General features: G+C 62.8%; 162 protein-coding genes and 7 pseudogenes. 100 read left to right on the forward strand and 69 right to left on the reverse strand.

Annotated elements, in window-relative coordinates:
• Positions 1–136: 136 nt before the first annotated feature.
• Complete coding sequence (locus tag NKI96_RS20115) at positions 137–814, reverse strand: MIP family channel protein (protein ID WP_023686840.1); 678 nt, start codon at positions 812–814, stop codon at positions 137–139.
• 319 nt (positions 815–1,133) lie between these two features.
• Between NKI96_RS20115 and NKI96_RS20120 the strand changes: the two genes are divergently transcribed.
• The 7 genes and pseudogenes from NKI96_RS20120 to NKI96_RS20150 all read left to right on the forward strand — a co-directional run bounded on the left by NKI96_RS20120 (position 1,134) and on the right by NKI96_RS20150 (position 7,052).
• Entirely contained in the window at positions 1,134–2,423 is a 1,290-nt protein-coding gene (locus NKI96_RS20120) for an RsmB/NOP family class I SAM-dependent RNA methyltransferase (protein ID WP_352805772.1), read from the forward strand.
• Between the two features lie 72 nt (positions 2,424–2,495).
• Positions 2,496–2,948, forward strand: coding sequence for a TspO/MBR family protein (locus NKI96_RS20125; RefSeq protein WP_023704461.1), 453 nt, complete (start codon positions 2,496–2,498; stop codon positions 2,946–2,948).
• 84 nt (positions 2,949–3,032) lie between these two features.
• The gene (locus NKI96_RS20130; RefSeq protein ID WP_023686843.1) at positions 3,033–3,491 is read left to right on the forward strand and encodes a PaaI family thioesterase; all 459 of its coding nucleotides are present in this window, start codon (positions 3,033–3,035) and stop codon (positions 3,489–3,491) included.
• On the forward strand, positions 3,491–4,156 hold the full coding sequence (locus NKI96_RS20135; protein WP_023807579.1) for a 5'-methylthioadenosine/S-adenosylhomocysteine nucleosidase: 666 nt from the start codon (positions 3,491–3,493) through the stop codon (positions 4,154–4,156). Before NKI96_RS20130 ends, NKI96_RS20135 begins: the two co-directional genes overlap by 1 nt.
• A 55-nt stretch (positions 4,157–4,211) precedes the next feature.
• Positions 4,212–5,774 (forward strand): glutamine-hydrolyzing GMP synthase, encoded by a 1,563-nt coding sequence (gene guaA, locus NKI96_RS20140; protein ID WP_023692332.1) that lies wholly within the window; start codon positions 4,212–4,214, stop codon positions 5,772–5,774.
• Between the two features lie 224 nt (positions 5,775–5,998).
• Positions 5,999–6,314, forward strand: a pseudogene (locus NKI96_RS20145) (Arm DNA-binding domain-containing protein); the annotation flags it as partial.
• A gap of 189 nt (positions 6,315–6,503) precedes the next feature.
• Complete coding sequence (locus NKI96_RS20150; RefSeq protein ID WP_023667727.1) at positions 6,504–7,052, forward strand: hypothetical protein; 549 nt, start codon at positions 6,504–6,506, stop codon at positions 7,050–7,052.
• Positions 7,053–7,224: 172 nt separating this feature from the next.
• Here NKI96_RS20150 and NKI96_RS20155 read toward each other — a convergent pair whose 3' ends face one another.
• Genes NKI96_RS20155 through NKI96_RS20165 form a run of 3 tightly spaced genes read right to left on the reverse strand, consistent with a single transcriptional unit; the run spans position 7,225 to position 9,150 of the window.
• A complete protein-coding gene (locus tag NKI96_RS20155) occupies positions 7,225–7,566 on the reverse strand; it encodes an SDR family oxidoreductase (RefSeq protein ID WP_352805890.1) in 342 nt (113 codons plus the stop codon).
• 12 nt (positions 7,567–7,578) lie between these two features.
• Positions 7,579–7,794, reverse strand: a complete 216-nt coding sequence (locus tag NKI96_RS20160) for a hypothetical protein (RefSeq protein ID WP_502900283.1) — start codon at positions 7,792–7,794, stop codon at positions 7,579–7,581.
• Positions 7,795–7,803: 9 nt separating this feature from the next.
• On the reverse strand, positions 7,804–9,150 hold the full coding sequence (locus NKI96_RS20165) for a family 1 glycosylhydrolase (RefSeq protein WP_023667728.1): 1,347 nt from the start codon (positions 9,148–9,150) through the stop codon (positions 7,804–7,806).
• Between the two features lie 918 nt (positions 9,151–10,068).
• Here NKI96_RS20165 and NKI96_RS20170 point away from each other — a divergent pair.
• From NKI96_RS20170 to NKI96_RS20200, 7 genes are all read left to right on the forward strand, one after another.
• Positions 10,069–11,283, forward strand: coding sequence for an ROK family transcriptional regulator (locus NKI96_RS20170; RefSeq protein ID WP_023681814.1), 1,215 nt, complete (start codon positions 10,069–10,071; stop codon positions 11,281–11,283).
• Entirely contained in the window at positions 11,280–12,533 is a 1,254-nt protein-coding gene (locus NKI96_RS20175) for a M20 family metallopeptidase (RefSeq protein ID WP_352805777.1), read from the forward strand. The genes NKI96_RS20170 and NKI96_RS20175 overlap by 4 nt, the downstream gene beginning before the upstream one ends.
• Positions 12,534–12,563: 30 nt before the next feature.
• Positions 12,564–13,625 (forward strand): substrate-binding domain-containing protein, encoded by a 1,062-nt coding sequence (locus NKI96_RS20180; protein WP_352805780.1) that lies wholly within the window; start codon positions 12,564–12,566, stop codon positions 13,623–13,625.
• 68 nt (positions 13,626–13,693) lie between these two features.
• Positions 13,694–14,755 carry a substrate-binding domain-containing protein gene (locus NKI96_RS20185; protein ID WP_352805782.1) on the forward strand — a complete coding sequence of 354 codons (1,062 nt, stop codon included), beginning with the start codon at positions 13,694–13,696 and terminating at the stop codon, positions 14,753–14,755.
• A gap of 34 nt (positions 14,756–14,789) precedes the next feature.
• Positions 14,790–15,758: an ABC transporter permease gene (locus NKI96_RS20190; RefSeq protein ID WP_352805784.1), complete on the forward strand. Its 969-nt coding sequence runs from the start codon at positions 14,790–14,792 to the stop codon at positions 15,756–15,758.
• A gap of 12 nt (positions 15,759–15,770) precedes the next feature.
• On the forward strand, positions 15,771–16,970 hold the full coding sequence (locus tag NKI96_RS20195; RefSeq protein ID WP_023818638.1) for an alanine racemase: 1,200 nt from the start codon (positions 15,771–15,773) through the stop codon (positions 16,968–16,970).
• A gap of 9 nt (positions 16,971–16,979) precedes the next feature.
• Positions 16,980–17,723 carry an ATP-binding cassette domain-containing protein gene (locus NKI96_RS20200; protein WP_023686849.1) on the forward strand — a complete coding sequence of 248 codons (744 nt, stop codon included), beginning with the start codon at positions 16,980–16,982 and terminating at the stop codon, positions 17,721–17,723.
• A 23-nt stretch (positions 17,724–17,746) separates the two neighbouring features.
• Here NKI96_RS20200 and NKI96_RS20205 read toward each other — a convergent pair.
• A pseudogene (locus NKI96_RS20205) lies at positions 17,747–18,000 on the reverse strand (MBL fold metallo-hydrolase); the annotation flags it as partial.
• Here NKI96_RS20205 and NKI96_RS20210 point away from each other — a divergent pair.
• Positions 17,960–18,124 (forward strand): hypothetical protein, encoded by a 165-nt coding sequence (locus NKI96_RS20210; RefSeq protein ID WP_155922419.1) that lies wholly within the window; start codon positions 17,960–17,962, stop codon positions 18,122–18,124. The pseudogene NKI96_RS20205 and the gene NKI96_RS20210 sit on opposite strands and share 41 nt — an antisense overlap.
• A gap of 16 nt (positions 18,125–18,140) precedes the next feature.
• A pseudogene (locus NKI96_RS32525) lies at positions 18,141–18,259 on the forward strand (aldehyde dehydrogenase family protein); the annotation flags it as partial.
• A 16-nt stretch (positions 18,260–18,275) separates the two neighbouring features.
• On the opposite strand, the gene NKI96_RS20215 reads toward NKI96_RS32525, so the two are convergent.
• Entirely contained in the window at positions 18,276–18,605 is a 330-nt protein-coding gene (locus tag NKI96_RS20215; RefSeq protein ID WP_352805786.1) for a GMC oxidoreductase, read from the reverse strand.
• On the opposite strand from NKI96_RS20215, the pseudogene NKI96_RS20220 reads away from it, so the two are divergent.
• Positions 18,590–19,258: pseudogene (locus NKI96_RS20220) on the forward strand (ABC transporter permease); the annotation flags it as partial. The gene NKI96_RS20215 and the pseudogene NKI96_RS20220 sit on opposite strands and share 16 nt — an antisense overlap.
• 204 nt (positions 19,259–19,462) lie before the next feature.
• Here the strand turns inward: NKI96_RS20220 and NKI96_RS20225 are convergent.
• From NKI96_RS20225 to NKI96_RS20250, 6 genes are all read right to left on the reverse strand, one after another.
• The gene (locus tag NKI96_RS20225) at positions 19,463–20,314 is read right to left on the reverse strand and encodes a sugar phosphate isomerase/epimerase family protein (RefSeq protein ID WP_023704358.1); all 852 of its coding nucleotides are present in this window, start codon (positions 20,312–20,314) and stop codon (positions 19,463–19,465) included.
• On the reverse strand, positions 20,311–21,336 hold the full coding sequence (locus tag NKI96_RS20230; protein WP_023667740.1) for an ABC transporter permease: 1,026 nt from the start codon (positions 21,334–21,336) through the stop codon (positions 20,311–20,313). The genes NKI96_RS20225 and NKI96_RS20230 overlap by 4 nt, the downstream gene beginning before the upstream one ends.
• Entirely contained in the window at positions 21,333–22,340 is a 1,008-nt protein-coding gene (locus NKI96_RS20235; protein ID WP_023681803.1) for an ABC transporter permease, read from the reverse strand. Before NKI96_RS20235 ends, NKI96_RS20230 begins: the two co-directional genes overlap by 4 nt.
• Entirely contained in the window at positions 22,333–23,847 is a 1,515-nt protein-coding gene (locus NKI96_RS20240) for a sugar ABC transporter ATP-binding protein (protein ID WP_023704356.1), read from the reverse strand. The genes NKI96_RS20235 and NKI96_RS20240 overlap by 8 nt, the downstream gene beginning before the upstream one ends.
• Positions 23,848–23,927: 80 nt before the next feature.
• Positions 23,928–24,920 (reverse strand): substrate-binding domain-containing protein, encoded by a 993-nt coding sequence (locus NKI96_RS20245; protein ID WP_023704355.1) that lies wholly within the window; start codon positions 24,918–24,920, stop codon positions 23,928–23,930.
• A gap of 363 nt (positions 24,921–25,283) precedes the next feature.
• Positions 25,284–26,363: a substrate-binding domain-containing protein gene (locus tag NKI96_RS20250; protein WP_023692318.1), complete on the reverse strand. Its 1,080-nt coding sequence runs from the start codon at positions 26,361–26,363 to the stop codon at positions 25,284–25,286.
• A 1,012-nt stretch (positions 26,364–27,375) separates the two neighbouring features.
• Between NKI96_RS20250 and NKI96_RS20255 the strand changes: the two genes are divergently transcribed.
• From NKI96_RS20255 to NKI96_RS20290, 8 genes are all read left to right on the forward strand, one after another.
• Complete coding sequence (locus NKI96_RS20255; RefSeq protein WP_031251278.1) at positions 27,376–28,398, forward strand: LacI family DNA-binding transcriptional regulator; 1,023 nt, start codon at positions 27,376–27,378, stop codon at positions 28,396–28,398.
• Between the two features lie 173 nt (positions 28,399–28,571).
• Entirely contained in the window at positions 28,572–29,585 is a 1,014-nt protein-coding gene (locus NKI96_RS20260; protein WP_352805789.1) for an SIS domain-containing protein, read from the forward strand.
• Between the two features lie 28 nt (positions 29,586–29,613).
• Positions 29,614–30,936 (forward strand): ABC transporter substrate-binding protein, encoded by a 1,323-nt coding sequence (locus tag NKI96_RS20265; RefSeq protein WP_352805790.1) that lies wholly within the window; start codon positions 29,614–29,616, stop codon positions 30,934–30,936.
• 11 nt (positions 30,937–30,947) lie between these two features.
• Positions 30,948–31,907 (forward strand): carbohydrate ABC transporter permease, encoded by a 960-nt coding sequence (locus NKI96_RS20270; RefSeq protein WP_023682778.1) that lies wholly within the window; start codon positions 30,948–30,950, stop codon positions 31,905–31,907.
• A complete protein-coding gene (locus tag NKI96_RS20275; protein ID WP_023714949.1) occupies positions 31,904–32,764 on the forward strand; it encodes a carbohydrate ABC transporter permease in 861 nt (286 codons plus the stop codon). Before NKI96_RS20270 ends, NKI96_RS20275 begins: the two co-directional genes overlap by 4 nt.
• A gap of 21 nt (positions 32,765–32,785) precedes the next feature.
• Complete coding sequence (locus NKI96_RS20280) at positions 32,786–33,640, forward strand: sugar phosphate isomerase/epimerase family protein (RefSeq protein WP_023682776.1); 855 nt, start codon at positions 32,786–32,788, stop codon at positions 33,638–33,640.
• The gene (locus tag NKI96_RS20285; RefSeq protein WP_023732313.1) at positions 33,637–34,500 is read left to right on the forward strand and encodes a PfkB family carbohydrate kinase; all 864 of its coding nucleotides are present in this window, start codon (positions 33,637–33,639) and stop codon (positions 34,498–34,500) included. Before NKI96_RS20280 ends, NKI96_RS20285 begins: the two co-directional genes overlap by 4 nt.
• Positions 34,497–35,915 (forward strand): NAD(P)/FAD-dependent oxidoreductase, encoded by a 1,419-nt coding sequence (locus NKI96_RS20290; protein WP_352805791.1) that lies wholly within the window; start codon positions 34,497–34,499, stop codon positions 35,913–35,915. The genes NKI96_RS20285 and NKI96_RS20290 overlap by 4 nt, the downstream gene beginning before the upstream one ends.
• Before the next feature lie 177 nt (positions 35,916–36,092).
• Here the strand turns inward: NKI96_RS20290 and NKI96_RS20295 are convergent, their stop codons facing one another.
• Positions 36,093–37,187, reverse strand: a complete 1,095-nt coding sequence (locus tag NKI96_RS20295) for a LacI family DNA-binding transcriptional regulator (RefSeq protein ID WP_023667753.1) — start codon at positions 37,185–37,187, stop codon at positions 36,093–36,095.
• A gap of 213 nt (positions 37,188–37,400) precedes the next feature.
• Here NKI96_RS20295 and NKI96_RS20300 point away from each other — a divergent pair.
• The 10 genes and pseudogenes from NKI96_RS20300 (at position 37,401) to NKI96_RS20345 (ending at position 45,163) form a co-directional block, all read left to right on the forward strand.
• A pseudogene (locus NKI96_RS20300) lies at positions 37,401–38,191 on the forward strand (ABC transporter substrate-binding protein).
• A 94-nt stretch (positions 38,192–38,285) separates the two neighbouring features.
• On the forward strand, positions 38,286–39,827 hold the full coding sequence (locus NKI96_RS20305; protein WP_352805792.1) for an amino acid ABC transporter permease/ATP-binding protein: 1,542 nt from the start codon (positions 38,286–38,288) through the stop codon (positions 39,825–39,827).
• Positions 39,828–39,887: 60 nt separating this feature from the next.
• Complete coding sequence (locus NKI96_RS20310) at positions 39,888–41,015, forward strand: NAD(P)/FAD-dependent oxidoreductase (protein WP_352805794.1); 1,128 nt, start codon at positions 39,888–39,890, stop codon at positions 41,013–41,015.
• 193 nt (positions 41,016–41,208) lie between these two features.
• Positions 41,209–41,424 carry a hypothetical protein gene (locus NKI96_RS20315; RefSeq protein ID WP_352805797.1) on the forward strand — a complete coding sequence of 72 codons (216 nt, stop codon included), beginning with the start codon at positions 41,209–41,211 and terminating at the stop codon, positions 41,422–41,424.
• 13 nt (positions 41,425–41,437) lie between these two features.
• A complete protein-coding gene (locus NKI96_RS20320) occupies positions 41,438–41,683 on the forward strand; it encodes a hypothetical protein (protein ID WP_023682770.1) in 246 nt (81 codons plus the stop codon).
• Positions 41,684–41,858: 175 nt separating this feature from the next.
• The gene (locus tag NKI96_RS20325; protein WP_023667759.1) at positions 41,859–42,083 is read left to right on the forward strand and encodes a hypothetical protein; all 225 of its coding nucleotides are present in this window, start codon (positions 41,859–41,861) and stop codon (positions 42,081–42,083) included.
• 82 nt (positions 42,084–42,165) lie between these two features.
• Entirely contained in the window at positions 42,166–42,327 is a 162-nt protein-coding gene (locus tag NKI96_RS20330) for a hypothetical protein (RefSeq protein ID WP_023667760.1), read from the forward strand.
• 10 nt (positions 42,328–42,337) lie between these two features.
• On the forward strand, positions 42,338–44,104 hold the full coding sequence (locus NKI96_RS20335) for a thiamine pyrophosphate-dependent enzyme (RefSeq protein ID WP_023695158.1): 1,767 nt from the start codon (positions 42,338–42,340) through the stop codon (positions 44,102–44,104).
• Positions 44,105–44,127: 23 nt separating this feature from the next.
• Positions 44,128–44,292 carry a hypothetical protein gene (locus NKI96_RS20340; RefSeq protein ID WP_023695159.1) on the forward strand — a complete coding sequence of 55 codons (165 nt, stop codon included), beginning with the start codon at positions 44,128–44,130 and terminating at the stop codon, positions 44,290–44,292.
• 1 nt (position 44,293) lies between these two features.
• Positions 44,294–45,163, forward strand: coding sequence for an SDR family oxidoreductase (locus NKI96_RS20345; protein WP_352805800.1), 870 nt, complete (start codon positions 44,294–44,296; stop codon positions 45,161–45,163).
• Between the two features lie 306 nt (positions 45,164–45,469).
• On the opposite strand, the gene NKI96_RS20350 is transcribed toward NKI96_RS20345, so the two are convergent.
• Positions 45,470–45,982, reverse strand: coding sequence for an OmpA family protein (locus NKI96_RS20350; RefSeq protein WP_023667764.1), 513 nt, complete (start codon positions 45,980–45,982; stop codon positions 45,470–45,472).
• 10 nt (positions 45,983–45,992) lie between these two features.
• On the reverse strand, positions 45,993–46,652 hold the full coding sequence (locus NKI96_RS20355) for a L,D-transpeptidase (RefSeq protein WP_023682764.1): 660 nt from the start codon (positions 46,650–46,652) through the stop codon (positions 45,993–45,995).
• 1,010 nt (positions 46,653–47,662) lie between these two features.
• Here NKI96_RS20355 and NKI96_RS20360 point away from each other — a divergent pair.
• Positions 47,663–47,827, forward strand: a complete 165-nt coding sequence (locus tag NKI96_RS20360; RefSeq protein WP_023667766.1) for a hypothetical protein — start codon at positions 47,663–47,665, stop codon at positions 47,825–47,827.
• Positions 47,828–48,026: 199 nt separating this feature from the next.
• Here the strand turns inward: NKI96_RS20360 and NKI96_RS20365 are convergent, their stop codons facing one another.
• Entirely contained in the window at positions 48,027–48,638 is a 612-nt protein-coding gene (locus NKI96_RS20365; RefSeq protein ID WP_245263685.1) for an EF-hand domain-containing protein, read from the reverse strand.
• Positions 48,639–49,039: 401 nt separating this feature from the next.
• Between NKI96_RS20365 and NKI96_RS20370 the strand changes: the two genes are divergently transcribed.
• Complete coding sequence (locus NKI96_RS20370; protein WP_023667769.1) at positions 49,040–49,507, forward strand: hypothetical protein; 468 nt, start codon at positions 49,040–49,042, stop codon at positions 49,505–49,507.
• A 282-nt stretch (positions 49,508–49,789) separates the two neighbouring features.
• On the opposite strand, the gene NKI96_RS20375 is transcribed toward NKI96_RS20370, so the two are convergent.
• Positions 49,790–50,047: a hypothetical protein gene (locus NKI96_RS20375; RefSeq protein ID WP_245260390.1), complete on the reverse strand. Its 258-nt coding sequence runs from the start codon at positions 50,045–50,047 to the stop codon at positions 49,790–49,792.
• Positions 50,048–51,171: 1,124 nt separating this feature from the next.
• Here NKI96_RS20375 and NKI96_RS20380 point away from each other — a divergent pair.
• A complete protein-coding gene (locus NKI96_RS20380; protein WP_155922421.1) occupies positions 51,172–51,396 on the forward strand; it encodes a hypothetical protein in 225 nt (74 codons plus the stop codon).
• Between the two features lie 256 nt (positions 51,397–51,652).
• Here the strand turns inward: NKI96_RS20380 and NKI96_RS20385 are convergent, their stop codons facing one another.
• From NKI96_RS20385 to NKI96_RS20395, 3 genes are all read right to left on the reverse strand, one after another.
• On the reverse strand, positions 51,653–52,201 hold the full coding sequence (locus NKI96_RS20385) for a hypothetical protein (protein ID WP_023667774.1): 549 nt from the start codon (positions 52,199–52,201) through the stop codon (positions 51,653–51,655).
• 10 nt (positions 52,202–52,211) lie between these two features.
• Positions 52,212–53,387 carry a zinc-dependent alcohol dehydrogenase gene (locus NKI96_RS20390; RefSeq protein WP_023667775.1) on the reverse strand — a complete coding sequence of 392 codons (1,176 nt, stop codon included), beginning with the start codon at positions 53,385–53,387 and terminating at the stop codon, positions 52,212–52,214.
• 527 nt (positions 53,388–53,914) lie between these two features.
• Positions 53,915–54,544, reverse strand: coding sequence for a TetR/AcrR family transcriptional regulator (locus NKI96_RS20395; RefSeq protein ID WP_023667776.1), 630 nt, complete (start codon positions 54,542–54,544; stop codon positions 53,915–53,917).
• A gap of 129 nt (positions 54,545–54,673) precedes the next feature.
• Between NKI96_RS20395 and NKI96_RS20400 the strand changes: the two genes are divergently transcribed.
• Positions 54,674–55,570, forward strand: coding sequence for an NAD(P)/FAD-dependent oxidoreductase (locus NKI96_RS20400; RefSeq protein WP_352805802.1), 897 nt, complete (start codon positions 54,674–54,676; stop codon positions 55,568–55,570).
• Between the two features lie 333 nt (positions 55,571–55,903).
• Here NKI96_RS20400 and NKI96_RS20405 read toward each other — a convergent pair whose 3' ends face one another.
• The 3 genes from NKI96_RS20405 to NKI96_RS20415 are packed head-to-tail and all read right to left on the reverse strand — an operon-like array spanning position 55,904 to position 59,461.
• Positions 55,904–56,686, reverse strand: a complete 783-nt coding sequence (locus NKI96_RS20405) for an alpha/beta hydrolase (protein ID WP_245261811.1) — start codon at positions 56,684–56,686, stop codon at positions 55,904–55,906.
• Between the two features lie 41 nt (positions 56,687–56,727).
• Positions 56,728–58,176: an NAD-dependent succinate-semialdehyde dehydrogenase gene (locus tag NKI96_RS20410; protein WP_352805893.1), complete on the reverse strand. Its 1,449-nt coding sequence runs from the start codon at positions 58,174–58,176 to the stop codon at positions 56,728–56,730.
• 58 nt (positions 58,177–58,234) lie between these two features.
• The gene (locus NKI96_RS20415; protein WP_023820881.1) at positions 58,235–59,461 is read right to left on the reverse strand and encodes an iron-containing alcohol dehydrogenase; all 1,227 of its coding nucleotides are present in this window, start codon (positions 59,459–59,461) and stop codon (positions 58,235–58,237) included.
• 172 nt (positions 59,462–59,633) lie between these two features.
• Here NKI96_RS20415 and NKI96_RS20420 point away from each other — a divergent pair, with 172 nt between their 5' ends.
• Positions 59,634–60,332, forward strand: a complete 699-nt coding sequence (locus tag NKI96_RS20420; protein ID WP_023704694.1) for a GntR family transcriptional regulator — start codon at positions 59,634–59,636, stop codon at positions 60,330–60,332.
• Positions 60,333–60,490: 158 nt separating this feature from the next.
• The gene (locus NKI96_RS20425; protein WP_023667783.1) at positions 60,491–61,084 is read left to right on the forward strand and encodes a DJ-1/PfpI family protein; all 594 of its coding nucleotides are present in this window, start codon (positions 60,491–60,493) and stop codon (positions 61,082–61,084) included.
• A gap of 272 nt (positions 61,085–61,356) precedes the next feature.
• Here the strand turns inward: NKI96_RS20425 and NKI96_RS20430 are convergent, their stop codons facing one another.
• The 4 genes from NKI96_RS20430 to NKI96_RS20445 form a co-directional block, all read right to left on the reverse strand.
• A complete protein-coding gene (locus tag NKI96_RS20430; RefSeq protein ID WP_023820884.1) occupies positions 61,357–61,989 on the reverse strand; it encodes a class I SAM-dependent methyltransferase in 633 nt (210 codons plus the stop codon).
• Between the two features lie 136 nt (positions 61,990–62,125).
• A complete protein-coding gene (locus tag NKI96_RS20435) occupies positions 62,126–62,725 on the reverse strand; it encodes an NADPH-dependent F420 reductase (RefSeq protein WP_023820885.1) in 600 nt (199 codons plus the stop codon).
• Positions 62,726–62,757: 32 nt separating this feature from the next.
• Positions 62,758–63,510, reverse strand: a complete 753-nt coding sequence (locus NKI96_RS20440; protein ID WP_023820886.1) for an SDR family NAD(P)-dependent oxidoreductase — start codon at positions 63,508–63,510, stop codon at positions 62,758–62,760.
• A gap of 50 nt (positions 63,511–63,560) precedes the next feature.
• Complete coding sequence (locus tag NKI96_RS20445; protein ID WP_023820887.1) at positions 63,561–64,295, reverse strand: SDR family NAD(P)-dependent oxidoreductase; 735 nt, start codon at positions 64,293–64,295, stop codon at positions 63,561–63,563.
• A gap of 228 nt (positions 64,296–64,523) precedes the next feature.
• Here NKI96_RS20445 and NKI96_RS20450 point away from each other — a divergent pair, with 228 nt between their 5' ends.
• A complete protein-coding gene (locus NKI96_RS20450; RefSeq protein WP_023667788.1) occupies positions 64,524–65,420 on the forward strand; it encodes a LysR family transcriptional regulator in 897 nt (298 codons plus the stop codon).
• Between the two features lie 131 nt (positions 65,421–65,551).
• Here the strand turns inward: NKI96_RS20450 and NKI96_RS20455 are convergent, their stop codons facing one another.
• Genes NKI96_RS20455 through NKI96_RS20475 form a run of 5 tightly spaced genes read right to left on the reverse strand, consistent with a single transcriptional unit; the run spans position 65,552 to position 72,196 of the window.
• Positions 65,552–67,144: an indolepyruvate oxidoreductase subunit beta family protein gene (locus NKI96_RS20455; RefSeq protein WP_023820888.1), complete on the reverse strand. Its 1,593-nt coding sequence runs from the start codon at positions 67,142–67,144 to the stop codon at positions 65,552–65,554.
• Positions 67,137–69,290 (reverse strand): thiamine pyrophosphate-dependent enzyme, encoded by a 2,154-nt coding sequence (locus NKI96_RS20460; protein WP_023820889.1) that lies wholly within the window; start codon positions 69,288–69,290, stop codon positions 67,137–67,139. Before NKI96_RS20460 ends, NKI96_RS20455 begins: the two co-directional genes overlap by 8 nt.
• A gap of 44 nt (positions 69,291–69,334) precedes the next feature.
• Entirely contained in the window at positions 69,335–69,817 is a 483-nt protein-coding gene (locus NKI96_RS20465; RefSeq protein WP_352805806.1) for a MarR family winged helix-turn-helix transcriptional regulator, read from the reverse strand.
• Entirely contained in the window at positions 69,817–71,388 is a 1,572-nt protein-coding gene (locus tag NKI96_RS20470) for a phytoene desaturase family protein (RefSeq protein ID WP_352805808.1), read from the reverse strand. Before NKI96_RS20470 ends, NKI96_RS20465 begins: the two co-directional genes overlap by 1 nt.
• Positions 71,389–71,404: 16 nt before the next feature.
• Complete coding sequence (locus NKI96_RS20475) at positions 71,405–72,196, reverse strand: cyclase family protein (protein WP_023708108.1); 792 nt, start codon at positions 72,194–72,196, stop codon at positions 71,405–71,407.
• Positions 72,197–72,315: 119 nt separating this feature from the next.
• Here NKI96_RS20475 and NKI96_RS20480 point away from each other — a divergent pair, with 119 nt between their 5' ends.
• From NKI96_RS20480 to NKI96_RS20540, 14 genes and pseudogenes are all read left to right on the forward strand, one after another.
• Positions 72,316–73,890 (forward strand): phytoene desaturase family protein, encoded by a 1,575-nt coding sequence (locus NKI96_RS20480; protein ID WP_352805810.1) that lies wholly within the window; start codon positions 72,316–72,318, stop codon positions 73,888–73,890.
• 112 nt (positions 73,891–74,002) lie between these two features.
• Complete coding sequence (locus NKI96_RS20485) at positions 74,003–75,532, forward strand: ABC transporter substrate-binding protein (RefSeq protein WP_023686913.1); 1,530 nt, start codon at positions 74,003–74,005, stop codon at positions 75,530–75,532.
• Between the two features lie 33 nt (positions 75,533–75,565).
• Positions 75,566–75,678 (forward strand): annotated as a pseudogene (locus NKI96_RS32530) (endonuclease domain-containing protein); the annotation flags it as partial.
• Between the two features lie 42 nt (positions 75,679–75,720).
• Positions 75,721–76,728 (forward strand): ABC transporter permease, encoded by a 1,008-nt coding sequence (locus NKI96_RS20490; RefSeq protein ID WP_023667796.1) that lies wholly within the window; start codon positions 75,721–75,723, stop codon positions 76,726–76,728.
• Positions 76,721–77,569 (forward strand): ABC transporter permease, encoded by an 849-nt coding sequence (locus NKI96_RS20495; RefSeq protein ID WP_352805812.1) that lies wholly within the window; start codon positions 76,721–76,723, stop codon positions 77,567–77,569. The genes NKI96_RS20490 and NKI96_RS20495 overlap by 8 nt, the downstream gene beginning before the upstream one ends.
• Positions 77,566–78,444 (forward strand): ABC transporter ATP-binding protein, encoded by an 879-nt coding sequence (locus NKI96_RS20500; RefSeq protein WP_352667775.1) that lies wholly within the window; start codon positions 77,566–77,568, stop codon positions 78,442–78,444. The genes NKI96_RS20495 and NKI96_RS20500 overlap by 4 nt, the downstream gene beginning before the upstream one ends.
• Complete coding sequence (locus tag NKI96_RS20505) at positions 78,437–79,267, forward strand: ATP-binding cassette domain-containing protein (protein WP_352596942.1); 831 nt, start codon at positions 78,437–78,439, stop codon at positions 79,265–79,267. Before NKI96_RS20500 ends, NKI96_RS20505 begins: the two co-directional genes overlap by 8 nt.
• Before the next feature lie 77 nt (positions 79,268–79,344).
• On the forward strand, positions 79,345–79,944 hold the full coding sequence (locus NKI96_RS20510) for a VOC family protein (RefSeq protein WP_023682735.1): 600 nt from the start codon (positions 79,345–79,347) through the stop codon (positions 79,942–79,944).
• A gap of 141 nt (positions 79,945–80,085) precedes the next feature.
• Complete coding sequence (locus NKI96_RS20515; RefSeq protein WP_352805816.1) at positions 80,086–82,380, forward strand: bifunctional salicylyl-CoA 5-hydroxylase/oxidoreductase; 2,295 nt, start codon at positions 80,086–80,088, stop codon at positions 82,378–82,380.
• Positions 82,377–83,150: an SDR family NAD(P)-dependent oxidoreductase gene (locus tag NKI96_RS20520; RefSeq protein ID WP_023710057.1), complete on the forward strand. Its 774-nt coding sequence runs from the start codon at positions 82,377–82,379 to the stop codon at positions 83,148–83,150. Before NKI96_RS20515 ends, NKI96_RS20520 begins: the two co-directional genes overlap by 4 nt.
• A complete protein-coding gene (locus NKI96_RS20525) occupies positions 83,144–83,614 on the forward strand; it encodes a MarR family winged helix-turn-helix transcriptional regulator (RefSeq protein WP_352805819.1) in 471 nt (156 codons plus the stop codon). Before NKI96_RS20520 ends, NKI96_RS20525 begins: the two co-directional genes overlap by 7 nt.
• Entirely contained in the window at positions 83,611–84,423 is an 813-nt protein-coding gene (locus NKI96_RS20530; protein WP_023692288.1) for an enoyl-CoA hydratase family protein, read from the forward strand. The genes NKI96_RS20525 and NKI96_RS20530 overlap by 4 nt, the downstream gene beginning before the upstream one ends.
• The gene (locus NKI96_RS20535) at positions 84,423–85,571 is read left to right on the forward strand and encodes an acyl-CoA dehydrogenase family protein (protein ID WP_352805822.1); all 1,149 of its coding nucleotides are present in this window, start codon (positions 84,423–84,425) and stop codon (positions 85,569–85,571) included. The genes NKI96_RS20530 and NKI96_RS20535 overlap by 1 nt, the downstream gene beginning before the upstream one ends.
• Before the next feature lie 57 nt (positions 85,572–85,628).
• The gene (locus NKI96_RS20540) at positions 85,629–86,024 is read left to right on the forward strand and encodes a RidA family protein (RefSeq protein ID WP_023667806.1); all 396 of its coding nucleotides are present in this window, start codon (positions 85,629–85,631) and stop codon (positions 86,022–86,024) included.
• A gap of 23 nt (positions 86,025–86,047) precedes the next feature.
• Here NKI96_RS20540 and NKI96_RS20545 read toward each other — a convergent pair whose 3' ends face one another.
• Positions 86,048–87,139, reverse strand: a complete 1,092-nt coding sequence (locus NKI96_RS20545; protein ID WP_352596977.1) for an LLM class flavin-dependent oxidoreductase — start codon at positions 87,137–87,139, stop codon at positions 86,048–86,050.
• A gap of 120 nt (positions 87,140–87,259) precedes the next feature.
• Between NKI96_RS20545 and NKI96_RS20550 the strand changes: the two genes are divergently transcribed.
• The 5 genes from NKI96_RS20550 (at position 87,260) to NKI96_RS20570 (ending at position 92,393) form a co-directional block, all read left to right on the forward strand.
• Positions 87,260–88,021 (forward strand): HpcH/HpaI aldolase family protein, encoded by a 762-nt coding sequence (locus NKI96_RS20550; protein WP_352596935.1) that lies wholly within the window; start codon positions 87,260–87,262, stop codon positions 88,019–88,021.
• A 156-nt stretch (positions 88,022–88,177) separates the two neighbouring features.
• On the forward strand, positions 88,178–89,377 hold the full coding sequence (locus NKI96_RS20555) for a pyridoxal phosphate-dependent aminotransferase (protein ID WP_023692285.1): 1,200 nt from the start codon (positions 88,178–88,180) through the stop codon (positions 89,375–89,377).
• 76 nt (positions 89,378–89,453) lie between these two features.
• The gene (locus NKI96_RS20560; protein WP_023692284.1) at positions 89,454–90,251 is read left to right on the forward strand and encodes an ABC transporter substrate-binding protein; all 798 of its coding nucleotides are present in this window, start codon (positions 89,454–89,456) and stop codon (positions 90,249–90,251) included.
• Positions 90,252–90,401: 150 nt separating this feature from the next.
• Entirely contained in the window at positions 90,402–91,076 is a 675-nt protein-coding gene (locus NKI96_RS20565) for an amino acid ABC transporter permease (protein ID WP_023667812.1), read from the forward strand.
• 45 nt (positions 91,077–91,121) lie between these two features.
• Positions 91,122–92,393 carry a cysteine desulfurase-like protein gene (locus tag NKI96_RS20570; protein ID WP_023692283.1) on the forward strand — a complete coding sequence of 424 codons (1,272 nt, stop codon included), beginning with the start codon at positions 91,122–91,124 and terminating at the stop codon, positions 92,391–92,393.
• A 7-nt stretch (positions 92,394–92,400) separates the two neighbouring features.
• Here the strand turns inward: NKI96_RS20570 and NKI96_RS20575 are convergent, their stop codons facing one another.
• The 3 genes from NKI96_RS20575 to NKI96_RS20585 form a co-directional block, all read right to left on the reverse strand.
• Positions 92,401–94,362 carry a 3-hydroxyacyl-CoA dehydrogenase NAD-binding domain-containing protein gene (locus tag NKI96_RS20575; RefSeq protein ID WP_352805826.1) on the reverse strand — a complete coding sequence of 654 codons (1,962 nt, stop codon included), beginning with the start codon at positions 94,360–94,362 and terminating at the stop codon, positions 92,401–92,403.
• Positions 94,363–94,586: 224 nt separating this feature from the next.
• Entirely contained in the window at positions 94,587–95,564 is a 978-nt protein-coding gene (locus tag NKI96_RS20580; RefSeq protein WP_352805829.1) for a UDP-glucuronic acid decarboxylase family protein, read from the reverse strand.
• 179 nt (positions 95,565–95,743) lie between these two features.
• A complete protein-coding gene (locus NKI96_RS20585) occupies positions 95,744–95,977 on the reverse strand; it encodes a hypothetical protein (RefSeq protein ID WP_198022589.1) in 234 nt (77 codons plus the stop codon).
• A gap of 53 nt (positions 95,978–96,030) precedes the next feature.
• Between NKI96_RS20585 and NKI96_RS20590 the strand changes: the two genes are divergently transcribed.
• Positions 96,031–97,311, forward strand: coding sequence for a nucleotide sugar dehydrogenase (locus tag NKI96_RS20590; protein ID WP_023710049.1), 1,281 nt, complete (start codon positions 96,031–96,033; stop codon positions 97,309–97,311).
• 31 nt (positions 97,312–97,342) lie between these two features.
• Positions 97,343–98,362 (forward strand): NAD-dependent epimerase, encoded by a 1,020-nt coding sequence (locus NKI96_RS20595; RefSeq protein WP_023834918.1) that lies wholly within the window; start codon positions 97,343–97,345, stop codon positions 98,360–98,362.
• Between the two features lie 70 nt (positions 98,363–98,432).
• Here NKI96_RS20595 and NKI96_RS20600 read toward each other — a convergent pair whose 3' ends face one another.
• Positions 98,433–99,329 carry an AraC family transcriptional regulator gene (locus tag NKI96_RS20600; protein WP_023667819.1) on the reverse strand — a complete coding sequence of 299 codons (897 nt, stop codon included), beginning with the start codon at positions 99,327–99,329 and terminating at the stop codon, positions 98,433–98,435.
• 149 nt (positions 99,330–99,478) lie between these two features.
• Between NKI96_RS20600 and NKI96_RS20605 the strand changes: the two genes are divergently transcribed.
• Positions 99,479–100,204: an SDR family oxidoreductase gene (locus NKI96_RS20605; protein WP_023692277.1), complete on the forward strand. Its 726-nt coding sequence runs from the start codon at positions 99,479–99,481 to the stop codon at positions 100,202–100,204.
• 84 nt (positions 100,205–100,288) lie between these two features.
• Here NKI96_RS20605 and NKI96_RS20610 read toward each other — a convergent pair whose 3' ends face one another.
• From NKI96_RS20610 to NKI96_RS20620, 3 genes are all read right to left on the reverse strand, one after another.
• Positions 100,289–100,519, reverse strand: coding sequence for a helix-turn-helix domain-containing protein (locus NKI96_RS20610; RefSeq protein WP_023692276.1), 231 nt, complete (start codon positions 100,517–100,519; stop codon positions 100,289–100,291).
• Positions 100,520–100,541: 22 nt separating this feature from the next.
• Positions 100,542–101,288, reverse strand: coding sequence for an IclR family transcriptional regulator (locus NKI96_RS20615; RefSeq protein WP_023748001.1), 747 nt, complete (start codon positions 101,286–101,288; stop codon positions 100,542–100,544).
• A 268-nt stretch (positions 101,289–101,556) separates the two neighbouring features.
• Positions 101,557–102,426 carry a helix-turn-helix domain-containing protein gene (locus NKI96_RS20620; RefSeq protein ID WP_023692273.1) on the reverse strand — a complete coding sequence of 290 codons (870 nt, stop codon included), beginning with the start codon at positions 102,424–102,426 and terminating at the stop codon, positions 101,557–101,559.
• A gap of 92 nt (positions 102,427–102,518) precedes the next feature.
• On the opposite strand from NKI96_RS20620, the gene NKI96_RS20625 reads away from it, so the two are divergent.
• Together NKI96_RS20625 and NKI96_RS20630 are read left to right on the forward strand one after the other, a co-directional pair.
• Positions 102,519–104,063, forward strand: coding sequence for a 4-hydroxyphenylacetate 3-hydroxylase N-terminal domain-containing protein (locus NKI96_RS20625; RefSeq protein WP_352805834.1), 1,545 nt, complete (start codon positions 102,519–102,521; stop codon positions 104,061–104,063).
• A gap of 6 nt (positions 104,064–104,069) precedes the next feature.
• Positions 104,070–104,579, forward strand: coding sequence for a flavin reductase (locus tag NKI96_RS20630; protein WP_023753967.1), 510 nt, complete (start codon positions 104,070–104,072; stop codon positions 104,577–104,579).
• 10 nt (positions 104,580–104,589) lie between these two features.
• Here NKI96_RS20630 and hpaR read toward each other — a convergent pair whose 3' ends face one another.
• The gene (hpaR, locus tag NKI96_RS20635; protein WP_023704722.1) at positions 104,590–104,985 is read right to left on the reverse strand and encodes a homoprotocatechuate degradation operon regulator HpaR; all 396 of its coding nucleotides are present in this window, start codon (positions 104,983–104,985) and stop codon (positions 104,590–104,592) included.
• A gap of 201 nt (positions 104,986–105,186) precedes the next feature.
• On the opposite strand from hpaR, the gene NKI96_RS20640 reads away from it, so the two are divergent.
• The 5 genes from NKI96_RS20640 to hpaH are packed head-to-tail and all read left to right on the forward strand — an operon-like array spanning position 105,187 to position 109,805.
• Positions 105,187–105,573: a 5-carboxymethyl-2-hydroxymuconate Delta-isomerase gene (locus tag NKI96_RS20640; RefSeq protein ID WP_023686935.1), complete on the forward strand. Its 387-nt coding sequence runs from the start codon at positions 105,187–105,189 to the stop codon at positions 105,571–105,573.
• Positions 105,574–105,584: 11 nt separating this feature from the next.
• Positions 105,585–107,102: a 5-carboxymethyl-2-hydroxymuconate semialdehyde dehydrogenase gene (gene hpaE / locus NKI96_RS20645; protein WP_352787574.1), complete on the forward strand. Its 1,518-nt coding sequence runs from the start codon at positions 105,585–105,587 to the stop codon at positions 107,100–107,102.
• A 14-nt stretch (positions 107,103–107,116) separates the two neighbouring features.
• The gene (hpaD, locus tag NKI96_RS20650) at positions 107,117–108,097 is read left to right on the forward strand and encodes a 3,4-dihydroxyphenylacetate 2,3-dioxygenase (RefSeq protein ID WP_023667829.1); all 981 of its coding nucleotides are present in this window, start codon (positions 107,117–107,119) and stop codon (positions 108,095–108,097) included.
• A gap of 29 nt (positions 108,098–108,126) precedes the next feature.
• Complete coding sequence (locus NKI96_RS20655; RefSeq protein WP_352758989.1) at positions 108,127–109,002, forward strand: fumarylacetoacetate hydrolase family protein; 876 nt, start codon at positions 108,127–108,129, stop codon at positions 109,000–109,002.
• Complete coding sequence (gene hpaH, locus NKI96_RS20660; protein WP_023818591.1) at positions 108,996–109,805, forward strand: 2-oxo-hept-4-ene-1,7-dioate hydratase; 810 nt, start codon at positions 108,996–108,998, stop codon at positions 109,803–109,805. The genes NKI96_RS20655 and hpaH overlap by 7 nt, the downstream gene beginning before the upstream one ends.
• 17 nt (positions 109,806–109,822) lie before the next feature.
• On the opposite strand, the gene NKI96_RS20665 is transcribed toward hpaH, so the two are convergent.
• The 6 genes and pseudogenes from NKI96_RS20665 to NKI96_RS20690 all read right to left on the reverse strand — a co-directional run.
• On the reverse strand, positions 109,823–110,854 hold the full coding sequence (locus NKI96_RS20665) for a phosphotransferase enzyme family protein (RefSeq protein ID WP_352805838.1): 1,032 nt from the start codon (positions 110,852–110,854) through the stop codon (positions 109,823–109,825).
• On the reverse strand, positions 110,851–112,158 hold the full coding sequence (locus tag NKI96_RS20670) for an aminotransferase class III-fold pyridoxal phosphate-dependent enzyme (protein ID WP_352805841.1): 1,308 nt from the start codon (positions 112,156–112,158) through the stop codon (positions 110,851–110,853). Before NKI96_RS20670 ends, NKI96_RS20665 begins: the two co-directional genes overlap by 4 nt.
• Positions 112,159–112,188: 30 nt before the next feature.
• Positions 112,189–113,541 carry an aminotransferase class III-fold pyridoxal phosphate-dependent enzyme gene (locus NKI96_RS20675; RefSeq protein WP_352805843.1) on the reverse strand — a complete coding sequence of 451 codons (1,353 nt, stop codon included), beginning with the start codon at positions 113,539–113,541 and terminating at the stop codon, positions 112,189–112,191.
• Positions 113,542–113,561: 20 nt separating this feature from the next.
• The gene (locus NKI96_RS20680; protein WP_352805845.1) at positions 113,562–114,224 is read right to left on the reverse strand and encodes an HAD family hydrolase; all 663 of its coding nucleotides are present in this window, start codon (positions 114,222–114,224) and stop codon (positions 113,562–113,564) included.
• Entirely contained in the window at positions 114,221–115,504 is a 1,284-nt protein-coding gene (locus NKI96_RS20685; protein WP_352805895.1) for a Tm-1-like ATP-binding domain-containing protein, read from the reverse strand. The genes NKI96_RS20680 and NKI96_RS20685 overlap by 4 nt, the downstream gene beginning before the upstream one ends.
• Before the next feature lie 132 nt (positions 115,505–115,636).
• Positions 115,637–116,275, reverse strand: a pseudogene (locus NKI96_RS20690) (IclR family transcriptional regulator); the annotation flags it as partial.
• Positions 116,276–116,441: 166 nt separating this feature from the next.
• Between NKI96_RS20690 and NKI96_RS20695 the strand changes: the two are divergent.
• From NKI96_RS20695 to NKI96_RS20705, 3 genes are all read left to right on the forward strand, one after another.
• Positions 116,442–117,890, forward strand: a complete 1,449-nt coding sequence (locus tag NKI96_RS20695) for an APC family permease (RefSeq protein ID WP_352805848.1) — start codon at positions 116,442–116,444, stop codon at positions 117,888–117,890.
• Positions 117,891–117,953: 63 nt separating this feature from the next.
• Positions 117,954–119,147 carry a cytochrome P450 gene (locus NKI96_RS20700; RefSeq protein WP_352805851.1) on the forward strand — a complete coding sequence of 398 codons (1,194 nt, stop codon included), beginning with the start codon at positions 117,954–117,956 and terminating at the stop codon, positions 119,145–119,147.
• A complete protein-coding gene (locus NKI96_RS20705) occupies positions 119,144–120,631 on the forward strand; it encodes an aldehyde dehydrogenase (RefSeq protein ID WP_352805853.1) in 1,488 nt (495 codons plus the stop codon). Before NKI96_RS20700 ends, NKI96_RS20705 begins: the two co-directional genes overlap by 4 nt.
• Positions 120,632–120,806: 175 nt before the next feature.
• On the opposite strand, the gene NKI96_RS20710 is transcribed toward NKI96_RS20705, so the two are convergent.
• The gene (locus NKI96_RS20710) at positions 120,807–123,095 is read right to left on the reverse strand and encodes a mechanosensitive ion channel family protein (protein WP_245260533.1); all 2,289 of its coding nucleotides are present in this window, start codon (positions 123,093–123,095) and stop codon (positions 120,807–120,809) included.
• 282 nt (positions 123,096–123,377) lie between these two features.
• On the opposite strand from NKI96_RS20710, the gene NKI96_RS20715 reads away from it, so the two are divergent.
• The 8 genes from NKI96_RS20715 to NKI96_RS20750 all read left to right on the forward strand — a co-directional run bounded on the left by NKI96_RS20715 (position 123,378) and on the right by NKI96_RS20750 (position 134,311).
• On the forward strand, positions 123,378–123,980 hold the full coding sequence (locus NKI96_RS20715; protein WP_023667842.1) for an ANTAR domain-containing response regulator: 603 nt from the start codon (positions 123,378–123,380) through the stop codon (positions 123,978–123,980).
• A 2-nt stretch (positions 123,981–123,982) separates the two neighbouring features.
• Positions 123,983–125,221 carry a CmpA/NrtA family ABC transporter substrate-binding protein gene (locus tag NKI96_RS20720; protein ID WP_031197900.1) on the forward strand — a complete coding sequence of 413 codons (1,239 nt, stop codon included), beginning with the start codon at positions 123,983–123,985 and terminating at the stop codon, positions 125,219–125,221.
• Positions 125,222–125,559: 338 nt separating this feature from the next.
• A complete protein-coding gene (locus NKI96_RS20725; protein ID WP_031197901.1) occupies positions 125,560–126,888 on the forward strand; it encodes a CmpA/NrtA family ABC transporter substrate-binding protein in 1,329 nt (442 codons plus the stop codon).
• A gap of 92 nt (positions 126,889–126,980) precedes the next feature.
• Positions 126,981–127,871 (forward strand): nitrate ABC transporter permease, encoded by an 891-nt coding sequence (gene ntrB, locus NKI96_RS20730; RefSeq protein WP_023692255.1) that lies wholly within the window; start codon positions 126,981–126,983, stop codon positions 127,869–127,871.
• 11 nt (positions 127,872–127,882) lie between these two features.
• Positions 127,883–128,680 (forward strand): ABC transporter ATP-binding protein, encoded by a 798-nt coding sequence (locus tag NKI96_RS20735; RefSeq protein ID WP_023682696.1) that lies wholly within the window; start codon positions 127,883–127,885, stop codon positions 128,678–128,680.
• Between the two features lie 4 nt (positions 128,681–128,684).
• A complete protein-coding gene (gene nirB, locus NKI96_RS20740) occupies positions 128,685–131,135 on the forward strand; it encodes a nitrite reductase large subunit NirB (RefSeq protein ID WP_023692254.1) in 2,451 nt (816 codons plus the stop codon).
• A gap of 5 nt (positions 131,136–131,140) precedes the next feature.
• Entirely contained in the window at positions 131,141–131,470 is a 330-nt protein-coding gene (gene nirD, locus NKI96_RS20745) for a nitrite reductase small subunit NirD (RefSeq protein WP_023692253.1), read from the forward strand.
• Positions 131,471–131,473: 3 nt separating this feature from the next.
• Entirely contained in the window at positions 131,474–134,311 is a 2,838-nt protein-coding gene (locus tag NKI96_RS20750) for a nitrate reductase (RefSeq protein ID WP_023692252.1), read from the forward strand.
• Between the two features lie 130 nt (positions 134,312–134,441).
• Here NKI96_RS20750 and NKI96_RS20755 read toward each other — a convergent pair whose 3' ends face one another.
• From NKI96_RS20755 to NKI96_RS20775, 5 genes are read right to left on the reverse strand one after another with little or no spacing between them, the layout of a single operon-like run.
• The gene (locus NKI96_RS20755) at positions 134,442–135,737 is read right to left on the reverse strand and encodes an NAD(P)/FAD-dependent oxidoreductase (protein WP_023692251.1); all 1,296 of its coding nucleotides are present in this window, start codon (positions 135,735–135,737) and stop codon (positions 134,442–134,444) included.
• Positions 135,734–136,717 carry a branched-chain amino acid ABC transporter permease gene (locus NKI96_RS20760; protein WP_352805897.1) on the reverse strand — a complete coding sequence of 328 codons (984 nt, stop codon included), beginning with the start codon at positions 136,715–136,717 and terminating at the stop codon, positions 135,734–135,736. Before NKI96_RS20760 ends, NKI96_RS20755 begins: the two co-directional genes overlap by 4 nt.
• Positions 136,714–137,622: a branched-chain amino acid ABC transporter permease gene (locus tag NKI96_RS20765; protein ID WP_023745643.1), complete on the reverse strand. Its 909-nt coding sequence runs from the start codon at positions 137,620–137,622 to the stop codon at positions 136,714–136,716. The genes NKI96_RS20760 and NKI96_RS20765 overlap by 4 nt, the downstream gene beginning before the upstream one ends.
• Positions 137,619–138,368 (reverse strand): branched-chain amino acid ABC transporter ATP-binding protein, encoded by a 750-nt coding sequence (locus NKI96_RS20770; protein WP_023692249.1) that lies wholly within the window; start codon positions 138,366–138,368, stop codon positions 137,619–137,621. Before NKI96_RS20770 ends, NKI96_RS20765 begins: the two co-directional genes overlap by 4 nt.
• On the reverse strand, positions 138,365–139,165 hold the full coding sequence (locus tag NKI96_RS20775; protein WP_023692248.1) for an ABC transporter ATP-binding protein: 801 nt from the start codon (positions 139,163–139,165) through the stop codon (positions 138,365–138,367). Before NKI96_RS20775 ends, NKI96_RS20770 begins: the two co-directional genes overlap by 4 nt.
• Before the next feature lie 124 nt (positions 139,166–139,289).
• Here NKI96_RS20775 and NKI96_RS20780 point away from each other — a divergent pair, with 124 nt between their 5' ends.
• From NKI96_RS20780 to NKI96_RS20805, 6 genes are read left to right on the forward strand one after another with little or no spacing between them, the layout of a single operon-like run.
• Complete coding sequence (locus NKI96_RS20780; protein ID WP_023686960.1) at positions 139,290–140,012, forward strand: GntR family transcriptional regulator; 723 nt, start codon at positions 139,290–139,292, stop codon at positions 140,010–140,012.
• A 1-nt stretch (position 140,013) separates the two neighbouring features.
• On the forward strand, positions 140,014–140,502 hold the full coding sequence (locus NKI96_RS20785) for a DUF3830 family protein (protein ID WP_023692247.1): 489 nt from the start codon (positions 140,014–140,016) through the stop codon (positions 140,500–140,502).
• Positions 140,503–140,856, forward strand: coding sequence for a TIGR04076 family protein (locus tag NKI96_RS20790; protein ID WP_023667858.1), 354 nt, complete (start codon positions 140,503–140,505; stop codon positions 140,854–140,856).
• Positions 140,853–141,908, forward strand: a complete 1,056-nt coding sequence (locus NKI96_RS20795) for an aldo/keto reductase (protein ID WP_352805861.1) — start codon at positions 140,853–140,855, stop codon at positions 141,906–141,908. Before NKI96_RS20790 ends, NKI96_RS20795 begins: the two co-directional genes overlap by 4 nt.
• A complete protein-coding gene (locus tag NKI96_RS20800) occupies positions 141,905–142,333 on the forward strand; it encodes a hypothetical protein (RefSeq protein WP_023667860.1) in 429 nt (142 codons plus the stop codon). Before NKI96_RS20795 ends, NKI96_RS20800 begins: the two co-directional genes overlap by 4 nt.
• A gap of 36 nt (positions 142,334–142,369) precedes the next feature.
• Positions 142,370–143,629, forward strand: coding sequence for an ABC transporter substrate-binding protein (locus NKI96_RS20805; protein WP_023667861.1), 1,260 nt, complete (start codon positions 142,370–142,372; stop codon positions 143,627–143,629).
• 81 nt (positions 143,630–143,710) lie between these two features.
• Here NKI96_RS20805 and NKI96_RS20810 read toward each other — a convergent pair whose 3' ends face one another.
• The 10 genes from NKI96_RS20810 to NKI96_RS20855 all read right to left on the reverse strand — a co-directional run bounded on the left by NKI96_RS20810 (position 143,711) and on the right by NKI96_RS20855 (position 153,532).
• Positions 143,711–144,733, reverse strand: a complete 1,023-nt coding sequence (locus NKI96_RS20810) for a LacI family DNA-binding transcriptional regulator (RefSeq protein ID WP_023732245.1) — start codon at positions 144,731–144,733, stop codon at positions 143,711–143,713.
• Positions 144,727–145,518 carry a transporter substrate-binding domain-containing protein gene (locus tag NKI96_RS20815; RefSeq protein ID WP_352805864.1) on the reverse strand — a complete coding sequence of 264 codons (792 nt, stop codon included), beginning with the start codon at positions 145,516–145,518 and terminating at the stop codon, positions 144,727–144,729. Before NKI96_RS20815 ends, NKI96_RS20810 begins: the two co-directional genes overlap by 7 nt.
• 11 nt (positions 145,519–145,529) lie before the next feature.
• Positions 145,530–146,456: an isoaspartyl peptidase/L-asparaginase gene (locus NKI96_RS20820; RefSeq protein ID WP_023667864.1), complete on the reverse strand. Its 927-nt coding sequence runs from the start codon at positions 146,454–146,456 to the stop codon at positions 145,530–145,532.
• A 2-nt stretch (positions 146,457–146,458) separates the two neighbouring features.
• Entirely contained in the window at positions 146,459–147,193 is a 735-nt protein-coding gene (locus NKI96_RS20825) for an amino acid ABC transporter ATP-binding protein (protein ID WP_023682682.1), read from the reverse strand.
• Position 147,194: 1 nt separating this feature from the next.
• Positions 147,195–147,866, reverse strand: coding sequence for an amino acid ABC transporter permease (locus tag NKI96_RS20830; RefSeq protein ID WP_023682681.1), 672 nt, complete (start codon positions 147,864–147,866; stop codon positions 147,195–147,197).
• Positions 147,866–148,537 carry an amino acid ABC transporter permease gene (locus NKI96_RS20835; protein ID WP_023682680.1) on the reverse strand — a complete coding sequence of 224 codons (672 nt, stop codon included), beginning with the start codon at positions 148,535–148,537 and terminating at the stop codon, positions 147,866–147,868. The genes NKI96_RS20830 and NKI96_RS20835 overlap by 1 nt, the downstream gene beginning before the upstream one ends.
• Positions 148,538–148,889: 352 nt before the next feature.
• The gene (locus NKI96_RS20840; RefSeq protein WP_352805867.1) at positions 148,890–149,999 is read right to left on the reverse strand and encodes an alcohol dehydrogenase family protein; all 1,110 of its coding nucleotides are present in this window, start codon (positions 149,997–149,999) and stop codon (positions 148,890–148,892) included.
• A gap of 9 nt (positions 150,000–150,008) precedes the next feature.
• Positions 150,009–151,388, reverse strand: coding sequence for an aspartate aminotransferase family protein (locus NKI96_RS20845; RefSeq protein ID WP_023682678.1), 1,380 nt, complete (start codon positions 151,386–151,388; stop codon positions 150,009–150,011).
• Between the two features lie 32 nt (positions 151,389–151,420).
• Positions 151,421–152,914, reverse strand: a complete 1,494-nt coding sequence (locus NKI96_RS20850) for an NAD-dependent succinate-semialdehyde dehydrogenase (protein WP_023753983.1) — start codon at positions 152,912–152,914, stop codon at positions 151,421–151,423.
• Positions 152,915–153,043: 129 nt separating this feature from the next.
• Positions 153,044–153,532 (reverse strand): Lrp/AsnC family transcriptional regulator, encoded by a 489-nt coding sequence (locus tag NKI96_RS20855; protein ID WP_023686966.1) that lies wholly within the window; start codon positions 153,530–153,532, stop codon positions 153,044–153,046.
• 82 nt (positions 153,533–153,614) lie between these two features.
• Here NKI96_RS20855 and ehuR point away from each other — a divergent pair, with 82 nt between their 5' ends.
• From ehuR to doeB, 10 genes are all read left to right on the forward strand, one after another.
• A complete protein-coding gene (gene ehuR / locus NKI96_RS20860; RefSeq protein ID WP_023753984.1) occupies positions 153,615–155,000 on the forward strand; it encodes a MocR-like ectoine utilization transcription factor EhuR in 1,386 nt (461 codons plus the stop codon).
• Between the two features lie 124 nt (positions 155,001–155,124).
• Positions 155,125–155,910 (forward strand): ectoine/hydroxyectoine ABC transporter ATP-binding protein EhuA, encoded by a 786-nt coding sequence (gene ehuA, locus NKI96_RS20865; RefSeq protein WP_023682675.1) that lies wholly within the window; start codon positions 155,125–155,127, stop codon positions 155,908–155,910.
• A gap of 63 nt (positions 155,911–155,973) precedes the next feature.
• Positions 155,974–156,825, forward strand: coding sequence for an ectoine/hydroxyectoine ABC transporter substrate-binding protein EhuB (gene ehuB / locus NKI96_RS20870; protein WP_023682674.1), 852 nt, complete (start codon positions 155,974–155,976; stop codon positions 156,823–156,825).
• A gap of 206 nt (positions 156,826–157,031) precedes the next feature.
• A complete protein-coding gene (gene ehuC, locus NKI96_RS20875) occupies positions 157,032–157,691 on the forward strand; it encodes an ectoine/hydroxyectoine ABC transporter permease subunit EhuC (RefSeq protein WP_023667875.1) in 660 nt (219 codons plus the stop codon).
• Positions 157,691–158,350, forward strand: a complete 660-nt coding sequence (ehuD, locus tag NKI96_RS20880) for an ectoine/hydroxyectoine ABC transporter permease subunit EhuD (RefSeq protein WP_023686970.1) — start codon at positions 157,691–157,693, stop codon at positions 158,348–158,350. The genes ehuC and ehuD overlap by 1 nt, the downstream gene beginning before the upstream one ends.
• 8 nt (positions 158,351–158,358) lie before the next feature.
• Entirely contained in the window at positions 158,359–159,138 is a 780-nt protein-coding gene (eutA, locus tag NKI96_RS20885) for an ectoine utilization protein EutA (protein ID WP_352805872.1), read from the forward strand.
• Between the two features lie 5 nt (positions 159,139–159,143).
• Entirely contained in the window at positions 159,144–160,130 is a 987-nt protein-coding gene (gene eutB / locus NKI96_RS20890; RefSeq protein ID WP_031208319.1) for a hydroxyectoine utilization dehydratase EutB, read from the forward strand.
• A 232-nt stretch (positions 160,131–160,362) separates the two neighbouring features.
• Positions 160,363–161,355, forward strand: a complete 993-nt coding sequence (locus tag NKI96_RS20895) for a cyclodeaminase (protein ID WP_352580143.1) — start codon at positions 160,363–160,365, stop codon at positions 161,353–161,355.
• Positions 161,356–161,491: 136 nt separating this feature from the next.
• Positions 161,492–162,670 carry an ectoine hydrolase DoeA gene (doeA, locus tag NKI96_RS20900; protein ID WP_352805876.1) on the forward strand — a complete coding sequence of 393 codons (1,179 nt, stop codon included), beginning with the start codon at positions 161,492–161,494 and terminating at the stop codon, positions 162,668–162,670.
• A 5-nt stretch (positions 162,671–162,675) separates the two neighbouring features.
• Complete coding sequence (doeB, locus tag NKI96_RS20905; RefSeq protein ID WP_352805879.1) at positions 162,676–163,680, forward strand: N(2)-acetyl-L-2,4-diaminobutanoate deacetylase DoeB; 1,005 nt, start codon at positions 162,676–162,678, stop codon at positions 163,678–163,680.
• Positions 163,681–163,705: 25 nt separating this feature from the next.
• Here the strand turns inward: doeB and NKI96_RS20910 are convergent, their stop codons facing one another.
• Together NKI96_RS20910 and NKI96_RS20915 are read right to left on the reverse strand one after the other, a co-directional pair.
• Entirely contained in the window at positions 163,706–165,202 is a 1,497-nt protein-coding gene (locus NKI96_RS20910) for an aldehyde dehydrogenase family protein (protein ID WP_352805882.1), read from the reverse strand.
• A 536-nt stretch (positions 165,203–165,738) separates the two neighbouring features.
• Positions 165,739–167,256, reverse strand: a complete 1,518-nt coding sequence (locus tag NKI96_RS20915) for a winged helix-turn-helix domain-containing tetratricopeptide repeat protein (RefSeq protein ID WP_023834897.1) — start codon at positions 167,254–167,256, stop codon at positions 165,739–165,741.
• A 252-nt stretch (positions 167,257–167,508) separates the two neighbouring features.
• Between NKI96_RS20915 and NKI96_RS20920 the strand changes: the two genes are divergently transcribed.
• Together NKI96_RS20920 and NKI96_RS20925 are read left to right on the forward strand one after the other, a co-directional pair.
• Positions 167,509–167,736, forward strand: coding sequence for a DUF1127 domain-containing protein (locus NKI96_RS20920; RefSeq protein ID WP_023692229.1), 228 nt, complete (start codon positions 167,509–167,511; stop codon positions 167,734–167,736).
• A gap of 102 nt (positions 167,737–167,838) precedes the next feature.
• Complete coding sequence (locus NKI96_RS20925; RefSeq protein ID WP_352805885.1) at positions 167,839–169,020, forward strand: MFS transporter; 1,182 nt, start codon at positions 167,839–167,841, stop codon at positions 169,018–169,020.
• Here NKI96_RS20925 and NKI96_RS20930 read toward each other — a convergent pair.
• From NKI96_RS20930 to NKI96_RS20945, 4 genes are all read right to left on the reverse strand, one after another.
• A complete protein-coding gene (locus tag NKI96_RS20930) occupies positions 169,011–169,145 on the reverse strand; it encodes a hypothetical protein (RefSeq protein WP_023686979.1) in 135 nt (44 codons plus the stop codon). The genes NKI96_RS20925 and NKI96_RS20930 overlap by 10 nt on opposite strands.
• Positions 169,146–169,352: 207 nt before the next feature.
• Positions 169,353–169,517 carry a DUF3309 family protein gene (locus NKI96_RS20935; protein WP_023667887.1) on the reverse strand — a complete coding sequence of 55 codons (165 nt, stop codon included), beginning with the start codon at positions 169,515–169,517 and terminating at the stop codon, positions 169,353–169,355.
• Positions 169,518–169,881: 364 nt separating this feature from the next.
• On the reverse strand, positions 169,882–171,768 hold the full coding sequence (locus NKI96_RS20940; protein ID WP_352805888.1) for an ABC transporter ATP-binding protein: 1,887 nt from the start codon (positions 171,766–171,768) through the stop codon (positions 169,882–169,884).
• Positions 171,768–173,522 carry an ABC transporter ATP-binding protein gene (locus NKI96_RS20945; protein WP_352805899.1) on the reverse strand — a complete coding sequence of 585 codons (1,755 nt, stop codon included), beginning with the start codon at positions 173,520–173,522 and terminating at the stop codon, positions 171,768–171,770. The genes NKI96_RS20940 and NKI96_RS20945 overlap by 1 nt, the downstream gene beginning before the upstream one ends.
• Positions 173,523–173,664: the final 142 nt, after the last annotated feature.

Below are 173,664 nucleotides of genomic sequence, written 5' to 3' on the forward strand. Positions count from 1 at the left end.
TTTTGTTCTCTGTTGTCTCTCCGGCGTAATCCTGCCCCCACCCCCCCCCACGGCCCCCCGCCCCGACCAACACACCCCACCCCCCCCGGGGCCCGCCGCCCCCCCCCCCCCCCCTTCGTTTTCGCAGGCTTCGAAATCAGTCCTTTTCGAAGATGCGTGCCTTGGCGACGACGCCAGCGATTGCGCCGCCGATCAGCGGCGCAACGATGAACAGCCAGAGCTGGCTGAGGGCTGCGGCACCGGTAAACAGCGCCGGGCCGATCGAACGCGCCGGATTGAGCGAGGTGCCGGTCACCGGGATCATTGCGAAGTGCAGTCCGGCCAGCGTCAGGCCGATGACCAGGCCGGCGAACGCCGTCGAGTGCTTCTCGGCGGTGACGCCGAGGATGACGGTGACGAAGGTGAAGGTGCCGATCAGCTCCCACAGGAAGGCCGAACTCGTCCCCCATTTCGCCACGTCCCAGCCATTGGCGCCGAAACCGGTGGTGTGCCCGCCGGTCTGGCCGGAGACGATGATCCACAGCGCCAGCGAGGCCAGAATGGCGCCGATGATCTGCGCGATCCAGTAAGGAATCACACCCTTGGCCGGCAGCCGGCCGGCAAGGAAGACGCCGAGCGTGACGGCCGGGTTGAGATGTGCGCCTGAGATGGGACCCACCGCGTAAGCCGCCGCAATCAGGCCGATGCCGAACGCCAGGCCGATGGCTTCCTGGCCCAGCGGCAAGTCGGCGAGAAAGCCACCCGTCGCCACCGACGCCGTGCCGATAAACACCAATAGAAATGTCCCTAGAACTTCCGCAAGATACGTTTTCATTGCCCTCTCCTCGTATCGATCCGTCGGTCCGCTTTTCCGCGCCGCGAATCATGGCGCAAAGAGTATTCCCAACGCAAAAGCTTGGAAAGCAGAGCAATTGCGCCACAGATCGTGCTTACGGCGGCCAGTTACCAACATTAGAGATCTTGCATATATTTGAGATTTGTTATCGCCGGCGGGCGGACATTTGCCGGCGGGGAAAATCGTCGGCCGCGAGCGGAAGGCCTCGTCGCCGCGAAATTCAAGCGGGGTTCAATCTCGACGCGAAACGCTCTAAGAGCAGGCCGAAGGATACTGTGCTCGATAGGTGGAATGACGAATGCGACTGGGCGGACGGCTGGCGGCAGCCATTGAAGTGCTGGACGACATTGGCCGGCGCCACCGGCCGGTGGCCGATGCGCTGAAAGATTGGGGCCTGTCGCATCGCTTTGCCGGCGGCGGCGACCGCGCGGCGATCGGCAACATCGTCTACGACGCGCTGCGCCACAAACGTTCCGCCGGCTGGCTTTTGGGTGAAGACACGCCCCGCGCCATCGGCTTCGGCGCGCTGCTCATCGAATGGGGCCAGACGCCGCAATCGCTTAACGATGCGCTCCAGGGTGACAAGTTCGCGCCGCCGCTGCTCAGCGCCGCCGAGTTGCAGGCGCTGGCCGAGCGCCGGCCTGAAGACGCGCCGGAGGCGGTGCGGGCGGACGTACCCGACTGGTGCGCGCCGTTGTTCGAACGAGCCTTTGGCGCAGACTGGGTTGCGGAAGGGGCGGCTTTGGCGACCCGCCCGCCGCTCGACATCAGGGTCAACACGCTGCAGTCCGACCGCGCCAAAGTGCTGGCGGAACTCGCCGACACCGGCGCCAAACCGGCTGCTATTGCGCCGCAAGGCATTCGCATCCCGCCCATCGACGGCGACGGCCGGCACCCCAACGTACAGGCCGAGCCGGCTTTCCAAAAGGGCTGGTTCGAGGTTCAGGACGAGGGTTCGCAGATCGTTGCAACCCTTGCCGGCGCGCAAGCCGGGATGCAGGTGCTCGATTTCTGCGCCGGCGCCGGCGGCAAGACGCTGGCGCTATCTGCGGCGATGGCCAACAAAGGCCAGGTCTTCGCCCATGATGCCGAAAAGGCGCGGCTGGCGCCGATCTTCGACCGCATCCGCCGTTCGGAAAACCGCAACGTCCAGGTTGTCACCAAGCCGGCTGAGCTCAGCCCCCTCGCAGGCCACATGGACATCGTGCTGGTCGATGCGCCCTGCACCGGCAGCGGCACCTGGCGGCGCCGTCCAGACGCCAAATGGCGGCTGACGCAAAGACAGCTCGATGCCCGCAAGGGCGAGCAGTCGGCGATCCTCGATGCGGCGAATGCCTATGTCAAACCGGGCGGCCTGCTGGTCTACATCACCTGTTCGGTGTTCGACGAGGAGAATGGCGAGCAGGTCGCCGCCTTTCGCGAACGGCACAAGGGCTTCGTCCCGGTCGATCATCGCGCGCTCTGGGATGCCAGCTTCCCCGGTCACGCAGCGGCCGCCCGGATCGGCAAGACAAGCGATATCTCGCTGTCGCCGGCTCTGAGCGGCACCGACGGGTTCCATTTCTGTGCGCTGCGTCGGGCGAATTGACGCTGCGATTGACAGGCTGACATAGCGCCAGTTGCAGATGCGCGGCGTCGGCCGCCAGACGGGGTAGAATTCTTGCAAAGATATGTGTCGCTTCTGCTTTTCCTCCTTCTGGTGCTCGGCGGCGGCCTGTTGATCGGCTATGCGACGCTGCCGGGTGAATGGTATGCCTCGCTCGCCAAGCCGCCCTTCAACCCGCCCAACTGGGTCTTCGCGCCGGCCTGGACGCTCCTCTATGTGCTGATCGCCGTGGCCGGCTGGCGGACATGGGAGCGGGAACGAGCAGCCGCCGCGATGAAGATCTGGGCCCTCCAGCTTGTTCTGAACTTCGCGTGGTCGCCGACTTTCTTCGGCGCCAAACAGATGGGGCCGGCACTGGTCGTGATCCTGGCTCTTCTCGCCAGCATTGCGCTGTTCATAGCCACGGTGTGGAACCGCGACCGGGTTTCCGGCTGGCTGTTTGCGCCCTATGCCGCGTGGGTAGCCTTCGCCACCTTGCTCAACGCGTCGCTGCTCCTGTTGAACTGAGTGCTTTGCTGCAGTGCAGCAAAAGCATTTGCGTGGCGTTCAGGCGTCTGCGATAAGCTTTGCAGATAAATCAGGGCGATGGCCATGGCAGCAAAGATCGTACCCGCACCCGATTATGAGGACCGCGTCAGGGCGTCGTTCGCGCGCCAGCAGGCGATGGCGACCATCGGCGCCGAACTGACGCTTGTGACGCCGGGCATCATCGAGATCGAAATGCCCTATTCGGCCGCACTCACGCAGCAGCATGGTTTCCTGCATGCCGGCGTGATTTCGACCGCACTGGACTCGGCTTGCGGCTACGCCGCGTTCTCGCTGATGCCGGAAAATTCCGGCGTGCTGACCATCGAGTTCAAGGTCAACCTCCTGGCGCCCGGCCGGGGCGAACGCTTCCTGTTCCGCGGCTCGGTGACCAAGCCCGGCCGCACCATCATCGTCGCCGACGGCCAGGCCTACGCCTTTGCCGCCGATGGCGAGGCCAAGCTGATCGCGACCATGACCGGCACGATGATGACGGTGGTTGGCCGTGACGGGATAGCAGGCTGATGGCCAAAATTACGCGAATTGGTGGCAAGGACGTCCTCTTCGTCATGGCGGCGCAGGCCGAGTACGGTCCGCATCTGCAAAAACTGTTCACGCCGCTGATGACGGGCGTCGGCCCGGTAGAGGCAGGTGTGCGGCTCGGCGCCGAACTGTCATGGCTGAAATCCGAGAAGGCGTTGCCCGATCTCGTCGTCTCGCTCGGCTCCGCCGGCAGCCGCACACTAGAGCAGACGGAAATCTACCAGGCGGTCTCGGTCAGCTATCGCGACATCGACGCTTCGCCGCTAGGCTTCGAAAAAGGCGCGACGCCGTTCCTCGACCTGCCGGTGACCGTCCCGCTATCATTCAGGATACCGGGCATGAAAGAAGCCAGCCTGTCGACCGGCGGCGCCATCATCACCGGCGCCGCCTACGACGCCATCGCCGCCGATATGGTCGACATGGAAACCTTCGCCTGCCTGCGCGCCTGCCAGTTGTTCGATATCCCGCTTATCGGCCTGCGCGGCATTTCAGACGGTGCAGCCGATCTGCGCCACGTTGGAGACTGGACCGAATATCTGCATGTCATCGACGAGAAGCTGGCGGATGCGGTCGTGCGCCTCGAACAGGCCATCGGCTCCGGCACGCTACACAAGGAGCAGCCTGGGCAAGAGCCGGCAGCGCTCTGAAAGTCGGGCTACGCACCCCATTGCGCCGACTCGTTTCTTTCTCTAAAGGCTCGCCATGACGACAGCCAATCATCCCGATACAGTCCTGATTGTCGATTTCGGCAGTCAGTTTACGCAGCTCATCGCCCGCCGCATCCGCGAGGCCGGCGTGTTTTCCGAGATCGTGCCGTTTCAATCGGCCGAAGCTGCCTTCAAGCGTATCAATCCAAAAGCCGTGATCCTGTCGGGCGGTCCCGCCTCGACATCGGACATCGGCAGCCCGCGCGCTCCGCAGATCGTCTTCGATGCCGGCGTGCCGGTGCTCGGTATCTGCTACGGCCAGATGGCCATGTGCGTGCAGATGGGCGGCGTCGCCGAAAGCTCGAACCATCGCGAATTCGGCCGCGCCTTCGTCGAGATCGAAAAGGACAGCCCGCTGTTCGAGGGCCTGTGGGCGCCCGGCCAGCGTCACCAGGTGTGGATGAGCCATGGCGACCGCGTCATCTCGCTGCCCAAGGGGTTCGAAGTCTTCGGCAAGTCGGAAGGCTCGCCCTTCGCCATCTTCGGCAATGTCGCGCGCAAGATGTACGGCATCATGTTCCACCCCGAAGTGGTGCATACGCCGGATGGCGCCAGGCTGCTGAGAAACTTCGTGCACAACATCGCCGGCATCGAAGGCGACTGGACGATGCGCGCCTATCGTGAGCACGCGGTCGAGACCATTCGCAAACAGGTCGGCAGGGGCAAGGTGATCTGCGCGCTGTCGGGCGGCGTGGATTCATCGGTCGCTGCCTTGCTGATCCACGAAGCGGTAGGCGACCAGCTGACCTGCATTCTTGTCGACCATGGCCTTATGCGCAAGGACGAGGCGGCCGGCGTCGTGGCGATGTTCCGCCAGCACTACAATCTGCCGCTGATCCTGGTCGACGCGTCGGAAAAATTCATCTCGGCGCTGGAAGGCGAGTCCGACCCCGAGAAGAAGCGCAAGACCATCGGCCGGCTGTTCATCGAAGTGTTCGAGGAAGAGGCCAAGAAACTCGGCGGCGCCGATTTCCTGGCGCAAGGCACGCTCTATCCCGACGTCATCGAGAGCGTCTCCTTCACCGGCGGCCCGTCGGTGACCATCAAGTCGCACCACAATGTCGGCGGCCTGCCGGCGCGCATGAACATGCAGCTGGTCGAGCCGCTGCGCGAACTGTTCAAGGACGAGGTGAGGGCACTGGGCAAGGAACTCGGCCTGCCCGAAAGTTTTATTGGCCGCCATCCGTTCCCTGGACCAGGCCTTGCCATCCGCTGCCCCGGCGGTATCACCCGCGAAAAGCTCGAAATCCTGCGCGAGGCCGACGCCATCTATCTCGACGAGATCCGCAAGGCCGGCCTCTACGACGCCATCTGGCAGGCTTTCGCCGTGCTGCTTCCGGTGCAGACCGTCGGTGTGATGGGCGACGGCCGCACCTACGAATTCGTCTGCGCCCTGCGCGCCGTGACGTCCGTCGACGGCATGACCGCCGACTTCTACCACTACGACATGGCTTTCCTCGGCGCGGCGGCCACCCGCATCATCAACGAAGTCCGCGGCATCAACCGCGTCGTCTACGACGTGACGTCAAAGCCGCCAGGCACCATCGAGTGGGAATGATTCAGGCCCACTCAAACGCCGCCGAAAACACGCCATTGTACGCCATAACTATTTGACAACACATATAAACCCATTCGGCGACAATCGGTGCGCAGAGATTGGATTGACGGACCGGCTGACGGACCTTCCGCATATTGCTAGCTCAGATTTTTCGAAGTACCGTCAGATCCAATGAGGCTCTGACGGTACTTTTTTATGCCTTAAGGAATTGAAGATAAAACAAAATTTCTGCCGAAGAGCCTCGAAATTGTACTGACGGTACTTTTCAGACGGATGCCGCCCTTAAGGCGCTGAAACCAAAAGAGAAAATCTATAGGATTGCAGACCGTGACGGCATGTATGTCCGCGCGATGCCCAGTGGTGCGATCTGGTTCGGCTGGACTACAGGCTCAACGGACGCCAGGAGACGGTCTATCTTGGCAGGTATGGACGGGACGGAATCTCGCTTGCCTCAGCCGGGAGAAGTGTCTCGACGCGAAGCGCGCTATTGGCGAGGGACGGTCGCCGGCGATAGAAAAGCAGCGCGACAAGCGCCGAGTTGTCACCCCGATTTCCGGCCGACTTCAGCGCCGAAATGGCTACCAAACCAAAGCGATGCCCGGGCCTTCAAGGCCTCTTCTTATTCCGGCCAAGCCGGCCCGGAGCGCCGCATTCACTCACATCCCTTGAACCTGAGTGCAGAGTTGCCGCATCGAAGCCATTTGAGCAGCCGAGTTCGCGCCCGAACCCGTGCTGGTGCTGGCGGTCGTATCGCCAGCTGTATTCGAGGATCCCGACGTGCCGGTGGTTGTACCCGAACCAGTGCTGTTGCTGGCCGTGGTGTTACTGCCGGTCGAACCAGAGCTGCCTGAAGTGCCGGTGGCTGTGCCAGAGCCGGTGCCGATACTCGCCGTTGTATCACTGCCGGTCGAAGCCGAGCTACCTGACGTGCCGGTCATTGTGCCAGAGCCAGTGCCGTTACTGGCCGTCATCCTCGAGCAGTCGGAGCGAACCTGTGCCTGCTGTTCAGAGCTCAGGGACGACCAGTTCTTGCGGATCTCATCCTGCGACAGAAGTCTTCCCGAATTGGCGTCGCTGAAGAATGAGCCGGAGAGCTTGCTGTCCCAGCCGCTCGGGATACCGCTTTGGCCGGAGCCGGACGTAGAGCTCATACTGGACCCGGCCGATGAGCCGGACGTTCCGTTCGTGCCGCTGGATGTTCCCGACGACTGCGCCAAGGCCGCGGTGGCGAGACAGAGAGAGATCGCTGTAGCTGTCAAAATCTTACGTTTCATGTGAGTCTCCTTTGGGGTTCGACGCCGTTGCGGCGTCGAATCCTAATCCCGAGGAAAGGCACTTGTTCCTGTAAAGAGTGGAATTCGATGTCATGATCCTTGTGCACCAGCCTTGGCCTCGAATGCGATGCCGGAGCGCTTCAACGACGACTGACGCCTCAGGCGAGAGCTGTCCGCTACTGGGTGTTAGAGGCGATATGCGGAACGCTTCCCGAATAGTTGGGTGCCACCATCGGGTAATTGCGAGGCAGGTTCAATTTGGTTCGGTAATCGTCCGGATTCATGCCCAGTCGGCCAAGGTGCGAACTGCGTCGGGTCTCGGTTAGAGACAGGAGGGTGGCCTTTGCCGCGGCGTATAGCTCGACATGCGGAGCTCGTCTCGACCGCGCACACTCAATATGTTTTACGATGACGCCGCCAGATGTCATATGAGCGAATGCCTTTCCGGCGAAATAAATTGCTCCCAGCAGGTCGACGCTCAGCACCTTCAGCCAGCCCGCTCTAGTGAATGCCTCAATAGTTAAAGATTATCAGGCCGGCGCGTTGTTGACGATTATTGCCAACCTGCCGAACGCGTGAGCGCAAGTCGACAGCACCGTGATAGCGGCCTCCCCGGCGCGCCCCTTGTCGAACCGATGCGCGCCTTCTCGACCTTGCCTCCACCCACGTCGGCTCACCCGTGCACCTTCGGTGCCCAACCGCATGGCGATGGCCAGTCCAATGCCGCTTGCAGCACCGGTTACAATGCAATCTTGTTATCCAGGCGCATCGGGTTCGACCTCTTTCTGGGGAGCAGCAAGTGGTTCAGTCCAGCCTTCAGCGACCCGATCCACGCTCAGCAGGCTGCGCGCATAATCCTGTTGCGCGCGAACAATGGCATCGTCTTGCTGTGAGGGAAGAAAGACCGGCAAAGCAAGGCAGACACTTTGTGTGGCCAACAGCTTGTTCCAGTTCGCGATCAGCGCCTTGAAAGCGCGCCCCACCGCCCTCGGATTTCGGTCGAGGTCATAGAGGCCGAGCGGATTGATCCGTCCGTTGTTCTCCCGAAGCGCACTGTCCCAGTCCACCTGATCCGTCAGCGAGTACCAGGTGAAACCTACGATGGGGATGCCATCGTTGCGGATCCGCAGCACGTTGGCCCACTCTTTCCACAGCCAATAGACGGCCTCGTCTCCATTGGGGCCTTCGCTGATGTTGGTCTCCGTATGCATTACGGGAAGCCGGTAGCGGTTGAAGTACTGCCGCGTGATCTCGTCATAGCCAAACACCTCGCCGGACCCGGACGTCGTTCCGTCTGCCCAAACCCGATGTTCGTTGGTCTGGTAATAGTCGGTGCCCATCACGCAATGCCTGCGCAGATGGCTTTCCAGGAAGAAACTGTATTCTTCGGCCGTCATCCCGTTTTCGAGAAGATAGCGATAGGTGTGCGCGTCGACGTCATGACCGTAGTTGAGGTCAAGCGACAGGAAACGCTCGCTGTTGAACCGTTCCGCTCTGCCGACCGCCTCGGGAGAATCGGCGTGGAAGTATTCCGAGGATTCGCTCTGAATGAAGATGGCGTCCGGCCGCACCTCGAGAATCGCCCGCATGGCAAGCACGTTCGCCTTCACGATGTGCTTGAGGGCGGTGACGAAAGCAGTGTCGCTGCTCAGTTGTTCGTTCCACCATCCCCAGCGGGCCGAAAAGGTGGCGCAGATGAACATCTCATTTATTGGGGTGAAGAGCTGGATCCACGGATAGCGCATCGCGAAATCCCTGGCGTAGTGCTCGAATAGTGTCGGAAAGTCCGGGTTCTGGAAGTTGCCAATCCAGTCCGGCACGCCAAAATGGCAAAGGTCGACGATCGGAAGAATGTCTTTCGCCTTCAGGTCCGCGAAGGTCTCATCGGCGAATGCCCAATCATAACGTCCGTCACCCAGCCATGTTTTGTGGATGGGAGGTCCGTAGCGGAGGAAATGCACCCCGAGATCCTGGACCAGTTCGAAGTCGGTGCGCCATCGTTCGTAGAAGCGGCATTTTTCCATTTCGTCGACGCGCTCCCGGCCTTGTCGAATGGTGGGGGTGCTGTTCTCGATGCCGGTGGCAAACATGAACGTGAACATTGATGGTCCTTAGCCAAGGCGGAGATGCCCGCGCTTGGTCAAACGTTCAGTGCTCGACGCAGTTCCTGCAAGACTGCTTGTCAAGTTCGGTGGGCGCCTGACAACCACGTGCCTGCAAGTGCTATTCACAGTCGGTTGACCGTTCGTTGCGAAAGGCAACGGCACATGGCGGAAAAGCCTTCGAACCGGCTTTTTGCCAAAGCCGGAGAATGGCTGGTCGAGAAGGTTCAGCGGCGATTTCTCCAGCCTCACCCGGCCATTCGGAAAGATGGCGCTACGCTCGTGATTGTGAGCAGGGGCCACCCAGGCATAGGCGGGTCGAGATTGGCGGAATTCTATCCCACGGTTCAAGCGAGCAGCTTGCGCCGAATATGATCGGACCATGCTGGACGGAGAGGTCGGCTTCGGGCCAGCCCAGTTGGCGTCAAACGGGTCTTTGCGAGTTAAGGCGGTATGGTAGTTATCCACGTTTGCAAACTGCAAACGGACGTTCCGCTGCCGGACCCATTTGAGCCATTCACTAGGAGGCAGACCCGCGATACATCACCGGTATTCTCGAAGCCAATAGTTGGTCTCGTTCATCGTCCTTTGGTTCGACAGACCCATACGAGAGATACGAGAGATATGGACCGGCGAACCATCCGCTGTATTGATCTCCTGTAGAAAACAGTGACCCTCAGAGACTAGCATGATCGTTATTTGTCAATGCGTTACGAAGCTGTTCGCCCAATTGATTCAAGAAGCTGATCCAGCCATTCGCTGACCGCATTTATCTTCTGCCGAACAGCAGCAACGCGCCTGAATCCTGCCTCCGGATCAATGTTCGCGTACGCAAAAACCGCCGCTCGCGAACATACATTGACAGGTCCAGTTCCGAATAATAAGTTCGGTCATAGAACGAATTAACCGGAGTTCAATGTGACTGACCTGCCGCGCATATCCCGTCAGTTCTCACAGCGCTCCGTGATGGAAGCGATCGTCCAGGGCGGGCCGATCTCCCGCGCCTCGATCGCCAAGCTGACGGGCCTGTCGAAGCAGACCATCTCCGAAATCATGCGCGGGCTCGAGCAGGAGGGCTGGGTCCAGGAAACCGGCCGCACCAGCGGCCATGTCGGGCGCACCGCCGTTACCTACGAACTGGTCCACGACGCAGCCTATATCATCGCCGTCGACCTTGGCGGTACCAAGGTGCGGGTCGCGCTGACCGACCTTGCCTGCCAGATCTTTGCCGAAGCCGCCACACCGACCGATCCGCGCGGCGGCCAGTTCGTCGTCGATCAGATTGCAGCGCTGGCCTTCGATGCCGCGGCCAGACAGCACGTCGCGCGCAAGAAGATACGCCTGGCCGTCATCGGCGCGCCTGGCGCTCCTGACCCGGCCACCGGCCGCATTTTAATGGCGCCGAACATTGCCGGCTTCGACACAATGAATGTGCTGGATGCCTTCGAAGAAGCGCTCGGCGTCGCGGTGATGATCGAGAACGACGTCAATCTCGCGGTGCTTGGCGAGAACTGGCTCGGCCAAGGCCAGGGCATCGACAATCTCGCCTACATCGCGCTCGGCACCGGCATCGGCAGCGGGCTGATGCTGGGCGGCCATCTGGTGCGGGGTGCTGGGCACGCCGCCGGCGAGATCGGTTTCATGCCGATCGGGGCCGATCCCTTCACCGAGGAATCACTGCGCACCGGCGCATTCGAACGCGCGGTGGCCACCCACGCCATGACCGATCGCTACCACGCTCTCACCGGCAGGCAGGTCTCGGTGCCGGCAATATTCGAGAATGCCGCGCTTGGCGACAAGGACGCGCTCACCGTGCTCGACGAAACTGCCCGCCATCTGGCGCAAGGCGTTGCGGCAATCGCGGCAATCGCCAATCCAGAAAAGTTTATCCTCGGCGGCTCGATTGGGTTGAGGCCCGAAATCCTGTCCAGGGTGCAGGCGCTTCTGCCGCTATGCTTCCCCTATCCGGTCAGGGTCGAGGCGAGCGAACTCGGCGCACGCGCAGCCCTCATTGGCGCGGCGGCAATCGGCCTTGGCCAGTTGCACAACACGCTGTTCGGCGTCGACGCGCCTGATGGCCGGATTTCGCTGCCGCCTGCCCAGGCCGCCGCGCTGAAGGAGGCCGCGATATGACTCGCAATATTACCGCCCGCCTGCAGGCAGCGCTCGACCGCGACGACGCACTAACGCTGTTTCGCGGCGCCATCGGCCGAGAGAGCATCACCGGCAACGAAGCCAACTTCGTCGACTTCCTAGAAGCCAGGATGCGCGACCTTGACCTCAGCGGCCTGACCAGGACGGAATTCCTTCCCGGGCGGCCCAACATCTGGGGCGAGCGCAAGGGGGCCGACCAGGGAAAGCACCTGCTGTTCATCGGCCATACCGACACCGTCCATGTCGACGGCTGGCGCGAGCATTGGGCAGGCACCGAGCGTGAGGATCCGTTCGCCGCCCCGATCATTGATGGTGCTGTCTGGGGCCGAGGCTCCGGCGACCTCAAGGCCGGCATCACTGCTTCGCTTGCGGCACTCGCGCTACTCGACAAGGCCGGCGTTCGCCTCAAGGGCGACGTCGCCTTTGCTTTCATCGGCGACGAGGAGAGCGGCCAGCCCGGCACCGGCATTTCCGCCGGGATCAAGCACTTCGTCGGACGCATCGAGGCCGGCGAGGTCACAGCACCCGATTTCAGCGTCTATGTCGAGCCGACCCGCCTGGCCGTCTATGCGGCGCAGATCGGCTTCTTCATCACCGATATCTCGATTACCGGCAAATCCGCCTATTTCGGTGTGCCAGAACTCGGCAAGGATGCGCTCCGTGCAAGCCATGCCGCGATGACGGCGCTTTGGAAGCATTCGGATGAGGTCGCCGCGCGCGCCGAGCACAAACTGGTCGGGCGCGGCTTCCTGCTTATCACCGGGCTTGCCGGCGGCGGCTACATTGCCGTCCCCGAGCGCTGCACGCTCTCGCTGATCCGTAAGCTGTTGCCTGGCGAAGACCTCGACACCGCCGCCGCCGAGATCGAGGCTGCCGTGCGCGGCGCGATCACCGATCCGGATATTTCGGTAGAGTTCGCCTACCCCGCCGGCCGCGACCACAGGCTGGGCGGCACCGCTGCCGAGATCGGCGAAACGCGGGCGGAAGTCGCCATGCTGTCCGACGCGATGGCCGGCGCAATGAGCGGACGCGGCGTCATCGAGGGCGCACCATTCTGGTCGGAGTCCCCCTTCTTCATCAATCAGCTCGGTATTCCTGCCGTCTATTGCGCGCCCGGCGACATCAGGAATTGCCACACATTCGAGGAGCACGTCGATGTCGAGGAATTTTTCGCCGGCATAGTCGGCTTCGCCGCCTTCATGGCCCGCTACTGCGGCGTGGCCGACTGAAATACCAACGAAGCAAATGGGAGAACTGACATGCCGATGAAGACACTGATCGCCGCCGCCTTTGCCGGCGGATTGATCCTTGCCGCCAACCCAGCTTTCGCACAGACGGTCGGCCCGCAGGGCGAGAGCGCCACGCCGAGTGCCGACGTGATCCTAAGCGATGCCGACATCGCCGCGCTCAAGGACAAGGGCTACAAGGCTGCCTTGCTCTGGCACACCTCGTCCGATTTCACCAATGCGGTAACCGCCGGCGCCACCGACGAATTCGCCCGCGCCGGCATCACCATTGCGGTCAAAACGGATGCCCAGTTCGACTCCGCCCGCCAGCGCAGCGACATCGAGACGGCGTTGGCCGCCAAGCCCAACGTCATCTTGGCGCTGCCGCTCGACCCGGTCACCTCGGCAGAAGCCTTCCGCCAGGCGGTCAAGGACGGCACCAAGCTGGTGTTCCTGTCCAACTTGCCCAAGGACTACAAGCAGGGCACCGATTACGCTTCGATCGTGACTGACGATCTATTCCAGATGGGCAAGCAGGCTGCGGACGCGATGGCCAAGGCGATCGGCGGCAAGGGCAAGGTCGGCTACATTTTCCACGACGCTGCCTACTACGTCACCAACCAGCGCGACCAAGCCTTCAAGACCACCATCGAGAAGGTCTATCCCGACATCAAGATCGTCGCCGAACAGGGCATATCCGACCCGGCCCGCGCCGAGGAACTGGCCAACGCGATGCTTTTGCAGCATCCCGATCTCGACGGCATCTACGTGACCTGGGCCGAGCCGGCCGACGGCGTGCTGTCGGCGCTACGCGGCGCCGGCAACGCCAGGACCAAGATCGTCACGCTCGACCTCGCCGAGCCGGTCGCGCTCGACATGGTCAAGGGCGGCAATGTCGCAGCCCTCGTCGCCGACAAGGCCTATGAACTCGGCCGCGCCATGGCTGCCTCCGGCATGAAGTCGCTGCTTGGCCAGCCGACACCAGCCTTCGTCGTCGCCCCGGCCCTGACCGTCACCAAGGAGAATGTCGCGCAGGGCTGGAAGGACTCGCTCAACCGCGACGCGCCGCAGCCGGTGCTCGACGCGGCCAAGTAAGGCTCTCGCTCCGGCGCGGCCCGCCGCACCGGAGCTTTTCTTCGACACAACAAAAAGGGAACCGGGACATGCGCAAAGCATCTGTAATCATAACGACAGTGGCGAGCCTGCTAGCCATGCACGCCTTCGCCGCTGAAGGCGTCACCACAGGACCGAATGGTGAAAAGCCGGTGCCGGCGAGCAGTCTTACGCTGACGCCAGCCGAAGAGCAGCAGATCAAGGACGGCAAGTTCACCGCCGCCCTCGTCTGGCACGAGATGAGCGAATACACCAACGCCGTCAACGCCGGCGCCCATGACGAATTCAAGCGCCTCGGCATCGAGGTGGTGGCGCAGACCGATGCCGGTTTCGACGCCGCGCGACAGAAGGCCGATATCGAGACGGTGATGGCCAAAAAGCCGTCGATCATCCTGTCGCTTCCCGTCGATCCGGCGACTGCAGCTTCGGTCTACGATCCGGCACGCCAGGCCGGCGTCAAGCTCGGCTTCGTCGACAATTCCCCGGCCGGCTACAAGCAGGGCAGTGACTATGTCACCATCGTCTCCGACGATCTCTTTCAGATGGGCAACAAGGCCGGCATCGCCATGGCCGAGGCGCTCGGCAAGAAAGGCAAGGTCGGCTACATCTTCCACGATGCCGACTTCTACGTCACCAACCAGCGCGACCAGGCCTTCAAGAAGACCATCGAGCAGGACTATCCCGATATGAAGATCGAGGCCGAGGCCGGCATGGCCGACCCGGCGCGCAGCGAAGACATCGCCCAGGCGATGATCACCCAGCATCCGGACCTGGACGGCATCTATGTCACCTGGGCCGAACCGGCGCTGAGCGTGCTTTCGGCCTTGCGCGGTGCCGGCAACACACACACCAAGATTGTCACGCTCGACCTCAACGAGCCTGCCGCGCTCGACATGGTCAAGGGCGGCAACATCGCGGCCCTCGTCGCCGACGAGGCCTACAGCATCGGCGTGACGCTGGCGCGCGCCTCGGCAGGTTCGCTGGTCGGCAAGAAGGCCGAACCATTCTATGCCGTAGATTCCATCGCCGTCACCAAGGACACGGTGAAGGACGGTTGGAAGAAGTCCCTCAACAGGGACGTACCGGCGGCCATCGCGGACGCGATGAGATAGGCTCGAGGCGAAGCGCTCACCACCGGAGGGATAAATGTCCAGTGCCAACACCAGTGCCGGTGGCAGCTTCGCCAGCCGCTTCAACCTGCAGCAATACGTCGTCTACCTCGGTTTCCTGGCGATCTTCCTGTTCTTCGCCATTGTGCTGAGGGACAGCGGCTTCCTCACCGTCCGAAACTTATCGAACATCGTGTTGCAGACGACGCCGGTGACGATCATGGCCATCGGCCTGGTCTTCGTCATGTCGGCCGGCGAAATAGATTTGTCGATCGGCTCGATCGTGGCGGTGGCGGCCCTTGCAGCCGCCGTCACCTTCAACGCGTACGGCATGCCGGCAGGGATAGTCGCCGGCCTCGGCGCCGGCCTGCTGATCGGCGTCATCAACGGCGTGCTGGTGGCGTATGTCAGGCTGCCCTCCTTCCTGGTGACGCTGGCGACGCTCGGCCTGTTCGCCGGCGTTTCGCGTTCGATGACAGACCTTCGCTCGATCTCGGTGACCAACGAAGCGTTCACCGGCTTCTTCGGTTCCGGCTCGCTGCTCGGTGTCCCCTCACTCGTCTGGTGGTCGGTGATTGCCGTGGCCATCGGCCACCTGGTGTTCCGCGAAACCCGTTTCGGCGCGCATGTGCTGGCGACCGGCGACAATGCCCGCGCCGCAAGCGTATCGGGCATCAGCGTGCCCAGGATCAGGCTCGCCGTGCTGACCATCAGCGGCGGGCTCGCCGGTCTTGCCGGCTTGCTCTATGCCGGTCGCCTGCAGGCGGCGAAATATACTCTCGGCGAAACCGACCTGATGACGGTCATCGCCGCCGTCATCGTCGGCGGCACGCTGCTCAATGGCGGCAAGGGCTCCGTGGTCGGCGCGCTGGTCGGCTCGTTGATGATGGGCATGCTCAACAACGGCCTGATCCTGATGGGCCTGTCGGTCTCCGACCAGATGATCGTGCGCGGCCTCATCATCCTGACCGCAGTCGCCGTGTCGCTGCGCGAAAAGAACCGCTGAAGGAAGCCATCCATGTTTCTCGACATTTTGCGCCGCCGCAACCCCGCCTTCATCGAATCAGCTATCCGGTTGCACCAGCAAGGTAAGCTGCCGGCCAATGCTTATGTGCTCGATCTCGACACGGTTGAGGCCAATGCGCGGGTTCTCAAGAGCGAGGCCAACCGCAACGGCCTGAAGATCTTCGCCATGACCAAGCAGGTCGGCCGCTCCTCGTCGTTCTGCCGGGCTGTGATGCGCGGCGGCATTGACCGCGCGGTCGCCGTCGACATGGCTTGCGCCCGCGCCACCCACAAGGCAGGCATGAAGCTTGGCCATCTCGGCCATCTCCAGCAGGTCGCAAAATTCGAAGCGGCGGCTGCGGCGAAAACCTTCAAGCCGGACTACTGGACCGTGTTCAATGATACCAAGGCTGGGGAAGCGGCAACAGGCGCCAAGGCGGCCGGCTATGTGCAGCATCTGCTGGCCCGCATCGCCGCCGAAGGCGATATCTTCTATCGCGGCCATGAAGGCGGTTTCAATGCCGCCGACATTATCGATGTCGCCGACCGGCTGGATGCCGTCGAAGGCGGCCGTTTCGCCGGCATCACCACTTTCCCTGCTCTGCTGTTCGACCATGCTTCGCGAAAAGTGCTGCCGACCCCCAATCTGGCGACGCTCGCGAAAGCTGCGGAAGCGCTGGCTAAGGCAGGCCGCAAGGACATTGAGATCAACGCGCCGGGCACCACGTCGAGCGTTATGCTGGCGGCACTCGCCGAGGCCGGCGCGACGCAGTGCGAGCCCGGCAATGGACTACATGGCACCACCGCGCTGCATGTCATGGAAGATTTGCCGGAGCTGCCGGCGGTGCTCTATCTCGCCGAGGTCTCGCATCTCTCCGGCGGCAAGGCCTATTGCCTTGGCGGCGGCTTCTACATCGATCCGATCTTCCCCGACTACGACGTCAAGGCGATCGTCTCGGCTGAACCGACAACGGCAGGCTCGGCACTGCGCAGCGTCGAGGTGCCGCCGCCCTCGGCGATCGACTATTACGCCATGATCGATGCCGCCGGCGCGAACGCGCCGAAGCCTGGCGACAGCGCCGTGTTCGGCTTCCGTGGCCAGGCCTTCGTCACCCGCGCCCATATTGTCGGCGTGTCGGGCATTTCGACGGACAATCCGAAAGTGGAAACCATCGAGAACGGCTTCGGTGAACCCTATGCCTGGCCAGTCTAGGAGAAACACATGACGGTGAGCGCGCCCATCCTTCAGCTGCACGACATTCGCAAGAATTTCGGCGGCATCACCGCGATCGAGAGTTTTTCGCTCGAGGTTTTCCCGGGCGAGATCGTTGCACTCGTCGGCGACAACGGCGCCGGAAAGTCGACGCTGGTCAAGATCGTCTCGGGGGTCCACCCGCCCTCGTCCGGCACCATCGTCATCGAAGGAAAACCGGTGACGATGTCGAATGCCACCATGGGGCGCGCGCACGGCATCGAGGTCGTCTACCAGGACCTGGCGCTGGCCGACCAGCAGACGGTCTACATGAACATGTTCCTCGGCCGCGAGCCGCTGAACCGCCTCGGTTTGCTCGACCGCCGCCGCATGATCGACGAGACCGAGAAACTGGTGAAGGAACTGGACGTGCGCATCCCCTCCGCCCACGCCACTATCCGCGATCTCTCCGGCGGCCAGCGCCAGGGCGTTGCGATCGCGCGCGCCACGCATTGGGCAAGCAAGCTGATCCTGCTGGATGAGCCGACGGCGGCGCTGGGCGTTGCCGAAACCGCCCGGGTGGAGGCTATCGTCCAGTCGCTGAAGCAGCGCAATGTCGGCATCCTGATCATCAGCCACAGCCTCGACCAGGTCTTCAAGCTCTCCGACCGCATCTGTGTTCTCAGGCGTGGCAAGCAGATTGGAATTCGCGAGACCGCGAAGACCGATAAGAACGAGATCATTGCCATGATCACCGGCCTGCAGCAGCAATAGCAGGAACCTCTCTGAGAGCCCCCGCCCGAGATCCGGATGTTGTCGGCAATCACGCGATCGATCAGCTTGTGCCGCGTGGTGATCGCCATCGGCCCGTCCTGGTCGTAGCTGCCTTGCCACTCCGGATGCGGCGCCAGCAGCGCTGGCACATACATCGTGTCGGCCGAAATCATGCGCTGTTCCTTGCCGTAGTTTGCGAGGTAGACCGAGTGGCCGGGCGTGTGGCCGGCGCAGCGATGATCTGGAAGCCGGGCGCGACTTCGGCGCCGTCATGGATGCTGCTGGAACTGCTGCGTCTGGTGAAGCTGCCTGCATCGCCTGAATTTCTCCAGGCGTATCCGCACCAGCTTTCTGGCGGCCAACAGCAGCGCGTTGGCATCGCTGTCCCAGTCTCGATTTGATAGGACCTATGCAATGTATGGCGGCGCCGACATCACCGTGCCGCCCGGCGGAGTCAAGCTGTCCGGTTTCGGTCGCGACAAGTCGCTGCATGCGCTGGACAGATACACCGTCTCAAAACAGCCTGGATTTCTCTCGGCTGCCCGTTTTTCGCTAAGCGCTGCCGAGGATGGAATCGGCGCAGCGGTCGGCGATCATGATCACCGGCGCGTTGGTTTTGCCGCTGATGAGACGCGGCATGATCGAGGCGTCGCAGATGCGTAGGCGCGGCACGCCGCGCACGCGCAATTGCGGGTCGACCACCGCCTGGTCATCGCTGCCCATCCGGCAGGTGCCGCAGGGGTGATAGACCGTTTTGGCGTGTTCGAGGATGTGGTCTGTTATGGACTGATCGGAAAGGTCGGCGGCCCCGCCCAGCGACAGCTCCTCGGCGATCACCGCCTGCAGGGCCGGCTGACGCAGGATGGTGCGGGCGATCTTCATGCCGGCGAGCAGCAGGGCAACACCAAGATGCGACGGCAGGCTTTCCCTACGAAACCCGCTTCGAGGATCTGGAATATCTCACCACCGGTCGCACCGATCTGGTTTCGGTTCTTACCAACAATGCCTACCTCCATTCCCATTCCTCATTCTTTTGTCTTCCTGCTTGTCCTGGCGGCGGTGATGTTGGTCGTTCTGCACCGTACCGCCTTCGGACTATACCTCTACGCCGTCGGCAAAAATGAAGAGGCCGCGCGGTTTTCGGGAATCCGTACCGGCCGGGTTATCATCTGCGCCTATGTGATCTGCGCCGGCTGACGGCGCTGTCATCCATCTTTCTCGCAATGTACACACGCTCGATCCTGCCAAGCTCGCACGGCAATTTCTACGAGCTCTACGCGATCGCCGCCGCCGTCCTTGGAGGGTTCTCGTTGCGGGGCGGGGAAGGCTCAATCATTGGTGTGGTGCTTGGAACGATCTTGCTGCAGGTGCTTCAGAACCTTGTCAATCTTCTAGGCATTCCCTCCTCACTCAACTTTGCCGTGAGTGGATCGGTGATCCTGATCGGGGTACTGGCCGACCAGGAATACACAGAGTTTCGAAAGCGCCGCGAATTGATGCGGGGCCGGCTCGCAACCGCCGAAGGTAGGCTGTGATGCCCGAGCCGGTGAAATAGATTGTTCACGGCAGTTGCGATCGCCGACCGGTTGGCTGCTTGCGCCCGGGGGGCAGCCGAAGGCCGGGATCTAAAACGCCGCAATATTGCCTCTCAAGCGGCTCCTGCTTCGAAGGCAGTCGCCGCAATGTCGATGCAGTCGGCTCATGATGTGCCGAGTTTCGATCTCGCATGGCGATGTAACTTATGCGATCAGCCCGTACTGCCGTGCCTTGTTGCGCAAGAACGGCAGACCGTTGCCCATTACAACCGCTTCACTCTCGGCCACCGGACGCCACACGCTGAGGCCAAACGCCAGACGCGGATCCATGTTGATGAAGCTCTCCATCGCGAGCCCGCCCTTGAAGCCGATCGCGGCCAGCGTTGCGAACGTCTCATCCCAATTGCAATTGCCCTCGCCTGGGGTGCCGCGATCAGACTCGGAGAGGTGGATATATTTGAGGTAATCGCGGGCGACGATAATACCGTTGCCCATACCTTTCTCCTCTATGTTCATGTGATAGGTATCAAGGTGCACGAACATATTGTCGGCGCCGACTCTCTCGATTAGTGCCACCGCCTGAGCCGCGGTGTTGATGATGTGGTTCTCGTAGCGGTTCACGGCTTCAACACCGAGTTCGATGCCGCGAGACTTGGCTTGCGCGGCGGCGGACGTCATCACTTTTGCAATGTTATCAAGTTCGTCCTGCGTAGGTGGCACGCCAGTACGCTCGCCGATGCCGCCATAGATTACGCCGCATAGCGCCTGGGCTCCGATGTCGGCCGTCTTGTCGATAGCCACCTTGAGAAAGTCAATCGCCTCCTGTGGGTGGCGCGATGCCCACGCATATTCGGGCAACCCTAGCGAGCACACCGCCTGCATGCCATTTGCCGCCAGCAGCTTGCGGGTGTGATCGGCATCGCAAGAAAATGGATCGGCCAGCGAAATTTCAATGAAATCGAGATCGTATTTTTTCACCGCCGCTACAGTGTGCTCGGCGCCCTCTACGGACCAACCACTCGTCCACATGCTCGTATGAACGCCAAAACCCTTCATCGTGTTATCCTCATGAAATTGAGCTGCCCGGCAGCCCACCGCAAGATCATGACGCCGATCAGCATGATGCCCCAAATGGCTGTGGCCAGGTGCTGGCTGGCGCCCAAGAGATTCAGTCCCGAAGAAAGCAACTGCAAAACGATGAGGGCTAGGAAGACCGAAACGACCTTGCCGAAGCCGCCAAACGGATTCACCCCGCCCAAAAAGCAGGCAAGCACCGTAATCAGCACATAGGACTCGCCATGGCCGACACGGACGGAATTGAATCGTGCCATCATGATAATGCCGGCCAACGCACACATGGCGCCAGACAGCGCGTAGATCAGAATGATCACGCGTCGCGTCGAGATGCCGGAATAGCGCGTCGCCTCGATGTTGGAGCCGACCATATAGTTTGAAAAGCCAAGCCTGGTTCGGGTCATCAAAACATGCCAGACGATGACTGCGCCGAGCAGTATCAGCAGCGGGACAGGAATGCCGACGATGCTGCCGTGGCCCAGGGGCTGGATGAATTCGGGAAAGCCCGAAATATCGGCGCCGCGGGTCAGAAACTCGCCAAGGCCGCGCAGGAAAATCATCACCGAGAGCGAAACGAGGATGGGGTGCGCGCCGGTATAGGCTATCACCGGGCCCATGACCAAGCCGCTTGCCGTGCCAACGCCGACCGCAAGAACGGAACCGAGTAGAAAGGCATAGATGCTTGCGTCCGGTCCTCCGTTGGCCTGAAGAACCCAGGCGAGCGTGAGGCCACAGAGATTGGCCGTGAACGTCACGGCGAGATTGATGCCGCCCGAGATGATCGGCATCAACATCGCGAGCGTAAGCAGTCCAAGTTCAGGCAACTGGAAGGCCACCGATTCAAAGGTAGCTTTGGACAGGAATCGCGGCGAGAGAGATCCGAAGAATGCAATCACCAAAATCAATGCCAGCAAAAGTCCGATATTCTCGGCGCCCAACGTGCCGGCAAGACGGCGCAAGAATCCGTGCCGTAGCGCTCCAGTTTCGAGCACGCGCTGCGTCATGTACCCATCCTCTGCCGCAAGCCCGCGAGGATATGCCCGAGCGGCGCGTTGGACAGCGTGATGGCAATCAAGATGATCGCCCCGACGATCATCTTGAAAGCATAGGGAGAGATGCCGAGGAGGTTCAGCCCGTTTTGCGTCACCGACACAAGAAACACGCCAAGGATGCAACCGAGCACGGTGCCGCGCCCGCCACCCAGCCTGGCACCGCCAAGGACAACAGCTGCCAGCACGTCCAGCTCGCGCCCCACCAATGCGTTGGGCACGATTTCCTGGGAATAGTGCACCTGCACAAGTCCCGCGATCCCGGCCATCAAACCAAGCCAGCCGAAGGCAATGAAGTGCATCGCCGCGATGTTGATACCGAGGCGACGGGCGCCCTCCGGGTTATCGCCAAAAGCGTATAGCTGCCGTCCCGTGGTGGTATACCGGATAAGCCCCCAGGTGGCGGCGACGCAGACCGCCATGATCGCAACCGGCAGTGTTAGCTCGGCCCAATTGCCATTCGCCTGTTGGAACTCGAAAAGCACAGTGCGATGCGTCCACCATGCAGGCAGATTGTAGATCGATACACCGTGCGTGAAGAACATCAGAAGGCCGAAAAAAATATTGAAGGTGGCGATGGTGACAACGATTGAAATGATCTGGAAATAGTAGATGAGGCCGGCGTTCACCGCACCCAGGGCGATCCCGACAATTGCCGCCAAGGTGAGGCCGATGAACCAATCACCACCTCCCATTTGGGCTAGAGCCAGCGCCACAACGTATTGAACCACTGACGCGGCCACAGCGAAGGAGATGTCGATGCCCCCAGCGATCAACACCACCAGCAGCCCAACCGCGAAGATCAGATTTGTCGAGCTTGTGTTGAGCAGATTGAAGAGATTGGCAATGGTGAAGAATTTGTCGCTCGCAACGGAGAGACCTGCGCTCATGATGAGAAGAACCACAACGAGCCATGTCTCGGTGGGATGAGCCCGGAAGAGCTTGCCGCGGTTACGCATAGACGGCAGCTTCCAGGTCGCCGAGCGGGATGGCGTGCGGATCGTATTCGGCGACTATCTTGCCCGCAGCCATATGAAGGATACGATCGGCGTTGAAATAGACCTCCGGCACTTCATCGGATATCAGCAGAATCGCCAGGCCTTCGGCAGCGAGCTTGGCGACAATCTCGAAGATGCCGGCCCGCGCGCCAACGTCCACCCCCACGGTTGGCGAATCAAGAATGATCAGTTTCAGGCCGACCGCCAGCCATTTGGCGATGGCCACCCTTTGCTGGTTGCCGCCCGAGAGCGTGGAAATCGCATCGGTCTGCCGCCCGACTTTTATCGCCAATTCCTCGATCCAATGATTGACGAGCGCGTCCTTCTTCTCCGAGGAGATCAGCCCTCGATCAAGGATCTTGTCGAGCACCGGGATAACGGCGTTGTCGGCGATGGACTGAGCTTGTATGAGACCAAGGGACAAGCGGTCTTCGGAGAGATATCCAATACCCGCGCGGATTGCGTCGCGGTTGGAGTTCAGATGAAGAACCGTCCCGTTGAGTGCGATGCTGCCGCGGTCTGGGCGCAGCATGCCGAAAATAGAAAGCGCGAGTTCTGTGCGACCGGCGCCGAGTAGCCCGGTCAGGCCAAGCGTTTCACCTCGCCGTATTGTCAGCGAAACGTCGTCATAGTCGCCTGCGCGGGTCAATCGATCGATCTTCAACACGACGGGTGATCCACTAAGGTTTCTCGTGCTCACGGTTTGGTCGAACGTCTTGCCGGTCATCAGTTCGGTGAGGCGTGATTGGGTCATTCCGGCGGTCGGGAACACCCCAACGACCTTACCGTCGCGCAGAACGGTGACGCGACTTGAGATCTCCAGAACTTCCGCAAGGCGATGGCTGACGAAGACGATGGCCATGCCTTCATTCGAGAGTGTTCGAACGATCGCGAGCAACCGGTCTGTTTCCGATTGAGTAAGCGACGATGTGGGCTCGTCCATGAAAATAACCTTCGCATCGCCGGCGAGCGCCCGGGCGATGGCGACGATCTGACGTTGGGCGATTGCAAAGCTACGCAGAGGCGCGTCGACATCGAGGTCGGCGCCAAGCCGCGCCAACAGCCCTCGCGCCACCTCGCGAATGCGCGAATGATCGACGAGCCGAGGCATGTTGCCGAGGACAGTTCTGATCCCGATATTTTCCGCGACTGTCATTTCAGGAAACAGTGCGAGGTCCTGCCAGATGACTTCCACCCCGGCGCTGCGCGCCGCAGCCGGCGACATGATGTCGACAGACTTTCCGGCGATCGACATGTTTGCGCCGGCTAGCGGCTGACAAACGCCGGTGATTACCTTGATCAGGGTGCTCTTGCCGCTGCCGTTCTCACCGGCGATGCATTGCACTTCACCCGGGAGAACCTCGAAGGCGACATCCTGGAGGGCTCTAACGCCACCAAATGTGACGCTTATGTTGCTAAACGACAGAACCGATGGGAGGTCCTGCGTCGTAGACGCGACGAGGTTCACGGCGGGCCCTTCTGAAATGACTAGGATGGGGCGTGCCGGGATTGATTTGCCACCCCGGCACGCCAGCCATGGTCCGCCATCTAAAGCCCTAGGGCTGCAAGACCATCGACCGTTTCGACCGTGATAGGCTGCACAGCGTCCACGATGATGGTGCCGGTTTTGAAGTCAGGGTGAACGACACCCAGACCTTCGATCGTCATGCCGTCGGTAATTTCACCGCCGCCCGCCAGAAAATCAGCCATCGTTACGAATACTTTGCCCGCTTCCAGAGGATTCCACATATAGCCGCCGTCAATAATGCCGGATTTGAGCATTGCGCTGCCTTGGCTAGGCGAGAATGAACCGACAAGAACCACCTTGTCACCAAGCTTCTGCTCCTCGATCGCGCGTCCGGCGCCGATCGGTCCCTGACTGCCGAACGTCAGGAAGCCGCCGAGGTCAGGATTGGCGGCAAGCACATCCAGAGCCGTCTTTCGGCTGTCATCGGCGCTCTCGGCGACGCCATATCTGTCGCCAACCATCTGCATGTCGGGAAAGTTCTTCTTCAGGTAGGCGATTGCAGCATCGGCCCAGGCATTGTGTGCGGGCACAGTAAGAGAACCTACGTACACAACGTACTTGCCTTTGCCGCCCATTTTCTCGGCAAATAGCTTGGCATGGGCCTCACCGAAACCAACGGCCGAGACCATTTCGAAGTCCCAATCAGCGTTCACCTGGTCTGGCGATTCATGGGTTATGACCTTGATGCCCGTGTCGCGCGCCTTTTTTAGAACCGGCTCGAGAACGTTTGCATCATTCGGCACGACGCCAATTACGCTGACGCCCTGAGCTATCAGGTCTTCGATCGCGCGGACCTGAAGTGCCGGGTCGGCGCTGGTCGGCCCGACCATGAAGCCGTCGTCGCCAAGCTCTTTCGACTTTTCCTTTATTCCCGTTTCCATGGCATTGAACCAGGGAATGCCGCCGATCTTCACGACAACTCCAACCTTGACGTCCTTTGCCAGCGCAGCATTCATTGTGGCGACCGAAAGGGCTGCGCCGAACGCTGCCGCGAGTATAGTTTTTGCTAACATTTAATTCCTCCCTGATTGACGAGTTTTTCAGTTGCCTATTGCCCATGTCGGCTTTGTTTGGCCCACCCCTTTGTGCCCGACGGCATTGACGCACTCGGCGCCGCATTCCCCCCAGAACGCGCCATAAAAGACTTTGAATGCCGGCCGGTCAAGGTGCTAAATAGATTTAGCAAGGCGGTCACGCCACCAGCGTCTAAAAACATTTCTCGATTGATGTAAACGATCCGCCCTTCGCACTCAGGCTGCACCCGTAGAACGACATGCGATCGCCCGCGAGCCTTGGGTGGAGGCGGTGCTACCCAGATCCGAGGTGCTGATGAACGGAGTTGAACTTCTGCAACGATGTCTCGTGACAAAGAATTGCTAGTGGTCGATGCTCGATTTGGATGCCGAATCCCAATCTTCTTGGGCGCCGTCATGCTCTCCGGTTCGCCCAAAGCTGGTCGGTACGGTCACCAGCGGAAAGTGGTCTATCGAATAATTCTCGAGAAGCGAAAATCCTTCAGCAATCATCACCTCGACATTCTGTCGGACCATGGTCACATCGAAGGGCAAATGCGCCGCGAATGGATCCCAGTCGAAGCTTCCGACAACAACCCGTCCAAGCTCACTTGAGGCTAGCGTCGAAGTGAACCGCAATGTTCCTTCAAGAGCGGTCACGCCGTTGACGAACATACCTGAGGGCAGATGCCCAAGCTGAGCGTATCGTGCAGCGAGAGACCGAGCAGCGTTGGTCGGTGCGTATCCGCAGCAGTCAATCGTGCCCGGGCCCGTAACAATCCCATGCGCTGCCAGCGCATCGTGAAAACCCAGCAAACGGCTACGTGTTGCGTCATCATCGCTGACCCCGCCAAAGAAGAAGAGATCTTCGGTGGAGCCCCCTCGTTCTTTCAATTTCTGAACAATGATCTCTGTGAGCGCCTTGGCGCCCCCGTAGTTGTCAGAAACAACTGAGGGAGCCCGACGGCCTGGCAGATCGATGTTGATGCACCGGACGCCCGCTGCCCGGCACAGATCATTCAGCGGATCGGGGTCACGAACGCCTGCAAGGAAGAGAAATTCCACCTGCTGAGCCAGCAGGGTTTCCGTCACACTCAACTCGTTATCAGGATTGCGATGGGTGCTGACGACGATCGGGCACAAGCGGTGGACGCGGGATTCCGCTTCAAAGGCTTCGGCCAATCCGGCGAAGAAGCGATTGCGGTAATGTGGCAAGATCATTCCAGCGAGTCCGGATCGGGAAAGCCGCAATCCTCGTGCCTTGAGGTTGACAGCATAGCCAAGCCGCTCAGCCCAATCGAGGATGGTCGCTGCGGTTTCCGCCTTGATCCGGTGCTGTTGCCACGAGCCATTGAGGACGAGACTGACGGCGGTCGGGGACGACTTTGCCGCCACCGCGATATCATAAATCGTTGACTTGCGTCGGACAGACTTTCTCGCCATTGGTGACGCTCCCGCTGGGAGATGCAGTAGACCCTAGTGCGGGGTCAAGGCAACATCTCTAAATTGCGTCAAACGGTTTGGAGGAGCGACCCCACGGAAGGACGCGGCCTCTCGTGCCTCCGGTCCGGTCTCCCTGATTGTCTCGATCGTTGCAATGACAGCGCCAGGGAAATCGGCAGATTTGGGATTTTCCCTGAAGCTTCGTTCAGCGTCACTGGAGACACCAACCCCAGTGTTTCGGCTTTGGTCTCCCCGATGATCAATCACCTTGCAAAGGTCGACGAGAAGTTTCGATCAGTTTGGAGCCCACCGTTGGCGATGGTCGGGCGCACGCGTCACGATCGAGTCCTCCGTTTCAATAGCGGGAAGATGAAAGCTTTGGGTTTCTGAGTCTCTATCTGGCCCCAAAAGGGTGCTGCCGGATGCGCCTTCGTCTCCGGGCGTTGTTTGCGTACTTGGCCGAGGTGCCCTTGCTTGGCAAGTTCCTTCCGCGACAAGGTCTGCTCGACAGCATTTTCGTCGCTATTGCCAATGCGGAGCCCCGGAGGATCAAAACCGCTTAGCAGCATGATGCCGACGGTTCAGAGCAAGCGACTCAGATTCCCGATTTGCTCAGAGTCTCCCAGCCTGTGGCTCTCCGTGCAGCGGGCCTTGAGCGTCTGGCTCGACCTTTTTGAAAGCTCGCCTCCAATCGCTGGACGAGTTTGGCGGCAAGGCTAGTCGTCTCCATCGGTGTTATGATCGATGCCAGGGAGGCCGCCTGGACCATGGCGTGAACTCATTGCCGTATGCTGGCAGTGCAAGGCAATGAACTGACTGCACAATATGTAGGTGCATTCGTGGATCAAATTTCCAGATAGCCAAACAGCGCACGTATCTCGATTAGGTGGCAAGGAGTTGCGAAAGCTATGTTCGCAGTTTGAGAATCGTCCGATATGCCGCACAACGATGCCGGCAAGACGAGCCGAGGATGATCTGAGGCAATGTTCAGATCCAAGAAGGACGGTTACCTGTGACCCAGAAAGGAATCACACTAAAGGACGTTGCCGCAGCGGCTAAGGTGTCGCGCGCCACGGCCGCGCGGGCGCTCAACAGCTATGGTTACGTTGGCGACGAGACGGCGCTCCGCGTGCTTGAGGCAGCCGAAAGGCTGGGCTATCGGGCCAACCTCGTCGCGCAGGCGCTGCGCAGCGGACAATTGCCGATCATAGGCTTCGTGCCCGGCGATATCCAGAATCCGTTCTTCGCCCGAATCGCGCACGACATAGAGGTGGAACTGCGCAAGCACCGCCACAATCTTCTGATTGCCAGCAGCGAGGAGAATGTAGAACAGGAGAAAGAACTGCTTGAGAGCCTTCGCTCGCTCAGCATTCGCGGCTTCATCCTTGCCCCAACGTCTGCGACCGACAGCCAGCATATTGTGCAACTGGCCCGCGAAGGCGCACCGATCGTGCTCATCGACCGCGTGGTAAAGGACCTGCAATGCGACAGCGTCGTCGTCGACAACGAGGGCGGGGCACGCGAGGCAGTGGACTATCTGGTTGGCAACGGTCACCACCGGATCGGTCTTTTGCGCGACGAGTCACGCATCTTTACGGCACAGGAACGCTTGGCTGGCTACCAAAACTCGCTCCACTCGCATGGGATCGCAATCGATGAAGCGCTCATCGGCGTATCGCGCTCGACCGTCGAGCACGCCATCGAAGCCACGATCCGCCTGTTCAGCCGGCGCAATCGCCCGACCGCACTGTTCACGGTGGACAGCCTCATGACGCAAGGCGCGCTTCTTGGCCTGCGTTCAATGGGGCTCTCGATTCCGCATGATGTGTCGGTGGTTGGCTTCGATGACTTCAACCTCGCCACGTTCACCGATCCGCAGATAACGGTCGTGGCGCAACCCATCTCCGAGATCGGACCGCTCGCCGCCAGATACCTGCTGGAGCGGCTTGCCGGCAAAAAGGTTGCACCGCGCCGTACCCGATTTCAGACCCGGTTGATCGTACGCGGATCGGTTGCCCGGCGCGCTGTGCGCTAAAGAGCAAACCCCTCGATTTCGGAGAACTTCGTCTAAAGGACTTGCCATTGGCGAAATTGCGTGCCCATTATTGCTTGTGAGATCGATCTCACATCGGGAAAACGAGCTAGACGGCCCACCGACGCCTAAGGCGGGCTAGAGGCCTGTAACATGCGAAATACAAGGAAAACGTCATGCTGAACTTCGATAGGGACCGCTTCGTGAAGATCCAAAGCGGGGCCGTCGCCGTCGCAGGTGAGGTTCGCTCACTGATGCGCACACTGCTGGCAGATGGCGTCGAGCGGCTGTTTTTCATGGGCACCGGCGGCGTGCAGCTTCTAACCTTGCCCGCGATCGAGTTGGCGCAGCGCTGTTCCACCTTCCCGGTGAGCGGTGCCTATCCGGCGCAGGTCGTGATCGATCCGCCCGCCGGTCTCGACAGCAAGGCCGTGGTGGTCATCCCGTCCTTGTCGGGCACGACCAAGGAAGGCGTCGAGCTCATGGCCTTTCTGAAAAAACGTGGTGTGCGCACGATTTCGCTCACCGGCCATTCGGATACGCCAATCGCACGGGAGGCTGACCACAATTTCACGAACTTCGCCGAAGACGACACCTCGTCGGAATCCTTCTACCTGCAGACGCTGCTGATCGTCCTGGCCCTGCTGGAAGAGCGCGGCGAACATGATGATTTTGATGGCACTGTCGCCGAACTCAAACTGCTGCCGGATCTGCTTGCCGACGCCAAGGCTGCCTTTGAGGACAGGGCGGCCGAACTGGCCCAGACAATCAAGGACGATACCTATCACATCTTCACCGGCGCCGGCTCGGTGTGGCCGGAGGCACACTATTACGGCATGTGCATCCTCGAAGAGATGCAGTGGATTCGCACCCGCCCGGTGCACGCCGCCGACTTCTTCCACGGTACGCTCGAGTTGGTCGAGCCGGGCGTCAGCGTTTTCGTGTTCAAGGGCGAAGATGCCCTTCGGCACCTGGCCGACCGGGTCGAGAACTTCGCCAAGCGCTACACGGACCGCGTTCGCACGCTGGACGCGGCCTCGGTCAAGTTGCCGGGCATCTCCGCAAAGGTCCGCGGCATGATCTCGCCGGTTCTGCTCGCCACCTTGCTCGAGCGGCTGAGCGCCCATCTCGAGGTGCTGCGCAACCACCCGCTGACCACCCGTCGCTACTACAAACGCGTGGAATATTGATCCCCTCTCACCTCTGAAGGAGCTATCCATGAAACGTTCGCTGCAAATCGTGGCGGTCACGGTGGCCGCGGTATCATCATTGGGGTTGTCGATAAGCGGCAGTTCCGCCGCTTCGCCGGCTGTCACGGCCGACCCAAACGCCAAGGTGGAATACACCGGCACGCTTTCGGTCCTGACGAAGTTCGGGCTGCAACAGCTGTCGCCCTATTTCGTCAACCTGGCACAGGCCTATGAGAAGCTCCATCCGGATGTGAAGGTCGAACTTATCCAGGAGAGCGACGACAGCGTGAAGGGCAAGACCAAGACGCTGGTCGCTTCCAACTCGCTGCCCGATATCTATTTCTCCTGGACAGGCAGCTGGGGTGGCAATTTCGTGCGCGGCAATCGCGCCGTTGATCTCACGCCCGTCATTGCTGCCGATACCGAGTGGGGCAAGTCGCTGTCTCCAGCCGCCGTCAAGGCGTTCCAATACAACGGCAAGTTCTATGGCATTCCGCTGTACCAGGATGCCAAGTTCATGGGCTACAACAAGCAGATCTTCGCCAAGCTCAGCCTCAAGGCACCCGGCACTTTCGAGGAATTGCTGACCAGCTGCGACGCCATCCGCAAATCCGGCGTGACACCGATCTCCTTCGGCAACAAGGAGGCCTGGCCGGCAATCCACTTTGCAGGCCAGCTGCTCGCCTACAACGTGCCGCAGGGAACGCTGGAACGCGACTTCGATCCGGCCACCGCCCAATACACCGACCCAGGCTATATCGCAGCACTCAAGGAGTTCAGCCAGCTTGTCGAGCGCTGCACCGATGGCGCCGGCGTCAACGGCACATCCTATGCTTCGGCTCTCCAGGCCTTCACCAACGCCCAGTCGGCTATGTACTACCAGGAAATCATCGAGTTCGATCAGGCCGCCACGCCGGAGTCGGCGTTAAAGCCCGCCGATTTCGGATTCTTCCGGCTGCCGGTGCCCGCCGGCGCCAAGGGTGACGCCAGGTCGATCGAGGGCGCGCCGGAGGGCTACATGATCAATGCGGCATCGAAGAACATCCCGCTGGCGATCGATTTCATGAAGTTCGTGACCTCGAAGGAAAATGCGCAGGTCTTGTCTTCGCCACCCTATGGCCAGCCGAGCGCCACCATCGGCGGCGCCTCGGAATCGAACATGAGCGCGGCTGTGGTCGATGGCCTCAAGGATATCAACGCCGCCTCATACCTCATGCCCTGGCTGGATACGGCCAACCCACCGCGCGTCGCCGCCGTCTGGCTGTCCAACCTGCAGGCGCTGGCGGGCGGCTCGATGACGCCCGAGCAAGTGATGGACGAGGTGCGCAAAGCCGCATCCGCGGCCAAATAAAGCAGGCGAGCATGGCAAGGGCCTCGGACACAGTGGACAGCGGCGCCGACATCGGCGTCGCCAGGCCGCAACGGCCAAAGAGCCGGCGGGCCTGCTTCGCCAACCTGTTGTCATTGCGATGGGCGGCGATCGCGCTCATCCTCATCGGCTGGTTCGTCTATTATCCGATCGTCGACAATTTCATCGTCAGCACCACCGACCAGGACATCTACACCGGCGAGGTCACCAATGTCGGCCTCGCCAACTACGACCGGCTGCTGCATGACCCGGTCGTGCTGCTGGCGCTGTGGAACAACTGCCTCTACGCTCTCATCTCCGTCATCTTCCAGGTCTTCGGCGCGTTCCTGCTGGCGGCCATTATCGAGGACCTGAAAAGCGAAAGCTGGCGCCGGCTGTGGCGCGCCGTCTATTTCGTGCCGTCGGCAATCTCGATCACGGTGACCGGCCTGCTGTTTTATTTCATCTACCAGCCGCAGATCGGCTTGCTGGATGCCGCGCTCAGCCGTGTTGGACTGAGCCAGCTCGTCATGCCTTGGCTCGGCAATGAGCACACCGCCATCTATGCCATCATCGCCATGAGCCAATGGCAGGGTTTTGGCTATTCGACGCTGCTGTTCGCCATTGCCATCCAGAAGATCCCGCGCGACCTCTACGATGCCGCAACGATCGACGGCGCGGGTCCGCTTCGCCGCCTGTGGAGCATCACCTTTCCGCTCACCCGGGAAATGACGGGGTTGATGATCATCGTCACCATCACGGGCGCGTTCCAGGTGTTCAACGAGGTTATGGTGATGACCGCAGGCGGGCCCAACAACAGCAGCCAGGTGCTGGGCACGTGGCTCTACCAGAAGGCCTTCATCGAGGACAATTTCGGCTATGGCGCGGCGATCGCCGCCGTCATCTTCATGTTGACCATGCTCACAGGTGCGGCACAGCTCTGGTACACCAAGCGCCGCCGGGTGCAGCTATGAGTGCGATGGTCGCAGCCGGTCGCAGCCGGAACGTGAATGTGTGGTCGGTCATCGCCAGGACATTGCTCTATTCGTTCCTGGTCTGCCTTGGTGTCGTCGTCATCTATCCGCTGATCTGGATGGCGCTGAGCGGCTTCAAGGACAATGCGCAGATCTTCGGCGATCCCTTCGCCCTGCCCACCCATTGGTCGTGGAACAATTACATGCAGGCATGGAACCAGGGCGTGCGTGGCTACGTGACAGTCTCGGTGCTGGTGACCGTCGCTTCGGCCATATGCACCGTCCTGATCAGCGCCTGGACGGCCTTCGGCCTGACCCGCACCAAGATGTCGGCAAAGCCGCTGGTTATTGCCATCGTTCTGGGCGGCTTGATGCTGAGCCCCACCGTGGCGATCATTCCACTGGTGAAGATGTTGCAGGCGCTCGGTCTCTACAACACCTACTGGGCGCTGATCATTCTCTACACGGCGTTCCGTGTGCCGTTCACCACCTTCCTCATCCGCGCCTACATGCTGGATCTGCCTGAAGACATCGACGAGGCGGCGACGATGGATGGCGCCAGCGAGGGTCAGATCTTCTGGCGCATCACCTTGCCGCTGTGCCGGCCGATCATCATTTCCTGCGTCATCCTGCACGTCCTGTTCGCCTGGAACGAATATCTCTTCGCCATGATCTTCACGAGCGGCTCGGATGTGCAGACGCTGCCGGTCGGACTGACGTCGATCATGGCAACCCACGGGACCAACTATGCCGTGGTGTTCGCGGCCATGACGATCTCGGCGCTGCCTATCGTGATCGTGTTCTTTGGCGCGCAACGCTACTTCATCCGTGGCTTGGCCGAAGGCATCGGCAAATAGCAATTCCCGAAAGGAGCCTTCATGCCGCAGCTCGCTGCTCATCAGCTGATCGGAGCCAATTTCAGCTTCCAGCACTTCCCCTTCGATGAGGTCGCCAGGACGATCCGAGGCTTTGGCCTGCGCGAGATCGAGCTGTGGGGGATTGCCCAGCATCTGGACCTGTTCCACGCCACGGACGCACGTGTCGAATCCGTTCGCCGGGTACTCGCCGACAACGAGCTGTCGGCCTGGTGCTTTACGCCTGAGCAGGTGTTGTATCCAATCAACATTGCCTCCGGCGACGCCGCACTGCGCCAGGACAGCATCGAGCGGTTTTGGCGTGCAGCCGACATCTGCGCGGCGCTTGGCGCCCGCTATCTCTTCCTGACGCCCGGCCGGGGCTACGAGAGCGAACCCCGGCAACCGGCATGGGACCGCGCGGTCGGTTCGATCGGCGAGATCGCCCGGCGCGCCGCCGCAAACGGGGTGCGCTGCCTGCTCGAGCCGTTGCAGCGGTTCGAGAGCAACCTCGTCAATGATGCGGCAGGCCTGCGCCAAATGCTGGATGAGGTGGGCGCCGGCAACGTCGATGTCGTGCTCGACACTGTCGCCATGGCCACGGCCGGCGACACCGTGGCCGGCTATGTCGACCTGTTCGGCTCGCGGCTGGCGCATGTCCATCTGGTCGACGGCACACCAGGCGGGCATCTGGTGTGGGGGGATGGTACGCTGCCGCTCGGCCACTATGTCAGCGAGCTCGCGCGCCTGGGCTATGCCGGAAAGTTCACCTTCGAGCCGTTCGGCAACGGCTCCTACGCGCTCGATCCGGTAAAAGCCTGGACACGCTGCCTTGGCGCCATCGCGCCATACCTCAATTGCGCAACGGTGCCGGCATGACGTCGAAGAAGCTTATCGCGGTCGGGGACAATTGCCTTGATGCCTATTTGACCAACAACTTGATGACGGTGGGCGGCAACGCCTTGAATGTCGCGGCGCAATGGCGGCGCAACGGCTGGTCCGCGCGCTATTTCGGCGCCGTCGGGAACGATCCCGAAGGCGACGTGGTGCTTGCCGAACTGCAAGGTGCCGGCCTATCCCCGGACGACGTCGAACGGCGTCGCGGCGATACGGCCGTCACCTTGCTGCGCGATGAATCCGGCGACCGGAAGTTCCTGCACGAATCCTTCGGTGTGGGCGAAAACTACATGCCGGCGCCCGCGCATTATGCGGTCATCGCCGCGGCCGACTGGGTGCATCTCGGCACCAACGCCAACAAGCACCTTGTTCAACGATTGGTGGCGGACCATGTGCCGTTCAGCATCGATCTATCGACTGCCCATATGGCGCTGCCGCTCGACGGTGTCCCGCTTGTGTTTGCGTCCGGACCGGACGATGTCGATGTTCCCATCGAGCCATCGCTGGGCGCGCTCAGGGCGGCCGGCGCAAGGCAGGTAGTTTTGACCTGTGGTCGACGCGGCTCCTACTTCGACGATGGCACGAATGTCGTGCATGCGCCGGCGACCCTTGTCGATGTCGTGGATACGTGTGGCGCCGGCGACAGTTTCATTGCCACCTTCCTCGCCGGCTTCCATTTCGGCGGCCTCGGCGCCCTGGAGGCATTGCACAGGGCGTCGATCGCGGCGGCGCAGACCTGCACCCATCTTGGCGGGTTTCCCCAGAGACCGCGTCCGATACCCGATTGGCTGCCAGCCAAATATGCCAGCTTCATTGTCGATGCGCAGGGAGCCCAAGCGTGAGTACAATTCGTTTGCGGCAGCCTGCGGTCGCGCTTGCATCTGACCGGTCGTTTTGGCTGCAGGACATTGCCGCCGCCCCTGCGACCGAGCCATTGCGAGGCGACGAGCGCGCCGACGTGGTGATCGTCGGTGGCGGCTATACCGGTCTGTGGACGGCGCTGCGGATCCTTGAACTGGCGCCGCAAACGCGGGTGGTGATCCTTGAAGCCGATCTGTGCGGATCGGGGGCCTCGGGGCGCAACGGCGGTCAGGTCCATTCATGGTTCGCCGAAATCGACCAGATCAGTGCGGTCGTCGGTCTCGAGGAAGCGCGCCTGCTGTGCGCCGACACGGTGGCATCGATCGCGGAACTGAAGACGCTGCAGCAAAACGGCACCATAGACATGGACCTGAGGCTGGATGGATGGCTGTGGACCGCAAGCTCCATTGCGCAGGAAGGCGCCTGGGAGACCGCCGTGGCCTTGACGGCAGCTGTTGGAGAAAACCGTTTCAGGCCGCTGACGGCCGAGGACATTCAACGCCGCACCGGTTCATCGGCCTCCTATGTCGGCGTCGTCGAGACCACTGCCGGCACGGTCCATCCCGCCAAACTTGCCATCGGATTGCGCAAGTTGGCACTGGCACGCGGCGTCATCATCCACGAGCGCAGCCCGGTCCTCGCCATCGAACCCGGCATGACATGTACGGTGCGCACGGCGCATGGCGCGGTACAGGCCGACAAAATCGTGCTTGCCGCCAACGCCTGGCTTTCCGCGCTGCCGGAACTGCGGCGACATCTTTATGTCGTCGGCAGCGAGGTGATTGCCACTGCCGCCGTTCCCGAACTGCTCGACAGCATCGGCTGGCGCGACGGTGCCTCGATCTGCGATTCCCAGGCCCAGGTGCTCTACTACCAGCGCACCATCGGGGGCAGGGTGGTCTTCGGTCGTGGCAGCGGCAACGTCGCCTTCAGTGGAAATTTCGGCGCCAGCTTCAACCGCAGCCCGGAGCACGGCCGCGACAATATGCGAGAGCTGCATCGGGTCTACCCGTCGCTGCGCGGTGTGGCGATCGAATATGACTGGTCGGGGCCGATCGACTGCGTGCCTGAACACGTTCCTGTCTTCGACCACCTGCGCGATCATCCCAATATCTTCTACGGCATGGGATTTAACGGCACCGGCATCGCGCAGACGCCGATAGCCGGACGCATTCTGGCGAGCCTGGTGCTCGAGCGAAAGGATCGCTGGAGCGAAAGCGGTCTGGTCGGCATCGAGCGGCGCATGTCGCTGCCGCCCGAGCCTTTGCGTTATCTCGGCGCCAGACTTGTCCGCGCCGCGGTGCGCCGCAAGAACGAGGCCGAGATCCGCAACCGCAAGGCCGGCAGGATCAGCAGTCTTTTGGCGGCCCTGAAGCCAGGCAGGCGCAAGAAGTAGCCGGGCATCTGGCTCATCGTCACGCTCTTCAAACCATGAGCCGGCACGTGCCGTCCCGATGACGGTGGACGCGGCATTGCGATCAGGGTGTTTGCTGGGTTGATCGACGTACATTCTTAAAGCGGAGTGCGTCGACCTTGTTCTAACGTATTCATGTGGGCCGTACCGCCGCCAGGCCTATGCTTGGCGCACTTGCGGCTTTCCATCCGAGGGCGGGCCAACGGATCCGCGTGCAATGATGGCGGTCGGCAAAACGAGCCTTTCCGCCGGGCGGGAATCTCCCTTCAATCGCCGGATGAGCAATTCCGCGACGCTCTTGCCAAGCGCGTAGACGGGCTGGTCGATAACAGTGATGGGCGGCGTGGTGACGCTCGTCCAGTCCGCATCATGGAAAGTGATGAGCGAAATGTCGTCGGGAACCCGCAGGCCGCGCTCGCGGGTCACCTTGAAGATCTCCAGCGCAATGACGCTGTCGGAGGCGAGGATCGCCGTCGGCCGATCCGGCGCCGACAGCATCTCGCCGGCAACCCTGCGCGTTTCGGTGGGGCTTGTCGCGCCAAGGCGAACAAAGCGTTCTGGCCGATCAAGTCCGGCCTCTCGGCACACGGTGAGGAAACCGTCGATGCGCTCACGGACCGACGAGGTGTAGATCTGCCCGAGATCGCGGTACTCGTGCCCTTCGGCGTCGACCGCGGTCACATAGGCGATGTTGCGGTGGCCGGCATCGGCTAGAAAGCGGGTCGCCAGCATGGCGATGCCGCGATCGTCGGTCGTGACCGTATCGACATCCAGATCTGCCAGCGCCCTATCCAGCAGGGCAAGCGGTCGGCCCGAGCGGTGGATATCGCGCAGGTGCGCGATGTCGCGCGATTCCGACGGCGTGACGATCAGCCCGTCGACGCGCTTGCCGATGAGCAGTTTCACGGCCGCCTTTTCCGCCTCGATCTTCTCGCCGGAATTGGCCAGGATGACGTTGAACCCGGCTGCCTTTGCCGCGTCGCTGATGCCGCGTACCGCGAGGCTGAAGAACGGGTTCTCGATGTCGCCGACAACCACGCCGATGATGCCGGAGCGGCCGGTCGTCATGCTGCGGGCGAGCTCGTTCGCACGATAGTCCAAGGCCTTGGCCGCGGCCATGACTTCCGCGCGGATCATGTCGCTGACGACGCCGTATCCGCCGAGCACGCGCGCGGCTGTCGCTTTCGAAACATTGGCCGCGCGGGCGACGTCGCTGACCGTTATCGACGGGGTCTTGGGGGCGGTTCTTTTCATCGGATGACGACTACAAGAGTTGTTGACGGGAGGTCAACGTGGCGATAACGATTAACAAAGAGACCGGTCTCACGCAATATGAGACCGGTCTCTTTAAAAGGAGTGGAGCCGAGAGGCGTGACGGACCGTGATTTCGGCAAGGGCATGTCGGCGCGCCAGATGGCGGCTCGACGGAAATACCAAGAAGAACAGACCTTCAGAGTGGAGAAAGACATGAGCAGGAAAGAAATTCTCAAGTCGTTGATGTGCCCGGTCAGAACCGGCGCAATGGCTCTTATGGCGATGTGCGTCGGCGCCGGGCTGGTTTCAGGAGCGGCCGCCGCGGATGACAATCCCTATGGCCTCATTGATGCGAAGGTCATCAGCGTCGGAACCATGGGCGATGCCAAACCCTCCGCAACGTCGCGAGCCGCCTTGGCTTCAAGCCCGACCAGGTGATCTTCACCGGCCAGGAATTCTCGGCGCTGATGCCTTCGGTTGCAAACGAGCGTTTCGATGTCGCGGTCGCGGCAATCGGCACGACGGAAGCACGCAAGAAGACCGTCGACTTTTCCGACGGGTATATCGCAGGCTATCTGTCCGTGCTTACTGCCGACAAGGCGATCACGTCGGCGGACGGGCTCAAGGGCAAACGTCTCGGCGTCGTGCAAGGCACGCTCCAGGAAATCTACGCGGCGAAGAATTTTGTCGGGACCGATCTCGTCAAATTCCCCGACAACAACTCCGCCGTTTCGGCGCTTAACAACGGAACCGTGGATGCCCACTTCCTCGATTACGAGGCTGCCAAGGACTATGGCGTTCGCTATCCGAACCTGAAGATCGCGGTCAATATTCCTTCCTTTGACGCGCCGGCCGGCTTCGTCCTGCGCAAGGGCAACGACAAGCTCCGCAATGCGCTGAACACCGCCCTTCACGCGGCCATGCAGGACGGCACCTGGAAAACGCTTTATGAAAAGTGGTTCCCCGGCTCGCCGATGCCCGACCAGTATCTTCCCAAGAAGTAGACCGTACCCGGCCGCTGGCTCTCATGCCGGCGGCCGGATTACGCCGCCGTCCTTGATGCGGACGATGTGAATAGCGCAACCGAAAGGGGGGCGAATGAACTGGCTCGAAAACCTGCGGCGCAGTTTCCTCGACTGGCAGGCCATGGCGGACGTGCTGCCCAGCATGATCACCATCGGATTGAAGAACACGTTGATCCTCGCCGCCGCGTCGACGGTGCTGGGTGTCATCCTCGGCATGATCCTGGCCGTCATGGGCATCTCGCAATCGCGCTGGCTGCGCATTCCGGCGCGGGTCTACACGGATATATTCCGTGGGCTGCCGGCGATCGTCACCATCCTGCTGATAGGCCAGGGCTTTGCCCGCATCGGCCGTGAAATCTTCGGCCCTTCGCCCTTTCCGCTCGGCATTCTTGCGCTGAGCCTGATCGCCGGCGCCTATATCGGCGAAATCTTCCGCTCGGGCATCCAGAGCGTCGAGCGCGGGCAGATGGAGGCCTGCAGGGCGCTCAGCATGAGTTACGGCCAAGGCATGCGCCTGATCGTGATCCCGCAAGGCATCCGCCGCGTCTTGCCGGCCCTCGTCAACCAGTTCATCGGCAACGTCAAGGATTCAAGCCTTGTCTACTTCCTCGGTCTGCTCGCCTCGGAGCGCGAGATTTTCCGTGTCGGTCAGGACCAGGCAGTGGTCACCGGAAACCTGTCGCCATTGCTTCTGGCCGGCGTGTTCTATCTCGTCATCACCGTGCCGTTGACCCATGTGGTCAACTACATCGACAACTCGCTGCGGGTCGGAAAGCAAAAGGCCGGCCTCGTCATCAGCGGCCTGGCCGAAGTGAGCGAACTGGAGGGCGCCACCGGCAGTGCACCTTCGGAGGCCGGCTCTGATGCCGGCTCAGCGCTGCCCCGCTTCAAGGGCGGCAGTCTCGCCATCACCGATCTCGACATGGCCTATGGCGACCTCGATGTTCTCAAAGGCGTCAGCCTGGCAGTCAAGCCTGGCACGGTCACATGCGTGATTGGCCCATCAGGTTCGGGCAAGTCGACCCTGCTGCGCTGCCTCAACCGCCTGGTCGAGCCCAAGGGCGGTGAGGTGTTGCTCGATGGTGCGAGCATCCTGGCGATGAAGCCTGAAAAACTGCGCCGGCGTGTCGGCATGGTTTTCCAGCAGTTCAATCTGTTTCCCGACCACACCGCGCTCGAAAACGTCATGCTGTCGCTGACCAAGGTAAAGGGGCTCCCTGTACAGGAAGCTGAGCGCATCGCCGAGGCGCGCCTTGCCGACGTCGGGCTTGCGACCCGCAAACACCATCGTCCAGGGAGCCTTTCCGGTGGCCAGCAGCAGCGTGTGGCAATCGCTCGTGCATTGGCGATGGACCCGGAGGTCATCTTGTTCGATGAGGTAACAAGCGCACTCGATCCCGAACTGGTGAAGGGCGTGCTCAACCTCATGGCGGATCTCGGCCGGCGCGGCATGACAATGGTCGTGGTGACGCATGAAATGGGCTTCGCCCGCAAGGTCGCCGATCAGGTCGTCTTCATGGATGAAGGCCGCATCATCGAGGCCGGCACGCCTGCCGCGATTTTCGACACGCCGAAAAGCCCGCGTCTGAAGCACTTCCTTGCCGAAGTGCTTTGATCACGCATGAGCCCTTCAAGACGGCCGCCCAAACCAACCTCCACCAGTGAAAGATATCTCATGGCTGCATCACATCAGGTTTCCAAGGTCGTTGTTGTCGGCGGCGGCATTTTTGGCGTCTCCTCGGCCGTTCATCTTGCAAGGCTCGGCATCGAGACCGTGCTGGTCAATGATGGACCGCTCGCCAAGGGAGCTTCCGGCCGCTCGCTCGCCTGGATCAATTCGGCGCGCAGGCGCTCGGCTGAATATCATCACCTGCGCATGATCGGTATCGACCGCTACCGCAGTTTGTCGGCGCGATGCCCGGATGCCGCCTGGCTGCGTTTCGACGGTGGCCTGACGTGGGATGCGGACGATGCCTCAAACGAGATCGCCGATGTCTTCGCTCACGAAAAACGTCTAGGCTATGATGCGCAGCATCTGTCCGCGGACGCCATAAGGTTGGTCGCGCCGGGTGTCTGCGCAAGCGCTGTCACGCCTCAAGGCGCGATCTTCAACGCGGGCGAGGGCTGGGTCGACCTGCCGTCGCTGATCGAAATATTGATCGCGGAATTCGTGGAGCGGGGCGGCCAGGTGGTCACCGAGGCCGGAAGCGCTACCGTCACCGTCGCCAACGGCCGCGCCACCGGCGTCACCACCACCAGCGGGATCAGCTTCGCCGCCAACGCGGTGCTTCTGGCGACCGGTGCGGATGTGCCGCGAATGGTCGCCGTGGCCGGTCAGCGTATTGCCGATGGGACACCAATCGCGCTGCTGGTCAGGACCAAGCCAGTCGACTTGCCTCTACGCGCCGTGCTCAACACGCCGCGCGTCGCCATCCGGCCGACGCCTGATGGCGCCCTCGCGCTCGATTCTGCCTGGTCGGAAGAAGAGGTGGTAGTCAATCCGGACGGGACTTATCGCGTAAAAGCATCGACCATCCAGGGGCTTCTCGACGAAGCGTCGAATGTTCTCGACGGTCATCCGAAATTGGAATTGGAGAGCTACGGTGTCGGGCCCAAGCCAATCCCCGGAGACGGCGAGCCGGTCTTCGGCCAGTTGCGGGAGATCGAGGGGTATTACGTCGCCTTCAGCCACAGCGGCGCAACACTTGGCTTGATTGCCGGCGAACTGCTTGCAACCGAGATCGCCACCGGAACAGAGCACCCACTCCTTGCAAGCTTTCGACCGTCTCGATTTTCACTTTAGCCCGCCAATTCGCCTCGGAATGGGATGTAATGTGGCATGCTTGGAGTTTCGCTAGCCGAGACGGCGGCCGCCTGGCCGCTTACGCGCACCGAACCTGACACAGCGAATATGTTCCGGAACATTTTCTCCACGTTGAAGTTGGACAGCGCCAGGACCGTCTTTCGTCCAAGCTCAACCAGCGCTGAGAAATTCCATGACCAACCAAAACCCCAAGACTAAACAGCCCACGGACAAGGATCTGCGAGACAACCCGGGAATCGGCACCTCGAAGGGCGCGGTCAAGGGCGGCGATATGCTCGACGAGAACGATGCTCTCGATGGGGACAATACGTTCGAAGGCGATGTCGAGAACGACGTCACGCCTCAGGGCGGCATCAACCCTGACCAGACCGGACGCACGAACAAGTAGGAGGCACCTTGCCATGGCCGGCCGGAAGACCCACGAGCAGCAGCTGCGCATCATCGAAAAGCGCGAGAACACCAGCAATGCCGGCGACGATTTCAATGCCGAGGATGAGCTGAAGAGATCCAAGCAGGAGCGTGAGGCGCGGCAAGACGGCGCCAATCTACGCGACGAGGGCGTGGAATTGACCGACAAGGACGATCGCCAGATGATCCGCGGCGAAAACCAGGAGAGCGAGCACCACAAGCGCAGGCAGGACGACTAAGCCTGCCGTCTTTTTAAAGCTATCGAGGAGCCATGCCAGACTACCGGCACGCCAGGCACCGCATGGTCGAGGCGCACATCGCCCGCCGCGGTGTGCGCGACGAACGAGTCCTTTCGTCACTGAGGCGGAATCCCGCGCGGGAAATTCGTCGACGAGGGGTGCGAGGAGTTCGCCTATGGGGACGGTCCGGGCGGCGTTGCGCTCTGGCTATAGGGACCTGCGAAGACGCGACCTGAACATCGGCCAGCTCTGCCGCGAGCGCTTTTGGCGATCAGGCAGCCTCGGCCACTACGTGCAATCCTCGGCCTCGCAACAGTTCGATGCCTTCGTCTGGTTCGATCGCACCTCGCCTGTTCAGCCGCTGACTGCCGAACACGCCTCATCGAGTGGTAATACCTGACACGTTTCCCTTGGGCACCTGAGTAGGCGGCCTTGCCTTCGGGCACGGAACATCTCACCGACTTTCTGGTTAGGCAGGCCGGATGAAGGGAGCTTTGCGCATGGCCACTAATTTGGAAGACGGCAAGACCGCTCAATCTTCCGACGAGTTGCATGGCGGCAATCGCGGCGGCAACAAAGACCAGCGTAAGACTGACAAGACCGCGAACAAGAGCAGCCAGGCGGCGGGATCCGCATCGCGGTAAGGACTGAGACATGCCGACCGCCGCGGACATCCTCATCGAGACGCTGATCGACTGGAACGTCGATATCATCTTTGGCCTGCCGGGCGACGGCATCAATGGCATCATGGAGGCGCTGCGCGGGCGGCAGGACCGCATCCGCTTCATTCAGGTGCGGCACGAGGAATCCGCGGCGTTCATGGCGTGCGCCTACTCAAAATGGACAGGCAAGCTCGGTGTCTGCCTCGCAACTTCCGGCCCTGGCGGCACACACCTCCTGACGGGACTCTACGATGCCAAGCTCGACCAAGCGCCGGTGCTCGCCATTACCGGCATGCAGTTCCACGACCTTATCGAGACCTTCACCCAGCAGGATGTCGACTTGACGCGCGTCTTCAGCGATGTCGCCGTCTTCAACGCGCAGGTCTCCGACGCGGCGCATATGGAAAGCCTGGCCGGTCTCGCCTGCAGGTCGGCGCTGGCACGTCGCGGCGTTGCGCATCTGTCGATCGCCAGCGATGTGCAGGAGCACACGCTCGACCAAGCCAAGCGCTCGAAGCGCAACAAACCGTCGCATACGCCGGATCGTTGGTTCGAAGGAAGCAGGCTTCCCGACGAAGAACAACTTGCGAAAGCCGCCGAGATCCTGAACGGGGCGACAAAGGTCGCGATCCTCGCCGGTCGGGGCGCGCTTGGTGCCAGGCACGAGTTGGAAGAGACGGCGGAGCTGCTTGGTGCCCCCGTCGCAAAGGCCTTGCTCGGTAAGGCTGCCTTGCCCGACGATCACCCGCTGACGACCGGCGGCATCGGGATTCTCGGCACGCTGCCGTCGCAGGAAATCATGGAGGAATGTGACGCGCTGCTCGTCGTCGGCTCGACCTTTCCCTACATCGAATACTACCCGAAGCCGGGACAGGCGCGCGGGGTGCAGATCGAGCGCGACCCGCAGCGCATCGGCCTGCGCTATCCCATTGAGGCCGGCCTTGCCGGCGATGCCGCCGTGACGCTGCGACTGCTGAACAAGCGCCTGAAGCGCAAGGATGATCGCAGCTTCCTCGAGAAGGCGCAGGCGGGCATGCGACGCTGGCGCGAGATGATGGCGCAGTCGGAGCAAAAGGCCGCCACTTCGCTCAAGCCCCAGGTGGTCACACGCGCATTTGGGAAACGATTGCCCGATGATGCGATCCTGGTTGCCGATTCCGGCCAGAACACCGAGATGGCGGCCCGCCATATCGAGCTGCGTGACGGGCAGGCCTTCGGCGTCTCGGGCGCGCTGGCCTCGATGGCATGCGGACTGCCCTATGCGATCGCCGCGGGCCTGGCCTTTCCCGGCCGGCCGGTCTTCGCGGTCGTCGGCGACGGCGGTCTCGCGATGCAACTCGGCGAGTTCTCGACGGCAGTTCGGTACCGGGTCCCACTCAAGGTGCTCGTGCTCAAGAACGGCATGCTCAATCAGATCGCCTGGGAGCAGATGATGTTCCTCGGCAACCCGCAATTCGCCTGCGAACTCCAGCCCATCGACTTCGCCATGGCCGCCGAAGCCATGGGCGGCATTGGTTACAGCGTCTCTCGCGCCGAGGAGGTGGAAGGTGTTCTCGACGCTGCCCTGGCTGCTGAGGGTCCGGTGGTCATCGAGGCCGTGGTCGACCCGTACGAACCGATGATGCCACCGAAGATGCCACCGGATTATGCGAAAAATTTCCGCAAGGCGCTACCGGACACTCCCGGACGCGCGGAAATCGAGGCGAATGTGGCGCAAGAGCCGCTGAGGTCGATGATTACCGCCGGCGAGAAAGACTGACGACACGCAAGAAGGAGCACGAGTTGAACAAGACCGACAGCGGCACCGCAAATCGCAGTTCGCCGGACCTCATGGGCGGCGACCAAGCGTGCAAGGCCGAGGAATGGGGCGGTGGCTCGAAAGCCGCCAAGGGACCGATCACGGAACCGGATCGACACAACCGCAACTCCAGCCAAAAAAGGAGCTGACATGCAGGATGCCCAGCAGAAATATCCTCGGCCGCCGCTTCCCGAACAGCAGCAGGACATGCCCGGCTACACCGACGAGATGGATCCACGGCCCGACCACGGAGAGGAGAGCTATCGCGGCAGCGGTAAGCTGACGGACCGCGTCGCGCTGATCACCGGCGCGGACTCGGGCATCGGCCGGGCGGTGGCTATCGCGTTTGCACGCGAAGGCGCCGACGTCATGATCTCCTATCTTGAAGAGGACGAAGATGCGCAGGAGACGGCGCGCTTGGTCGAGGAAGCGGGGCGCAAGGCGGTGCTCGCACGCGGCGACATCTCGGACGAAATCTTCGCGCGGTCGCTTGTGCAGCGAGCTATCGATGAATGCGGGCGCCTGGACATCCTCGTCAACAATGCAGCCCACCAGGCGTCGTTCGAGAAGCTGGAGGACATCAGCGCGGAGGAATGGGATCTCACCTTTCGCACCAATGTCTATGCGATGTTCTATCTGTCCCAGGAAGCAGTGAAGCACATGGAACCCGGCTCGACCATCATCAACACATCCTCAATCAACGCGACCAGTCCCTCGCCGGCACTGCTTGCCTACGCCACTACCAAAGGAGCGATCGCCAACTTCACCGCCGGACTTGCAGGACTGGTAGCTGAACGCGGCATTCGGGTAAACGCGGTCGCTCCCGGGCCGATTTGGACGCCGCTGATCCCGTCGACAATGCCCTCTGAGAAGGTCAAGGAGTTCGGGAAGAACACACCGCTCAAGCGTCCCGGGCAACCGGCAGAGCTTGCAGCGACCTATGTGCTGCTTGCCTCGGAAGGATCGAGCTACACCACCGGCGCACTCTACGAGGTCACCGGTGGACGGCCGATGCTTTGAGCGAGCGTACCTGCCAGCTCCACGGCGCCCACTCCCGGTAGCACACCGACATGTGGCGAGGCTCATGCGCGATCAGGATCGCGGACAACCGCCACGTCCGCAAACTGGTCGAGGCGGATGCCGAAGCCTCCCACCAGACCCTGAACCGGAGGTTGGTAGACGGGAAGCTGACTTCACTCCGGGTTCAACCGGAGCGTCAGCTTTCGGGGAGGGGCAAACGCTGGGTGAATGTCCCCGATAGGCGCATTGCAGCCATGCCGCCGTCGCGTTGTGAGACTGATTTGGCGACCAGCAAAACAGCAGCCTCTACGACTCGTCCCTCTCATCGCGCAAATTAGACACAACGCGGCGGTTCTGCGACCTGCAGGCGGAGTCGGGGCAGTCGCGGACCAGCCTGTCCTTGCCGTAGCCCTTGGCCCACATGCGGTTCCGGTCTATGCCGCCGGCGGCGAGGTAGTCCATCACCGCATCGGCGCGCTGCTGTGACAGCGCCGTTTCGCTTGCGCCGGGATCGTCGGCGAAACCCTGCAGCTTGAGCAGCCAGCGCGGATGCTTTGTCAACCAGGCGATCTGGGTGTCGAGGGTGGCCTTGGCGACAGAATCGAGCGCGGCCGAACCTTTCGTGAAGTAGGTGCGGCGGCCGACATTGAGGATAAAATCCTCCTCGCTGCCCGGCTGCACGTTCTGGAAGCCGGCAATCTCGGCGTTGGTGACGTCGGGCGTCGACGGGGCCAGCGTGTTGCTGGTCGAGCAGGATGTGGCCACAACCAGCAGGCCGGCGGCGAGCAGCCGGCGCGTGTTTTCAATCATGCGGTTCATGATGCGCCAATCATTCGACAGTGGTGGAAGCGGGCGCCTGGTCGGCGATGTGCGGCAGGACCTCCACCGCGGTGCCGATCGGGCACCGCTGGTAGAGGTCGATGATGTCTTCGGGGAACATGCGGATGCAGCCGCTGGAAGCGTCGGTGCCGATGCTCCATGGCTCCAGCGTGCCATGCAGGCGGTAGCCGATGTCGGCGCCGTCGCGGTACAGATAGAGCGCGCGCGGCCCGAGCGGATTGTTGGACGCGCCGCCTGCGATCATGGGCGGCAGGTCCGGTTTGCGCTCACGCATTTCGGGGGGCGGGACCCATTGCGGCCACAGCGCGCGGCGATCGATCGTCGCGCGGCCGTACCATTTGAAGCCTTCCTTGCCGACGCCGACGCCGTAGCGGATGGCAGTCTTGTTTTCCATGATGAGGTAGAGGAAGTGGTGGCGGGTATCGACCACGACGGTGCCGACCGGCTCGCTGCTGAAATACTTGACGATCTGGCGATGCCATCTCTTGTCGATCTTGGCGAAGTTGGTCTTGCGATAGACGAAATCGTTATCGCTGGCGGTACCGGCGAAAAAGGATTTTGCCCCCGCGGCTTGAACAATATTGCTGGTTCCACCGACCGCGACCAGCGCCAGACCGCCGAGCACGACACCCCTGCGTGATAAAACCATCGGCAATCCCCCATGCCTTAAGCCTGGCGAACCATAGTTGAGAATGATTCCGGCTCAAAGTGGAAAATGCTGCAGTGGGTGGGCCGCAAGCGGTCTGTCCGCTTGACGGCAAAATAGCGGCTGCCCGCCGGCTCACGCCGGCGGGCTTTTTTGTGCGGACGGGAACATCCTCGCTCCAAGGGTGTTTTGTCACACCCGGCTCGTTCTTCATCGGTCGTGCCGGTGACCAAGATGTCCCCTCATTCATCATGGTCGGCCCGCGCAGCCTTGACCGCACGCGCGGGCCATCCCATCACAAGGCCCGCTGGCTCACGCTGGCGGGTTTTTCCGCGTCCATGCGCCGACACTCATCTTCGCATGCCTGTCACAACGAGCCAGGCGGATTCCAGTATCCGCACGCGGCGAGGAGGACTTGCGACATGCCTCGCTGCGGGATTTTCGCGATGAGTCTACCTGGCTCCCGCTGAACGCCATGGCCTGACCACCGGGCGCGTTGGACGACCTTCAAGTCGAAAAAGCCCGCGGCAATCGCACCTTAGGCGAAGAGGCTTTGCTTTGTTGATGCAGTTGTCATCGCATCAATCGTGGGTAGCAACGCGGTTGTTGCGTGTTGTTGGAGAGATGGGGTTTCCCGAAAAGAATGAACATGCGCAGACAAAAGAAGCGAGCAGGATGGCCGTGAGTACATCTGCCAAATATCTATTACCTCATATGCGCTCGCTCCTCGGAAGGCGATCCCGCCACCCTCTCGACAGTGAAGATGGCGGGATCTCAACCGGCGACAAGGGACTTCGATCGACGGTGGGTTTCCAATTCGGCGTCCGGCTGCGTGTTCCGCCGTTCGGGCTTCTTCCAACCGCAATCAGACGCAAGTCCTATCCCATAAGACTGATGGCCAAATTCGGAACATCCGCTGAAGCATTGCGTTCGGCAGCGTGAAACCCCAAGGCAAAGGATGACTAATCATGTCGAATTGCGAGACTGCAAAATCACATTCGTTAGGAAATCGCGTGGCTGATCTCACAGCCAAGATGCGTGAAGCGCAGATTGACGCGGGTGAAATGATGGCCTTCCACAAGGTTGCAACTATGTTGGAGGACAGCCAAGGACGTATCAATGGCGACGACTTGATCGCCGCATCCTTCGTTCTGCTGGAAGACCGAGCGCCCGAGTGACCTTGCGTTGGTCGGCTTCGATCGTTCCTCGATCAGCAATGCGAAGCCTTTTTTGTCACGGCTGGCGTCTCGCGGGACTGCGGGAATAGCTCAAGCCTAAAGGGTGCTGGCCGGGCGCCTAACAGCCAAGAGACACCGCTTCGGGATCGGCCGCCACGCGCCCGCTTTGTCCGAGGGAGGGCATTCCCTTTGAAGACAGCTACGGCGTGTCCTCGCTATCAGTGCCATGCATGCTGGAGCCATGCATGAAGGACTGGATCTCGTTCACATCGATCTTGCCATCACCATTCTCGTCAACGCTACTGAACATCCTGCCCACCGCGCGTTGAACCTCGTCCTCGGACACCGATCCGTCGCCATCGGTGTCCAACAGCCCGAACATCAGTCGCATGCCGGCACCGCGCATCATCTGATGATGCCAGCGTCCAGCCATTCTGTGTCCACGATCGCGGTCACCGTGGTTCTGCCAACGGTCGCCATCTTCATCGTGGCGGTCAGCATCCTCGTTGCGATCGCCTTGATAGTTGCGACTATCTTCCTCGCGGAAACCCTCTTCGGAACCGCGATCCTGCTGCAGTCGGTCACGGACAGCTTGCTCAACCATCTGGCGGATCATTTCGCGTGTTGGTCCATCCGCTTGTCCGGTCGCATCCGGCAACTGTCCGGCGGTCGGCGGTTCGGTTGCCGGAGCGGGTGCAGGTTTCGAGGGTGATGGTGTTCCGCTTGTCTGGGCGAGTGCGGGGGAGGTCAGGGCAATGAAAACGGCGGCCGCGGCCGTCGTGCTGTGTGGAAATCTCATGGCATGCTCCATCAGTGCTTTCGCTTGAAGGCCAAACTGGAGCTCGATGTGATTGTTCCCCGAAGGGATCAGGTCACGGCGAAGTTACTGAGGCATGCCCCCGTCTGAGGTAGATCAGGGTCTTCGCCAGGGAATAATTCGGCTCCTCTTCCCTAGGCACAAGAGGAACCGGCGCCCATTTTTGCGGGCAATGAACGTTGGACATTCGGCCTCGCCAAATTTTCTGCCAGTCGATCATACCGACGCACCAATTCCCTCTGCGTCCTCTCCTTTCGTGGGACGGAAGCCGTTTCGACCGCACGCCGTCAATCGCGAATCCCGCGTCCATATGCTGCGCGGCCATGATGCATATTTTTTATGTCACGGACCTCTGTCCGTCTGGACACCATGTTAGCCAGCGCTAAATCAGAGCAATGCGACGCCTCCTGCTGGGACTTACAGTTTTTCTCTTTTGGACCACGTTGCTTCAGGCCGAGGCGTGGCAGCCCTTCGGCGTCCGACAGCTTGGCTTTAGTTTCGATATTCCTCCGAATTTCGTCCTGACCCAGAATTCGGAGCAGGGCGCGGCTTTTCAGGGCCCAAGAGACGCGTTTCTGGTCGTTTGGGGCGCGCGACTGGGCAAAGCAAGTTTTCGCGCCGAGATCGAACATCGCATGATCGAGGACGAAAAGGCCGGTTGGCGACTGACCTATCGGCGCCTAGCCCCGAAATGGGCCAGCTACTCCGGGGTCAAGAATGGCGAGATTCGCTACGTCCGTGCAATTATGGTCTGCAACCAGCGTGCCGCGCTTTTCACAATGAATTATCGGAAATCCGAAAAGAAACCGTATGACCCTGTTGTTGTGCGCATGGTCCGGTCCCTGAGAGCGGAAGGATGTTAGCCAGCAAAGAGCGAGGTTGCCGTACTGTGCTTCCCTCGGCTAAGGGCCAGTGGTCAACCCGGCTCCCCAATAGCCTCGCCCAGTCACATGAAAGCAGGCACCGGCAGATATGCAGCCGAACGTTCTCACGCTGGCTCAGCCGCTCAAAGCCCATCACCGAAAAGCTGCTTAGTGCGGTCGCCAGCTAGAGCTACCACTGAGCCATTCCCGCTGCGGCTGGGTAGCGCCTCAGTTCCGTACGCGTTCATACCAAGAACGGGCGGGGCGAACGTCCTGATAGAGCTACGGCTGTAGAAGCGCGCCGCCAAACTGCGCCCACAAGCGCTCGCACTCTCTCGCCCTTAGGCTCGGGGTACCGGGCGCGCCATAGAAGACCATGGCGCCGCGAATGTCGTATCCAAGCACCGAGGCGTTGGCCACGAACTGGATGGCTCTTCCCAAGCTGGTGATGCCGATGTCGACCTCAGCTTTGTTGGTGAGGTCGACCACGCCTACTATTTCCGCATTGGCGCTCCTGCCCGCCAAAACGGCCGTCGACATCGCATCATGCACGGCAAGAAGCATTTCGGTGAGTTGCCCGGTGGAAGGGCTCTACAAACGCTTAAACGTCAGGTTTGTTCCCAACTGGCCCTGGCGGCTTTCCGACGACCAAGAATGCGACTGCGATTACGCGTATCAATAGAATCACTGCGAACAGGATTGCCATGATTTCCGCACTGTGTCGGATCACTCCGCGGCGAAGAAAACCCCGCAACATATCTCAGATAGCGGCGGGTGTTCGGCTGTAAGAACCAAACTGGGTCCCGCGGCCTCTCATGTGCGCGTAGGTGACATCGTCTGCTGGACCGAACGGTCAAGCCGAAGAGCCCAGTTCCTCTCGGCATCGAGCAGTTCATTCTGCTCAATCAAGCCGTTCATAAACAGCCTGAGTATATGCGCAGCTATGCGCTCTCCGTTCTGCGAAGCAAGAGGTAGGGCGCGCTCTTTGCAGACCGTGTGACAAACCTGGGCGAGCATCTCAATCTCGCTTGGCCCCAAAAACCGACCCGGATACAACATACCGTTTTCCTGTTGGAGAGTTGGAATGGCTATCCATTACGCAGGGTCACCGGCAGCCACAATCAACTATGATAGTGAGATGTCGAGTCCCGGTGGAAAAAACAGTGAAGTCCCAAAAGTGGTCGCGCTTGTCTCCGATTGACAGATGCCTCGACGCTACACCGACCAGCGCTACCGCACCCGCTTCATCGACGCGGCTTTGCAAAGGCCTATGACCAGTTCGCTACCAGCTGCCGGACCGCCCAGGCGAGCATGCCGCCGGCCCTCCCGAAGCGCGATGTGGATGAGGCAGCCTTTTCCGTATACATCCAGTTGTTACGTTGCGCATCTGCTTCGGTTCGAAAACTCGCCGCGAGCCTGGCGTGCTCGCGTGTCCGGGCCGAAACAGCCCACATGTTGATAACGACATCGATGAGGCTGCCGCCGACCTCGTTGGCATAGGATGCTTCCCGGCATGGGCATCGACCAATGCCCCGGGCCGACCAGCACGAACCTGCGGGGGCTTTCCCGGAACAAAGCGTCGACGATCCGGTTCGGCAGGAAGCGGCCAAAATTCATGCCATCGGAGATGCCGAGGCAGATGACAGATGAAAGGGAAGCTGAAGATGACGAAGTCTCGCGACCGCACCGTTCCCGGCGACGGCAAGATCGAAACCGGCCCGAACACATCTCCGCAACAGGATCCGGCAGAGGGGTCGCGCGAGACAATCGATCGCGAACTCGAGCGGACAGACGACGATAATAATTCCGACGAAGCGGAACGCTTGCGCCGAGACCTGCGGAAAGGGGTGGCGGAAGAGACCGAGCTTCCCGAACGCGGCTCGGCCTGAGGATCGCCGGAACCTTGCCAAGGCAAGAGACATGGAAGGCTCGACGCCGGTCGGATCGCTGCTTGCTTCGTGCCTTTAACGCACCGGCCACACAACCCATGCGCGGCGGTGACCCAGGAGACGGCGAGAACGGCCGCGCGACGGTCCACTCTGTTCCAGCAAACTCGGCTCGCCGAGAGCTACCACCTCTGGCGTTAGGGCCTGACGAGATGCCACCTGTCCAGGTCGCATGGCGCCAGGGGTTCGGCAATCTCTATCAGGCTGCGCCGGCCTCCTGGCTGCGCTGCGAGCGGGCACGGTCGCGGGCTGCGGCAGTGCCTCCGGGAAAGCCGCTTCGATCGCTGTAGTCGCGTGGCTTGGTCCCGCTCCGAGAGTGGCGCGCGGTCACGCTTTTCGCAGCGATGATGTCGAGCAATGTGATGCCGGCGACCATGGCAAGCGCAAGGCCTACATTATCGCGCTTTGGGTTGCCAGGCCGATACGCTGTCAGCAATGTCGCGATATCCAGGCCGTCGCCGGCCACCCGGCTCCACAGCCCAGCTTGCTTGTCCACTGAAAGCGAGAGTATGCCGCTGCTTATTTCCCGCGCCCCATAAGCGCGGATCAGATCTTCCTTGCCGCGCATGCCGAGCGCGCCGGCAATCCGCTCGGCGCCAACCAGCTCGGCGACGCCAAGCGCGATGCTGAACCAGCCGAGCTTGCGGGCAAGGCCATCGGATGCCCCGACCGCACTCTGCCCAGTCTTCAGCACTTTGGGATCGCCAGGCGATCGGGTGATGTTGGTAAGTTTGGCAATCACGTTCATGACGATTTCCCTACGGTTTCAATACAACCTTGATGCAGCTGTCCTGCTTGTCGCGAAACACCTTGTACATCTCGGGTCCCTGCTCGAGCCCCACGGTATGGGTGATGACGAAGGATGGGTCGATCTGGCCATCTTCGATGCGGCGCAACAGATCCTCGGTCCAACGGTTGACATGGGTCTGCCCCATTCGGAAGGTGAGCCCCTTGTTCATTGCCTGTCCCATCGGAATCTTGTCGACCAGCCCGCTGTAGACGCCGGGGATCGAGATCACGCCGGCCGGCCGGCAGACATAGATCATCTCACGCAGAACGTGCGGTCGATCATTTTCCATCAGCATCAACTGCTTTGCGCGATCGTAGACGGTATCGGGCTGGGCCAGCGAGACGTGGCTTTCCATGCCGACGCAATCGATGCACTTCTCCGGGCCCTTTCCGCCGGTGAGTTCCCGCAGTCGTTCGACGACACTTTCCTCGGCGAAATTGATGGCGATGGCGCCGCCGGCCGCGGCCATGGAAAGCCGTTCCGGCAGGCAATCGATCGCCACCACCTGTTTCGCGCCGAGCAGCAGGGCGCTGCGTATGGCCATCTGCCCGACTGGGCCGCAGCCCCACACCGCAACCGTATCGTTGGGCTCAATGTCGCACTGTGCCGCCGCCTGCCATCCGGTAGGAAAAATATCGCCGAGGAAGAGAACCTGCTCGTCGGTAAGGCTGTCAGGCACCTTTACGTGCGTGGCATCGGCGAACGGCACACGCATGTATTCCGCCTGTCCCCCGGGATAGCCGCCGGTCAAATGAGTGTAGCCGAACAGACCCGCGGTGGTGTGCCCGAACACCTTGTCACCGAGATTCTTCTTGCGGTTTGTGCGTTCGCAAACCGAAAAGTTCTGTCGCTTGCACTGGTCGCACTCACCGCAGATTATGGTGAACGGCACGACGATGCGGTCTCCCTCCTTCAGAGCGCCGTTGACGCCCTTGCCGACCTCGACGACCTCTCCCATCATCTCGTGGCCCATGATGTCGCCGGGCAGCATGGCTGGCACATAGTTGTGGTAGAGGTGAAGGTCGGAGCCGCATATCGCACAACTCGTCACCTTGATGATCGCGTCACGTTCATCCTCAATTCCCGGGTCCGAAACCTGATCGCAGCGTATGTCTTCCTTGCCGTGCCAGACCAACGCTCGCATAGCTTGCTCCTATTTTCGCAAGATCTGTGGGTAGGGACCTCGCGCCTGTCCTAAGCGGGCCGATGCCTGGTTGGATCGACTGTGCCGCTGCTTGTCGAACCACAGGGGCGGACCGATGTTCCGGGAGCTCGAGAGAATTTTTGGGCCATTCCAGACCTGCACCTTGGAAGGATCTGTCGCGGGCACCAGCGGCCTTCCCAGGCGCGTCGGGGCACGAACCGCTGGAGCCCGAGCCACGAATGGACGTACTCAAGTGTACCAAAGAAGGTTCCGTCCGCAGGTGTCCTTCGCGGCGGCTGATACCCCATCTGCTCGATTCTCGCGGGCCATAACCGGCATTCTCTTCCTCGCCCGCACAGGGTCGGCCGAAGCAGCGCTGTGACCGGAGCAGGTAGGAGATGCCGCTCACCGGCGGGCGCGCAGTCCGACCCCGACGCGATCGACATGAGGTGGATGGGCGCCATCGCGACGGCGGCTCTAGCGGAGTATTTCGCAGAAATACAATGATTAGCGGGCAGGGCAGAGTGCTAGCCGTGCGCAGCGATGAACATGGCGACGGCCGACCGGCAATAGGATTCGATTTCGTTGTCGTCCGCCGCTCTCGCCTGATCGAAGCGTGCGATAATCAAAAGATCGGATCCTTTGAAAAGCGCGGCAAACAAGCGGGCGGACCGGAGAGGATCGGGCACGTTCAGAACCGCCTTCGCGTGCAACTGACGCAACAGGACCTCGATTTGGGCGATGACATGGGCGGGGCCGGCTTCGAAATGGAGCTTGCTTAACGACCTTGGATTCGTCTGGTCGGCCATGACCATGGCTTCGACACTGCGGACGTCTGATCTCAACAGCGTGCGAAGCAGGGACGATCCCACCGCCATGAGCTGATCTTCGACCGAACCGCCGACGCCTTCAAGAAGGGCCTGTGGCGCAAACAACTGATGGCAGCCGGCCGCCATTGCCGCGCTGAACAGCGCCTCCTTGTTCTCGAAGTGCCGATAGATGCTGAGTTTGGATATCTTCGCCCGCTGGGCGACCTTGTCCAATGTGGTCGCTTGAAAACCCAATTCCACAAAGAGTTCGGACGCAGCGTCGAGTATCGTTTGGCCAAGCGCCTCGTTGGCGGGCCGGCCGCGCCGGCCCTGGCTATTTTCGGTCACGACAATTCCAGTCCTTGACAGTATCCTAATTCTTGGATTACGATACCATGTAGTTTCTGAAATGCGCAAGCCGATGGGTAGGTTTCAACCAGGTCCAACCAGCCCCTCATCCACAACACGGAGCCCATTATGGATGACGTCATCATCATCGGCGGCAGCTTTGCCGGTCTCGCCGGTGCCCTGCAACTCGGCCGTGCCCGCCGTAAGGTCACCGTTCTAGATACCGGCCTGCCGCGCAACCGCTTCGCCGGCCACTCGCATGGCCTGCTCGGCCACGATCACAAGCCACCGCTGGACATCCTGGCCGAGGCGCGGCGGCAGCTGGCGCGCTATCCCACGATCAAGCTGGTCAATGCCCGGGCCGACAGCCTGTCCGGCGCCATCGACGATTTCTCCGTCCTCACTGGCGATGGCGGAAGCCTCGGCGCGCGCCGCCTGATCCTGAGCTATGGCGTCGCCGACCAGATGCCTGATGTTCCGGGCTTTGCCGAAGGTTGGGGCACGTCCATCGTGCCCTGCCCCTATTGCGACGGCTTTGAAGTCGCCGGCCAGCATTGGGGCCTCGTCTGGTCCGGCCCACAGTCGATGAATCAGGTCAGGCTGTTCCACGATTGGACCGACAGGTTGACGGTCTTTGCCGATGGTCACGACATTCCGCCCGATATCCGGGCCGGTCTGGCGCGCCGCAACATACCTGTCGTCGACGGCCGGATCAGCGAGATCGCCTATCACGGGGGGCATAACGCCACCGTCAAGCTCGATACCGGCCCCAAGGTCGCGGTCGACATCCTGTTCGCGCATCCGCGCAACAAGCCGTCCGCAAGCCTGCATGAATCACTGGGCCTCGCCACGGTCGATACGCCCCTCGGCGTAATCCTCAAGGTCGACGAGCGCCGCGAAACCAGCATGCCCGGCATCTACGCCGCGGGCGACCTCGCCAACCCCCTCACGCCGCCATCGGTCACCCTGGCAATATCGCACGGCGCGATGGCGGGCATCTTCGCCCAGCAGTCGATGCTGGTGTGAGAGCGCAGATTCCCTTCTCCGGGGTGCCGCGGGCTATCGTATTCTGAAGGTTGCGGGCCGGTGTTGCGGAACGTCGGCCCGCTCTCCCCTGAGGGGCGTCTTTGGCCGGCCAGCCTTGAGAACTCAACTGGGCTGCCTGCATGACGGCGATCGCCGACATCGGTTATCAAGCTCAATCACGCTGGAAAGCATGAACCACGTCGACGTCGACATCGCCGGCGGGCTTACGGTATGGGGACCGGTGGCGGAAGATTCGCCACCGCGGTCGGCACCTCGATGCTGCGACGCTACTGCGAAGAACGGTCGCGCCCAGCAGCGCTTCTGGCGGAAGTCTCAGGCGGCCACGACGCGGGCCAGCAGTGACGCGGCCTCGGTACCAGCCAAGCCAAGGTCACGGACGCTGCTCATGTGATTGGCCCCACCAAGGGTGATGCGCGAAACAGTCAGTCCCTGTGTGTCAAGGTGGTCCGTGAAGAGTGCGGCCTGGCTGTGGAACGGCGACGTTTCATCGGCGCCGACCGAGATATCTACGCCCACGGATGGATCGAAACTGTGGTCGATCGGCGAGAATCGGCGGGCCTCCTCGTCGGTGATCGCGATCTCGGCGCCAAGGAACGACATCTGCAATGGCTTCAGGTCGTAAAGGCCGCCAAGCAGCAGCGCAGCTTTGATGCCGGAAGGCCGCTCGTCACCGTCGAAAAGCATTGTTGCCAGATGCGCACCGGCGGAATGACCGCTAACGGTCAGCAGGCCGGGATTGCCGCCATGGTGTGCGACATTGTCAAATACCCATCGCTTGGCGCGGCGCACCTGGTCGACGATCCTGGCCATCCGGACGGTAGGCATCAGCGCGTAGTCGACAATGACCGCGATCGCACCTGCGTTCGTAACGGTCTCGGCGACGTAGGAATAGTCGCGCTTGGAGAACATGCGCCAATAGCCCCCGTGGATGAACATGTGCACCGGCAGGCGGTCCCGTTTGCCCTCGGGAAAGAACAGATCCATGGTTTCGGTGGCGTCAGCCCCGTAGGCGACATCGGCGACCATGGGAACGTTCGCCCTGGTCTCCTCGCTTCTGCGAACGATCTCGGCGACGATGTCGTCGAACTCGACCACATGATCGCGAATGCGAAACGGATCTTTGGCGGGATGTCCGCTCACAGGGTCACGGCGATGTACTTCGCCTCCATGAACTCGGCAACGCCATGCTTCTGGCCACCTTCGCGGCCCAGCCCGCTCTGCTTGACACCTCCGAAAGGCGCCGCCGGATCCGACATCAGGCCGCGGTTGAGCGCGATCATGCCGGACTCGATCTTCGATGCCACGCGCATTCCTCTGGCCAGGTCGCGCGTGTAGATGTAGGCCGCGAGACCGTATTCTGTGTCGTTGGCCTTGGCGATGACCTCCGCCTCGCTGTCGAAGCGCATGATCGGCGCCACCGGACCGAATATCTCCTCGTGGAGCATGGCGGCGTCGGCCGGCACGTCCTTGAGCACCGTTGGCGGATAGAAAAAGCCTCTGCCTTCAGATACGCCGCCGCCACACAGGATTTTGGCGCCGCGGGCAACGGCGTCCTGCACAAGCCGGTCGATCTTGTGCACAGCCTTCCTGGTGATCATCGGCCCGCATTCTGTGTCTGAGTCTGTGCCCGGGCCCAGGTTGAGTGCCGCCATGCGTCTGGTCAAGCCTTCCGCGAAAGCATCATGGATGCCGGCCTGGACGTAAAGCCGGTTGGCGGCCGTGCAGGCTTCACCGGCGTTGCGCATCTTGGCAACCATCGCACCGTCAAGGGCGGCTTCCAGGTCGGCGTCGTCGAAGACGATGAAGGGTGCGTTGCCGCCAAGCTCCATGGAACAGGAGATGACGTGTTTCGCGGCTTCGGCCAGCAGCACGCGGCCGACGCCGGTCGAGCCGGTGAAGGACAGCTTTCGCACGCGCGGATCGGCCAGCATGGCCGCCGTCACCGGCCCGGGGGTCGAGGTCGTCAGGACGTTGACGACGCCGGGCGGCACGCCGGCCTCCTCGTAGAGCGCCGCAAGCGCATAGGCCGTCAGCGGCGTCTCGCTGGCGGGCTTCAGGATCACCGTACAGCCGGCCGCCAGCGCCGGAGCGATTTTACGTGTCGCCATGGCGGCTGGGAAATTCCATGGCGTGATGAGCACGCAAATGCCGATGGGCTGGTAGTCGACAATGATTCGGTTCGCGCCCGAGGGTGCAAGGCCGAACTCGCCGCTGATGCGGACCGCCTCCTCGGCGTTCCAGCGAAAGAACTCCGCCGCATAGGCGACTTCGCCGCGCGCATCGCGCAGCGCCTTGCCGTTCTCCAACGAGATCAGCGCGGCCAACGTCTCCATCCGTTCGGTCATCAGTTCGAAGCAGCGCCGCAGGATTTCCGATCGCCTGCGTGGCGGGGTCTCGCGCCAGCCGGCCGCCGCCTTTGCGGCCGCGTCGACGGCGGAGGTGGCGTCGGCGAGCGTGGCGTCGGGAACCGCAGCGATCACGGCTTCGGTCGAGGGATCGACCACTTCGATCACGCGACCCTCCGATGAAGGCCGCCAGCGTCCGCCAATGTAGAGACCGTGCGAGACCGTGGCGTAGTCGAACATATCTTGATCCTCGTCGGATATGCCTGCGGCAATGTTCATTGGATGAACTCCTGGTCGGTCACATCATGGTGGCGGACATGTCGCCGTCATAGGCAGCCCTGACCAGCTGTCGCATCGCGGCAAGGTCGAACGGGCGGGGATTGTTCTTGATCAACCGGTCGATGCCCAGCGCCTGCTCAGCCGTCCAGTCGATCTTGTCTTCGGGAAGACCCAGTTCGGCCAATGTCGGTGTGATGCCGATGGCGCCAAACAGCCGGCTCACCTCACGGATGGTGGCGTGCGCCAAGGCATCGGCGCCGCCGCCCTGAAGGGAAAGGCCAAGAGCAGTGCCGACTTCCGCAATCTCCGCGGCTGCTGCGGCCAGATTGTAGGTCATCACATAGGGCAGCATCGTGGCCACTCCCAGGCCATGCGGGGTGTGGGTAAGCGCGCCAACGGGATACTGCACCGCATGGGCGGCGGCCGTTCCCGCCGTACCGAAGGCGCAACCGGCGGCCAGCGCTCCCATCATGACGTCGGCGCGCGCATCCTCGTCCGATCCGTCGCGATATGCCTTTTCGAGACTGCGGCCGAGCAGCCTGATGGCCAGAAGCGCGAAATGGTCGGTCAGAGCGCTCTTGCCGATGAACACGTGCTGTTGCGGCAAATGAGGGTCGACGCCGCGTTTGGCCGCTGTATAGGCCTCGATTGCGTGCGTCAGCGCGTCGGCGCCGGCGATCGCCGTCAAGGACGGTGGACAGGTCACCGTCAGATCCGGATCGCAAAGCGCCACTGCCGCGATGAGATGCGGACTGGCGATACCCACTTTCAGCGTCCGATCCGGGTCGGAGATCACGGCGACGGGGGTCACCTCGGAGCCTGTTCCAGCCGTCGTCGGCACTGCGATTACCGGAAGGGTAGGGCCGGGTACCTTGAACTCGCCATAGTAGTCCTCGAGCTTGCCGCCGTGGCTGAGCAGAAGTGCAGCGCATTTGGCCATGTCGAGGCAACTGCCGCCCCCGATGCCGATCACCATGTCCGGCTTGAAATCCTTCGCTTGCGCAATGCAGGCGGCGACGCTGTCGCGCGGCACATCCGGCAGCGTTCGGTCGAAGACCAGCGCCTCGATCGCCGCGTTGTGCAAGCCAGCCAGAATCTCGGCGAACTGCGACGTCGCCGCGAAGCGCTCATCGGTACAGACGAACGCACGCCGCCCATGTCTGGCGGCAATGGCAGGCAGGACATGGCGCTGGCCTTTGCCAAACAGAATCTCGCTCGGCAGGCGCGCCGCTGCAAACAAGCTCATGCACAAAATCCTGCGAAGACGGATTGGAAGCCGACAGGCTTGGCTTCGTGCCAGAGGCCGACCTCGGCGCTGCAGGTCATGATCATGCGATATCCTCATAAAATCGTATAGGATATAGGATTGAGTTTCGCGGAGCATCATGTTAGTGGGTGGTTCTGTCAAGAGGCAAACGATGCAGAACACGGACCTGACGGTTGACAATGAAGCCCGTGCGACCGGTCGTATTCAGCGCGCCAACAGTCTGGCTGGCGACGTTTACGAAGCAATCTTCGCGCAGCTCATGTCTTTGAGGATTGCTCCGGGATCGCGCATCACCGTCGACAATCTCGTCAAGGAATTCAACGTCTCGCATACCCCCATTCGTGAAGCGCTTGGCAGGCTGGAGGGGGAAGGGCTGGTTCTGAAAACCCACCTGATCGGCTATCGCGCCGCCCCGCAAATCACCCGCCGGCGCTTCGACGAGCTTTACGAGCTGCGTCTATTGCTTGAACCTGCCGCCGCGGCCAAAGCCACCGCAACAATGGACGGCGAGCGCCTTGCCGCGCTGCAGGAGACGGCCGGCGTCATGGCTCGGCGGGTGGGGAAAGACGAACGCCTGCGCTATTCGAACTTCGCCCGTCAGGATGCGATCTTCCACGACAAGATCGTCGAGTTCGCCCAGAACGAACTCATTCGCGAGACGCTGAATCACCAGCATACCCACTTCCATATCTTCCGCCTGATGTATCACTCCAGGGTGACCGAAGAGGCGCTCGACGAGCACGAGGCTATTCTCGCTGCCTTTGCCGCGGGCGATCCGGACGCCGCCGAAAAAGCCATGCGTGCGCACATCGAAAATTCGCGGGACAGGCTCCTGCCTGCGTTCGAGTAGCCTGGCGATGTTGCTTGCCCGAGGCACCCTCAAGCGCGGCGCGCCGCTGTTCGCCCAGCCTGCCGCCTACGAATTCTACTCCCCGTTCTGAGCCGATTTCGATACCGGGAAGGAGGCGCAGTGCACCTCGCCCCTGAAACAAGCCGAGAGGAAAAGACATGCCAGCCAAAAAAATCCTGATGCTGACCGGTGATTTCACCGAGGAGTATGAAATCTTCGTCTATCAGCAGGCGATGGAAGCGGTGGGACACACCGTTCATGTCGTGTGCCCCGACAAAAGCGCCGGAGACATGATCAAGACATCGCTGCACGATTTCGAGGGCGATCAGACCTACACCGAAAAGCCCGGCCACAACGCGCTGATCAACAAGACCTTTGCCGACGCCGAGAAGCAGCTGAGCCAGTACGACGCTGTCTATTGCGCCGGCGGTCGTGGCCCCGAATACATCCGCACCGACAAGCGGATACAGGCAATGGTGCGCCATTTCCACGAGGCGAAAAAGCCGATCTTCACGATCTGCCATGGCGTCCAGATTCTGATCGCGGTCGACGGCGTCGTGCGCGGCAAGAAGGTGGCGGCGCTCGCCGCTTGCGAGCCGGAGGTGACGCTTGCCGGCGGCACTTATATCGATTTGTCTCCCACCGACGCCTATGTCGATGGGACCATGGTTTCAGCCAAAGGCTGGACCGCGCTTGCGGCGTTCATCCGTGAATGCCTGAAGGTGCTGGGAACGGAAATCCACCATTCTTGAACCGTTTGTCCCGGCGCATCCCTCAGGGATGCGCCGGCTCCCTCAACGGCGCGGCGACTTCCGTCATTTCAACAAGTTCAGATCAGGAACCTGCGGCAGGTGTGCTCCAGAACCTTGTCGCTATCATCACCTCGGACGCCTTCAAGGCGCTGCCCGCATCGCGTTCGTGCACCAGCGCGCCATCCTCGTTGAGCTTTCCCAGCTTGACGAGTGCCAACCCGAGTTGATCGACCCAATGGGGAGGTCGACATGAAGTCGGCGCCCGGGAGTTGTCAGGGCTTCACGAACCGAAACGCGAAGCGATCGGTCTCGCCCTTGATCGTGGGATCGAACACCTTGATCGAGTGCGGGTCATCCTTGTTCGCGAGCACGGTGCTTTCCGCGTCCAGTACGAAGCCGGCCGCCTCCACCTCCTCGCGGACGAATGCAGGGTCGATCCGATGCAACGACCGGGTGTCGCTCGTGCCCGACCCCGCGGCAGCGGCGTGGTCAACGATGACGTAGGACCCACCGGGTTTCAGCCGCTTGTAGACAGCTCGATTGAAGTCGGCGGCCGTCGCACCCTTCTTCTGGACCAGGGCGGTGTGAAGATCGTGGTAAAACAGGTGCAGCCATAGGACATCGGCTGCCTGCGTGACCTCCGGCATCGCGACGAGGTCCGCCGAGGCGGCTTCGACGTTCTCTCGGCCCGGCTCCTTCGCGAGCGTCCGCATGAGGCCGACCGGATCGTTCTTGAAGTGGGCGACTTCGGCCGGCACGAAGCTGTAGACCCGCCCCTCTGATCCGACGATGTCGGAGAACAGGCGCGTCCAGTCTCCGTCGCCAGGGTAGACGTCGATCACGGTGGAGCCCGCCTCGATTCGTGCGAACCGGATTAACTCGGATACCTTGGATTGGTCGTACATCGAAATCTCCTTAGGAGTGGATATTCTTCTCGGTGCTCATAGTGATTTCTCATTTTGCTCGGATCGGATCGCGCTTGATCCGATCCGAGCTCCGATCACGTGCGTCGTCTCTTTGCGGGTGGGGACGTCGTGCTCGTCAGTCGAACTTGACCAGGTCCTCAAAGATCAGATGACCCCAGCTGTTTCCGCGCGCCTGGACCAGCAGGCCACCTTCCGACACCCCGCCAAGCTTGATCGGCGCGAAACCGAGATTTTCCGCAAGCTCCCCAATCTGTGTTGCGGCAGCGTCATCGTCGCTTGCCAGGAACACGACCCTCCGGCCACCATGTACGGCCGGATCCTGATCAAGCACCGGGGCGACCAGATGGTTGAAGCCCTTGACCAGTTTTGCGCCAGAGAAGGTCTGCGCGATGAACTTGGAAGAAGGTTGTCCTCCCAGTTCCTCAGGGGGCACGCCATAGGCATTGGTCACATCGATGATCGTCTTCCCCTGCCATGTGGGGAGCGCCTTCGCGACATTCGGGTGCGCCTCGAAGCGGACAGCCAAAAAGATGATGTCCGCCTTGATGGCTTCCGCCAGTTTTTTGGGGATGATCGTGGGTCCGATCGCGGCCGCATCGGCGGCAAAGCTTTCCGGGTCGCGTGTGGTTGCAACGGAAACTTCGATGCCGTTTCGGGCAAACGCCTTGGCAAGGGCCTGTCCGATATTGCCGAATCCTACGATTGCATAGTTCATAGCACTTCTCCGATCTGGTGCTAATGCCGGGCTCAGACTTGCGCCATGCCTCCATCGACGGCGAGATCCACGCCGGTGACGAAAGAACTTTCATCGGAGGCGAGGAACGTTACGGCAGCAGCGATTTCCTCTGGTTTGCCCCTGCGACCCATTGGGATCTGTGACGCAAACTGGGCGGCCGCTTGCTCGGCTTGCTCAGGGGTAAGGCCAGTCGTTGTCTCCAAGGCCGGCGTCTCGATTGGTCCGGGACTCATTGCATTGACGCGGATTTTGCGGTCTTTGAATTCCAGTGTCCAAGCGCGCGCGAAGTTGCGTACAGCCGCCTTGCTCGCGGCGTAGGTACTAAACCCTGGAAGCCCCAACACGTTCGACACTGAAGAATTCAGGATGATCGAACCGCCGTCTTTGAACAGGGGAAGGGCCTTCTGCACCGTAAAGAACAGACCCTTCACGTTCACATCGAAGGTCTGATCAAAATGTGCCTCGGTAGCGACGGCGAGCGGTGCGATCGTCCCCGCGCCGGCGTTGGCGAAGAGAATGTCGATATGACCATATTTCTCCTTCACGACGGCATAGAGGCGATCCAGATCTTCCAGGAGCGACACGTCACCCACGACCGTCGTAACGTTTTTCATGATGAAGGCTGCGGCCTCCTTCAGCTCCTTCTCTCTTCGCCCGGTAATCACGACGTGCGCTCCTTCTTCTACGAAGCGCTTGGCTGTGGCCAATCCGATCCCGCTGCTTCCGCCCGTGATGACTGCGATCTTGCCTTCGAGTTTTTTCATAATTCTTTGTCTTTCGTTGCGCACGGGCTAGGTACGGACCGCGCTGGGGGTCAGAGTTGAGCCAGGCCGCCGTCGACGGCGACCTCGCTGGCAGTCATGAAGCTGCTGTCCGGCGACGCGAGAAAGGCGGCCACGGCCCCGATCTCCGCCGGATCGGCCATGCGCTGGAGCGGAGTCATCGCGCCGTAGGCCTTCTGGCCTTCCTCGCCCAACGCCTCCTTCGCGAGTTCGGTCGCCGTCGCCCCGGGCGACAACACGTTTACCCGGATGCCGGTGCCCTTCAGGTCCTCCGCCCAGGTCCGCGCCAGGTTGCGCACTGCCGCCTTGCTCGCGCTATAGGCAGTGAACCCCGGAGCGCCCGTGGTGCCGGCGCTCGAGCCGGTCAGGATGATCGAACCGCCCTGGCTCATCAGCGGCAGCGCCTTCTGGACCGTGAAGATCGTACCCTTCACATTAGTGTCGAAGGTTTCGTCAATGTGCCTGGCGGTGATCTGCCCGAGCGGAAGCGGACTTCCCGCCCCGGCATTGGCGAAGAGGATATCGAGGCTTCCGCGCTCGGCCTTCACCGCAGCGTAGAGTCGGTCGAGGTCGGCCTCATCCGAGACCGAGCCCTTAACCGCGCGGGCACTAGGCCCAAGGTCAGCCACGGCGACGTTGAGCGCTTCCTGCCGGCGGCCGAAGATGAAGACGAAGGCGCCCTCCTCGATAAAGCGCTTGGCTGCGGCGCGGCCGATGCCCGTAGCGCCGCCAGTTATCACAGCGGTCTTTCCATTCAGTCTGTTCATGTCATGCATCCTTTGTTTCGCCGTCTCGTATCTTTGGCTGTACGGGAAAGTCCCGCGAGAGCCTCAAGATGGGTTCGCCGAAGTCGGGCGGTGAGTGCGCAATCGCGCACATCGCTGGTGCGAAAACGATCCAGCTAGATGATTGAACGCCGCGGCGACCGCACGAACTACGGCTGATCGTGTTAGTATGGGCTTTGCAAGCCGCACTTCGCTGCGCAGGAATGCACCATGATCGACTGGGATGACGTTCGCTACTTTCTTGCCGCCGCGCGCGTAGGCTCGGTGCGTGCTGCCGCCGCACACCTCGGTGTGAACCACTCGACCGTGCTGCGACGCATCGCTCAGCTCGAGGAACGCCTCGGGGCGCAGATGTTCGAAAAGCTGCCTTCCGGCTACCGCCTGACGGCTGCGGGCGAAGAGGTCCTCGATCTGGCGACCCAGATGGAAGCGTCGTCGCACCAGCTGGAGACGCGAGTCTTCGGTCGTGACCAGAGCGCGCGCGGGCTTTTGCGGGTGACGCTTCCACCGTTCCTCGCCACACACCTGCTCATGCCGGATCTCGCCGACTTCGCGCGTTTGCATCGCGACATCGAGATGGAAATCTTGTCGTCCGGTGAGCTGGCAAATCTGACCAACCGAGAGGCCGACGTCGCGATCCGCATTGTCGCCGACCGCAAGACCCTGCCGCTCAATCTTCACGGCCTGAAGGGACCGGAGCTGTTCAGCGGCGTCTACATGTCTCGCGATCGACTAGCCGCGTGGCGTGCGGGCACGCCTGATCCCATCCGGTGGATAGGCATAGACAATCATGGAATTCCGGACTGGGCGCGCGAGGGAGAAGTTCACGTCACGGGAGTACCGTTCAGGACACCTGACGCCGAGACGCAGATCATCGCGGCGCACCAGGGGATTGGGATAACGAAACTGCCGTGCTTCGTCGGAGATGCCGACCCCCTGCTGGTGAGGGTGCCGGGGATCGACGTGCCCATGCATGGGACACTGTGGCTTCTCACGCAAGGCGAGACACGCAAGACGAAGCGGGTGCGGCTCTTCACGGAGTTCGTATCCCGCAGGCTCGCCGCGTACGCTCCGCTTCTCTCGGGGCTGTCCATATCGCGCGACTGACGCCCGGCAGGTCCGCCGGCAACGCTTCCCGCATCCGGGTGGAAGCCTAGCTGCGATCGCCTGAAGCGGCGTGTTCAATCCGCGAATCCAGTGGGAGTAGGAAACGGCGGCAGTAGCGTAGAGGTACCAGCCTAAGCTCGACCTCTTCCCACACCATGATCAGACAACGATGCCACCGTCTTCAGCGCGCCATCGAGCATGTCGCCTTTCTCGTCTTTCAGCGCAGCTTCGCGCAACCGTCTGATCCAGTCGGCAGCGTCATCGCGGCCCTTGAGCAGATCGAGCGCCGACAGCACGCGATCGAATTTGGACTGGGCGCGGACGTGGGTGTCGCTGTAGCCCTTGATCAGCCGGCGGCAGTTCAGGATTTCGACGGCGAGCGCGTAATCCTGGGGCACATATCCAATTGCCAATGCATACCACCGCTCCAGATGCGCCGTCTCGACCTTGTGGCGCAACAGGCGCCGTCGCCAGCGGCGCAGGCCGCCGATGAACCAGAGGACCGCAAAGCCGGCAAAGCTGTCGGTGCGAATGCGCCGGCCATGGTTGATGCGACGATCAAGGAAAGCAGCGAGTTTCGGCCGGCTCTCAATGTAGTTGCCCAGCCCCGCCGGCAAGGTGCCGCAGAACTCCTCGATGCGCGGATGGAAATACTCGGTCACCTGCAGGATGGAGCCGTTCTTGACGCCCACCTCCTTGCGCACCCGCCGGTCACGCGTCGAACGTGTCTTGAGATCGGCGACGCGGATCATGTCGTCGTAGCACAGCGCGTTGGCCAGATGCTTGGCGGCAACGATGGACAATGCATGGGCATGACCGGGATCATCAAGCGCAACGGCCTTGTCCAACCGGTCGAGATAGTCGCGGCCATAGGCGATGTCCTGGTAGTCGACGACCTTTCTCAGGCCTCGAAGCGCCATGTCGCGCACCGCCGCGGGCATCAGGTCGATGCGGGCGGCCAGCGCCTGCCAACCCTGCAGCAGGTTCTGCGGACCGCTCACGCGCCCTGCACCCGGAGCGGGTTCGACCGTGGCCGGTTCTGCCGGCTCTGGCGCGGGGACCGTCGTACCGCGCGCGCGGTCGTAGGCGACGGCGAAGGCAGCGAGGCTGGCTTTCACGCCCCGGCCGCCGGCGCCGATCGCTTGCTCAAAGCTTTCACGGGTGAACGGCAATGCGTCGGAGCCTGCCAGCGCGCCAAGGAGGCTGGCGGAAATCATCGAGCCATTGTCGGCGGCGATCTTTTCCATGTCGAAGGCGATGAAGCGTTTCGATGCAGCTTCCGCCGTCGCGTGTACCTTCGAAGACGAGGCCCGGCCGTCACCCGGCTCGATCTTTTCCGACACCGCGGCAATGCGATGCGAAGAAGCAATGAGCGTGGTGCGATCGGGCGTGACGAAGCCCCTGATGATGGCGCGGCCGGCTTCCATCAGCTCGGCGGCGATCAATATGTCGACATCGCCTTGCGAAGGCGAAAGGGCAAAGACCGGCAGCCGGCCGGTGTCGCGGGCCATCTCGACGTAATAGATCGTAGCGCCGGTGCGCTGGGCGACGCCGGCGACGGAGGTCGATTGCGCGACGTAACCATTGCGCTCGGCGACATCGGTGATCCAGTCGGCGAGCACACCGCCGCCCTGGCCACCGACCGCGAGCAAAGCGAGTTTGATCACCGGCTCGGTATCGGCGGCACCGGATTTCGGGCGCAAGGGCGAAGCCTGGTCAAGCATCGGCGAACGTCAACCTACGGCTCTCGCGGCGGCGCTGCATCAGGCCGATCACGGCGCGGCGAGCGCTTTCCAGGAAACGGTCCCAGCGGCCCGGATTGTGCACGACATCGGCGCGGTAGAAGGATGGGCACAGCACGGCGGCGTCCGCCACCTCCCCGCAATTGCCGCAGCCGACGCAGCTCTGGTCGATCGATGCCACCGGATCGTCACGCAAGGGATCGTCGAGCGATTTCACCGACAGCGACGGGCAGCCGGACAGCCGCATGCAGGCGTGGTCGCCGGTGCAGATGTCCTCGTCGACGCCGAATTTCGGCTTGACGACACGGGTCCCTCCCTTGATCGCCTTGTCGACCAGCGGCTTTTCGCGACGCTGGCGGTTGAGCATGCATTCGGAAGAGGCGACGATGACCTTTGGTCCCTTTTCCTCCGTCGTCAGCGCCTCGCGCAGCGTGTCCTGCATCTTGCCGACATCGTAGGTGCGGTCGATGTGGCGCAGCCATTTGACGCCCATGCCCTTCACCGCTTCGGTGATCGGATGCTTGGTCGACTTGGTCTTGTTGCCCGCACGCGACGACAGGATGTCCTGCCCACCGGTGGCGGCGGAGTAAAAATTGTCGACGATGACGATGACGCCGTCATTCTTGTTGAACACCGCGTTGCCGATCGAGGAGGTCAGGCCGTTGTGCCAGAAGCCGCCATCGCCGACGAAGGAGATCGACCTCCGTTTGGCGTCGGGCGAATTGAAGGCTGAAGCCGAGGCCGGCCCGAGCCCGTAACCCATGGTGGTGGCGCCAAGCTCGAAGGGCGGCATGATCGAGAACAAATGGCAGCCGATGTCGGAGGCGATGTGGTGCTTGCCGAGTTCCTGCTCGACCAGCTTTGTCGCGGCAAAGATCGGCCGCTCCGGGCAACCGATGCAGAAGCCCGGCGGACGGCCCGGCACGACATTGATCAGGTCGGCGGTGTCGACGCCGTCGCCGACCTTGTTGGGCGCGCGCACCTCGCCCGGCAAGAGATGCGAGGCCTCGGCGCGCAGGAAGGCGCCGATGCCGTCGAGCATGACCTGGCCGGTGTATTCGCCGGCCATCGGCAGATACTCCTTGCCGACCAGCCTGGTACCGCGCCCGGCCTTGTGCAGCATGGCGGCAAAGCCTTGCTCGATGTAGTTGGGCTGGCCCTCCTCGACCACGAGCACCGCCTGCTTGCCTTCGCAGAAAGACAGGAACTCATCGTCTATCAGGGGATAGACGGCGTTGAGCACATAGAGCGGCACATCCGTCTCGCCGTAGGTGTCGGCAAGGCCGAGACGCTGCAAGGCGCGGATGACCGAATTGTACATGCCGCCCTGCATGACGATGCCGACCGAACCGTGATCCGAGCCGAAGAATTCGTTGATCTTGTTCCTCGCGATGAAATCGACAGCCGCCGGCCAGCGTTTTTGCACCTTCTCCTTCTCGTGCAGGAAGGAGGCGGGTGGCAGCACGATGCGGCCGGTGTCGCGGCGCGGCGCGTCGAGCGCATCGGCCACCGTCATCGGCGGGCGCTTGTTGTCCTTGGCGATGAAATGGCCGTGGACGTGGCAGCAGCGGATGCGCACCTGCAGCATCACCGGCGTATTGGACGCCTCGGACAGCTCGAAGCCATCCTCGACCGCCTTGACGATCGAAGGCAGGTTCGGGCGCGGGTCGAGCAGCCAGACCTGGCTTTTCATGGCGAAGGCATGGCTGCGCTCCTGCATGATCGAGGAACCCTCGCCATAATCCTCGCCGACGATGATCAGCGCGCCGCCGGTAACGCCACCGGAGGCAAGGTTGGCGAGCGCGTCGGACGCGACATTGGTGCCGACAGTCGACTTGAAGGTAGCCGCGCCACGGATCGGATAATGCACCGAGGCAGCGAGCATGGCGGTGGCGGTGGCTTCCGAGGCGCTCGCCTCGAAATGCACCCCGAGTTCGCCCAGAATGTCCTGTGCGTCGGCCAGCACGTCCATCAGATGGCTGATCGGCGCGCCCTGGTATCCGCCGACATAGCCGACGCCGCATTGCAGCAGCGCCTTGGTGATGGCGAGAATGCCTTCGCCCGCAAACTCCTCGCCGGCGCCGAGCCTGAGTTTTTCGACTTCCTTGGCAAAAGACCGTTCGGCCATTTTTCCAACCTTCCGTTGCCGGCGGTGCGGCCGGCGCCTAACGTCTAGATGTCGTGCTTGCGAATGTTCTTCAGCATCTTCTGCAATGTGGCGATCAGCGCCGCGTATTCGGCGTCGTCGACATCGTCGAACATCGCCTCGAACGCGTCATGCATGGCCGGCCAGGCGCGCGCGAACTCGGCGCGGCCCTCGTCGGTCAGGAAGACATGGCGGATGCGGCTGTCGGTAACGCCCTGCTCGCGCCGCACGAAGCCTTGCCCCTCCAGCGTGTCGAGCGTGCGGCTCAAGGTCGACTGCTCGATGACGGTGTAGACCGAGAGGTCGTTAACGGTGACGCCGTCGGTGACCGACAGCACGGCCAGCGTGCGGACCTGCGGAATGGTCAGGCCCTGCTTGCGGAAATCGTCGCGCAAGGTTGCGTTGTAGCGCCCCATGATGCGGTTCATCAGATAGGGCGCGAATTGCTGCAGGCCGATCTGGCCGAGGGTCGAGATGCGCTGGCGCTTTTCCAGAACCTTCTGCTCCATCACAGCCTCCCCGCCAGGAGAAAGCCGGAACCGCCACCGAGGCCCGCGCCTGGATGGGTCGAGGCGCCGATATGGTAGAGGTTCTTGATGCCGGTCTGATGGTTGCGGCTGGTCTTGAACGGCCGCCAGAGGAACGACTGGTCGATAGTCGACGAGCCGCCATAGGGGTCGCCGCCGACCAGGTTGATGTTCATCGCTTCGAGATCGGCCGGCGAATAGGCGCGGCGCGCAATGACGCTATCCTTGAAGCCGTCGATGTGGCTGGCGAGGATCGCCTCCGCGCGGTCGGCATAGGCCTCGCGCAGCGCGTCGGTCCAGCGGCCGCCAGCCGGTGCATGCAGCGCGCCTGCGGCGTCGCCCTTGATGTGCCTGGGCGCCTCGGGCAGTTGCAGCCACAGGATCGCCTTGCCCTCCGGGCAGCGCGACGGATCGAGCGCATGCGGCTGGCCGACGCAGATGGTCGGCACTTCGGGCAGCATGCCGCGCGCCGCCTCGTTGCAGGCTTTCGAGACGCCATCGAGCCCCGGCGTCAGGTGCAACAATGCCACCTGGTCCAGGCCATCACCGCGCCATGCCGGCGGCTTGTTCAGCGCATAGTGAATCTGGAAATTGCCTTTGCCGTAGCGATATTTCTGTGTCGCTTCGACATCGGCCTTGGGAGCCTCGCTGCCGAGCAACCGGTGGTAAAGCTGCGTCGGCGTGACCGAACAGATGACGCTCTTGTTTGCTGTAATCGTTTCGCCCGAGGCGAGCCGTACGCCGGTCGCGCGGCCACCGCTCTGGACGATCGAGGCGACATCGGCGGCGGTACGGATGTCGCCACCACGTTCCCTTATCAGAGCTTCGAAGGCGGTGAGCAGGGTCTTCGCTCCACCCTTGACGATCGGCGCCCCGGCCGCTTCCAGCGCGAAGGCAATGACCTTGGCGATCTGCCCTGAGAAGGCGTCTTCCGGTCCGAGCCCGGCGTGCAGCACCCAGGGCGCCCACAGCGCGCGGATTGTCTCGGACCGATAGGTGCTTTCCAGCCAGCTGCGCGCCGGCACCAGTGCTTCGCCGAGAAAGGCGGCAAGGCCGCGTGGGCTGCGTCGCCAGGCATCGCCGGCCAGCAGTTTCGCCGTCGGATAGGACCACAGGCTGCCGCCGAGCAGGCCGAACAACAGGCCGGCATTGCGCTCGATGCCGCTGACATCGTCCGCATGCCGGTCGCCATCGTCGGCGGCAATCGCATTGATTGCCGCGACATTGGCGGCGCGGTTGGTGGTGAGCACTGCATGACTGCCGTCCGGCCGCAGCACGCCGGTTGGCGTGCCGGTGTGGCAGAATTCCAGCCCGTGCCTGGCGAGATCGCCGCCCAACGCCGCAAAAGCCGGCGAGGTGATGAACAGCACGAAGGTGGTTGCCATCACGTCATGGATAAAGCCGGGAGCGGTGATCTCCTCGGTACGCACGCAGCCGCCGATGCGGTCATTGCGCTCGAGGACGAGCACACGCGCCCCTTTGCCGCCGAGCATCGCCGCGCAGACCAGCGCGTTGATGCCGCTGCCAACGATGATGTGATCCGGCTGGCTCACCTTGGCGTGCTTTCACCTAGCCGTTGGATACAAGCGCCAGCGCGCGGATAGGGCTGCCGGTGCCATGCTCGATCTTGAGCGGTGCGGCGATCAGGATGGCGCCCTTTGGAGGCAACTGGTCGAGGTTGCAGAGGCTGGCGAGGCCATAGCGGTTCGCCTTGTGCATCAGCGTGTGGGCTGGAAATGGCGGCTCCATCCCGCCTGCCTTGCCGGCATCGGTGCCGATCGTCTCTGAGCCCCAGCCCTTGATATCCTTGCTGATCAGGAACTGGATGGCTTCGGCTGTCGGACCTGGCGTATGTGGGCCGGTTTCGTTGGCGTTGAGGAATTCGGCTTCCGAGCCATTGCGCTTATACCAGTCGGTGCGCATCACCACCCACTCCCCGGCGTTGATGGCGCCATGCTTGGCTTCCCACGCCTTGATGTGGTCGACGGTGAGCAGGAAGTCGTGGTCAGCGGCGGCTTCCTTCGAGCAGTCGATGACATTGACCGGACCAATGAAATTCTGCGCCGGAATGGTGTCGGTGGCGCCGTCCGGATAGTCCTTGCCGCTGATCCAATGCTGCGGCGCATCGAAATGCGTGCCCGAATGCTCCCCAAGCTTCAGCCAGTTCCATGCCCACCACGGGCCGTTCTTGTCATAACGGGAGATGTTATGGATCTCGACCTTTGGCGTGTCGACGGCAAGCTCCGGCGGCAGCTTGATAAGAGGCGTGTCGGGTCCGAGTTGCGCAGAGAGGTCGACCACCCTGATGGCGCCTGAAAGCAGCTGGCCGGCGACTTCGCCGAGGAGTTTTTGCGTGTCCATGGTCTGAAGTTCCCTCTTTCTGGTTAAGATCAAGGCTCGTCTCGGCCCTTAATATCCTACTAGACGAAAACATATGCATCTGCAATTATCTTTAAGCATAAAGGAAATGGGAACGGGGCGTGAGCGAGTTCGACGCCATCTTTGTCGGGGCGGGCCACAACAGTCTGGCATGCGCCGCGCATCTGGCGCTGAAAGGCTGGAAAACCGGGATTTTCGAGCGCAGCGCAGCAATCGGCGGTGCCGTCCAGACCCACGAATACACCCTCCCAGGGTTCCGGCACGATTTCGGTGCAATGAATCTGAGCCTGTTTGCCGGCTCCGCCTTCCACCGGAAATATGCAAATGAATTGAAAGCGCAGGGTCTTGAGTTCGCGCGGGTCGCCGACTGTTTCGCCAGCGCCTTTCCGGACGGACGCTGGTTCGGCGTCAGCAATGACTTGGAAAGGACTGCCACGCGGCTGGCCGCGTTCTCCGCCGCCGATGCCGCGACGTGGCGCAAGCTCGTTGCCGCCTTTCCTGCTGAGGCCGAGCATCTGTTCCGGCTGCTGGGATCGCCGATGAGTGCCCGCGCGCTTGCCGGCACCGCCTGGAACCTGTGGCGCAAGAAGGGCATGTCAGGCGCGCTCGATACCGGCCGGCTTTTGCTGTCGTCACCTCGCGCCTGGCTGGAGGAGACCTTCGAGTCGCCTTATGTGCGGGCAACGCTTGCCACCTGGGGCATGCATCTCGATTTCGCACCCGACATCGCCGGCGGCGCCGTGTTCCCCTATCTGGAATCGATCGCCAACCAGAACTTTGGCATGGTGCTAGGCAAGGGCGGCGCCGACACGATCATCCGGGCGCTGGCAGGTATGGTCACCTCGGCGGGCGGCACGATCGTCACCGGGGCGGAAGTTGCCGAGATCACCGTTGCCGGCGGCAAGGCATCGGGCGTGCGACTCGCTTCAGGTGAGACACATACGGCCACCAAGGCAGTGATTGCCGGCGTCGCGCCCAGGGCGCTGACCGGCAAGTTGCTGCCCAACGGTTCCGGCGACGCCGGCTTCGACACGGCGATGCAGAAATTCCGGCACGCGCCGGGCACGATGATGATCCATCTGGCGCTCGACGACCTGCCCGATTGGCGCGCCGGCGCGGAGCTTCGGCAGTTCGCTTATGTGCATCTGTCGCCGTCGCTCGACGCGATGTCGCGCACCTATCAGCAGGCGATGGCGGGCATGCTGCCGGACGAACCGGTGCTGGTCGTCGGCCAGCCGACCGCGATCGATCCGTCGCGCGCGCCTCAGGGCAAGCATGTGCTGTGGGTGCAGGTGCGCATGCTGCCTGCCGAAATCCTGGGCGATGCGGCAGGCAGGATCGCGCCCGCGCATTGGGATCAGGTCAAGGATGCCTACGCCGAGCGCGTGCTCGACATCATCGAGATATACGCACCCGGACTGCGCCCGAAAATCCTCGGCCGTGCAGTGTTCTCGCCAATCGACCTCGAGCGTGAGAACCCCAATCTCGGCGGTGGCGACCAGGTCTGCGGCAGCCACCATCTGGCACAGAATTTCCTGTTCCGCCCGGCGCGCGGTTATGCCGGCTGGAACACGCCGGTCGGCAATCTGCATCTCATAGGCGCCGCGACATGGCCCGGCGCCGGCACCGGCGCGGCCTCCGGCTTCATGCTCGCGCAACAGCTTGGCGGGAGGTAGCTCGCAAGATTTCATGAAGGCGACGAGAGGCAAGGCGCTGCTGCCCACGAAGCCCGGATCGATAAACTGATAGTGCCGCGCAAAGACAACAAAACCAACAAGGGGAACGACCATGACAATCAACAGACGAGAATTGCTGGGATACAGTGCCGCGGCACTTGGGGTGGCGGCGATCGGCCTGCCTGAGATCGCCAAGGCGGCAGCGGGCGAGCTGACCATCGCCTATAACGTCAACCTGCCGTCCTGGGATCCGACCACCGGACCCTCGGCCGTCAACCCGACGATCCAGGGCCTCTACCAGTCAGTGTTCGACCAGTTCATTCCGCAAAAGCCGGACCTGTCCTTTGCGCCTGGCCTGCTCACCGAATGGGGCTGGAACGAGGATCGCACCAAGGTGACGATGACGGTGCGCGAAGGCGTGACCTGGCATGACGGCTCGCCCTTCACGCCCGAGGACGTGGTCTGGTCGCTGCAGCGGGCGGGCGACGAAAAGACCGGCAATCCGATCCAGTTCGTCTGGAAGAACGTCAACAATTTCAAGATCGACGGCAACAAGATCACCGGCGACGTCGTGCAGTTCGATCCGGTCTATTTCAAATGGATGTCGTTCCTGACCGGCTACATCCTGCCGAAGGCCTACTACGAGAAGGTTGGCGCGGAAGGTTTCGAGAAGGCGCCGATCGGCACCGGCCCGTACATGGTGGAAAAATTCGAGCGAAATGCTTTCCTCCGACTGAAGGCCAACCCGCACTATTGGGGCGACAAGCCGGCCTTCGAGAATGTGACGATCAAGTTCGTCACCGACGCGGCGAGCCGCGTTGCCGAGATCGAATCCGGTTCCTCGCAGGTGACGCTGGAGGTCCCCTATGAAGAGTATGACCGGCTGATCGCCAAGGACGGGCTTGCCGGCTCGTGCAAGCCTGTTTCCGACATCGGCATGATCTTCTTCAATGACATTGAAGCGATGCTGGACAAGAACGTCCGCCAGGCCGCTGTCATGGCTGTGGACAAGGAGCTTCTGGTCAAACGGCTGCTGCGCGGCTATGGCCAGCCGATCGCTACGCTGGAGACCCCGGAGTACACGGCCTTCGATGCCTCGATCAAGGTCGAGCACAATCCTGAAAAGGCCAAGGAGCTGCTCGCGGCTTCCGGCTATTCGCCGGAAAAACCGGTCAAGTTCACCATCCAGACGACCAAGGGCTTCAAGCCCAAGGATTATGAGATGATCCAGGCAATCGTCGGCATGTGGCGCAAGGTCGGCATCGAGGCGACGATCGAGGTCTACGAGATCGCCAAGCACTATGAGCTGCGCGCCGCCGACAAGCTGGCGCCGGCCGCCTTCTACAATTGGGGCAATGCCATCGGCGATCCGACAACGTCGACTGGTTTTGCCATGTATGGGCCGAGCCCGCATTCGGTGTGGGACAGCCAGGACCTGATCGACATGATCAATCCGCTCTGGGGCGAGAAGGACGAGGCCAAGCGCATCGCCGGCTGGAAGGCTGTCGACAAGTATATCGCCGAGCAGGCCTATGTGCTGCCGCTGATTCAGTATGCGCAACCTATCGTGCATGCCAAGGGCGTCAACGTGGTGCAGCATGTGTCCGGCGCGCTGCTGCCGGCGCTGATGACCCCTGCCTGATATCGGCTTGTGGGCGCCACCCTTCGCTGAGCGGCCCCCTCATCCGGCCCTTCGGGCCACCTTCTCCCCGCTGGGGAGAAGAGACCAGCTCAGCTGTCCGTGACCTCTTCTCCCCTCGGGGAGAAGGTGGCCGCGAAGCGGACGAATGAGGGGGCTCTTCGTTAGAAACGCACTGGGCCAACACCAGAATGCTCCTGCAACGATTCCTGATCCGTCTGCTGACGATGCTGATCACGCTGTTCGGCGTGGCTGTCGTCGTCTTCGTCGTGATCCGCGTCGCGCCTGGTGACCCGATCGCCATGATGCTGCCCCCCGGTGCGACAGATGCCGACATCGACCGGCTGCGTGCACTCTACGGGCTCGACAAGACCATCGTGCAGCAATTCTTCATCTGGCTGTCCGGCGTCGTCAGGGGCGATTTTGGCACCTCGATTTCGCTCAGGCAAGATGTGCTCAGCCTTGTCTTCAATCGTTTGCCGGCAACGCTGGAACTTGCCATCATCGCGCTCGTCATGGCGGTTGGGCTCGGCGGCACGACGGCGATCCTCGGAGCCCGCGAGCGCGGCACGGCGGTCGAAGCCGGCATCGATATCGCCAGCGGCGCCGCCCTTTCCATTCCCGATTTCCTGTGGGGCCTCGTGCTGATCCTTTTGTTTGGCGTGCTGGTGCCGATCTTCGATATCTCCGGCCGCGTGTCGCCGCAGCTCGATCTGCCCTTCGTCACCCAGTTCTATTTCTTCGAGAGCTTGCTTCGGCTGCGCTTCGACCTGACCTGGGATCTGCTGAAACACATGCTGATGCCGGCAGTAGCCTTGGCATTGCCGCTGGCGGCAATCATCGCGCAGTTGCTGAAACAGTCGCTGAAGGAAGTGCTTGACCTCGACTATGTCGTGCTGGCGCGGGTGAAGGGGTTTTCGGAAACGCAGGTTATCCTGCGCGAGGCGCTGAAGAACGCTGCCTTGCCGACACTGACTCTCGTCGGCGTCCAGTTCACCTTCCTTGTCGGCGGCACGGTCATCGTCGAGCGGCTGTTTTCCTACGAAGGGCTCGGCAACATGGCGATCGATGCCGTCATCAACCGCGACCTGCCGCTGATCCAAGGCATCGTGCTGGTGTTCGCGCTGCTGTTCGTGCTGATCAATCTTGCAGTCGACATGATGTATGCGCTGCTCAATCCGAGGCTGCGCCATGGGTGAGGCACGCATGGCCCGGCGCGGATTGGGCCTGAGGCTGTGGCTGGCCGGCGGCTGGCTGCTGCTGGTACTTCTTGCGGCGATGTTCGCGCCGCTGGTGGCGCCGCAGGACCCGCTGGCGCAGGATCTGATGCTGGAGCGGCTGCCGCCCTTCTGGCTCGATGGCGCCGAGCCCGGCTATTGGCTGGGCACCGATAGCCTCGGCCGCGACCTCTTGTCGCGGCTTATCTTCGGCGGCCAAATCGCCTTCATCGTCGCCTTCGCTGCGGCGATTGCCGCCTGCCTTGTCGGCTCGACGCTCGGATTGGTCGCCGGCTATTTCGGCGGCTGGGCCGACCGCATCATTTCACGCATCGTCGATGTCTGGATGGCATTCCCGCCGGTGCTGTTCGCCATCCTGCTGGTCGCGGTGCTCGGCACCGGCCTCAGTTCCGTCATCCTCGCCATCGCCATCATCGACTGGACGCGCTTTTGCCGGGTGATCCGCGCCGAAGCGATGGGCCAGTCGCGCATGGACTACGTCGAGAACGCCCGCATCGCCGGCTATGGCCGCATCGGCATCATGCTGCGCGAGGTGCTGCCCAATGTACTGCCCTCGATCGTGGCGCTGCTGTCGCTGGAAATGGGCATCGCCGTCATCGTCGAGGCCATCCTGTCCTTCGTCAATCTGTCGATCTCGACCGACGATCCCACCTGGGGCGGCATCATCGCCGAGGGCCGGCTGTCGATACATCAAGCCTGGTGGGTGCTGGTGTTTCCGCTTGTCACGCTGATCCTCACCGTGCTGTCCTTCAGCCAGTTCGGCGAGGCGCTGAAGACACGCTTCGATCCGGTGCTGCGATGAGCGCTTGCCTGGATATTGCCAATCTGAGCGCCGTGCTGCCGAACGGCCAGCGAGTGCTGCGCTCGGTGTCGCTTTCCGTGCAGCGGGGTGAGGTGCGTGCTCTTGTCGGCGAGAGCGGCGCCGGCAAGACGATGATCGGCAAGGCGGTGCTCGGTGTGCTGCCGTCAAGCGTGCGCATCGTCGAAGGCGCCATGCAGCTCGAAGGCCAAGAGCTCGGCAGGCTGCAGCCCAAGGCAAGGCGTACGCTGATCGGCGCCCGCACGGCGCTGATCCCGCAGGATCCGTTGACTGCGCTCAACCCGTCGCGCCGCATCGGTCCGCAGATGACTGACCGGCTGGTGCGCATTCTCGCCTGGAGCGGTGACAAGGCGGACAAGCGGATCCGGCAATTGTTGGATGAAGTGCAGATCCGCGATCCCGACCGGGTGCTGAAATGCTATCCGCACGAGCTGTCCGGCGGCATGCGCCAGCGCGTGCTGATCGCCGCCGCCTTCGCCGCCGAGCCACGGCTGATCGTGGCCGACGAGCCGACAACCGCGCTCGACGTTACCGTGCAAAAGCAGATCCTGCGCCTGATCGCCGAGCTGCAGCGCGAGCATGGCACCGCGATCCTGTTCGTCACCCACGATCTCGGCGTCGTTGCAAAGATCAGCCAGAAGGTGTCGGTGCTTTATGCCGGCAAAGTGGTGGAGGAAGCCGAGACGGCTGCTCTCTTCGGCGCCCCGCAGCACCCATACACGCGGGCACTGATGGCCGCGACGCCGCGTTACACAGATCCTTTCGCCTCGCTGATGCCGGTGGACGAGACCGTGCTGGCCGGGCTTGCCGCTGAGATCGACGCGGCAGACCAGGCGTGGAGGCGGCCGCATGGTTGAGCCGCTGTTTTCCGTGCGCGGGCTGAAGGTGGCGCTGCCCGACATGACCCGCAAGCCGCTGATCGGCCGCGCGCCGCTGGCCGAGATTTTGAAAGGCCTGGACTTCGATTTGCCGAGGGGTTCGGTGACCGGCATCGTCGGTGAATCCGGGTCCGGAAAATCGACGCTCGGCCGCACGCTTGTCAGACTTCTGGAGCCGAGCGTCGGCAGCATCCATTTCGAGGGCCGCGATATCGCCCATCTGCCGGATGCAGAGCTGCGACCTCTGCGCCGCGACCTGCAGATGATCTTCCAGGACCCGATGTCGTCGCTCAACCCGCGTCGCACCATCGCCCGCATCATTGCCGCGCCGCTCAAGCAGAATGGGCTTGGCGACAGGCTTAGGGAACGCGTCGCCGAGGCATTGCATCGCGTCGGCCTGCCGCAAAGCTTCGCTAGTCGCTATCGTCATGAACTGTCGGGCGGGCAGCGCCAGCGCGTCGGAATTGCGCGCGCGTTGGCGCTTTCGCCGAAATTCGTGCTGGCCGACGAGATCGTCTCCGGCCTCGACGTATCGACGCAGGCGCAGATCCTCACCCTTTTGGAGAGACTGGCCGCGGAGATGGGGCTGACGGTCGCCTTCATCAGCCACGACCTGTCGGTCATCCGGCGGCTGTGCCAACAAGTGATCGTCATGCGCGAGGGCAGGATCGTCGAGGCGAGCGCCACCGATGCGCTGTTCGACAATCCCAAGGAGACCTACACGCGCGACCTGCTTGCCGCCATCCCACTGCCTGAGATCGACGCGGACTGGTTGCGGCCAGCAACGAAAGCGCCGGCATAGGACTGTTCACCCGCCACGCCGAACAGCGGGCTTCGGACGTGCATGAGGGCAAAATCAGCCCGCGAACGGAGGGTAATATGAATTACGCAGCCCGCGGCACGATGCTTGCCGCGATCCTGTTCTGCTCGATGGGAACGGCTTCGGCCGATGCGATCCCCGGCATGCGCGGCCACGACCACACCGGCATCACGGTGCCCGACATGAAGCAGGCGGTCGACTTCTTCACCGAAGTCGTCGGCTGCAAGAAGGCGATGTCGTTCGGTCCGTTCGCCGATGACAAGGGCACCTTCATGCAGGATCTTCTGGGCGTCGATCCGAAGGCTGTCATCGAGCAGGTCACCATGGTGCGTTGCGGTTATGGATCGAACATCGAGCTGTTCAAGTACACCGCGCCTGACCAGAAGGATTTGACTCCGAAGAACAGCGATATCGGCGGCTTCCACATTGCCATGTATGTCGATGATGTCGCCGCGGCGAAAGCCTATCTCGACGGCAAGGGGGTGAAGACGCGGTTGGGTCCGCTGCCGGTCAAGGAAGGTCCGGCGGCCGGCCAGACCATCCTCTATTTCCAGGCGCCATGGGGATTGCAACTGGAGGCGATCAGCTATCCCGATGGGATGGCCTATGAGAAGGGTGCCGAGACTGTGCTGTGGAGCCCGAAGAACCCGGACAAGTAATTTCCAGAGCGCGCTTGCGGGGCCAGCCCGCAGGCGCGCCACCCGTGTCCAGCAATCGTTCCAACATGAAACTTTAAGCTTGAAATATTTTATCTCCGGCGCGATACTTGATATGCAGCAAGCGAAGAGGAGATCGCACGGATGAAGGTTGCGGTTCTCGGTGGCGGACCAGCCGGCCTCTACTTTGCCATTTCAATGAAGCTGCGGGACGCCGCCCACGAGGTCACGGTGTTTGAGCGCAACCGCGCCGACGATACGTTCGGCTGGGGCGTCGTGCTGTCGGCCGAAACACTCGACAACCTTGCCAAAAACGACCCGGTCAGCGCTGTATGGATCAAGAAGCATTTCGCCTATTGGGACGACATCGCCGTCATCCATGACGGCGTGCGCACGGTCTCGTCGGGCCACGGTTTCTGTGGCATCGGCCGCAAGCGGCTTCTGATCCTGCTGCAGCGACGCGCGCGCGAACTTGGCGTGAGGCTGATGTTCGAGAGCGATATCGCCGACCCTCAGCACTATATGGAGACGCATGATCTGGTCGTCGCCGCCGATGGGCTGAACTCAAGGGCGCGCAACACCTTCGTCGAAGTCTTCAAGCCCGACATCGACACCCGCAAATGCAAATTCGTCTGGCTCGGCACCAACCAGAAATTCGACGACGCCTTCACCTTCATCTTCGAGAAGACCGATCATGGCTGGGTGTGGGCGCACGCCTATCAATTCGACAGCGAGACAGCGACCTTCATTGTCGAGTGCAGCGAACAGACCTGGGCTGCCTTCGGCTTCGGCGCCATGTCGCAGCAGGAATCCATCGCCGTCTGCGAGCGCATCTTTGAGAAACATCTCGGCGGCCACGCGCTGATGACCAATGCCAATCACATCAGAGGTTCGGCCTGGATCAATTTCCCGCGCGTGCTGTGCGAACGCTGGTCCTACAAGAACCTGGCTCTGATGGGCGACGCGGCGGCCTCGGCACATTTCTCGATCGGCTCCGGGACCAAGCTCGCATTGGAAAGCGCGGTGGCGCTGGCCGAATATGTCAAAACCGAACCGGACCTCGACGCCGCCTTCCGCAAGTATGAGGATGCGCGCCGCACCGAGGTGCTGAAGCTGCAGTCGGCGGCGCGCAATTCGCTGGAGTGGTTCGAGGAGGTCGAGCGCTATCTCGGCCTCGATCCGGTGCAGTTCAATTATTCGCTGCTGACCCGCTCGCAGCGCATCAGCCACGAGAATTTGCGGTTGCGCGATGCCAAATGGCTTGAAAGCGCCGAGGAATGGTTCCAGCGCCAGGCGGGGGCAGGCGGCAACAGGCAGCGCCGGGCGCCGATGTTCGCGCCGTTCAGGCTGCGCGACATGCAGCTCAACAACCGCATCGTCGTTTCGCCGATGGCGCAGTACAAGGCTGTCGATGGCTGCCCGACCGACTGGCATTTCGCCCACTATGCCGAGCGGGCCAAGGGCGGCGCCGGGCTTGTCTATATCGAGATGACCTGTGTCAGCCCGGAAGGACGCATCACGCCCGGCTGTCCCGGCTTCTATGCGCCCGAACATGAGGTTGCGTGGAAGCGGCTCGTCGATTTTGTCCACACCGAGACCGAGGCGAAAATCTGCGCCCAAGTCGGGCATTCCGGGGCCAAGGGCTCGACCCGTATCGGTTGGGAAGGCACCGACGTGCCGCTCGCCTCGGGCAATTGGCCGGTCATGGCGGCCTCGGCGATTGCATGGTCACCTGAGAATCAGGTGCCGAAAGCCATGGACCGTGCTGACATGGACAAGGTGCGCGACGAGTTCGTGACCGCCACCCAGATGGCCGATCGCTGCGGCTTCGACATGCTGGAGATCCATGCCGCGCACGGCTATCTGCTGTCGTCCTTCATCACGCCGGTCACCAACCGGCGCACGGATGAGTATGGCGGTTCGCTGGAAAATCGCATGCGCTATCCCCTGGAAATCTTCCATGCGGTGCGTGCCGCCTGGCCGGCGCGAAAGCCGATCTCGGTGCGCATTTCGGCCAATGACTGGGTCGGCATCGAGGGTGTGACGCCGGCCGATGCGGTGGAGATCGCGCGGATGCTGCATTTGGAAGGCGTCGACATATGCGACGTCTCGGCGGGCCAAACCTCGATTGCCGCCAAGCCTGTCTATGGCCGCATGTTCCAGACGCCGTTCTCGGACCGCATCCGCAACGAGGTCGGCATGGCGACGATGGCGGTTGGCAACATCTACGAGCCTGACCATGTCAATTCGATCCTGATGGCTGGCCGCGCCGACCTGGTGGCACTGGCACGGCCGCATCTCGCCGATCCCTACTGGACGCTGCATGCGGCAGTGACGCTCGGCGACCGTGGCGTCAAATGGCCGGATCCCTATCTGCCCGGACGCGACCAGATCTACCGGCTGGCCGAGCGCGATGCGGCGGCGGGGCTGAAAGTATGACGACGGCCTCGGCGATTTCAGGCAAACATGCGCTGGTCACCGGCGGCGGTTCCGGCGTCGGTCGGGCCATCGCACTCGCGCTGGCCGAGGCCGGCATCGAGGTGACCATATGCGGACGGCGCGACGCCGAGCTTGCCAAGGTGGCAGGCGAGAACGGCCGCGTTCACGCCATGCCGGCCGATGTTACCAACGAGGCGGCGATGACATCGCTCTACGCGCAGGCGGAAGCCTTGCGCGGCCCGTTCGACATCGTCGTCGCCAATGCCGGCATGGCCGGCAGCACGCCGGCGCACAGGACCTCGCTTGCCGACTGGCAGCGGACGCTCGACGTCAATTTGACCGGCGCCTTCCTGACGGTGAAGCCGGCGCTGGCCGGCATGGCCGCGCGCAAGGCAGGCCGGATCGTCTTCGTTGCGTCCACCGCGGGACTGAAAGGCTACGCCTATGTCGCGCCCTATGTGGCGGCCAAGCACGGCGTGGTCGGGCTGATGCGGGCGCTGGCGGCCGAGACGGCGAAATCCGGCGTCACCGTCAACGCCGTGTGCCCCGGGTTTGTCGAGACCGACATGCTGGAGGCATCCGTCCAGCGCATTGTCGAAAAGACCGGCCGCTCGGCTGGCGAGGCGAGGGCGAGCCTTGCCTCGACCAACCCGCAAGGCCGCTTCATCCAGCCGCAAGAAGTTGCCGCGGCGGTGCTTTGGCTGTGCGGCGATGCGGCGGCGTCGATCACCGGACAAGCAATTTCGATCTCAGGAGGCGAAACATGGTAGCCGGCCCATTGCCCGTACCGTCGGGGCCTGGCAAGGACCGGCTGCGTCTTTGGATCAGGCTGCTGCGTGCCTCGCGCACGATTGAGGCCGAACTGCGCGAGCGCCTGAAGAAAGAATTCGATACGACGCTGCCGCGTTTCGACGTCATGGCCGCCCTCTACCGCGCGCCGGAAGGCATGCTGATGAGCGATCTGTCGCGCTTCCTGCTGGTATCCAACGGCAATGTCACCGGCATTGTCGACCGGCTGGTTTCGGAAGGGGTGGTCGCGCGCGCGCGCCGCAATGGCGATCGCCGCACATCCATGGTGCGACTGACCGACGAGGGTTCCAAATCTTTTGCCGCAATGGCCGCGGCGCATGAGGGTTGGATCGGAGAATTGCTGGCCAAGGTCAGCGAGGAGGATGCGCGCCGGCTGACCGGCATGCTGACCTCGTTCCGCAGCAACTGGGAGGGACGCGAATGAGTTCGATGGCCGGCCTCAAGCCGAAGCACTTCCTTTGGGAAGTCGAAGGCAGGATCGCCAGGGTGCGGCTCGACCGGCCGGAGCGCAAGAATCCGCTGACCTTCGCCAGCTATGCGGAACTGCGCGACACGTTCCGCGATCTCGTCTATGCCGACGACGTCGACGCCGTGGTGTTCCTGCCCAATGGCGGCAATTTCTGCTCGGGCGGCGATGTCCACGACATTATCGGCCCATTGGTCAAGATGGACATGAAGGAATTGCTCGCCTTCACCCGCATGACCGGCGATTTCGTCAAGGCGATGCTCAACTGCGGCAAGCCGATCATCGCGGCGGTCGACGGTGTCGCGGTCGGCGCCGGCGCCATCATCGCCATGAGCGCCGACATCCGCATCGCCACGCCGGAGGCCAAGACCGCTTTCCTGTTCACCCGCGTCGGCCTTGCCGGCTGCGACATGGGCGCGTGCGCGATCCTGCCGCGCATCATCGGCCAGGGCCGTGCCGCCGAATTGCTCTACACCGGCCGCACGATGACGGCAGCGGAAGGCGAGCGCTGGGGCTTCTACAACAGGCTGGCCGATGCCGCAGTGCTCGAGGCCGACGCGCTCGAGATGGCGGCGCGCATCGTCTCGGGTCCGACCTTCGCGCACGGCATCACCAAGACGCAGCTCAACCAGGAATGGTCGATGGGCCTCGACCAGGCGATCGAAGCGGAAGCGCAGGCGCAGGCGATCTGCATGCAGACGCGGGACTTCGAGCGCGCCTACAAGGCCTTCCTAGCCAAGGAGAAACCGGTGTTCGAGGGCAATTGATGGCTGACAAGAGTTTCCTCAACTGGCCGTTTTTCGAAGACCGGCATCGCGAACTCGCCGAACGCCTTGATGCCTGGTGCGCCAGGAACCTGCCCGTCGATCACCATGACGTCGATGCCGCCTGCCGCGAACTGGTGGCCAAGCTTGGCCGCGACGGCTGGCTGAAGCCGACGGCGCTCGATACCGACAATCCGGGACCGCTCGATGTCCGCACCTTGTGCATCACGCGCGAGACGCTGGCGCGCCATGACGGGCTGGCCGACTTTGCCTTCGCCATGCAGGGGCTCGGCACCGGCGCGCTCAGCCTGTTCGGCACGCCCGACCAGCAACAATGGCTGGCAAAGACCAGGGCCGGCAAGACGATTTCCGCCTTCGCGCTTTCGGAGCCACGCTCCGGGTCGGATGTCGCCAACACCGAAATGATGGCGAGCCGCGATGGCGACTTCTATATCCTCAGCGGCGAGAAGACCTGGATTTCCAACGGCGGCATTGCCGATCTCTACGTCGTCTTTGCCCGCACCGCCGAGGCACCGGGTGCCAAGGGACTTTCCGCCTTTCTCGTACCTGCTGATACCAAGGGGCTTGGCATTGCCGAGCGCCTTGAAGTGATCGCGCCGCATCCGCTGGCGCGGCTTTCCTTCGATCAAGTCCGGGTGCCGGCTTTGGCGCTGATCGGCAAACCGGGAGACGGCTTCCGCATCGCCATGTCGGTGCTTGACGTGTTCCGATCGACGGTCGGCGCGGCGGCACTCGGCTTTGCCCGCCGGGCGCTGGACGAAAGCATCAGCAGGGTGGCCGAGCGCAAACTTTTCGGCGCTCCGATGGCAGAGCTGCAGATGGTACAAGGCCATATCGCCGACATGGCGCTGGACGTCGATGCCGCGGCGCTGCTGGTCTACCGCGCTGCCTGGACCAAGGACATGGGCGCGGCGCGTGTAACCCGCGAGGCGGCGATGGCCAAGCTGTTCGCCACCGACAAGGCGCAAGAGGTGATCGACAAGGCTGTGCAACTGCATGGCGGCGACGGCGTCCGCAAGGGCCACATCGTCGAGAGCCTCTATCGCGAGATCCGCGCGCTGCGCATCTACGAGGGCGCATCCGATGTGCAGAAGGTGGTGATCGCACGGCAGGTGATGGGCGCGGCCTGACAGCGACGTATTTGATTTTGAGATTTGGTTTTTAAGAATACCGGGGAGGCTTGAAAAATGCACGAGATCCTGCAGCCGGAGGGCTGGGCGAAACCGGTCGGCTACGCCAACGGCATTGCCGCGCGCGGCAGGCTCGTCTTCGTCGGCGGACAGGTCGGCTGGAACGGGCAGTGCCAGTTCGAGACCGACGATTTCGCCGGCCAGGTGCGGCAGACGCTGCAAAACATCGTCGCCGTGCTGGCGGAGGCCGGCGCGGAGCCACGGCACATCACCGCGATGACCTGGTATTTCACCGACAAGGCCGAATATCTCGGCAATCTCAAGGGTATAGGCGAGGCCTATCGCGAGGTGATCGGCCGGCATTTTCCGGCCATGGCCGCCATGCAGGTGGTGGCGCTGGTGGAAGATCGCGCCAAGATCGAAATTCAGGCAACCGCCGTCATTCCGGATTAACGAATTCGTTATTCCCGGATTGATCAGCCGCGCAGCCCCGCCTGCCTGAGCAGCGGCAGCACATGGTCGCAGAAATAGGGCAGTTCCCTGGTGTAGTTGACGAAGGATAGCGCGATGCCCTGGTAGCCATGCCCGGCTATTGCCGCCATCTCGGCGGCAATCGTTTCCGGCGTTCCAACCAGCGGGTAGGTGCCGGCGCCGCCGGCGAAACGCTGCCGGTAGCGGTCATAGGCATGCGGGTCATGCGACTGCGAGAACTCCTTCTTGCCGGCCATATGGGCATCGACCGCATCGTGGTCGGCCAGATCGACGGCATAGCGCGTGTAGTAGGCCTGCGCCTCTTCCATGGTTGGTCGGCAGACGACATGCGCCACCGTGTAGACGCCGACATTGCGGCCAACCTTGTCGGCCCGCTCGCTGATGTCGGCGACATGCTTGCCGGCATCGCCCATTTCCGAAAAGGTGGTGAACAGATAATCGCATCGGGCGGCGGCGAAATCGCGGCCCGGGCCACCGAAAGCCGCGTTCATGGTCACCGGGCGTGGAACCTGCAGGCTCGCCGGCCGGCTGACCGCTTCCTTCAGCCGATAGTAGGGGCCTTCATAGTCCAGAGGCTGGTCCGAGGCGTAAAGCTTTTCCAGGATTTCGATCCATTCGGCGGCCTGGTCGTAGCCCTTTTCGACCAAAGGCGTGCCGAACATGCCGAATTCCTTCGGGTTCCAACCGCAGACGATGTTGAGACCGGCGCGGCCATGGCTGATATGGTCGACAGTTGCCAGCGCCTTGGCGGCATAGAGCGGATGCACCAGCGGCACATGCACGGTCATGAACAGGCCGATCTGCTCGGTGGCCACCGCCAGCGCTGCCGCCCAGGTGAAGGTCTCGAACGACCATTCGCGCACCTTGTTGCGGCCGCCAAAGCCACGCCAGCGCGCGATCGGCAGCATAAATTCCAGCCCGGCGCGGTCGGCGGTCTGCGCCGCCGTCAGATTGTCCTGCCAGCTTGCCGTCCAGCGTTCCGGCACATCGGTGATGGCCAGACCGCCATCGGCATTGGTCGAAAAGACGCCGAGCTTCAGTTTGTTCGAGCCGTGCAGGGGATGCGTTTTGATCATCATGGGAACTCGTGGCGGGAGACCGACACGCTAGGCCCGCGCAAAAATATTTCAAGCCTGAAATAGCTTCGCCTCGCCGCCGATTGCGGATATCAATTTGGAGGGGAAAAGGGGATGGATATGAGCGCGTTCCGTCAGAAGTGCATCGGCAAGACCAATCTCGTCGGCTCCTTCGCCGCTATTCCCCATCCCGTCGCCGTCGAAGTGATGGCGCTCACCGGCCTCGACTTCGTCTGCATCGACTGGGAACATACCCAGATCGCGCGCGACACGATCGAAACCATGGTGCGCGCGGCCGACGTGCATCGCGTGCCGGCCATGGTGCGTGTTCCCGGTCATGCGCCGGAAGCTATCCAGGCGGCGCTCGACAGCGGCGCACAAGGCGTGCTCGTGCCGCGCGTCTCGACCGCTGCTCAGGCCGAGGCGGCGGTGAAAGCCTCGCGCTATCCGCCGCTGGGCGAGCGCGGCGTCGGGCCTGGCCGCGCGGCCGGCTATGGCTATCGCATTCCCGAATATCTGGCCGCGGCCAATGACAGGGTGGTCGTCGCGGTCCAGGTCGAGACATCGGAGGGGCTGGCCAACATCGAGGCGATCGCGGCCATAGACGGCATCGATGTGGTCTTCGTCGGCCCCGGCGATCTCTCCGTGTCGATCGATGCGATCGGGCCCAAAGGCGTGGACAAGCTCAATGAGGCGATCACAAGGATCATCCGCGCGACCGTCGCGCATGGCAGGACATCGGGTATATTTTGCGCCAGCCCACAGACGATCAGCCAGTGGGCCGCTATCGGCGCGAGCTTCTTCGTGCTGGCCAGCGATACGATGTTTCTTGGCGCCGGCGCTGCGGCCAACTGCACCGCTGCGCGCGCCGAGCTGCGGTGAGACGGGCGGGATCGGGCAAAAACTTTTTAAGCTTAAAACTTTTTCCTTGAAAAGCGCAGCACATTGGATAGCATCCAAACTCGATGGCGACTGTCGTGCCGGTGGGGCTTGCCGGGCAGTCCGTCGCGGTGCTCCGGGTGGGAGGGGTTTCAGTCCTTGTCGTTCATACTGCCCCAGTCATCGTCCAGCGCGCGTTATGCTTTCGACGGCGTACGTGCCCAGATCCGTGACCTGCACACCGAAAACATTGCCAACCTTGCCGTGCGCGCCCGAGAACTGGGCGACGTGATCGCGCTCTGGTACGGCGAAGGCGACATGGTGACGCCCGCTTTCATCCGCGACGCGGCGAAGGCCGCCTTCGATGAAGGCCAGACGTTCTACGTCCCTAACATGCGTGGGCACCCCCTACTGAACGAGGCGCTGTCGGAATACCAAACGCGCATTCACGGCCGGACGATCCCGATTGCGCGCACCACGGTCACGCCCGGCGGCATGCAGGCGCTGTACCTGGCGCTGGAACTGCTGGTCGATACCGGCAGCAACGTCGTCTATGTCGCGCCGCAATGGCCCAACATCCACAACGCCATCCATCTGATCGGCGGCGAGCCAAGGCCGTTTTCGCTCGACTTCAAGGGCGACTGGCATCTCGATCTCGACCGGCTGTTCGCCACTTGCGATGCGCGCACACGCGCGATCTTCCTGTCGACGCCGTCCAACCCGACCGGCTGGACCGCGTCGCGCGAGGAGATGCAGGCGCTGCTCGACTTCAGCCGGCGCACCGGCATCTGGATCATCTCCGACGAGGTCTATGGCCGGCTCTATTTCGACGGCAATGTTGCTCCTTCCATCCTGCAGATCGCCGAGGATGGCGACCGGGTGCTGTCGGTCAACAGTTTTTCGAAGGCGTGGGCGATGACCGGCTGGCGCATCGGCTGGCTGACGCATCCGTCGGGGGTGGCCGACCAGCTTGGCGCCATGACGCAGTACATCAACAGCGGCACCGCCGCGCCTATCCAGGCAGGCGCTGTCGCCGCCATCCGCCAAGGCGAGCCGCTGGTCGAGGAGATCAGGCAGCGGATCAAAACCGGCCTCGACCTTGCCTATGACAGGCTGGCCCAGATTCCCGGCATCATCCTGCCGACGAAACCGCGCGGAGGCATGTATGCCTTCTTTGCCATGGACGGCGAAAGCGACGCCCGGCAGGCCTGCGCCAGGATACTGGAGACGGCGCGCGTCGGGCTGGCTCCCGGCCACCTCTTTGGAAATTCGGCAGCGGCCTTCCTGCGGATGTGCGTGTGCCGTGAACGCGACCAGATGGCGACCGCGCTCGAGCGCATGGTCGCCGCCATGAATTGACGCCCCGCTGGGAGGTGGGACGGCAACAAACCGTGCGGGAGCAAACCCGCCCGATCACAACCAGAGGGAACACAAAATGAGCTTCACTCGTCGCAACCTGCTTCTTCTCGCCGCCACGATCGGCATCGCTGCCGGCCCGGCCACCGCCTTTGCCGCCGATGTGCTCAATGTCGGCGCCTACCCGACCAATCCGCCCTTCGAATACAAGAACGAGAGCGGCACTTTCGAGGGCTTTGAAGTCGACATCGTCAACGAAGCGGCCAAGCGTGCCGGCATGACCACCGACATTGCCGACCTCGGCTTCCAGGCGCTGTTCGCGGCTGTCAGTTCCAACCGCATCGATGTCGCGATCTCCTCGATCACCATCACGCCGGAGCGACTGAAAACGCTGTCCTTCACCCAGCCCTATTATGACTCCGACATGGGCATTGCGACGAAGACCGATAGCGCTGTTAACACCGAGGCCGACCTCAAGGGCAAGATCGTCGGCGTGCTTTCAGGCTCGACCGGCGAGACCTGGGTCAAGGCGCATCAGGAGGCTGACGGCTACAGCGACGTGAAGGGCTATGACACGCAGCAGAATCTTCTGCTCGACCTCAGCGCGGGCCGCGTGGACGCCGCCGTCAGCGATATTCCGGGCATGGAATACTCCTTCACCAAGATGAAGGACCTGAAGGTCAAGCAGCGCATCAAGACCGGCGAACAGTACGGCCTGATGATGAGCAAGGACCATCCGCTGCTCGGCAAGCTGAACGACGCGCTGACCGCGATGAAGAAGGACGGAACGCTGGCCGCGATCCACAAGAAGTGGTTCGGCAGCGACGCGCCAGCCGATTCCTCGACGGTCAAGGAAAGGCCGCTGCCCAAGGCCTGACCGGCAATGCACTTAAATCGTGCCGGCTCCCAGGCCGGCACGATTCATTTCACGCTCCGGCGCCTGCTGCCACACGGATAGCCTCATCGGAGGCAAGGTCGATTGGTTTTAACTTGAGCATCCTTTGCTCTGGGGTTCGGGAACGCTCCCATGTCGCTGATCGACACCTTCTTCAATCCTGACGTGATCATGTCCAGCCTGCCGGCGCTGTTGCGTGGCTTCCTGAACACGCTGCTGCTCGGCATTTTGAGTATCGGCATCGGCATTCCCATCGGCCTGGGGATCAGCCTGTTGCGGCTCTATGCGCCGAAGCCGCTGCGCTGGCTGGCGGTCGGCTACACCGACATCTTCCGGGCCCTGCCGGTGCTGGTGGTGCTGATCCTGATCTACTATGCGCTGCCCTTCCTCGGCATCCGTCTGTCGTCCTGGGCCTCCGCCGTGACGGCGTTCGCCATCATCATGTCGGCCTATTCAGCAGAAGTGTTCCGCTCCGGCATTGAGAGCATTCCGAAAGGCCAATTCGAGGCAGCACAGGCGCTCGGCCTGCCTTTCCTTTTGACCTTGCGCAAGGTGGTGCTGCCGCAGGCGATCCGCGTGGTCATCCCGCCGATGACCAGCAATTGCGTTTCGATGTTCAAGGACACGTCGCTCGCTTCCACCGTTGCGCTGCCTGAACTGTTGAAGGAAGCGACCAACGCGCAATCGCTCTATGCCAATCCCTCGCCGCTGATCGGCGCCGCTTTGGTCTATCTCATCTTCCTCTGGCCCATGGTCCGCCTCGTCAGCCTGCTCGAAGACCGCTTCAAGACCGAGAAGACGCGCTGACCTCATCAACCGTCCCGCTTCCCAAGCCATTCGCAGGAGATACAGTTGAGCAATTCCCAAGCCGCCGGCGGCTTTCCGGTCGACACCATCCGCGCCATGTTTCCGGCCTTGCAGCGCGCCGGTGATTTCATCTTCATGGACAACGCCGCCGGCGCGCAGATCCCGCAGAGCGTGCTCGATGCGGTGACCAACCACCTGGTCTCGCACAATGTGCAGCGCGGCGGACGTTACGGCCGCAGCGTCGCGGTCGACCAATCGGTCGCCAATGCGCGCGAGAGCGTGGCCTTGCTGATCAACGCCTACAGTCCGTCGGAAATCTGCTTCGGCATGAACGCCACCTCATTCATCCGCTTGGTCAGCCTCGGCATCGGCCAGATGCTGGCCAAGGACACAGAGCGCGACGAGATCGTCATCACCGATATGGACCACGACGCCAACATCGCGACGTGGCTGGCGCTGGAATCCGCCGGAGCCAAGTTCAAGTGGTGGCGCATGCGCGAGGACGGCAACCTGCATGTCGACGACCTCAAGCCGCTGGTTTCTGAGCGCACCCGTCTCGTCGCCTGCACGGTGACGGCGCACTCGATCGGTTCGATCGTTGATGTCGCTTCCGTGGCCGCGATCGCGCATGCGGCCGGCGCCGAAGTGTTCCTTGACTGCGTGCATTACGGACCGCACGGGCTGATCGACGTGCAGGCCTGGGACTGCGATTATCTCGTCTGCTCCGGCTACAAGAATTTCTCGCCGCATATGGGCTTTCTGTGGGGCCGCTTCGAAACGCTGAAGCGGCTGCCGACCTTCCGCGAGGATTTCATCCCCGACGAGCCGCCTTACAAGGTCGAGGCCGGCACCTTCATCTACGAGAACGTCTCAGGCATGGATGCCGCGGTGCAGTACCTGGAACTGATCGGCCGCAATCTGGCGCCCTCCAACAACCGCTCGCGGCGCGACAACATCGTTGCCGGCATGGGCGCCATCCGCGACTATGAAATGCTCCTGGCGCGCGAGATGCTCGCCGTGCTCAAGGGATGCAATGCCACGATCTACGGCGTCGCCGAGGAAGCCCGCATCAACGAACGCGTGCCGACATTCTGCTTCAACATCGGCAAGCTGTCGCCGCAGCGGATCGTCGAGGAAATGGCTGACATGCAGATCGGCATCCGCGACGGCCATATGTATGCGCCCCGGCTGATGAAGCGTCTCAACCTGTCGATGGACAGCGGCGCCATCCGCGCCTCGCTGGTCCATTACAACACGGTCGACGAGGTCAGGCGTTTCGGCGAGGCACTGCGCGCCGTCATCGCAAGGCTGTCGTAGCTGGTCCTTAAACCTCTCCGGCGCGGAACATCGGCCCGCCCTTGTGGGCCGGGAAGCCATAGCCGTTGATCATCACCAGATCGATGTCGGAGGCACGCGCCGCGATGCCTTCGGCGAGTAATGCCTTGCCCTCTTCGGCCATTGCCGCCAGCAAGCGCGTGACGATCTCATCGGGCGAAAAGCGGCGCGGCACGATGTCCTTGGCCGCTCGCACGGCCTCGATCAGCGCCGTTACTTGCGGGTCGCTCCTGCGTTCGCCGTCCGAATAATCGTACCAGCCGCGCCCGGTCTTGCGGCCGAAGCGGCCGACCTCGCACAGCCGGTCGGCGATTTCGACATAACGTGCTTGCGGATCGCGCATCGCCGCCTGTCGCTTGCGCCGCGCCCAGGCTATCTCCAGCCCAGCCATATCGTTGACCGCGAAGATCCCCATCGGGAAGCCCCAGGCCTCCAGCGCGGCATCCACCTCATCGGGTGCTGCGCCATCCTCCACCATGAACTCCGCCTCGCGGCGGTAGGCGGAATAGATGCGGTTGCCGATGAAACCCTCGGTAACGCCGCACACGACAGGCAGCTTGCCGAGCTTCCTGACGAAGGCGATCGCCGAGGCGAGCACATCGGGCGCCGTCGCCGCGCAATCCACCACTTCGGTTAGCCGCATGACGTTGGCCGGGGAGAAAAAATGCAGGCCGACGATCCGTTCGGGCCGGGCGGTTGCCGAGGCGATCTCGTCGGGGTTGAGGTAGCTGGTGTTGGTCGCAAGGATGGCGTCCGGGCGGACGATACGTTCGAGCTTCCGGAAGAGTTCGGTTTTTACCGCGAGATCGTCGAACACTGCCTCGATGACCAGATCGGCCTGCACCAGCCTGTCGGCTTCGCTGGCCGCTTCAAACCGGCTCAGCGCCTCCCTGCGCGCATGATCGGTGAGACGGCCGGATTGGACTGACTTGTCGAGAAGGCCGGCGATACGCGCGTATCCTTTTGCCGCGGCGTCGTCGGTCTGCTCGACGCCGATTACGCCATAGCCGGCATTCAAGGCCGAGACCGCGATGCCTGCACCCATCAGGCCGGTTCCGACGATACCGACGGTCTCGACCTTGCGAGGCGTGACACCCTCCAGCCTGTCGACTTTGCTGGCTTGCCTCTCGGCAAAGAAGACGTGGCGCAACGCTGCCGTTTCGCGAGAATCCCGGAGGCGCAGGAAGGTCGCGCGTTCGTCCGCAAGACCGTCCTCAAGTTTGGCCGTGGACGCAGCCTGGACCAATCTCACGGCTTCTGCAGGCGCGATCTGTCCACGGCTGCGGGAAAGCACCTTTCTTGCGGCTGCCGCTTCGGCTTCGGGTTGCGAGCGTGGGACGGAAAGCGCACCCGTGCGCCGCAAGGGTTGGCCAACGAGACGGCGGACGACATCGAGCGCGCCTTCGGGAAGATCGTCGGCAATGGTATCGATCAGACCGAGAGCGAGCGCTTCGTCGGCATTTGCGGGCCGACCCGTGCCGATCAGGTCAATTGCGGCGACCGTGCCGATGAGGCGGGGCAGGCGTTGGGTTCCGCTGGCCCCAGGCACTAACCCGAGCTTGACCTCGGGCAGGCCGAAGCTGGCCGCCTTGCTGGCCACCCGGTAGTGGCAGGCCAGCGCAATCTCGCAGCCGCCGCCGAGCGCCGCGCCGCCTACTGCCGCCACGATCGGTTTGGCGAAGCTCTCGATCGCTTCGATCACGTCAGGCAGTGTGGGCTCGATAGCGGGCTTGCCGAATTCCTTGATATCGGCGCCACCGATGAAGGTGCGCCCAATGGCGGTCAGCACCACGGCAGACACTTCATCCGACGCCGCACGCCCAAGCGCATCCATCAATCCGGCCCTGACATGGAAGGACAGCGCGTTGACCGGCGGATTTTCGATCGTGACGACGAGAACGCCATCGACGATCTTGCCTGTGACACTCTCGGAAAATCGTGCTGTGTTCATGGAGTTTTATCCCGGAACGACGGCAAATCTTCCTCCTCCTTCTGCTCTCCGCCAAATGCCGGTGTCCCGGCTCGGACGGATGAAGCGCCATGGATCTTCAAAATAATTTCAAGCTTAAAATAATTAGAATTCGAAAAACTTCAAGCCTACCGGAGTCGACTGCAAAAGGCGTCGCTACCACGACGGTGATCGGTCAGACTTGACGGTTGCACTGCGGTGCCGGGTCAAGGCGAGTTTGTGGAAACCTTCGGCAGCAGGGCTTTGAAATAGTCGATCGTCTGTTGCAGCCCGGCTTCCAAAGTCACCGTCGGCTCCCAGCCGACAAGCCTTTTGGCAAGGGTGATATCGGGCTGGCGGTGCCGCGGATCGTCTTGCGGAAGATCGCGGTAAATTATATCCGAACCTGATCCGGTCATCTGCGTCGTCAGTTCGGCCAAGCGCCTGATCGTTACTTCCCTTGGATTGCCGATGTTTACTGGACCGGTCACCTCCGGCCCCGTATCCATGAGGCGCAGCATGCCGCTCACCAGGTCGTCGACGTAGCAAAACGACCTTGTCTGTGAGCCGTCGCCGAAAATGGTTATCGGTTCACCACGAAGCGCCTGCACGATGAAATTTGAGACAACCCTGCCGTCTGCCGGGTGCATGCGCGGCCCGAACGTATTGAAAATCCGCGCGACCTTGACCCACAAGCCATGTTGTCGGTGATAGTCGAAGAACAGCGTTTCGGCGCAGCGTTTGCCTTCATCGTAGCATGAGCGCGGCCCGATCGGGTTTACATTGCCCCAGTAACTCTCGGGCTGCGGATGCACAGACGCGTCACCATAGATCTCGCTGGTGGAGGCCTGAAAGACTTTGCATTTCAGCCGCTTTGCCAGTCCAAGAACATTGATGGCGCCGTGCACGGCGGTCTTGATCGTCTGAACCGGGTCGTACTGGTAGTGAACAGGCGAGGCCGGACACGCCAGGTTGTAAATCTCATCGACTTCGACGTAGAGCGGAAAGGTCACGTCATGGCGCATGAATTCGAAGCGGGGATGCTTGGCCAAATGGTCGATATTGCGCTTTGATCCGGTGAAAAGGTTGTCGACACACAAGATTTCGTCGCCTCGTTCCAACAGGCGGTCAATAAGATGCGAGCCGATAAACCCTGCGCCCCCGGTAACGAGAATGCGTCTGCGGCTGTCATAGAGTCTGGCCAATTTCTGCTCCCAGGCAAATGCTGATCGACCAGATATCGGTCGCCACACGCAGGATACGACGTGTCCGCAGCCAATGCACAAGGACCAAACTGAAATTTCGCAGATCCGCTCGGTGCCGATGCGAATTCCGATCCGGGCATTTGGTTTGATCAGAAGGCACGATTGAGGCCGATAGTGGCCTATGGATTGGCAGCAGAGAATATCAGCCCTGTCGTCAGGGCCGCCGCTGCGTAGATGGCCGGCAGAACCTGACGGTTCACCCCAATCCGCAGCAGAGAGTGGCTCGAAACCCGGTCCTGCTGGATTTTATCCACAACATCGATGACATCGGCGGATGGCAACATGAAAAAAACGGTGACGCCTATTTGCGTGAGACATTCCTCTTCGCGATAGAGCATCGTTGAATTGGCCAACAGCCTGCCATACAAGCACGTCGGCTCAACAGGTGGCTCGAGGAACCCCACGGATGTCCGAACGCATTGCAGTTATCGGCCTGGGTTATGTCGGCCTGCCGGTAGCCATTGCCTTTGGGAAGGTTTTCCCCGGCACCATAGCTTTTGACATCAGCGAGCGTCGGATCGGGGAATTGCGTGGCGGCGTCGATCGTACGGGGGAAGTTGACGCAACGGCGCTCAAGGAGACCTCGATAGGGCTGACCACCGATCGGGAGATGTTGAAAGGCGCTACTTTCTTCATCGTTGCCGTGCCAACCCCTATCGACGCAAATCGCGCTCCCGATCTAGCTTCTTTGAAACTGGCGTCCGAACTCGTCGGCGAGGCGGTGAGCAAAGGCGCCGTCGTCGTTTTTGAGTCGACAGTCTATCCAGGTGTGACCGAAGATTTCTGTGGGCCGATCATCGAGCAGGTTTCCGGCCTGCGACATCCCCGCGACTTTGCCCTCGGCTATTCGCCCGAACGCGCCAACCCCGGCGATCGGGAACACTCGCTGCAAAAGATCGTCAAAGTCGTCTCCGGCGAGAATAACGAGACGCTGGAGCGCATCGCGAACGTTTATGGCCGTATCATCGATGCCGGCGTCTACCGCGCCCCGTCGATCAAGGTGGCCGAGGCAGCGAAGGTTATCGAGAACACCCAGCGCGATCTGAACATCGCGCTGATGAACGAACTGGCAATGATCTTCGAGCGGCTCGATATCCGGACGCAGGATGTTCTTGATGCTGCGTCGACGAAATGGAACTTCCTTCCCTTCAAACCGGGGTTCGTCGGCGGCCACTGCATCAGCGTCGATCCATATTATTTGACCGCCAAGGCCGAGGCCGAAGGTTACCATCCGCAGATCATCCTCGCCGGACGTCGCATCAATGACGGCATGGGGGCCTTCGTCGCCCAGCAGGTTGTCAAACGGCTGATTGGTTCTGACACGCCCGTCAAAGGGGCTTCTGTCGGCATTCTCGGGCTGACATTCAAGGAGGACGTGCCGGATTTGCGCAACAGCCGCGTTTTCGACATGGTCAAGGAACTAAGGCAGTTCGGAATTGTCCCCAAAGTCCATGATCCCCTTGCCGATGTCGAAACCGCTCGGCGTGATCACGGCGAAACAATCCTGCCGCTCGATGAGATAAACGATTTGCAGGCGCTTGTTCTGGCGGTGCCTCACAGGCAATATCTCACCAACGAAAGAGCGCGTCTTTTTCAAATGATCAGGCCGGGGGGGACACTGTTCGATGTCAAGTCGGCCATCAAGCCCAATGAAGTTCCCGACAACATAAAATACTGGAGCTTGTAAAGCTCGCCTGAAATTAACGCTAGGATATGCAGTGACATCAAGCAGGCCGATACTGATCACCGGCGCAGCCGGGTTCATAGGGTTTCATCTTTGCCTGAGGCTGCTTGCCGAAGGACGCCAGGTTATCGGCCTCGACTCCATGAACGAGTATTATGACGTCAGCCTGAAGCAGGCTCGTCTCGAGCGGCTGAAAGCGTTTTCGAATTTTTGTTTCGAGCATGCCGATCTCACGGAGCGGGACCGTATTTCGGAGCTCTTCCTCTCGGCCGCGCCGGAGGTTGTCGTCAATCTCGCGGCGCAAGCCGGCGTACGCTATTCGATCAGCAATCCGCACGCCTATGTGGAAAGCAACCTCAGCGGCTTTGTCAACATCCTGGAAGGATGCCGGCAGGCCTCCGTCGGCCATCTGGTCTATGCATCGTCGAGTTCGATTTATGGCGGCAGCACCCGCATGCCGTTTTCCGTGCACGATCCGGCGGACCATCCGCTCAGCCTTTACGCCGCAAGCAAGAAGGCGAACGAGCTGATGGCGCACACATACAGCCATCTGTTTCGACTGCCGACCACCGGGCTGCGTTTTTTCACCGTCTATGGTCCGTGGGGGCGGCCGGACATGGCGCTGTTCATCTTCGCCAAGGCTATCCTCGCCGGCGAGCCGATCGAGGTCTTCAACTATGGCAACATGCAGCGGGATTTCACCTATATCGACGACATTGTCGAAGGTATTATCCGCGTCATGCAGCAACCCGCGACACCCAATCCTGAGTGGAAAAGTGTCGCGCCAGACCCAGCGACCAGCAACGCCCCGTTCAGGATTCACAACATCGGCGGCAATTCGCCCGTTCAACTGAACCGATTGATCGAGGTGCTCGAAGACGCGCTGGGACGCAAGGCAAACCGCAACCTCAGGCCACTTCAGCCAGGCGACGTTCCGGCAACTTTCGCCAATGTCAGCTCGCTCGAGGAGGCGACCGGCTTCAAGCCCAAAATCCCGATCGAAATAGGGGTTCCGCGCTTTGTCGAATGGTACCGGGAGTTCTACCGAGCATGATCGGACGCTTCGCCACTTGGAGGCGGCTGGCTCCTGACCAGCCATGGCTGGCGCATGCCGCTCGGAAAACTCAATAAGCCGCAGCCGAACTGGGTGTTGCCTGAAGGCGGTCAATATCTTTCCGGGGCGGCGCACCGAACAGGCGACGATATTCTCGGCTGAACTGCGAAGGGCTGTCATAGCCCACCGCGAACCCGGCCGTGCCTGCGTTTGCGCCGCCGGCAAGCATAATCCTTCGCGCCTCCTGCAGGCGCAGCTGCTTCTGGTATTCGAGCGGGGTCATGCGCGTAATCGCCTTGAAATGGGCATGAAGGGACGACGCGCTCATGCCTGATGCCGCCGCAATCTCTTCGATGCGCAGTTGTGCCTGGAAATGATTGCGGATCGTGGCGATGGCGCGGCTGACCTGGTTCAGGTGGCTGTCCACCGACGCCATCTGGCGAAGCGTGTCACCGTGCGGTCCGGTGAGGAGCCGGTAAAGGATTTCGCGTTCGATCAGCGGCGCCAGCACGGTGACGCTCTCGGGGCGATCGAGCAGCCTGACAAGCCGACAGGCGGCATCAATCAGGTCGGGGTCACTTGGATAGGCAGCTAACACCGGCAGATCCCTGCTGGGGGATGCACGTCCTTCTTTCACAAGCAGTTCGGCCAGCGCGGTGGAATCAAAATCTATCTTGCAACAGAGGTAGGGCGCCGCCGGGCTCGCCTCCAACACATGCCCGACCAGCGGCAGGTCGACCGAGACGAGCAGGTAGCTCGATGCGTCATAGACCACGCTCTGGTCGGCCAGCGAGACGCGCTTCGATCCTTGGGCGATTATGCAAAGCGACGCCTCGTAGACCGCAGGCACGGGTGCACTGGGCTGGTTGGCGCGAATGAGCGACAGCCGCGGCACCGCAGTGCCGGCCATGCCAGATTTCGGCGCAAAGCGGGTGATTAGCTCGGCGAGTTCATTGATTTTCTCCATGCCGCATAAATCTTCATGGCGCGAAATGTTGCAAGGCATTTCGAGTTCATTTGGAGGATCGTGCAAACTCTTTGGACGATCACGCTACCGCCCTTTACCGGTTCGCCGCCATCTATCTCCCCGCCACCGCAGCGAAAAAGGAAACGATCATGAAGGGACTTAAAGACAAGGTTGTACTCATCACCGGCGCCTCCAGCGGCATCGGCGAAGCGACGGTTCGGGAACTTGCCGGTGCCGGCGCCAGACTGTTCATCGGAGCCCGCCGCACCGAGCGGCTCAAGGCGCTGGCCGCAGAAATAGGCAAAGGCGTGGCGTGGCGCGAACTCGACGTGACTGACGCGGCGAATTTCGACGCCTTTGCCGATGCCGCTCATGCCGAATTCGGGCAGATCGATGTGCTGGTCAACAATGCCGGCGTCATGCCGCTGTCGCCGCTTGCCGCGCTGAAGCGCGATGAGTGGTCTCGCATGATCAATGTCAACATCGGCGGCGTGCTGAACGGGATCGCCGCGGTGCTGCCGCGCTTCGTCGCCCAGAAGAATGGGCATATCGTCAATGTCGCCTCGGTCGGTGCGCATATCGTGCTGCCCACCGCGGCGGTCTATTGCGGCACGAAATATGCCGTCTGGGCAATCACCGAGGGGCTGCGGCAGGAGCATGACGACATCCGCGCCACGATCATCTCCCCCGGAGTGACCGCAACCGAACTGGGCGACGATATCAGCGATCCTCAGGTCGCCACGGCTCTGAAAGAATGGCGGCAGAAGTCGCTCACACCGGACGCCATTGCACGGGCGATCCGTTTTGCGCTTGATCAACCCGATGGCGTCGACGTCAACGAAGTGATCGTGCGGCCAACCGCTGCCAATATGTAGAACTTGCTGCCGGATGCCGGCTTTCGGCGAGCTAGGGCGCTCTCCGAGATCCGGCAAACGGCCCACCCCTTAATGCACCCGCCCTCAGCCTCTGGCGCAACTCCCGCGGGCCACATCGTACCGGCTCTCGAACGCGCGCGAAAAATGCGCACTCGAATTGAACCCGCAAGCAAAGGCGATTTCCGAGATCGTGGGCGACACTCGGGCGGGCGACAACAATTCTTCCTTGCTGCGCTCCAGCCGCCTGTCCCAGACGAAGCGTTCCGGTCTCGCGGCAAGGCCGGTGCGCCGCTGGGAACTTACCCCGCTAATCATCTCCCCTGCGACGGTAGAGATGTCAGGCTTCGCCGGCCAGGCGCGCTGAAATCAGCCGCGCCGCCTTGATCACCGCTTCGCCCTGGCTGGCCGCCATGCTGTCATCGGCGCGTGACACAGGCGAGGCCACCGCCAGAGTGCCTAAAGGACGGCCATCGGAGCCGAGGATTGCCGCGGCTATGCTGTGGACGCCTTCTTCATAGCCTTGGGAGCTCGAGGAATAGCCGCGCTTGGCGGCAAGCCGGATCGCCTTCATCAGCCTGTCGGGCTGCGTCACCGTGTGTGGCGTGAAGGTCGGCAACGGCTTGTCGACATAGGCCTCGGCCGCTTCCTGAGGCGAAGCGGCGAGAAAGGCGATGCCGGAGGCGGTGCCGTGCAAGGGCAGCACCTGGCCGACATCGACATTGACCCGGTTGGCCTTTGCCGAGAGTTCGACGTGGACGGTCAGCAGTGCGCCGGCGCTGAATTCCGACAGATGCACCGTTTCGCCTGTTTCCAGCGCCAGCTCGCGAACCACAGGTGCTGCCACGCGCACGAAGGGAAAATGCGCGTCGCGAAAGCGGGCCAGCCGCGACAGGCCGGCGCCGAGCCGGTAGCGGCGGCTTGCCGGCTCTTGTTCGATCAGGCGGTGGTCGGCCAGCGCCATCAGCAGGCGCCGCGCCGTCGCCTTGTCGAGGCCGGTTTTGCGGGCGAGCTCGGACAGGCCGATCTCCGGTTCGCCGAGCGTGAACTGTTCCAACAGCGATATCGCTTTGCCGACTGTGCTCATCGTGCATCCTCAAGATACTTCGCATGGGAGGGAAGCCAATCCACCTTGCAGTCCGCTCATAGCACATAAAATGGTGGTTCAAATAACGAACCGTTTGGAAGCGACAAAAAACACCAGCAAGTTTCGCGGCGACATCAATCTCGATGCGCCGCGCCGTGCGAGGGGTGATGCTGCGCGGCAACACCTATCAACAGGTGGATCAACTCGGCGGCGCTGCGCCTGGCCGGCGTGTCGACCCAAACGCCTGATCCTGGCCGGCGCGGAAGCTTCAACTCTGCCCCAGCTGCGCGCGGCGCCAGGCGGCGGGCGCCTGGCCAACCCGCTCCCGGAAGAAGCGTGAGAAATAGGCCGGATCGTCGAAGCCGATTTCGTAGGCGATGTCCTCGACGGTGCGCACGGTGAACAGCAGCAAGCGCTTGGCCTCCAGCAACCGTCGCTCGCCCATGAGCCGCTTGACGCCGCTGCCAAGCACCCTATGGGCGGCCTTGTCGAGAAGATGCGGTGTCGTGGCCAGCGCCTCGACGTAGCGGTCGACGGGCCAGTTGTCGCGGAAATGCGCATCGACCAGACGGCGCAAGCCGCGCGCCAATGCAGCATCGGAAGAGCCAGTCGCATCCATTACCTCGGGACCAAGACGCGCGACGTGGGAGAGCGCGACGGCAATCAGCGCCGGCAGGGTCTTGTCACTCCCGGCCTGCGCCTCGGCATATTCCGTGGCGATCATCTCCAGCACCGCCGCAAGCCTTTTCCACGCGACGTGCTGAGGAAGGCTATCGGCAAAAACCGGCCGATCCAATGGCAGCAGGCTGTGAGCGGCTATTGCCGCAAGCGCATCATCGGCGACCGAAACGACGATGGCGTCGGTGCCGGGCCCGATCGAGAAGCCATGCACGATGGTGCTCGGCACGAAGCTGACGGCCGGCGCCGAAAAGTGCCAGGATTGATCCTCGATGCGATAAGTGCCGGAGCCGCTTGTCCAGTAGGTGATCTGGCCCATTTGCGGATGCTTGTGCGCGGCAACCTGGCCGAGATGAATGTTGCTGCGCGCAAGCACCGTCTCGACATGCAGGAAGCCGACTTCGAGCGGCCGCACCGGCTCGCCATAGACAAAGAAATCAGGAATGGAATTGAGGCTCATGGCGCCGGAAAAAGTCCAATCGGTTTTGCCGTTACGTCCTAACCGATCCTTGCCAGGAGAGCTAGAGTTGATGCCATAAGTGGAGGAACATCATGCGATCGGGAGACTTTCGTACCGACAATGGGCGCCCGTTCACCGGGGCCGAGTATCTGGAGAGCTTGCGCGACGGCCGCGAGGTCTACATCAACGGCGAGCGCATTGCCGATGTCACCACCCATCCGGCGATGCGCAATTCGGCGCGGTCGCTGGCGCGCCTCTATGATGCGCTGCACGATCCCAAGCGGCAGGGCACGCTGACCTCGCCTACCGATACCGGTTCGGGCGGCTACACCCACAAATATTTCCGCGTCGCCAAATCCTCCGGCGAACTCGCGGCACAGCAGACCGCGATCGCCGAGTGGTCACGCATGTCCTATGGCTGGATGGGCCGCACGCCCGATTACAAGGCGGCACTGATGAACACGCTCGGCGCCAATGCCGACTGGTACGGCCCGTTCAAGGACAATGCGCTCGCCTGGCACAAGCGTGCGCAGGAAGCCGTGCTGTTCATGAACCACTCCATCGTCAACCCGCCGATCGACCGCCACAAGCCGGCCGAACAGGTGAAGGATGTCTTCGTCCACATCACCAAGGAGACCGACGCCGGCATCTATGTCTCCGGCGCCAAGGTGGTGGCGACGTCCTCGGCGCTGACCCACTACAATTTCCTGGCGCAGAGTTCGGCGACGGTCACCGAAGATCCGTCGCTGTCGGTCATGTTCATCGTGCCGATGAATGCGCCGGGGGTAAAGATGTTCTGCCGCGTCTCCTATGAGCAGACGGCCAACACGGCGGCGGCTCCGTTCGACTATCCGTTGTCGTCGCGCTTCGACGAGAACGATGCCATCCTGGTGCTCGACAATGTCTTCATCCCCTGGGAGGACGTGCTGGTGCTGCGCGAGGCGCAGAAAATCCTGTCCTTCCATCCGGCTTCGGGCTTCATGCATGGCTATTGCTTCCAGGGCTGCACACGCTTTGCCGTCAAGCTCGACTTCCTCGCCGGCCTGCTGGCAAAGGCGCTGCGCGCCACCGGCGGCGATGCCTTCCGCGGCAACCAGGCGGCGCTGGGCGAGGTGATCGCGCTCAGGCACATGTTCTGGAGTTTCTCCAACGCCATGGCCTACAATCCGATCCCCTGGGCGAATGGCGCTGTCCTGCCCAACCTGGAAGCAGCCCTTGCCTACCGGACTTTCATGTCGGAAGCCTATCCGCGCGTCATCGACACGGTGCGCCGGGTGATCGCTTCTGGGTTGATCTACCTGCCGTCATCAGTGCGCGACTTCAACAATCCCGAGATCGACAAATACCTCGCGCAATATGTGCGCGGTTCCAACGACATGGGCCATGTCGAGCGCATCAAGATCATGAAACTGTTGTGGGACGCGACCGGCACCGAGTTCGGCGGCCGCCACGCGCTCTACGAACTCAACTATGCCGGTGCGCCGGAAGAGGTGCGGCTGCAGGTGCTGAAGGGCGCCGAACGCGGCGGCCGGCTGAAGGCCATGGAAGAACTGGTCGACACCTGCATGGCCGACTATGACGAGAACGGCTGGACGGGAGATACCTGGCTCAATCCGCTCGCTTCTACGGCCGGGTGATGTCAGATGGCCACGCAGATTTCGAAGGCCGATTTCCGCGACGCCATGGCAAGGGTCTGCGCGCCGGTCAACATCGTCACGACAGATGGTCCGGCCGGGCGCGGCGGCTTCACCGCCACCGCCATGTGCAGTGTGTCGGACGAACCGCCGACACTGCTGGTGTGCATGAACGGCCGCTCGACGCAGGCCGCCATGTTCCTCGCCAACCGGCGCTTCTGCGTCAACGTGCTGACGCATGACCATATGCACCTAGCCGGCAAGTTCGCCGACGCGACCAGGGACATGGAGGCACGCTATTCGGCGGCGCGCTGGCAAACGCTGGCCTCAGGCACGCCGGCGCTGTCCGATGCGATCGTCAATTTCGATTGCGAGATCGAGGATGTGCACATCGTCGGCACGCATAATGTCATGATCGGCCGCGTTATCGATGTCAGGCACGGCAGCGGCGGCTCGGCCTTGCTCTATGTCGACCGCAATTACACGCAGCCGACGCGGCTTGGCAGCTTTGGCGGCTGAGCCGCAGCAATCAGCTCTCGCCGGCGATCAGGCTCTCCAGCAGATCGAGCAATTGCTCGAGCCTCTCATGTCCGAAGCGCTGTTCGATGTCGCGGTAGATGACGAGGCGTTCCGGCGACAAGGCATCGATAAGGGCGGAGCCCGCCGGGGCGATCGTCAGAACGACACGGCGGCCATCGCCTTCCGCCTTGTTGCGGGTGATGAATTTTCGGCCCTCGAGCGTCTTGATGATGCGTGTCAGGCTGGGCGGCAGCACCGAAGCGCGATCGGCAAGTTCAGTCGCCTCGACAGGGCCGGCCTCGCTCAGAACGCGCAGCACACGCCATTGCTGTTCGGTCACGTCATGCGCCGCCAGCATAGGGCGAAACCGCGCCATCACCACTTCGCGGGCATGGAGCAGCGCCATCGGCAGAGAACGACGGGTGTTTTCAGGCAGCAAGAAGCAGCGTCCCCAATGATGCGGGCGGTCGGCGGGACCGCACGCCAAAACCTGACCTTTCCATCCCGTATCGTCGCCTCAACTTGGATGCAAGGCTTGACTTCAGTGATGCTGCATGTATTTAACGCGTTAACTACAACAGTGGAACAATCCGGGGAACGAGACGCGGTGCCTCACTTTTCCATCGAGTATTCGGCCAACCTCGATGCCAAGGTCGACATGAGCGAATTGTGCGCGCTGGTGTTGCGCACCGTGCTCGGCACCGGGCTGTTTGAAACCGGCGCGGTGCGGGTGCGGGCCTTCCGTGCGGAAGCCTATGCCATCGCCGACAGCCTGCCGGAAAACGCTTTCCTCGACATGTCGTTTCGCATTGGAACCGGGCGCAGCGCCCAGGACAAGAAACGAACCGGGGAGGCGGTCTTCGCCGCGGTGAGCGAATACCTTGGCCCCCTGTTCGAGACCCCGCATTTCGCTCTTTCCCTGGAGATCAGGGAGATCGACCCGGTACTGAGCTGGAAGAAAAACGCAATCCATCCGCGACTGCGCGGCAAGTGACGGAAGCTGATATGTCCGACCTCGAAGGCAATCTGAAAAAGGCCGAGGCCTATCTGGCCCGTTTCAAGCGCGACGGCGTGCTGAACCAGATCGGCGGCGAAGCGGTGCCGGCGGTGGATGGCTCGACCTTCGAGGCCATGTCGCCGGTCGATCTCAAGCCGCTGGCCAAGGTCGCGCGTGGCAGTGCCGCCGATATCGACCGCGCCGCCAAGGCGGCAAAGGCGGCGTTCCCGGCCTGGGCCGCCATGCCGGGCGACGGGCGCAAGAAGCTGCTGCACAAGATAGCCGATGCGATCGAAGCGCGCGCCGAGGAGATCGCCTTCGTCGAGTGCATGGACACCGGCCAGGCGCTGAAATTCATGGCCAAGGCCGCGCTGCGCGGCGCCGAGAATTTCCGCTTCTTCGCCGACCGCGCGCCGGAAGCGCGCGACGGCGAGACGCTGCGCACGACAGGCCAGGTCAACATCACCACGCGCGTGCCGATCGGCCCGGTCGGCATCATCACGCCGTGGAACACGCCGTTCATGCTGTCGACATGGAAGATCGCGCCGGCGCTGGCGGCAGGCTGCACCGTCGTCCACAAGCCGGCCGAATTTTCGCCGCTGACCGCTCGCCTGCTGGTCGAGATCGCCGAGGAGGCCGGCCTGCCGAAAGGCGTGTGGAACCTGGTCAACGGCCTCGGCGAGCACGCCGGCAAGGCGCTGACCGAGCACCCTGACATCAAGGCGATCGGTTTTGTCGGTGAGAGCCGCACCGGCTCGATGATCATGAAACAGGGCGCCGATACGCTGAAGCGCGTGCATTTCGAACTGGGCGGGAAGAACCCGGTGATCGTCTTCGCCGACGCCGATCTCGAACGTGCGGCGGATGCGGCCGTGTTCATGATCTACTCGCTCAACGGCGAACGCTGCACCTCATCGTCGCGGCTGCTGGTCGAAGCCTCGGTCTACGACACATTCACGGATCTGGTCGCGGAGAAGGCAAAGCGCATCAAGGTTGGCCATCCGCTCGATCCCAAAACGGTGGTCGGTCCGCTGATCCATCCGGTGCACGAGGAAAAGGTGCTGTCCTATATCGAGATCGGCAAATCGGAAGGCGCGGTGGTAGCCGCCGGCGGCGGCAAGTTCGCCGGTCCGGGCGGTGGCTGCTATGTCAGCCCGACGCTGTTTACCGGCGCCACCAACAGGATGCGCATTGCCCAGGAAGAGATTTTCGGGCCGGTGCTGACTGCCATTTCCTTCAAGGACGAGGCCGAAGCGCTGGCGCTGGCCAACGACACCCAATACGGCCTGACCGGCTATCTCTGGACGTCGGATGTTACCCGCGCCTTCCGCTTCACCGATGCGCTGGACGCCGGCATGATCTGGGTCAATTCGGAGAATGTGCGGCATTTGCCGACGCCGTTTGGCGGCGTCAAGAATTCCGGCATCGGCCGCGACGGCGGCGACCATTCCTTCGATTTCTACATGGAGACGAAGAACATCGCCTTCGCCACTTCAGCGCACGCGATCCAGAAACTCGGCGGCTGACCGGAGGACATCGGATGCCACTGCCCAAACCAAACCTCTATCCCGCCTTCAACATCGTGCGCCTCAGCCATGTCGAACTGGCGGTCACCGACCTTGCGAAATCCCGCGCCTTCTATGTCGACACGCTCGGCCTGCAGGTTACCGACGAGACATCGGAAGCCATCTATCTAAGGGCGTTGGAAGAGCGCGGACACCACTGCATCGTGCTGAAGAAGGCCGGCAGCGCCGAAGCCCGCGATCTCGGCTTCAAGGTTTTTTCGGATGAGGATCTCGACAAGGCCGAGCATTTCTTCAAGGCAAAAGGCCTGCCGGTCGAGTGGGTCGAGCGACCGTACCAGTCGCGCACCTTCCGCACCCGCGACCCGCACGGCATTCCGCTCGAGTTCTTTGCCCAAATGGAAAGGCTGCCGCCGATTCATCAGAAATATGCGCTCTACAAGGGCGTGAAGCCGCTGCGCATCGACCACTTCAACTGCTTCTCGCCCAATGTCGACGAGTCCGTCGCCTTCTACAACGAGCTTGGCTTCCGCGTCACCGAATACACCGAGGATGCCAGTAGCGGAAAGCTGTGGGCGGCCTGGACGCACCGCAAGGGCGGTGTCCACGACATCGCCTTCACCAACGGTGTGGGTCCGCGCCTGCATCACGTCGCCTTCTGGGTGCCGACACCGCTCAACATCATCGACCTGCTCGATCTGATGGCGACGACCGGTTACCTCGCAAACATCGAGCGCGGCCCAGGCCGGCATGGCATTTCCAACGCCTTCTTCCTTTATGTCCGCGACCCGGACAATCACCGCATCGAGATCTATTGCTCGGACTACCAGACGGTCGATCCGGATCTGGAGCCGATCAAATGGGACCTCAAGGACCCGCAGCGCCAGACGCTATGGGGCGCGCCGGCGCCGAAAAGCTGGTTCGAGGAGGGCAGCACCTTTGCCGGCGCGGCCGCACGCCAACCGGATTTGACGGCGTCGCCGATCATCGCACCGTGACCACAGACGCGAACCTGACGGAGACCGGGATGACTGCACATGGGCGGCTCGCCACCTTCACCGTCGGCGGCAAGACGCGCTATGGCGTGGTCACAGATAAGGGCGTCGTCGACCTGTCGGCGCGGCACAGCCAGTGGCCGACGCTGCGCGAAGTGATCGAGGCCGGCGTGCTACGGCGGCTGGCGGAAGAGGCCGAAGCCCACGCCGTCGATTTTCCAGTCGGCGCCATCGCTTATGAAATACCTGTGCCGTCGCCGGAAAAGATCATCTGCGTCGGCGTCAACTACCCGGACCGCAACGAAGAGTACAAGGACGGCCAGGCCGCGCCTTCGAACCCGTCGCTGTTCATCCGCTTCCCCCGCTCCTTCGTCGGCCACAACGCGCCGCTGGTGCGGCCGCCGGAATCGCCGCAGCTGGACTATGAGGGCGAGATCGTCATCGTCATCGGCAAGGGTGGACGACGCATCGCCGAGAGGGATGCGCTTGACCATATCGCGGCACTATCCCTGTGCAACGAAGGCACCATTCGCGATTGGGTACGGCACGCCAAGTTCAACGTCACGCAGGGCAAGAATTTCGACCGCACCGGCTCGCTCGGTCCGTGGCTGGTGCCGTTCACCGACGAGGCGCAGATTGCCGACATCGCGCTGACCACCCGCGTCAATGGCGAATTGCGCCAGCAGGACCGCACCAGCCGGATGATCTTCTCGTTCCGCAAGATCATCGCCTATGTCTCCACCTTCACCACGCTGGTGCCAGGCGATATCATCGTCACCGGTACGCCGACCGGCGCCGGCGCCCGCTTCGACCCGCCGATCTGGTTGAAGCCGGGCGACGTGATCGAAGTCGAAGCCGACGGCATCGGCGTGCTCCGCAACGGCGTCGTCGACGAGGCAGCATCGTGACCCCCGAGCAAGTTGAAGATGCCGCGGCAAGGCTGTTCGAAGCCGAGCGTTCGCGCCGCCAGATCCGTCTGTTCAGCCTCGACTTTCCCGACGCGACGATGGAGGATGCCTATCGCGTCCAGGCAGCGCTGGTGAAACGCAAGACCGATGCCGGGCTGACCCCGAAGGGCTGGAAGATCGGCCTGACATCGAAGGCGATGCAATATGCGCTCGCCATCGACACGCCGGATTCGGGCGTGCTGTTCGACGACATGTTCTTCAACGACGGCGCGACGATACCCGTCGGCCGCTTCATCCAGCCGCGCGTCGAGGCCGAGATAGCCTTCGTCATGAAGGCGCCGCTGAGGGGCCCAGGCGTGACCATCTTCGACGTGCTCAACGCCACCGATTATATCACGCCGGCGCTTGAAATCCTCGACACGCGCATCGAACGCGTCAATGCCGAGACAAAGAAGGCGCGCACTTTCTTCGATACGATTTCCGACAACGCCGCCAATGCCGGCATTGTCATCGGCGGCCGGCCGCAACGACCCGATGAAGCCGATATGCGCTGGATCGGCGCCATCGTCTCGCGCAATGCGGAGGTCGAGGAGACCGGGCTTGGCGCCGGCGTGCTCAACCATCCCGCGATGGGCATTGCCTGGCTGGCGGACAGGCTCGCCCGCTACGGCATGTCCATCGCGGCCGGCGAGGTGGTGCTGTCCGGATCGTTCGTGCGCCCGGTCGAGGCGCGGCCCGGCGATACGATCGTCGCCGACTTCGGCAGCTCGGGAACGGTCAGCATCCATTTCGCCAAGAGCTGACGGCTCTCATCGGCTCGTCAGTTGGGCTGTTCGCCGCGCAAGTAGTCAATCACCACATCGGCTGCGATGGTCGACATGCGCAAGCCGACATCCCTGGTGATGTCGCCTTCGACGCGGCTTTGCACCCAGCCAAGAAAGGCGAAGGCACGCAACGCGGCGAATAGAGGCAATGCGGCGATGTCCTGCGGGATCAGCGCACGCTCTTCCTGGTAGCCGTCAAGCAAAGCGGTTTCGATCAGCGGGTAGATCGCCTCCTCGCGGTTCTGGTAGAGGGCGACGGCAAGGTCGTACATGTGCCAGCCATGGCCGCAATCATCGAAATCGATGATGCGCACCGCGCTGTCATGGATGAGCACATTTTCGCGCACCAGATCGGCGTGGATGATGCCGAAATTGCGCGCGCTGCGCTCATGTTCCGACAGCGCCTTCACTGCCTTGTCGCGCGCCTGCAAGACCAGCGCGCGGCGAGGACCATCGAGAAAGGGCGAGGTCTCGAACCGGCCCCAGACCGGGTTCGCACCGAAGAAGCCGTCGAAGTCCCAGGCATGGCGGGCGAAGCCCGCGGGCGGCGTCCACGAGGCAGTGACATTGTGCATATGGGCGATGGTCCGCCCGATCGCCGTGAAGATCTGGATCGACTGGTCGGCCGTGTAGGCCAGTGGCACGCCGCGTGCGCCCACGGCGCGGCCCTCCAGCCAGCTCAGGCAATCGGCCTGCCGGGGCTGCGCCGAGGTGGCCGTTCTGACAAGCACGAACGGATCGCCGGCCTGTGTTGCGACGCAAGACGGCGTGGCGACGCCGGCGGATTGCAGGAAGCCCATCCATTGCAGTTCCGAACGCAGCGCGGCGTCCGTGTGGTAGCCGAGCCGGTGGATGCGCATGGCTGCCGGCTGGCCATCCGGCAGCCGCACGCGGAAGACGGCGTTCTCGCGGTGCTTCAGAAGTTCCGGCTCAGAGTTGCGGACGCCCCAATGTTCGAGCGCACGCCTGGCAAGCTCCGTGACATCGGCTGCCGTTTCGGGTTGGGATTGGGTGGAAACAGAATTCACGCCGGCACTCCGCCGACTTCGCCCAGCACCTCGTCCAGCAGGCCGATCAGGAAGTCGGCATTGTCGCGCGAGAACGGCATGGGCGGGCGGATCTTGAGCACATTGCCATGGATGCCGGTCTTGCCCATCAGCACGCCGCGATGGCGCATGCGATTGGCGACCTGCTCGGCAATGTCGGGCGCCGGTTCGCGCGTGTCGCGGTCGTGGACCAGCTCGGCGCCGAAGAACAGTCCGGCCCCCCTGACCTCGCCGATGCACTCATGCCGATCGGCCAGCGGGCGCAGCAGGCCAAGCGCACAGGCACCGACGTCTTGCGCGTTGGCGACAAGGTTTTCCTGTTCGATGACGTCGAGGACGGCATTGGCGACTGCGCAGGAGACCGGGTTGCCGCCAAAGGTGTTGAAGTAGCGGAAAGCGTCGCGGAAGGTCGCCAGTATCTCCTTGGTGGTGACCACGGCCGCGATCGGATGGCCATTGCCCATCGGCTTGCCCATGGTGACGATGTCGGGGACGAAGCCGGCGCGCTGATGGCCCCAGAAATGGCTGCCGGTGCGGCCGAAGCCGGGCTGCACTTCGTCGGCGATGACCAGACCACCGGCTTCGCGCACGGCCCCCAAGGCGTCGTCGAAAAATCCGGTGGGCAGAGCCGGGAAACCTTCATTGGCGAGCAGCGGACACAAGATGATGCCAGACAGGCCAATGCCGTCCTGTGCCAGCGAGGCGATCGCTTGACGCACGGCGTCGCCGAAGGCCTTGCCATTGGCCATCGCATCGGGATGGCGATAGCTGTCGGGGGCCGGCACCAGCCTGACATGGGGGGCGCGGCCGCGGATCGGAGGCATGCGCGTGCTCAGCTGCGAAACCGCCGTCGTGTTGCCATGATAGGTGGCGTCGGTGGCGATGATGCCCATATTGCCGGAGGCGGCCTGCGCCATGCGCAGCGCGATGTCGTTGGCCTCGCTGCCGGTGCAGGTCAGGATTGCGGTGGCGAGGCTTGCATTGAAGGTCGCCGTCAGCCGCTCGACATAGTCGAGAATTGCGGTGTGCAGATAGCGTGTGTGGGTGTTGAGCAGGCTTGCCTGACGGCACAAGGCCTCGACCACATGCGGGTGGCAATGGCCGACATGGGCGACGTTGTTGTAGGCATCGAGATACTTGCGGCCGTCGGCATCGTAGAGCCAGACGCCTTCGCCGCGCACCAGGTGCACGGGCTCGTCGTAGAACAATTGCGATTTCGCGCCGAGCAGGCGGGCACGCCGCTTGACGAGCGCTTCCTCGCTCGGGTTCTTCTCAGATTGGGTCATTGCGTACCAAACTCCATTGCGTCAGCGGGTCTACCAGGCCCTCGACAGACCTGCATCGATGGCCTCGCCGATCTTTGCCGCGTCGGCGGCGCCGATGATCAGCGGCGGCGACAGGATGATGTTGTTGCCGGACACGCGCAGCATGACGCCGGCGTCATAAGTGGCTTCCGAAACCACGGCCATGGTCTTCTTGTCCACCGGCTTTTTCGTCGTGCGATCGGAGACCAGCTCTAGCGCAGCCATCAGGCCCTTGTACCTGATGTCGCCGACGATCGCGTGCTTGGCTTTTAGCCCCTCCAGCGTCGCCGCGAGCTCGATGCCGCGCGCGGCTGCGTTCTCGTCCAGGCGAAGCCGTTTGGTCTCGGCAAGTGCAGCCAGCCCTGCCGCGCAGCCGACAGGATGGCCGGAATAGGTATAGCCATGACCGATCGCCCCGAAGCTGGTCTTGTCGGCCTCGAAGACGTCGGCGACCTTGGCGCCGATCATGGTGGCGCCGAGCGGGAAATAGCCCGAGGTGATCGCCTTGGCGATGGTCATGAAATCCGGCTTCACGCCGGATAGCCGCGAACCCGACCAGGCGCCGGTGCGACCGAAGCCCGTGACCACCTCGTCGGCGATCAGCAGGATTTCGTGGCGGTCGCATATCTCGCGCACCAGCGGCATGAAGCTGTCATGCGGAACGATGACGCCTCCGGCGCCGAGAACCGGCTCCATGATGAAGGCGGCAATGGTGTCGCCGCCCTGGAAGGCGATCTCGTCCTCCAGCGCTTTGGCGCACAGTTTGGCCAGCCGCGCCGGATCGGTCTCGTCGAACGGATTGCGGAAGGTCCAGGGTGCGGGAATGTGGAAGACGCCGGGCATAAGCGGCTCATAGTTGCGGCGGAAATTGGCGTTGCCGTTAACCGACGCGCCGCCGAAATGTGTGCCGTGATAGCCCTTCTTCAGCGCGAGGAATTTTGTCCGGTCGCCCTGGCCGCGGATCTTCCAGTATTGGCGGGCGAGCCGCAGTGCGGTTTCGACCGAATCCGAGCCGCCAGAGGTGAAGAAGGTCCGCACCATGCCTTCCGGTTCGAACCATTCGCTGAGTTCGTAAGCGAGCTCGATCGACGGGCCGGTCGACGTGCCGCGAAACCCGGAATAGTAGGGCAGGGCGCTGAGCTGGTCGGCGATGGCCTTCTTGATCGGGTCGCAGGAGTAGCCGAGATTGACGTTCCACAGTCCGCCAACCGCATCGAGCACGGTGTTGCCGTCGATGTCGGTGACCATCACGCCTTCGCCTTTCATGATCACCTTTGGCGGGTTGGCCCGCATCTCGGCCGGGTGTGCCATCGGATGCCAGATCGGCTTGGCGTTTTTCTCGGTGAGGAAATTGATGTCGCGCATCGCAAGGCTCCGCAAATGTCTCAGGAGATGAGGTCGAAATGGCCGAGGGCCTCGGCATAGGAAAGTGCCGGCCGCGCGACGTCGAAATGAACGGTGCGCATGCCGGCGGCACGGCCGCCATCGACATTGCGCTGCTGGTCGTCAACGAACACACAGGCGCGGGCAGGCAGGCCAAGCGCCTCGGTCACCAAGGCATAGGCGCGCGGATCGGGCTTGAGGATGCGGGTATAGGTGGCGTCGACGATGGTGTCGAACAGCTCGAGCAGCGGCAGCCGCTGACGGAAGCCGGCGCCATAGAACAGATCTAGCTCGTTGGACAGGATCGCCAGGCGAAATCCCGCCGCATGCACGGTCCGGATGGCGCGGACGGCTTCGGGCCGCACGATCTTTTCCGGCTCGGCTCCGCGTGCGCGCTGGACGAATGTCTCCATTGCCTCCCAGTCCTCGCCGACGAGCCGGCCGACTTCGCTGGTGCGGGTGCGCCAATAATCGCGCTCGCTGATCTCGTTGGCCTGCATGGAGCGCCACACCGGATCTGAATCCGGGTCGAACGGCCCGTGCCATTGCAGCGTTCCCGGCGCGAGGCCGAGCGCCTGTTCGGTCAAGGCATGGGTCTCGAAAAGGGTCCGGGTGACGACGCCGCCGAAATCGAGGACGAGCGCCTGGGCAGGAACAGCGCTCACGCAGCCACTCCCTTGGCCGGCATGCCGCGCGGGATGATGCCTTCCTCGACCCAGCGGTCGAAGATTTCGAGCGCCTTGCCGACGAACTCGTCGCTGTTGATGTGGGCGTCGATCTCGTGGAACTCGACGCCGGCGGGAATGGCCTTGCGCATCTCATCGGTGAACGCCGCGAGGGCTTCGGGTTCGTACAGCGGCTCGCCCTGCGCATCCCATTCCTGGATGCCGCCGGAGGGCAGGATGAAAGCGGAGCGCCCCTTCGACGCACCGAGCTTGGCGGCGATGGTCCTGGCGACTTCACGGCGGTCGGCGGCATCGACGGTGATCGAGCCGATCAACCTGTTATGAGCATGGAATGGCCGCTGCGCGAACTTTGTCGGCAGCGCCTGCCAGGTCGGGAAATCGACCATGTCCACGGCGCCAGGGGCTGCGATCTGCGGAATGCCGCGGGCGCCGGCATTCTCGAGCCGGTCGGCGCCGGAGCTGACGACCGAACCGGCAAGATGATTGGTGATCTCCTGCAGGCTGAAGTCGAACACCGCGCAGAAATGGTCCTGGCTGGCGATCGATTCGAAGGCCCGGCCCCCCATCCCGGTGGTGTGAAAGACTGCGACGTCATAGCCGCGCTGCTCCAACGCCGGCTTCAGCGTCTTCATATAGCGCAGGCAACTGCTGCCCAGCGAAGTCATGCCGATGGTCGGTCCGACCGCCGGGGCCGAAGCACGGGATGCAAGCACGATCCTCGCCGCACCGACCACCGCGCCGCAGGCCTGGGAAAGGACCAGCTTGCAGATGGTGTTGAGGCCGTAGAGCCCGCCTGCCCACAGGATCATCATCAGGTCGGGCGCGACACGCTCGGGCGGAATGAGATGCGAGTAGGCGATGGTCGAGACGACGAATTTCGGCACGCCGAGCGGCAGGCACAGCGCGACATCGAGCGCCAAATCGGTTCCCATCGAACCACCGATGGCGATGAAGGCGTCGATCTCGCCGCGCTGGTGAAGCTGGCGCACCAGCTGAACGGCGCCGACTGCCATCAATGTCATGGCGGTGTTTTCATCGCCGCTCGAGACGATTTCGGCCATCGTCACGCCAGCGGCCCGCGCAACGGCATGCTTGTCGTGATCGGGACTATAGGCGGGGGCGCCTAGCACGCTGACATCCATCATCACGGCGCGGCCACCGGATGCCTCGATACACGCTTTCATGAACAGCAGTTCCTCGGTCTTGGTGTCGCCCGTGCCGATGACCAGGATGCGGGGCGTCGCCATATCTGCAGACATCAGGCCTGCCTCCTCAGCGTTTGCAGGTTTTCGCCATTGAGGCGCATCGAAATCTCCCCGTGCCGCGGTCACAACCGCAAGCCCTCGTTCCACGATCGCAGCCGGTGTCGTCCTGGCCTTCGGGGCTGCCACCGCAATTGTCCCCAGCGCAAGTCCGTTGGCGGCGCGGATTGCAGCCGCGACGCCGATCACGCCGTCCTCATGGCCCTGGTCGCAGATCGAATAGCCGCGGTCGCGCGCCTCGCCGATCGACTTTGAAATGGCGGCCGGCTCGACGAGGGTATGATCGGTAAAGGCCTCAAGCGAACCTGTCAGGCATGCTTTCACGGTCGCGTTGTCGGCGAAGGCGAGATAGGCGATGCCGGAGGCGGTGGAATGCAGCGGCAGAAGCTGGCCGACATCGATGTTCACCCGGTTTGCCCAGCTTGAATGCTCGACATGGACGGTGATCAGCCTGTCGACGCCGAATTCCGACAGATGCACCGTCTCGGTTGTCGAACCCGCCAGATCCTGCGCCACGGGAATTGCCGTTTGCAGGAACGGGAAGCAGGCTTCGCGGATACGCGCCAGCCGCGACAGGCCGGCGCCGAGGCGATAGTGCCGCGTGCCGGCATCCTGCTCGACGAAGCCATGGCCGCCCAGCGCCATCAGCAGCCGCCGCGTCGTCGCCTTGTCCAAGGCGCACCGCCGCGCGAGATCGGAAAGTCCGAGCTCGGGCTCGTCCGCCGTGAACAGCTCCAGAAGTGAAATCGCCTTGCCGACCGTACCCATCCAGCCTCCCGCTCGGATAGAAACTTAATGTGTGAATTAACTTGACAGGCATCCGCATTCTTTGCAAGTCTATATTCAAAATAATGGTTCAAATAATGAACCGATGGCATTTAGGGAACAGGCCGAGCGGCCGCGAACCCAGGGGTTCGTAAGACTGGAGGGACAAATGTCAGCAGTTTCGGAACAGGCGCCCGCCAACAGGCTGCGCAAGAACAGTCTTGGCGTCGGCGCTATCACCTTCATGGTGATTTCGGCGGCGGCGCCGCTCACCGCGGTCGCCGGCGGCACGCCGCTCGGCATGCTTATGGGCAATGGGGCGGGCTTTGCCGGCACCTATCTTATCGTGACCGTGTTGCTGCTGCTGTTTGCGGTCGGCTACGTCGCCATGTCGCGCCATGTCGGCAATGCCGGCGCCTTCTATGCCTACGCCGCGCGCGGGCTGGGCGGTTTTGCCGGCGGCGCAACCGCAATCATCGCGATCCTGTCCTACAACACCATGCAGATCGGGGTCATGGGCCTGCTGGGGGCCGCGACCGCCGGCCTGTTCGCCGGCTGGGGCATCGACCTGCCCTGGTGGGTGTGGAGCTTCATCGCCGTCGCCATCGTCGCGGTGTTGGGCTACCGCCAGGTCGACCTCTCGGCCAAGATCTTGACGGTGCTGGTGCTGTGCGAATACATCGTGGTGCTGGTGTTAGACCTCGCCATCCTCAAGACCGGTGGCGACAGCGGCCTCTCGGCGGCGCCGTTCAGCTGGAGCCAGATCGTCAGCGGCTCGCCCGCCATCGCCATCCTGTTCTGTTTCGCCGCCTTCATTGGTTTCGAGGCGACGACGATCTACGCCGAGGAAGCCCGCGACCCCAAGGTGACGATTCCGCGCGCCACCTATTTCTCAGTGTTGCTGATCGGCGTCTTCTACATGGTCACGGCCTGGCTGATGGCGGTCGGCGCCGGCGTCGACAAATTGTTGCCGGCACTGCAGGCGCTTCAGGATCCGACGACTTTCCTGTTCGGCCTGTCCGACCGCTACGCCGGAACCATGCTGTCGCACGCCATGGGCATCCTGTTCGTGTCGAGCCTGTTTGCCGGCGTGCTGGCGTTCCACAACGCGGTTGCCCGCTACATCTACGTCTCGGGCCGCGAGAAGCTGTTGCCTGAAGCGATCGGCGTGACGCATTCAGTGCACCAGAGCCCGCATGTCGCTTCCGTCATCCAGAGCGTGTTGGCAGCGATCGTCATCGGACTGTTCGCGATACTCGGCCTCGATCCGGTTCTGGCGCTGTTTTCCTGGCTGACCAATGTCGCGACGCTGGGAGTCATCGTCATGATGGCGGTGGCCTCGCTCGCCGTGGTGATGTACTTCCGCGTCAACCCGTCGACGCAGGAGAATGCGCTGAAGACCACCATCCTGCCTGGGCTGGCCTTCATCGCTTTCGTCGTCATCATCTACCTGATCGTCATTAATTTCGGTGGCCTGTCCGGGGCCGGTGGCTTCCTTGGCGTGTTGCTGCCGGGGCTGGTGCTGATTGCCGCGGTGGTCGGCCTGCTGCTTGCCGGTGCGTTGAAGAGCCGGGATCCGGTTGCCTTCGAAAATCTCGGCGTGCCGCTGAAGGACTAGGACAAAGGACAAGGGGGTAGCGCGTTCGGCGCCGCCCCTTTCCATCGCAAGGGAGTAACGGCGTTGAGCTTTGCCGAGAGCATCACCGTTGAGGCGCTGGAAGCCGATCCGTATCCGATCTATGCGGAACTGCGGCGCAGTGCGCCTGTCGCTTTCGTGCCGGCGGTCAATCTCTGGTTCGTCACCCGCTGGAAGGACGTCGAGACCGTCGCAAAGTCACCCGACATCTTCTCCGCCGTCGTCGGTACGTCTCCGGTCGAACGCTCGTTCGGCAAGCCGACCATCCTGACCACCGACGGCGAAACGCATAGACAGCTGCGCCAAGGCGTCGATCCGAAATACCGGCCGCGCACCGTCGCCGCCTATGCCGGCGATCTCGTACGGTCGATTGCCGAACCTTTTCTCGACCGGATCGCCGAACAAGGCTCCGCCGAGCTGATGGCGGATTATTTCGAGCCGGTGTCGACGCTCAGCCTGGCGCGCTCGCTTGGCCTTGCCGACATCGACATGCCGACGCTGCGCCGCTGGTTCTATGGCCTTGCGCAGGGCGCCATCAATTTCGAGAACGACCCGAGGCGGCAAGAGATCGCCGACGCGATCAGCGCCGAGGTCGGCGCAGCCATCCGGCCGACTCTGGATAGACTGGCGCGCGCACCCGACGACTCGGCGCTGTCGCATATGCTGCATGACGGCATGCCGGAAGGCACGACGCGGCCGATCGATTTCTTGATGCCAAGCATCAAGGTCATCCTGCTTGGCGGCATGCAGGAGCCCGGACATGGTGCCGGTTCGATCCTCGCCGGCCTGCTTGCGCATCCCGAACAATTGCGGCAGGTGCTCGCCGATCCCGAGACCTTTGTGCCCAGGGCTGTCGATGAAGGCTTGCGCTGGGTGGCGCCGATCGGCACCCAGACGCGGCAGACGACGCGGGCGGTCGAGCTTGGCGGCGTAACGATCCCTGCCGGCGCCGCGGTCGCTGCACTTGTCTCCTCGGCAAGCCGCGACGAGAGCCGCTTTGCCGATCCAGACCGCTTCGACATCAACCGCGGGGAAGGCAATCATGCCGCCTTCGGCTTTGGTCATCATTTCTGTTCGGGCCGGTTTTTCGCGCGCGAGCAGATGTGCCTTGCGTTAAGGCTGCTGCTCCTGCGCTTCCCCGATCTCAGCTTGGTGCCAGGCAAGGTGCCGGTGTTTCGCGGCTGGGAATTCCGCGCGCCAACCACGTTGTATGTTTCCCTGGGAGTCCGCCACCAATGATCAGCCAGAATGCCATCGACGCGCTGCGCAAGACGGAGATCGGCGAGCGGGGCTTGTTTATCGACGGCGTACAGGCCGCAGCGACGAGCGGCGCGACGCTGGCGGTGATTTCGCCGATCGACGGCCGCCCTTTTGCCAGCATCGCTGACGGCAATGCCGCCGACATCGATCGCGCGGTCCGATCGGCGCGAAAAGCATTCGAGAAGGGTTCATGGTCGCGCGCCGCCCCTGCCTTTCGCAAGAAGGTGCTGACGAAATTTGCCGAGCTGATCGAAAAACATGTCGATGAGCTGGCCGTGCTTGGCGTGCGCGACAACGGCACCGAGATCGGCATGGCCTACAAGGCCGAGCCGCTGTCGGCGGCCGGCACCATCCGCTACTACGCCGAGGCGATCGACAAGGTCTATGGCGAGATCGCGCCGACGGCCGACAATGTGCTCGGGCTGATCCACAGGGAGCCACTCGGTGTCGTCGGCGTCATCGTGCCGTGGAACTTCCCGCTGATGATCGGTGCCTGGAAGATTGCGCCCGCACTGGCCACCGGCAACAGCGTCGTCGTCAAGCCGCCGGAGATCGCCTCGCTGACCTTGCTGCGGCTGGCCGAACTCGCAAGCGAGGCTGGACTTCCCGAAGGCGTGTTCAACGTCGTTACCGGTCATGGTGCTGTCGCCGGCGAAGCGCTTGGCCTCCATATGGATGTCGACGCCATCGCCTTTACCGGATCGGGGCCGGTCGGCCGGCGGCTGCTCGAATACTCCGCCCGTTCCAATTTGAAGCGGGTCTTCCTCGAGCTTGGCGGCAAGTCGCCCAACATCGTCTTTGCCGACGCTCCGGACCTGAAGCAGGCGGCGGTCGTCTCGGCCAACGGCGTCTTTCGCAATTCAGGCCAGGTCTGCGTGGCGGGCTCGCGTCTGCTCGTCCAGTCGTCGGTCTATGATCTTTTCATGGACGAACTTGTCTCGGCAACCACGCGGCTCAAGGTCGGCGACCCGCTCGATCTCGCCAGCGATATCGGTGCGGTATCGAGCGCCGAACAGCTGGACAAGAATCTCGGCTTCGTCGCCATGGCGCAAGCCGAAGGCGCCCGTCTCGTCGCCGGTGGCGAACGGATACTGACCGAGACCGGCGGCAGCTACATGGCGCCGACGATCTTCGAGAACGTGACGCAAGAGATGCAGTTGGCGCGCGAGGAGGTGTTCGGACCGGTGCTCGGCGTGATGCGCTTCGAGACCGAGGAGGAGGCGGTGCATCTGGCCAACTCCACTGTCTACGGACTTGCCTCGGCGGTGTGGACCGCCAATCTTTCCACGGCCCATCGCATGGTGCGCGCCATCAACGCCGGTGTCGTCCACGTCAACACCTATGGCGGAGCCGATATCACCGTGCCGCTTGGCGGCGTCAAGCAGTCCGGTTCCGGCCGTGACAAGTCGCTGCATGCGCTGGAGAAATTTGTCGACCTCAAGACCGCCTGGATTGCGCTCTGAGCCTCGCGGAAAGGCCAGCATATCTGCTCTTTTCGTCAAGCTTGGCCTCAGAACGCCACGCTGGTGCTGATTGGCGGCGATCAGGTCGTCGCTATCGGCAGCTCGACTAGCGTGGTGTCGCGGGTCCAGGCTTTGCGCGGAAAGCCGTGTTGCGACCGGCGGGTATCACAGCGTCCTACTCCGTTGTGCCGGCTTTTTTTCTGCGCCGATTGGTGTGCGACTGGGCGACGGCCATTCGTAATTCAGGTGTGACCTCCAAAGGCGCATTCTCTGTCCCATGCGGGTCTTGCAGCCCCTGGACGTGGACGGTCGGGAATGGGAGCTCGATGCCCTGCTCCTTGAAGGCCTGGCGGAGGCGCAAAAAGAACCTGCCTTTCATGCTGAAGGCGCCTCCAGGTCTGGTCGTGACCTTGACCCTCAAGACGATGCCGTACTCGCCGAACTCCTGCACCCCCTGCATCTTGATCGGTTCGATCACCCAGTGTTTGAACTCCGGATCTTCCGCCAGTTCCAGGCCAATTCGCTTGATCAGTTTGCGAGCAAAGTCGATATCGGTGTCATAGCCAACGGTGATGTTGAATTTGTCGGTGACCCAGTCACGGCTCTGGTTCTGCACGGCGCCGAGTTCGCCGAAAGGTATCGTGAACAGCGGACCACGATGGTGGCGCAGCTTCACCGAGCGCAGCGAAAAGCTCTCCACCGTACCCCTGTAGCTGCCCGATGAAATGTATTCGCCGACACGGAAAGCATCGTCGAGCAGATAAAACACGCCAGAGATCACGTCCTTGACGATGGTTTGCGCGCCAAAACCCACGGCGACGCCGACGACGCCGGCGCCGGCGATCAGCGGGCCGATCTGGATGCCGATCGAAGCGAGCATCATCAGCACCGCCATCACGATGATCACTGCTAGCAGAATGTTCTGGATGATCGGCAACAGCGTGTGCAGCCGCGCCTGATGCGGATCGAGGGTGAGGATGTCTTCTTCGCTCACCACCGCTTGCGGTATCGCGACGCCCAGCTTTCGTTCGATCAAGGCTTTGATGATCGACCAGCCGAAATCGGCAGCAAGGGCAATGACCACGACGTTGATCAAGCCGCGCAATATGAGCATGGTGGTCGTATCGCTGCCGCGCATGGATTGCATGTCCAGGCCCAGTACGCGTGCGAGAAGGTAAGCCGCCGCGAGGATGAAAATCATCCGGATACCGCGATCGATGACAGCGATCGTCACCGCCGGGATCGTCGGCCGGCCCGCATCTTCCGAACCGGGCCGCAGGACGAAATTAACCCCGCGCTCCGTCAACACGATGGCCAGGGGCAGAAAGAAAGAGGCGAAGGTAAACCAGAAGAATGTGTAGAGGCCAGCAATGCGTTCGAGGAACAGAACGACGAAATAAACCGTCAACAACCATGTCACTGCCGTGTGACCGCTGTGGCGCGCGCGGTCTCGCTGCGTTCTTGGCCGACGCCAAATGGCCAGCAGGAAGAGCAACAGCAGGATGAAATCGGCGCCGACGGACAGGACCATCATTCCGTCCTGGTCTATGCCGAGACCCGGCAAGAGGACAAACGCGGCGGCGAAGAAGGCGAAAACGCCGACGATCCGGGGCAGCCAATAAGCCCAATGGTCAGCAGCTCCGTTGGTGATCGGCAGGGCACGAACCTCGATGGCGTGCTCGACCTCCATGAAAGAAGGGACGAGCGTGGCCATCACGTATAGGCGCACAGCCCACGTAAAGACCGCAGCCATCAGAAATGTCAGCACAATCTCGCGGATGAGCGCTGGCCAGTCGAACAGCATGAACGCACCGGCGCTGCCCAGCGCGAACGAGCCGATCATCATGCTGGAATAAAGCGTGCGGCCGCCGATCTTCTTGGCCCGCCCGATGGGCGTATCTCTGGGTTGCGCGATGATCCAAAGACGAAATGGACGGGTGAGCTTGTATATTGCCCAGGTGAGCGCCAGGCCGGCAGCGATAAAGATCGCAATCAGCACCAATACGCTGACGGGGCCCTTGCTGGACATATCGTCCATTGTCTGGGCCCGGACGCGCGCGAACTGGCCCGGCAGTGTGGGCACGGTTCGCACGATTTTCTCGATGTGATGCTTGATCCGATCGAGCGTCGAGGATGCCATTGTATTCATCTGGCCCGGTGCGGCCGCGGCGTCGGCCGGCGGAGTGCTAGCCGCAGCAGGCGCTTCCGTTGAACCAGCGGCCGGATTTCGTTGCTCGGCCACCCAGGCCTTCACCGACGGATCGTCGAGAAGCTCGAACAGCTGTTTGACCTTGTCGGGCGCGACGGCGGCCGGTGACTGCGCCTGTGCCGGGCCAGCCAGCAGGAGGGCGATGCCAAGGATGAGCGGCCCGGCAATCAGGGCAAACATCGTCGTCAGGCCTCCGGGACGCCGTGCCGGGCGCGCCAGCTTGCTGGCTCCCAATCGTCGTTTCATGAGCAGCATCGTGCGGTAACCTTCCGGTCAGATCGGCGAGCAAGGACAGCTATGTCCGTCGTTGCCCCCACCTTTAACAAGCCGATGTTGCGGTGCAAGTCTCATCGCACCTAGACCGTTGGGTAGGGCACCAGGCGACCGGCAAGGCTGTCGTCACCAGCGCCAGCGTTGCGCTGCGTTCCTTGTCCCGACCACCTAGACCGGGTCGTTGTCGGTCGTCGGTTGCTCCGCGGCGGGAGCCTGTGACCATGCCGCATTGCACAATTTTGCGACCTTGCCCACAATGCACGCATGGTCCGCAGCTCACTCGCCGTCCTGGTCATCGACGAAAACCGTATCCGCGCCGCGATCATCGAGGCAGGTTTGCGCGAGGCCGGCCATGAGCGGGTCACCGTCATCCACGATGTGACCGGCATTGCGCGGCGCATCGCCGAGATCGAGCCGGACGTCATCGTCATCGACCTGGAAAACCCGAACCGCGACATGCTGGAAAACATGTTCCAGCTGTCGCGTGCGGTGAAGCGGCCGATCGCCATGTTCGTCGACCGGTCGGACCAGGCATCGATCGAAGCGGCGGTCGATGCCGGCGTTTCGGCCTATGTCGTCGACGGCCTCAGGCAAGAGCGCGTCAAGCCGATCCTGGACATGGCGGTCAGCCGCTTCAACGCTTTCTCGCGCATGGCGCGCGAGCTGGAAGAGGTTCGAGGCGAGCTTGAGAGCCGCAAGGTGATCGACCGTGCCAAGGGCATCCTGATGAAGTCGCGCGGCCTGACCGAAGAGGCCGCCTACACGCTGCTGCGCAAGACGGCGATGAACCAGAACCGCAAGATCGGCGACATTGCCCAGAGCCTGGTGACTGCCGCCGGGCTGCTCGGGCCGTCGGAGGACGAATGAGCATGAGCGCCGAGCACCAGATCACCGCCGGCTTCATGCCGCTCTTCGACAGTGCCGTGCTGGTTGCGGCGGGTGAGCTTGGATTTGCCGCGCGCGAGGGCATCGATCTCACACTGCACCGCGAGACCTCCTGGGCCAACATCCGCGACCGCATCGCCATCGGCCATTTCCACCTGGCGCACATGCTGGGGCCGATGCCGCTCGCCTGCAATCTCGGGCTGACGCCGCTTGCTTCCGAGACCATCGTGCCGTTTTCGCTCGGGCTTGGCGGCAATTGCGTCACCATCTCCAACGCCGTCTGGGAAGGCATGGCGGCACACGGCGCCATACCCGATCTCGAGCCCGCGCGCGCGGGCGCAGCCCTCGGTGCCTTCATTCGCGACCGCGCCGGGGCTGGCGGCGATCCGCTGCGCTTTGCCGTGGTGCACCCGCATTCGGGGCATAATTACGAACTGCGCTACTGGCTTGCCGGGTGCGGCATCGATCCGGAGCGCGAGATCGAGATCGTCATCGTGCCGCCGCCCTTCATGGCCGATGCGCTGGCCGCCGGGCGGATCGACGGCTACTGCGTCGGCGAGCCCTGGAACAGCGCCTCGGTCGCCGCCGGCACCGGCCATATCGTCACGGTCAAAGCGCTGCTGTGGCGCAACAGCCCGGAGAAGGTGATCGGCGTGCGCAAGGCCTGGTCGCAGGAGAACCCGGTCCCGCTGGCAGCATTGCTGCGCGCGCTGCATCATTCGGCGCGCTGGTGCCAGGATCCGGGCAACCGCGCCGAACTGGCTGGTGTGATGGCTCAAGCTGGCTTCCTCGGCCTGCCACCAGCTGTCCAGATGCCGATCCTGACCGGCCATCTTGAACTGGGCGGCGGCGCCGAACTGGATGTCGACGACTTCTTCCTGCCCTTCGACAAGGCGGCGAACTTTCCGTGGAAGAGCCATGCGCTGTGGTTCTATACGCAGATGGTGCGCTGGGGGCATGTCGAGCACACGCCGGAAAACCTTGCTATCGCCCGTGACTGCTACCGTCCCGACCTCTACCGCTCGGCGCTAAAGCCGCTTGGCGTTGCACTTCCCGGCGCCAATGCGAAGGTCGAGGGCGCGCTTAAGGTCGCCACGGCTGTCGGTGCGACCGGGGCAGGCTTGGTGCTTGGGCCAGACGGCTTCTTCGACGGTCAGACCTTCGACCCCGACGAGATCGACGGCTATATAGCGCGCCAGAAAGCCGCTCGCGCGGAAGCCTGATCATTCTCGCGCCATTCTTGTGCATTGCACAAAAAATGTGCGTGCGATTGCTGTAATGAACAATCTTTGACCTGCTTGCGATGTCGCCTCGCGTGCCGGCGTCTGGCGCGTAATGTTGATTTCATTTAGGTTTTTCGTTTCACTCAGAACTGGCACGGTTCCTGCTTTGAATTAGCCAGGCCCTTCGCGGGTCACGGAACAGGCGTCCAATGGCGGGCGCCACAGGCAAAGCTGCCGCTCAGGTCAACGACGCGATCCCGGATGTACGGACGCGCGAGGCCTGGACGGCGGCTTTTTTGTTTTGGGCCACTCGACGAAGCGTTCAACCGGAGATCACGATGAAAGAAAAAATAGGGAAATGGATCGGGACGGGAACATCGCTCAAGGATGTGACGCGCCGCGATTTTCTTGTCAGCAGCGCCATGACGGCCGGCCTGTTCGTGGCGGCCCGCAAGCTCTTCCCCTCGGGCGCCTATGCCGCCACGACCGCTCCGGAGGTCACCGGCGCCAAGCTCGGCTTCATCGCGCTGACCGACGCGGCGCCGCTGATGATCGCCAAGGAGAAGGGGCTGTTCGCCAAGTTCGGCATGCCCGACGTCGAGGTGCTCAAGCAGGCCTCCTGGGGCGCGACGCGCGACAATCTGATGCTCGGCGGCGAAGCCAACGGCATCGACGGCGCTCACATCCTGACGCCGCTGCCCTATCTCATGCACACCGGCAAGGTGACGCAGAACAACCAGCCGATGCCGATGGCTATCGTGGCGCGGCTCAACTACGACTGCCAGGGCATTTCGGTTGCGCAGGAATACGCCGGCACCGGTGTCGGCCTCGACGCCTCCAAGCTGAAGGACGCCTTCGCCGCCAAGAAGGCGGCCGGCAAGGAAATCAAGGCCGCCATGACGTTCCCGGGCGGCACCCATGATTTGTGGCTCCGTTACTGGCTGGCCGCCGGCGGCATCGATCCCGACAAGGACGTCTCGACCATTGTCGTGCCGCCGCCGCAGATGGTCGCCAACATGAAAGTCGGCAACATGGACGTGTTCTGCGTTGGCGAACCGTGGAACGAACAGCTCGTCCACCAGGGCGTTGGTTTCACCGCCGCCACCACCGGCGAACTGTGGAAGGGTCATCCCGAAAAGGCGCTCGGCCTCCGCGCCGAATTCATCGACAAATACCCTAACGCCACCAAGGCGATCGTGATGGCCGTCATGGAGGCCCAGCAATGGTGCGAGGCCACGGAGAACAAGGACGAGATGGCCGCCATCATCGGCAAGCGGCAATGGATGAACGTGCCTGTCGCCGACATTATCGGCCGCCTCAAGGGCGACATCAACTACGGCAACGGCCGCGTGGCCACCGGCACTGACCTCTACATGAAATTCTGGAAGGGTGGCGTTTCCTATCCCTACAAGAGCCACGACAGCTGGTTCCTCGCCGAAAACATCCGTTGGGGAAAATTCGGGCCGACCACCGACATCAAGACGCTGGTCGATCAGGTCAATCGCGAGGATATCTGGCGCGAGGCGGCGAAGGATCTCGGCGTTGCCGCAGCCGATATTCCGGCCTCGTCGTCGCGCGGCGTCGAGACCCTCTTCGACGGCAAGATTTTCGACCCGGCCAACCCGTCGGCCTATCTCGACAGCTTGAAGATCAAGGCATCGGCTTGACCTGCGCAAACGGCGCGTTGCGCCGTTTGTCGCCCCAGCGCAACGGCGCTTCGCCGTTGTCGCCCGCATCGACCCCGGAGTTATTGTCAGACATGTCCATCCAAGCCATTGAGGAAACCACGGTGAAGGCGTTCCCCGCCAAGCCTGCCGCGGTCATCGCTTTCACCGCCAAAGCGCGGCGCCGCTTCGACCCGATCGCGATCGCCGGCAGGCTGGCCACCGCCCTGGTGCCGCCGGTCATCGTTATCGCCTTCATGCTGGTCGTGTGGCAGATCGCCTGCTCGTCGCCGACCGCCAGCCTGCCGCCGCCCAGCCAGGTGTGGAACGAGGCTTATGATCTGATCGCGCATCCGTTCTTCAACAACGGCCCGCAGGATATCGGCCTTGCGTGGCGGGTGCTGATCTCTCTGCAACGCGTCGCCATCGGCTTCGGCCTGGCGGCGATCGTCGGCGTCGCGCTCGGCGCCCTGGTCGGCCAGTCGATCTGGGCCATGCGTGGCCTCGATCCGGTGTTCCAGATACTGCGCACCGTGCCGCCGCTGGCCTGGTTGCCGCTGTCGCTGGCTGCTTTCCGCGATTCCAGCCCGTCGGCGCTGTTCGTTATCTTCATCACCTCGATCTGGCCGATCATCATCAACACCGCCGTCGGCGTGCGCAACATTCCCGAAGACTACCGCAACGTCTCGCGCATCCTGCGGCTCAACCAGTTCGAATTTTTCGTCAAGATCATGGTTCCGGCGGCTGCACCTTACATCTTCACCGGCTTAAGGATCGGCATCGGCCTGTCCTGGCTCGCCATCGTCGCCGCCGAAATGCTGACCGGCGGCGTCGGCATCGGCTTCTTCATCTGGGACGCCTGGAACTCGTCGCGGCTGCCCGACATCATCGTCGCGCTCGCCTATATCGGCGTCACCGGCTTCTGCCTCGACCGCCTGGTCGCGGCAGTCGGCTCTTTCGTCACCCGCGGCACAACGGCAAAGTGAGGAGAAGGGCGATGACGGCCTATCTGAAGCTCGACCATATCGACAAATCCTTTGCCCGCGGCGGTCAGGTCAGCGAGGTGCTCAAGGACATCAGGCTGACCATCGACAAGGGCGAATTCGTCTCCATCATCGGCCATTCCGGCTGTGGCAAGTCGACCTTGCTCAATCTGATCGCCGGGCTGACCAAGGTTTCCGCCGGCGCCGTGCTGCTCGAAAACAAGGAGGTCGACAGCCCCGGACCCGAGCGCGCCGTGGTGTTTCAGAACCACAGCCTGCTGCCATGGCTCACCGTCTACGAAAACATCAGCCTGGCGGTATCGAAAGTCTTTGGTCGTTCCAAGAGCAGGACCGAACGGCATGACTGGATCATGCGCAATCTCGATCTCGTGCAGATGGCCCATGCCAAGGACAAGCGGCCGGCCGAGATATCGGGCGGCATGAAGCAGCGCGTCGGCATTGCCCGGGCGCTTGCCATGGAGCCGAAGATCCTGTTGCTCGACGAGCCGTTCGGAGCGCTCGACGCGCTGACGCGCGCCCATCTGCAGGATGCGGTGATGGACATCCATTCCCGGCTTGGCTCGACGACGATCATGATCACCCACGATGTCGACGAGGCGGTGCTGTTGTCCGACCGCATCGTCATGATGACCAACGGTCCAGCGGCGACCATCGGCGAGGTGCTGGCGGTGCCGCTGGCGCGGCCGCGTCGCCGCGTCGAACTCTCTTCCGACCGCACCTTTTTGCGCTGCCGCGAAGCGGTGCTGAAGTTCCTCTATGAACGTCATCGCTTCGTCGAAGCCGCGGAGTAACGCCATGACCGAAAAACTCGTCATCATCGGCAACGGTATGGCCCCTGGGCGCATGCTGGAGCATCTGCTCGAACAGGCGCCGGGCCGCTACACCGTGACCATCTTCAACGCCGAGCCGCGGGTGAACTACGACCGCATCATGCTGTCGCCGGTTCTCTCCGGCGAAAAGGCCTATGAGGAAATCATCATCCACGGCGACGGCTGGTACATCGCCAACAACATCACCCTCTACAAGGGTCACAAGATCGTCGCCATCGACCGGGCGGCCAAGACCGTCACCTCCGACCACGGCGTCACCGAGCCTTACGACAAGCTCGTCATCGCCACCGGATCGGTGCCCTTTATCATTCCGGTGCCCGGCCATGATCTGCCGGGGGTGCTGACCTATCGCGACCTCGACGATGTTCAGGCCATGATGCTTGCCGCCCAGTCGCGCGCCAAGGCCGTGGTCATCGGCGGCGGCCTGCTCGGGCTGGAGGCGGCAGCAGGTTTGAACGCCCAAGGCATGGACGTCACCGTGCTGCATGTCATGCCGACATTGATGGAGCGTCAGCTCGATCCAGCCGCCGGCTATCTCCTGCAGCGCGCGGTGGAACAGCGCGGCATCAAGGTCATCACCAAGGCCAACACCCAGGCGATCACCGGCAACGGCAAGGTCGGGCAGGTGGAGCTTGCCGACGGCACTATTATCCCGGCAACGCTGGTGGTGATGGCGGTCGGCATCCGGCCGAATGCGGCGCTGGCCAGAGAGGCCGGCATAGCCGTTAATCGTGGTATCGTCGTCGATGCCGGCATGCGCAGCAACGACCCCGACATCTACGCGCTCGGCGAATGCGCCGAGGTCAACGGCCAGGTTTACGGGCTGGTCGCGCCGCTCTACGAGATGGCGCGTGTTGCCGCGAGCCAGTTGGCCGGCAACGAGGCAGCGGCCTTCGTCCACATGGACACGCCGACCAAGCTCAAGGTCACAGGCATCGACCTGTTCTCGCTTGGCGACTTCGCCGAAGGCGAGGACCGCCAGGAGATCGTGCTGCGCGATGCCGCCGCCGGCGTCTACAAGCGCCTTGTCCTGAAAGACGACCGCATCATCGGCACCGTGCTTTATGGCGAGACGGCTGACGGCGCCTGGTTCAACGACCTCAAGAAGAAGCAGACCGACATATCGGAGATGCGCGACACGCTCATCTTCGGCCAGTCCTACCAGGGGGGTGCCCCGCTGGACCCTATGGCGGCCGTTGCAGCCTTGCCGGATGATGCGGAAATCTGCGGCTGCAACGGCGTTTGCAAGGGCAAGATCACCGGCGCGATCACGGCCAAGGGCCTGGCTTCGCTCGACGACGTGCGCGCCCACACCAAGGCATCGGCTTCCTGCGGTTCGTGCACCGGGCTGGTCGAGAAACTGATGGTGCTGACCATCGGCGACAAATACAACCCGGCCGCCGTGCAACCGATGTGCGGCTGCACCACGCTCGGCCATGACGAGGTGCGCCGGCTGATCATCGCCAAGAGCCTGAAGACCATTCCCGCCGTCATGCAGGAGCTGGAATGGACGACCTCCTGCGGCTGCGCAAAATGTCGGCCGGCGCTCAACTACTACCTCGTCTGCGACTGGCCGAACGATTACGCCGACGACTATCAGTCGCGCTTCATCAACGAACGCGTCCACGCCAACATCCAGAAGGACGGCACCTATTCGGTGGTGCCGCGCATGTGGGGCGGCGTCACCAACGCCGCCGAACTGCGCGCCATCGCCGACGTCGTCGACAAGTTCGAGATACCGATGGTCAAGGTCACCGGCGGCCAGCGCATCGACATGCTGGGCATCCGCAAGGAGGATCTGCCGGCGGTGTGGGCCGATCTCGGCCAGGCCGGCTTCGTCTCAGGCCATGCTTACGCCAAGGGCCTGCGCACGGTGAAGACCTGTGTCGGCTCCGACTGGTGCCGCTTCGGCACGCAGGATTCGACCGGCCTCGGCATTCGCATCGAGAAATTCATGTGGGGCTCGTGGACCCCGGCCAAGGTCAAAATGGCGGTATCGGGCTGTCCGCGCAACTGCGCCGAGGCGACCTGCAAGGATGTCGGCGTGATCTGTGTCGACAGTGGCTACGAGATCCATTTCGCCGGCGCCGCCGGGCTCGACATCAAGGGCACCGAAGTGCTTGGCCTGGTCAAGACCGAGGACGAGGCGCTGGAGCATATCGTGGCGCTGACGCAGATGTACCGCGAGCAGGGCCGCTATCTCGAGCGCATCTACAAATGGGCCAAGCGCATCGGCATCCCCGAGATCAAGCGCCAGATCATGGACGACGGCGCCAAGCGCAAGGCCTATTACGAACGCTTCGTCTTCAGCCAGAAATTCGCCCAGGTCGACCCGTGGTCGGAACGCGTCTCCGGCAAGGACAAGCACGAGTTCCGGCCAATGGCTTCTGTCGGGTTTGCGCAGGCTGCGGAGTGATTAAAATGGACTGGATCGCAATCGGCTCACTCTCCGACATCCCCCGCCGCGGAGCGCGCTGCATCGCTACACCCGAGGGTAAGATCGCCGTCTTCCGCACGCAGGACGATCAGGTCTACGCCATCGACGACCATTGCCCGCACAGAGGTGGGCCGCTGAGCCAAGGCATCGTCCACGGCACCGCCGTCACCTGCCCCTTGCACAATTGGGTCATCTCGCTGGAGACGGGCAAGGCGCTCGGCGCCGACGAGGGCGCAGTGCGCACCATTCCTGTGCGCATCGAGGGCGAGCACCTGTTCATTGCGCTGAAAGCGCTAGCCAGCCGCGCGGCCTGAAGCATGGAACTGGGCGAAGCGCGCGAGGTGAGGACCACCTGCCCCTATTGCGGGGTGGGTTGCGGCGTGCTGGCGAAAGTCGCCGCGGACGGTGAAGTCAGCGTCCGCGGCGATCCCAATCATCCAGCGAACTTCGGCCGGCTCTGCTCCAAGGGCTCGGCCCTGGCCGAAACCATCGACCTCGACGGCAGGCTGCTCTACCCCGAAATCCACGGTCGCCGTGCCGGCTGGGACGAGGCGCTCGACCGCGTCGCTTCGACCTTTTCGCAAACCATCGCCGAGCACGGTCCTGACTCCGTCGCCTTCTATGTCTCCGGCCAGTTGCTGACCGAAGACTACTATGTCGCCAACAAGCTGATGAAGGGCTTCATCGGCTCGGCCAACATCGACACCAATTCGCGGCTATGCATGGCCTCCTCGGTTGCCGGCCACCGCCGCGCCTTCGGCTCCGACACCGTGCCCGGCACCTACGAGGATCTCGAGCTCGCCGACCTGATCGTGCTGGTCGGCTCCAATCTCGCCTGGTGCCATCCCGTGCTCTTCCAGCGCATCGCGGCGGCCCGGGAAAAACGACCGGAGATGAAGGTCGTGCTGGTCGACCCGCGCCGCACCATGACCGCTGATATCGCCAACATTCACCTGGCGATCGCGCCGGATGGCGACGTTGCTTTGTTCACTGGTCTGCTCGCCTGGCTCGGCCAGCACAACGCACTCGACCGTGGCTATGTGACCGCACACACGACCGGCTTCGGCCAAGCTCTCTTCGCCGCATCGGCGCTCGACCTTGCCGGCATCGCCGCCGCCACCGGCCTGAGCGAGGACGAGCTCACCCGCTTCTACAACCTGTTCGCCGCGACTGCGAAAACCGTCACGGTCTACAGCCAGGGAGTGAACCAGTCGTCTTCGGGCACCGACAAGGTCAACGCCATCATCAACTGCCATCTCGCCACCGGCCGCATCGGCAAACCTGGGGCAGGGCCGTTTTCAGTGACCGGCCAGCCCAACGCCATGGGCGGCCGCGAGGTCGGCGGCATGGCCAATATGCTGGCCGCCCATATGGAGATCGAAAACCCCGAGCACCGCGACCGCGTGCAGCGTTTCTGGAATGCGCCGGCCGTCGCCCAAAAGCCCGGTCTGAAGGCGGTCGAGATGTTTCAGGCGGTGGCCGACGGGCGCATCAAGGCGCTGTGGATCATGGCCACCAACCCGGTCGATTCGATGCCGGATGCCGATGCCGTCGAGGCAGCGATCAAGGCCTGCCCGTTTGTCGCGGTTTCGGATGTGCTGGCGAGCACGGACACCGTGCGCCACGGCCATGTGCGGCTGCCCGCCGCCGCATGGGGCGAGAAGGACGGCACCGTGACCAATTCAGAGCGCCGCATCTCGCGCCAGCGCAGCTTTCTTGCGGTGCCTGGTGAGGCGCGGCCGGATTGGTTGATCGTCGCCGAGGTGGGCAAGCGGATGGGGTTTGACGAGGCGTTTTCCTATTCGTCGCCAGCGGAAATCTTCGCCGAACACGCCGCGCTGTCGGGGTTCGAGAATGACGGCGCACGGGATTTCGATATTGGTGGTTATGCTGGTGTTGATAAGGAGGCCTATGCAGCGCTTGAGCCTTTCCAATGGCCGGCGCCGAGCCCAGCCATCCCCCTCTGGCCTGCCGGCCATCTCCCCCGCAAGGGGGGAGATCAGCCGTCGCCTCGGCCTTCGCCAATTTCCAACGATGCAGAAGATATGCCGGCGTCAAAGCTGCCAATCTCCCCCCTTGCGGGGGAGATGTCCGGCAGGACAGAGGGGGGTGTTCAAGCGGGACTTGACCCTTCCAACACCCGCTTCTTCGCCAACGGCAATTTCTACAATCCCGACCGCAAGGCCCGCTTCATCGCCATTCGTCCCATCGTCGAGACACGCACCAGCCCGGACTATCCGCTGATCCTCAACACCGGCCGTGTTCGCGACCATTGGCACACGATGACCCGCACTGGGAAAAGCCCACGTCTCTCCCAGCACATGGCCGAGCCCTTCGTCGAGATCCACCCGGCGGATGCCACGCATCACGGCATTGGCGACGCCGACATCGTGCGCGTCTCCAGCCCGCGCGGCGATGTGCTGGTGCGCGCGCTGGTGACGGCACGCCAGCGCCAGGGCAGCGTGTTTGCGCCGATGCACTGGACTGACCAGTTTTCGGCAAAAGGCCGGCTCGACACGCTGACCGCGCCTCTGACCGATCCGGTTTCCGGTCAGCCTGGGCTGAAACATGTCGGCGCCCGCATCGAGAAGTTCGCCGCGAGAGCCTTCGGCTTCGCCGTGGTGCGCCGCAAGCCGGTGGCGGTCGCAGCAGATTACTGGGCCGTGGCCAAATGCAAGGGCGGCTGGCGGGTGGAGCTTGCCTTTGCTGACGACGACATCGACTGGGCTGGTTTTGCTGGTTCGCTTTTCGATGTTCCCGTAGCCGATACGCTCGCTTATCACGACCGCGATACCGGCCAGCATCGTATTGCTGCCTTCGACGACCAGCACCTCGCCGGGGCTTTGTTTATCGCGTCGGGACCGGTGGCGGTTTCGCGGGGTTGGGCGGCACAGCAACTCCAGGAGGTTCACACCAGCCAGCGCGAACGCTTCAGGATCGTCGCCGGTCGCGCCGGCGCCGATCGGCCCGATGCGGGCGCGACCGTCTGCTCCTGTTTCAGCGTCGGGGTCAACCAGATCGCGGCGGCAGTGGCAGCCGGGTGCGCGACAGTCGAAGCCATAGGCGGCGCCCTGAAGGCCGGCACCAATTGCGGCTCCTGCCGGTCCGAGATCCGGGCGGTCATCCAGGCCAATCGGGTTCAGGCTGCGGAGTAGATGCGGCTGGATGGGGAGGGGATCTGATTATATCCTCTTGGGCCACCACGGTCATCGATTGCGGAAGGTGTGGCGGTCCTTTTCGGGTCGCTGTGAGCGCGCCGGCAGGAGGATCACCTGGCTTGGCTGTCTAATCCAGCCGGTCGCGCAGGATGCTCCAGGGGAGCAGCATATTCGGTGCATAGCGCACGAGGTTGTGCAGCGGGATCGGCGCTGGCGGTGCGAAGGGGAGCGGCAGATATCGGGCGTCCGTTCCGCTCGCCCAGTCCGCCAGCACTCTGCCCATTACCGTGGTCATGGCGATGCCGCGGCCGTTGCAGGCGAAGCCGGCGATCAGGCCCGGGCCGAGGTCGATGAGGCGCGGCAGGAAATCCGGCACCACCGCCGCCACGCCTGTCCAGCTGTAGGCAAGCGGCGGCAGGTCAGGCAAATCGAGATGCCTGGCGAGCCGTCGCCAGATCGTTTGCGGCATGCGCGTCTCAGCGCCGGCTCCGACGACATGCATGCCGCCGCTGATCAGCCGGTTCTGGCCATCGAAGCGGCACGTGAACAGGTTTCGCCTGGTGTCGCCGACGCCCTGGCCGCCGGGCAGCAGGCGCGCGCGTATGGCCCGGGACAGCGGCGCAGTGGCGATCTGGAAGACTTTCAGCGGGATATAGGTCCGCGCCAGTGTCCGGTTCAGTGCCCCGCCATAGGCGTTGGTGGCGATCACCACCTTGCCCGCACGCACGGCGCCGGATGCGGTCGTCAAGGTCCAGCCATCCGCAGCGCGGTCGATGGAAGCGACGCGCGTCTGCTCGAAGATCCGCGCGCCGGCTTTTTCGGCGGCATCGGCCAGGCCGCGCGCATACTCGACCGGATTGAGGACGCCGCCCGAGTTATCCATCCAACCGCCGGCGTAGCCGCCGATACCGGTGAGCGTCGTGACCGCCATGGCATCGAGCGCAACGGTCGGCCTGCCCCGCGCCGCCCATTGCTCGGCGCGCGATCGCGTCTTTTCCAGCGCGGCGGACGAATGCGCCGGCTGGATCCAACCATTCTGCACAGCGTCGCATTCGATGCCGTGCCTCTTGATCAGGCCGAAGACGAGATCAGCGCTGCCGGCGGCGAAGTCAACCAGGCGCCCGCCGCGCTCGGGTCCGAGTTCGGTGATGATGTCGTCTGGATCCCGCTTGGCGAAGTTCGGAACGACGAAGCCGGCATTCCGGCCGGTCGCACCCCAAGCGATGAATTCGGCTTCGAGGACCGCGACCGAAAGCCCTTTCTCAGAGGCATGCAATGCCGTCGACAGGCCGGAAAAGCCGCCGCCCACAATCGCGAGATCGACGTCGAGTCCGCCTTGCAGCGCGCCCCGGTCGCGGCGGTTGCGGCTGACGGCATGCCAGAGCGAAACGCCATACGCTTGCTGCCGGATCATGGCATTCATGATCCGGCCTCGTTCTCGTTGGCCGCCGCCTTTGTCTGTGTGCCGGGCTTCGGTCGGCGCGGCCGGTCGCCGAACAATCCGTTAGGCCGGATCAGCAGGATGACGCAGAGCATGACGCCGATGGCGACGATCTGCAGTGAGGCCGCGCGTGCTTGCTGCTCGGGCGCAAACAGCACGCTGGTCAGCGTGCCCGACCCCGCCCATATCGTCCAGACCAGGATGCTGCCGGCAACGGCGCCGGCATTGCTGCCCGAGCCGCCGACGATCAGCATCACCCAGACCTGGAAGGTCAGGATCGGCAGATAGTTATCGGGCGCGATGAAGCCGGTGAAATGCGCCTGCAAAGCGCCGGCCAGCGCCATGATAGCGCCGCCGACGGCGAAGGCCTGGACGCGGTAGAAGCGCGCGCTCTTGCCCAGCGAAATCGCCGCTCGCTCGTCCTCGCGCAGCGCCTTGAGCACGCGGCCCCAGGGGCTGCGCGACAGGTGCTCCAGAGCGAGATAGGCGATCAGCGTCACAGCCGAAACGACGGCGAGGTTCGACAGGTTGAACAGCAGCGGCGTTTCGGCAAGGCCGCCGAACGGGCGCGGGATGAAACCGATGCCGAACGGGCCGCCGGTGAGTTTCTGCGCGTTGAGCGCGACCAGCTGCACGACGACGGCGACGCCGAAGGTGGTGATCGCCAGGTAGTCGGATCGCAGACGCAGCGTGGCCATGCCGGTAAGTGCTGCGGCGATACCGCCGACGACCATGGCGCCCGCCCAGCCGACCAGGATCGGCAGACCGAAGCCGCCGAAGCGCGCGGCATCGTCCGGGGTCGTCAGCAGCGCCGATGTATAGGCGCCGATGGCGACGAATCCGGCAAGGCCGACATTGAAAAGGCCAGTCAGCCCCCACTGCAGATTGAGCCCCAGTGTGACCAGCGAAAAGATCAGTGCGGTGGTCAGGAAGAAGGCGCCGTAGCCGAGCAGGTCCATCAGCGTTCCCTCACACCAAACAGGCCGATCGGCCGAACGAACAGCACCGCCATCAGGATGATGAAGGAGATTGCGGCGCGCCATTCGGCGCCGATCAGCTGCACCGCACCGGCTTCGGCAAGACCGATGATCAAGCCGCCGAGCACAGCGCCCGGAATGCTGCCGATGCCGCCGAGGATGGCTGCTGCAAACATCGGCAGCAGCATGTCGAAGCCCATGAACGGGCGGATCTGCACCAGAATGCCGATCATCACGCCGGCCACGCAGGCCAGCGCCCCGCCGATGATCCAGGTGACACGCACAACGGAGGCAACATCGATACCGACGATGCGGGCCAGCGCTGCATTCTGGCTCAGCGCCTGCATGGAGCGGCCGGTCTGCGTGCGTGTCATCAACAGATGCACGCCGAGCACCAGCACGGCGGTCAGCAGCAGAAGCGCGATCTGATCGGGCGTGATGCGGATGCCGAAGCCGACCGGCATGGCGATCTGGATCGCGCGGCTGAAATAGGTCGGCCGTGAGCTGAAGGTGAATTCGAGCAGGCTGCGCAGCGCCATCGAGGCGCCGAAGCTCGCCATCACCACGATGATGGCTTGCCCCTGCGAGCGAAGCCGCGAAAACAGCACCTTGTCGAGCAACAGCGCCAGCAGGGCGGTGAAAGTCATGCCGACAACCAGCGCAACCAGCAGCGGCCAGCCGAAAGACAGCGGTCCAATGGGCGCCACCTTGCCGAACATCGCGCCGATGGCGCTGACGACGGCGAGCGTCGCATAGGTGCCCCAGGCCATGAAGTCGCCATGGGCAAAATTCGAGAAGCGCAGGATCGAATAGGTCAGCGTCACGCCGATGGCGCCAAGTCCGATCATCGAGCCGGTCAGCAACCCATCGACGACAAATTGCAGGCTCATGCCGCGCCTTCCTTGCCGGCGTGAGACGGGCGTTGGCCGAGATAGAGTTCGGCGACGACAGGATCGTTCCACAATTCGGACGCCACACCCTCGTGCCGGTCCTTGCCTTCGACCAGCACATAGGCGCGGTCGCCGATGGCCAGCGCTGCCTTGGCGTTCTGTTCGACCAGCAGGATGGTGACGCCGGACCTGCGGATGCCGGCCAGCATCTCGAACACCATCGATACGAATTTCGGCGACAGGCCGGCCGACGGCTCGTCGAGCAGCAGCACCTTGGGATGGACGATCAGCGCACGTGCGACGGCGAGCATCTGCCGCTGTCCGCCCGACAGATTGCCGGCGGCGGTGCGGCGCTGGCGGACGAGGTCGGGGAAGGCCGCATACATTTCCTCGATGCGGGCAGGGATTTCGCGTCGCTCGAGGATGCCGCAGGCGACCTTCAGATTGTCCTCGACCGACATCAGCGGGAAGATGTTCTCCGTCTGCGGTACGAAGGCCAGGCCGAGCCGAACCATGGTGTGCGCGGGAGCGGCGGTGATGTCCTTGCCGTCCAGAAATACGGTGCCGCCGGTGATCGGGACAAGGCCGGCGATCGCCTTGATGAAGCTCGACTTGCCGGCGCCGTTGGGACCGAGCACGACGACGATCTCGCCCTTGCCGACGGTGATCGAGGCGCCGCGCACGATCGGCACGCCAAGCTCATAGCCGGCTTCGAGGTTGCGCACGTCGAGGACGGTCTCGTTCATGTGGCGCCCCCGAGATAAGCCTCGATGACGCGCGGGTCGCGGGCGACTTCCTCTGCCGTGCCTTCGCTGAGCAACTGGCCGCTCGCCATGACCAGCACGCGGTGGCAGAGCCGCGTCACCATGTCGATATTGTGCTCGATCAGCAGAAAGGTGATGCCGTGCGCGTTGATGTCGCGGATGCGGTCGATGATGATCTCGAGCAGCGTCGCGTTGACGCCGGCGGCCGGTTCGTCGAGCAGGATGATCGCCGGATCGGCCATCATGACGCGGGCGAGTTCGAGCAGCTTGCGCTGGCCGCCGGAAAGCACGCGTGCCGGCTCGTGCGCGAGATGGGTGAGAGTGACCAAATCCAGCAGCTCGAGTGCCTTTGCCCTGGCTGCTCTTTCCTGTGCCGCCACTCGCCACGGCGTGACGAAGTTGGCGAGCAATTTTTCGCCGGCTTGGCCCTGCGCCGCCAGCATGATGTTTTCGATCAGCGTCAGATTGGGCAGGGGGCGCGGGATCTGGAAGGTGCGGCCAAGACCACGGCCGATACGCAGATGAGCGGCTTCGCCGGAGACGCGCGTGCCATTGAGCAGGATATCGCCGCTGGTTGGCAATATGCTGCCCGCCAACAGATCGAACATCGTCGTCTTGCCGGCGCCATTCGGCCCGATCAGGCCGAGGATTTCGCCCGCTTTGACATCAAACGAGACATCGTTGACGGCGACAAGGCCGCCAAAACGCCTGACGACGTTTCGTGCCGTCAGAACTGGCGCACGGGTCTCCTGCCCTTGGCGCTCCGCTGCATCGCTCATCAAACCCTCTGGCCGAAGACGATCGTTGTCGCCTCCTGATTTTTGATTTGTGATCACACTTGCTTTGATCACGCTATTCGGCTTTAATTTCATTCGCAAGCCGAAAACGGGGCAAATGCCGGTAATGCAGAAGGCTGCCATCGAAAAGAACAACGAGACGATCGCAGCCCAGCTTACGCCGGTCGGCCGCGAGACGGTGCAGGATCGCGTCTATTCCGAGTTGCGCCGTGCTCTGATCGGTGGCCTTTTCGAGCCAAACCAGGTGCTGACCATCCGTGGTCTTGCCGATGCGCTGGTCACCTCGACCATGCCGGTACGCGAAGCGCTCGGCCGGCTGATCACGGAAAAGGCGCTGGAGGCGCTGCCCAACCGTTCCGTGCGCGTGCCGCCGATCACGCTGGAGCGCATCGACGACCTCCTGCGTGCCCGCTCCCTCATCGAAGGCGAAGCGATAGCGCTTGCCGCCAGGCGCATGAGCCCGCGCCAGATCGCATCGATCGAAGCCATGCTGGGCGAGTGGGACGAGATGCGGGCCCTGAAGCACAAGAAGGATATCGATCGCGAAGCGACGCTCAACCAGAGCTTCCATTTTGAGATCTACCGCTGCTGCGGCTCGGCTGTGCTGATCCCGATGATCGAAAGCCTCTGGCTTCAATCGGGTCCCTGCATCCGCGTCGCCATCTATGCCTTCTCCGAGGCAGGCGAGGTTGATACCGCCCACTATCATCGTCGAATTGTCGCGGCACTTGCCAAACAGGATGCGCAAGCGGCGCGCGAGGCGCTGGTAGCCGACATCAGCCGCCCCTTCGCCTTCCTGCGCGACAAACTTCAATCGGCGAAGGACTGACATGCCCAAGCCCGCCATCGGCATCACAGAACCACGCTCGAAGCTTTCCGTGACGGCGCTGCTATTGCCCGAAAAGGCGCCGGAGAATGCCGCCTTCCTGCTGGCGTATCTGGCGCAGCCACGCATCATCCCAGGCATCCATGCGATGTGGACAGGACCGGAAATCTCGTGCCCGGTTCCGTCAGCCGATCTCCACGGCCAGGCCTATGCCCAGTCTTTGCCACCGGAGAATGCAACGGTGACGCCGCAGCCCGGCGATATCGTGCTGTCCTATGTGCCGCCACGCGTGTGGGGCGGCAATCCCAATGCCATCTTCGATATCGGCCTGTACTACGGGCAGGGGGCGCGGCTGCTGTTCCCGATCGGCTGGCTGGCCGGCAGCGTGGTCGCGCAAGTGCTTGCCGGAGAGCGCGATCAGTTTGCCGCCGCCTGCGGCGTCATCCGCCGCAACGGCGCCTGTGACATCACCTTCAGCCTGGTGGAGGCCTGAATGGCCGACGACAGTTTCGAACTCTTCGATCTGCGCGTCGAAGCGGTCATCCCCGAGGGCAAGCCGGTCTATTGCGGCGCCAGGGCCGGCGACTATTTCGAACTCAAGGGCGAAATGCTCTCGCTGCCGGCAGGGCAGGGTTTTTCGATCTATTCGATCTCGGCCGTGTTGCCGCTCCTGGCGGCAAAGCAGCGCCCGACGCATGCAAATGACTGGATGACCTCGGATGCCGAGATCGCCTGTCCCGATCCCAATTGCGCCAGCCGGCTCCGCATCGTCAGGCTTGCCAAGCGGCGGTTCAGCCATGCCGAAACCACGGCCGTGCCGCTGCCGAAGGAGACCGACAAGGGATGACCGCCAGGACCATCGAACTCAGCCCCGGCTATGGGATCTCGCGAGTCATCCGCGGTGGCTGGCAGCTGGCCGGCGGGCATGGCGCCGTCGACCGCAGCCAGGCGGTGACCGACCTCATCGCCACTTTCGATGCCGGCATCTGGACCTATGACTGCGCCGACATCTACACCGGCGTCGAGGAACTGATCGGCGCCGCGCGCCTGCGGCTGGCCGGCGAGCGCGGTCTCGATGTCGCGGCCAGGATGAAGGTGCACACCAAGCTGGTGCCGGACCTCGAACGACTGGCAGGCATCAGCCGCGACTACATCAGGGGCATCGTCGATCAGTCGCTTCGCAGGCTCAAGACCGAGCGGATCGACCTCGTGCAGTTTCACTGGTGGGATTATGACCAGCCTCGTTACGTCGAGGCGATGGGTTGGCTCGACGAGCTTCGGCTGGAAGGCAAGGTGCGCAATCTCGGCACCACCAATTTCGATACGCCGAGGCTAGCCGAAATCCTCTCCGCGGGCATCCCGCTGGTCAGCCAGCAACTGCAATATTCAGTGCTCGACCAGCGGCCGGCAAACAGCCTTGCGGACCTTGCCGCTAAGAACGGTGTCCGCTTCCTCTGCTACGGCTCGGTGGCGGGCGGCTTCCTCAGCGACAAATGGCTTGGCGTGGCCGAGCCCTCCACGCCGCTCGAAAACCGCTCGCTGGTCAAATACAAGCTGATCATCGACGACTTCGGCGGCTGGGAGCTGTTCCAGTCCCTGCTCAAGGCGCTGAAAGCGGTCGGCGATCGCCACGGCGTCGACATCGCCACCATCGCCTCGGCATGGGTGCTCGAGCAGCCGCAGGTCGCGGCCGTCATTGTGGGTGCGCGCAACCAGGCACATGCGCTGGCCAATACGAAAATCATGGACGTCGCGCTCGACGCCGACGATCGCGCGCGGATTGCTGCCGCCATCGCACAAGGCACCGGCCTCGCGGGCGATGTCTACGCGCTGGAGCGCGACCGTCATGGCCGCCACGGCTCGATCATGCATTACAACCTCAATGCGGGGAAGAAATGAGCGGAGAGCCTTCCCTTTTTTCGCGTGCCAGCGCTGAAATCATCGACCTGCATCGCTTCTTCGTCGACTGGTTTGTCGCCGCGCGAGCCGACGCTGTGGAGTTCGGCCGCTTCGAGGCTGTCATGGGCGAAGGCCTCACCATGGTGGCGCCGAATGGCCAGATCCTCGATCGCGACGCGGTCGTAGATCATGTCCGGACAAGCCGCGCCACTTGCGACGACGGTTTTGCCATATCGATCGAGGACATCAGGCCGGGTTGGCAGGACGCGGACACGATCGTCATCTTCTACATCGAGGCGCAACTGCGCGCCGGCAAACACAGTCGCCGGCAGTCCAGTGCGGTCTTCACCACCAGTTCATCGGCACCAAACGGCGTCGAATGGCGGCATCTGCATGAGACCTGGCTGCAGGCGCCGGAAGGCTGAACAGGCAAAAGTTCAAACAAGAAAAGGGGAACGGCAATGAAGAAGACGATACTTCAAATCACCACAGCACTGGCTCTCGTGACGATGGCCGGCGCCGCACACGCAGCGGACTGCAAGATCACCGTCGGCCTGGTCATGGAGCTCACCGGTCCGGCCGGCGAATACGGCCAGGCCGGCGCGAAGTCCGTCGAAATGGCCTTCCGCGACATCAATGAAGCCGGTGGCGTACGCGGCTGCGATCTCGCAACCGACACGCGCGACAGCCAGAGCCAGGGCAATATCGCGGTCGATGCCGCGACCCAGCTGGTACAGGTCAAGAAGGTGCCGGTGATCATCGGCGGCATCATCTCCTCGGTGTCGATCCCGATTTTGACCTCGGTCACCGGGCCGGCCAAGATCGTGCAGGTGTCGCCGGCTTCGTCCTCGCCGACGCTGACCGCCCTTGGCCGCGACGGCAAGACCAACGGCATCTTCTTCCGCACCATCACGTCGGATGCGCTGCAAGGCGTGGCCGCCGCCAAATACGCCATCGACAAGGGCTTCAAGAAACTGTCGATCATCCATGTCAACAACGACTTCGGCGTCAACATGGTGGCCGAATTCTCGCGTGCCTACAAAGCGCTCGGCGGCACCATCGTCTCCGACACGCCCTATAATGAAAAGCAGTCGAGCTATGCTTCGGAAGTGACGGCGGCGATGGGAGGCGAGCCGGACGGACTCTACCTCGTCAGCACGCCGGTCGACGGCGCAACGGTCGCCCGCACCTGGATATCGCAGGGCGGCGTGCAGAAATTCCTGCTCAATGACGGCATGAACAGCCCGGACTTCATCGAATCCGTCGGCGCCGATTATCTGAAGGATGCCTATGGTACCTCTTCCGGCACCAGCCCGACGGCATCCACCGACTATTTCCTGAAAAACTACAAGGAGTTTTCGGGCATCGAACCGTCGAACCCGGCAGCCGACCGTTCCTATGATGCCGGCGCCATTGTCGGTCTCGCCATTGCCATTGCCGGCTCCGAGGATCCAGCCAAGATCAAGGATGCCATGTACAAGGCGGTCGATCCTGCCGGCACACCGATCTATGCCGGCAAGGACGAGTTCGCCAAGGCGCTCGGCCTGATCAAGGACGGCAGGCCGATCCGCTATGAAGGCGTCATCGGTCCGGTCAGCTTCGACAAATATGGCGACATCACCGGTCCGTTCCGGCTGTGGAAGATCGTCGACGGCAAGGTGACGACCGACGGTGAAATGACAACCGACGACGTCAACGCGCTGCAGGCGAAATTGCAGTAGGCGCCGGTACATTGTCCGGCGCGATCTCCGTTCGAGCTCTGGGAGATCGACGCCGGACAAGCAGTCCAACATCGGCGCTAGTTACGCGGTCAAGCGCGAAATCAGCCGGGTCAATATAACGACAGGCGGCTGGCCGGGCATGAAGACCTGCGGATTGGAGAGGGCGCCGACGATATGACCCACATAGTCTGATTTGTCGTAGCCGATTGACGATATCGGGTAGGCGTCGAAATTGGTCAGGGACACATTGTCGAAGCCATAGAGGCGGAAGCGGCTGGGCCGGTTGTCGGGGAAATCCGCCCGGCAGACATCCAGAACACCCATGGCCATCGCGTCGGACGTACAAAAGACCGCATCGGGACAGCCGCGTCCCGTCAGGCCGGCGGCTGCCGCATAGCCCGACTCGTAGGAATAGTCTCCCTGGACCGTCTGCAGCAGTTCAATTCCATGATGCCGGAACGCTTCGAGGTAGTGGCCGATGCGCAGCTGTTCGACCCGCGAGGACGAACGGCCGGTCAGCAGGCTGGCCGTGCGCGCGCGCTTGGCCGCCGCATCCGCCACGGCCTCGGCGATGCCGACGCCTTCATCGGGAATGACGGTGGGTGACAGATCGTCATGCAGTCCGTTCAGCATGATGACCAGGTCCGAGCGAAACATGCGCCGCACCGTCGCTGCATCGGCAAAGTCGGAGAACACCACGGCGGCATCGACATGATAGGCAACGCCGTTGCGCAGAAAATCCTCGACCCCTTCCGCCGAGCCGATGCGGATGAGGATGACCTGCTTGCCGATCGACTGGATTGCGTCGAGCAGACGGTCGAACAGGTCGAGATCTGAAAGGTCGTGAATGTGGTTGACCACGACGGCAACCAGATTGACGGTCTTGGTGGTCAGGCTTTGCGCCAGGAGATTGGGTTTGTAGCCGAGCTGCGCGGCGGCCTGCACGACACGTTCGCGTTTGTCCGCCGAGACCGGTCGCGGTCCGCTCGACAGCGCACGGCTCGCCGCGGCACGCGACACGCCTGCCAGCCGCGCGACATCGGCGATCGTTGCGACGGCGCCTCGAGTGTGCGCCGATCGGTTGCCGGTAGTGGGTGTCACCACAGCGGGTTGAGCGCCGGCGGGTTGGAGCCCGGCCCCCACCACTTCTTGTAGGTCGCCTCGTAGGTGCCCGACTGGATGAAGTCGGACACGAACATGTCGAGCCAGCGGACGAATTCGGGATCGCCCTTGGCGACCGCGATGCCGATCGGATCGTTGGAATAGAGGCCAGGCAGCGTCACCAGGCTCGGTGTCTTGGTTGCGAGGCAATCGAGCAGTGAGGAATCCTCGATCGCCGCATCGACGCGCTTCTGTTGCAGCTGCAGAACCCCGTCGGGCGCGAACTGGTCGACATAAACGAGCTCTGCGTCCGGCACGGCTGCCTTGAGGAAGGTTTCGCCCGTGGTGCCGCGGCCGACGACAACCTTCTTGCCGGCGAGCCCCTTGAGGTCGGTTATCCCGGCATCCTTCTGGACGATGACGCGCAGCCCGGCCCGGTTGTAGGGGATGGTGAAGTTGACGGTCTTGGCCCGCTCGAGCGTTGCCGAGGTGTTTGCGACCGCGACATCGATCTGTCCCGACACCAGCATGGAAATACGCGCATCGCCCGAGACGTCGACGAACTCGACCGGCACGCCGAGCTTTTGCGCCAGCAGCGTCGCGACATCGACATCGTAGCCGACAGGGTTGTTTTGTGCATCCCGAAAGCCGATCGGCTCGCCGCCGAGCGATACGCCGATGCGAATGGTGCCGCGTGAGCGGATGTCGTCAATCATGCCGGCAAGGGCTGGAAATGCCGAACCGGCCACGATGGCCAGCGCGGCGAAGGCACGCACTACGGTTTTCATGGTTCCTCTCCTTATTTTCTAGTGACGCGTTTTGCTGCCCGCAATTCGGGTGCGGGCATGGAATCCTTCCAGAGCCAGTAGCGGACCTCGCCCTCGCATCTGAAATTCACCACCTCGTGGTTCTGCTCGGCGTCGACGGCGTGGATGACCACTCCGGCCAGGAAGCCGGTGTCGAGTTCAGCCAGTTCCTCGACCGCCAGCGCGACCGCATCCGACAGGGATCGGCCAAGCTTCATGGCCAGCACGACGGTCCGTGCGGTGGCGCAGCGCATCGTCATCTCGCCGGTATGGGTGCACGCCGCCGCGCCATAGCGGCTGTCGGCGTAAAAGCCTGCGCCGGGAATGGGAGAATCGCCGAGCCGGCCCGGATATTTCCACGCCCAGCCCGAGGTCGAACTCGCGGCATGGACGCCGCGCCGCGCATCCGCCGACAGGAAGACGGTGGTGTCGCGGACCCGCTCGGGATCGGTGATAGTACGGCTGAGCGGCGCCAGATCGATATCGGGGAATTTCGCCAGCTGTTGCGGTGTGAGTTCCTGTTGCAGCCGCTCCCACCAGACGCGCTTGCTGTCCTCGAACAAGACTTCGTCTTCGGCAAAACCGATTTCGCTGGCAAAGCGCCGCGCCCCTTCGCCGGTCAGCATCACATGCGGCAGGCGCTTCATCACCTGCTGGGCCAGGGCAGCGACCGCCAAGGTCCTTGGCACAGCGCCGACTGAACCGACCTCTCTTGTATTGCCATCCATGACGCCGGCGTCGAACTCCATCTCGCCCAGCATGTTCGGCCAGCCGCCATAGCCGACGCTGCGAACCTTGACCTCTTTCTCCACCATGCCGATGCCGGCAACCATCGCGTCCAGGCTGACGGCGCCATCGCGCAGCATTTGCACCGAGGTCTCGAATCCCGGCCATGCTTCGTTGTTGGCTAACAGCAGCATTCCTAGTCCTTGCGCATCCTGGAGAGAAACTGCGCAACCCGCGGCTGCGCCCGGCCGCCGTCCGCGGCGAAGAAACGATCCGTCGGCAGATCGACCACCAGCCTGCCCTTGTCGAGGAAGACGATGCGGTTGGAAATCTCGCGCGCGAATTCGATCTCGTGGGTGACGAACAGCATGGTCGTGCCTTGCGCGGCGAGATTAGCCAGGATGGCCAGCACCTCGGCCGTCATTTCCGGGTCGAGCGCACTGGTCACTTCATCGAGCAGCAGATAGCGCGGCTGCATGGCGAGCGCCCGGCAGATGCCGACACGCTGGCGCTGCCCGCCCGACAACTGCGCCGGGTAGGCGTTGGCCCGATCGGCAAGGCCGACGGACTCGAGCAGCTTGCGCGCCAGCGCCTCGGCCTCAGGGCGCGGCATCTTCAGCACCTCGATCGGGGCGAGCGTAATGTTCTGAAGCGCGCTCATATGCGGATAGAGGTTGAACAGCTGGAAAACGGTGCCTGAGCGCTTGCGCGCCTCGGCCAGCTCCTTCGGCTTGCTGACATCGAAATCGTCGACCGTGATGCGGCCCGACTTCAGCTTTTCGAGGCCGTTGATGCAACGGATCAATGTCGACTTGCCGGACCCTGACGACCCGAGGATCGAGACCACTTCGCCGGGCGCGATCGTCAGGTCGACGCCGTCCAGCACAGTGACCTCGCCGAACGCTTTGTGCACGTTTTCGATCTTGAGCATGTTAAAGCCCCCGCCAGGCGCTGTGCGCCCGCAGGCGGTTTTCAAGACGCTCGCCAAGCAGGGCGACCAGCTTTGCCGCGCCATAGTAGAGCAGTCCGACGACGGTCCAGACCACGAACGGCTTCAAGGTCCGCATGTTGAGGATGTGGCCGATCTTGGTCAGGTCGACGACGCCGATGACAGAAATCAGCGACGTCACCTGAAGCTGGTTGACCAGCAGCGCGACGAGCGGGCCGACCGCGAAGGCGGCAGCCTGGGGCGAAACGATATGGCGCAGGACCTGCCACCGGGTCAGGCCGAAGACACGCGCGGCCTCGACCTGCTCGCGTTCGATCGACTCGACCGCCGAGACCGCGATGACATAGACGAATGCCGCGGTGTTCGCCGACAGAGTGATGGTCGCTGCGGTGACCGGCGTCACCCTTATATGCAGCAGCGCCGGCAGGCCGAAGAACACCAGGAACAGCTGCACCAGCACCGGCGAGTTCTTCAACAGCTCCGACAGGAAGGTGACGATCTGGGCCAGAACCGGCACACGGTAGAACCGCACCAGCGCCCAGCTCAGGCCAATCAGCAGTCCGATCAGCGACGTGATGAGAAACAGCGCGACGTTGGTGCCGAGACCTTGCGCCAGCAGGATCAGGTCGTAGGAGGTGAAGTCGCTGAACCGCATCAGTCGACCGCCTCCATCATGTCCCGATTGAGATGGCGGTGGAGCAGGGTGACGCCCAGCGAGACCAGATAGGTCAGGGCCGCATAGGCACAGAGCAGCACCATATAGACCTCGAAGGGCCGATAGGTCTGCGAGACCACGATCTGGGCTGAGCCGGTGAGCTCGTTGAGCGTGATGGTCGAGAGGATCGAGGACGTAAGGATCATGTTGATGAGCACGGATCCGAGCGGTCGCACGGAGGTGCGCAGCGCAATCGGCAGCACGATGCGGGTGAAGATCTTGCGCCTGGACAGGCCGCTCACTTCAGCGGCGTCGATGATGCCCTGGTCGATGGCGAGGATGCCGGCGCGAATGATGTCGGAGGCATAGGCGCCGCCGGCAATCGAAAGCGCCACGACGCCGGTGGTGAAGGCATCGATGTAAATGCCGAGCTCGGGCAGGCCGTAATAGAAGAAGAACAGCTGGACGATGAACGGCACATTGCGGAAGAGATCGACATAGACGAAGGCGATCCGTCGAAGCAGTGCCGAGGCGGAGGTGCGTGCGATCGCCACCAACGCGCCCATGAAGACGCTTCCTACCAGCGACAGCGCGCAAGCCGCGGCCGTGAGTTCGGCGCCGCGCGCCAGAAAACCCAGATGCGGGAGCAGAGTGGACAGATCGAAATGCACCGGCGGTCCCCAGTGAAACCGGTTTCACTCTTTTGGCTTTCGCCTCGTCTGTCAAGATGCAGGGTCTGGTTGCCGGCCTGTGGATTGCATTCGTTGCGATGATTCCGGTTCGCCTCATGCGCGCTATGTCTCAAGCGCCGACAATTCGCCGCCGGCTTTCAACTCGACGACGCCGCCTATGCCAGCCGCGCGTCGCTGCGATGGCGGCTGGGGCGGCGCCCTCGGTTTTGCCGATCCCGGCGCCGGTGTCGGATTCGGCTACGTCACCAACCGCATGCTGGGTTTCGACGACATCGATCCACGCCGCAAGGTGTTGATGATGCCGTTTACGACGCGCTCTGACGTAGGGGCGTTATGTGCGGATATTCGGGTTCCACATGGCGTCCGGCACGATCACCAGCTTGCCGACGAAGTCCTTGGCAATAAAGTCTGCCTGCGCCTTGTGAAAATCGGAGAGCCTGTAGACGCCGCCGACCAGCGGCCGGATTTTCTTCGCTTCGATGTATCCAATGATGCGGCGGAAGTCGGCGCGCGTGCCCTGGCTCGATCCGTGCAGTTGCAGCTGCTTGAGATACATGGTCCTGAGATCGAGCTGCACGACCGGGCCGGCGATGGCGCCGGCGGTGGTGTAGCGGCCTTCAGGTCGCAGGATGCGCAGCAGGTCGTTGAAGATCGCGCCGCCGACGAGATCGGCGACCACATCGATCGGCTGGTCGCCAGTGGCTTCATTCACGGCGGCGGGAAGATCGGCAACCCCACGGGTAATGACCGCTTCGGCGCCGATGTCGCGCACCGCCTGCTCCTTGCCCTTGCCGACGACCGCATAGGGAATGGCGCCGCGCGCCCGCGTCAGCTGCACGATGCCGGAACCGACGCCGCCCGAGGCGCCGGTGACCAGCACGCGTTCGCCGGCTTTCAGCCCGGCGCGCTCCAGCATCTGTTCGCCGGTGAGGTAGGCGCAGCAGAAGGTGGCGAGTTCGACGTCGCTCATGTCAGTATCGACGAAATGCGCATTCTCGCCCGGCACTGTCTGGTACTCGGCGTACCCGCCGTCGCGACCGTGGCCCATATAGTCAATGTCGGCGAGGGAATCGTCGTCGCGGTTGTAGATCGAAAAATCGACCATTACCCGTTCGCCGATACGGCCCGGGGAAACGCCTTCGCCGACGGCAGCGATGGTGCCGACCGTGTCGGTGCCCTGGATGCGCGGGAAGGTAAGCGTGTTGCCTTGCCGCCGCCACGTCGACACGGCGGCAGCGTCCTCCTCCGTGCCATAGGCGCCCTGGCGTACCCAGACATCGGTGTTGTTCATACCGCAAGCGCTGACCTTAACCAGCACCTCGCCGGCGGCAGGCACAGGCACTTTCACATCGCTGCGATAGACGAGCTTTTCCGGTCCGCCATGCCCGGTGAGCAGCACGGCGGCCATGGTGGCGGGGAGGGTCTTGGTCATGGCATTCATGGGTCGATCTCAGAGATTGGAAAACACGCTGTTGACGGCATCGGCGGTTTTCGAAACGACGATGTCGGCTTCCTCACGCGTCAGGCAGAGCGGCGGCGCGAAGCCTAGTATGTCGCCCTGCGGCATGGCGCGGCCGATGACGCCGCTGGCGGCAAGTGCTGTCGCCACTTGCGGCCCGATCTTGAGCGAGGCGTCGAAGAACACCCGGTCGTCCTTGTCGGCGACAAATTCGACCGCCGCCAGCATGCCATCGCCGCGCACGTCGCCGACGTGTCTGTGCCCGCCGACAGCCTTGGTCAGTTCGGCGCGGAAATAAGCGCCGGTCTCACCGGCGTTCGTCACCAGGTCCAGTTCGTCGATCAGTTCGAGATTGGCGACACCTGCGGCGACGCAGATCGGATGCGCGGCATAGGTCCAGCCATGGCCGAGCGAACCGAGCTTGTCGGAGCCCTGCACCAGCACCTGCCACATCTTGTCGGCAACGATGACGCCCGACAGCGGCGCGTAGGCCGAGGTCAGCCCCTTGGCGATGGTGATGAGGTCTGGCTTGATGCCGTAATGGTCGGAGCCGAACATGGTGCCCAGACGGCCGAAGCCCGTCACCACCTCGTCGGCGACCAGCAGCACGTCATACTTCTTCAGCACCGCCTGGATCTTCTCCCAGTAGCCGGCCGGCGGCGGCACGATGCCGCCAGTACCGAGGATCGGCTCGCCGATGAAGGCGGCGACGGTTTCGGGACCTTCGGCCAGGATCATCTCTTCCAGTCTGTCGGCGCAATGCTGCGAGAACTGCTCCTCGCTCATCGAGCGGTCGGCGCGGCGGAAATAGTAGGGCGCTTCGGTGTGCAGGACCGGCGCGCGCGGCAGGTCGAAGGCGTTATGGAACAGGTCGAGCCCGGTCAGTGATCCCGTCATCACGCCCGAACCGTGATAGCCGCGCCAGCGCGAGATGATCTTCTTCTTCTCCGGCCGCCCAAGCACGTTGTTGTAGTACCAGATCAGCTTGATGTTGGTCTCGTTGGCATCCGAACCCGAGAGGCCGAAATAGACCCTCGACATGCCCTTCGGCGCGCGGTCGATGATCATCTTGGCCAGCGTGATCGAGGCCTCGGTCCCGTGGCCGACATAGGCGTGGTAGTAGGCGAGGTTCTTCGCCTGGGTGGCGATCGCGTCGGCGATCTTCTGGCGGCCATAGCCGACATTGACGCAATAGAGACCGGCAAAGGCATCGATGCTCTTCCTGCCATTGTTGTCCCAGACGGTGACGCCTTCGCCGCCGGCCATGATGCGGGTCGGCGATTCACCCCGCGCATGCGTGCCCATATGGGTCGAAGGATGGAAGAAGTGGTCGCGATCCCAGGCATTGAGTTCGTTGGATTGGTCGAGCATTTTTTGACTCCTTGAGAGATGGCCGGACGGACTTATGCGACGTCCAGGCAGAGGTACTTCAGATCGGCGAAAGCTTCGAGCCCATGGCGCGAGCCTTCGCGGCCGATGCCGGATTGCTTGACGCCGCCGAATGGGATCGGCGCGCCGGTGATCTTGACGCGGTTGATAGCGACCATGCCGTAGTCGAGCGCGCGGCCCAGGCGCTGCTGGCGGGCGCCGTTCTCGGTAACGACATAGGCAACCAGGCCATATTCTGTGGCGTTGGCACGGGCGATCACTTCGTCCTCACTGTCGAACGGCGTGACGGCGGCGACCGGCCCAAAGGTCTCCTCGCGCATGATCAGCGCTTCGTCGCTGACATCGGCCAGCAGCGTCGGCTGGTAGAACAGCGGCCCGGCCTGATGCCGCTTGCCGCCGGTGAGACAGCGCGCGCCACGAGCGATGGCATGGGCGACCTGCTCTTCGACCCTTGCGACGGCACGCTCATGCATCAGCGGCCCGATGTCGATCTTGTCGGTAAGGCCGTTGCCGGTGCGCAGCGCCTCGATACGCCTGGCAAAAGCGGCGCAGAAGCGATCGTAGATCGGGCGCTGGACATAGATGCGGTTGGCGGCGAGGCAGTCCTGGCCGGAGGTGGCGAATTTGGCATCGATGGCGATGCTCACCGCCTTGTCCAGATCGGTATCGGCAAAGACGATCAGCGGCGCGTGGCCGCCAAGCTCCATCACCAGCCGCTTCATCGTCGGCGCGCTTTGCGCCGCGATCAGGCGGCCGATCTCGGTCGAGCCGGTGAAGCTTATGGCGCGAACGCGCGGGTCTTCGCACATGCGGCCGACGATGGTTGCAGCCTTTCCGGTGATGACGTTGAAGACACCGGCGGGGATGCCGGCGCGCTCGCCAAGTTCCGCCAGCGCCAGCGCCGACAGCGGCGTCTCGGATGAAGGATGCGCGACGATGGTGCAGCCGGCGGCAAGGGCGGCCGCCGCCTTGCGGGTCAGCATCGCCGCCGGAAAATTCCAGGGCGTGACGACGCCGACAACGCCGAGCGGCTCTCGTCGCACCATCATTTCCGCTTTGGGCAGATGGCTGGTGACGCTCTCGGCGTTGAGGCGCTTTGCCTCTTCGGCATACCACTCGACGAAGGAGGCGGCGTAGTCGATTTCGCCAAACGATTCCTGCAGCGGCTTGCCCTGTTCCAGTGTCATCAGCAGGGCCAGATCATCCTTGGCTGCAACGATCAGCTCGAACCATTTTCGCAGAATTCTGGACCGCTCCTGCGGCAGCAGTGACCGCCAAGCCGGGAAGGCACGCGCGGCGGCACCGATTGCCCTTGTCGTTTGCTGCGCATCGAGCGCGGCGACAAACGCGACCGTCGCGCCTGTGGCCGGATCGGTGACTTCAAAGCTTTCGGCCGCTTCGCTCGCGGTCCAATGCCCATCGACATAGGCAAGCTCGCGCAGCAGCCGGCGGTCGGAGAGGCGGTCGAGCGCCTCATGGCGATGCGAGCGGGCAAAATGCGCGGACATGGTCGAGGCCTCCCGGTTCGGACGATGCGGGAAGACTATCCGTCACATGCAGACAGAGAGACTGTTTCGACGCCCTGAAGGAGAGAGACTCTCTCTATTGTGCCGTCCCGACAGACATTCTCTCCGGGCTTATGCCGACGCCGGCAGCAGATCGGCTATCGGCAGCACGATTTCGTCCTTCACCGTCTTGGTGACGATGTAGGTGAAGTAGCGGTCGATGCCGATCTCGCGCTCCAGCAGGTCGTCGACCAGCCGCTGATAGGCGTCGATGTCGCGCGTCATCACCTTGACCACATAGTCGACGCCGCCGCCCACCGACCAGCAGGCGACGATTTCGGGGATGTCGCGGATGACGCGTTCGAAGCGGTCGAAATCGGCCTGGCGATGGCTGGCCAGCGTCACCTCCATCAACACGGTGGCGACCGGCGCCACCACGCGCATGGCGATCCTGGCGTGGTAGCCCGAGACGATGCCTGCCTTCTCCAGCTTGCGCAGCCGCATCCAGCACGGCGTCGGCGACAGCCCGACCTGTTCGGCCAGCGCCAGCTTGGTGATGCGCCCGTCGCGCTGGATGGCGTCGAGTATCCTGAGGTCGACCGCGTCGAGTTTCGATGTCATCGGCGTCCGCTTTTTGTCGGCATCACCATGACGGCGCATTATTTCGATTGTCAATTGCACTGATTTCGATCTCTATTAAGTCATGACATTATGGCAACCCGACCCTGCGCTCATCCGCCGGCCAGCCTATCAAACGCTGGCCGACCAGTTCGCCCGCGCCATTCATGACGGGCGGCTGGCCAACGGCGCGCGGCTTCCAACGCATCGAAGGCTGGCAGACGATTTAAAACTGTCGGTGCAGACGGTCAGCCGCGCCTACGAAGAACTGATCCGGCGCGGCCTGATTTCGGGCGAGATCGGCCGTGGCAGCTTTGTCCAGACGCAGCGCCGCGACCCGGAGCCGCCCTATCTGCCGGAGCGCCTCGGCGAGGTCATCGATCTGTCAATCCTGAAGCCGGTCTGCGAGCCGATGCATTTGGAGCGGCTGAAGCAGGCGCTGGGCTGGCTGGCCGAAAACCTGCCATCCAGTTCGGCGTTGTCGTTCCGGCCCAACATGGTGTTCCCGCGTCACCGCGCGGTGGCTGTCGAATGGCTGAAACTGTGTGGGCTCGACACCTCCGCACAGAATATCAGCCTGACCAATGGCGCGACCGCCGGGATGACCGTGGCGCTGATGAGCGTTGCGCCGCCGGGATCGACTGTCGCCACCGAGGCTATCGGCCACCACACGCTGGTGCCGCTGGCGCGCTATCTCGGCTTCAACCTGGAAGGCCTGCCGATCGACGGCAATGGCCTGATCCCGGAGGCGTTGAACGAGGTCTGCCGGCTCACCGACATTCGCGCGGTATTCGTGCAACCGTCGGTGATCAACCCGACGGCGACGCTGATGGACGCTCGGCGGCGCGAAGAGATCGCCGCGGTCGCGCGCAAGCACGACATCGCCATCATCGAGAACGATGTGCTGGGTCCGCTGGTCGAGGACCGGCCGCCGCCGGTCGCCGCCTTTGCGCCGGAGCGCACGCTCTACGTCACTTCCTTCACCAAGATCACCGTACCTGGCCTGCGCATCGGCTATCTCGCGGCGCCCGACCGCTATGTCGCCGCCGTTGCCAACCGGCATCTGGTGTCGAACTGGATGGCGACGCCGCTGGTGGCCGAGATCGCCACCAAATGGGTGACCGACGGCACGGCGATGGAACTCGTTCGCTGGCAGCGCGCGGCATTGCGCCGCCGCCAGGACATCGCAGCCGAGGTGCTGGGCGGGGTTGGTTATCGCGCCAGGCGCGACGGGCTGCATGTCTGGTTGCAACTGCCCGCGGACCGTGCCGAGGAAAGCTTCGTCGCCCAGGCCCGCCTGCAAGGCGTGGCGATCGCGCCCGGCACCTCCTTCCGCATCTCGGATGCGCCCTGGCATCCGGCGGTGCGCATCTCGCTCGGCTCGACCACCGAGGGGGAACTGCGCGCCGGCCTCGGCGTTGTCACCAAGTTGCTGCTTGGCGATCCGGAGCATCTGCTGCTCGCAATCTAAGCGGGAATTGCTCTGGAATCATGCAGTGCCGGAAATATTGTCATGATTTTATTTTCCCAATTGACATGATTTGGCGCGTTCCGCATCGTTAAGGGCACAGGCTTCTCCAGCAGGGGAAATTCATTTGTCCTCACCCATCATCAAGGTCGACGCCATTTCGAAGAGCTTCGGCTCGTTCAAGGTACTGGACGGCCTGTCGATGCAGGTCATGCCCGGCGAGAAGCTGGCGCTGATCGGCCCGTCCGGCTCGGGCAAGACGACGATCCTGCGAATCCTGATGACGCTGGAGAAGATCGACGGCGGCCATATCCAGATCGATGGCGAGCAGCTCTATCACATGGAGCGCAACGGCCAGCTGCTGCCCGCCGACGAGCGGCACCTGACCAAGATGCGGCAGAAGATCGGCATGGTCTTCCAGCTGTTCAATCTGTTTCCGCACAAATGCGTCATGGATAACGTCACGCTGGCGCCGATGCTGACCAAGGGCACGCCTCGCGCCGCCGCTGAAAAGCGGGCCATGGAACTGCTCGACATGGTCGGCATGGCCGACAAGGCGAAGTCGATGCCGGCGCAGCTGTCCGGCGGCCAGAAGCAGCGCGTGGCGATTGCCCGTGCGCTGGCATTGTCGCCGAAGATCATGCTGTTCGACGAGGTGACGTCGGCCCTCGATCCGGAGCTGGTCGAGGAGGTGATGAATGTCATGCGCAAGCTCGCCGCAGAGACCGACATGACCATGCTGCTGGTCACCCACGAGATGGGCTTTGCCCACGACTTCGCCGACCGCGTGCTGTTCTTCGACCGCGGCAAGATCGTCGAAGAGGGCAAACCAGACGAGATTTTCCGCCATCCAAAGCAGGAGCGCACGCAAGGCTTCCTGAAGAAGATCATCGCAGCCGGACATCGTGTCTGACCGCTTTGCGGGGCGGAAGACCGCCCCAGACAAAACCAAGAAGACAACAAGGAGTTGGGAACAATGAAGAAACTTGGCATTCTGGCCGGCGTCGCCGGTCTCGCACTGACGGCGGTGCTCGCCGCGTCGAGCACCGGTTCGGCCGATGACAGCAAGCTCGAGCAATTGAAGGCGCAGGGCTTTGCCCGCGTCGCGATCGCCAACGAGCCGCCCTATACGGCGGTCGCCGCCGACGGCAAAGTTTCGGGTGCGGCGCCCGACGTGGCGCGCGAGGTCTTCAAGCGTCTCGGTGTTGCCGACATCGTCGCTTCGATCTCCGAATATGGCGCGATGATCCCCGGCCTGCAGGCCGGCCGCTTCGACGTCGTCACCGCCGGCCTGTTCATGAAGCCGGAGCGTTGCGCGGCGGTCGTCTATTCCGAGCCGGTGCTGTGCGACGCCGAGGCGATGCTGGTGAAGAAGGGCAATCCGAAGGGCTTCAAGAGCTACGAGGACGTCGCCAAGGACACGTCAGCCACCATCGGCGCGCCGGGCGGCGGCACCGAGGAGAAGCTGGCGCTCAACGCCGGCGTGCCGCGCGAGCGCGTCATCGTCGTGCCGGACGGCCAGAGCGGCCTGAAGATGCTGCAGGACGGTCGCATCGATGCCTATTCGCTTCCCGTCCTGTCGATCAACGACCTCGTCAAGAAAGCCAACGATCCGAACCTCGAAGTCATCGCCCCGGTGGTCGGCGCGCCGGTCTATTGCGACGGCGCCGCCTTCAAGAAAGGCGATGAGGCCCTGCGCGATGCCTTCGATGTCGAGCTCGCCAAGCTGAAGAAATCCGGCGAGTTCGCCAAGATCATCGAGCCCTACGGCTTCTCGGCCGCAGCCGCGATGTCGACCACGCGGGACAAGCTCTGCGCGGCGAAATAGCGCCGTTTTTGCCTTCTCCCTGTTCACGGGGAGAAGGTGGCCCGAAGGGCCGGATGAGGGGCGGCGCCAGGTTCTGAGAATTTAGCGCTGCCCCTCATCTGCCTGCCCGTCCTCCGCAGCAGCTGCGCTGCAGCTTCGGAGGGTGGACTGGCATCTTCTCTCCGTGAACGGGGAGAAGGAAGCTAACCGCCAACGTTGGAACCCGAATGACCCAGTGGTCCGGCTACCTCGGCCTGATATTGCAGGGAGCGCTTGTCACCATCGAGCTGACGCTGATGGGGTCGGTGCTCGCCCTGATCATGGCCTTCCTCGCCGGCATGGGCCGCGTGTCGCGCTTCTTTGCGCTGCGCTGGCTGGCCACCGCCTATATAGAATTCTTCCGCGGCACCTCGATCTTCGTGCAGCTGTTCTTTGCCTATTTCGTGTTGCCGTTGATCGGCCTCGAACTGACCCCCCTGCAGGCGGGTGTGCTGGCGCTGGGCCTCAATGTCGGCGCCTATGCGGCCGAGGTGGTACGCGGCGCCATCCAGTCGGTCGGCCGCGAACAATATGAGGCCTGCATCGCGCTCAACCTCGGCCGCTGGCAAGGCATGCGCCATGTCATCCTGCCGCAGGCGCTGCTGGTCATGCTGCCGACCTTCGGCAACAACGCCATCGAACTGCTCAAGGCGACCTCCGTGGTGTCGCTGATCTCGCTCGCCGATCTCACCTTTCAGGCGCAGGTCGTGCGCTCGCAGACCGGCAACACGCTGGCGCCGTTCACCACCATCCTGATCATCTATTTCGCCCTGGCGCTGATCATCTCCTGGGGCGTGCGTTCATTGGAACGCCGCATGGCGCGCGGCCTCGACGGGGTGCGCGTCTGATGGATTGGGACTGGAACTTCGTCTGGGAGATCCTGCCGACGCTGATCCAGGGCGTGAAGATCACCATCCTGGCAACGCTGCTCGGCTCCGTGCTGGCCGCTATCGTGGGTCTGGGCATCGCGCTGGCGCGACGCTCGCCCAACAAGGTCCTGTCGCGCACCGTCGGCTGGGCGGCCGAATTCATCCGCGGCACGCCGCTTCTGGTGCAACTTTATTTCATCTTCTATGTCCTGCCGGATTTCGGCATCCTTTTGCCGCCCTTGGTCGCCGGCGTCATCGGGCTCGGCCTGCACTACGGCACCTACACGGCGGAAGTCTATCGCGCCGGCATCGACAACGTGCCGCGCGGCCAGTGGGAGGCGGCCAAGGCCTGCAATCTGAGCGCCACGCAGACCTGGACCAACATCATCATTCCGCAAGCGATCCCACCGATGATCCCGGCTTTGGCCAACTATTTCATCGCCATGTTCAAGGAGACGCCGCTCCTATCGGCGATCACCGTGCTGGAGCTGATGAACCAGGCCAAGAGCGTCGCCAACACCTACTACCGCTACATTGAGCCGATCACGCTGGTCGGCGCTTTCTTCCTCGTCATCAGCCTCTTCTCGGTCGTGCTGCTGCGCTGGCTGGAACATCGCTACGGCAAGATCGAAAGGTAATTCTCAAGATGAAACCGCTGCCCGAGATCAGGCTGATGCCGACAAGGCCGGCGCTCGATGCGCGCCCGCTGGAAAAGCGTGTCGGCCTCATCATCCTTGCCACCGACCACACCAGCGAGCCCGATTTCCGCCGCATGGTGGCGAGCGAGCGGATCGGCGTCTATGTCGCGCGCATTCCCTACAAGAATCCGACCACGCCCGAGAATTTACGCAAGATGCAGCCCGAGCTGGCGGCGGGTGCTGCGTTGATCCTGCCCGACGAAAACCTCGACGCGATCTGCTACTCCTGCACCTCGGCCTCGGTGGTGATTGGCGACGCCGAGATCGAGGCCGCGATCCAGTCTGCCAAGCCGGGCGTTCCCGTGGTCACGCCGCCGATGGCGGGCGTGCGCGGGCTGCAGGCGCTGGGCGCGAAAAAGATCAGCATCCTCACCCCTTACACCGTCGAAACCTCCAGGCCGATGGCGACGTATTTCGCCGAGCGCGGCTTCGAGATCGTCAGCTTCACCTGTCTCGGCTTCGAGGACGATCGCGAGATGGCGCGCATTGCGCCGGCAGCGATTGTCGATCTCGCACGAGAGGCGACACACGCTGAGGCCGACGCACTGTTCGTGTCCTGCACCGCATTGCGCGGAGCGCTCGCGGTTCCCGGCGTGGAACAGGCGATCGACCGCCCGGTCGTTACCAGCAATCAGGCCAGCGCCTGGAATTGTTTGCGGTTGTGTGGCGACGGGACGTCGCATCCCGAATTTGGCCGTCTGATGACGCTGCCTTTGCCGCGCGATTGATGATCATGACGACAGTCACCCTTAACGATATTCGTGCCGCCCGGGAGCGAATTGCCGGCAAAATCGAACGCACGCCGACAGGGTTATCTCACAGCCTTTCCGAACGACTGGGCATCCCCGTCCACCTCAAGCTTGAACACCGCCAGACCACCGGCAGCTTCAAGCTGCGCGGCGCCTCGAATGCCGTTGCTTCGCTGAGCGCCGAGGTGAAGGCGCGCGGTGTGGTCGCGGCGTCGACCGGCAATCATGGCCGTGCGCTGGCCCATGCCGCGAAGCTCGAAGGCATGCGTGCGGTGATCTGCATGTCGCGACTGGTGCCGGGCAACAAGCTCGACGAAATCCGTCGGCTTGGCGCGGATGTCCGCATCATCGGCAACAGTCAGGACGAGGCGCAGCAGGAGGTCGAACGGCTGGTGGCGCAGGAGGGACTGGTGATGCTGCCGCCCTTCGACCACCCGGCCATCATCGCTGGGCAGGGCACGCTTGGACTGGAGATGATCGAGCAGGTCCCGGATGCCGCTCTCGTCCTCGTCCAGCTTTCCGGTGGCGGCTTGGCCTCGGGCATCGCCGCAGCTATCAAAGGCACTAGCCCCAGGACAAAAGTGATCGGCGTTTCGATGGCACGTGGCGCTGCGATGAAGGCCAGCCTCGACGCCGGCCGGCCGGTCGAGGTTGAAGAACTGCCGACACTGGCGGATTCGCTCGGCGGCGGCATCGGTCTCGACAACCGGCTGACCTTCGCCATGTGCCGCGATCTGCTCGACGACGTCATCCTGCTCACCGAGGACGAGATCGCCGCCGGCATCCGACATGCCTATGAACAAGAGCGCGAGATCGTCGAAGGCGCCGGTGCGGTCGGCATCGCTGCGCTACTCGCCGGCAAGGTCAGGGCGACCGGGCCGGTGGTCGTGCTTCTCTCGGGCCGCAATATCGACATGAACACGCATCGCAAGATCGTCTGCGGTGACGCAATCGCGGAGCGCGCGGCATGAAAGCTCTCCCACGCCGAATTCCCGCCCACCCCCCTCTGTCCTGCCGGACATCTCCCCCGCAAGGGGGGAGATCGGCAGCTTCGATGTGGTCGCTATTCTTGCTGCGCTGGAGATTGGCGAAGGCAGGAGTGCAGTCCAATCTCCCCCCTTGCGGGGGAGATGGCCGGCAGGCCAGAGGGGGGTGTGACGGAACACTATCCTTCGCAGTGCGCGCCTTCGCGGAGCGCGTCGCATGAGCCGGATGACGATCCTCACCGAGAAGGAACTGCGCACAATCGTGACGCTCGATCTCGACGCCGTCGCCTGCGTCGAAAACGCTTTCCGCGCGCTCGCCACATTGCCGGTGGCGATGCCGCCGATTCTGCGGTTGGACATTCACGAGCAGCGCGGCGAGGTCGATGTGAAGTCCGCCTATGTGCCTGGAATAGACGGTTTCGCCGTTAAGATAAGCTCCGGCTTCTTCGACAATCCGAATCTCGGTCTGCCCAGCGGGGGCGGCATGATGGTGTTGCTCTCGGCAAGAACCGGTGTGGTCGAGGCGCTGCTGCTGGACAATGGCTATCTCACAGATGTCCGCACCGCTGCTGCGGGCGCCGTCGCGGCGAAGCATCTGTCGCGGCCGGATTCGTCCGTCGCCGCAATCTTCGGCGCCGGCGTGCAAGCCGGGCTGCAACTCGAAGCGCTCATGTTGGTGCGGCCGATCGCCGAGGCACGTATCTGGGCGCGCGATGCGGTCAAGGCGCAGACGGCCGCAGGCGCGCTGCGCGAAAAGCTCGGCATTCTCGTGCGCGCCGAGCCGGATGCAGCCAAAGCAACCATCGGCGCCGACATCATCGTCACCACCACGCCGTCGACCGAGCCGCTGATCAAGGCCGGCTTTGTCGTTGCCGGGCAGCACATCACCGCCATGGGCTCGGATGCCGAACACAAGAACGAGATCGCGCCGGCGATCCTGCGCATGGCCGATCTCTATGTCGCCGACAGCGCCAAGCAGACACGGCGTCTGGGAGAACTGCATCACGCCATCGCATCGGGCGTGATGGGAGCCGATGCCGCGGTCACCGAACTCGGCCAGATCATCGCCGGCGAACGGCACGGAAGGCGCTCACCCAGCGACATCACCATCGCCGACCTCACCGGCACCGGCGTGCAGGATACGGCGATCGCCACGCTCGCTCGCAACCGGGCGCGGGCGGCCAATGCCGGAACCGTTTTCGAGAGCTGATGCTGGCCGCAAGCATGATCCGGAAAAGTGGAAACCGGTTTTCCGATCAGATCATGCTCAAGCAAAAAATTCCTGGAGCCGGATCCAACGAAGTGAAAACGGGCTCCAGGACCCCAACAAACGAGGACCAAGAACAATGCAACCGAACCTGAAATTCTCGCGTGGCGAATTTGCGGATCGCCTCGCCAAGACGCGAAAAGCCATGGAGGGGAAAGGCGTCGATCTGCTTGTTGTCAGCGACCCATCCAACATGGCCTGGCTGACCGGCTATGATGGCTGGTCGTTCTATGTGCATCAGGCGGTGATCGTGCCACCATCGGGCGAGCCGGTGTGGTACGGTCGCGGCCAGGATGCCAATGGCGCCAAGCGCACCGCCTATCTCGCGCATGACAACATCGTCGGCTATGCCGACCACTACGTGCAGTCGACCGAGCGCCACCCGATGGATTTTTTGGCCAGAGTGCTCAGTGATCGCGGCTGGAGCAAGCTGACCATCGGCGTCGAGATGGACAATTACTGGTTCTCGGCTGCCGCCTTCGCCGCGTTGCAGAAGCACCTGCCCAACGCCCGCTTCGTCGACGCGACAGCGCTGGTCAACTGGCAGCGCGCCGTGAAGAGTTCAACCGAGATCGACTATATGCGCAAGGCGGCTCGGATCGTCGAAGCCATGCACCAGCGCATCGTCGACAAGATCGAAGTAGGCATGCGCAAATGCGATCTGGTCGCCGAGATCTACGATGCCGGCACGCGCGGTGTCGATGGCGTCGGCGGCGACTATCCGGCGATCGTGCCGCTGCTGCCGTCGGGCGCCGACGCCTCGGCGCCGCATCTCACCTGGGACGACCAGCCGATGAAGTCGGGCGAGGGCACCTTCTTCGAGATCGCCGGCTGCTACAACCGCTACCATTGCCCGCTGTCGCGCACCGTCTTTCTCGGCAAGCCGACACAGGAATTCCTCGATGCCGAGAAGGCGACACTGGAAGGCATGGAGGCGGGGCTGGCGGCGGCAAAGCCCGGCAATGCCTGTGAGGACATCGCCAACGCCTTTTTCGCCGTGTTGAAGAAATATGGCATCGTCAAGGACAACCGCACCGGCTATTCCATCGGTCTCTCCTATCCGCCGGATTGGGGCGAACGCACCATGAGCCTGCGCCCCGGCGACCGCACCGAACTCAAGCCCGGCATGACCTTCCATTTCATGACCGGTCTCTGGCTGGAGACCATGGGACTGGAAATCACCGAATCCATCCTGATCACCGAAACCGGTGTAGAGTGCCTCGCCAATGTACCGCGCAAACTGGTGGTGAAGAATTGAGCCCGATGCATAGCCTCCGCCCTTCCCCGATCGCCCCGACCGTCGATTTCGACAAGGACGGCGTGCAACATGGTTTCCTGCGCCTGCCCTACAGCCGCGACGACTCGGCGTGGGGTTCGGTGACGATCCCGATCTGCGTCATCCGCAACGGCAAGGGGCCGGCCGCGCTGCTCACCGGTGGCAACCATGGCGACGAGTATGAGGGGCCGCTGGCGCTCTACGATCTCGCCCGCACGCTCGATCCCAAACAGGTCAGCGGCACGGTGATCATCGTGCCGGCGATGAACTATCCGGCCTTCCGCGCCGGCACCCGGACGTCGCCGATCGACAAGGGCAACATGAACCGCAGCTTTCCCGGCCGTCCCGACGGCACGGTGACCGAGAAGATCGCCGACTACTTTCAACGCGAACTGCTGCCGCGGGCCGACCTCGTCTTCGATTTCCACTCCGGCGGCAGGACGCTGGATTTCGTGCCCTTCTGTGCCGCCCACACGGTGCCCGACAAGGCGCTGGAGCAGAAAGCCTTCGACGCGGTCGCCGCGTTCTCGGCCCCGTTCTCGATGCGCATGATCGAGATTGACTCCGTCGGCATGTATGACACGGCGGCCGAGGAAATGGGCAAGGTCTTCGTCAGCACCGAGCTTGGCGGCGGCGGCACCTCGCGTGCCCAGACCGTGCGGATCGCGCGGCGCGGCATCAGCAATGTGCTGCGCCATGCCGGCATTGTTGATGGTGCGGTCGAGAAGGGCAGAACTCAGTGGCTCGACATGCCGTCAGGCGATTGTTTCTCCTTCGCCGAGGACGACGGCATGATCGAGACCATGGTCGATCTCGGCGAGCCTGTGAAAGAAGGCTCGGTGCTGGCGCGCATCCATTCCACCGGCCGCACCGGCATCGCTCCGCAGGAGATCAAGGCAAAAATGTCCGGCATTCTGGCGGCGCGGCATTTCCCCGGCCTGGTCAAAACCGGTGACTGCGCCGCCGTCCTGGCCCTTGTGGTTTCATCGTGATCTCGCAGAGTACGCCGCGCGAATATCAGTCGGTCTGGATCCAGACCGACTTGGTCTCCAGATACTCGTGCAGATGCTCGATGCCGCCCTCGCGGCCATAACCCGACATCTTCATGCCGCCGAACGGCACCGCCGGGTCGATGGCATGGTACATGTTGACCCAGATCGAGCCGGCCTTGACCCGGCGCGCAAGCTTGTGCGCGGTGCCCAGATGCGTGGTGAAGATGCCGGCGGCCAGGCCATAGGGCGTCGCATTGGCACGCGCCACCGCTTCGTCGAGCGTGTCGAAGGGCATCGCCGAAATGACCGGGCCGAAAATCTCCTCGCGCGCGATGGTCATCTGGTCCGACACGGCGCCGAAGACCGTCGGCGCAATGAAGTTGCCGCCATCGTAGAGCTCGCCGGTCAGCCGCGAGCCACCGGCGACCAGTTCGGCGCCTTCGTCGCTGCCGGCCCTGATATAGCCCTCCACCTTGGCTGCCTGCCTGGCATTGATGAGCGGTCCGATTTCCGTCTCTGCCTCGATGCCATGGCCGATCCGCAGTCTGCCGGCGAAATCGGCGAGCCGTCGGACGAACTCGTCATGGATTTCGCGCGCCACGAACAGCCGCGAGCCGGCAATGCAGATCTGGCCCGAATGCACGAACACCGCCATCGCCGCGATCGGAACAGCCTTGTCGATGTCGGCGTCGCGGCAGACGATGATCGGCGACTTGCCGCCGAGCTCCAGTGAAACGCGTTTGAGGTTGGCCATGGCTGCCCGCGCGATGGCCTGGCCGGTCAGCGTCGAACCGGTGAAAACGATCTTGTTGACGTCTGGATGTTCGGCGAGCCGCGCACCGGCTTCCGCCCCGGTGCCGGTGACGACGTTGACGACGCCGTCGGGCACGCCGGCTTCCTGCATCAGTTGCGCGATCAGCAGCGGCGTCAGCGACGCATCCTCGGACGGTTTCAGCACGATGGTGCAGCCTGTCGCCAGCGCCGGCGCGATCTTCCAGATCGAGGCGGCGGTTGGCGCGTTCCAGGGAATGATCGCACCAACGACGCCCACCGGCTCGCGCCGGGTGAAGGTGACGATCTCGCCGGGAATCGAATTGTCGATCGTCTCGCCATGCAGCGCCGTCGCCATGCCGGCATAGAAGCGCAGCATGCCGATGACGCGGCGCCGGTTGGCGAGCGTGCGCGTGATCGGCAGTCCCATATCGAGCGTGTCGGAAACGCTGAGCTCTTCCCAATGCGTCTCGAACAGATCGGCGATCCTGAGCAGCACGCACTGCCGCTCGTAGGGCGAGAATTTGGACCATGGGCCTTCGAAGGCCGCGCGCGCGGCGGCCACCGCCGAGTCGATATCGGCAGCCCCGCCGCGCGGCACTGTCGCCAGCACCTCGCCTGTTGCCGGATTGAGTGCCTGCATGCCCTGGCCGGACTGCGCCGCGACCCACTTGCCGCCAATGAACATCGGTCGGAATTCGCCATGGTACAACGCCGTGGCCTTCGCCTTCGGGTCGAAGTTCAGCGTCATCTCTTCCTCCTCGCAATTCCTTGGCGACTATTACTCCCGCCGCCGACCTCAAACAAGGAAAGCTGAAGGGCGCTCGGACAATCAGATTGCGCGGACTTCCCGAACACGCCAGCCGCTAAACTAGAGCATGATCCCGAAAAGTGGGAACCGGTTTTCGGGAAAGATCGTGCTTCGACAAACAGCATCTAGAAAAATCATCCGGCATCTAGAAAAATCATCGCGAGTTGTCGGAGCGCGTCGCTGAAAGCTCAACGAGGCAAGCCGATCATTGCCCACGGCGACCGCGATGCCGGCATTGCAGACGCGAGCGCAACAGGTAGTCGCCCGCCGCCACCCAACGCTCACCCGCGGCCGGATCGATCGTTGGCCCTTCCAGCCGGCTTCACCGTGACAGAGGTTTCGCGCGCCGCTTCGCTGCAATCGCTGTTGGATGACTGCTCGCGGAAGCAAGATCGGTCAGCGGCCTCGCGACTTGCAAACATTGGCAGATTGAGCCGCAACCGACGGTGCCTGCATCGATCGAGCACGCCGGTCCGTCACTCCGGAAGTCCGGCCTTTCGGAAGCCATCGACGAAATGGTCGAGCGTGGCAGTGTCGCGGAACGGCTCAGTCTCGACCCAGTGGCGGGTGGTGAAATGTGGGTTCGCGACAAGGAACAGGTCGACCTCGGCGCGCGCCTCATCGATCCGGCCGAGTTGCGCAAGGCTTGCCGCAAGGAAACGGCGCGAGCTTGTCCGATACGTCTCGTCCCGGCGCGTCGTCTCGACGGCGGCTTCATAGTCGCGCGCCGCATATTGCGCCTGGCCGAGCGTCAGGTAGTACCAGCTTGCCGGAAACGGGTTCAGCCGGAACGCCTTGCCGATATAGTCGAGGCCGTCCTCGACGCGCCCGGCCAGGACCGCGATGTCGGACAATGTCGCCCAGGCATCGGCCTCGTTCGGGTCGAGTTCGAACGCCTTGGCAAATCCCACATCCGCTTCGTCGAATCTGCGCTCATAGGCAAGCAGGTTAGCAAGCACCCAGTGGCAGCCGGCATCGTTGGGATCGATCGCCACAGCCTTGCGCGCCAGTTCCAGGGCAAGGCTGCGGGCAGGCTCAATGGGCTCTCCCCAATGCACCCATCCCATCCAGTGGTTCATGGCAAGCCAGCGATAGGCTTCGGCATAGTCCGGATCGAGCGCAAGCGCGCGCGTCAGCAACAGATGCGCTTCGCGCGCCGTCTCCGGCGAGACGTCGATCAGGTTGCGGGCTCGCACGCACAGATCGTAGGCCTCGAGATTTCGAGGCCGGTTGCGCGGCAGCGGCGCGCGCAGCCGGCCAAGCAGCGCCTCGACGATCTTGGCCGTCACCTCGTCCTGAACGGCAAAAATATCTTCCAGGCCGCGATCGAAGCGGTCTGCCCACAAATGCTCGCCGCTCAGCGCGTCGACCAGCTGGGCGTTGATGCGCACGCGCCCGGCGGCGCGTCTGGCGCTGCCCTCCAAGAGATAGCGCACGCCAAGTTCCCTGGCGACCTCGCGCACATCCACCGCCTTGCCCTTGTAGGCAAAGGTCGAGTTGCGCGCGATGACGAACAGGCCGCCGATCCTCGACAGGTCGGTGATCAGGTCTTCGGTCAACCCGTCGGCGAAGGCTTCCTGCTCGGGGTCGTTGCTGAAATTGGCAAAGGGCAGCACGGCTATCGACGGTTTGGCGGGCAGCGGCAAAGCCTGTCGCTTCTCGTCGCCGAGCTGTTCGATGGCGCCGGCGAAGCGATAGCCGACGCGCGGAACGGTCGATATCCATTCTCCGCCGTTCGTGGCCGGACCCAGCAGCTTGCGCAATTGCGCAATCTGGACGGTGAGGTTGCCTTCCTCAACGGCGGTTCCTGGCCATGCCGCATCCATCAACTCGGCCTTGGCCACGATCTCGCCGGGCCGGGCGACGAGCGCCGCCAGCAGCTGCAGTCCGCGGTGGCCGGCGGCGACGGGAACTTGGTCCCGAAGGAGCGTTCCCGCACCCGGATCAAGCACGAACGGACCAAAGGCAAAGCGCGATCCCTGCATAACGCGCATCTATAGAGCAATTCCAGGAAAGGTGTGAAGGCGGTTTTCCCACGGGAAAGCGCGGAGCGCTTCACGGACGTATGGCGTCAAAACAAATAGTTGAGCACCTCGTCGTTTCTATGAATCGGCGAGGTGCTCTAACTGCTTTGGAACTTTTGAGAACTATTTGGCTGCGCTTAATTACGGCGCCGTCCGCATGCGGCAGAATTCAAGCTCTTTCAAGCAGAGGGCTGTCGCCCCTCAAACCGAATGGAGGTTGCCATGAACGATACCCTTGCTTCTGCTCGTGCAGCCTTGCCGGAAAAGGCGGTGTCATCGGGCCGGCGTCCGACAGGCCCGCGGGGCATGATCGCGGCCTGGCGCGAGCGGATACGCTTTCGCTGGGACCTCAAGCAGATGGCGGAGGCCAATCCGCACCTGATCGACGATATCGGTCTGACCAGACGCCAGGTCGAGGCCGAAATCGTCAAACGCTTCTGGCAAGTGTGAGCTGATGTCGCGGATAAGACCCGCCCGCCTGTTTGGGCGTACCGCGGCGTTTTGCCGGCATTTGCCCTTGCCGGAACGTGCCGATCCTGCTTCGAAGTCGGCATGAGCGCCGAAGACGCGACGTCACCGCCGGAGAACCACATCGCATGGGCCGCGATGGCCGGCATCATCGCGACAGTTACGGTGTTCGCCATAGCACAGGGGCTGACGTATCCGCTGCTCAGCTTCATCCTGGAACGGCAAGGGACGACACCGGGCCTTATCGGCCTCTCGGCCGCGATGACGCCTCTGGGTTTCATTATATCGTCGCTCTTCACGCCGGCGCTGGTCCGGCGGGTGGGCGCGGCGCGCTTTGCGGTTGTGTGTTCGATCCTGGCAGCAACCGTCCTGATCGCGATTGCCTGGACGCAGGATGTATGGGCCTGGATGCCGTTGCGCTTCCTGCTCGGCTTCTTTGCCAATCCGCTTTACGTGATCAGTGAAACCTGGCTGGTCTCGATCACACCCGCCGCACGCCGAGGCCGCATCATGGGCCTATACTCCTCCATCGTTTCCGCCGGCTTTGGCCTCGGCCCGCTGTCGCTAGGCTTGGTCGGCACGCAAGGATGGCCACCCTTCATCATCGGCAGCGCGGCCTTCCTTGTCTGCGGCCTGATCGTGCTTGCCGTCGCGCCACGCCTGCCCGACATGCCGCGTGAGGGCGAAGCGGTGTCGGTCGGCGGCTTCTTCGCGCTGGCGCCGCTGCTCTTGTTCGCAGTCTTCACGGCTGCCGCCTTCGAGCAAGTCCTGCTTTCGCTGTTCGCGGTCTATGGTGCCGCGCTCGGCAGCACTGAGCAGCGCATCGCTTCGCTCATCACCTGTTTCATCGCCGGCAATGCCGTGCTGCAGGTCGTGCTTGGGCGCGCCGCCGAACGGTTTGGCTCGAAGCCGATGATGCTGTTCTGTGTCCTGGCTTGCCTGGCCGGTTGTTTGCTGTTGCCGTTGCTCTTCGCTACATGGCTTGTCTGGCCGCTCTTCTTCGTCTGGGGCGGGGTCTCGTTCGGGATCTACACGCTGTCGCTGATCCAGCTCGGCGAGCGTTTCACCGGTCAAGCCTTGATCGCCGGCAATGCCGCCTTCGCGTTCGTATGGGGGGTAGGCGGCATCGTCGGCTCACCCGTGGCCGGGCTGGCGATGCAACTGACCGGACATCAGGGACTGCCATTGTCGCTTGGCATCCTGTGCTGCGTGCTGGTGGTGTTTCTGCTGGCGGAGTTACGGCGGGTTGACCGCGTTCAGGCGTAAGGCGTGCCTGCCATTGCGGCCTTCAGGCCGATGCTGCCCTTGTCGACAAGAGCGAGAAAGGCCGAACCCGCCTCGTCGCCGTCCTGGGTTTCTCGAAGCGTCCGATCCGCCTCGATGAACGCCACGGCCGCCAGGCGGGTGTCGGGATCTGCAGCTTACGCCCGCCGCCTTAGGATAGTGCCACCATTAGGATATCCCAGCTCGTCACGTTCGCTCGCGCCGACGCCGGCCCAGTGTTTCCGGACCAGCAATGTCTTCAGCTGCCATGTCTTCAACCTCGATGTCAGGCGAAAACGCGGCCGCCGTAGAACTCGGCGGCCGCCAATGGCAACCTATATTCGCCCGAGAACAACCAGAATGATCACGATGATCAGCACCAGCCCGAGGCCACCGCCGCCATAGTAACCAGTGCCGTAAAACGGGCCGCCGCCGAGGCCGCTGAAGCCGCCGAGCAACGCGATGATCAGGATGATAATAAGAATGGTACCCAGGCCCATATGCCGTCTCCTTCGCTGCCGCGCCGTTCACGGCGCGGCTCGAAGAACTAAACTCCCAGCAAGCCTTCCTGTTCCCCGGCGATTTTCATCCGACGGCTAAGGAACGAAAGCCATCATGACGGCGTTTGCTGAGGTTCAGGCGCAAGCTGCGCGTGCATCGCGCGCCGGGCGGCGCGTAGAATTCAGAATTTAGGGAGGATCGCCCTCAAGGCGGCCGGCGGCTCGTCCACCTGAACGCGCCGGCAGGCGTGACGCCGGGCTTGCGCTGGAAGGCGCGGCGAAACGTGTCGTCATCTGAAGCCGAATTGGTCGACGACGAGTTTTGGCCCCGCACCATTCCCAGTCGAGCTGAACCGGCAGCAGCTCACGTCGCCTTGCCGGCCGGCGCGCCTATGTCTTCCTCGGCAATATCGTCGAACGATGCGTAGTTCATGTTGTAGAGCCTGGCATAGAGGCCCTTGGCCGCCATCAGCTGCTCGTGATTTCCGCTCTCGACGATCTCGCCGTTCTGTAAGACGATGATGCGGTCGGCGCCGCGTATGGTCGCCAGCCGGTGCGCGATGACCAGCCCGGTGCGGCCTTCCAGCAGCGTGACCAGTGCCTTCTGGATCAGCATCTCGGTGTAGGAATCGATGCTCGCCGTCGCCTCGTCGAGCACCAGGATTTTCGCATCCGCCACCAGTGCGCGTGCAAAGCTGATCAGCTGGCGCTGGCCGAGGGACAGATTGCCGCCGCGCTGTTCGAGCTCGGTGTCGTAGCCATCGGGCAAATGCTCGATGAAGTCGTGCGCGCCAACGGCTTGCGCGGCGCGCACAACCTCTTCGCGGGTAGCCGATGTCTTGTGGTAGCGGATGTTCTCCAGCACCGTGCCGGAAAACAGGAATGGCTCCTGCAACACCATCGCCACCTGGTCGCCGAGCGAATCCTGCGTCACGTCGCGCACGTCGCGGCCGCCGACCCGCACCTCGCCCGACCAGACATCATAGAAGCGGTGCACCAGCGCCATGCAGCTCGACTTGCCCGAACCGGTCGGGCCGACAAGCGCAACCGTCTCGCCCGGATTGACGCGGAAGGAGATGTTTTTCAGCACCGGCTGGTTCTGCCGGTAGCCGAAGGTGACGTTCCTGAACTCGACCGAACCGTCCATGTCGCGCGTCAGCGCCACCGCGCCTTGTCTGTCGCTGACATCGACCGGCACGTCGAGCACTTCGGAAATTCGCTGGCCCGACGCCATGGCACGCTGCATGACCGAGTACTGCATGGTGAGCGAGCGGATCGGGTCGAAGAAGCGCTGGATATAGAACAGGAACGCCACCATGACGCCGATGTCGAGGCTGTGCGACAGCACCATCGAACCGCCGACGACGATCACGGTTGCCATCGCAATGCCGGTCAGCGTGTCGACGATCGGCACCATCACCTGCGCATATTTGGCCGAGGTCAGGTGAGCCCTGAGATTGGCCAGCACCTTCTCGTCATAAAGGTCGAAATTGACGTGCTGGCGCTCCAGGCTCTGCACCGTGCGAACGCCATGGATGCCTTCGGCCAGCGCGCCATTGGCGATCGAGTTGGTCTCATGCGCGGCCATGAAGGCGACCTTGGCGCGCGGCAGCCAGAACAGGCGCACGATGAACAACGCCGGCATGGTCGACAGCGTCAGCAGACCGAGCCGGAAATCGAGCCACAACAGAACGCTGACGATGCCGAACAGCAGCACGATGTCGCCCACCGACATCACCGAGGTCTCGAGGAATTCCTGCATGGAATTGACGTCGCCCTGCAGGCGCGACATCAACCGTCCCACTTCGGTCTTGTCCATGAAGCTCAGCGACACACGCTGCAGATGGCTGAACATGGCGCGGCGCAAATCCGACAGCACATTCTCGGCCACCTTGCCGACGACACTTTCCTGGACATAGCTGGCGCCATAGTTGATCAGGATGATCAGAGCGAAGGCGCCGATCGCCCAGTTCATGACGGAGCTGTCGGCCTTGCCCGCCGCCATGCCGTGGTCGATGGCGTAACGGATGACCAGCGGGATCGCCAATTGCGTCAGCGTGAACACCAGCACGGCGGCAACCGAGATGAAGATCCGGCCCTGATACGGTTTCACGAAGCTCCAGATGCGGCGCACGATACGCGGATCGTAGACCTTGCCGAAGACCTCTTCCTCGTCGCGGTGCGAACCGACGACGGCCCTGGTGGGCCGCCGGCTGGTGTCTTCCTTCTGGTCGTCGTTCTGTGTCGACATCATGCGGCTCCCACCGCCACCGGCAAATCGTCGTCCGGCCGCAGCTGCAGGTCGTAAAGCGCGCGGTAGCGTCCACCCAGCGCCAACAATTCCTGGTGCGTGCCGCGCTCGGAGATGCGGCCATTCTCGACGAACAGGATCTGGTCGGCATGCATCAGCGAGCTCAGCCGGTGCGAGATGATCAGCGTCACGCGGTCCTTGGCGAAGCGCTTCATCGCGGTGCGGATTCGCTGCTCGGTGCCGGCGTCGACAGCCGCGGTGGAATCGTCGAAGACCAGCACCGAAGGCCGCAGCATCAGGGTGCGGGCGATGGTCAGGCGCTGCCGCTGGCCGCCGGAAAGCGATGAGCCGCGCTCGCCCACGACCGTGGTGTAGCCGGCCGGAAGCCCGATGATGTAATTGTGCAACTGGGCGTATTCAGCCGCCTGCCCGATGCGGGTCTCGCGCGCCCAGGGATTTCCATAGGCGATGTTGTTTTCGATCGAGGTGGTGAACAGGAATGCGTCCTGCTGCACGACGCCGACCGCCTTGCGCAGCGATTGCAGCGTGACCTCGCGTATATCCTGCCCGTCGATGGTGATCGCGCCTGACCTCACATCGTAGAAGCGCGGGATCAGATGCGCCATGGTCGACTTGCCGCTGCCCGGCGGGCCGACAATGCCGACGGTCTCGCCGGACCTGGCCTCGAAGGAAATGCCCGACAGCGCCGGCCGGCCGCCGGCGCCCGCGTAGCGGAAGCCGACATTGTCGAAGCGCAGCAAGCCTTCGGTGACCACGAGATCCTTGGCATCAGGCGCATCCTCGATGTCAAGTTCGGCGTCAAGCAGTTCGAACAGCCTTGTGCCGCAGGTCGAGGCGCGGGCGAACGAGTTGACCATCAGCCCGAGCTGGCGCACCGGCATCTGCAGGATGGTCATGAAGGTGAGGAACTGCGCCAGCGTGCCGACGCTGATCTGGCCCGCGATCACCTTCTGGCCACCGAACCACAGCACCAGGCCCATGGCCGCCAGGAAGGAAAAATTCATGGCGCTGGTGTTGGAGACGCGGATGTCGACGCGCTGGTCGGCAAGCTCCAGCGCCGACTTCTTGGCGCGGTCGAATTTTTCCAGCTCATGCCGCTGCGCCGCAAAGGCGCGCACGACGCGGATTCCGCCGAGGTTCTCGTCCATCACCCGGCTCAGCACTGACAGCCGCTCCTGCAGCGTCAGCCAGGTGCTGCGCAGCCTGAGCTGTGTGACCGAGGAGCGCCAGGCGACGAACGGCACGAAACTCAGACTGAGCAGCCCGAGCTCGAGATCGGTGCTGATCAGGAGATAGGAGCCGACGCCGATCAGCACGCCGAGCAGCACCACGCGCAATATGCCGGTGGAAAAGAACATGCGCACGCCGTCGAGGTCGAGCAGGCCAAGCGTAATCAGGTCGCCGGTATGCACCCGGTCATGGAAGGAGAAGCTCAGCCGCTGGATCTTCTCGTAGAAGGCCAGGCGCAGCTCATAGCCGGTGCGGTGGCCAACGGCCTCGCCATAATAATTCTGCGCCATGGTGAAGAGGCCGCGCAGAATGCTGACGACGAGCAAGGTGATCGCCGTGGTCCACAGCGCCTGCTCAGCCGCCGCGCCGCCGCCTCCAGCCATCACGCCTTGCGCCTGGTCGATGGCGTGGCCCAGCAGGCGCGGGATGAACAGCTGCAGCGTCGCGGCGATGAAGGTCGAGGCGATGGTGATCGCAACCTGCCAGGGATGGCGCAACGTCATGCGCAGGATGCGCAGCAGCGTGCTGAGGCCCTTGCCCCAGGACGCCTCCGCCACATGGGGACTGTTGCAAAATTGGGTGGATGTGATTCCCTGTTTTTGAAACGGGGATTTTGCGATGACGACAAAGCCGAGCGGTCAGTTC

Origin of the sequence: Mesorhizobium sp. M0292 (genome assembly GCF_040321695.1) — a bacterium.
Classification (GTDB): domain Bacteria; phylum Pseudomonadota; class Alphaproteobacteria; order Rhizobiales; family Rhizobiaceae; genus Mesorhizobium.

Coding starts and splice junctions, on each gene's coding strand:
- NKI96_RS20115 (WP_023686840.1), bottom strand. CDS start 814: ATGAAAACGTATCTTGCGGAAGTTCTAGGGACATTTCTATTGGTGTTT.
- NKI96_RS20120 (WP_352805772.1), top strand. CDS start 1,134: ATGCGACTGGGCGGACGGCTGGCGGCAGCCATTGAAGTGCTGGACGAC.
- NKI96_RS20130 (WP_023686843.1), top strand. CDS start 3,033: ATGGCAGCAAAGATCGTACCCGCACCCGATTATGAGGACCGCGTCAGG.
- NKI96_RS20135 (WP_023807579.1), top strand. CDS start 3,491: ATGGCCAAAATTACGCGAATTGGTGGCAAGGACGTCCTCTTCGTCATG.
- guaA (WP_023692332.1), top strand. CDS start 4,212: ATGACGACAGCCAATCATCCCGATACAGTCCTGATTGTCGATTTCGGC.
- NKI96_RS20165 (WP_023667728.1), bottom strand. CDS start 9,150: ATGTTCACGTTCATGTTTGCCACCGGCATCGAGAACAGCACCCCCACC.
- NKI96_RS20175 (WP_352805777.1), top strand. CDS start 11,280: ATGACTCGCAATATTACCGCCCGCCTGCAGGCAGCGCTCGACCGCGAC.
- NKI96_RS20180 (WP_352805780.1), top strand. CDS start 12,564: ATGCCGATGAAGACACTGATCGCCGCCGCCTTTGCCGGCGGATTGATC.
- NKI96_RS20185 (WP_352805782.1), top strand. CDS start 13,694: ATGCGCAAAGCATCTGTAATCATAACGACAGTGGCGAGCCTGCTAGCC.
- NKI96_RS20190 (WP_352805784.1), top strand. CDS start 14,790: ATGTCCAGTGCCAACACCAGTGCCGGTGGCAGCTTCGCCAGCCGCTTC.
- NKI96_RS20195 (WP_023818638.1), top strand. CDS start 15,771: ATGTTTCTCGACATTTTGCGCCGCCGCAACCCCGCCTTCATCGAATCA.
- NKI96_RS20200 (WP_023686849.1), top strand. CDS start 16,980: ATGACGGTGAGCGCGCCCATCCTTCAGCTGCACGACATTCGCAAGAAT.
- NKI96_RS20210 (WP_155922419.1), top strand. CDS start 17,960: ATGATCTGGAAGCCGGGCGCGACTTCGGCGCCGTCATGGATGCTGCTG.
- NKI96_RS20215 (WP_352805786.1), bottom strand. CDS start 18,605: ATGAAGATCGCCCGCACCATCCTGCGTCAGCCGGCCCTGCAGGCGGTG.
- NKI96_RS20225 (WP_023704358.1), bottom strand. CDS start 20,314: ATGAAGGGTTTTGGCGTTCATACGAGCATGTGGACGAGTGGTTGGTCC.
- NKI96_RS20230 (WP_023667740.1), bottom strand. CDS start 21,336: ATGACGCAGCGCGTGCTCGAAACTGGAGCGCTACGGCACGGATTCTTG.
- NKI96_RS20235 (WP_023681803.1), bottom strand. CDS start 22,340: ATGCGTAACCGCGGCAAGCTCTTCCGGGCTCATCCCACCGAGACATGG.
- NKI96_RS20245 (WP_023704355.1), bottom strand. CDS start 24,920: ATGTTAGCAAAAACTATACTCGCGGCAGCGTTCGGCGCAGCCCTTTCG.
- NKI96_RS20250 (WP_023692318.1), bottom strand. CDS start 26,363: ATGGCGAGAAAGTCTGTCCGACGCAAGTCAACGATTTATGATATCGCG.
- NKI96_RS20260 (WP_352805789.1), top strand. CDS start 28,572: ATGCTGAACTTCGATAGGGACCGCTTCGTGAAGATCCAAAGCGGGGCC.
- NKI96_RS20265 (WP_352805790.1), top strand. CDS start 29,614: ATGAAACGTTCGCTGCAAATCGTGGCGGTCACGGTGGCCGCGGTATCA.
- NKI96_RS20270 (WP_023682778.1), top strand. CDS start 30,948: ATGGCAAGGGCCTCGGACACAGTGGACAGCGGCGCCGACATCGGCGTC.
- NKI96_RS20275 (WP_023714949.1), top strand. CDS start 31,904: ATGAGTGCGATGGTCGCAGCCGGTCGCAGCCGGAACGTGAATGTGTGG.
- NKI96_RS20280 (WP_023682776.1), top strand. CDS start 32,786: ATGCCGCAGCTCGCTGCTCATCAGCTGATCGGAGCCAATTTCAGCTTC.
- NKI96_RS20285 (WP_023732313.1), top strand. CDS start 33,637: ATGACGTCGAAGAAGCTTATCGCGGTCGGGGACAATTGCCTTGATGCC.
- NKI96_RS20295 (WP_023667753.1), bottom strand. CDS start 37,187: ATGAAAAGAACCGCCCCCAAGACCCCGTCGATAACGGTCAGCGACGTC.
- NKI96_RS20305 (WP_352805792.1), top strand. CDS start 38,286: ATGAACTGGCTCGAAAACCTGCGGCGCAGTTTCCTCGACTGGCAGGCC.
- NKI96_RS20310 (WP_352805794.1), top strand. CDS start 39,888: ATGGCTGCATCACATCAGGTTTCCAAGGTCGTTGTTGTCGGCGGCGGC.
- NKI96_RS20315 (WP_352805797.1), top strand. CDS start 41,209: ATGACCAACCAAAACCCCAAGACTAAACAGCCCACGGACAAGGATCTG.
- NKI96_RS20320 (WP_023682770.1), top strand. CDS start 41,438: ATGGCCGGCCGGAAGACCCACGAGCAGCAGCTGCGCATCATCGAAAAG.
- NKI96_RS20325 (WP_023667759.1), top strand. CDS start 41,859: ATGGGGACGGTCCGGGCGGCGTTGCGCTCTGGCTATAGGGACCTGCGA.
- NKI96_RS20330 (WP_023667760.1), top strand. CDS start 42,166: ATGAAGGGAGCTTTGCGCATGGCCACTAATTTGGAAGACGGCAAGACC.
- NKI96_RS20335 (WP_023695158.1), top strand. CDS start 42,338: ATGCCGACCGCCGCGGACATCCTCATCGAGACGCTGATCGACTGGAAC.
- NKI96_RS20345 (WP_352805800.1), top strand. CDS start 44,294: ATGCAGGATGCCCAGCAGAAATATCCTCGGCCGCCGCTTCCCGAACAG.
- NKI96_RS20350 (WP_023667764.1), bottom strand. CDS start 45,982: ATGAACCGCATGATTGAAAACACGCGCCGGCTGCTCGCCGCCGGCCTG.
- NKI96_RS20355 (WP_023682764.1), bottom strand. CDS start 46,652: ATGGTTTTATCACGCAGGGGTGTCGTGCTCGGCGGTCTGGCGCTGGTC.
- NKI96_RS20365 (WP_245263685.1), bottom strand. CDS start 48,638: ATGGAGCATGCCATGAGATTTCCACACAGCACGACGGCCGCGGCCGCC.
- NKI96_RS20370 (WP_023667769.1), top strand. CDS start 49,040: ATGCGACGCCTCCTGCTGGGACTTACAGTTTTTCTCTTTTGGACCACG.
- NKI96_RS20375 (WP_245260390.1), bottom strand. CDS start 50,047: ATGTCGACGGCCGTTTTGGCGGGCAGGAGCGCCAATGCGGAAATAGTA.
- NKI96_RS20380 (WP_155922421.1), top strand. CDS start 51,172: ATGACGAAGTCTCGCGACCGCACCGTTCCCGGCGACGGCAAGATCGAA.
- NKI96_RS20385 (WP_023667774.1), bottom strand. CDS start 52,201: ATGAACGTGATTGCCAAACTTACCAACATCACCCGATCGCCTGGCGAT.
- NKI96_RS20390 (WP_023667775.1), bottom strand. CDS start 53,387: ATGCGAGCGTTGGTCTGGCACGGCAAGGAAGACATACGCTGCGATCAG.
- NKI96_RS20400 (WP_352805802.1), top strand. CDS start 54,674: ATGGATGACGTCATCATCATCGGCGGCAGCTTTGCCGGTCTCGCCGGT.
- NKI96_RS20410 (WP_352805893.1), bottom strand. CDS start 58,176: ATGTTCGACTACGCCACGGTCTCGCACGGTCTCTACATTGGCGGACGC.
- NKI96_RS20415 (WP_023820881.1), bottom strand. CDS start 59,461: ATGAGCTTGTTTGCAGCGGCGCGCCTGCCGAGCGAGATTCTGTTTGGC.
- NKI96_RS20420 (WP_023704694.1), top strand. CDS start 59,634: ATGCAGAACACGGACCTGACGGTTGACAATGAAGCCCGTGCGACCGGT.
- NKI96_RS20425 (WP_023667783.1), top strand. CDS start 60,491: ATGCCAGCCAAAAAAATCCTGATGCTGACCGGTGATTTCACCGAGGAG.
- NKI96_RS20430 (WP_023820884.1), bottom strand. CDS start 61,989: ATGTACGACCAATCCAAGGTATCCGAGTTAATCCGGTTCGCACGAATC.
- NKI96_RS20435 (WP_023820885.1), bottom strand. CDS start 62,725: ATGAACTATGCAATCGTAGGATTCGGCAATATCGGACAGGCCCTTGCC.
- NKI96_RS20440 (WP_023820886.1), bottom strand. CDS start 63,510: ATGAAAAAACTCGAAGGCAAGATCGCAGTCATCACGGGCGGAAGCAGC.
- NKI96_RS20445 (WP_023820887.1), bottom strand. CDS start 64,295: ATGAACAGACTGAATGGAAAGACCGCTGTGATAACTGGCGGCGCTACG.
- NKI96_RS20450 (WP_023667788.1), top strand. CDS start 64,524: ATGATCGACTGGGATGACGTTCGCTACTTTCTTGCCGCCGCGCGCGTA.
- NKI96_RS20455 (WP_023820888.1), bottom strand. CDS start 67,144: ATGCTTGACCAGGCTTCGCCCTTGCGCCCGAAATCCGGTGCCGCCGAT.
- NKI96_RS20460 (WP_023820889.1), bottom strand. CDS start 69,290: ATGGCCGAACGGTCTTTTGCCAAGGAAGTCGAAAAACTCAGGCTCGGC.
- NKI96_RS20465 (WP_352805806.1), bottom strand. CDS start 69,817: ATGGAGCAGAAGGTTCTGGAAAAGCGCCAGCGCATCTCGACCCTCGGC.
- NKI96_RS20475 (WP_023708108.1), bottom strand. CDS start 72,196: ATGGACACGCAAAAACTCCTCGGCGAAGTCGCCGGCCAGCTGCTTTCA.
- NKI96_RS20485 (WP_023686913.1), top strand. CDS start 74,003: ATGACAATCAACAGACGAGAATTGCTGGGATACAGTGCCGCGGCACTT.
- NKI96_RS20490 (WP_023667796.1), top strand. CDS start 75,721: ATGCTCCTGCAACGATTCCTGATCCGTCTGCTGACGATGCTGATCACG.
- NKI96_RS20495 (WP_352805812.1), top strand. CDS start 76,721: ATGGGTGAGGCACGCATGGCCCGGCGCGGATTGGGCCTGAGGCTGTGG.
- NKI96_RS20500 (WP_352667775.1), top strand. CDS start 77,566: ATGAGCGCTTGCCTGGATATTGCCAATCTGAGCGCCGTGCTGCCGAAC.
- NKI96_RS20505 (WP_352596942.1), top strand. CDS start 78,437: ATGGTTGAGCCGCTGTTTTCCGTGCGCGGGCTGAAGGTGGCGCTGCCC.
- NKI96_RS20510 (WP_023682735.1), top strand. CDS start 79,345: ATGAATTACGCAGCCCGCGGCACGATGCTTGCCGCGATCCTGTTCTGC.
- NKI96_RS20515 (WP_352805816.1), top strand. CDS start 80,086: ATGAAGGTTGCGGTTCTCGGTGGCGGACCAGCCGGCCTCTACTTTGCC.
- NKI96_RS20520 (WP_023710057.1), top strand. CDS start 82,377: ATGACGACGGCCTCGGCGATTTCAGGCAAACATGCGCTGGTCACCGGC.
- NKI96_RS20525 (WP_352805819.1), top strand. CDS start 83,144: ATGGTAGCCGGCCCATTGCCCGTACCGTCGGGGCCTGGCAAGGACCGG.
- NKI96_RS20530 (WP_023692288.1), top strand. CDS start 83,611: ATGAGTTCGATGGCCGGCCTCAAGCCGAAGCACTTCCTTTGGGAAGTC.
- NKI96_RS20535 (WP_352805822.1), top strand. CDS start 84,423: ATGGCTGACAAGAGTTTCCTCAACTGGCCGTTTTTCGAAGACCGGCAT.
- NKI96_RS20540 (WP_023667806.1), top strand. CDS start 85,629: ATGCACGAGATCCTGCAGCCGGAGGGCTGGGCGAAACCGGTCGGCTAC.
- NKI96_RS20545 (WP_352596977.1), bottom strand. CDS start 87,139: ATGATCAAAACGCATCCCCTGCACGGCTCGAACAAACTGAAGCTCGGC.
- NKI96_RS20550 (WP_352596935.1), top strand. CDS start 87,260: ATGAGCGCGTTCCGTCAGAAGTGCATCGGCAAGACCAATCTCGTCGGC.
- NKI96_RS20560 (WP_023692284.1), top strand. CDS start 89,454: ATGAGCTTCACTCGTCGCAACCTGCTTCTTCTCGCCGCCACGATCGGC.
- NKI96_RS20565 (WP_023667812.1), top strand. CDS start 90,402: ATGTCGCTGATCGACACCTTCTTCAATCCTGACGTGATCATGTCCAGC.
- NKI96_RS20575 (WP_352805826.1), bottom strand. CDS start 94,362: ATGAACACAGCACGATTTTCCGAGAGTGTCACAGGCAAGATCGTCGAT.
- NKI96_RS20590 (WP_023710049.1), top strand. CDS start 96,031: ATGTCCGAACGCATTGCAGTTATCGGCCTGGGTTATGTCGGCCTGCCG.
- NKI96_RS20600 (WP_023667819.1), bottom strand. CDS start 99,329: ATGGAGAAAATCAATGAACTCGCCGAGCTAATCACCCGCTTTGCGCCG.
- NKI96_RS20605 (WP_023692277.1), top strand. CDS start 99,479: ATGAAGGGACTTAAAGACAAGGTTGTACTCATCACCGGCGCCTCCAGC.
- NKI96_RS20610 (WP_023692276.1), bottom strand. CDS start 100,519: ATGATTAGCGGGGTAAGTTCCCAGCGGCGCACCGGCCTTGCCGCGAGA.
- NKI96_RS20615 (WP_023748001.1), bottom strand. CDS start 101,288: ATGAGCACAGTCGGCAAAGCGATATCGCTGTTGGAACAGTTCACGCTC.
- NKI96_RS20620 (WP_023692273.1), bottom strand. CDS start 102,426: ATGAGCCTCAATTCCATTCCTGATTTCTTTGTCTATGGCGAGCCGGTG.
- NKI96_RS20625 (WP_352805834.1), top strand. CDS start 102,519: ATGCGATCGGGAGACTTTCGTACCGACAATGGGCGCCCGTTCACCGGG.
- NKI96_RS20630 (WP_023753967.1), top strand. CDS start 104,070: ATGGCCACGCAGATTTCGAAGGCCGATTTCCGCGACGCCATGGCAAGG.
- hpaR (WP_023704722.1), bottom strand. CDS start 104,985: ATGGCGCTGCTCCATGCCCGCGAAGTGGTGATGGCGCGGTTTCGCCCT.
- hpaE (WP_352787574.1), top strand. CDS start 105,585: ATGTCCGACCTCGAAGGCAATCTGAAAAAGGCCGAGGCCTATCTGGCC.
- hpaD (WP_023667829.1), top strand. CDS start 107,117: ATGCCACTGCCCAAACCAAACCTCTATCCCGCCTTCAACATCGTGCGC.
- NKI96_RS20655 (WP_352758989.1), top strand. CDS start 108,127: ATGACTGCACATGGGCGGCTCGCCACCTTCACCGTCGGCGGCAAGACG.
- NKI96_RS20670 (WP_352805841.1), bottom strand. CDS start 112,158: ATGACCCAATCTGAGAAGAACCCGAGCGAGGAAGCGCTCGTCAAGCGG.
- NKI96_RS20675 (WP_352805843.1), bottom strand. CDS start 113,541: ATGCGCGACATCAATTTCCTCACCGAGAAAAACGCCAAGCCGATCTGG.
- NKI96_RS20685 (WP_352805895.1), bottom strand. CDS start 115,504: ATGTCTGCAGATATGGCGACGCCCCGCATCCTGGTCATCGGCACGGGC.
- NKI96_RS20695 (WP_352805848.1), top strand. CDS start 116,442: ATGTCAGCAGTTTCGGAACAGGCGCCCGCCAACAGGCTGCGCAAGAAC.
- NKI96_RS20705 (WP_352805853.1), top strand. CDS start 119,144: ATGATCAGCCAGAATGCCATCGACGCGCTGCGCAAGACGGAGATCGGC.
- NKI96_RS20710 (WP_245260533.1), bottom strand. CDS start 123,095: ATGCTGCTCATGAAACGACGATTGGGAGCCAGCAAGCTGGCGCGCCCG.
- NKI96_RS20715 (WP_023667842.1), top strand. CDS start 123,378: ATGGTCCGCAGCTCACTCGCCGTCCTGGTCATCGACGAAAACCGTATC.
- NKI96_RS20720 (WP_031197900.1), top strand. CDS start 123,983: ATGAGCGCCGAGCACCAGATCACCGCCGGCTTCATGCCGCTCTTCGAC.
- NKI96_RS20725 (WP_031197901.1), top strand. CDS start 125,560: ATGAAAGAAAAAATAGGGAAATGGATCGGGACGGGAACATCGCTCAAG.
- ntrB (WP_023692255.1), top strand. CDS start 126,981: ATGTCCATCCAAGCCATTGAGGAAACCACGGTGAAGGCGTTCCCCGCC.
- NKI96_RS20735 (WP_023682696.1), top strand. CDS start 127,883: ATGACGGCCTATCTGAAGCTCGACCATATCGACAAATCCTTTGCCCGC.
- nirB (WP_023692254.1), top strand. CDS start 128,685: ATGACCGAAAAACTCGTCATCATCGGCAACGGTATGGCCCCTGGGCGC.
- nirD (WP_023692253.1), top strand. CDS start 131,141: ATGGACTGGATCGCAATCGGCTCACTCTCCGACATCCCCCGCCGCGGA.
- NKI96_RS20750 (WP_023692252.1), top strand. CDS start 131,474: ATGGAACTGGGCGAAGCGCGCGAGGTGAGGACCACCTGCCCCTATTGC.
- NKI96_RS20755 (WP_023692251.1), bottom strand. CDS start 135,737: ATGAATGCCATGATCCGGCAGCAAGCGTATGGCGTTTCGCTCTGGCAT.
- NKI96_RS20765 (WP_023745643.1), bottom strand. CDS start 137,622: ATGAGCCTGCAATTTGTCGTCGATGGGTTGCTGACCGGCTCGATGATC.
- NKI96_RS20770 (WP_023692249.1), bottom strand. CDS start 138,368: ATGAACGAGACCGTCCTCGACGTGCGCAACCTCGAAGCCGGCTATGAG.
- NKI96_RS20775 (WP_023692248.1), bottom strand. CDS start 139,165: ATGAGCGATGCAGCGGAGCGCCAAGGGCAGGAGACCCGTGCGCCAGTT.
- NKI96_RS20780 (WP_023686960.1), top strand. CDS start 139,290: ATGCAGAAGGCTGCCATCGAAAAGAACAACGAGACGATCGCAGCCCAG.
- NKI96_RS20785 (WP_023692247.1), top strand. CDS start 140,014: ATGCCCAAGCCCGCCATCGGCATCACAGAACCACGCTCGAAGCTTTCC.
- NKI96_RS20790 (WP_023667858.1), top strand. CDS start 140,503: ATGGCCGACGACAGTTTCGAACTCTTCGATCTGCGCGTCGAAGCGGTC.
- NKI96_RS20795 (WP_352805861.1), top strand. CDS start 140,853: ATGACCGCCAGGACCATCGAACTCAGCCCCGGCTATGGGATCTCGCGA.
- NKI96_RS20800 (WP_023667860.1), top strand. CDS start 141,905: ATGAGCGGAGAGCCTTCCCTTTTTTCGCGTGCCAGCGCTGAAATCATC.
- NKI96_RS20805 (WP_023667861.1), top strand. CDS start 142,370: ATGAAGAAGACGATACTTCAAATCACCACAGCACTGGCTCTCGTGACG.
- NKI96_RS20815 (WP_352805864.1), bottom strand. CDS start 145,518: ATGAAAACCGTAGTGCGTGCCTTCGCCGCGCTGGCCATCGTGGCCGGT.
- NKI96_RS20820 (WP_023667864.1), bottom strand. CDS start 146,456: ATGCTGCTGTTAGCCAACAACGAAGCATGGCCGGGATTCGAGACCTCG.
- NKI96_RS20825 (WP_023682682.1), bottom strand. CDS start 147,193: ATGCTCAAGATCGAAAACGTGCACAAAGCGTTCGGCGAGGTCACTGTG.
- NKI96_RS20830 (WP_023682681.1), bottom strand. CDS start 147,866: ATGCGGTTCAGCGACTTCACCTCCTACGACCTGATCCTGCTGGCGCAA.
- NKI96_RS20840 (WP_352805867.1), bottom strand. CDS start 149,999: ATGAATGCCATGACCAAGACCCTCCCCGCCACCATGGCCGCCGTGCTG.
- NKI96_RS20845 (WP_023682678.1), bottom strand. CDS start 151,388: ATGCTCGACCAATCCAACGAACTCAATGCCTGGGATCGCGACCACTTC.
- NKI96_RS20850 (WP_023753983.1), bottom strand. CDS start 152,914: ATGTCCGCGCATTTTGCCCGCTCGCATCGCCATGAGGCGCTCGACCGC.
- NKI96_RS20855 (WP_023686966.1), bottom strand. CDS start 153,532: ATGACATCGAAACTCGACGCGGTCGACCTCAGGATACTCGACGCCATC.
- ehuR (WP_023753984.1), top strand. CDS start 153,615: ATGACATTATGGCAACCCGACCCTGCGCTCATCCGCCGGCCAGCCTAT.
- ehuB (WP_023682674.1), top strand. CDS start 155,974: ATGAAGAAACTTGGCATTCTGGCCGGCGTCGCCGGTCTCGCACTGACG.
- ehuC (WP_023667875.1), top strand. CDS start 157,032: ATGACCCAGTGGTCCGGCTACCTCGGCCTGATATTGCAGGGAGCGCTT.
- ehuD (WP_023686970.1), top strand. CDS start 157,691: ATGGATTGGGACTGGAACTTCGTCTGGGAGATCCTGCCGACGCTGATC.
- eutA (WP_352805872.1), top strand. CDS start 158,359: ATGAAACCGCTGCCCGAGATCAGGCTGATGCCGACAAGGCCGGCGCTC.
- eutB (WP_031208319.1), top strand. CDS start 159,144: ATGACGACAGTCACCCTTAACGATATTCGTGCCGCCCGGGAGCGAATT.
- NKI96_RS20895 (WP_352580143.1), top strand. CDS start 160,363: ATGAGCCGGATGACGATCCTCACCGAGAAGGAACTGCGCACAATCGTG.
- doeA (WP_352805876.1), top strand. CDS start 161,492: ATGCAACCGAACCTGAAATTCTCGCGTGGCGAATTTGCGGATCGCCTC.
- doeB (WP_352805879.1), top strand. CDS start 162,676: ATGCATAGCCTCCGCCCTTCCCCGATCGCCCCGACCGTCGATTTCGAC.
- NKI96_RS20910 (WP_352805882.1), bottom strand. CDS start 165,202: ATGACGCTGAACTTCGACCCGAAGGCGAAGGCCACGGCGTTGTACCAT.
- NKI96_RS20915 (WP_023834897.1), bottom strand. CDS start 167,256: ATGCGCGTTATGCAGGGATCGCGCTTTGCCTTTGGTCCGTTCGTGCTT.
- NKI96_RS20920 (WP_023692229.1), top strand. CDS start 167,509: ATGAACGATACCCTTGCTTCTGCTCGTGCAGCCTTGCCGGAAAAGGCG.
- NKI96_RS20925 (WP_352805885.1), top strand. CDS start 167,839: ATGAGCGCCGAAGACGCGACGTCACCGCCGGAGAACCACATCGCATGG.
- NKI96_RS20935 (WP_023667887.1), bottom strand. CDS start 169,517: ATGGGCCTGGGTACCATTCTTATTATCATCCTGATCATCGCGTTGCTC.
- NKI96_RS20940 (WP_352805888.1), bottom strand. CDS start 171,768: ATGTCGACACAGAACGACGACCAGAAGGAAGACACCAGCCGGCGGCCC.
- NKI96_RS20945 (WP_352805899.1), bottom strand. CDS start 173,522: ATGACGTTGCGCCATCCCTGGCAGGTTGCGATCACCATCGCCTCGACC.